This is a genomic window from Magnetospirillum sp. (assembly GCA_027532905.1).
Classification (GTDB): domain Bacteria; phylum Pseudomonadota; class Alphaproteobacteria; order CACIAM-22H2; family CACIAM-22H2; genus Tagaea.
The window spans coordinates 1-230,686 of record JAPZUA010000005.1 but is presented as its reverse complement, the minus strand read 5'-3'; the positions used below and the strand labels follow the sequence as shown (position 1 = coordinate 230,686).

203 protein-coding genes, 3 tRNA genes and 2 other RNA genes (1 of these 208 cut by a window edge) are annotated in these 230,686 nt (G+C 65.6%); 119 read left to right on the top strand and 89 right to left on the bottom strand.

Annotated features, from left to right (window positions below; genetic code table 11):
- Positions 1–114 carry the final stretch of an SMP-30/gluconolactonase/LRE family protein gene (locus O9320_17635; protein MCZ8312670.1) on the top strand. It extends 777 nt beyond the left edge of the window, so the window shows 114 of its 891 coding nt (coding positions 778–891); its start codon lies beyond the left edge, outside the window; the stop codon is at positions 112–114.
- The gene (locus tag O9320_17630; GenBank protein ID MCZ8312669.1) at positions 111–746 is read left to right on the top strand and encodes a LysE family transporter; all 636 of its coding nucleotides are present in this window, start codon (positions 111–113) and stop codon (positions 744–746) included. Before O9320_17635 ends, O9320_17630 begins: the two co-directional genes overlap by 4 nt.
- Positions 747–755: 9 nt before the next feature.
- Here O9320_17630 and phnE read toward each other — a convergent pair whose 3' ends face one another.
- The 3 genes from phnE to phnD are packed head-to-tail and all read right to left on the bottom strand — an operon-like array spanning position 756 to position 3,259.
- Positions 756–1,553: a phosphonate ABC transporter, permease protein PhnE gene (gene phnE / locus O9320_17625; protein ID MCZ8312668.1), complete on the bottom strand. Its 798-nt coding sequence runs from the start codon at positions 1,551–1,553 to the stop codon at positions 756–758.
- On the bottom strand, positions 1,546–2,382 hold the full coding sequence (locus tag O9320_17620; protein MCZ8312667.1) for an ATP-binding cassette domain-containing protein: 837 nt from the start codon (positions 2,380–2,382) through the stop codon (positions 1,546–1,548). The genes phnE and O9320_17620 overlap by 8 nt, the downstream gene beginning before the upstream one ends.
- Before the next feature lie 4 nt (positions 2,383–2,386).
- Positions 2,387–3,259, bottom strand: a complete 873-nt coding sequence (phnD, locus tag O9320_17615) for a phosphate/phosphite/phosphonate ABC transporter substrate-binding protein (GenBank protein MCZ8312666.1) — start codon at positions 3,257–3,259, stop codon at positions 2,387–2,389.
- A gap of 165 nt (positions 3,260–3,424) precedes the next feature.
- Here phnD and O9320_17610 point away from each other — a divergent pair, with 165 nt between their 5' ends.
- Positions 3,425–4,570 (top strand): alpha-D-ribose 1-methylphosphonate 5-triphosphate diphosphatase, encoded by a 1,146-nt coding sequence (locus tag O9320_17610; protein MCZ8312665.1) that lies wholly within the window; start codon positions 3,425–3,427, stop codon positions 4,568–4,570.
- A gap of 12 nt (positions 4,571–4,582) precedes the next feature.
- Here O9320_17610 and thiE read toward each other — a convergent pair whose 3' ends face one another.
- Together thiE and O9320_17600 are read right to left on the bottom strand one after the other, a co-directional pair.
- Entirely contained in the window at positions 4,583–5,230 is a 648-nt protein-coding gene (thiE, locus tag O9320_17605) for a thiamine phosphate synthase (protein MCZ8312664.1), read from the bottom strand.
- 11 nt (positions 5,231–5,241) lie between these two features.
- A complete protein-coding gene (locus tag O9320_17600; protein ID MCZ8312663.1) occupies positions 5,242–6,156 on the bottom strand; it encodes a class I fructose-bisphosphate aldolase in 915 nt (304 codons plus the stop codon).
- Between the two features lie 130 nt (positions 6,157–6,286).
- Between O9320_17600 and O9320_17595 the strand changes: the two genes are divergently transcribed.
- Both O9320_17595 and O9320_17590 read left to right on the top strand, forming a co-directional pair.
- On the top strand, positions 6,287–7,036 hold the full coding sequence (locus O9320_17595; protein ID MCZ8312662.1) for a creatininase family protein: 750 nt from the start codon (positions 6,287–6,289) through the stop codon (positions 7,034–7,036).
- Positions 7,037–7,120: 84 nt separating this feature from the next.
- Complete coding sequence (locus tag O9320_17590; GenBank protein MCZ8312661.1) at positions 7,121–7,810, top strand: DUF2076 domain-containing protein; 690 nt, start codon at positions 7,121–7,123, stop codon at positions 7,808–7,810.
- 43 nt (positions 7,811–7,853) lie between these two features.
- On the opposite strand, the gene O9320_17585 is transcribed toward O9320_17590, so the two are convergent.
- Positions 7,854–9,533, bottom strand: a complete 1,680-nt coding sequence (locus tag O9320_17585) for an ATP-binding protein (protein MCZ8312660.1) — start codon at positions 9,531–9,533, stop codon at positions 7,854–7,856.
- Between the two features lie 511 nt (positions 9,534–10,044).
- On the opposite strand from O9320_17585, the gene O9320_17580 reads away from it, so the two are divergent.
- Positions 10,045–10,218 carry a hypothetical protein gene (locus O9320_17580; protein MCZ8312659.1) on the top strand — a complete coding sequence of 58 codons (174 nt, stop codon included), beginning with the start codon at positions 10,045–10,047 and terminating at the stop codon, positions 10,216–10,218.
- A gap of 52 nt (positions 10,219–10,270) precedes the next feature.
- Here the strand turns inward: O9320_17580 and O9320_17575 are convergent, their stop codons facing one another.
- The 3 genes from O9320_17575 to O9320_17565 are packed head-to-tail and all read right to left on the bottom strand — an operon-like array spanning position 10,271 to position 12,709.
- Positions 10,271–11,314, bottom strand: coding sequence for a lysine-2,3-aminomutase-like protein (locus tag O9320_17575; GenBank protein ID MCZ8312658.1), 1,044 nt, complete (start codon positions 11,312–11,314; stop codon positions 10,271–10,273).
- The gene (gene epmA, locus O9320_17570) at positions 11,314–12,408 is read right to left on the bottom strand and encodes an EF-P lysine aminoacylase EpmA (GenBank protein MCZ8312657.1); all 1,095 of its coding nucleotides are present in this window, start codon (positions 12,406–12,408) and stop codon (positions 11,314–11,316) included. The genes O9320_17575 and epmA overlap by 1 nt, the downstream gene beginning before the upstream one ends.
- Positions 12,401–12,709 (bottom strand): hypothetical protein, encoded by a 309-nt coding sequence (locus tag O9320_17565; protein ID MCZ8312656.1) that lies wholly within the window; start codon positions 12,707–12,709, stop codon positions 12,401–12,403. The genes epmA and O9320_17565 overlap by 8 nt, the downstream gene beginning before the upstream one ends.
- Before the next feature lie 209 nt (positions 12,710–12,918).
- Between O9320_17565 and O9320_17560 the strand changes: the two genes are divergently transcribed.
- Positions 12,919–13,758, top strand: a complete 840-nt coding sequence (locus tag O9320_17560) for a response regulator (GenBank protein ID MCZ8312655.1) — start codon at positions 12,919–12,921, stop codon at positions 13,756–13,758.
- A gap of 7 nt (positions 13,759–13,765) precedes the next feature.
- On the opposite strand, the gene O9320_17555 is transcribed toward O9320_17560, so the two are convergent.
- From O9320_17555 to tkt, 4 genes are read right to left on the bottom strand one after another with little or no spacing between them, the layout of a single operon-like run.
- Positions 13,766–14,317, bottom strand: coding sequence for a cytochrome b (locus O9320_17555; protein ID MCZ8312654.1), 552 nt, complete (start codon positions 14,315–14,317; stop codon positions 13,766–13,768).
- A gap of 42 nt (positions 14,318–14,359) precedes the next feature.
- Entirely contained in the window at positions 14,360–15,367 is a 1,008-nt protein-coding gene (gene gap, locus O9320_17550; protein MCZ8312653.1) for a type I glyceraldehyde-3-phosphate dehydrogenase, read from the bottom strand.
- 14 nt (positions 15,368–15,381) lie between these two features.
- Positions 15,382–16,047 (bottom strand): HAD-IA family hydrolase, encoded by a 666-nt coding sequence (locus O9320_17545; protein MCZ8312652.1) that lies wholly within the window; start codon positions 16,045–16,047, stop codon positions 15,382–15,384.
- Between the two features lies 1 nt (position 16,048).
- A complete protein-coding gene (gene tkt / locus O9320_17540) occupies positions 16,049–18,088 on the bottom strand; it encodes a transketolase (protein ID MCZ8312651.1) in 2,040 nt (679 codons plus the stop codon).
- Positions 18,089–18,290: 202 nt separating this feature from the next.
- Between tkt and O9320_17535 the strand changes: the two genes are divergently transcribed.
- The 6 genes from O9320_17535 (at position 18,291) to O9320_17510 (ending at position 23,206) form a co-directional block, all read left to right on the top strand.
- Complete coding sequence (locus O9320_17535) at positions 18,291–18,536, top strand: hypothetical protein (GenBank protein MCZ8312650.1); 246 nt, start codon at positions 18,291–18,293, stop codon at positions 18,534–18,536.
- 13 nt (positions 18,537–18,549) lie between these two features.
- Positions 18,550–19,416, top strand: coding sequence for a cell division protein ZapA (locus O9320_17530; protein ID MCZ8312649.1), 867 nt, complete (start codon positions 18,550–18,552; stop codon positions 19,414–19,416).
- A gap of 235 nt (positions 19,417–19,651) precedes the next feature.
- Positions 19,652–20,212, top strand: coding sequence for a PAS domain-containing protein (locus tag O9320_17525; protein ID MCZ8312648.1), 561 nt, complete (start codon positions 19,652–19,654; stop codon positions 20,210–20,212).
- 15 nt (positions 20,213–20,227) lie between these two features.
- A complete protein-coding gene (gene fliG / locus O9320_17520; protein ID MCZ8312647.1) occupies positions 20,228–21,247 on the top strand; it encodes a flagellar motor switch protein FliG in 1,020 nt (339 codons plus the stop codon).
- 94 nt (positions 21,248–21,341) lie between these two features.
- Positions 21,342–22,544, top strand: a complete 1,203-nt coding sequence (locus tag O9320_17515; protein ID MCZ8312646.1) for a pentapeptide repeat-containing protein — start codon at positions 21,342–21,344, stop codon at positions 22,542–22,544.
- A 125-nt stretch (positions 22,545–22,669) separates the two neighbouring features.
- Positions 22,670–23,206, top strand: a complete 537-nt coding sequence (locus tag O9320_17510) for a helix-turn-helix domain-containing protein (GenBank protein MCZ8312645.1) — start codon at positions 22,670–22,672, stop codon at positions 23,204–23,206.
- Between the two features lie 174 nt (positions 23,207–23,380).
- Here the strand turns inward: O9320_17510 and O9320_17505 are convergent, their stop codons facing one another.
- On the bottom strand, positions 23,381–23,764 hold the full coding sequence (locus O9320_17505) for a DUF1127 domain-containing protein (protein ID MCZ8312644.1): 384 nt from the start codon (positions 23,762–23,764) through the stop codon (positions 23,381–23,383).
- A 215-nt stretch (positions 23,765–23,979) separates the two neighbouring features.
- On the opposite strand from O9320_17505, the gene O9320_17500 reads away from it, so the two are divergent.
- A complete protein-coding gene (locus tag O9320_17500) occupies positions 23,980–26,052 on the top strand; it encodes an aminopeptidase P family protein (GenBank protein MCZ8312643.1) in 2,073 nt (690 codons plus the stop codon).
- On the opposite strand, the gene O9320_17495 is transcribed toward O9320_17500, so the two are convergent.
- The 26 genes from O9320_17495 to O9320_17370 form a co-directional block, all read right to left on the bottom strand.
- A complete protein-coding gene (locus tag O9320_17495) occupies positions 26,049–26,333 on the bottom strand; it encodes a hypothetical protein (protein MCZ8312642.1) in 285 nt (94 codons plus the stop codon). The two genes, O9320_17500 and O9320_17495, sit on opposite strands and share 4 nt — an antisense overlap.
- A gap of 12 nt (positions 26,334–26,345) precedes the next feature.
- Positions 26,346–28,463: an NAD-dependent DNA ligase LigA gene (gene ligA / locus O9320_17490; GenBank protein ID MCZ8312641.1), complete on the bottom strand. Its 2,118-nt coding sequence runs from the start codon at positions 28,461–28,463 to the stop codon at positions 26,346–26,348.
- Positions 28,463–30,151, bottom strand: a complete 1,689-nt coding sequence (gene recN / locus O9320_17485) for a DNA repair protein RecN (GenBank protein MCZ8312640.1) — start codon at positions 30,149–30,151, stop codon at positions 28,463–28,465. Before recN ends, ligA begins: the two co-directional genes overlap by 1 nt.
- Positions 30,152–30,292: 141 nt before the next feature.
- On the bottom strand, positions 30,293–31,123 hold the full coding sequence (locus tag O9320_17480) for an outer membrane protein assembly factor BamD (GenBank protein ID MCZ8312639.1): 831 nt from the start codon (positions 31,121–31,123) through the stop codon (positions 30,293–30,295).
- An 84-nt stretch (positions 31,124–31,207) separates the two neighbouring features.
- On the bottom strand, positions 31,208–32,155 hold the full coding sequence (gene lpxC, locus O9320_17475; protein ID MCZ8312638.1) for a UDP-3-O-acyl-N-acetylglucosamine deacetylase: 948 nt from the start codon (positions 32,153–32,155) through the stop codon (positions 31,208–31,210).
- A 183-nt stretch (positions 32,156–32,338) separates the two neighbouring features.
- Positions 32,339–34,033, bottom strand: a complete 1,695-nt coding sequence (gene ftsZ / locus O9320_17470) for a cell division protein FtsZ (protein MCZ8312637.1) — start codon at positions 34,031–34,033, stop codon at positions 32,339–32,341.
- 58 nt (positions 34,034–34,091) lie between these two features.
- Positions 34,092–35,345: a cell division protein FtsA gene (ftsA, locus tag O9320_17465; GenBank protein ID MCZ8312636.1), complete on the bottom strand. Its 1,254-nt coding sequence runs from the start codon at positions 35,343–35,345 to the stop codon at positions 34,092–34,094.
- A gap of 13 nt (positions 35,346–35,358) precedes the next feature.
- Positions 35,359–36,249 (bottom strand): FtsQ-type POTRA domain-containing protein, encoded by an 891-nt coding sequence (locus tag O9320_17460; protein ID MCZ8312635.1) that lies wholly within the window; start codon positions 36,247–36,249, stop codon positions 35,359–35,361.
- Positions 36,246–37,193 (bottom strand): D-alanine--D-alanine ligase, encoded by a 948-nt coding sequence (locus O9320_17455; GenBank protein MCZ8312634.1) that lies wholly within the window; start codon positions 37,191–37,193, stop codon positions 36,246–36,248. The genes O9320_17460 and O9320_17455 overlap by 4 nt, the downstream gene beginning before the upstream one ends.
- Positions 37,190–38,131, bottom strand: coding sequence for a UDP-N-acetylmuramate dehydrogenase (gene murB, locus O9320_17450; protein ID MCZ8312633.1), 942 nt, complete (start codon positions 38,129–38,131; stop codon positions 37,190–37,192). The genes O9320_17455 and murB overlap by 4 nt, the downstream gene beginning before the upstream one ends.
- On the bottom strand, positions 38,131–39,543 hold the full coding sequence (gene murC, locus O9320_17445) for a UDP-N-acetylmuramate--L-alanine ligase (protein MCZ8312632.1): 1,413 nt from the start codon (positions 39,541–39,543) through the stop codon (positions 38,131–38,133). The genes murB and murC overlap by 1 nt, the downstream gene beginning before the upstream one ends.
- Positions 39,540–40,625 carry an undecaprenyldiphospho-muramoylpentapeptide beta-N-acetylglucosaminyltransferase gene (gene murG, locus O9320_17440; protein MCZ8312631.1) on the bottom strand — a complete coding sequence of 362 codons (1,086 nt, stop codon included), beginning with the start codon at positions 40,623–40,625 and terminating at the stop codon, positions 39,540–39,542. The genes murC and murG overlap by 4 nt, the downstream gene beginning before the upstream one ends.
- Complete coding sequence (locus O9320_17435; protein ID MCZ8312630.1) at positions 40,622–41,743, bottom strand: putative peptidoglycan glycosyltransferase FtsW; 1,122 nt, start codon at positions 41,741–41,743, stop codon at positions 40,622–40,624. Before O9320_17435 ends, murG begins: the two co-directional genes overlap by 4 nt.
- Complete coding sequence (gene murD / locus O9320_17430) at positions 41,740–43,122, bottom strand: UDP-N-acetylmuramoyl-L-alanine--D-glutamate ligase (protein MCZ8312629.1); 1,383 nt, start codon at positions 43,120–43,122, stop codon at positions 41,740–41,742. The genes O9320_17435 and murD overlap by 4 nt, the downstream gene beginning before the upstream one ends.
- 4 nt (positions 43,123–43,126) lie before the next feature.
- Positions 43,127–44,212 carry a phospho-N-acetylmuramoyl-pentapeptide-transferase gene (mraY, locus tag O9320_17425; protein ID MCZ8312628.1) on the bottom strand — a complete coding sequence of 362 codons (1,086 nt, stop codon included), beginning with the start codon at positions 44,210–44,212 and terminating at the stop codon, positions 43,127–43,129.
- Positions 44,213–44,222: 10 nt separating this feature from the next.
- A complete protein-coding gene (gene murF, locus O9320_17420; protein MCZ8312627.1) occupies positions 44,223–45,623 on the bottom strand; it encodes a UDP-N-acetylmuramoyl-tripeptide--D-alanyl-D-alanine ligase in 1,401 nt (466 codons plus the stop codon).
- Positions 45,620–47,086 (bottom strand): UDP-N-acetylmuramoyl-L-alanyl-D-glutamate--2,6-diaminopimelate ligase, encoded by a 1,467-nt coding sequence (locus tag O9320_17415; GenBank protein MCZ8312626.1) that lies wholly within the window; start codon positions 47,084–47,086, stop codon positions 45,620–45,622. Before O9320_17415 ends, murF begins: the two co-directional genes overlap by 4 nt.
- A gap of 7 nt (positions 47,087–47,093) precedes the next feature.
- A complete protein-coding gene (locus O9320_17410; GenBank protein ID MCZ8312625.1) occupies positions 47,094–48,797 on the bottom strand; it encodes a penicillin-binding protein 2 in 1,704 nt (567 codons plus the stop codon).
- A complete protein-coding gene (locus O9320_17405; GenBank protein ID MCZ8312624.1) occupies positions 48,798–49,148 on the bottom strand; it encodes a hypothetical protein in 351 nt (116 codons plus the stop codon). It lies immediately after the preceding gene.
- Positions 49,145–50,113 carry a 16S rRNA (cytosine(1402)-N(4))-methyltransferase RsmH gene (gene rsmH / locus O9320_17400; protein MCZ8312623.1) on the bottom strand — a complete coding sequence of 323 codons (969 nt, stop codon included), beginning with the start codon at positions 50,111–50,113 and terminating at the stop codon, positions 49,145–49,147. The genes O9320_17405 and rsmH overlap by 4 nt, the downstream gene beginning before the upstream one ends.
- Positions 50,113–50,544 carry a division/cell wall cluster transcriptional repressor MraZ gene (locus O9320_17395; protein ID MCZ8312622.1) on the bottom strand — a complete coding sequence of 144 codons (432 nt, stop codon included), beginning with the start codon at positions 50,542–50,544 and terminating at the stop codon, positions 50,113–50,115. Before O9320_17395 ends, rsmH begins: the two co-directional genes overlap by 1 nt.
- 308 nt (positions 50,545–50,852) lie before the next feature.
- Positions 50,853–51,283, bottom strand: an RNA gene (rnpB, locus tag O9320_17390) — RNase P RNA component class A.
- 56 nt (positions 51,284–51,339) lie between these two features.
- Positions 51,340–51,822 (bottom strand): type II toxin-antitoxin system HicB family antitoxin, encoded by a 483-nt coding sequence (locus tag O9320_17385; protein MCZ8312621.1) that lies wholly within the window; start codon positions 51,820–51,822, stop codon positions 51,340–51,342.
- A 62-nt stretch (positions 51,823–51,884) separates the two neighbouring features.
- On the bottom strand, positions 51,885–52,625 hold the full coding sequence (locus tag O9320_17380; protein MCZ8312620.1) for an N-acetylmuramoyl-L-alanine amidase: 741 nt from the start codon (positions 52,623–52,625) through the stop codon (positions 51,885–51,887).
- Positions 52,622–53,488, bottom strand: a complete 867-nt coding sequence (locus tag O9320_17375; protein ID MCZ8312619.1) for an EamA family transporter — start codon at positions 53,486–53,488, stop codon at positions 52,622–52,624. Before O9320_17375 ends, O9320_17380 begins: the two co-directional genes overlap by 4 nt.
- Positions 53,485–54,216, bottom strand: a complete 732-nt coding sequence (locus O9320_17370) for a molecular chaperone DjiA (GenBank protein MCZ8312618.1) — start codon at positions 54,214–54,216, stop codon at positions 53,485–53,487. The genes O9320_17375 and O9320_17370 overlap by 4 nt, the downstream gene beginning before the upstream one ends.
- Positions 54,217–54,293: 77 nt before the next feature.
- Here O9320_17370 and O9320_17365 point away from each other — a divergent pair, with 77 nt between their 5' ends.
- From O9320_17365 to O9320_17315, 11 genes are all read left to right on the top strand, one after another.
- Complete coding sequence (locus tag O9320_17365; GenBank protein ID MCZ8312617.1) at positions 54,294–55,367, top strand: tartrate dehydrogenase; 1,074 nt, start codon at positions 54,294–54,296, stop codon at positions 55,365–55,367.
- Complete coding sequence (locus O9320_17360; GenBank protein MCZ8312616.1) at positions 55,364–56,038, top strand: HAD hydrolase-like protein; 675 nt, start codon at positions 55,364–55,366, stop codon at positions 56,036–56,038. Before O9320_17365 ends, O9320_17360 begins: the two co-directional genes overlap by 4 nt.
- Positions 56,039–56,120: 82 nt before the next feature.
- Positions 56,121–58,172, top strand: coding sequence for an ABC transporter ATP-binding protein (locus O9320_17355; protein MCZ8312615.1), 2,052 nt, complete (start codon positions 56,121–56,123; stop codon positions 58,170–58,172).
- A 109-nt stretch (positions 58,173–58,281) separates the two neighbouring features.
- Complete coding sequence (locus O9320_17350) at positions 58,282–59,865, top strand: ABC transporter substrate-binding protein (GenBank protein MCZ8312614.1); 1,584 nt, start codon at positions 58,282–58,284, stop codon at positions 59,863–59,865.
- Positions 59,866–59,901: 36 nt separating this feature from the next.
- Positions 59,902–60,861: an ABC transporter permease gene (locus O9320_17345; GenBank protein MCZ8312613.1), complete on the top strand. Its 960-nt coding sequence runs from the start codon at positions 59,902–59,904 to the stop codon at positions 60,859–60,861.
- Between the two features lies 1 nt (position 60,862).
- Entirely contained in the window at positions 60,863–61,759 is an 897-nt protein-coding gene (locus tag O9320_17340) for an ABC transporter permease (protein ID MCZ8312612.1), read from the top strand.
- Positions 61,760–61,963: 204 nt separating this feature from the next.
- Entirely contained in the window at positions 61,964–62,485 is a 522-nt protein-coding gene (locus O9320_17335) for an N-acetyltransferase (protein ID MCZ8312611.1), read from the top strand.
- Positions 62,486–62,503: 18 nt separating this feature from the next.
- Positions 62,504–66,097, top strand: a complete 3,594-nt coding sequence (locus O9320_17330) for a hydantoinase B/oxoprolinase family protein (protein MCZ8312610.1) — start codon at positions 62,504–62,506, stop codon at positions 66,095–66,097.
- Between the two features lie 71 nt (positions 66,098–66,168).
- Positions 66,169–68,193, top strand: coding sequence for a methyl-accepting chemotaxis protein (locus tag O9320_17325; protein ID MCZ8312609.1), 2,025 nt, complete (start codon positions 66,169–66,171; stop codon positions 68,191–68,193).
- 31 nt (positions 68,194–68,224) lie between these two features.
- Positions 68,225–69,223 (top strand): DMT family transporter, encoded by a 999-nt coding sequence (locus O9320_17320; protein MCZ8312608.1) that lies wholly within the window; start codon positions 68,225–68,227, stop codon positions 69,221–69,223.
- Positions 69,224–69,264: 41 nt separating this feature from the next.
- Positions 69,265–70,671 carry an FAD-binding protein gene (locus O9320_17315; GenBank protein MCZ8312607.1) on the top strand — a complete coding sequence of 469 codons (1,407 nt, stop codon included), beginning with the start codon at positions 69,265–69,267 and terminating at the stop codon, positions 70,669–70,671.
- On the opposite strand, the gene O9320_17310 is transcribed toward O9320_17315, so the two are convergent.
- Positions 70,668–71,492, bottom strand: coding sequence for a phytanoyl-CoA dioxygenase family protein (locus O9320_17310; GenBank protein MCZ8312606.1), 825 nt, complete (start codon positions 71,490–71,492; stop codon positions 70,668–70,670). The genes O9320_17315 and O9320_17310 overlap by 4 nt on opposite strands.
- Before the next feature lie 170 nt (positions 71,493–71,662).
- Between O9320_17310 and O9320_17305 the strand changes: the two genes are divergently transcribed.
- The 4 genes from O9320_17305 to O9320_17290 all read left to right on the top strand — a co-directional run bounded on the left by O9320_17305 (position 71,663) and on the right by O9320_17290 (position 76,089).
- The gene (locus O9320_17305) at positions 71,663–72,802 is read left to right on the top strand and encodes a TRAP transporter substrate-binding protein (GenBank protein MCZ8312605.1); all 1,140 of its coding nucleotides are present in this window, start codon (positions 71,663–71,665) and stop codon (positions 72,800–72,802) included.
- 84 nt (positions 72,803–72,886) lie between these two features.
- Positions 72,887–73,549, top strand: coding sequence for a TRAP transporter small permease subunit (locus O9320_17300; protein MCZ8312604.1), 663 nt, complete (start codon positions 72,887–72,889; stop codon positions 73,547–73,549).
- A 6-nt stretch (positions 73,550–73,555) separates the two neighbouring features.
- Positions 73,556–75,298, top strand: coding sequence for a TRAP transporter large permease subunit (locus O9320_17295; protein ID MCZ8312603.1), 1,743 nt, complete (start codon positions 73,556–73,558; stop codon positions 75,296–75,298).
- Positions 75,298–76,089, top strand: coding sequence for a fumarylacetoacetate hydrolase family protein (locus O9320_17290; protein MCZ8312602.1), 792 nt, complete (start codon positions 75,298–75,300; stop codon positions 76,087–76,089). The genes O9320_17295 and O9320_17290 overlap by 1 nt, the downstream gene beginning before the upstream one ends.
- Here the strand turns inward: O9320_17290 and O9320_17285 are convergent.
- Positions 76,086–76,742 (bottom strand): TerC family protein, encoded by a 657-nt coding sequence (locus tag O9320_17285; protein ID MCZ8312601.1) that lies wholly within the window; start codon positions 76,740–76,742, stop codon positions 76,086–76,088. The genes O9320_17290 and O9320_17285 overlap by 4 nt on opposite strands.
- Before the next feature lie 130 nt (positions 76,743–76,872).
- On the opposite strand from O9320_17285, the gene O9320_17280 reads away from it, so the two are divergent.
- The gene (locus tag O9320_17280; protein MCZ8312600.1) at positions 76,873–78,966 is read left to right on the top strand and encodes an AsmA family protein; all 2,094 of its coding nucleotides are present in this window, start codon (positions 76,873–76,875) and stop codon (positions 78,964–78,966) included.
- On the opposite strand, the gene O9320_17275 is transcribed toward O9320_17280, so the two are convergent.
- The 3 genes from O9320_17275 to fumC all read right to left on the bottom strand — a co-directional run bounded on the left by O9320_17275 (position 78,902) and on the right by fumC (position 81,467).
- Positions 78,902–79,651: a tetratricopeptide repeat protein gene (locus tag O9320_17275; GenBank protein MCZ8312599.1), complete on the bottom strand. Its 750-nt coding sequence runs from the start codon at positions 79,649–79,651 to the stop codon at positions 78,902–78,904. The two genes, O9320_17280 and O9320_17275, sit on opposite strands and share 65 nt — an antisense overlap.
- Before the next feature lie 23 nt (positions 79,652–79,674).
- Positions 79,675–79,932, bottom strand: coding sequence for a ribbon-helix-helix domain-containing protein (locus O9320_17270; protein ID MCZ8312598.1), 258 nt, complete (start codon positions 79,930–79,932; stop codon positions 79,675–79,677).
- Positions 79,933–80,057: 125 nt separating this feature from the next.
- Positions 80,058–81,467, bottom strand: a complete 1,410-nt coding sequence (gene fumC, locus O9320_17265; GenBank protein MCZ8312597.1) for a class II fumarate hydratase — start codon at positions 81,465–81,467, stop codon at positions 80,058–80,060.
- A 180-nt stretch (positions 81,468–81,647) separates the two neighbouring features.
- Between fumC and O9320_17260 the strand changes: the two genes are divergently transcribed.
- The 5 genes from O9320_17260 (at position 81,648) to O9320_17240 (ending at position 86,365) form a co-directional block, all read left to right on the top strand.
- A complete protein-coding gene (locus tag O9320_17260) occupies positions 81,648–82,157 on the top strand; it encodes a response regulator (GenBank protein MCZ8312596.1) in 510 nt (169 codons plus the stop codon).
- Between the two features lie 48 nt (positions 82,158–82,205).
- A complete protein-coding gene (locus O9320_17255; GenBank protein MCZ8312595.1) occupies positions 82,206–82,697 on the top strand; it encodes a transcriptional regulator in 492 nt (163 codons plus the stop codon).
- Between the two features lie 579 nt (positions 82,698–83,276).
- A complete protein-coding gene (locus O9320_17250; protein MCZ8312594.1) occupies positions 83,277–84,698 on the top strand; it encodes a saccharopine dehydrogenase NADP-binding domain-containing protein in 1,422 nt (473 codons plus the stop codon).
- 31 nt (positions 84,699–84,729) lie between these two features.
- Entirely contained in the window at positions 84,730–85,863 is a 1,134-nt protein-coding gene (locus tag O9320_17245) for a type III PLP-dependent enzyme (GenBank protein MCZ8312593.1), read from the top strand.
- Positions 85,864–85,870: 7 nt separating this feature from the next.
- Positions 85,871–86,365 carry an N-acetyltransferase gene (locus O9320_17240; GenBank protein MCZ8312592.1) on the top strand — a complete coding sequence of 165 codons (495 nt, stop codon included), beginning with the start codon at positions 85,871–85,873 and terminating at the stop codon, positions 86,363–86,365.
- Here the strand turns inward: O9320_17240 and O9320_17235 are convergent.
- Positions 86,347–87,327 (bottom strand): methyltransferase, encoded by a 981-nt coding sequence (locus O9320_17235; protein MCZ8312591.1) that lies wholly within the window; start codon positions 87,325–87,327, stop codon positions 86,347–86,349. The two genes, O9320_17240 and O9320_17235, sit on opposite strands and share 19 nt — an antisense overlap.
- Before the next feature lie 36 nt (positions 87,328–87,363).
- On the opposite strand from O9320_17235, the gene O9320_17230 reads away from it, so the two are divergent.
- Positions 87,364–87,930 (top strand): hypothetical protein, encoded by a 567-nt coding sequence (locus O9320_17230; protein ID MCZ8312590.1) that lies wholly within the window; start codon positions 87,364–87,366, stop codon positions 87,928–87,930.
- Positions 87,931–87,937: 7 nt separating this feature from the next.
- On the opposite strand, the gene queC is transcribed toward O9320_17230, so the two are convergent.
- The 4 genes from queC to ssrA form a co-directional block, all read right to left on the bottom strand.
- The gene (gene queC, locus O9320_17225) at positions 87,938–88,654 is read right to left on the bottom strand and encodes a 7-cyano-7-deazaguanine synthase QueC (protein MCZ8312589.1); all 717 of its coding nucleotides are present in this window, start codon (positions 88,652–88,654) and stop codon (positions 87,938–87,940) included.
- The gene (locus O9320_17220; protein ID MCZ8312588.1) at positions 88,651–90,267 is read right to left on the bottom strand and encodes a fumarate hydratase; all 1,617 of its coding nucleotides are present in this window, start codon (positions 90,265–90,267) and stop codon (positions 88,651–88,653) included. Before O9320_17220 ends, queC begins: the two co-directional genes overlap by 4 nt.
- Positions 90,268–90,291: 24 nt before the next feature.
- Positions 90,292–90,783, bottom strand: a complete 492-nt coding sequence (locus O9320_17215; GenBank protein ID MCZ8312587.1) for a ClpXP protease specificity-enhancing factor SspB — start codon at positions 90,781–90,783, stop codon at positions 90,292–90,294.
- Between the two features lie 84 nt (positions 90,784–90,867).
- Positions 90,868–91,210: a transfer-messenger RNA gene (gene ssrA / locus O9320_17210) on the bottom strand.
- Positions 91,211–91,276: 66 nt separating this feature from the next.
- On the opposite strand from ssrA, the gene thyX reads away from it, so the two are divergent.
- Complete coding sequence (gene thyX, locus O9320_17205) at positions 91,277–92,212, top strand: FAD-dependent thymidylate synthase (GenBank protein ID MCZ8312586.1); 936 nt, start codon at positions 91,277–91,279, stop codon at positions 92,210–92,212.
- 3 nt (positions 92,213–92,215) lie between these two features.
- Here thyX and O9320_17200 read toward each other — a convergent pair whose 3' ends face one another.
- Positions 92,216–93,037, bottom strand: a complete 822-nt coding sequence (locus O9320_17200) for an SPOR domain-containing protein (GenBank protein ID MCZ8312585.1) — start codon at positions 93,035–93,037, stop codon at positions 92,216–92,218.
- Between the two features lie 89 nt (positions 93,038–93,126).
- Positions 93,127–94,269: an iron-sulfur cluster carrier protein ApbC gene (apbC, locus tag O9320_17195; GenBank protein MCZ8312584.1), complete on the bottom strand. Its 1,143-nt coding sequence runs from the start codon at positions 94,267–94,269 to the stop codon at positions 93,127–93,129.
- A gap of 172 nt (positions 94,270–94,441) precedes the next feature.
- Between apbC and hflK the strand changes: the two genes are divergently transcribed.
- The 3 genes from hflK (at position 94,442) to O9320_17180 (ending at position 98,344) form a co-directional block, all read left to right on the top strand.
- On the top strand, positions 94,442–95,656 hold the full coding sequence (hflK, locus tag O9320_17190; protein ID MCZ8312583.1) for an FtsH protease activity modulator HflK: 1,215 nt from the start codon (positions 94,442–94,444) through the stop codon (positions 95,654–95,656).
- A complete protein-coding gene (gene hflC / locus O9320_17185; GenBank protein MCZ8312582.1) occupies positions 95,653–96,543 on the top strand; it encodes a protease modulator HflC in 891 nt (296 codons plus the stop codon). Before hflK ends, hflC begins: the two co-directional genes overlap by 4 nt.
- A 232-nt stretch (positions 96,544–96,775) precedes the next feature.
- Positions 96,776–98,344, top strand: coding sequence for a DegQ family serine endoprotease (locus tag O9320_17180; protein ID MCZ8312581.1), 1,569 nt, complete (start codon positions 96,776–96,778; stop codon positions 98,342–98,344).
- A gap of 13 nt (positions 98,345–98,357) precedes the next feature.
- Here O9320_17180 and O9320_17175 read toward each other — a convergent pair whose 3' ends face one another.
- The gene (locus O9320_17175) at positions 98,358–98,930 is read right to left on the bottom strand and encodes a UbiX family flavin prenyltransferase (protein ID MCZ8312580.1); all 573 of its coding nucleotides are present in this window, start codon (positions 98,928–98,930) and stop codon (positions 98,358–98,360) included.
- Positions 98,927–99,820, bottom strand: a complete 894-nt coding sequence (gene serB, locus O9320_17170) for a phosphoserine phosphatase SerB (GenBank protein ID MCZ8312579.1) — start codon at positions 99,818–99,820, stop codon at positions 98,927–98,929. The genes O9320_17175 and serB overlap by 4 nt, the downstream gene beginning before the upstream one ends.
- Before the next feature lie 12 nt (positions 99,821–99,832).
- Here serB and miaA point away from each other — a divergent pair, with 12 nt between their 5' ends.
- The 6 genes from miaA to O9320_17140 all read left to right on the top strand — a co-directional run bounded on the left by miaA (position 99,833) and on the right by O9320_17140 (position 105,106).
- Positions 99,833–100,774: a tRNA (adenosine(37)-N6)-dimethylallyltransferase MiaA gene (gene miaA, locus O9320_17165; GenBank protein MCZ8312578.1), complete on the top strand. Its 942-nt coding sequence runs from the start codon at positions 99,833–99,835 to the stop codon at positions 100,772–100,774.
- Between the two features lie 64 nt (positions 100,775–100,838).
- Positions 100,839–102,668 carry an acetolactate synthase 3 large subunit gene (locus O9320_17160; GenBank protein ID MCZ8312577.1) on the top strand — a complete coding sequence of 610 codons (1,830 nt, stop codon included), beginning with the start codon at positions 100,839–100,841 and terminating at the stop codon, positions 102,666–102,668.
- A gap of 55 nt (positions 102,669–102,723) precedes the next feature.
- Positions 102,724–103,239 carry an acetolactate synthase small subunit gene (gene ilvN, locus O9320_17155; GenBank protein MCZ8312576.1) on the top strand — a complete coding sequence of 172 codons (516 nt, stop codon included), beginning with the start codon at positions 102,724–102,726 and terminating at the stop codon, positions 103,237–103,239.
- 58 nt (positions 103,240–103,297) lie between these two features.
- Positions 103,298–104,317: a ketol-acid reductoisomerase gene (gene ilvC, locus O9320_17150; protein ID MCZ8312575.1), complete on the top strand. Its 1,020-nt coding sequence runs from the start codon at positions 103,298–103,300 to the stop codon at positions 104,315–104,317.
- A gap of 199 nt (positions 104,318–104,516) precedes the next feature.
- Entirely contained in the window at positions 104,517–104,726 is a 210-nt protein-coding gene (locus O9320_17145) for a DUF433 domain-containing protein (GenBank protein ID MCZ8312574.1), read from the top strand.
- Complete coding sequence (locus O9320_17140) at positions 104,723–105,106, top strand: hypothetical protein (GenBank protein ID MCZ8312573.1); 384 nt, start codon at positions 104,723–104,725, stop codon at positions 105,104–105,106. Before O9320_17145 ends, O9320_17140 begins: the two co-directional genes overlap by 4 nt.
- A 27-nt stretch (positions 105,107–105,133) precedes the next feature.
- Here the strand turns inward: O9320_17140 and O9320_17135 are convergent, their stop codons facing one another.
- Positions 105,134–105,850, bottom strand: a complete 717-nt coding sequence (locus O9320_17135) for a DUF1194 domain-containing protein (GenBank protein MCZ8312572.1) — start codon at positions 105,848–105,850, stop codon at positions 105,134–105,136.
- A gap of 4 nt (positions 105,851–105,854) precedes the next feature.
- Positions 105,855–106,847: an MBL fold metallo-hydrolase gene (locus tag O9320_17130; protein MCZ8312571.1), complete on the bottom strand. Its 993-nt coding sequence runs from the start codon at positions 106,845–106,847 to the stop codon at positions 105,855–105,857.
- Positions 106,848–107,299: 452 nt separating this feature from the next.
- Between O9320_17130 and O9320_17125 the strand changes: the two genes are divergently transcribed.
- From O9320_17125 to O9320_17100, 6 genes are all read left to right on the top strand, one after another.
- Complete coding sequence (locus O9320_17125) at positions 107,300–108,877, top strand: 2-isopropylmalate synthase (GenBank protein ID MCZ8312570.1); 1,578 nt, start codon at positions 107,300–107,302, stop codon at positions 108,875–108,877.
- Between the two features lie 73 nt (positions 108,878–108,950).
- Complete coding sequence (locus tag O9320_17120; GenBank protein MCZ8312569.1) at positions 108,951–109,991, top strand: rod shape-determining protein; 1,041 nt, start codon at positions 108,951–108,953, stop codon at positions 109,989–109,991.
- A gap of 7 nt (positions 109,992–109,998) precedes the next feature.
- A complete protein-coding gene (gene mreC, locus O9320_17115) occupies positions 109,999–110,877 on the top strand; it encodes a rod shape-determining protein MreC (protein ID MCZ8312568.1) in 879 nt (292 codons plus the stop codon).
- 13 nt (positions 110,878–110,890) lie between these two features.
- The gene (mreD, locus tag O9320_17110) at positions 110,891–111,406 is read left to right on the top strand and encodes a rod shape-determining protein MreD (GenBank protein MCZ8312567.1); all 516 of its coding nucleotides are present in this window, start codon (positions 110,891–110,893) and stop codon (positions 111,404–111,406) included.
- Between the two features lie 11 nt (positions 111,407–111,417).
- Positions 111,418–113,292: a penicillin-binding protein 2 gene (mrdA, locus tag O9320_17105; GenBank protein MCZ8312566.1), complete on the top strand. Its 1,875-nt coding sequence runs from the start codon at positions 111,418–111,420 to the stop codon at positions 113,290–113,292.
- 63 nt (positions 113,293–113,355) lie between these two features.
- Positions 113,356–113,431, top strand: a tRNA-Lys gene (locus O9320_17100).
- A 43-nt stretch (positions 113,432–113,474) separates the two neighbouring features.
- On the opposite strand, the gene O9320_17095 is transcribed toward O9320_17100, so the two are convergent.
- On the bottom strand, positions 113,475–122,231 hold the full coding sequence (locus tag O9320_17095; GenBank protein ID MCZ8312565.1) for a hypothetical protein: 8,757 nt from the start codon (positions 122,229–122,231) through the stop codon (positions 113,475–113,477).
- A 170-nt stretch (positions 122,232–122,401) separates the two neighbouring features.
- Between O9320_17095 and O9320_17090 the strand changes: the two genes are divergently transcribed.
- Genes O9320_17090 through O9320_17080 form a run of 3 tightly spaced genes read left to right on the top strand, consistent with a single transcriptional unit; the run spans position 122,402 to position 127,565 of the window.
- Positions 122,402–124,060: an ABC transporter transmembrane domain-containing protein gene (locus O9320_17090; protein MCZ8312564.1), complete on the top strand. Its 1,659-nt coding sequence runs from the start codon at positions 122,402–122,404 to the stop codon at positions 124,058–124,060.
- A complete protein-coding gene (locus O9320_17085) occupies positions 124,057–126,237 on the top strand; it encodes an ABC transporter transmembrane domain-containing protein (GenBank protein ID MCZ8312563.1) in 2,181 nt (726 codons plus the stop codon). The genes O9320_17090 and O9320_17085 overlap by 4 nt, the downstream gene beginning before the upstream one ends.
- A complete protein-coding gene (locus O9320_17080; protein ID MCZ8312562.1) occupies positions 126,234–127,565 on the top strand; it encodes an HlyD family type I secretion periplasmic adaptor subunit in 1,332 nt (443 codons plus the stop codon). Before O9320_17085 ends, O9320_17080 begins: the two co-directional genes overlap by 4 nt.
- Here O9320_17080 and O9320_17075 read toward each other — a convergent pair.
- Positions 127,552–127,827, bottom strand: a complete 276-nt coding sequence (locus O9320_17075) for a hypothetical protein (GenBank protein MCZ8312561.1) — start codon at positions 127,825–127,827, stop codon at positions 127,552–127,554. The genes O9320_17080 and O9320_17075 overlap by 14 nt on opposite strands.
- 159 nt (positions 127,828–127,986) lie before the next feature.
- On the opposite strand from O9320_17075, the gene O9320_17070 reads away from it, so the two are divergent.
- Positions 127,987–130,440, top strand: coding sequence for a heavy metal translocating P-type ATPase (locus tag O9320_17070; protein ID MCZ8312560.1), 2,454 nt, complete (start codon positions 127,987–127,989; stop codon positions 130,438–130,440).
- On the opposite strand, the gene ppc is transcribed toward O9320_17070, so the two are convergent.
- Entirely contained in the window at positions 130,437–133,196 is a 2,760-nt protein-coding gene (gene ppc, locus O9320_17065; GenBank protein ID MCZ8312559.1) for a phosphoenolpyruvate carboxylase, read from the bottom strand. The genes O9320_17070 and ppc overlap by 4 nt on opposite strands.
- 79 nt (positions 133,197–133,275) lie before the next feature.
- Entirely contained in the window at positions 133,276–134,196 is a 921-nt protein-coding gene (gene ispH, locus O9320_17060) for a 4-hydroxy-3-methylbut-2-enyl diphosphate reductase (protein ID MCZ8312558.1), read from the bottom strand.
- A gap of 179 nt (positions 134,197–134,375) precedes the next feature.
- Between ispH and O9320_17055 the strand changes: the two genes are divergently transcribed.
- On the top strand, positions 134,376–135,113 hold the full coding sequence (locus tag O9320_17055) for a hypothetical protein (protein MCZ8312557.1): 738 nt from the start codon (positions 134,376–134,378) through the stop codon (positions 135,111–135,113).
- On the opposite strand, the gene O9320_17050 is transcribed toward O9320_17055, so the two are convergent.
- A complete protein-coding gene (locus O9320_17050; protein ID MCZ8312556.1) occupies positions 135,088–136,482 on the bottom strand; it encodes a cytochrome P450 in 1,395 nt (464 codons plus the stop codon). The two genes, O9320_17055 and O9320_17050, sit on opposite strands and share 26 nt — an antisense overlap.
- A 134-nt stretch (positions 136,483–136,616) precedes the next feature.
- Between O9320_17050 and bchI the strand changes: the two genes are divergently transcribed.
- Together bchI and O9320_17040 are read left to right on the top strand one after the other, a co-directional pair.
- Positions 136,617–137,639 (top strand): magnesium chelatase ATPase subunit I, encoded by a 1,023-nt coding sequence (gene bchI, locus O9320_17045; GenBank protein MCZ8312555.1) that lies wholly within the window; start codon positions 136,617–136,619, stop codon positions 137,637–137,639.
- Positions 137,636–139,405 (top strand): magnesium chelatase subunit D, encoded by a 1,770-nt coding sequence (locus O9320_17040; GenBank protein ID MCZ8312554.1) that lies wholly within the window; start codon positions 137,636–137,638, stop codon positions 139,403–139,405. The genes bchI and O9320_17040 overlap by 4 nt, the downstream gene beginning before the upstream one ends.
- Here O9320_17040 and O9320_17035 read toward each other — a convergent pair.
- Entirely contained in the window at positions 139,402–140,283 is an 882-nt protein-coding gene (locus tag O9320_17035) for an alpha/beta fold hydrolase (protein ID MCZ8312553.1), read from the bottom strand. The two genes, O9320_17040 and O9320_17035, sit on opposite strands and share 4 nt — an antisense overlap.
- 123 nt (positions 140,284–140,406) lie before the next feature.
- Here O9320_17035 and O9320_17030 point away from each other — a divergent pair, with 123 nt between their 5' ends.
- The 3 genes from O9320_17030 to O9320_17020 are packed head-to-tail and all read left to right on the top strand — an operon-like array spanning position 140,407 to position 143,170.
- Positions 140,407–141,942 carry a phytoene desaturase gene (locus tag O9320_17030; protein MCZ8312552.1) on the top strand — a complete coding sequence of 512 codons (1,536 nt, stop codon included), beginning with the start codon at positions 140,407–140,409 and terminating at the stop codon, positions 141,940–141,942.
- Positions 141,923–142,981 carry a phytoene/squalene synthase family protein gene (locus O9320_17025; GenBank protein MCZ8312551.1) on the top strand — a complete coding sequence of 353 codons (1,059 nt, stop codon included), beginning with the start codon at positions 141,923–141,925 and terminating at the stop codon, positions 142,979–142,981. Before O9320_17030 ends, O9320_17025 begins: the two co-directional genes overlap by 20 nt.
- 15 nt (positions 142,982–142,996) lie before the next feature.
- A complete protein-coding gene (locus tag O9320_17020) occupies positions 142,997–143,170 on the top strand; it encodes a hypothetical protein (protein ID MCZ8312550.1) in 174 nt (57 codons plus the stop codon).
- 219 nt (positions 143,171–143,389) lie between these two features.
- On the opposite strand, the gene O9320_17015 is transcribed toward O9320_17020, so the two are convergent.
- Together O9320_17015 and crtI are read right to left on the bottom strand one after the other, a co-directional pair.
- The gene (locus O9320_17015) at positions 143,390–144,100 is read right to left on the bottom strand and encodes a carotenoid 1,2-hydratase (GenBank protein ID MCZ8312549.1); all 711 of its coding nucleotides are present in this window, start codon (positions 144,098–144,100) and stop codon (positions 143,390–143,392) included.
- A 155-nt stretch (positions 144,101–144,255) separates the two neighbouring features.
- A complete protein-coding gene (crtI, locus tag O9320_17010; GenBank protein ID MCZ8312548.1) occupies positions 144,256–145,791 on the bottom strand; it encodes a phytoene desaturase family protein in 1,536 nt (511 codons plus the stop codon).
- Positions 145,792–145,912: 121 nt separating this feature from the next.
- Between crtI and O9320_17005 the strand changes: the two genes are divergently transcribed.
- The 11 genes from O9320_17005 to pufC all read left to right on the top strand — a co-directional run bounded on the left by O9320_17005 (position 145,913) and on the right by pufC (position 156,551).
- The gene (locus O9320_17005) at positions 145,913–146,782 is read left to right on the top strand and encodes a polyprenyl synthetase family protein (GenBank protein MCZ8312547.1); all 870 of its coding nucleotides are present in this window, start codon (positions 145,913–145,915) and stop codon (positions 146,780–146,782) included.
- A 10-nt stretch (positions 146,783–146,792) separates the two neighbouring features.
- The gene (locus O9320_17000; GenBank protein MCZ8312546.1) at positions 146,793–147,965 is read left to right on the top strand and encodes a methyltransferase; all 1,173 of its coding nucleotides are present in this window, start codon (positions 146,793–146,795) and stop codon (positions 147,963–147,965) included.
- A 98-nt stretch (positions 147,966–148,063) separates the two neighbouring features.
- Complete coding sequence (bchC, locus tag O9320_16995) at positions 148,064–149,029, top strand: chlorophyll synthesis pathway protein BchC (GenBank protein ID MCZ8312545.1); 966 nt, start codon at positions 148,064–148,066, stop codon at positions 149,027–149,029.
- Positions 149,026–150,027 carry a chlorophyllide a reductase iron protein subunit X gene (locus tag O9320_16990; protein ID MCZ8312544.1) on the top strand — a complete coding sequence of 334 codons (1,002 nt, stop codon included), beginning with the start codon at positions 149,026–149,028 and terminating at the stop codon, positions 150,025–150,027. The genes bchC and O9320_16990 overlap by 4 nt, the downstream gene beginning before the upstream one ends.
- A gap of 5 nt (positions 150,028–150,032) precedes the next feature.
- Positions 150,033–151,544 carry a chlorophyllide a reductase subunit Y gene (gene bchY / locus O9320_16985; protein ID MCZ8312543.1) on the top strand — a complete coding sequence of 504 codons (1,512 nt, stop codon included), beginning with the start codon at positions 150,033–150,035 and terminating at the stop codon, positions 151,542–151,544.
- A gap of 3 nt (positions 151,545–151,547) precedes the next feature.
- Complete coding sequence (bchZ, locus tag O9320_16980; protein ID MCZ8312542.1) at positions 151,548–153,011, top strand: chlorophyllide a reductase subunit Z; 1,464 nt, start codon at positions 151,548–151,550, stop codon at positions 153,009–153,011.
- A 163-nt stretch (positions 153,012–153,174) separates the two neighbouring features.
- The gene (pufB, locus tag O9320_16975) at positions 153,175–153,402 is read left to right on the top strand and encodes a light-harvesting antenna LH1, beta subunit (protein ID MCZ8312541.1); all 228 of its coding nucleotides are present in this window, start codon (positions 153,175–153,177) and stop codon (positions 153,400–153,402) included.
- Positions 153,403–153,414: 12 nt separating this feature from the next.
- A complete protein-coding gene (gene pufA / locus O9320_16970; GenBank protein ID MCZ8312540.1) occupies positions 153,415–153,603 on the top strand; it encodes a light-harvesting antenna LH1, alpha subunit in 189 nt (62 codons plus the stop codon).
- Positions 153,604–153,720: 117 nt separating this feature from the next.
- A complete protein-coding gene (gene pufL / locus O9320_16965) occupies positions 153,721–154,545 on the top strand; it encodes a photosynthetic reaction center subunit L (GenBank protein ID MCZ8312539.1) in 825 nt (274 codons plus the stop codon).
- Between the two features lie 15 nt (positions 154,546–154,560).
- Positions 154,561–155,541 (top strand): photosynthetic reaction center subunit M, encoded by a 981-nt coding sequence (pufM, locus tag O9320_16960; protein ID MCZ8312538.1) that lies wholly within the window; start codon positions 154,561–154,563, stop codon positions 155,539–155,541.
- Entirely contained in the window at positions 155,538–156,551 is a 1,014-nt protein-coding gene (gene pufC, locus O9320_16955; protein MCZ8312537.1) for a photosynthetic reaction center cytochrome PufC, read from the top strand. The genes pufM and pufC overlap by 4 nt, the downstream gene beginning before the upstream one ends.
- 143 nt (positions 156,552–156,694) lie before the next feature.
- Here pufC and O9320_16950 read toward each other — a convergent pair whose 3' ends face one another.
- From O9320_16950 to ppsR, 6 genes are all read right to left on the bottom strand, one after another.
- On the bottom strand, positions 156,695–156,973 hold the full coding sequence (locus tag O9320_16950; GenBank protein ID MCZ8312536.1) for a hypothetical protein: 279 nt from the start codon (positions 156,971–156,973) through the stop codon (positions 156,695–156,697).
- Position 156,974: 1 nt separating this feature from the next.
- Positions 156,975–157,466, bottom strand: coding sequence for a tryptophan-rich sensory protein (locus tag O9320_16945; GenBank protein ID MCZ8312535.1), 492 nt, complete (start codon positions 157,464–157,466; stop codon positions 156,975–156,977).
- 2 nt (positions 157,467–157,468) lie between these two features.
- Positions 157,469–158,671, bottom strand: coding sequence for a geranylgeranyl diphosphate reductase (locus O9320_16940; GenBank protein ID MCZ8312534.1), 1,203 nt, complete (start codon positions 158,669–158,671; stop codon positions 157,469–157,471).
- 5 nt (positions 158,672–158,676) lie between these two features.
- On the bottom strand, positions 158,677–160,059 hold the full coding sequence (locus O9320_16935; GenBank protein MCZ8312533.1) for a BCD family MFS transporter: 1,383 nt from the start codon (positions 160,057–160,059) through the stop codon (positions 158,677–158,679).
- A gap of 17 nt (positions 160,060–160,076) precedes the next feature.
- Positions 160,077–160,808: a cobalamin B12-binding domain-containing protein gene (locus O9320_16930; GenBank protein MCZ8312532.1), complete on the bottom strand. Its 732-nt coding sequence runs from the start codon at positions 160,806–160,808 to the stop codon at positions 160,077–160,079.
- Positions 160,809–161,473: 665 nt separating this feature from the next.
- Positions 161,474–162,913 (bottom strand): transcriptional regulator PpsR, encoded by a 1,440-nt coding sequence (gene ppsR / locus O9320_16925; GenBank protein MCZ8312531.1) that lies wholly within the window; start codon positions 162,911–162,913, stop codon positions 161,474–161,476.
- A gap of 687 nt (positions 162,914–163,600) precedes the next feature.
- Here ppsR and bchF point away from each other — a divergent pair.
- The 17 genes from bchF to O9320_16840 all read left to right on the top strand — a co-directional run bounded on the left by bchF (position 163,601) and on the right by O9320_16840 (position 182,306).
- Positions 163,601–164,143, top strand: coding sequence for a 2-vinyl bacteriochlorophyllide hydratase (gene bchF / locus O9320_16920; GenBank protein ID MCZ8312530.1), 543 nt, complete (start codon positions 163,601–163,603; stop codon positions 164,141–164,143).
- On the top strand, positions 164,143–165,429 hold the full coding sequence (locus O9320_16915; protein MCZ8312529.1) for a ferredoxin:protochlorophyllide reductase (ATP-dependent) subunit N: 1,287 nt from the start codon (positions 164,143–164,145) through the stop codon (positions 165,427–165,429). The genes bchF and O9320_16915 overlap by 1 nt, the downstream gene beginning before the upstream one ends.
- Positions 165,430–165,433: 4 nt before the next feature.
- The gene (gene bchB, locus O9320_16910) at positions 165,434–167,041 is read left to right on the top strand and encodes a ferredoxin:protochlorophyllide reductase (ATP-dependent) subunit B (protein ID MCZ8312528.1); all 1,608 of its coding nucleotides are present in this window, start codon (positions 165,434–165,436) and stop codon (positions 167,039–167,041) included.
- Positions 167,016–170,771: a magnesium chelatase subunit H gene (locus tag O9320_16905; protein ID MCZ8312527.1), complete on the top strand. Its 3,756-nt coding sequence runs from the start codon at positions 167,016–167,018 to the stop codon at positions 170,769–170,771. The genes bchB and O9320_16905 overlap by 26 nt, the downstream gene beginning before the upstream one ends.
- Positions 170,768–171,661: a ferredoxin:protochlorophyllide reductase (ATP-dependent) iron-sulfur ATP-binding protein gene (gene bchL, locus O9320_16900; GenBank protein MCZ8312526.1), complete on the top strand. Its 894-nt coding sequence runs from the start codon at positions 170,768–170,770 to the stop codon at positions 171,659–171,661. The genes O9320_16905 and bchL overlap by 4 nt, the downstream gene beginning before the upstream one ends.
- Positions 171,661–172,362, top strand: coding sequence for a magnesium protoporphyrin IX methyltransferase (gene bchM, locus O9320_16895; GenBank protein MCZ8312525.1), 702 nt, complete (start codon positions 171,661–171,663; stop codon positions 172,360–172,362). Before bchL ends, bchM begins: the two co-directional genes overlap by 1 nt.
- Positions 172,359–173,798 carry a BCD family MFS transporter gene (locus tag O9320_16890; protein MCZ8312524.1) on the top strand — a complete coding sequence of 480 codons (1,440 nt, stop codon included), beginning with the start codon at positions 172,359–172,361 and terminating at the stop codon, positions 173,796–173,798. The genes bchM and O9320_16890 overlap by 4 nt, the downstream gene beginning before the upstream one ends.
- A gap of 28 nt (positions 173,799–173,826) precedes the next feature.
- Positions 173,827–174,594 (top strand): photosynthetic reaction center subunit H, encoded by a 768-nt coding sequence (gene puhA / locus O9320_16885; protein ID MCZ8312523.1) that lies wholly within the window; start codon positions 173,827–173,829, stop codon positions 174,592–174,594.
- Complete coding sequence (gene puhB / locus O9320_16880) at positions 174,591–175,298, top strand: photosynthetic complex putative assembly protein PuhB (protein ID MCZ8312522.1); 708 nt, start codon at positions 174,591–174,593, stop codon at positions 175,296–175,298. Before puhA ends, puhB begins: the two co-directional genes overlap by 4 nt.
- Positions 175,298–175,771 (top strand): photosynthetic complex assembly protein PuhC, encoded by a 474-nt coding sequence (puhC, locus tag O9320_16875; GenBank protein ID MCZ8312521.1) that lies wholly within the window; start codon positions 175,298–175,300, stop codon positions 175,769–175,771. Before puhB ends, puhC begins: the two co-directional genes overlap by 1 nt.
- Before the next feature lie 25 nt (positions 175,772–175,796).
- Positions 175,797–176,864, top strand: a complete 1,068-nt coding sequence (acsF, locus tag O9320_16870) for a magnesium-protoporphyrin IX monomethyl ester (oxidative) cyclase (protein MCZ8312520.1) — start codon at positions 175,797–175,799, stop codon at positions 176,862–176,864.
- 8 nt (positions 176,865–176,872) lie between these two features.
- Positions 176,873–177,802 (top strand): putative photosynthetic complex assembly protein PuhE, encoded by a 930-nt coding sequence (gene puhE, locus O9320_16865; GenBank protein MCZ8312519.1) that lies wholly within the window; start codon positions 176,873–176,875, stop codon positions 177,800–177,802.
- Positions 177,799–179,010: a 5-aminolevulinate synthase gene (hemA, locus tag O9320_16860; protein ID MCZ8312518.1), complete on the top strand. Its 1,212-nt coding sequence runs from the start codon at positions 177,799–177,801 to the stop codon at positions 179,008–179,010. Before puhE ends, hemA begins: the two co-directional genes overlap by 4 nt.
- Before the next feature lie 44 nt (positions 179,011–179,054).
- The gene (dxs, locus tag O9320_16855) at positions 179,055–180,980 is read left to right on the top strand and encodes a 1-deoxy-D-xylulose-5-phosphate synthase (GenBank protein ID MCZ8312517.1); all 1,926 of its coding nucleotides are present in this window, start codon (positions 179,055–179,057) and stop codon (positions 180,978–180,980) included.
- A gap of 69 nt (positions 180,981–181,049) precedes the next feature.
- Complete coding sequence (locus tag O9320_16850) at positions 181,050–181,541, top strand: tryptophan-rich sensory protein (GenBank protein ID MCZ8312516.1); 492 nt, start codon at positions 181,050–181,052, stop codon at positions 181,539–181,541.
- Between the two features lie 247 nt (positions 181,542–181,788).
- The gene (locus O9320_16845) at positions 181,789–181,941 is read left to right on the top strand and encodes a hypothetical protein (GenBank protein ID MCZ8312515.1); all 153 of its coding nucleotides are present in this window, start codon (positions 181,789–181,791) and stop codon (positions 181,939–181,941) included.
- An 8-nt stretch (positions 181,942–181,949) separates the two neighbouring features.
- Entirely contained in the window at positions 181,950–182,306 is a 357-nt protein-coding gene (locus O9320_16840) for a hypothetical protein (protein ID MCZ8312514.1), read from the top strand.
- A gap of 4 nt (positions 182,307–182,310) precedes the next feature.
- Here O9320_16840 and O9320_16835 read toward each other — a convergent pair whose 3' ends face one another.
- The gene (locus O9320_16835) at positions 182,311–183,549 is read right to left on the bottom strand and encodes a glycosyltransferase (protein ID MCZ8312513.1); all 1,239 of its coding nucleotides are present in this window, start codon (positions 183,547–183,549) and stop codon (positions 182,311–182,313) included.
- Between the two features lie 68 nt (positions 183,550–183,617).
- Positions 183,618–185,054 (bottom strand): Do family serine endopeptidase, encoded by a 1,437-nt coding sequence (locus O9320_16830; protein ID MCZ8312512.1) that lies wholly within the window; start codon positions 185,052–185,054, stop codon positions 183,618–183,620.
- A 331-nt stretch (positions 185,055–185,385) separates the two neighbouring features.
- Here O9320_16830 and gcvA point away from each other — a divergent pair, with 331 nt between their 5' ends.
- Entirely contained in the window at positions 185,386–186,306 is a 921-nt protein-coding gene (gcvA, locus tag O9320_16825) for a transcriptional regulator GcvA (protein ID MCZ8312511.1), read from the top strand.
- Here the strand turns inward: gcvA and O9320_16820 are convergent.
- Complete coding sequence (locus tag O9320_16820) at positions 186,192–186,776, bottom strand: siroheme synthase (GenBank protein ID MCZ8312510.1); 585 nt, start codon at positions 186,774–186,776, stop codon at positions 186,192–186,194. The genes gcvA and O9320_16820 overlap by 115 nt on opposite strands.
- A 158-nt stretch (positions 186,777–186,934) precedes the next feature.
- On the opposite strand from O9320_16820, the gene O9320_16815 reads away from it, so the two are divergent.
- Positions 186,935–187,441: a hypothetical protein gene (locus O9320_16815; protein ID MCZ8312509.1), complete on the top strand. Its 507-nt coding sequence runs from the start codon at positions 186,935–186,937 to the stop codon at positions 187,439–187,441.
- A 3-nt stretch (positions 187,442–187,444) separates the two neighbouring features.
- Here O9320_16815 and O9320_16810 read toward each other — a convergent pair whose 3' ends face one another.
- The 3 genes from O9320_16810 to O9320_16800 are packed head-to-tail and all read right to left on the bottom strand — an operon-like array spanning position 187,445 to position 189,870.
- Positions 187,445–187,939 carry a DUF934 domain-containing protein gene (locus O9320_16810; protein ID MCZ8312508.1) on the bottom strand — a complete coding sequence of 165 codons (495 nt, stop codon included), beginning with the start codon at positions 187,937–187,939 and terminating at the stop codon, positions 187,445–187,447.
- Positions 187,926–189,584, bottom strand: a complete 1,659-nt coding sequence (locus tag O9320_16805; GenBank protein MCZ8312507.1) for a nitrite/sulfite reductase — start codon at positions 189,582–189,584, stop codon at positions 187,926–187,928. The genes O9320_16810 and O9320_16805 overlap by 14 nt, the downstream gene beginning before the upstream one ends.
- A 4-nt stretch (positions 189,585–189,588) precedes the next feature.
- Entirely contained in the window at positions 189,589–189,870 is a 282-nt protein-coding gene (locus O9320_16800; GenBank protein ID MCZ8312506.1) for a DUF2849 domain-containing protein, read from the bottom strand.
- A gap of 126 nt (positions 189,871–189,996) precedes the next feature.
- Here O9320_16800 and O9320_16795 point away from each other — a divergent pair, with 126 nt between their 5' ends.
- Positions 189,997–190,875: an SMP-30/gluconolactonase/LRE family protein gene (locus O9320_16795; GenBank protein ID MCZ8312505.1), complete on the top strand. Its 879-nt coding sequence runs from the start codon at positions 189,997–189,999 to the stop codon at positions 190,873–190,875.
- On the opposite strand, the gene O9320_16790 is transcribed toward O9320_16795, so the two are convergent.
- Positions 190,872–191,855: a dipeptide epimerase gene (locus tag O9320_16790; protein ID MCZ8312504.1), complete on the bottom strand. Its 984-nt coding sequence runs from the start codon at positions 191,853–191,855 to the stop codon at positions 190,872–190,874. The two genes, O9320_16795 and O9320_16790, sit on opposite strands and share 4 nt — an antisense overlap.
- Positions 191,855–192,859, bottom strand: coding sequence for a DUF1611 domain-containing protein (locus O9320_16785; GenBank protein ID MCZ8312503.1), 1,005 nt, complete (start codon positions 192,857–192,859; stop codon positions 191,855–191,857). The genes O9320_16790 and O9320_16785 overlap by 1 nt, the downstream gene beginning before the upstream one ends.
- Before the next feature lie 94 nt (positions 192,860–192,953).
- Here O9320_16785 and O9320_16780 point away from each other — a divergent pair, with 94 nt between their 5' ends.
- Positions 192,954–194,411: a D-aminoacylase gene (locus O9320_16780; GenBank protein MCZ8312502.1), complete on the top strand. Its 1,458-nt coding sequence runs from the start codon at positions 192,954–192,956 to the stop codon at positions 194,409–194,411.
- A gap of 5 nt (positions 194,412–194,416) precedes the next feature.
- Here the strand turns inward: O9320_16780 and O9320_16775 are convergent, their stop codons facing one another.
- Together O9320_16775 and O9320_16770 are read right to left on the bottom strand one after the other, a co-directional pair.
- Complete coding sequence (locus tag O9320_16775; GenBank protein ID MCZ8312501.1) at positions 194,417–195,043, bottom strand: LysE family transporter; 627 nt, start codon at positions 195,041–195,043, stop codon at positions 194,417–194,419.
- On the bottom strand, positions 195,040–195,507 hold the full coding sequence (locus O9320_16770; GenBank protein MCZ8312500.1) for an Lrp/AsnC family transcriptional regulator: 468 nt from the start codon (positions 195,505–195,507) through the stop codon (positions 195,040–195,042). Before O9320_16770 ends, O9320_16775 begins: the two co-directional genes overlap by 4 nt.
- A 90-nt stretch (positions 195,508–195,597) precedes the next feature.
- On the opposite strand from O9320_16770, the gene O9320_16765 reads away from it, so the two are divergent.
- From O9320_16765 to O9320_16755, 3 genes are read left to right on the top strand one after another with little or no spacing between them, the layout of a single operon-like run.
- Positions 195,598–196,170, top strand: coding sequence for a GbsR/MarR family transcriptional regulator (locus tag O9320_16765; protein ID MCZ8312499.1), 573 nt, complete (start codon positions 195,598–195,600; stop codon positions 196,168–196,170).
- 14 nt (positions 196,171–196,184) lie between these two features.
- The gene (locus tag O9320_16760; protein MCZ8312498.1) at positions 196,185–197,564 is read left to right on the top strand and encodes a cytochrome ubiquinol oxidase subunit I; all 1,380 of its coding nucleotides are present in this window, start codon (positions 196,185–196,187) and stop codon (positions 197,562–197,564) included.
- Between the two features lie 24 nt (positions 197,565–197,588).
- The gene (locus tag O9320_16755) at positions 197,589–198,602 is read left to right on the top strand and encodes a cytochrome d ubiquinol oxidase subunit II (protein MCZ8312497.1); all 1,014 of its coding nucleotides are present in this window, start codon (positions 197,589–197,591) and stop codon (positions 198,600–198,602) included.
- A gap of 62 nt (positions 198,603–198,664) precedes the next feature.
- On the opposite strand, the gene O9320_16750 is transcribed toward O9320_16755, so the two are convergent.
- The 3 genes from O9320_16750 to O9320_16740 form a co-directional block, all read right to left on the bottom strand.
- Positions 198,665–200,704: a HAMP domain-containing methyl-accepting chemotaxis protein gene (locus tag O9320_16750; GenBank protein MCZ8312496.1), complete on the bottom strand. Its 2,040-nt coding sequence runs from the start codon at positions 200,702–200,704 to the stop codon at positions 198,665–198,667.
- A gap of 18 nt (positions 200,705–200,722) precedes the next feature.
- Positions 200,723–201,091 (bottom strand): response regulator, encoded by a 369-nt coding sequence (locus tag O9320_16745; GenBank protein MCZ8312495.1) that lies wholly within the window; start codon positions 201,089–201,091, stop codon positions 200,723–200,725.
- A 111-nt stretch (positions 201,092–201,202) separates the two neighbouring features.
- Complete coding sequence (locus O9320_16740) at positions 201,203–202,324, bottom strand: PAS domain-containing protein (protein ID MCZ8312494.1); 1,122 nt, start codon at positions 202,322–202,324, stop codon at positions 201,203–201,205.
- A 171-nt stretch (positions 202,325–202,495) separates the two neighbouring features.
- Here O9320_16740 and O9320_16735 point away from each other — a divergent pair, with 171 nt between their 5' ends.
- The 4 genes from O9320_16735 (at position 202,496) to ppdK (ending at position 208,896) form a co-directional block, all read left to right on the top strand.
- A complete protein-coding gene (locus O9320_16735) occupies positions 202,496–202,735 on the top strand; it encodes a hypothetical protein (GenBank protein ID MCZ8312493.1) in 240 nt (79 codons plus the stop codon).
- Positions 202,736–202,833: 98 nt separating this feature from the next.
- Entirely contained in the window at positions 202,834–203,700 is an 867-nt protein-coding gene (locus tag O9320_16730) for a glycine--tRNA ligase subunit alpha (GenBank protein ID MCZ8312492.1), read from the top strand.
- Positions 203,693–205,891 (top strand): glycine--tRNA ligase subunit beta, encoded by a 2,199-nt coding sequence (gene glyS / locus O9320_16725; protein MCZ8312491.1) that lies wholly within the window; start codon positions 203,693–203,695, stop codon positions 205,889–205,891. Before O9320_16730 ends, glyS begins: the two co-directional genes overlap by 8 nt.
- 11 nt (positions 205,892–205,902) lie before the next feature.
- The gene (gene ppdK, locus O9320_16720; GenBank protein MCZ8312490.1) at positions 205,903–208,896 is read left to right on the top strand and encodes a pyruvate, phosphate dikinase; all 2,994 of its coding nucleotides are present in this window, start codon (positions 205,903–205,905) and stop codon (positions 208,894–208,896) included.
- A 3-nt stretch (positions 208,897–208,899) separates the two neighbouring features.
- On the opposite strand, the gene O9320_16715 is transcribed toward ppdK, so the two are convergent.
- Complete coding sequence (locus O9320_16715) at positions 208,900–209,778, bottom strand: folate-binding protein (protein ID MCZ8312489.1); 879 nt, start codon at positions 209,776–209,778, stop codon at positions 208,900–208,902.
- A gap of 96 nt (positions 209,779–209,874) precedes the next feature.
- Here O9320_16715 and O9320_16710 point away from each other — a divergent pair, with 96 nt between their 5' ends.
- From O9320_16710 to O9320_16645, 14 genes are all read left to right on the top strand, one after another.
- Positions 209,875–210,909 (top strand): glycosyltransferase, encoded by a 1,035-nt coding sequence (locus O9320_16710; protein MCZ8312488.1) that lies wholly within the window; start codon positions 209,875–209,877, stop codon positions 210,907–210,909.
- Entirely contained in the window at positions 210,906–211,862 is a 957-nt protein-coding gene (locus tag O9320_16705) for a glycosyltransferase family 9 protein (protein MCZ8312487.1), read from the top strand. Before O9320_16710 ends, O9320_16705 begins: the two co-directional genes overlap by 4 nt.
- Positions 211,859–212,623 carry a glycosyltransferase family 2 protein gene (locus O9320_16700; GenBank protein MCZ8312486.1) on the top strand — a complete coding sequence of 255 codons (765 nt, stop codon included), beginning with the start codon at positions 211,859–211,861 and terminating at the stop codon, positions 212,621–212,623. Before O9320_16705 ends, O9320_16700 begins: the two co-directional genes overlap by 4 nt.
- A gap of 8 nt (positions 212,624–212,631) precedes the next feature.
- Positions 212,632–213,669, top strand: coding sequence for a glycosyltransferase family 4 protein (locus tag O9320_16695; GenBank protein MCZ8312485.1), 1,038 nt, complete (start codon positions 212,632–212,634; stop codon positions 213,667–213,669).
- Positions 213,669–214,706, top strand: a complete 1,038-nt coding sequence (locus tag O9320_16690) for a glycosyltransferase (protein ID MCZ8312484.1) — start codon at positions 213,669–213,671, stop codon at positions 214,704–214,706. Before O9320_16695 ends, O9320_16690 begins: the two co-directional genes overlap by 1 nt.
- 1 nt (position 214,707) lies before the next feature.
- The gene (gene asnB / locus O9320_16685; GenBank protein MCZ8312483.1) at positions 214,708–216,480 is read left to right on the top strand and encodes an asparagine synthase (glutamine-hydrolyzing); all 1,773 of its coding nucleotides are present in this window, start codon (positions 214,708–214,710) and stop codon (positions 216,478–216,480) included.
- A gap of 20 nt (positions 216,481–216,500) precedes the next feature.
- Entirely contained in the window at positions 216,501–217,535 is a 1,035-nt protein-coding gene (gene pyrC / locus O9320_16680) for a dihydroorotase (GenBank protein ID MCZ8312482.1), read from the top strand.
- A 37-nt stretch (positions 217,536–217,572) separates the two neighbouring features.
- On the top strand, positions 217,573–218,742 hold the full coding sequence (locus tag O9320_16675) for an acetyl-CoA acetyltransferase (GenBank protein MCZ8312481.1): 1,170 nt from the start codon (positions 217,573–217,575) through the stop codon (positions 218,740–218,742).
- A gap of 44 nt (positions 218,743–218,786) precedes the next feature.
- Positions 218,787–221,135, top strand: a complete 2,349-nt coding sequence (locus O9320_16670) for a methyl-accepting chemotaxis protein (protein ID MCZ8312480.1) — start codon at positions 218,787–218,789, stop codon at positions 221,133–221,135.
- Between the two features lie 44 nt (positions 221,136–221,179).
- Complete coding sequence (locus O9320_16665) at positions 221,180–221,968, top strand: response regulator (GenBank protein ID MCZ8312479.1); 789 nt, start codon at positions 221,180–221,182, stop codon at positions 221,966–221,968.
- A gap of 94 nt (positions 221,969–222,062) precedes the next feature.
- Positions 222,063–223,358, top strand: a complete 1,296-nt coding sequence (locus O9320_16660) for a hypothetical protein (GenBank protein MCZ8312478.1) — start codon at positions 222,063–222,065, stop codon at positions 223,356–223,358.
- A gap of 67 nt (positions 223,359–223,425) precedes the next feature.
- Entirely contained in the window at positions 223,426–224,004 is a 579-nt protein-coding gene (locus O9320_16655) for a hypothetical protein (protein ID MCZ8312477.1), read from the top strand.
- 19 nt (positions 224,005–224,023) lie between these two features.
- On the top strand, positions 224,024–224,593 hold the full coding sequence (locus tag O9320_16650) for a TMEM165/GDT1 family protein (protein ID MCZ8312476.1): 570 nt from the start codon (positions 224,024–224,026) through the stop codon (positions 224,591–224,593).
- Positions 224,594–224,676: 83 nt separating this feature from the next.
- Positions 224,677–225,579 (top strand): DMT family transporter, encoded by a 903-nt coding sequence (locus tag O9320_16645; protein ID MCZ8312475.1) that lies wholly within the window; start codon positions 224,677–224,679, stop codon positions 225,577–225,579.
- On the opposite strand, the gene O9320_16640 is transcribed toward O9320_16645, so the two are convergent.
- Genes O9320_16640 through O9320_16625 form a run of 4 tightly spaced genes read right to left on the bottom strand, consistent with a single transcriptional unit; the run spans position 225,576 to position 228,090 of the window.
- Positions 225,576–226,589 carry a sensor domain-containing diguanylate cyclase gene (locus tag O9320_16640; protein MCZ8312474.1) on the bottom strand — a complete coding sequence of 338 codons (1,014 nt, stop codon included), beginning with the start codon at positions 226,587–226,589 and terminating at the stop codon, positions 225,576–225,578. The genes O9320_16645 and O9320_16640 overlap by 4 nt on opposite strands.
- Positions 226,573–226,827, bottom strand: coding sequence for a hypothetical protein (locus O9320_16635; protein MCZ8312473.1), 255 nt, complete (start codon positions 226,825–226,827; stop codon positions 226,573–226,575). The genes O9320_16640 and O9320_16635 overlap by 17 nt, the downstream gene beginning before the upstream one ends.
- Positions 226,828–226,886: 59 nt before the next feature.
- Positions 226,887–227,282 carry an MAPEG family protein gene (locus O9320_16630; GenBank protein ID MCZ8312472.1) on the bottom strand — a complete coding sequence of 132 codons (396 nt, stop codon included), beginning with the start codon at positions 227,280–227,282 and terminating at the stop codon, positions 226,887–226,889.
- A gap of 4 nt (positions 227,283–227,286) precedes the next feature.
- Positions 227,287–228,090 (bottom strand): phytanoyl-CoA dioxygenase family protein, encoded by an 804-nt coding sequence (locus O9320_16625; protein MCZ8312471.1) that lies wholly within the window; start codon positions 228,088–228,090, stop codon positions 227,287–227,289.
- Positions 228,091–228,170: 80 nt separating this feature from the next.
- Here O9320_16625 and O9320_16620 point away from each other — a divergent pair, with 80 nt between their 5' ends.
- Complete coding sequence (locus O9320_16620) at positions 228,171–228,737, top strand: HD domain-containing protein (protein ID MCZ8312470.1); 567 nt, start codon at positions 228,171–228,173, stop codon at positions 228,735–228,737.
- Positions 228,738–228,740: 3 nt separating this feature from the next.
- On the opposite strand, the gene rlmB is transcribed toward O9320_16620, so the two are convergent.
- Complete coding sequence (gene rlmB, locus O9320_16615; GenBank protein MCZ8312469.1) at positions 228,741–229,931, bottom strand: 23S rRNA (guanosine(2251)-2'-O)-methyltransferase RlmB; 1,191 nt, start codon at positions 229,929–229,931, stop codon at positions 228,741–228,743.
- 292 nt (positions 229,932–230,223) lie between these two features.
- Between rlmB and O9320_16610 the strand changes: the two genes are divergently transcribed.
- From O9320_16610 to O9320_16600, 3 genes are all read left to right on the top strand, one after another.
- Positions 230,224–230,309 (top strand) — tRNA-Tyr (locus O9320_16610).
- Positions 230,310–230,394: 85 nt separating this feature from the next.
- A tRNA-Gly gene (locus O9320_16605) sits at positions 230,395–230,468 on the top strand.
- Between the two features lie 81 nt (positions 230,469–230,549).
- A partial coding sequence (locus O9320_16600) for a GTP-binding protein (GenBank protein MCZ8312468.1) occupies positions 230,550–230,686 on the top strand: 137 nt, incomplete at its 3' end.

Here is a 230,686-nt window from a genome sequence, read left to right as displayed (position 1 = left end):
GTGAGCTGCGGCGGGCGCGCGATCACGAATGCCGTGCTCGCGCCCGACGGCCGCACGCTGTATCTGACCGATTCCGATACGGGCCAAGTCTTGGCGGCGGAGTTGCCGGCGTGAGCGAACTCTTCGTCGCGGCGTTTTTTCTGGGCCTGCTGTTCAACGTCGTTCCGGGTGCCGTGTTCGCCGAAACGTTGCGGCGCGGTTTGCGCGGCGGCTACGGCCCCGCCTTCGCGGTGCAAGTGGGCTCGCTCGTGGGCGACTTCACCTGGGCCGTGCTGGGCTTGGCGGGAGCGGGTGCGTTGTTCACGCTGCCGCATGTGGAAGCACCGCTTGCCCTTGCCGGTGCGGCGTTGCTGCTGTGGCTCGCCGCCCAAAGTGTGCGCGATGGCCTGGCACCGGTGCCCGCCTTCGATCCGAACGAACCCGAAGGTGTCGCGGACAAAACCGGGATCGCCGTGGGGGCGGCCATGTCGCTGTCGAACCCGATGAACATCACCTACTGGGCGGGTTTGGGCGGTACCATCGCCGTGCTCGCGCCGGGCCACGCAGGCTGGCAGCCCTTCGCCGTGTTTCTGGCGGGCTTCATGACGTCGTCGCTGCTCTGGTGTTTCGTGTGTGCCGGCCTTGTCGCCGCCACGCGCCGCATGATCGGGCCGTTTTTGTGGCGCACGCTCAATTTCGGCTGTGCGGCGGGCTTGGCAGCGTTCGCCGTGCTCGTCGTGGCGCGGCTCGCAGGGTTCGAGGTTTAGGGCCGCGCGTCAGATCATGCGGCGGCGCAGCCACGCGCTGAAACGCTCGACCGCGATGACGAGGACGAAAATCGCGATGATGATCGTCGCGGCCTCGGGGTAGCGGAACAGCTCCATCGAGACTTGCAGTTCGATGCCGATGCCGCCCGCCCCGACGAGGCCCAGTACGACCGACGACCGCGTCGCCTTTTCGAGGCTGAACAGCGACGTGTTGACCATCGAGGGCATTGCGGCGGGCAGCACGGCCGCCGCAATGATCGACACGCGGCCCGCCCCGATCGCGCGCAGCGCTTCTTGCGGGTTGCGGTCGGCCTCTTCCATCGCTTCGGCAAAAAAGCGGCCGCAGAAACCGATCTTGTCGATCATGATCGCAAGCGTGCCCGCAAACGGGCCGAGCCCGACCGCAACGACGAAAACCAGCGCCCAGACAAGGTCGGGCACGGTCCGGAACAGGGCGATGAGCGCGCGCGACGCATGGTAGAAAACCGGGTGCGGCGTCAGATGGCGCGTGGCGAGGATCGCGAGCGGCAGGCTCAGCACCACGCCGGCCGCAGTACCCACCAACGCCATCTGGAACGTCTCCAGCAGCGCCCAGCCGACCTTGGCCAGCCGGTCGGGCGAGGGCGGAAACATCTCGCCCACGATGCGCGCGATATTGGGAATGCCTTGAACGAACTCCGTCGCCGAAAATCCGGTGCCGCGCAGTGCGGACACGAACAAAGCACCCGCCGCCACCCACAGCACGAAGGCGAGCAATCCGGGCCGTTCGAAGCGCGGCGGCAGTGCGGCGACGTTGCGGTCAACCATAGAGGCCCCGCAGATCGTCGGCGCGCAGGCTGTGCGTGGCCGCGTCGATTTCCACGCGGCCCGCGCGCAGGGCGACCACGCGGTCGGAAAACTCGAGCGCGTGCGCAAGGTTGTGCGTCGTGTAGACGAACGTCAGTTTTTCGCGCCGGTTGAGATCGGCAAACAGCGCCATCACCTCGGCGCCCGCCGCCGGATCGAGGCTTGCCGCCGGTTCGTCGGCGAAAACGATCTCGGCTTTTTGCATGAGGGCCCGCGCCACCGCCACGCGTTGCGACTGGCCGCCGGACAGCCGGTCTGAGCGCCGCGCGGCGATTTCGGCCAGGCCGACGCGCGCAAGGCACGCGAGCGCTTCGGCGCGTAAGCCGTCGGGGGCGAGCGCTTGCGACCAAAGCTGCGGCGGCCAGAGGCGCGCGGATTCACGGCGGCCCAGCGCGCCGTGGATCGTGTTCGAAAGCGCGCTGAGGCGCGGCACCAGATTGTGGCGCTGGAAGACAAAGCCGACCCGTGCGCGAAGTTCGCGCAACGGTGCCGCCGACGCACCGACAAGTTCGCGGCTGAACAGCTTGACCGACCCCGCATCGGGCTCGGCCAGCCGCAGACAGCAGCACAGCAGCGTCGATTTGCCGGCACCGTTGGCGCCGAGCAGGGCGACCGCCTCGCCTTTGCCGACGGCAAACGAGATGTCGGAAAAGACCGGCTTGTCGGCGCCGAAGCGCTTGGCAAGGCCGGCCACTTCGAGAACGGGCGCAGACGTGCCGGGCACCGGGCGCGCAGGCTTTTGCGGCAGTGCCGCTGCGCGCTCGGCTTCCAGCAGACCCGGCAGCACCATCGGCTCAGTTTCCGACGAATTCGCCGAACTGGGTCTGGCCGATCGTGCGGTACATCTTGCGCACGTAGTTGTAGTCCGCGTCGCGGATCGACGGCACCCACGACATGCCTTTGAACTTCACGTTCTCGCCTTCGCCCGCGAGGATCGCTTTGGTCATTTCGGCCGCGTTGTCGGCGATGCCCTTGCGCAGTCGCTCGACGACCGACGCCTCGATATGCGCGCCCGCCAGGATGAGGTCGAGCGGCAAGTCGCGGCCGCGCGCAATCACAAAGTACGGCGTGGCCGGATCGCGTTCGACGAGGCGCTGGAAGTCGGTGTAGTTCATGCCCATGGCCGCGATGTCGCCGCGCTTGAGCGCTTCGAAGCCGACATTGGCCGACACATGCGTGACCTGGAAGTCTTCGCGCGGATTGAGGCCTTGATCGGCCAGCACCTGCATCGGCCCCAGATGGCGCGAGGTCGAGCCGATCGACCCGAATGCGACCTTCTTGCCCTTGAGTTCGGACACTTCTGTGATGCCGCTGTCGGCGCGCACGACGACGTTGGCGTAGTAGTCGGTGCGTTGCAGCGCGATGACCGGCACGGCGTTGGTGCGGGTGCGGAACACGACGTATTCGGCAGGCCCGGTGAAGACGAGATCGACGCGCTTGGCATTCATCGCCTCGACCGCCGCCGTACGGTTGGTGACGGCGAAAAACGCGAGCTTGAGGCCGGTGCGCGCTTCGAGGGCCTTCTGGAACGGTCCCCATTCGCGCTGCAGATTCTCGAGGCCGACGACGTCGGTCACGGCAAAACGCAGCTCGGCAGGCGCTTGCGCGTGGGCGGGGCTTGCGATGGCTGCGAGCGCTGCAAGGGCCAGGAAATGGCGGCGGATCATGGTCGGTCCTCCCGAAACGGTGTGACGAAGCCTCTCTTCATCGCGCCGCGGTATTGCTTCGACATGACGCATCCGTGAGCGTTATGTGACTCTCGCGCAGGAAAAGCGAAAAACCGTAACGTTTCGCAGTTACGACAGCGCGAAACGTCCCAAGGAGCCAAACGCATGCACCCGACGCGTATCGTCAATGCCCGCATTCCCGGCCCGGACGGAGCTCTGGCCGCCGCCGAAATCGAAATGGTCGACGGCCGGTTCGGGACCGTCGGCGCCACCGCCAAGATTTGGGACGCGCGCGGCTTGCTGCTGCTGCCCGGCATCGTCGACATCCACGGCGACGCATTCGAGCGCCAGGCGATGCCGCGACCGGGCGTCTTTTTCGACGACGACATCGCGCTGCTCGAAACCGACCGGCAATTGGTCGCCAACGGCATTACGACGGCGTTCCATGCGCTGACCTGGTCGTGGGAGCCGGGCTTGCGCAGCACCGAGCGTGCGCAACGTTTTGTCGCGGCACTCGAGCGTATCGGGGCGCAGCTGGCGTGCGACACGAAGCTGCATTTGCGCTGGGAGACGTTCAATCTCGATGCGCTCGACGCGGCCGAAGCGTGGCTTGGCGACGGTCGCGTGGCGCTGCTGGCTTTCAACGACCACACGACCGGCATGCTGAAAGCGTCGCGCGGGCCGGCGCACGCCGCCAAGGTCGTGGAACGCACGGGGTTGAAGGCCGAAGACTACGCCGTACTTCTCGATCGAATTGCGGCCTATGCGCCCGCCGTGGCGGCCGCCAACGCGCGGCTTGCGTCGGCGGCGCGTGCTGCCGGCATTGCGCTCGCCAGCCACGACGACCGCAGCCCCGAAGACCGCGCCGCATTCCGCACATTGGGGTGCCGCATTTCCGAATTTCCGCTGACGCGCGCCACCGCCGAGGCCGCAAAAGCCGCAGGCGACCATGTGATCATGGGGGCGCCGAACGTGGTGCGCGGCGGCAGCCATCTCGCACTCGTGTCGGCCGAGACGTTGGTGCGCGCGGGCCTGTGCGACATCCTAGCGTCGGACTACTACTATCCGGCTTTGCTGCAGGCCGCGTGGCGTTTGGGCGGCGGTGCGGCGGGCTTGGCCGAATTCTGGCCGCTGATTTCGGAAAACCCGGCGCGGGCCGCCGGTCTCGCCGACCGCGGCACGCTTGCACTCGGCAAACGCGCCGATTGCATCGCCATCGACGTGTCGGGCGCACTGCCGCGCGTCGCGGCAACCTTCGTCGCAGGCCGCATGGTCTACGACGCTGCGTATCTAGGCCAGCGCGCCGCCTGAAAGCCGCGCGGCCTAGGCGTCGCTCGGCGTATTCGCCTTGATCGCTTCCGCGAATTCTTTCATCGCGGCGGCGGGACCGTTTTTGTGGTTCCACACGGCGTCGCTGACGGCGAGGAAATCGGCCCCGGCGGCAACCAACGGCCCGCAATTTTCGGGCGTAATGCCGCCGATCGCCACGCACGGCACCGTGATCGTTGCGGCCCAGTCTTCGATAAGATCGACCGTTGCCTGGCCCTTGGGCTTTTCTTTGGTCTTCGAGGCGAAGAAGGCGCCGAACGCCACATAGTCGGCACCGCCGTCGGCGGCTTCGAAGCCCAGATCCATCGAATCGTGGCAGGTGACGCCCAAGATGCGGTCCTTGCCGACGATGGCGCGCGCTTGGGCCAACGTGCCGTCTTCCTGGCCGATATGCACGCCGTCGCAATCGAGCTTGGTCGCAAGATCCGGCCGGTCGTTGATCAGGAACGCGACATTGTGCTTGTGCACGATCGGCATCAAAACCTTGACCGCTTTGGCGATCGCGGCATCCGTCGCTCCCTTCAAGCGCAGCTGGAAGCTGGCGACGTCGCCCGCCTCCAGCGCTTCGTCGAGCAAGGGAGCGAACTTCGCCGGATCGAGTTCGGGCGGGGTGATCAGATAGAGTGCCGTGCGTGCGGGCAAGCTTGCGGTCCTCAGCTCTTGTAGATGTCGATGATCTTGCCGAGCAGCGACAGCGCGTCTTCGCGTTTGCGCTGGAAGGCGTTGCGCCCGATGATCGAGCCCGTCGCCCCGCCGTTGCGCAGGGCCGTCACTTCGGCGAGCAACGCGGCTTCGTCCTTGGCTTCGCCGCCCGAGAACACGACAAGACGGCGGCCGTTGAAGCAGCTCTGCACCACGTGCGCGATGCGCTTGTCGAGCGTCGAGATGTCGACATTGGCCTTTTCGTAGGCGGCCTTGGCTTCCGGCTGCCACAGAACGTTGGTCGGCGGCTTCACCTTGATGATGTGCGCGCCCAACAGAGCCGCGAGGTGTGCGGCATAGGCCGTCACGTCGAGTGCGGTTTCGCCGGCCTTGTCGAGCTTGCCGCCGCGCGGATAGCTCCACATCACGGTCGCAATGCCGACCGACTTGGCTTCTTCCGACAGCTCGCGGATTTCTTCCATCATCGCGAACTGGTCTTCGGCACCGGGATAGATCGTAAAGCCGATGGCCGCACAGCCCAGGCGCAGCGCATCGCCGACCGACGCGGTCACGGCCTGGTCCTTGATCGTGGCAAGGCTGTTGGACGAATTCATTTTGAGGATGGTCGGGATGGCGCCGGCAAACGTGTCCGCCCCCGCCTCGAGCGGGCCCAACGGGGCCGCATAGGCCGAGCAGCCCGCGTCGATCGCGAGCTGGTAATGGTAATGCGGATCGTAGGCGTCGGGGTTGGGTGCGAAGGAGCGGGCGGGGCCATGCTCGAAGCCCTGGTCGACCGGCAGGATCACGAGCTTGCCGGTCCCGGCGAGTTTGCCGGTCGAAAGGATGCGGGCCAAGTTCGCCTTGGTGCCGGGATTGTCGCTTTCGTAGTTGGCGAGGATCTTTTTGACCTTCTGGGTGATCTTCACGGGGCCGCACTCCTGATCGGGGTCGAATAGCCAGTCGAATGGGTACGGGCTTCTAGCCCGCGTCGGCCCGTCTTGTCGAGAGGGCCAAAGCGCCGCATGATCCGCGCCCCAGAATCGGAGGAACCGCCCCATGCTGCTGCATCTGCAAACCTGGCCCGAGGTCGAAACCTATCTGAAGCGTTCGACCGCCATCATCGTGCCGATCGGTTCGACCGAGCAGCACGGGCCCACGGGCCTCATCGGCACCGATGCGATCTGCGGCGAGGCGGTGGGCCGCAAGCTTGGCGAGACCACGAAAACGCTGGTGGCACCCACGATCGCGGTCGGCATGGCGCAGCACCATCTGGCCTTTCCGGGCTCGATGACGTTGCGTCCATCGACCCTGATCGCTGTCGTGAAGGACAATGTCGAGAGTCTCGCGCGCCATGGTTTTTCGCACTTTTATTTCGTGAATGGGCATGGCGGCAACGTGGCTCCCTTCAGTGCCGCCTTCTCGGAGATCTATGCCGAGGCGTCGCTGATGCGCGCGTCCAACCGCCCGAACATTCGCTGCCGCCTGCGCAACTGGTACGATTCGGGCCGCGTCAAAGAAATCAGCCGCGAGCTTTATGCCGGTGCCGAAGGCAGCCATGCGACGCCGTCCGAAGTGTCGTTGACCTGGGCCGTCTATCCGGAGGCCGTGCGCAAGATGAAGCTCGAGCCCGAGATCGCCCCGCGCGGCAGTTTCACCGATGCTGCCGACTATCGGCGCAATTTCCCCGATGGGCGGATCGGCTCGAACCCGAACCTTGCGTCGATCGAAGCGGGCCAGCGTCTGTGGGATGCGGCCGTGGCCGATCTCGCCAAGGATCTTGCCGAATTCGTGGCGGAGCCGGCTTGATAGGTCGCGGGGTCGATTCGTTTTGTCATGCGCGCTGTGGCATACTTGAAGTCGAAATTTTCCCCCGCAAAAAGGTGAATTGCCATGACGCCCGACGAAAAGAAAATGATCGGCGAGCTGTTCGAGCGCATCGCCAAAAACCAGGAACCGGCCGCACAGAAAGACCGCGAGGCCGAAGCCTTCATCCGCGACGCCGTCCAGCGCGACGCCGGGGCCGCCTATACGCTTACCCAGATGGCGCTCGTGCAGGAGCATGCGCTGAAGCTCGCCGACGAACGGATCCGCGAGCTTGAAGCCAAACTCGGGCCTGCGGCCCATGCACCCGCAGCGCCGGCCAAATCGAGCTTCCTCGACGGGCTGCTGCCGAATTCGCCCTGGGCCCGCAAAGGCTCGGTGCCCGCAACAGGTGCGGGCGCCCAGCCGATGGTGCGGCCCGGCATGTTCGGCCAAAACGCCGGTGCGCAGGCGGCGGCTCCCCAGGGCGGCTCTTTTCTGCGCTCGGCTTTTGCGACGGCCGCCGGTGTGGCGGGCGGACTCATGCTGTTCGAAGCGGTGCGCGGGCTGATGGCGAGCGAGCCCGGCGGGGCTTTCCAGCAATCGGCGCAGGCCGCAAGCCCGGCTGCCGAGACTCCGGCGCCGGCCGAAATGGCCCCGAACGAGATGGCGCAGGCGCCCGAGCAGCCTTACGAAGATCCGGGCTACCACGACGTCGCCTCGAACGATGCGGGCTACGACGATGGCGGCAGCTTCGGGGGCGGCGACGATTTCGCCTAAGTGGGTTCGGCTAAGCCGGTTCGCTTAAGCCGCTTCGCCGTCTTCAAGCAGCCAGGGCAAAGCCGCCGGGCAGGATCGCGGTCGCGCACAGCCCGCCTTCGCGGCGATTCTCGAGCGTGAGGCTGCCGCCGTGCGCGGCCATGATCTGGGCCGAGATCGCAAGGCCAAGCCCCATGCCGTTGGGTCGCGAAGTGTTGGGATTGTCGCCGCCGAACGGCTCGAAGATCGTCTCCAGCCGTTCGGGCGCAATGCCTGGCCCCTGATCGAGCACGCGGAAGCCCGCACCGTCGGCATTGATCTGCAGTGTTGCCGCAACGACGCTGCGATGCGGGCCGTTGCGCACCGCGTTCGACAAGAGATTGACGAGCACTTGCAGCAGGCGGTTGCGGTCGCAATCCGCTCGGCACGGTCCGGCCGGCACGTGCAGCTCGATTTCGACCGATTTCGCCGCCGCGTCCGCCGTCGCCATCTCGATCGCGTCGCGCAGGATCTGTTTGAGGTCGCTGCTCTCCTTGGCGAGGGCCGCGCCGTCGAGCTCGAGGCGCGACAGATCGAGCAGCGTGCCGATCATGCGGTGCAGTTGGTCGCCTGCCCGGTGGATGATGGCGAGATTCTCGCGCGCGCGTTCGGGGATGGCGCCGCTGTAGCCGAGCCGCGTCATGTCGGCAAAGCCGATGACGGCGTTGAGCGGCGTGCGGAATTCGTGGCTGAAGCGCGCGAGCAGCAGCGTCTTGGCGTGCGCGGCGTTCTCTGCGAGATTGCGCGCGCGCTGGGCGGCATCGCGCGCCGCGACAATTTCGACCATGGCTTCACCGACGCGTCGAATCTCGCGGTCGGCCAGATACGCGGTCGTCCAGATGAGCCCGATCAGCGCGCCGAACGCGAGAAGCAAGGCCAGCACCGTCGGGCGGATCGCTGGCGGGAACGGGTCGCGCGCCGCCGTCGCAACGACTGTGAGCGGGAAGTCGGCATCGGCGTGCCAAGCGACGATGCGGATGGGCGTGCCGTTAACGTCGCCGGTGCCGTAATTCGCAAGCGGTTGCATCAGCCGCTGCTCCCAAATGTCGCGGATGGCTTGCGCATCGTCACCCTGCGCGCCGTCGTCGGTGGCCACCAGGCGGCCGTCGTTGCGGAACAGAAACCAGCGAACACCGGATGCGGCCGCATCGGCCGCCAATGCGGTTCGAATCGCTTCGATCGGCACGCCGATCGCGGCGGCGCCGGCGAATCCGCCGTCTGCATCGCGGATGGTGCGCGCGAAAGGAATGACGGTCGCCTGAAGGATCCGCGAGCTGAAGGGTGCACCGAAGCTGTAGACGAGGGAAGCGTCGGCGCGCAGCTCTCTAAAAAAGTCGTATTCGGCGAACGACCGGCCAAGCCCAAGGCGCGGTTCGCCGGCGGCGACCACCGTGCCGTCCGCATCTTGAACCATCACGCCGCGAATGGCGGTGCTGCGCACCATGGCCCTGTCGATCGCTCGGTCGGTCGCCGCGTTGGGCAAAAGCTTGCCGCGCACGGCGTCGACATTGTCGGCGACAAGATCGAGATGGGCGCGCGCACTCTCGAGCGTCAGATGCAGATTCCGGTTCGCCTGGAACGTGGCCACAATCGTTTGATGGCGCAGCACGTTGGCCGCCTCGCGGAATTCGGCGGCGACGACATAGGCAGCCCCGAACGCCAGCACCAGCGTGGCACACAGCCGCAGGAACGTGCGCAGCGACATTGGGCGATGCAAAGGCGGGCGGCGAAACGCGGCCGGCGCGCCGTGGCCAATCATGCTGCGGGCACGCGCGCGAGGAAACCGCCGATCGCGCTTTTTTGCGCGATGGCCCGATCCAGGAAAAGGGCACTCGTGCGGGCAATGACTGTCATGGTTCGACCTCATCGCCGGTGGTGTTTCGCGACAGTGCCGGACAATCATGAATTCAGGATTAATATTTTGAACAAAATTCTATTTAAGAAAGTATTTTTCTGGCTTCTTGGTTTTCAGGAGTGCGCGCGCGCCACGTCAGAGGCCGCAAAATTTGCGGAGCTTGAAGTGGCGCCGTAAGTCACCCAGATAACCACTCGGAAGATGTGGAAACTTAAAAACCCAATAACCAAAAAAACAGAAAAAATCGAAACCAGTACCTAAAGCCATGAACTTACATGGTTTTTTCTATTGCCTTAGCGAATTGCAATAATCTAGAATCCTTCATATCTAAACTTAAGGCAGATAATCTCATGTTGAAACAATGAAAAAATCCGAAAAAAAGGTTGGGTTGAACTTCTCCGTCACGCCGGAGGTTCGGCGGCGCTACAAGCTCTTGTGTGCCCAGCATGATATGTCGCTGGTGCAAGCACTGGAGCGCGCCCTCGTGCTACTGGAGGCGGACTTGGCCGCCACGCAGAACGTCAAGCAGCCGTGACGCTGCGGGCCGCTGGGCATAGCGGCCGACCCGGTATTGCATCAAAAGAAGTCTATTCGCCGGGATAGGCGTGCGCGCGCCCCGACGGGTCCGCGACCGTGCCGTCGGGACCCAAATAGTTCGGTCCCACCGGCACTTTGCCCGCCCCGCCGGGGATATCGAGCACATAGACCGGCTGTGCGAGGCCCGACAGGTTTGCACGCAGGTGCCGCATCAGGCTTTGGCCCGTCGCAAGATCGGTGCGCAGATGGGCGGTTCCCGGCGCCTTGTCGGCATGGTGCAGATAATAGGGCTTGATCCGGTGTTTCGTCATCGTGCGGAACAGGGCTTCGAGCGCTTCTGGCGTGTCGTTGACACCCTTCAGCAGCACGGTCTGGCCGATCAGCGGAATGCCGGCATCGGCAAGTTTGGCGCAAGCGGCGATCGCGGCGGGCGAAAACTCGTTGGCGTGGTTGGCGTGCACGGCAAGCCACACGGCTTTGGGCTGTTTGAGGGCGGCCACTAACGCGTCGGTCACGCGTGCGGGGTCGGCGACCGGAATGCGGCTATGGATGCGCAGCCAATCGACATGCGCGATCGCCGCGAGTTCGGAAAGCAATTCGCCCAAGCGCCGCGGGCTCAGTACAAGCGGATCGCCGCCCGTCAGGATCACTTCGCGGATAGCCGGTGTTGCCCGGATATAGTCGAGCGCCGCCTTGGTTTCGGCCGCATCGAGCGCCGCCCCGCCGGGCCCCACCATCTCGCGCCGGAAGCAGAAGCGGCAATAGACGGCGCATGCGTGCGTGGGCTTCAAGAGGGCGCGGTCTTTGTAGCGATGCACGATGCCCTTGACGGGGCTGTGCGTCTCGTCGCCGATCGGGTCGGCGTTTTCGTCCGTTCCCGTTTCGCCTTCGCGCGCGTCTGGCACATATTGGCGCGCCACCGGATCGGCCGGATCGGCGCGGTCGATCGTGTCGCGCACATCCGGGGTGATCGCGATCGCGTAGCGGGCCGCCACTTCGGCCAAAGCGGGATCTGCGGCCGCATCGGCAGCGATCAGGCCATCGCGCGCGAGGTCGGCAAGGCTGCGCAAGGTGCGGGGCTGGTTGCCGTCCATCAGGTGGGTCCCGGTTCGCCGAATCCGGCCCGCGCCACCGGCGCCCAGATCACGTCTTCGATCTGCGTTGCCCCTGTCGCCAGCATCACGAGCCGGTCGAAGCCGAGCGCAATGCCCGCCGACTCCGGCAGCCCATGTTCGAGGGCGGCCATGAAATCCTCGTCGATCGGATAGCGCTCGCGATAGAGCTTGGCTTTGAGCGCCTGGTCGGCCTCGAAGCGGCGGCGCTGTTCGCCCGCGTGCGTGAGTTCGCCGAACGCGTTGGCAAGCTCGAGCCCGCACACGTAAAGCTCGAAGCGGTCGGCCACGCGCGCATCGCCGGGTTTGGCGCGCGCAAGGGCCGCCATCGCGATCGGATAGTCGGTCAAGAAAGTCGGCCGCTCGCGGCCGAGCTTGGGCTCGATATATTCGAAAAACAGGCGGAAGAAAAAATCGTCCCAGCGGTCGCCCTCATGCGGCACTTGGGCGAGCGGGCGTGCGGCCGCCGCCAAACGGTCGAGGGCGCGAAGTGCGTCGTCGGGATCGCTTGGGTCCGGGCTCGCGGCCAGAATATCGAGCCCGCAATGGCGCGCGAACGCTTCGGCGACCGACAGGCGTTCGAACGGCGCGCTCGGATCGGCCCATCCATTGCCCCATACGAAGCGCGCGACCCCGGCGGCGGCGGCCGTGGCGCGCAGCAGGTTCTCGCAATCGGCCATCAGCGCACGCGTGTCGCTCGCGGCCCGGTACCATTCGAGCATCGCGAATTCGGGATGGTGGGTGGCCGAGCGTTCGGAATTGCGGAAGCAGCGCGCCATCTGCCACAGGCGCGGCACGCCCGCCGCCAGCAGCTTTTTCATCGAAAATTCGGGGCTCGTGTGCAGATAGAGCCGCCGGGTGAGCCGCTCGCCCGGATCGCGCAGTACGGTCTGGAACGCCATCAAATGCGGCTCGAGGCCGGGCGACACCTGCAAGGCGGGCGTTTCGACCTCGTCGAATTTTTCGCTCTCGAAATAGCCGCGCGTGGCGCGCAGCATCGCCTGGCGCACGCGCAGATTGTCGCGCTTCCTGGCAAACCGATCCGGCCGCCACCACGCCGCCGCGGTGTCAGCCATAGAATTGCGTTCCGTGGCGCAAGGCCAGTGCCTGCACCGCCTGGCGATGCGGCCCGTCGTAGGAAATGGCGGGCAGGTCCGCACGCAGGGCTTCGAAGGCCATCGCGGTGTCCTGGCCGCAATCGAGCGCAATGCTCTCGAGGGCGTCGGGAAATTCGAGTTCGAGCAAGGCGGCGATTTCCGCGCACCACGCCACACCGGCGGCGGCGGGGGCGATCAGCACCGCGCGCACGCCGCGTTCTTTGGCGCGCGCGAGATATTCGCGCGCATCGGCAAGACCCTGGATGCGGACCGGTTCCATGGGCTTGAACCTACGCGAGACGGGCCGCTGGCGCAATCCGGCTCGGGCGGTTCTGGCCGACGAGGCGCCGTCGACATGCCTGGAAGCGATGGCGTAACATCGTTCGCGTGGGCTGGGCGCCAGCTTCACGAACAGCAAGGCGGCCAAATCGATTGTTTGCGAGCCGATCGGACCTGCGTCTTCCCGATAACTTCCCTGCGGATCTTGTCGTGCTCGTGGCGGAGGACGATGCCTTCGCGCGCGCACTTCTGGGCAAGATGCTGAGCCAGATCGGCGTGTCCAACGTCCTGTTGGCCGCCGACGGCGACGAAGCGCTGGCGCTGTTCCGGTCGGGCATGGCGCAGATCGATCTGGTGCTGTCGGACCTCCATATGCCCAAGCGCAACGGCTTCGAACTGCTCGAGGCAATCCGGGCCCTGGATGCGGACATTCCCTTCCTGCTCGTGACCGGCGATGCGCGCTCGCGGGCGGTTGTCGCGGCGCGCGAGCGCGAGATCTCGGCCTACATCGTGAAGCCGCTGTCGCCGGCACAGCTGCGCGAAAAGATCGTGGCGGCCTTGCTGCGCCAGCCCGGCTACACCAAACGCGTCTGGCGCCGGACCGAGGAGGGGCTTTCGTTCCAGCGCGACGCATCCGAAAAACTGCGCGCCGCCTTCGATATCTGGCGCCTTGGCTGTGCGGGCGACGCCATTCCGACGATGGACATGCTCGCGCGCTGGGGTGTGGCACGCCAAGCGCCGTTCGACCGCACGTCGTTTGTCGTGGACGTGGTCGAGCCGGGGCCGCGTCTTCGCTATTCCTATATCGGCGCCGACATTCTGGCGAAATTCGCGCGCGATCCGACCGGCGCGCATGTCGACGAACAGTCGGCCTTGCACCGGCATTACGCGATGCCGGCCTATGCGCGCGTGCTCGCCACGCGCGGACCGCATTTTCGCTTCGTCAAAGGCATCGAGGGCTTCTTTTTGATCCGCTATTGCCGCCTGCTGCTGCCGTTCGGCGACGACGGGCGCATCGAGGCCATCCTCGGCTGCGTCGATTTGCTCTAGCGTCGGCTCAGGCGGCTTTTCGGCGACCCGGCAGCATGCGGCTGAGCGTGGCGTCGCCGAGCAGATAGTGGTGCATCAAGGCCGCCGCCGCATGGAGGGCCGCCACGAGCAGGATCGCGTTGGCGAGCAGCTCGTGCACCTCGCCCACATTGCGCGCAAAGGCGCGGTCGCGCGCCCAGGGCGAGGGGATTTCGAAAAACCCGAACAGCGAGACCGCTTCGCCGCGCGCAAACGACAGCACGATGCCGGCCACGGGTACCGCGAGCAGCAGCGCACAGAGCAGCATATGGCCCGCTTTTGCCGCACGCGCGAGCCACGGGTCCAGCGCGCTTGGGATCGGATCGGGCGGCGGGCTCGCCCAGCGCCAAGCAAGGCGGGCGGCCAGCAACGTCAGCACGCCGAGCCCCGACCACACATGAGCGAGCTTGAGGCCGCCTTCCATCGGTTTCGGGAACCAATCGAGCGTCTGGCCCAGGAGCCAGCCGCCGAGGATCAGAAGCGCCGACAGCCAGTGCAGGGCCTTGGCGACCGCACCGTAGGAGTCTCGGGTATTGTGCATGGAGGCACGGTATCAGAAAACCGCGCCTCCTGCACGCACACCTCAGCCGAGCTTGGCCATCGCGATGGCGGTATCGGACATGCGGTTCGAAAAGCCCCATTCGTTGTCGTACCAGGCCAGCACGCGCACGAAATTGCCTTCGAGCACCTGCGTCTGGGTGAGGTCGAAGGTCGAGCTTGCCGGGTTGTGGTTGAAGTCGCTCGAGACGAGCTCTTCGGTCGTGGTTTCGAGAATGCCCTTGAGGCGGTTCGCACTCGCGGCGATCACGGCGTTGTTGATCTCGTCGACCGTCACGTTGCGCTTGGTCACGAACTTGAAGTCGATCAGCGACACGTTGGGCGTGGGCACGCGGATCGACGTGCCGTCGAGCTTGCCCTTGAGTTCGGGCAGCACCAGGCCCACGGCCTTGGCGGCGCCGGTCGAAGTCGGGATCATCGAGAGGGCGGCCGCGCGCGCGCGGCGCAGATCCTTGTGCAGCGTGTCGACCGTGCTCTGGTCGCCCGTGTAGGCGTGGATCGTGGTCATGAAGCCTTTTTCGATGCCGAAGGCTTCGTTGAGCACGAAGGCGACGGGGGCGAGGCAGTTCGTGGTGCAGCTCGCGTTCGACACGATCGTGTGGCCGGCCGCGAGCTTGTCGTGGTTCACGCCGTAGACGACCGTGAGATCCACGCCGTCGGCGGGGGCCGAGATCAGCACTTTGCGCGCACCCGCTTCGATGTGCTTGGCGGCCTGTTCGCGCTTGGTGAAGATGCCCGTGCATTCCATCACGATGTCGACGCCGAGTTCCTTCCACGGCAGCTTGGCAGGGTCCCGCTCGGCCGTGACCTTGATGCGCCCCTGGCCCACATCCATCCAATCGTCGCCGGTCGAGATCGCGTGCGGATAGAGGCCGTGCACGGAATCGTGCTTGAGCAGATGGGCGTTGGACTTCACCGGCCCGAGATCGTTGATGCCGACGACCTGCAAATCCTTGCGGCCCGATTCCGCGATCGCGCGCAGCACGAGGCGGCCGATGCGACCGAAACCGTTGATTGCGATTTTGACAGCCATGTCGATTGTCTCCTTCAGTGTAAAGCGGGGGCGGAGCCGAAGCTCGTGGCAAGCAGCGTCGAAAGCTGCGGGTCGGCAAAATCGGCGACGGCGATGCGGGCGCCGACGCCGCGCAAAGTGGCGGCGTCGAGCCCGGTCGTGAGCCCGACCGTTTCGACGCCGGCGGCAACCGCCGCGGCAATTCCGGCGCGCGAATCTTCGAAGGCGAGCGCTTGCGATGCGGCCACGCCGAGCCGTTCGAGCGCCGTCGTATAGGGCAGCGGATCGGGCTTGCCGCGCGCCAACTCGTCGGCGATGACGATCGTGTCGAAGCGTGCATCGAGCCTGAGCGCTTTCAGCATCAGCTCGGTATTGGGGCGCATCGCGTTGGTCACCACGGCGGTGCGCAAGCCGAGCTTTGCCGCCCAGGCGAGCAAAGGTCCGAGCCCCGCGGTGGGCGTCAGTTCGTCGACGCGCGCGCGGAACAGCCGTTCCTTGCGCTGCGACATCTCTTCGGCGTCTTCGTCCGGCAGCAGCCACGCCATCGTCGCGGCGTTGGCGGCCCCCATGATGCGCTGCTTGTAGGTCTCGAGCGTGATCGACTTGCCGAACGGAGCGAGCAATTCGCCGTAGGCGGCGAAATGCAGCGCGTCCGTATCGGTCAGCGTGCCGTCGAGATCGAAAAGCAGCGTATCGCGCATGCTAGATCGACTTCTTGGCGGCCGCCGCGATCGCTTCGGCGGTGATGCCGAAATGTCTGTAGAGATCGGGGGCGGGTGCCGAAGCACCAAAGCCCGTCATGCCCACGAACGCACCCTTGCCGTCGATGTATTTGTCCCAGCCCGCCGAGAGGCCCGCTTCGCACACGATGCGCGGCGTGCGTGCCGGTCCCAGCACGTCCTTGCGGTACTTGGCCGTCTGGCGGTCGAAAGCTTCGAGGCACGGCATCGACACGACGGCGGCTTGGATCCCTTCGGCCGCAAGGAGCTTGCGTGCTTCCATGGCGATGGCCACTTCCGAGCCGGTCGCGATCAAGGTTGCCTGACGTGTGCCGCCTTCGGCTTCGGCCAATACATAGCCGCCCTTGGCCGTCTGGTTTTCGGCCGTGTAGACCGTGCGCAAGGTCGGCAGATTCTGGCGCGTGAGGCACAGCACGCTCGGGCCGTCGTCGCGCGCGATCGCGATCTGCCAGGCTTCCAGCGTTTCGACCGCGTCGGCCGGGCGCAGGGTCCACAGATTGGGGATCACGCGCATGGCGGCGAGATGTTCGACCGGCTGGTGCGTGGGGCCGTCTTCGCCAAGGCCGATCGAATCGTGCGTCATCACATAGATGGCGCGCTGGCCCATCAGCGCCGACAGGCGGATCGACGGGCGGCAATAGTCGGTGAACACGAAGAACGTGCCGCCATAGGGGATGAGCCCGCGATGCAAGGCGATGCCGTTCATCGCGGCAGCCATCGCGTGTTCGCGCACCCCGTAATGGATGTAGCCGCCGGCGAAATTGGCGGCCGTCACGGCCGCTTGAGCCTTGGCTTTGGTGTTGTTGGAGCCCGTCAAATCGGCCGAGCCGCCGACGAGTTCGGGCACGATCCCGGTCAAGAGATCGAGCGCGTTCTGCGAGGCCACGCGCGTGGCGATGTTGGGCTTGTCGGCCGAAAGCTTTTCCTTGAACGCGGCACACGCCTCGAGCCAGCCCTTGGGCAATTTGCCGTCCATCGTGCGGCGGAACTCGGCCTTCTTCTCCGGCTCGAGCTTGGCGACGCGACGTTCCCAGGCGGCGCGCTTGGGCGCACCCGCTTCGCCCGCAGCACGCCATTCGGCCAGAATGTCGGCCGGGATTTCGAACGGCGCATGCGACCAGCCGAGGCGCGCGCGGGCCCCTGCGATTTCGCCCGCACCCAAAGGTGCGCCATGGCTGCCGGCGGTGCCTGCTTTGGTGGGTGCGCCGTAGCCGATCGTGGTTTTGCAAGCAATCATCGTCGGGCGGTCGCTGGTCTTCGCGGCCGCGATGGCCGCATCGATGGCGGCCGGATCGTGGCCGTCGATCGCAACCGCGTTCCAGCCCGAGGCTTTGAAGCGCGCGACCTGATCGTCGGACACGGTCAAATCCGTCGGCCCGTCGATCGAGATCGAATTGTCGTCGAACAGCACGATGAGTTTCGCCAAGCGCAGATGGCCCGCGAGCGAGATCGCTTCGTGGCTGATCCCTTCCATGAGGCAGCCGTCGCCGGCGATCACGTAGGTGTAGTGGTCGACCGCCGCATCGCCGAAGCGGGCGGCAAGCAGCCGTTCGGCGAGCGCCATGCCGACCGCGTTGGCAAGCCCCTGGCCGAGTGGCCCGGTCGTGGTCTCAATACCTTCGGCATGGCCGTATTCGGGGTGGCCTGCGGTGCGCGCACCGAGCTGGCGGAAATTCTTGATTTCGTCGAGCGTCATGTCGGCATAGCCGGTCAGATGCAGGAGCGCATAGAGCAGCATCGAGCCGTGCCCGGCCGACAGCACGAAGCGGTCGCGGTCGGGCCACGACGGCGACGTCGGATCGAATTTAAGATGCTTGGTCCACAACACGGTCGCCACATCCGCCATGCCCATCGGCATGCCCGGATGGCCCGACTTGGCTTTTTCGACCGCATCCATCGCAAGCGCGCGGATCGCATGTGCGAGGCGCTGATGCGCTTGGCTCTGCTTGTCGCTGAGCGGGAGCGGGGCGGCGGTGGGCTTCGTGTCGGGAGCTGCACTCATCGGGGGCGGTTTCTTCCCTTGAAGGCCCCGTCTGGCGGGGCCAGCGAGAGGGGCGGGGCGAGGCGAAAGCGCGCGGAAGATGACGCCCACGCCCCAGCCCGTCAACCCCGCACATAATCGGGCTTTGGCGCGACTCGAAAGATGCGCTTAAGCTCTCGCCGATTCGCCGTTAACCCCAATTGCCGGAAAGATTTTCCAGCCCATGTCGACGCCGCCCATCGAACGCCTGACCGCCGCCGTGCAACGCCTTGAAAGCGCTCTGGAAGCGCGCGTGCAGTCCGAATCGGGCCTGCGCGGCGAGCTTGCGGCCGCCGCCAAGCGGGCGGCCGCCGCCGAAGCGGCCCTCGCCAAGCTGCAGGCCGAGTACGACGCCCTCGCAGGCCTCGCCGACCAAGTCGAAGCGCGCCTCGACAAGGCGATCGACCGCCTCAAGGCCGCAACGGTTTGAAGGAGCTGACGCGATGAGCCAGATCGTCGTACGCGTCAACGGGCGCGACTATCCGATCGTCTGCGACGACGGGCGCGAAGAGCGCATCCAGGGCATCGGCAGCTATGTCGACGAGAAGGTGCGCGAGGTTGTGGCGCAAGTCGGCCAAGCGGGCGATGCGCGACTGATGCTGCTCGCCGCCCTCAATTTGGGCGACGAACTCGCCGCCGCCTACGACACGCTCGAAGATCTGCGCGGCCAGCCGCCGCGCACGATCGTCGATCCGGCCCTTGTTGCTGCGGCCGAAGCCGCGCGCGAAGACGCTGCCATCGCCAAAGCGCAAGCGGCTGCCGCCGAGAATTCGGCGCAAGCCGCCTATGCGCAATCCAAAGCCGCCGACGAGGCGCGCGCGCGCGCCGAAGCCGCCACGCAAAGCTGGATCGCCAAGGCCGAAGACATGGCCAAGCGGCTCGGCGAGGCCGAAGCGCGTGCGGCCACGGCCGAAGCGCAAGCCGCCGCCGCAATCGCCCGCGCGGCCGACCTCGAAGCCGAACTCGCCGACACGGGTGCCCGCGCCGACGATGCCGACAGCCGTGCGATCGACGCCCAAGCGCGCGCAGGCACCGCCGAAGGCGATTTGGTGCAAACGCGCAAGCGCATTGCCGAACTCGAAACGGCGCTGGCTGCAGCGAACACTGCCGCCAAAGCGACCGACACGCGCCTTGCCGCTGCCGAAGCGCAGATCGCCGAGGCGCAAGCGCGCTTCGAAGCGGCGGCCGCACACGCCGTCGCCAAGGAGCAAGCGCTTGCCTCGGCCGAAGCCGAACAAGCCGCATTCGATCCGCTGCTCGCGCGAATCGAAAGTCTCGTGCGCACGGCCGAGGACAGTGCCGCTGCCTGATTCGGTGCGGCCGCCGGCAAGGCCGGCAGCTTGTCGCAAAATGCGTACAAATTCGCCGCAATCGCGCCAGTATTCGTAAAACAAATTCGATTTTGCGAAGCGAATTCGCGCGCCGCCACAGTGGCGCGTGATTCGTATTGAGCGTCGCCGATGTTGATTGGCGGACGGCGTTCGGTCGCCCAAGTTGCGTGAGTTCCCGTCGCGCGACGGGTGCTCTCGCGCAAGGTCTTCCCAAATGCTCAGTCTGTCGCCGAAACCGCGTATCGTTGCCGCTGCTTTGCGGCCTGCCCTCGTGCGTTGGCATGCCGACGAAGCCGTGTGCGGCAAGATTGAAAATTTCGGCGCGCATTGGCGTGCGCTCGCGGCCGCGAAAGGCGGGGTGCCGACGCGCCGCGATTTCGACCCCGCCGCCATTCCGGCCCTGCTACCCAACCTGCTGCTGATCGAAGCGCGCGGCGATACCGGCCGCAATCGCGTGCGGCTTGCGGGTACGTGCGTTGCCGCCGCAATGGGGTCCGACATCACCGGCTACGATCTGCAGAATCTGCCGCGCGAAGACGGCGCGCGGGCCCTCGCCGCCGGGGTCGAGCTGTGCCTGGCCCAGCAGCGCCCCATCCCGGGCGAGTTCACGCTTGCCGCCGAGTCCCAAAGCGCCATCGCCGGCTTCCGCTTTTTGGCAGCGCCCTTGGCCGCGACGCGCGCTTCGCCGGGGGTGGCGCTGGTGCTGGTTCTTTTTGTCGCGTTCAACGGCAGCGAAGTCGCCCCGCAATGGCTCGGCATGCCGACGGTCCTCTGAGGCAAGGGACCCGCCATGCGCGTCAAAGACGACTATCGCAGTCTGACCGGCGCCGAGAAGGCCGCGATCATCCTCTTGTCGCTTGGCGAAGAGTCGGCCGGCAAACTGTTCGCGCTGATGACCGACGACGAGATCAAAGAGATCTCGCAGACCATGTCGACGCTCGGCAGCATCAATGCGGCGATCATCGAGCGCCTGATCATCGAATTCGCCGACCAGATGTCGGCGAGCGGTTCGGTCATGGGCAGTTTCGACTCGACCGAGCGGCTCCTGTCCAAGGTGCTCGACAAGAACCGCGCTGCCGAAATCCTCGACGAGGTGCGCGGGCCCGCCGGGCGCACGATGTGGGACAAGCTCGGCAACGTCAACGAAGTGCTGCTCGCGAACTTCCTCAAGAACGAATATCCGCAGACAGTGGCCGTCATCCTCAACAAGATCCGGCCCGATCATTCGGCGCGCGTGCTGAGCTCGCTGCCCGACAGTTTCGCGATGGAAGTCATCATGCGCATGCTGCGCATGGAAAGCGTGCCCAAAGAAGTTCTCGACGACGTCGAGCGCGTGCTGCGCAACGAGTTCATGTCGAACCTTGCAAAGACGAGCCGCAAAGACACGCACGAGCTGATGGCCGAGATTTTCAACGGCCTCGGGCGCGACACCGAAGCGCGTTTCATGTCCGCACTCGAAGAGCGCAACCGCGACTCATCCGAACGCATCAAGTCGCTGATGTTCAAGTTTGAGGATCTCGCCAAGCTCGATCCGGGCGGCGTGCAGACGCTGCTGCGCGCGGTCGACAAAAACAGGCTCGCGCCCGCCCTCAAAGGGGCGCCGGAAGTACTGCGCGATCTCGTGTTCTCGAACATGTCCGAACGTGCCGGCAAAATGCTGCGCGAGGAGATGGAAGCGCTCGGCCCCTTGCGCAGCAAGGACGTCTACGAAGCGCAGGCCGCCATCATCGCGACGGCAAAGGATCTCGCCGCGCGCGAGGAAATCGTTCTGTCCAACAAGACCGACGACGACAACGACCTGATCTACTGACGCGACTTTCGAAACACAGAAGCGCAAGCGCCCGGGGGCTTCCAGCCCTTTGCCTTGCGCGCTTTCGCATCCAGCAAAGAAGAGCAATACGCCGATGACGCCCAGCACCGAGATTTCGCCGCAGCAGAAGAAGTTCGACGCGGCAGCCGCCGTCCACCGCGCCTATTTGATGATCAAACCCGGCGGCAAGCGCATGGACGCGCGCGGCGAACAGTACGGCGCGGTCGTGGCGCGCGGCCGCAATCTCGCCAATGCGGTGCTGTCGGGTGCCAATTTCGCGGGCGCGCAGATGCAGGATTGCGACCTGTCGATGGCCGATCTGTTCGGTGCGGCCTTCAGCTTTGCCGATCTGAGCGGGGCCAAGATGCGCCGCGCCAAAGCGTGCGGTGCACGCTTCGACGGGGCCGTGCTGCGCGACGCCGATCTGCGCGACGTCGATTTCCGGCCGGGCCAGAATATGCAATGGAGCGTCGGTCTCGGCAAAAGCGGCGAGAGCCAGCAGTCGCAGAGCGAGCCGTCGGCTGCCGACGGCACATCGACGGGCCAGCCCGTCGCGGCGACCGGGGCCGCCGTGTTCACGAACGCCGATCTGCGCGGCGCCAATCTCGAAGGGGCGAAGCTCAAGGACGCGATCCTCGACGGCGTCAATCTTGAGGGCGCGGTTTTGGCCGGCTGCGATTTGCGCGGGGCGAGCTTGCGCGGCGTCAAGCTCGACGGCATCGATCTCAGCACCGCCAATCTCACGGGCGCCAATTTCGCGCCGCCGCGCGAAGCGCCCGCGCCGAAGATCGACGTGCGCTCGGTGCTCGAGGCGCACAAACTCTGGACCGTGTCGGGCGGTGCGAAGGGCATGCGCGCCATGCTCGACGACTGCGATTTGAGCGGCATGGATCTGCGCGGGCTCGATCTCAGTGCGGCGTCGCTGAACCGCGCCAATCTCGCACGCGCGAACCTGTCGCAGGGTCTGCTGCGGCTCGCGAGCTTCGTGCAGGCCAATCTGACCGACGCCAATCTCGCGATGGCCGACATGGCGGGAGCGATGCTGATGGGGGCGATCTTGCGCCGCGCCGATTTGACCCAGGCGCGTCTGGTTCCGGTCGAACTCAAGGATCATGCCGGCAAGCCCAATGGCCGGAAGTTTCCGGCCAATCTCAGCAACGCCAATCTCGCCCACGCGATCTTCAACAAAGCCAATCTGACGGGCGCTATCCTGCGCGGCGCCGACATCACGCGCGCGAGCTTCGTCGACGCCGTGACCGACGGCATCGACCTTGCGGGCGTGCGCAAATTCGAGTGATTCGCCAGGCGAATCCCGTCTCCTGAAAAATTCTGCTGCAGTCGGCGGCGGCGTATGTCTCTAATGTTTGCTTTATGTTCATTAAGTGTTAATGTCCTATTTAGGCTTTAAATAGGAGAAAGGAAATGGTCGACTTTCACCCCAACCATCCGTCGGCCGCCTATGCGGCCAAACCGGCGCGCGAAGGGGCGGTGCCTGGGCCGGGGCGCAGCTACGATTGGGCGTTGGTCGTAGCGATGTTGAGTCGCGGCCACAAAGTCAATGAAGTGGCACGCTTTACGGGCATCTCGCGCTCGCAGATCTGGCGCATCTTGCGTCGGTCGAACGTCGCGCGCGGCATGCTGCACGAGGTGCGCGTGCGCCGCGCGGTCGAGACCGCGACCCGGCTCGAATTGGCGCGCAGTGCGGCGGTCGAACTCATCTTGAACGAGGTCAAAGACGGCAATCTGCGCGCGGCCTTGTGGGTCGCCGACCGGCTGAGCGTTACGAGCTGGGGCTATCCGACCCAGAAACTGACGCCGGCCGACATGGCCGAGGTGGCTGCGGCCGAGGCGGCGATCCCGGATCCCGACCGTTCGTACCATCTCGATGCCGACGGCAATTCCGCCCCGCCGCCCAAGGGCGAGGAAACGCCCCTGGAACTTGGGGACATAGATGAATGATTCCAGATATTTGGTACAAAAAATGTCGCGCCTATGTCGCGCCTATGTCGCGTCCATGTCGCGCAGGCGTCGCATGCATGTCGCGTCTATGTCGCGCATCCGTCGCGCGGGACAAACAAAAACGGCAGCCTTGCGGACAAGGCTGCCGTTCGCCGATTTCGACCGTTTGGGCCGTTACGCGGCGTTGCGGTTGCGGTCCTGGTTGGCCGCTTCCTTCACGGTTTCGATCGCATTCTGGCGATAGTCTTGCGAATCGCGCACATAGTGGCCGCTCGCCACCTGGCTGATTTCGCTGCGGCTCAAGCCGATATCGGCCAGGATGCGGTCGTCGAGCGATTCGAGCTCGGCAAAGGTGGCGCGGCGTTCGTTCCAGTTTTTCAGGCGCGCAACCGCAGCCTTGAAGCTGGCGCCGACGGTCACAAGGGCGTCGGCCGTGAAAGCGGCAAAGGCTTGGCTACGCAAACGGCGCGCATCCAGTGCCATATCCACCTGACCGGCCAGGAAACGGTCCTGGACGTTGGAAGAGGCATTCGGGGCCGAAAGCGAGGGGGCGGACATGATCTCAATCTCCATCTTCGTCGCGAACCGGACCCGCCAATCGGGTCCCCAGATCGTTCGTTGACGAACAATCTCTATTTAGGTCCGATCGGCCCAATTGAAACTGGTCAATATTGCGATGCAGCAATGCGCAATTCGCATGGATTCGCCCAGATTTTGCCTAATTTTGCATGGCTTGTTTCAGATTCGTGGCGGATATGCTCGAATTCGATCCCATGGTTCAACCCCCCAAACGCGTTTCGGTGTGCCGCATGAGCTATCAGGGCGATGAAGTTTTGGCGCGTCTTTTGGCGAAGCACACGGCCGCTCTCGACGTTGCCGGCGTACGGCGGCTTGTGGCGGGCGTGCTGGCGGCCCCGCCGGCGTTTGTTCCCGACGCCTGGCATGTTCTGGTTGCAGCCGATGCGTCCGACGCGCTCAAAGCGCAGCTCGAAGCGTTGAAATCCGAACTCGCCGCGACCCGATCCGACGGGCTCGCCGACGGCGCTTGGGTTCCGGCCCGCGTCGCCGATCTGCGCGCCGAACTGAAACGCCAGTCGCTCGACGGTTTCGTGCTTCCGCGCGGCGACGAACATCAAGGCGAATATGTGAGCCCGCGTGCCGAGCGGCTTTTGTGGCTGACGGGCTTTTCGGGCTCGGCCGGCGCGTGCGTGGTGCTGGCGGCGCAGGCGGCAATTTTCGTCGACGGGCGCTACACGCTGCAGGTTCGCGACCAGGTCGACGGAAAATTGTTCGAATATTGCCATCTCGTCGACAATCCGCCCGCCGTGTGGCTTGCCGCCAATGCCGCCGCAGGCATGCGCATCGGCTACGACCCGTGGCTGCATTCGACCGATTCGGCCGAGCGGTTGCGCCAAGCGTGCGCCAAGGCTGGGGCCGTGTTGGTGGCGCTTGCATCAAATCCGGTCGATGCCGTGTGGGCCAACCGGCCGCTCGCACCCTTGGGCCCCGTGGTGCCGCAGGCCGTTGCCTATGCAGGCAAGTCGGCCGCCGAAAAACGCGCCGAGATCGCGTCGCGTCTGGCCGCCGACAAGCTCGCGGCGGCCGTGATTTCGGCCCCCGACAGTCTGGCGTGGCTGCTCAATTTGCGCGGCGGCGATGTGCCGCATACGCCCGTGGCGTTGGGTTTTGCCATCCTGCCCGCCGATGCGGCCCAGCCGCTCGATCTGTTCATCGAACCGATAAAACTCACGCCCGCTGCCAAAGCGGCGCTGGGCAATGGTGTGCGCATTCGTCGGCCCGACGAGTTGGGCGCGGCGCTCGATGCGTTGGGGGCTGCCAAAGCCCGCGTGTTGACCGACCGGCTCACGGCCTCGGCCTGGATCGACCAGAGGCTCGCCGACAGCGGGGCGGTCCTCACCCGCGATGTCTGCCCGTGCGCGTTGCCCAAAGCCTGCAAGAATCCGCAGGAACTCGCCGGCATTCGTGCTGCCCATGTGCGCGACGGGGCCGCCGTCACGCGGTTTCTTGCGTGGCTTGCGGCCGAAGGCGGCAGCGGCAAATACGACGAGATTGCGTTGGCCGACCGATTGCTCGAATTCCGCAAACAAACCGGCTGCCTTCGCGACACGAGTTTTTCGACGATCTCGGGTGCCGGGCCCAACGGCGCCATCGTGCATTATCGCGCCACGCCGGCGACGGCGAAGGTTCTCAGCGCCGGCATGGTCTATCTCGTCGATTCCGGCGGCCAGTACGAAGACGGCACCACCGACATCACGCGCACGATCGCGATCGGTACTCTCGAAGACGGCTTCAAGCGCGAAGTGGCCGACCGCTTCACGCGCGTGCTCAAGGGCCATATTGCGCTCGCCCGCGCGCGCTTTCCGGCGGGCACGTCGGGCTCGCAGCTCGATGTGTTGGCCCGTCGCGCTTTGTGGGACGCGGGCCTCGATTACGACCATGGCACGGGCCACGGCGTGGGCGCGTTCCTCTCGGTGCACGAAGGTCCGCAGCGCATTTCCAAGATGCCGAACAGCGTGGCGCTCCAGCCCGGCATGGTCGTGTCGAACGAGCCCGGCTACTACAAAACCGGGGCCTACGGCATTCGCATCGAAAATCTCGTCGCGGTCGCAGATCTGCCCAAAGCGCCGGCCGCCGAACGCGCGATGCTGGGTTTCGAAACACTCACCCTTGCCCCCATCGACCGCAATCTCGTCGATCGCGATCTGCTCGATGCGGGCGAACTTGCTTGGTTCGACGCCTACCATGCGCGCGTGGCCGCCGAAATCGGCCCCTTGGTCGAAGACGCGACGAAGGCGTGGCTCAAAGCTGCAACCGCCCCGCTCTAGAAATCGCTATGGAAAACCAGCTTCTCGCCCGGCAAAGTCGCGGCAGTCCTTGCAACCTCAAGGCACATTTCGATAAAGCCTTCGGGATGGTCGAAGGAATAGGCGTTGGCAAAATTGAGAAGATCGCGCAGCTCCTTGCGCGTGAATTCGAGCCCGCCTTCGACTGGGCAGCCCAGCCCAAACGCCTCGACGATGTCGGCGAAGGAATAGTCTTCGCCGAGTTCGTCGCCGGCATAGACATGGACGGTCAGAACGCTGCCGTCGGGGGCGGTGGTGGTCACGCTTGGCATGGCTCAGTCGAGCCCGGCGAGTTTGCGCCAGGCCGCTTCGTCGATCACGGCCACGCCGTGTTTTTCGGCCTCGGCAAGTTTGGAGCCGGCCCCCGGACCCGCCACGACGAGATCGGTCTTTTTCGAAACCGAGCCCGCCACTTTGGCGCCGAGGGCAAGTGCGCCCGCTTTGGCTTCGTCGCGGCTCATCGTCGTAAGCGTGCCGGTGAAGACGATCGTCTTGCCCGCCACCGCTTCGTTGGTCGCGGCCGGTTTTTCGAACGGGGCGGCTTTCGTCTCGCTCGCCAGATCGTCGAGGGCGGTTCGATTGTGCGGCTCGGCAAAAAACGCGGCGATGTCGCTTGCGACCGCGTCGCCGATCTGGTCGATCGCGACGAGTTCCTTCCACGCTTCGCCGACCAGTTCGGGTTTGCGTTTCTCGCCCGTGAACGCCGCCAACTCGGCGGCCGCCTTGTCCATCGCTTCGGTCCAATGGGCGAGCGTGCCGTAGTGGCTTGCCAGCAATCGCGCCGTCGCTTCGCCGACCTGGCGAATGCCGAGGCCGAAGATGAAGCGCTCGAGCGGCAATGTGCGGCGCGCATCGATGGCGGCGAGCAGCCGCTGCACGGATTTTTCGCCCCAGCCTTCGCGCTTTTCGAGCACGGGGGCGTGGCTCTTGAGCCGGAACAGATCGGCCGGCTGTTTGAGCCAGCCGAGGGCGAAAAACTCTTCGATGTTTTTCTCGCCGAGCCCTTCGATGTCGAAGGCCCCGCGCGAAACCATATGGCGCAGGCGTTCGACGATTTGGGCATCGCACGAGAGCCCGCCTGTGCACCGCCGAATGGCTTCGCCGGGCGGGCGGATGGCGGCCGAACCGCAGACCGGGCATTTCTCCGGAAAGACGAAGGCGCACGAATTGGGCGTGCGCACGGCCTCCACGATCTGCGGGATCACGTCGCCCGCCCGCTGCACCGTCACGCGGTCGCCTTCGTGGATGTCTTTGCGTTTGATCTCGTCTTCGTTGTGCAAGGTGGCGCGCGCCACCAGCACGCCGCCGACATTGACGGGCTCGAGGATCGCCACCGGCGTAAGGGCGCCCGTGCGGCCGACCTGGATGTCGATCTTGGTCAAGGTCGTCTCGGCGCGTTCGGCCGGGAATTTGTGGGCGATCGCCCAGCGCGGGCTTCGTGACACGAAGCCCAGACGGCGCTGCAGATCGAACCGATCGACTTTGTAGACGACGCCGTCGATGTCGTAGGGCAAGGACGCGCGATCGCGCCCGATCTCGGCGTAGTAGGCCAGCAGCGCTTCTTCGTCAGCACACGGCCGCGCACGTTCGTTGACGGTGAAGCCCCAGTGGCGCAGCCGCTCGAGCAGATTGGTCTGGCTGTCGATGGCAGGCCCGTCATAGGCGCCCAGCGTATAGGCGAAGAAGCGCAAAGGCCGGGTCTTGGTGACACTCGCGTCGAGCTGGCGCAAGGAGCCTGCCGCGGCATTGCGCGGATTGGCGAAGGTCTTTTCCTCGGCCGCCGCCTGGCGCGCATTCATCGCCAGGAAATCGGCCTTGGTCATGTAGATCTCGCCGCGCACCTCGATGCGCGCCGGCGCGTTGCCCGAAAGCTTAACCGGGATCTCGCCGATCGTGCGGACATTGGCCGACACGTCTTCGCCTTCTTCGCCGTCGCCGCGCGTGGCGGCGCGCACGAATTTTCCGTCCTCGTAGAGCAGCGATATCGACAGCCCGTCGATCTTGGGCTCGGCCGAGAAAGCGATAGCGTCGTCTGTGCCGAAATCGAGAAAGCGGCGCAGACGCTGGCCGAATTCGCGCACGTCTTCGGCCGCAAAGGCGTTGTCGAGCGAGAGCATCGGCACGTCGTGGCGGATCTTGGCAAAGCCTGCGGCAGCCGGTGCGCCCACCTTGTCGGACGGCGAGTTGCCGCGTTTGAGATCGGCAAAGCGGGCTTCGATGGCGGCGTTGCGCCGCTTGAGCAGGTCGTATTCGGAATCCTCGACCAGCGGCGCATCTTTGGCGTGGTAGGCGAGATCGAGCCGGGCCAGCTGCTTGGCAAGTCGGCCCAGTTCGGTCTTGGCTTGCGCGCGCGTGAGGTCCTCGACCAAGATTTTCGAGGTATCGGCCGCCATCAGCCCGTCCCGGCCAGGAGTGCGTCGGCCGCCGCACGTGCGGCGTCGGTGACGCTCGCCCCCGACAGCATGCGCGCAATCTCCTCGCGGCGCTGCGCGGGATCGAGCACGCCGACGCTCGTGGCGGCGGATTTGGCCGTCGCGGTCTTGGCGACCTTCAAATGCGTATCGGCGCGTGCGGCGACTTGCGGGCTGTGCGTGACGACGAGCACTTGGGCTTCGCCCGCAAGCCGCGCCAAGCGCTCGCCGACGGCGGCGGCCACGGCCCCGCCAATACCGGCATCGACCTCGTCGAACACCAAGGCGGGGACAAGCCCGCGCTTGGCGTCGGCCTTGGCGAGCACGACTTTGAGGGCGAGCATGAAGCGCGCCATTTCCCCGCCTGAGGCGATTTTGGCGAGCGGGCCCGGCTCGCTGCCGGGGTTGGTCGCCACTTCGAAGGCGATCGCATCGAGCCCGCTTGGGCCCCATTCGCTTTCAGGGCGTGGGCTAAGGCGCGTGCGGAAGCGCGCCTTCTCAAGCTTCAACGGCGGCAATTCTTTGGCCAACGCCTTGTCGAGTTTGCCTGCCGCCGTGTTGCGCGCTGCCGACAACGCCTTGGCGGCGGCAAGATACGCGGCCTTTGCGGCCGCTTCGGCCTGGGCTTGTTTCTTGAGGCCTGCCTCGCCGTCGTCGAGGGCCCCAAGCTTGCCCGCTATCTCGGCTTGGAGGTCGGCCAGTGCATCCACACTGGTGCGATGCTTGCGCGCAAGGGCGCGCAGCGCAAAGAGCCGTTCTTCGGTCTTGTCGAGATCGGCCCCGCCTTCGGACAGCGCATCGCCCGCCGCTTCGATCTCGGCGGCGGCATCCATGGTTTCGCTGGCTGCCCGGTCGAGGGCAGCGATCGCCTTGTCGAAACGTTCGCCCGCATGGGCGGCGACGCGCTCGAGCGAACGTTGGGCCGCGCGCAAAGCGCTTTCCACGCCGCGCTGGCCTTCAAGCTCGCTGCGCGCTTCGGCCAAGGCTTCGGCGAGCTTCTCGCGCGCCTGCAGGATGGCGCGGGATTCGGCGAGCGTTTTTTCTTCGCCCGGCTGCGGGGCCAGCGTTTCGAACTCGGCCAATGCATGGCGCAGATAGTCTTCTTCGAGCCGCGCTTTCGCGATTGCCGCTTGCGTGTCGGCAAGGGCTTGGCGGGCGGCCGCCCATCCGGCGTAGCGTGCGGCGACGGCTGCGGCATCGCGGCCGAGGCCTGCCCAAGCATCAAGCAGGCCGGCATGTGTGGCCGGGTCGAACAGGCCGTGCGTATCGAACTGGCCGTGGATTTCGACGAGCATGCCGCCCAACTGGCGCAGCAGCCCGACCGAGCAGGCCTGGTCGTTGGCAAAAGCGCGGCTGCGCCCGTCGGCCGACAGCACACGCCGCAGGATCAACGGCGCACCGTCTTCGGGCAAAGCGAGGCCTTGTTCGGCCAACAGCGCCAAGGCCGGATGGCCCGCATCGACCTCGAAGCTCGCAGATACGGAAGCGCTCGCTGCCCCTTTGCGCACGCCGCCGGCATCTGCCCGGCCGCCCAGCGCCAAGCCCAACGCATCGAGCAGGATCGATTTGCCGGCCCCCGTTTCGCCCGTCAGTGCCGAGAGGCCGGCGGCAAAACCGAGATCGAGCCGGTCGATCAGCACGAAATCGCGAATGGACAGATGGGCAAGCATGGCCATCGATGTAGCCGACACCGGCCGCAGAGGGAAGCGGCGCACATCGGCGCTCGGGATCGCTTCGGCAATGGCCGGTTCGATCATGGTTTGTTCGGATATGACTCGTTGGGCGCGCGGCATCGAAAGGCCCCGTTGCGGCTAAAACAGGTTGACCGGATTGAGCGCGTTCAGCGTGCGATTGACCATGCCCGGTCGCTCGTCCCTGGGCATTTCGCCGGTCCCGACCAGCGCAAACGAATCGCGGTACCATTCGCTGCCGGGATAATTGTGGCCGAGCACGGCCGTCGTGCGCCGCGCCTCGTCGACGAGGCCCAACGACATGTAGCTCTCCACAAGCCGATGCAAAGCCTCGGGCACGTGGCTGGTGGTCTGGAACTTCTCGACCACCGTGCGGAAACGGTTGATCGCAGCAAGGGCCTGGTTGCGGCGCTGGTAGAAGCGCCCGACTTCCATTTCCTTGCCCGCGAGATGGTCGTAGGTGAGGTCGATCTTCACGCGCGCGTCGCGCGCATAGGTGCTTTCGGGAAAGCGGCGCACCACTTCCTGCAGCGACTGCAGCGCGTCTTCGGTCATGCGCGCGTCGCGCGCCACGTCGGTGATCTGTTCGTAGTAGCACAACGCCTTCAGATAATAGGCGTAAGCGACGTCGCGGTTGGACGGGTTGAGCTGGATGAAGCGGTCCAGCGCCACGATCGCGTCGTCGTATTTGTTGTTCTGGTAGTGGGCGTAAGCGCCCTGGAGCTGGGCGCGGGTGGCCCACACCGAATAGGGGTGCTGGCGCTCGACCTCGTCGAACTGCCTGGCCGCGCGCACATAGTTGCCAGAGGCCATGGCGTTTACGGCCGCGTTGTACAGTTCCTCGACCGGCTTTTCGACATAGACCTCTTCTTTTTCGCCGCACGCGGCCAGCGCCACGCCGACGAGGGCGACGGCAAGAAAAGAACGAATCGGGCGACGGCGAAGCGGCATGTCCATCCCGCTTATATAGCGCATCCGGGGCAGATTTTTAAGTCCCGCTTTGGCGGGGCAGGATGGGGCGGGGCTTAGCCAGCGTCACTCGGACGCTTGGACCGCCAGGCGCACGCCGCTGGCGCGGCGGTAGGTTTCGGCCGTCACGTCGCGCCATTGCCAGGCCTGCGGATTGCCGAGCAGCGCATGGAGGGCCGCGTTGTTGTGGCGGTGGCCGGTGCGCGTGGCGCGCACATGGCCAAGCAGCGGGCCGCCGGCGAGATAGAGGTCGCCCACCAGGTCGAGCATCTTGTGGCGCACGAACTCGTCTTCGAAGCGAAGCCCGTCTTCGTTGAGAATGCGGCCGTCGGAGATTACGACGGCATTGTCGAGCGAGCCGCCGCGCGCAAGCCCCATGGCGCGCAGCTGGGCCACTTCATGCTCGAAGCCGAAGGTGCGGGCGCGCGCAATTTCCTGACGGAAGGCGGCCGGATCGAGCGTTACGTTCAGGCGCTGGCGGCCGATCGCGTCGCTTTGGAAGTCGATCTCGAATTCGGCCGAGAAACCCTTGCCAGGCAGCAGCTCGAGGCGCGCGTCGCCGTCTTGAATCGTCAAGGGGGCGAGGATTTCGATGGCGCGGCGCGTGGCGGCTTGCTCGATGGTGCCCGCACATTCGAACAGAAACAGGAACGGGGCCGACGAGCCGTCCATAACCGGAATTTCGTCGGCGTCGATTTCCACGATCAAATTGTCGATTTCCGCACCGTAAAGTGCGGCCATCAGATGCTCGACCGTGCCGATGCGGGTACCCGCTTCGTTGATCAGCATCGAGCACAGGCGCGTGTCGCGCACATTGCGGTAGTCGGCCTTCAGGATGCCGGCCGGACCCGCAATGTCGCGGCGGCGGAAAACGATGCCGTGATTGGGTGGGGCGGGCAGCAGCTGCATCGTGACTTTGCGCCCGGAATGCAAGCCCGTCCCGGTGCACGAGATCGGCCCCTTCAAAGTCCGTTGCGCGATCGGGCGCGGCTTGGTCGAACGATTGCCCAGCACTTGCTACTCCTGTCCGGTGCGGAGACCTACCACATGCACAACGCTGCTGTGCGGTCCTTCTTCCCGGCGACTCGAGGGGCCCAAAAACGTTTGAGGCCCCGAAGGTTGGTACAAGACCAACCGCGGGGCCTCAAGTCACCTTTTGTTGCGACTTGTTGCAAGTCGCTTTTGCACGTCAGGCACTTAGTTGGCTTGGCGGCGCAGGAAGGCCGGGATTTCGAGCAGGTCGTCTTCGGTCTTGCTCTGGATCCGGTCAGCAGGGTCAAGCCCGCCAAGGCGCGGCTGGCTTGTGGCCGGGGCCGCCGGAGCCGTCGCGGGAGCCGGGGCCGCAGCTGCGGCCGGTTGCGTCGGTAGGGTCATGGCGCCGATCGGGGCGGCCAGCGTGGGCTGGCTACGCACCGGTTCGGCGGCGGCCGGGGCCGCCTCGCTGCGGGCCTGGCCCGTGCGGGTCATGCGCTCGAACAGCGAGACCTTGCGCGGGGCAGGCTTGGCGGCCGGGGCGGCCGTCTTGGCGGCGTTGACCAACTCGGCCTCGGCAAACGGGTTGGCCGGGCTTGCCGCCGCTTGCGCCACTTCAACCGGCTTGGGCGGGATATACGCCTCGACCGGCTGCGGGGCGACCGGCTGGGCCGCGACCGGGGCCGGTTCGACCGCGAGCGGCAAGGCCGGGGCGGCAAGCGGGGCCGCTTCGAACACCGGGATCGGGGCCGCCTCGAGCTTGAGGGCGGTGGCCGTCTGCTGGATCGGTGCCGATTGGGCGACCGTGGCCGGGACCATATTCGGCATGGCCGGGATGGACGTGGCGGCCGCGACGGCGGCAGGGGCCGTCGTCGTCATCGGTGCCGGGACGGTCGGGCGGGCGGCCGGGCGCGCGAAGCTCACCACAGTCGTCTGCGGCTTGGGCTGGACGGCGGCAGCGGCATCGATGCCCGTCGCCACGACCGACACCCGCATGCGGCCGTTGAGCGTCTCGTCGAAGGTCGAACCGAAGATGATGTTGGCTTCCGGATCGACCTCGTCGCGGATGCGGTTGGCCGCTTCGTCGACCTCGAACAGCGTCATGTCCATGCCGCCGGTGATGTTGATGAGCACGCCCTTCGCACCCTTCATCGACACGTCGTCGAGCAGCGGGTTCGAGATCGCCTTCTGGGCGGCGTCGATCGCACGGCTGTCGCCTTCGGCTTCGCCCGTACCCATCATCGCCTTGCCCATCTCGCCCATGACCGAGCGGATGTCGGCGAAGTCGAGATTGATGAGGCCCGGCATCACCATGAGGTCGGTCACACCGCGCACACCCGAATAGAGCACGTCGTCGGCCATCTTGAAGGCGTCGGCGAAGGTCGTGCGTTCGTTGGCGACCCGGAACAGATTCTGGTTCGGGATGATGATGAGCGTATCGACCGTCTGCTGCAGTTCTTCAATGCCCGCTTCCGCAAGCTTCATGCGGTGCGTGCCTTCGAAGTGGAAGGGCTTGGTGACCACGCCCACGGTGAGAATACCGTGCTCGCGGCAAGCGCGTGCGATGACCGGGGCGGCACCCGTACCCGTACCGCCGCCCATGCCGGCGGCGACGAACACCATGTGCGAGCCCTGGATGTGCTCCAGAAGATCGCCCATCGATTCTTCGGCCGCCACGCGGCCTACGTCGGGGCGCGAGCCCGCACCCAGACCTTGCGTGACGCCCACGCCGAGCTGCAGCTTGCGCTCCGCGATCGACTGGCCGAGTGCTTGCGCGTCGGTGTTGGCGACGACGAACTCGACGCCTTCGAGGCGCGCGCGGATCATGTTGTTGACGGCATTGCCGCCTGCACCGCCCACACCGACGACGGTGATGCGCGGCTTAAGTTCGCCCGGGATTGTTCCAAGAGTGATGGCCATGGTCGTTACCTCCGTTGGGTAAGGGTGCGATTGCTGGGTTGGCGTTTGGCTGTGGGCATCAGAGATTCTCCCGCAGCCACATTCCGAAGCGCCCAAACAGGCCCACTCCCGGTGTTGGAGCGGCGTCAGGACGCAGCGATTCGGTGCCCTTGGCAAGGGCGAAAGCGACGAGGCCCGCGCATGCGGCGAAGGCGGGGCCCCCTGTCTGGTCGGCAAGTCCTTGCAGGCGGACGGGCTTGCCCATGCGCACCTGCTTGTCGAGAACCATGGCGGCAAGTTCGCGTGCACCTTGCAGCTGCGAAGCGCCGCCCGTGAGCACAACGCGCCGTCCCGCCACGCGGTCGAAGCCCGAGGCTTCGAGGCGCTGGCGCACCATCTCGAAGGTTTCTTCGAGGCGCGGGGCGACGATGCCGGTCAGGATCGATTTGGGCACATGGTTGGCTTGCGCTTGGTCTTCTTCGCCGACCAGCGGCACGTCGATGATTTCGCGCTCGTCGGCGGGCGAGGGGATGCAGCTGCCGTGCAGCGTCTTCATGCGCTCGGCATGCGCAAGCGGAGTCGAAAGACCGCGCGCGATGTCGTTGGTCACGTGCGCCCCGCCGACCGCGATCGTGTCGGCGAACACGCAATGCCCGTCGAAGAACACGGCAAGCGACGTGGTGCCCCCACCCATGTCGACGATGCAGCTGCCGAGATCCATCTCGTCTTCGACGAGGCAGGCGAGGCCTGCCGCATAGGCGGGAACGACCGCGTCTTCGACTTCGAGATGGCAGCGGGCGACGACGTTTTCGAGATTGCGCACGGAAGCGGCCGAGGCCGTGACCATGTGCATCTTCACGCCGAGCCGCTCGCCGCACATGCCGCGCGGATCGCGAATGCCGCGGCTGCCGTCGATCGTGAAGCCGACGGGGATTTGGTGGATGAGGCGCCGTTCGGGGGCGAGCTGCGTCTGGCGCGCTTGCTCGAGCACTTTGCGCAGATCGTGGTCGCCGATCTCGTGGCCGGCGATCGCGACTTCGACGGGGACGGTGCGCGATTGCGGCTGGCCGCCGATGAGATTGACGACGACGCTCTTGAGCGTTTCGCCCGCCATTTGCTCGGCTGCCGACACGGCCGACAGGATCGAATGTTCGGCCTCGTCGAGATCGACGATGGCGCCGCTTTTGACGCCGTGGCTGATCTGGTGGCCGATACCCACGACGCGCGCATTGCCGTCGGCATCGGCCTTGGCGACGAAGCACGAAACTTTGGTCGAGCCCAGATCGAGCACGGCAACCAGACCGCTGCGCGACTTGCGTTTGCTTTTGGCCAACGGGGAGGCTCCTTTACGTGGGTCGGTTGGGCCGGCGCTGAGCTTGCGCAGGCTGGGTTTGAGCAGGCGGGGTCGCGTCTTTGCCGACGCGCAAGATCAGGCGGTCGGGCAGGCGCAGATCGACCGCGACGAGATTGCGGTCGATAAGGCCGTTTTCGCGCACGAGCTGGGCGAGGCGCTCGTAGGCGGCCCCGGCATTGGCTTCGGGCAGATTGACGTCCACGCCGTTGTCGAGACGCAGATTCCAGCGCCGCCCGCCCACGCGCACGGCGGCCGACACGCGCTGCAGCATCTGCGGCTCGGTCTCGAGCAGCGCGATCAAGGCGCTTGCATGTGCGGGTGCGTCGTCACCGACCACGACGAGACGGTCGGCAAAGCGCGCGGGATCCGTACCTGCGATCTCCACACCTTCGGAATCGATCACGACGAAGCGGCCCTGGCGCTGCCACAGCGCGAGCGGGATGCGCTCTTCAAGCCGGACGAAGATCGTGTCGGGCAGGCGGCGTTCGACGGAAGCACGCCGCACCCACGGCAATTGCTCGAGCTCGGCTTTGGCGGCGTAAGGGTCGAACGCAAGAATGGGCGCGCCACGCCGCGCATCGAGGACCGCGCGCAGATCGCGCGGATCGGTCTGCACGCGGCCTTCGACCAGAACGTCGCGCACGGCAAGGCCCGCGCGCGCAGTGGCCGCGAGCGTACGTTCGGCGAATTCGTCCTGCAGATCGCCCGCCGCTTGCGGCAGGCCGCGCTGCCACGCCCACGCAAAACCGCCGCCGAGCGATCCTGCAACCAAAAGGACAAGCGATGTTTTGAGCACGCGCTGCGACGGATGCCACGACAGCAGGCGGCGCCAGCCGAAGCGGCGCGCGGGCTTTTTGGGTTTGGATGTGCGGCGCAGAGTCATGGATTGAGCCTCGCGCGCGGCCCGTCGTGCCGCGCATCTTCGACCAGACGCGCGCACAGATCGGCGAACGTTATGCCGCTGGCGGCGGCGATTTCGGGAACCAGCGACAAGGGCGTCATGCCGGGCTGGGTGTTGACTTCGAGCAGGCACAAAGCACCAGGCTCGCCGCTTGTGTCGTCGTAGCGAATGTCGGCCCGGCTCACGCCGCGGCAACCCAAAGCGCGGTGTGCTTCGAGGGCGATCTGCATCGCCTTGGCATAAGCCTGCGCTGCAATGGGCGCCGGGCACAGATGGATGGCTTTGCCGTCCGTGTATTTGGCCGTGTAGTCGTAGAAGCCGTTGTTGGGGCGGATTTCGAGCACGCCCAAGGCCTGCGCCGAGCCGTTGGTGCCAAGCACGGCAACCGTGAGCTCGCGGCCGGGAATGTAGGCTTCGACGAGAACTTCCTCGTCGAACGGCCAGGCTTCGCGCGCGAGGGCGGCAAGGTCGCTTGCATCGAGCACGATCTTGACGCCCACGCTCGAGCCTTCGTTCGTCGGCTTCATCACGAAGGGGACGGGGATTGCACGGCCGGCGAGCACGTCTTCGCGGTGGAATACCCCGCCTTCGGCGACCGGCAGGCCGTGGCCCGCGAAGATCTTGCGCGCCATCGGCTTGTCCATCGCCACCGCCGAGGCGAGCAGGCCCGAATGCGTGTACGGGATGCCCGCGAGATCGAGCACGCCTTGGATCGTGCCGTCTTCGGCATAGCGGCCGTGCAGCGCGTTGAAAACCGCGTCCGGTTTTGTCGCGAGGGCGGCCATCAAGCCGTCGAGCGACGTGAAATCGTGCTCGTCCACGACATAGCCTTTGGCGCGCAGCGCCTTGGCGCATTCCGCCCCCGACACGAGGCTCACCTCGCGCTCGCTCGACAGACCGCCTTTGAGTAGCAGAACGCGGGTCATTGGGATTTCTCCAACCGCACGCCGATGCGCTTGATCTCCCAGCGCAGCTCGACGCCGAATTTGGCGAACACGCGCGCGCGCACCTCTTCGCCGAGATCTTCGATCTCGGCCGCCGTGGCGTTGCCGGTGTTCACAAGGAAGTTGCAGTGTTTTTCCGAGACCATGGCCCCGCCGCGCGCAAGGCCGCGGCAGCCCGCCTGGTCGATCAGTTCCCAGGCCTTGGTGTGCGCGGCACTCGCCTCGGTCGGGTTCGCGAAGGTGGATCCGCCCGTGCGCGTGCGCACCGGCTGGGTTGCTTCGCGCTTGGCTTGGATGTCGGCCATCACGGATGCGATGGCGGCGGGATCGGCGCTGCTGGTCTTGAGTTCGGCGCCGACGAAAATCCAGTCGGCCGGCATGCCGGTGTGCCGATAGCTGAAGCACATGGCGCCATTGGTCGCGTATTGGCGATTGCCGTCGGCGTCGATCGCTTCTGCCGCGAGTGTGACGTCTTTCATTTCGCGGCCGTAAGCACCCGCATTCATGCGCAAGGCGCCGCCGACCGTGCCCGGAATGCCGGACAGAAACTCAAGCCCGCCCATGCCCCAGTGTGCTGCCTGCAAAGCGACGTTGGCGTCGAGGCAGCCGGCCCCGGCGCGCAAAATGTCGCCGTCGCGCGTGAGGCCCGCAAAACCTTTGCCAAGCCGGATCGACACGCCCGGAATGCCGCCGTCGCGCACGAGCAGGTTCGAGCCCACGCCCAGCACCGTCACCGGCACGTCGGCGGGTTTGCCTGCCATGAACGCCGCAAGATCGTCGGCATCTTCCGGTCTGAACAGGATCTCGGCCGGGCCGCCGACGCGGAACCACGTGTATTGAGCAAGGCTCACATTGGCGCGATAGGGCCCGCGCACCTTGGGCAAACGCTCGACCAGGCGAAGCGACCGCGTCTCGACCATCATTTGCGGCCCTCCAGCGCTTCGAGCGCATCGGGCAGCGCGTAGGCCCATTGCGTGATGGTGCCGGCCCCCAAGCACACGACCATGTCGCCCTGGCGTGCCAGTTCCAGCACCGTGGCGGCGAGTGCGTCGGGGCTTTCGAGGGCCACGACCTTGCGATGCCCGTGGCCGCGCAAACCTTCGACGAGCGCTTCTTTGGAAACGCCCTCGATCGGCGCTTCGCCGGCCGCATAGACATCGGCCACGATCACGGCGTCGGCGTCGTTGAAGCAGGTGCAGAATTCGTCGAACAGCGATTTGAGCCGTGTGTAGCGATGCGGCTGCACGACGGCGACCACGCCCGCCGACGTCGCACTGCGTGCCGCGCGCAACACGGCCGCAATTTCGACCGGATGGTGGCCGTAATCGTCGATGACCGTGATGCCGGCCCCCATGCCCGTGCGCGTGAAGCGGCGTTTGACCCCCTTGATCCCGGCAAGACCCTTGCGGATCGTCGCCTCGTCGATGCCCATCTCGACCGCAACCGCGATGGCGGCAAGCGAGTTCTCGACGTTGTGGCGGCCGACGAGCGGCAGATGCATGTTCTTGAGCGTGCGCTCAGGACCCGCACGGCCCGACAGCATCACGTCGAAATGGCCGCCCGAGGCGTCGAGGCGCATATCGACCGCGCGCACATCGGCCTGCGGCGAGAAGCCGTAGGCGAGGATCTTGCGGTCTTGCGTGTTCGCGATCAGCGCTTGCACTTCCGGATGGTCGATGCACATCGCCGCGAAGCCGTAGAACGGAATGTTCGATACGAAGGTCTGGTAGCCTTTGCGCGCCGCATCGAACGTGCCCCAATAGTCGAGATGCTCGGGGTCGATGTTCGTCACGACCGCGATCGTGGCGGGCAGCTTGATGAAGGTGCCGTCGCTCTCGTCGGCTTCGACGACCATCCAGTCGCCCGAGCCCAGCCGCGCATTGGTGCCGTAGGCGTTGAGAATGCCGCCATTGATGATCGTGGGATCGAACTGGGCTGCCTCGAGCATGCCGGCCACGAGGCTTGTGGTCGTGGTCTTGCCGTGCGTGCCGGCGATCGCGATCGCCCATTTGAGGCGCATGAGTTCGGCCAGCATTTCGGCACGCCGCACGACGGGAACGAGGCGCTCGCGCGCGCCGCGCACTTCCGGATTGTCGGGCTTCACGGCCGTCGAGACGACGACGACTTCGGCACCGCCGAGATTTTCGGCGCGATGTCCGATCGCGACAGGAATGCCGAGGCCGACAAGCCGCTTCACGTTCGCGCTGTCGGACTGGTCCGAGCCTTGGACCTTGTAGCCGAGATTGTGCAGGATTTCGGCAATACCGCTCATGCCGATCCCGCCGATGCCGACAAAATGGATAAGGCCGATGTCCAACGGCAGCGCTCTCATCGTGTGCCCTCCGCAAGTCGCTGCACGAGATCGGCCAAGCGCTCGGCGGCATCCGACCGGCCGAAGCCGTGCGCGGCTTTTGCCATCTCGCCGAGGGGCGAAGACGCAGCCAGCAGGTTCGAAAGGCGTGCCGCAAGATCGTCGGCCGAGAATTGCGGCTCGGGGATCAGCCAAGCAGCCCCGGTCGTGGCAAGGGCTTGCGCATTGGCGGTCTGGTGGTCGTCGGTCGCGTGCATGTAGGGGACGAGCAACGCCGGGCGGCCGATGCAGGCAAGCTCGGCCACGGTCGAAGCACCTGCGCGCGCGATCACGAGATGGGCGTCGGCCATACGCTGCGGCAGATCGGCGAAGAAGGGGGCGACTGTCGCTTCAAGGCCGAGCGTGCGGTAGTGCGTCTGCACGGTTTCGGCGTCTTCGGCGCGCGTCTGTTGCACGATCGAAATGCGCTGGCGCTGGTCGGGCGACAGAAGCGCCAAGGCGGCGGGAACCACGCGCCCGAACACGGACGCACCCTGGCTGCCGCCGGTCACGAGCAGGCGCAGTTTTTCGCCCGCTGCGGGCGGTGCATAAGCTTTGTCGCGCAAAGCTTGCACGGCAACACGCACGGGATTGCCGACGAGCACGGCGTTTGCCCCCACACCCTTGGTTTCGGCAAACGACGTTGCGACCGTATCGACGCGGCCCGCGACAAGGCGGTTGACGCGGCCGAGGATGGCATTCTGTTCGTGGATCGCGGTGCGGCCTTTGGGCGCGGCCGCAAACATCGTCGGCAGGCTTGGATAACCGCCGAAGCCGACCACGGCCGCAGGCTTCAGCTTCGCGAGCAGGCGGCGTGCCGCCAAATAGCCCGGCAGCAAGCTTGCAGCCCCGATCAAACGGCGCAGCAGAGTGCCGGTCATTTTCCGGATCGGCAGGCGATGGGTTTCGAGGCTGCCGAGCGTGCCGCCATAGGCCGAGCCGCGATCGTCGGTGACGAGGGCCAAGCGAAAGCCGCGCGCGGCAAGCGCACCCGCCAAAGCTTCGGCCGGGAACACATGGCCGCCCGTACCGCCGGCTGCGAGGATCACAAGCGGCGCGCTCACAGCGTTTCTCCCGCACCGAAGCGCTTGCGGCTCAGTGCCAACACGAAACCCATGCCGAGGGCGATCGCCAGCAGCGACGAGCCGCCGTAGCTCACGAACGGCAAGGTCATGCCCTTGGTCGGGATGAGATGCAGCGTGGAGCCCATATTGACGAGCGCTTGCACGCCGAACTGCACGCTGAGGCCCGCGACCGCGAGCAGCACGAACAGATCGGTCTCCTGGAGTGCGCGCGCAAAGCCGCGCAGCACCACAAACGCGTAGAGCCCGACGACGATGAGGCACAAGATCAGGCCGAACTCTTCGGCCGCGACCGCGAAGATGAAGTCCGAATGTGCATCCGGCAGCAGGCTCTTGGCGCGGCCTTCGCCGGGGCCGCGGCCCATGAGGCCCCCGTTCATGAAGGCTTCCATTGCCATGTTGACCTGGAACGTGTCGCCCGAGGCCGGATCGAGGAAGCGATTCACGCGGCTCTCGAAATGCGGGAACAGCATATAGAGAAGTACGGCACCGCCCCCACCGGCCCCCACGAGGCCCACGACCCAGAGCATGCGCAAGCCCGCGAGGAAAAACTGCGCGAACCACACGCACGTGACCACGAACGCCATGCCGATATCGGGCTGCAGCAGCAGGAGCCCGATCGCCAGCGCGTAGAGTGCGATCGCGATCGTGTCGCCCGGAAAACGTTCGTGCTTGCGCGAGAGCGCGAACAGCCACGCCGCGACGACCGCGAAGGTCGGCTTCAGGAACTCCGAGGGCTGCAGCGAGAAGCCGGGCAGGCTGATCCAGCGCTTGGCACCCTTGATTTCGGTGCCCACCAAGAAGGTCAGGGCCACGAAAGCGAGACTCGCAAGAAAGCCCGCAAGGGCAAGGGCGCGCACTTGGCGCGGCTCCAGCATCGACACGCCGACCAGAATCAATGCCGCCAGCGGCAGCAGCTGCAGCTGCTTGCGCACGAAATGGAACATGTCGAGGCCGACGCGCGAGGCCACCGCAGGCGAGGCCGCCATGATCAGCACCGCACCCGTGCCGATCAGCAGGGCGAGGGCGAGCAACAGCCATTTGTCGACCGTCCACCACCAACGGGCCATCACCGAATTGTCGGCGCGCGCGAAGTTCATGCGGCCACCCCGCGCAAGCCTTCGACCAGCGACCGGAAACGATCGCCGCGATGCTCGAAGCTCTTGAACTGGTCCCACGAGGCGCAAGCGGGCGACAGCAGCACGACCGGATTGGATTTGCCGTCCTGCTTGGCGTCGGCAAACGCGTGCGCCACGGCCGTGTCGAGGTCACCCGCAATTTCGTGCGGCACGTTGCCGAGCGTCTTTGCGAAGTCGTTCGCGGCTGCACCGATCAGGTAGGCCTTGGCGATGCGCTTGAAGTGCGGCCGCAACGCTTCAATGCCGCCTTCTTTGGCTTGGCCGCCCGCGATCCAGTAGATCGTCTCGTAGCAACCGAGCGCACGCGCGGCCGCGTCGGCGTTGGTGGCTTTGCTGTCGTTCACGAATAGCACGCCGTCGACCGATGCGACGCGCTCCTGGCGATGGGCGAGACCCGGGAAGCTCTTGAGCGCTGCCGCAATCGTCGCGGCCGGAATGCCGATCTGCAGGGCGACGGCGGCAGCGGCGGCTGCGTTTTGATGGTTGTGCGCGCCCGGAAGGGAAGCGCACGCCGCAAGATCGCAGATCGCGACGGGGACACCGCTGCGCGCATCAAGCAGTGTGCCGTCTTGCGCATAGACGCCGCCTGCGACCGCACCCATGCCCGAAACCGCTATCACGATCTGGTCGTCGGCCGCGACGAGCTCGGCGTGGATCTTGCGGCAATAGTCGTCGTCGAGGCCGATCACGGCGACGCGCGGGCGCGTCTGGCGCTGGAAGATGTTTTTCTTGGCCGCGATATAGCCGTCCATGCCGCCGTGGCGGTCGAGATGGTCGGGCGACAAATTCAAGAACACGGCAATGTCGAACACGGCCGTCGGCACCAGCTCGAGCTGGTAGCTCGACAGTTCGAGCACGAAGGCGCCGTTTTCGCCCAGCGGATCGAGCGTGAGAACGGCCGTGCCGATATTGCCGCCAACCTGGACGGCGCGCTTGGCCGTCTGCAGCACGTGGCCGATCAGCGCCGTCGTCGTCGATTTGCCGTTGGTGCCTGTGATGCCGATATAGGCGGCTTCCCGCTGCGACCGCACGAGCAGTTCGATGTCGCAGATGAGTTCGAGCTTGGCCGCCTTCGCGCGCACCGCAACCGGGTGCGGGGCCGGATGCGTGTGCGGAATACCGGGCGAGATCACGAGGCTCGTGAGCTCGGCAAGGTCGGCTGTGCCGAGATCGACGAGGGGTACTTCGAGTGCGCGCGCTTCAGCACGGCGGTCTTCGCTGTCGTCCCACGCCCAGACTTCGGCCCCCGATGCCATCAGCGCGCGCGCCGTCGCAAGGCCCGATTTGCCGAGCCCCAGCACGCCCACCGGATAGCCTGCGAAGGGATAGACTTCGATCATGCCCTCACCGCAGCTTCAGCGTCGCGAGACCCGCGAGCGCGAGGATGGAGGCAATGATCCAGAAGCGGATCACGATGGTGGGCTCGGCCCAGCCCTTCTTCTCGAAATGGTGGTGCAGCGGCGCCATGCGGAATACGCGCTTGCCGGTGAGCTTGAACGAAGCGACCTGCACGATGACCGACACGGCCTCGACCACGAACAGCCCGCCGACGATGGCGAGCGTGAGCTCGTTCTTGGTGATGACGGCGATGCTGCCCAGTGCGCCGCCCATCGACAGCGAGCCCGTGTCGCCCATGAACACCATGGCAGGTGGCGCGTTGAACCACAGGAACCCGAGCGAAGCGCCGACGATGGCCGCGCACACGACTGCAAGCTCGCCCGAGCCCGGCACGTGGTGGATCAGGAGATAGTTGGCGAAGATCGCGTTGCCTGCGACGTAGGCGAACGCCGCAAAGCAGCCGGCCGCGATCATCACCGGCACGATCGCCAATCCGTCGAGCCCGTCGGTGAGGTTTACGGCGTTCGACGAGCCCACCATCACGAAGATCGCGAAGGGCATGAAGAACCAGCCGAGATTGACGAGCATGTCCTTGACGAAGGGAATGGCGAGCTGCGTGTCGAGCGGTTCGCGCGTCAGCGACACGATCCAAGCCGTCGCCACGAACGCGATCAGCGACTGCAGCACGAGCTTCCAGCGGCCCGCGAGGCCCTTCGAGTTCTTTTTGGTCAGCTTCAGATAGTCGTCGTAGAAGCCGATGGCGCCGAAGCCGAGTGTGACGAGCAGCACCGCCCACACGTAGCCGTTGCTAAGATCCGCCCACAGCAGCGTCGAAACGCCGAGCGACAGCAGGATCAAGACGCCGCCCATCGTGGGCGTGCCCTTCTTGGTCAGCGCGTGGCGCTCGGGCGTGTCTTCGCGGATCGGCGGCTCGGGCTGCTTGGATTTGAGCCAGCCGATGATGCGCTCGCCGAACAGGAACGAGATCAGCAAGGCGGTCATCACGGCGCCGCCCGAGCGGAACGTGAGATAGCGGAACACGTTGAGCGGCGAAAATTCGTCGGCGAAGGGAACGAGCAGATTGAAGAACATGGCCGTGTCGCTACCTTCCGCCGACGGGCAAGGGTTGGTGTTGCGCCAGCAAGGCCGCGACGATGCGGCCCATGCGGCTGCCGAGCGATCCTTTGACGACGATTGCGTCGCCCGAAGCGATGCCGGCCAGAACCAGGGGTTCGAGTGCTGCAGAATCCTGCGCGTGCACGGCCTGCATCGAGGCGGGCAGTTTTTCGTAGAGCCGCGCCATGTTGGTGCCGCAGCAGAAAACCTTGGCAATGCCCGCTTCGACCAAGGCCGGGGCGAGATCGGCATGCAGGGTGGGCGAGTCCGGCCCCAATTCGAGCATGTCGCCGAGCACGGCCACGCGGCGCGTTGCCGGTGTGGCGGCCAAAACGGCGAAGGCGGCGCGCATCGAGGGCGGCGAGGCGTTGTAGCTGTCGTCGATCAGCAGAAACTGCGTGCCGTCGGCGCGCACGATACGATGCTGCGCTCCGCGCCCTTTGGGGGCTGCGATCGCGGCGAAACTGGCGGCGGCCGCTGCGGCATCCCCACCCAGCGCTTTGATCGCGAGCAAGGCGCCGGCGAGATTCATCGCCCAATGGCGACCGGGTGCGCCGATCGAAAAGTCGAGGCGTTCGCCCATCAGAACGACGCTGGCCTTGCTGCCGTTGGGCGTACCCTGCCAATCGGCCAGGCGCGCATCGGCTTTCTCGTGCGTGCCGAAGGACAGCATGTTGGCCACGCCGCAGGCTTTGGCGCGGGCGGCGAGAAAATCGAAAAACGGATTGTCGCGCGGGAGTACGGCGGTTTCGCCGCCGGCGTCGAAAATCTCGGCTTTGGCGGCGGCAACGCCCGCAATACCGTCGGCGAAGTTTTCGACATGGACGGCTTCGACCGTCGTGATCATCGCCACATGCGGGCGTACCATGCGCACGAGCGGCGCGATCTCGCCCGCATGGTTCATGCCGACTTCGAACACGCCGTAGCGGCTGTCGATGGGCAGGCGCGCGAGCGTGATCGGCACGCCGATATGGTTGTTGAACGAGGCGGCGGCGGCATGCGTTTTGGCCTGCCGGCCGAGGGCGGCGGCGAGCGCTTCTTTCGTACTCGTCTTGCCGACCGAGCCCGTCACGGCCAATGCACGTGCGGCACAGCGCGCGCGGGCGGCAACGCCCAAAGCGCCCAATGCCGCGAGCGTGTCGGGCACCAAGATGCCGGGCCCGTGTTCCATGGCATGCGACACGAGGGCTGCCGCAGCGCCCTTGGCGAACGCATCGGCCAGGTGAGCGTGGCCGTCCTGCGTTTCGCCCTTAAGCGCGACGAACAGATCGCCTTTGGCGAGCGTGCGCGTGTCGATCGAAACGCCGGTCGCGTGCCAGTCCTTGGCACCCAGCGCTTGGCCCTTGGTTGCGGCGATCGCATCGGCGGCGTGCCACAAAGCGCTCATGCTGCCCCCTCGCGCGCGGCAAGGCCCAAGGCCATCTGCGCTTGTTCGAGGTCGTCGAAAGGCAGCGTGATGTCGCCGATGATCTGGCCGCGCTCGTGGCCCTTGCCCGCGATCACGAGCACGTCGCCTGCCGCAAGGTCTTCGATCGCAGCGCGGATGGCCGCATCGCGCGGGGCGATTTCCCGCGCACCGGGGGCGCCCGTCAGCACGGCCTTGCGGATCGCGGCGGGATCTTCCGAGCGCGGATTGTCGTCGGTCACGATCACGCGGTCGGCGCGTTCGACGGCGATCTTGCCCATGAGCGGGCGCTTGCCCACGTCGCGGTCGCCGCCGCAGCCGAACAGCACGTGCAGCCGCCCGGTCACGTGCGGGCGCAACGCGGCCAGCACGGTCGCAAGCGCATCGGGCTTGTGCGCGTAGTCGACATAGACCGCAGCCCCATTGGCCGTGGTGCCGGCCAATTGCAGACGGCCGGGCACGCCTTCGAGGTTCGCGACGGCATCGAGGGCCGCAAACGGAGCGACGCCGCCGCCGATCGCGAGCCCCACGGCCGCAAGCATGTTCATCGCCTGGAACGTGCCGGCGAGCGGCAGGTCGAGCGTGCGCGTGGTGCCGAAGGCCTGCAGCGTCAGACGCTGGCCGTGCGGCAGCGGGGCCGCATCGACGAGCTTCAGATCGTTGCCGTTGCGCCCGAACGACAGAATGCGGTGGTGGCGCGTTTGGCACACGGCTTTCAGCGCTTCGAATTCCGGAATGTCGGCGTTGAGCACGGCCACGGCACCCGGCGGCAGCAGCGTGTCGAACAGGCGCCGCTTGGCTGCTAAATAGGCCGCCATCGTGGCGTGGTAGTCGAGATGGTCGCGGCTGAGATTGGTGAACGCCGCCGCCGCGAGCTTGACGCCGTCGAGGCGGCATTGGTCGAGCCCGTGGCTCGAGGCTTCCATCGCCACATGATCCACGCCCGCTTTGGCAAGCTCGGCCAAATCTGTGTGCAGCGAAACCGGATCGGGCGTGGTGAGGGCACCGCTGCGCGTCGTGTGCGGGGCCACGAGCCCGAGCGTGCCGAGGCTGGCGGCCGGCCTGCCCGTCGTCTGCCACAGCTGGCGCGTGAAGCTGGCGACCGAGGTCTTGCCGCTCGTGCCTGTCACGGCGGCAACGATGCGCGGCTGGGGGCCTGCAAAGCGCGAAGCCGCGCGCGCGAACGACCGGCGCGGGTTGGCGGCCTCCACGTAAGGAATGCCGGCCGGCAGATCGAGGCCCGGGGCGGCGAGCACGGCGGCGGCACCGCTGCGCAACGCTTCGCCCACGAAGCTGCGCCCGTCTTGTTTGGCGCCAGGCAAAGCCGCGAACACGAAGCCGCGCGCCACGCGGCGCGAATCGGCCGTGAGGCCCGCGATCTGCGGGTCGCGGCCGGCTGCGTTGCGCAGCTGCATTTCGCCGTCGAGGATGTCGCTGAGCCGCATCTTGCCCTTACCTCAAGGTGGCCGCTGCAAGCAGCGGCTGCGTGAGGTCGGGGACGGCTTCGCGCATCGGCGCCAAGCCCATAAGCGGCGCCACGCGCGCGATGATGCGCCCGGCCGTGGGGGCTGCAACCACGCCGCCGGTCGCGTAGCCGCCGGTCTCGCGCCGACCTTGCGGCTCGTCGACCATTACTAGCAGCACGTATTTGGGATCGTGCGCCGGGAACGCGGCGACGAACGAAGAGATGCGCGAATTCTTTTTGTAGCCGCCGCGCTGGATCTTTTCGGCAGTGCCCGTCTTGCCGCCGACATAGTAGCCGGCCACTTCGGCACTGCGGCCCGAGCCGCGCTCCACGTTGAGGCGCATGAGCTGGTTGAGCTGGGCCGAGGCGGCCGCACTCATCACGCGCTCGCCCGGCACGCGCACCCCTTCTTCGCGCGCGAGGATCGTGACGGGGCGCAGAATGCCCCCACCCACGCTTGCGGCGGCGGCACCCACGAGCTGCATCGGCGACACGGTGATGCCATGGCCGTAGGAAATCGTCAGCGCGTTGATCTCGCGCCAGGGCTTGGGGATGAGCGGATGCGAGACTTCCGGCAGCTCGATGGGCGAGGGGCGCAGGAAGCCCACGCGGTCCATGAAATCGCGCTGGCGCTCGACGCCGATGCGCTGGGCCATGCGCAACGCGCCGAGGTTCGAGGAAAAGATGAAAACCTCGGGCGTCGTGAGCCAGCGGTTTTTGCCGTGGAAATCCGAAATCGTGAAGCGGCCGATCGTGTAGGGCCGGCTTGCGTCCCAGCTGTCCTGCATGCGCACGGCACCGCTGTCGAAGCCCATCGCGGCCGTGAACATCTTGAAGGTCGAGCCCATCTCGTAGGTGCCGAGCGTGTTGCGGTTGAAGCGCGCGTCGTCGTCGGCAAGGCCCGGAGCGTTCGAATCGAAGTCGGGCAGCGAGACCATGGCGAGCGTTTCGCCGGTCGCGACGTCGAGCAGCACGCCCATGCCGCCGATCGCGTTGAAGTCTTCGATGGCGCGCTTGATCTCTTCGCGCACCACGTGCTGGGCGCGGATGTCGAGCGACAGGCGCACGGGTTCGCGCTCGGTCTTGAGCCGTTCGTCGAACGCCTGTTCGGCACCCGCGAGGCCGCGATTGTCGAGATCTGAGAAACCCACCGCGTGGCTTGCGAGCACGCCGTGCGGATAGACGCGCCGTTCCTCGCGCTGGAAAAACAGCCCCGGCACGCCGAGGCGGTTGACCTCGTATTGCTGGCGCGGCGTGAGGCTGCGCCGGATCCACACGAAGCTGCGCTGGTCGGAAGCCAGGCGCTCGCGCACGGCTCTTTCGTCGAGGCCCGGCAGGACGGCCGCCAGGCGCCGCGCGGTCGCTTCCGGATTGGCGATGAGTTTGGGATTGGCGTAGAGCGACTGCGTGACGAGCGAGGTCGCCAGCAGCACGCCGTTGCGGTCGACGATGTCGGCGCGCGCAAGTTCGAGCGGGCCGGTGTTTGGCACGCGCGCGGCGCGCGGCTCGCGCGCTTCGGTGAGCAGCGTCACATCGACGAGGCGGCCGCCGACCACGGCAAACGCGACCGCAAACAGCAGCCCGCCGATCACGAGACGGTGGCGTGCGGTTTCGAGCGCGTGTGCGGCCGTTCCCTGCAGGCGCAGGCGGGCCGGGATCGCGCGCACGATGTCGGAAAGGCGCGTGGCCATCTAGCGCTGCACCCCCGGGCTTGCGGCGGTGGGTTTCACGGCACCTTGCGTTGCGGTGGGCGCGGCTGATGCTGCGGCGGGTGCGGGCAACGCATCGAGCCGGCCGAACTGGCGCGGGCTCATCGGCACGAGATCGAGATGGCGCTGGGCCAGCGCCTGCAGGCGCTGGGGCTGGTTCGTGTAGGCCCATTCGGCGCGCAGCACGTGGATGTTCTCCTGCTCGCGCACGATCTGGCGGTTCACGCGCCCAAGCTCGGCTTCGAGCGACATGACCTCGTGCTTGAGCTGGTAGAGCCCGTAGCCCATCACGCCCGCGATCGCGATCCACAGCAAGGTCGCCAGCCGGATCATGCGGCACCTGCATTGGTTGCGACCCAGGCGGGCGCGTTGGTGCGCTCGGCGACGCGCAAGGTGGCCGAACGCGCGCGCGGATTGCGCGCGATCTCGGCGTCGCTCGGGCGAATGCCCTTGCGCGACACAAGGCGGAAGCTTGCCGCCGCGCGCGATGTGCGCTGCGGCAGATGGCGCGAGCCGCGATCGCCTTCGCCCGCGCGCTGCTTCAGGAACTGTTTGACCGCGCGGTCTTCGAGCGAATGGAACGAGACGACCGCAAGCCTGCCGCCGGGAGCCAAGATGCGCTCGGCCGCCGCAAGACCCTGCGCGAGTTCGCCGAGCTCGTCGTTGGTCGCGATGCGCAACGCCTGGAAGGTGCGCGTGGCGGGATCGATGCCATCTTTGCTGCGCGGCACGGCCCCGCGCACGATGCGCGCAAGCTCGAACGTGCGCGCAATGGGTGCTGTACGCCTTGCCGCCACGATCGCGCGTGCCACGCGGCGCGAATGGCGCTCTTCGCCAAGGCCGTAGATCGTGTCGGCGAGCGAAGTTTCGTCCCAGCCATTGACGATGTCGGCGGCCGTGGGACCGGTCGTCCCCATGCGCATGTCGAGCGGCCCGTCGAAGCGGAACGAGAAGCCGCGCGCCGGATCGTCGATCTGCGGCGAGGAAACGCCAAGATCGAGTGCGACACCTTCGACGGCTGCATAGCCTTGCGCCTGCGCCAGCCGGTCAAGCTCGCCAAAGCGCCCTTCGACGATGCGCAACCGGCTGCCGAAGCGTTCCTGCAACGGGGCTGCGCGCGCGATCGCCGCCGGATCGCGATCGATCGCCACGACCGTGCAGGAAGCGGCCTCGAGCAAAGCTTTTGTGTAGCCCCCGCCGCCGAACGTGCCGTCGATATAGACCGCGTCGCCGCGCGGGCACAAAGCTTCGACCGCCTCGACGCACAGCACCGGCACGTGGACGAAATTTGCGTCCATCAGCTGCGCCCGCTTGCGCGCGCATGCCATGCGGCCTGGAAGGCGTCGAGCGCTTCGGGATTCCAGATCTCGAAAAACGTATTGCGGCCGGCGAACGCGACGGTCTCGGAAAGGTTGCAATGTGCGATCAGCCGCTCGGGCAGCATCACGCGGCCCTCGGCGTCGAGCGACAGCGGGATGAGGTCGGCCGCGCGCATTGCAGCCTCGTCGAGCGGGTTGGCGCTGAAGGCGGCCAGCGGATCGGCATTGGCACCGATGCGGGCCAGCACGTCGTCGCCGATCACGCGCGCGACCTGGCCTTCCCAGGGCAACACATTGAGCTCTTCTTCGCCCTTGGCGGCGAGCACGGTTCGAAAGTCGGCCGGAATGGAGACGCGTCCCTTCCGGTCGATCTTGAACTTGTAGGTCGATTTGAACGTGGTTTTGGCCATCGTCCGCGGTGTCGATCCCGTGCCGTCCCCAATCCAGCAACGCCTTGAAAAACGGGAGATATTCGTCTTTCCGCGCGGTCCCGCCCCGGCTTTGCAGCGTGCAAAACAGGGTTTGTGGGACAATATGGGATATCATGGGTGTATATGGGCGTCAATGGGCTAAGCCCCTGTTTTTGCTTGAACACGTTTCGTTCTTGGTGTCGTCGGCGCCGGCGATGCACTGAATTTAACGATAATTCGGGCTAAATTTCTGGCGAAAATACGGCTTTAAGGGGGCCGCCGTCGCGACGTTTCAACTTCAAAGGGAAAATGCCAGACGGTCTGTAAGCCGGGTTCTGTGTCGTCGTCTCTTGCGCAATCGCTTGCAACAAGGGGCGACGGCGACGACCATTCCTCTTGGGTGCCTGTTGCCAGGCACCTCGCGCGACCGACCCGGGCGGCGGTCCGGAAACCGACGGCAGAACGCTTGCGCGTGTCTGCGTGCCGCCCCTATTTGGTCTTGCTCCAGGTGGGGTTTGCCATGCCGTCCGCGTTGCCGCGTCCGCGGTGGGCTCTTACCCCACCGTTTCAACCTTGCCGCGGGCCGAAGCCCGGTTGGCGGTCTGTTTTCTGTTGCACTTTCCCTGGGGTCGCCCCCGCCGGGCGTTACCCGGCACCTTTGTTTCCGTGGAGCCCGGACTTTCCTCGATGCTGTCCTGCCGCAAAGGCAAGGCCGCACCGCGGCCGTCCGACCGTCTGGCAGGGGGTAGATGCGCGCAGAAGGCCCGCCCCGTCAACAGGGGCTTGGCAAACGGCTTAGCGTTTTTTGCCTTTGGCTTTCGCTTTGGCCGACGGCTTGACCTTGGGCTCCGCCTTCGGCTCGGTCTTCGCTTCCGAATGGGCGGCACGCATCAGCCGGTCGCGGTCCGAGCGGATCAAATGCGCGATATAGCCTGAGCGCGTCATGCCGAGCAGGGTCGATTGCCGGTCGGACATGGTCAGCACGCTTTCGTCCATGCTGATATTGAGCCGAACGACGCGCCCGACATAGTCGGCCGGGATCAGCAGTTGGGCGAGCGAATCGCCTTTCGGGCGACGCAATTCGGCGTCGAACAGGCTGGGCGGGGGTACGGCCTGGCCTTTGGCCACCAAACTCTCCAAATGGCGCGTCAGCGCCATCGAGGCATTGCGGACGGCTTCATGCGCGTTCTTGCCCGTTGCTCGGAGATCGCCGAAATCTGCGAAGGCGACGACAAAGCCGTTGTCCTTGGCGAAAAGCCGTGCAGGATAAGCAAACATAGAATGCAATCTCTCTGTAATCTTTTAGATAGCATCTATTATCATTCGCAGCGCTTGCGTGTCTAGCAGTTTATTAGCTCTCGTAATGCCCGAGCCCGGGCATGGGTTTCGCCGTCGAGCCGCCCGTCGATTCGCCAGGGCCGATAGCGGCGCTGGAAGGCGCAAAGCACGTCCGCAGTCGCCGCATCGAGCGTGCCGGATTGCGGGCACGCATAGCCGATCGCAGCCATATCGCGCTGCACAAAAACGACGGCGTCGTCCGTCGCACCGGGGCCGAAATCGCGGATTGTGCGCCGCCGTCGCGCCACATGGCCCGGCCAATAGCCAAGGCCGGCCATGGCCAATCGATCCCACGGAAACAACTCGCCGGGATCCTTTTTGCGCGCCGGCGCAATGTCGGAATGGGCAACGAGGTCGCGGGGGCTGATTTTGTGGCGCGCGGCGATGTCGCCGCAGAGGGCGATCGCGGCTTCGATCTGCGCTTCGGCGAAGGCGCGATAGCCGCAGCGATGGCCGGGGTTCTGCAACTCGATGCCGATCGAGCGGGCGTTGATGTCGGTGAGGCCGCGCCAACTGGCTTTGCCGGCATGCCATGCGCGCATAGTCTCGTCGACAAGCCGATAGACCGTGCCGTCTTCGTCGATCAGATAATGGGCACTGACCTGCTTGGCCGGGTCGAGCAGGATGCCGAGCGATTCGTCGAGGCTTTCGGTGTCGGTGTAGTGCAGCACCAGAATTTCCGGCGCAACGCCGACGGGTCTTGCGTCGAAATTGGGCGACGGCCGGTCGTGCACCGGACTCATGCGGCGGCCCCGTTTGGTTTGCGCTTGCCGAGCGTGATGGCGGCAACGCCGGCTACGGTCACGGCGGCCCCTGCAAAACTCTGCCAGCCGAACGGATCGCCCATCATCACCACACCTGCCAGAACGCCGAATATCGGGATCAGCAACGAATAAGGCACCACAATATTTACAGAATAGCGCCGCAGCAGGCGATACCACGCCCAGTAGGTCACGATCGTGATGATGCAGGCCATGAAGGCGACACCGCTCCACGCCCACAAGCTCGCCGCCGCCATCGCCGCAAACTGGCCGGTTTCGAGCACGGCCGAGGCGGTTGCGAGCATCGGCACCGTGAACAACGCCATATAGGCATTCAGCGCAAAACCGTCGACATGGCCGAGCGTTTTCATCTGGAAATTGGCGATCGCCCACACGAAACTGCCCGCCAGAACGAGCAGGATGTCGCCAAGTGCGCCGCCCGCGCGCGGCTCGCCGACCGCAAGCCAGATGCCGAAAAACGCCAGAGCCATGCCGAGCCATTGGCGCGGCCCCGGCATTTCGCGCAGGAAGATCGCGGCGAGCAATGCCACGAACGGCACCTGGCTTTGCGCGATGATCGAGGCGAGCCCTGCATCGACGCCGACGAGGCCGGTAAACATCAGGCTGAAATGCACGAGCCCAAGCGTGAAGGCCAAGCCCGCAATGCGCGGCAGATCCGCCCACGGCGTGCGCACGAATGGCAGCAGCAAGATCGCGACCAACGTAAAGCGCAATGTCATCGTGAGGATCGGCGGCAATTCGGCCAGCGCCCATTTGCCGATCACGAAATTGAGGCCCCAGGTCGCGGTGATCGCAACCGCGATCGCCCTGTCGCGCGGCGTCATGTCCAGCCTTTCCGGCGGCGCACAGCCGCCCACGCCACGTTGATTGCGGCAAGCCGTTCGTTGGCGAGGGCCACGAACTCCTGCGGCATGCCGGCCCCCGTCAGGCGGTCTGGATGGTGGTCGCGCACCAATTGGCGCCACGCCGTTCGCGCTTGGTCTTCCGAAGCGTCGGCTGCGATCCCCAGCACGCGATAGGGGTCGGCAGTCGCTGGATCGCGCTGGGCTTCGACGAGGCTTTCGAAGGAGCTGTCGGAGATGCCGAAGATCTTGGCGACGGCGGCCAGAAACGCGACCTCGTCGGCCCGCAGATTGCCGTCGGCGCGCGCGATGTGGAACAGGCAGTCGAGCAATTCTTCAAGTGCAGGCGCACCGGGCTCGAACATCGCGGCAAGCTGGCTTGCATAGGCCTCGAACCCGGCGGTCGAGCGCGTGGCGAGATCGAAGACGCGCTCGACGTTGGCGCGTTCGGCGGGATCGAAACGGAACAGCTCGGCAAACGCCGCCTTTTCGCGCACACACACGGCCCCGTCGGATTTGGCCATCTTGGCGGCGAGTGCGACGGTCGCGATCGTGAAGGCGATTTCGCGCGCCGCGTTGGCGTCGGGGCTTGTGGCTTTTTTGGCGACCGTCGCCAAGGTGTAGCCGGCAGCAGCCCCAAGCAATGCGCCCAGCGGCCCGCCCAACGCAAAACCCGCCGTCCCTCCGAGAATACCGACCCAAATCGACATGCTGTGCTGTTCCCCCGGCACTGCAGTTCGTATATCAGATGTCGCCAAGCAAAAGCATCCGAGAGGAATCGCACACCGTGAAAACCTATCGCATCGCCGCCATACCCGGCGACGGAATCGGCAAGGAAGTGGTGCCCGCCGCATTGCGGGCACTGGCCGCACTCGCAAAACGCAGCGGGTTTGCGCTTGCCCCCGAAGCCTTCGACTGGGGCAGCGACTATTACAAGCGCCACGGCATCATGATGCCGGCCGACGGGCTGGCCCAGCTCAAACCGTTCGATGCGATCTTTTTCGGGGCCGTTGGCATGCCGGACGTGCCGGACCACGTTACCTTGTGGGGCTTGCGCCTGGCGATCTGCCAGCCTTTCGACCAGTACGCCAATGTGCGCCCGGTGCGCCTGCTGCCCGGCATCGAATCGCCGATCGCGGGCCTCAAGCGCGGCGATCTCGATTGGGTGATCGTGCGCGAGAATTCCGAAGGCGAATATGCGGGCCAAGGCGGGCGCACGCACAAGGGCCTGCCCGAGGAGGTTGCGACCGAAACTTCGATCTTCACGCGCGCCGGGGTGACGCGCATCATGCGCTTTGCGTTCGCGCTCGCACGCTCGCGGCCGCGCCGCAAACTCACGGTCGTGACAAAATCCAACGCCCAACGCCACGGCATGGTGCTGTGGGACGAGATCGCCGCCCAAGTTGCGGCCGAATTCCCCGACGTAGCCTGGGACAAGGAACTCGTCGATGCGATGACCGTGCGCATGGTGCGCAAGCCCGCCTCGATCGACACGGTCGTTGCCACCAACCTGCATGCCGATATCTTGTCCGATCTTGCCGCGGCACTGGGCGGGTCGATCGGCATCGCCCCCACCGCCAATCTGAACCCCGAGCGCCGCTTCCCCTCGATGTTCGAGCCGATCCACGGTTCGGCCTTCGACATCATGGGCAAGGGCATTGCCAATCCCGTCGGCTCCTTCTGGTCGGCCGTGATGATGCTCGAGCATTTGGGCGAACCTGCAGCGGCCGCCCGCCTTATGGCTGCGATCGAACGCGTGACCGCCGATCCTGCCTGCCACACGCCCGATCTCGGCGGCAAAGCCACGACCGAGTCCGTGACGGACGCGCTCGTCGCGGCGATCGAAGGCGGGAATTGGTGACGGGGCAGCTGCACCCGCAACTCATGTCGTTCGACGTGTTCGGCACGCTGCTCGATGTGCGTGCGGGCTCGTATGCGGCGTTCCAATCGATCCTCGACGATTGCGGAGCCGCAAATGTCGACGTCAGACTTTTCTGGGAGGATTGGGAGCACCGCAACATCGCGCAATACTGGCAGCCCTATCGCGGCTATCGCGCGATCTGCCGGGACTCCCTTGCGCAATCCTTCGCGCAGTTCGGCATTGCGGGCGATCCTTCGTTGATCGACCGCTACTTTGCCGCCTTCGGCGGCTTTCCGCTGTTTGCCGACGTGCCGCAGGCACTCGAAAACTTCGCAAAACGCTGCCGGCTCGCGATCGTGTCGAACATCGACGACGATCTTTTGGCTGCAACCAAGTTGCCCAAGCTGTTCGATCTCGTTTGCACGGCCGAGCGCGCGCGCGGCTACAAGCCGGACGGCGCGCTGTTTCGGCATTTGCTGGATAACGCGGGCGTGCCGCGCGAGGCCATCCTGCATTCCGGCCAGTCGCAATTCACCGATCTTGTCGGCGGCAAGCCGCTCGGCCTTGCGATCGCCTGGGTCAATCGGCGGGGCGTCGCCTTGTCGCCGGAGGTGCCGAAGCCCGATTGGATCGTCGCCGATCTCGACGGGGTTGCCGCTTTGTTGGGCTGATGCGCGCGCCGTTCGAAGGCTGGAAAATGTACCGCAAGCGTGTTAGACGCTTTGCCAACGATAAAATGCAGGGACGCCCCGCTTGACGCCTCAATCCGAAACGTTGCCGCCGCCTTTGCTGACCCCGCCGTTGCTGTCGGTCGAAGACCTGCACGTGCATTTCGTCACGTCGCGCGGCGTCGTGCGCGCGGTCGAGGGCGTGTCTTACGAAATCCGTCCGGGCGAAGTTCTGGCCATCGTCGGCGAGTCCGGCTGCGGCAAATCGGTTTCCTCGCTTGCCGTGATGCGCCTGCTCGCCAAGCCCGCGGGCCGCGTGGTGCACGGGCGCATCATGTTCGAAGGCGTCAATCTCCTGGACCTTTCGGACGAAGAGATGCGCGAGCGGCGCGGCCGCGACATTTCGATGATCTTCCAGGAGCCGATGACCTCGCTCAATCCGGTCCTGCCGATCGGGCTGCAGATCAAGGAGCCGCTCTTCATCCATCTCAAGATGACCGAAGAGCAGGCGCAGGCGCGCGCGGTCGAGCTTTTGAAGATGGTCGGCATCACCGATCCCGAGCGCCGCTTGGACCAGTATCCGCACCAGTTTTCCGGCGGCATGCGCCAGCGCGTGATGATCGCGATCGGGCTTGCCTGCAATCCGAAGCTCATCATCGCCGACGAGCCGACGACCGCCCTCGACGTGACGATCCAGGCGCAGATTCTGGAGCTGATGAAGGAGCTGTCGCGCAAGCTCAACATCGCGCTCATCGTGATCACGCACAATCTGGGCGTGGTCGCGCGTTATGCCGACCGCGTGAATGTGATGTACGCAGCCCGCGTGGTCGAGCAGGGCACGGCCGACCAGGTATTCCTGGCCCCGCGCCATCCGTACGCGATGGGCCTTATGCGCTCGGTGCCGCGCTTGGATCAGCCGCGCGGTCTGAAGCTCGAGACGATCGAAGGCCTGCCGCCCAATCTGCTCGACCCGCCCAAAGGCTGCCGCTTTGCGGCACGCTGCGCCTTCAAGGCCGACATTTGCGCGCAGGATCCGCCGCTCGTCGAAGTCGAAACAGGCCATTTCTCGGCTTGCTTGCGCGCGCCGGAACTTGCGGCCGGCACGCTGAAGCCGGCCCCGCAGGCGCGCATCGATGCGGGCGTGCGTATCGCCAAAGATGCCCCGCCGCTGCTCGACGTGCAGGGCCTCAAGAAATTCTTCACGGTCACGCGCAAGGGCGGGCTTTTTTCGAACACCACGAGCCAGGTGCGCGCGGTCAACGACGTGTCGTTCAAGATCGCACCCGGCGAAACGCTGGGCCTCGTGGGCGAGTCCGGCTGCGGCAAGACCACGATCGGCCGCCTCGTGCTGCGGCTCGAAAATCCGACCGAAGGCGCGATCAAGTTCAAGGGCGAGGACATCGCGGCCAAGAGCCTCAACGAACTGCGCGACATCCGCCGCAAGATCCAGGTGATTTTCCAGGACCCCTACAGCTCGCTCAATCCGCGCATGACGATCGGCCAGATCATCGCCGAGCCGCTGATGGTCTACAAAATCGTGCCCAACGCCAAAGCGGCGGCCGAGCGCGTGGCCGAACTCCTGGTGCAGGTCGGGCTCTTCGCATACATGGCCGAGCGCTATCCGCACGAAATGTCGGGCGGCCAGCGTCAGCGTGTGGGCATTGCGCGCGCCCTTGCGATGGAGCCCGAGTTCATCGTCTGCGACGAACCCGTCTCGGCCCTCGACGTGTCGATCCAGGGCCAGATCATCAATCTGCTCGAAACGTTGCAGCACAAGCTCAATCTCACCTATCTCTTCATCGCGCACGATTTGGCCGTCGTGCGGCACATTTCGGATCGCGTCGTGGTCATGTATCTGGGCCGTTTGATGGAGATGGCCGACGGCGACGCGCTCTATGCCGAGCCTTTGCACCCCTATACGAAGGCGCTCTTGGATGCGGCCCCCGTGCCGGACCCGTCGGTCGAGCGCGCGCGCGCGCCGCGCGCACTCAAAGGCGAAACGCCGTCGCCGCTCAATCCGCCTTCGGGCTGCGTGTTCCACACGCGCTGCCCGCTTGCCGACGGCGATTGCAAGAAGATCGTGCCCGAACCGCGCGAGGTCAAACCCGGCCATCTCGTGGCCTGCATCAAGGTCTAGCGCTTGACGGAACGCCTGCAACGCGTCTTCCATTGCGTGCAACAGAACGGACGCGGGGGCTAGGACCCCCCAAGAACCCCGCGCCGCCATTGAAGGAGGAACTGTCCCGATGAGCTATCTTCGTTTGCTTGCGGCAGGCATTGCCGCTGCCGGTCTTGCCCTCGCAAGCCCGGTCGATGCCCAGACTCCCAAGCGCGGCGGCACGCTCACCTTCGCGATTTCGGCTGAAACGCCGCACTACGACTGCCACGCGTCCGACACGTTCGCCACGCTGCATTTCGTCTCGCCCTTCTATTCGACGCTGATGCAGTTCGACTTGTCGAAATATCCGGGCGTAAAGGGCGATCTGGCCGAGAGCTGGACGGTCGCTCCCGACCTCATGACCTATACCTTCAAGCTGCGTAGCAACGCCGCGTTCCACGACGGCACGCCGCTGACCTCGGCCGACGTGAAGGCGACCTACGACCGCCTGCGCAGCCCGCCCACGGGCATCGTGTCCACGCGCCAAGCCACGTTCGGCGACATCGACACGATCGAAACGCCGGACGCGACCACGATCACCTTCAAGATGAAGGCGCCCAATCCCGCGATGATGGAGCATTTCGCAAGCCCGTGGAATTGCGTCTATTCGGCCGCCAAACTCGCGACCGATCCCAACTTCCCGCGCAACAACATCATGGGCTCGGGGCCGTTCCGCTTCGGCGAGCACGTCAAGGGCAGCCATGTCACGGGTCTGCGCAACGAGCGCTATTTCGAGCCCGGCAAGCCCTATCTCGACGGCTTCCGCGGCGTGTTCATGAGCCAGCCTGCCGCGATGCTGAACGCGCTGCAGGGCGGGCAGGTGATGGCCGAGTTCCGCGGCATCAGCCCCGCCGAGCGCGACCGTCTCGTGCAGGGCATGGGCGACCGGGTTCGCATCGAAGAATCCGGTTGGACGCTCAATCTGCTCGTCGTGTTCAACGTCGAGAAGAAGCCCTTCGACGACGTGCGCGTGCGTCAGGCCCTCAACATGGCGATCGACCGCCGTGCGGGTGCCCAAGGTCTTGCGCGCCAAGCGACGTTGCGCGACGTGGGCGGCCTCGTGCGCCCCGGCTCGCCGTTCGCGATCAAGGACGCAGACCTCGCCAAGGTTCCGGGCTACGGCACCAACATCGCCGCCGCCCGCGCCGAAGCGCGCCGTCTTCTGCAGGCGGCAGGGGTTCCGAACCTCAAATTCGTGCTGCACAACCGTGCGACCCCGCAGCCCTACACGCCGGCCGGCATCTATCTGGTCGACCAGTGGCGCCAGATCGGCGTCGAGGTCGAGCATCGCCAGTCGGAGACGTCGCCGTATCTTGCGGCCATGTCGAGCGGCAACTTCGACGTCGCGGTCGACTTCTCGAACCTGTTCATGGACGAGCCGAGCTTGGGCCTTGCCAAGTACGTGTCGTTCGACCGGGCGCCGGAAAACCGCTCGCGCTCGATCGACCGCGAGCTTGACCGGCTCTACGATCTGCAGTCGCGCGAGCGCGACACGAGCAAGCGCTACGACATCATCCGCCAGTTCGAAGCGCGCATGTTCGACCAGGTCTACCAAGCTCCGCTGCTGTGGTGGCACCGCATCATCCCGACCAACAAGGCCGTGATGGGCTGGGAAATGTCGCCGAGCCACAATCTGGGCCAGAACCTGGCCGGGGTGTGGCTGAACCAGTAACGTCGCCGTCCACGTCACAGAAAGCCGCCGTCGCCGATGCTCGGATATCTCGCCAACCGCACCCTCCTGATGATCCCGACCTTGGTCGGGGTCGCGATCCTGATCTTCTTCATGCTCAGGGTCGTGCCGGGGGACATTGTCGAGGTAAAACTGCGCGGCGACGGCGGCAGCGTGACGCAAGAGACGATCGAGAAGGAGCGCGCGCGCCTGGGCCTCGATCAGCCCATGATCGTGCAATTCGGTCAGTGGATGACGGGCCTCGCCACGCTCAATCTCGGCAATTCGATGTGGACCGACCGGCCGGTGGTCGAGGAGATTTCGCTTCGCCTCGAGCTCACTTTGCAGGTCGCGGTGATGGCGACGGTGATCGCGATCTTGATCGCCATCCCGCTCGGCACGCTGTCGGCTTTGTTCAAAGACACGTGGATCGACTACACGATACGTATTGTCACCATCGCAGGTCTGGCCGTGCCGAGCTTCTGGCTCGGCATGATCATCATTCTGGGTCTGCTTTATCTCTTCAACTGGCTGCCGCCGATCACCTACACGCCGTTCTACGTCGATCCGGTTGCCAATATCAGCCAGCTCATTTGGCCCGCTTTGGCCGTGGGCTACCGCTATTCGGCGGTCGTGGCGCGCATGGTGCGCTCGTCGATCGTGGAAGTGATGAAGGAAGACTATATCCGCACCGCGCGCGCCAAGGGCGTGTTCGAGAAGCTCGTCGTCTCGCGCCACGCCATGCGCAACGCGATGCTGCCCGCCATCACTGTGATCGGCCTCGAATTCGCGTTCCTGATCGGCGGCCTCGTGGTGACCGAGCAGGTCTTCAACTTGAACGGCCTCGGCCGCCTGTTCGTGCAGGCGATCAGCCGCAACGATTTCACGCTGATCCAGTCCATCGTCATGCTGATCGCAGTCGTGTTCATCGTGACCAATCTGGTCGTCGACCTGCTCTATGCCTGGCTCGATCCGCGCATCCGCTACGGGAGCAAGTGATATGGCGGCCGTATCCCAACCCACCGTTACCTACAATATCCGCAAGCGCCGCCCGGCCATCGTCGAGTTCTGCATTGCCCAGCCGTTGGGTGCGATCTCGGGTGTCGCCATCCTTGTGATGCTGTTTGCGGGCATGTTCGCCGAGCTCGTCGCCCCGTTCGATCCGCTGACGATCGATTTCGGCGCGATGCTGGCGGCACCCTCGGCTGAACATCCGATGGGGACCGACGCGTTCGGGCGCGACATTTTCAGCCGCGTGATCTACGGCGCGCGCACCGCTCTCACGATCGGCTTCTTCTCGTCGCTGTTCGGCTGCACGCTGGGGGCCGTCGTCGGCGTGTCGTCGGCCTATTTCGGCGGGCGCATCGACATGGCCGTGCAGCGCTTCATCGACGTGATGCTGGCCTTCCCGATCATCGTGCTGGCCCTCGTCGTCGTGGCGATGCTGGGCCGCAATCTCGTGGGCGGCGTGGACGTGAACCTCATCGTCGCCATCGCGATCCCGATCGTGCCGAAGGTCGCGCGCGTCGTGCGCTCGGCAGCACTTTCGATCCGCGAGATGCCTTATATCGACGCCGCACGTGCGGCAGGCTTCAGCCACACGCGCATCATCTTCCGCCACATGGTGCCGAACGTCTCGGCCCCGTTCCTCATCATGTTCACGGCCTTCATCGCCCAGGCGATCCTGCTCGAAGCCTCGCTGTCGTTCCTCGGCCTCGGCGTCACCGAGCCCACGCCCGCCTGGGGCCTCATGCTGTCGGGCAATGCGTCGGACTTCTACCGCGAAGCGCCCTGGATGATCCTGTTTCCGGGCCTCGCCATCTCGGTCGCCGTCTTTGCCTTCAATCTGTTCGGCGACAGCTTGCGCGACTGGCTCGACCCCAAATTCAAGGTTTGACGGCCGGCCGCGTCGTCGTCTAAATAGAAACCATGGAAAACGCCGGTCTTCTTCGGTTGCGACGACGAGCGCAGGGCTTCGGCCCTTGTGCGCGTTGATTCGTCGTCCGACCGGCTTTTCGTTTTACCCATAAATTAAGCCCGTCCTCTCCGGCAATCGCGCGCGTCGCTGATCGACGTCACCGCTTTGCCGCTTGAGGATTCCATGTTCCACCTGACCACCGAACGGCCCGAAGACGGGTCGGCCATCGAAACCCTGCTCGACCGGGCTTTCGGCCCCGACCGGCACGCCAAAATCTCGTACCGCTACCGGTCGGACGTGCCGCCGGTGCGGGAATTGTCGCGCGTCGCGCGCGCCGACGCCGACGGCCGCATCCTCGGCACGATCCGCTATTGGCCCGTCGCAATCGGCGGCCATGACGCGTTGCTGCTCGGCCCCGTCGCGGCCGAGCCCGCCTTGAAAGGCCGCGGCATCGGAGTTGCCCTCATCCGCGACACGCTCGACGCGGCCGCCTGGATGAATGCAGCACGCGTCGTTTTGGTCGGCGACATCGGCTACTACAAGCGCTTCGGCTTTGTGCCCGCCGCCCCGATGGGCTTGCATATGCCCGGCGAAAATCCAGACCGGCTGTTCGCTTGTGCGTTGGCGCGCAACGCGTTTGCCGGCGTGTCGGGTGCCGTCGAACGCCGGAGGTTGCTTCGCGGCAGTTGGCGGCAGGCCGCATGACGCGTTAGCCTCCTCGGCATGACCGGCTGGCAATTCTGGATCGACCGCGGCGGCACTTTCACCGATATCGTCGCCAAGCGGCCCGACGGCAGCTTCGCCACGCACAAGCTGCTGTCGGAAAACCCAGGGCGCTACGACGATGCAGCCTTGCAGGGGATACGCGATCTGCTGGGCTTGCCGGCCGACGCAAGCCTTGCAGGCCGACCCATCGACGCGGTCAAGATGGGCACCACGGTTGCGACCAATGCGCTCCTGGAGCGCAAGGGTGCACGCGTGGCGCTCGCGATCACGGCGGGCTTCGCCGACCAGCTGCGCATCGCCTACCAGAATCGGCCCAAGCTTTTTGTGCGCAAGATCGAGCTGCCCGAGCTGCTCTACGAATGCAGCCTCGAGATCGTCGAGCGCGTCGCCGCCGACGGCACGCTTGTGCAAGCGCTCGACGAGGCGGCGGCCGAAGCCGCATTGCAGAAAGCCTACGACGACGGCATTCGCGCGCTCGCGATCGTGCTGATGCACGGCTATCGCTATCCCGCGCACGAACAGGCGGTGGCCGCGATCGCGCGGCGCATCGGCTTTACCCAAATCTCGGCGAGCCACGCCGTGTCGCCCTTGATGAAGCTCGTCGGGCGCGGCGACACGACGGTGGTGGACGCCTACGTGTCGCCGATCCTGCGCAGCTATGTGGACCGCGTGGCGACTGCCCTTGGCGAAACGCGGCTCTTGTTCATGCAGTCGAACGGCGGGCTTGTCGATGCGCGCCTGTTCCAGGGCAAAGACTCGATCCTGTCGGGCCCGGCGGGCGGCATTGTGGGCGCGGCGGCCACGGGTGCTTCGGCCGGGTTCGACAAGATCATCGGCTTCGACATGGGCGGAACGTCCACCGACGTCGCCCTCTACAACGGCGCCTTCGAGCGCACCTTCGAGACGATCGTGGCGGGCGTGCGCATGCGCGCGCCCATGATGAAGATCAACACGGTCGCGGCCGGCGGCGGCTCGATCCTGCATTTCGACGGGGCGCGCTTTCGCGCCGGCCCCGACAGTGCCGGCGCCAATCCAGGCCCCGCCTGCTATCGCCGCGGCGGGCCGCTCGCAGTCACAGACGCCAACGTCATGGTCGGCAAGATCGTGCCTGCGTTTTTCCCGAAGCTGTTCGGCTCCACCGGCGACGCGCCGCTCGATGCCGACATTGTGCGCGAAAAATTCGCGGCCCTGGCCGCCCGCGTCGCGACCGCGACGGGCAAGCCCACGACGCCCGAAGAAGTCGCCGAAGGCTTCCTCAAGATCGCTGTCGAGAACATGGCGAATGCCATCAAGCAGATCTCGATCCAGCGCGGCTACGACGTGCAAGGCTACGCGCTGAATTGCTTCGGCGGGGCTGGCGGCCAGCACGCCTGCAAAGTGGCCGACGCGCTCGGCATGCGCACCGTGTTCGTGCATCCGTTTGCGGGCGTGCTGTCGGCCTACGGCATGGGCTTGGCCGACCTGCGCGTGTTGCGCGAGCGCGCGGTCGAACGGCGCCTCGAAGAAAGCCTGCTCCCCAGCATCGCCGCCGATCTCGACGCGCTCGCCGCCGAAGGTTTGACCGAGCTGCGCCGCCAGGACGTGCCGGGCGACAAGATCGAGGTCCAGCGCCGTTTGCATCTCAAATACGAGGGTACGGATTCCACGTTGCCGGTTGCCGATGCGCCGCTCGTCACCATGCGGGCCGAATTCGCGGAGGCGCATCGCCAGCGCTACGGCTTTACGCTGCCGGGCAAGGCGATCGTCGTCGAGCAAGTCGCGATCGAGGCGATCGGCCGATCGGAGGCGAGCGACGATGCGACCGTCGCATGCGGCGATCCCGAACCGCCGGCCGCAGACGCGAACGTGCGAATGTTCGCCGATGGAGCTTTTGTCGATGCGCCGATCTATCGCCGCGAAAGGCTCAAGCCCGGCATGCGCGTGGATGGCCCCGCGATCCTTGCCGACGCCAACGCCACCACGATCGTTGAGCCGGGCTGGCAGGCGGAGGTCACGGCGAAGGACCATCTCGTGCTGCGCCGCGTGGCGGCGATCGTCCGCTCGCATGCGGCAGGCACCAAGGTCGATCCGGTGATGCTCGAGGTCTTCAACAATCTGTTCATGTCGATCGCCGAGCAGATGGGCGTGGCGCTGCAGAACACGGCGTTTTCGGTCAACATCAAAGAGCGCTTGGATTTTTCGTGCGCGCTGTTCGACCGGGCCGGCAACCTCATCGCCAACGCGCCGCACATGCCTGTCCATCTGGGCTCGATGGGCGAGAGTGTGGCCGCCGTCACACGCGCGCGCGAAGGCACGATGCGGCCGGGCAATGTCTATGTGCTGAACGCGCCCTACAATGGCGGCACGCATCTGCCGGACGTCACCGTCGTGATGCCGGTGTTCGACGAAGCAGGAGCGGAGATCCTGTTTTTCGTCGCAAGTCGCGGCCACCAGGCCGATATTGGCGGCCTCACGCCGGGCTCAATGCCGCCCGATTCGACGAGCGTCGAAGAAGAGGGCGTGCTGATCGACGATTTCCTGCTCGTCGAAGAAGGCCGTCTGCGCGAGGCCGAGATGGTGGCCTTGCTGCAAAGCGGGCGGTACCCCGCGCGCAATCCCGCCCAGAATATCGGCGATCTCAAAGCGCAGATCGCGGCGTGCGAGAAGGGTGCCCAGGAGCTGCGCAAGATGGTGCGCGATTTCGGGCTCGACACCGTGCGCGCCTATATGGGCCATGTGCAGGACAATGCCGAAGAACAAGTGCGCCGCGTGCTGGACGTGCTTAAAGACGGCGCGTTCGAGTACGCGATGGACGACGGCGCGGTCGTGCGCGTCGTGATTTCGATCGACCGGCAGGCGCGCAGTGCGATTATCGACTTTGCGGGCACTTCCGCGCAGCGCCCGAACAATTTCAACGCGCCCGCCGCCGTCTGCATGGCGGCAGTCCTCTACGTGTTCCGCACGCTCGTCCCCGGCGACATTCCGATGAATGCGGGCGTGTTGAAGCCGCTTGAGGTGCGCATCCCCGAAGGCTCGATGCTGCGGCCGCGCTATCCGGCTGCCGTCGTCGCGGGCAATGTCGAGACCTCGCAGACCGTGACGGACTGTCTCTACGGCGCACTGGGTGCGATGGCCGGTGCGCAAGGGACCATGAACAACTTCACCTTCGGCAATGCCCGCCATCAGTATTACGAGACGATCGCGGGCGGCTCGGGCGCGGGCCCCGATTTCGACGGCACGGATGCGGTGCAGACGCACATGACCAATTCGCGCCTGACCGATCCCGAAGTGCTCGAATGGCGCTTCCCCGTGCGCGTCGAAAGTTTCTCGATCCGCCGAGATTCGGGCGGGGGAGGGCGCAATCGTGGCGGCGACGGCGTGGTGCGCAAGATCCGCTTCCTCGAAGCAATGACCTGCGCGATCCTCGCCAACCGCCGTATCGTCGCCCCGTTCGGCCTTGAAGGCGGCAAGGCTGGAAAACTCGGCCGCAATTGGGTCGTGCGCGTCGACGGCCGAATCGAGGAGAAGGGGGCGACCGCGCAATGGCAGGTCGAGCCCGGCGACGTTTTCGTCATCGAAACGCCGGGCGGCGGCGGGTTCGGCCCCGCGTAACCTTCGTCGCCCCCGATCCGAAACGCATCGGCGTGCGTTTCGCACGCGTTCGTTTCGCCGGGAAATCCGCCATGCTCGACCTTCGCCGCAAAATCGTTCTTCTGCTGCTGATCCCGCTGCTGGGCCTGTGCGGGCTTGCAATTCAGCGCGGCCTCGAGGGTTGGCGCACCCTTGGCGACACCCAGCGCATCGCCGATGTGGTCGAACTGGCCGGACGTCTTGGCCCCACCTTGCACGCGCTGCAACTCGAGAACTCCGCGTCGCAAGCTGCCCTGGCGGCAGGGGCCTCGCGCGCGGACCTGCGCGCACAGCGTGCGACGACCGACGCCGCGAGCGCCCGGCTCTACGAAGTCGCCGACCGCATCACGCAGGAGCGTTTCGGCAAGCGCTTCGCCGATGCGTTTGCGCGCGCAGGCGAAGCTTTCGGCAATCTCGACGGGCGTCGTGCGGAGTTCGATGCGGGCCGCCTCGGCCCTGCCGAGACAGCCGCCTACTTCGATACGACGATCGCACGCATGCTCGATGTAGTGGGCGAGATTGCCGGGCTCGGGGCCGCACCCGAAATCTCGGCGCGCGTCAACGCGTACGTGTTTCTGCTCCGCGCCAAAGATGCGGCGGCGCGCGAAACCGTGTTCGTTGCGCGCAACCTTGCGACTGCCGGTGCGATGGCGGCCCCCGATCTGTCGAACTTGCGCAGCTTCGGGGCGGAACAGACCGTCTATGCGACCTTGTTCGAATCCTTTGCCGACGGCTCGATCAAGGCGGCGGGCTTGTCGGCCCTCTCCGGCAGCGACGGGGCGGCGATCGCGGCCTTGCGCACGCGTCTGTTGGCGGGCGAGCGGATGGCGGGCGACGCGTGGCTCGATGCGGCGGCGGCCCGCGGCCGTGCAGCACAAAATGCCGAAACCGCCTTGCTGGCCGATCTTGCCGCCGCGAACGCCGCCGAACTCGGCGCCCGGCGCCAGGATTTGATCGCGGGCGTCGCTCTCGCCGTCGGCTTGGTCGTGATCGCAGTCGCGGTCGGCGTCGGCTTGCTGCTGTCGATCGTGCGGCCGCTTGCACACCTGACCGAAACCATGAACCGGCTGGCGGCGGGCGAACTTGATGTCGAGTTCACGGAAGCCAAGCGCAGCGACGAGATCGGGCGCATCGGCAAAGCGGTCGAGCTGTTTCGCCAGGGCCTGCTGGCCGACCAGGTACGCCAGGCGCAGGCGCGCGAAGCGCAAGCCGCACAGTCGGCCGCCGAACGTCGCCAAGCGCTCGACACGCTCGCCCAAACGCTCGAAGCGCGCGTGCGCGACGTGATCGAACGCGTCGTCGCGGCCGCACAAGCCGGCCAAGGGACGGCGGCCGAACTCGTCGCGAACTCGGCGCGCATTCGCCAGGGCTCGACGCGCGCGGCATCCTCGGCCGTCGAAGCCTCGCAAGCCGTCGGCGGTTTTGCCGCCGAATGCGAGCGGCTTGCCGCTTCGATCCACGAGGTGCGCGGCCAAGCGCAGCAATCCTCGCAGAGTGTCGCGACCGCCAACGACGCCGTCGCGCGCACCGACCGCGAGATCGCGATCCTTGCTGAGGCGGCCCAGAAGATCGGCGACGTCGCCAAGCTGATCGCCGAGATCGCGGGCCAGACCAATCTGCTGGCCCTCAACGCCACGATCGAAGCCGCCCGCGCCGGCGATGCCGGCAAGGGCTTCGCGGTGGTGGCGGGAGAGGTGAAGTCGCTCGCCCTGCAGACCGCGCGCGCCACCGAAGATATCGGCCGCCAGATCACAGCGATCCGCACGGCGACGGACCGCGTGGTCGAGACGATCGGCGACGTGCGCGGTGCATTCGGCGAAGTGCAGCGCTATGCCGGCGCCATCGTCGATGCGGTCGAGAATCAGAACCAGTCTACGAGCGCCATCGCAAGCAACGTCGCGCAGACGGCCGCAACGACCAGCGGGGTTTCCGACATGATGGCCGAGATCGTTGCGGATGCGGCGGCAGCCGCCGAGCGCACGGGGGCGCTCGAAACCCAGTCGCGCGACTTGGCAGCACAAGCCGACCGGTTGCGCAGCGACGTTGGCGGCATCGTCGCCAACCTGCGGCAAGCGTAAGCGTCGCCGGGGTCCGCCAACCGGGCCGGGAATGTCGCCTGACAATCGGCTTCTGTCGGCGGCGGTGCTGAGCGTCTATAGAGGGGCGATGAGCGACCTCTCTTCTTCCCAGCGCCCGGATAGTGTCGGCCGCCACAACCGGCCGCTGGCCGGCATCGTCTACATGCTGGCCGGCATGTTCGTGCTGTCGGTCATGGATGCGCTGTCGAAATTTTCGGTCGGCCAGTTGCCGGTCTTCCAGCTCGTCGCACTCCGCTCGGCCTATGTGCTGGTCGTCCTCGTGCCGTTCGCGTGGTTCGTGCACGGGGCCGCCGCGTTCCGTACCAAGCGCCCCTGGGCGCATGCCGCGCGCGGCGCCATCTCGATCGGTGCCGTCTACGGTTTTCTCGAATGCCTGCGCACGCTGCCGCTCGCCACGGCCGTGGCGATCTGTTTCGTGGCTCCCTTGCTGATGACGGCGTTTTCGGTGGTGCTGTTGCGCGAGCGCGTGGGCGTGCATCGCTGGGCGGCGCTGGCATTGGGGCTGGTCGGTGTGGGCATCATCGTCGGCCCCGATGCCGCCGACGGCGTCGTTGCGGCGGGTGCCTTGTGGGCGCTCGCTTCGGCCGCCCTCTACGCACTCGGCATGACGATGGTGCGTGTGCTGTCGGCGACCGAGAGCGACATCACGATGATGCTCACGCAAGGGGCCTTCCTGCTGTGCGCGAGTGCCGCCTTTCTGCCGTTCGTGGCAATCCCTGTGCCCGATTTCATGTGGGGCGTTGCAGCAGCCCTTGCGGCCGCGTTGATCGGCGGGCAGTTTTTGAGCTTCCGCGCGATGCGGCTCGCCCCCGTGGGGGCGGTCGCCCCCTTGCAGTATACCGAGCTCGTCTGGGCCTCGATCATCGGGCTCGTCTTTTGGCACGAATGGCCGCCCGCGAATGTCTGGTGGGGGGCTTCGGTCGTCGTCGCAGCCGGGCTCTATACGATATGGCGCGAGCGCGTGCGTGTGGCAGCCGCGCACATTGCGAAAACGGCGCAAGCGGACTAGGCTTGCATCCAAACAGAAGCACCAGCCGAGGGATCGCGAACATGGCCAGCATGGCCCAAATCAAAGCTTCCAACCCGGTCGCGCGCGACGGCGCGATCGCCGAGATCAAAGCGCTGATCGGCGAGCGGCTCTCGACTGCAGGTGCCGTGCGCGAGCAGCACGGCAAGGGCGAGGCCTACCACCATTCGATCCCGCCCGATGCGGTGGCGTTCGCCGAATCGACCGATGAGGTCGCCGCGATCGTGAAGATCTGCGCGCGCCATCGGTTGGCGGTTGTGCCCTTCGGCACAGGCACGTCGCTCGAAGGCCATACGGCAGCACTGCACGGCGGCATTTGCATCGATCTCTCGCGCATGAACCGCATCCTTGCGGTCAATGCCGAGGATCTCGATGTGCGCGTGCAGCCGGGTGTCACGCGCAAGCAGCTCAACGACCATCTGCGCGACACCGGCCTGTTCTTCCCGATCGATCCGGGGGCCGACGCGTCGCTGGGTGGCATGACGGCCACGCGCGCTTCGGGCACCAACGCCGTGCGCTACGGCACGATGCGCGAGAACGTGCTGTCGCTCGAAGTGGTGCTGGCCGACGGGCGCGTGATCCGCACCGCACGGCGCGCGCGCAAATCGTCGGCGGGCTACGATCTCACGCGCCTGTTCGTGGGCTCGGAAGGCACGCTCGGCGTGATAACGGAAGTCACGCTGCGGCTCTACGGCATTCCCGAAGCCTCGAGCGTGGCGATGTGCACCTTCGCGACCGTGAAGGGTGCTGTCGACACCACCATCGCGACGATCCAGGCGGGCGTGCCGGTTGCGCGCATCGAGCTTGCCGACGGCGTGCAGATGGGCGCCATCGCGCGCTATTCGAAGCTCGATCTCGCGGCAGTCCCCACGCTGTGGCTCGAATTCCACGGCACGGAAGCGTCGGTTGCCGAGCAGGCCGGCATGGTGCAGGCGATCGCGGCCGACAATGGCGGCGAGAATTTCCAGTGGACGACCGATCCAGCCGAGCGCAAGCGCATCTGGCAGGCGCGCCACGACGCGGCCTACGCCGCCAAGGCATTGCGCCCGGGCTGCCAGGTGTGGGCGACCGACGTATGCGTGCCGATCTCGCGCTTGGCCGACTGCATCGTCGAAACGCAGAAGGATCTCGAAAGCACGCATCTTCCCGCCCCCATCGTGGGCCATGTCGGCGACGGCAATTTCCATCTGGCCTTCGTGCTCGATCCCACGAAGCCCGAAGAGATCGCCGAGGCCAACCGCATCAACGACCGCCTGGTTGCGCGCGCCCTCGCGATGGAAGGCACGTGCACGGGCGAACACGGGGTGGGCTACGGCAAGATCGACTTTCTCGACGACGAGCACGGGGCCGCCGTCTCGGTCATGCGCACGCTCAAAAAAGCGCTCGATCCCGACAACATCATGAATCCGGGCAAGGTCGTGCGGATCTAGGCTCCGGCCTGCCACAGCATCGGGAACAGGTCGGGGCGCGCACTCAAAGGGTCGCCGGTTTTGAGGCCGGCTTTGCGCAACGCCTGGAACGTGTTGATGCCGGTTTGCCAGCGCGCATCGTCGCCCGCAAAGCGCAAGGCAAGCGTGCGGCGCCGGCGTGTGGGGCTCGCATTGCCGGGTGCCCCATGTACGAGGCGGCCGTGGAAGATCGTCGCGTCGCCGGGGGCAAGCGCGTAGCGGCGAATGTCGAGAGTGGCGCGCAAGTTTTCGATGTCGGGGCCGGGGGCGAGCGGGGAGTTCGTGTAGCGCTGGGCGTCTTCGCCGCCTGCGCGGAACGGGGCCGGGCGATAGTCGTTGCCCCAGCGATGCGAGCCCGCCACGTATTCGACGCCGCCATTCTCGGCATCGATCTCGTCGAGTGCCACATAGACCGTGCAGAACTGGTCGCCCGTTACCGGCCAATAAGGATAGTCCTGGTGCCACGGGGTCGTGCGCGGTGTGGCGGGTTCTTTGGCGAACACTTGGTCGTAGAATAGGCGCACCTCGCCCGATTGCATGGCAGCACCCGCAATGGCGGCCGCCTGCGTTTCGAAAAACGCCGCGCGGAAATCGGCATCCCGCCGCCACATGAACATGTCGCCGAAAAACCGACCGGCCTCGCCGGGCGCGTTGAACTCGATCGCGCGTTTGGCAGGCGTTGCCATCGCGCGATCGATCGCGGCGGCGAGCCGCGCCACCATTGCCGCATCGACCAAGCCGCGCACAACCGCAACGCCGTCGGCGACGTAGGCTTCGAAATCGGTTTCCAGCGCGATCGCCATATTTTACGATAAACCTTCGTGATTTGGTGCACTGCAAAAACTAGGCGGAATTTCACGTTCCTATTGCGTAAAGGAAAGATTCGATAGCAAAGTTGCCTCTCGATCAAGAGAGGGAAACTCGAATCCTTCCACCCCCGGTTCGACAAAACAACCAATAGGGAGCAAGCCCAATGACCAAGACCGCCAAAGCCGCGCCCGATCGGCGCCGGTTCCTGACTGCCTCGCTCGCGGCCGCCGCTGCCGCCAGCGTCGCCGCCCCCAGCGTGGTGAAGGCGCAGGGCCCGATCACAATGCGCTGGCAGAGTACCTGGCCCGCACGCGACATCTTCCACGAATACGCCAACGACTTCGCCAAGAAGGTCAACGACATGACCGGCGGCGATCTGCGCATCGAAGTGCTGCCTGCGGGTGCGGTCGTGCCGGCCTTCGGCCTGCTTGATGCGGTCTCGCGCGGCACGCTCGACGGCGGCCACGGCGTGCTCGTCTATCACTACGGCAAGCAGACCGCACTCGCCCTCTGGGGCTCGGGCCCCGGCTTCGCGATGGACGCCAACATGCTGCTGTCCTGGCACAAATACGGCGGCGGCAAAGAGCTGCTCGCCAAGCTCTACGCCTCGATCGGTGCGAACGTCGTGTCGTTCCCGTACGGGCCGATGCCGACCCAGCCGCTCGGCTGGTTCAAGAAGCCGATCACGAAGATCGAAGACCTGCAGGGCCTCAAATACCGCACAGTCGGCATCTCGATCGACGTGTTCACCGCCCTGGGCGTTGCCGTCAACGCGCTGCCGGGCGGCGAAATCGTCTCGGCGATGGATCGCGGTCTGCTCGACGCAGCCGAGTTCAACAACGCTTCGTCCGACCGCGTTCTCGGCTTCGCCGACGTCTCGAAGATCTGCATGCTGCAGAGCTACCACCAGAACGCCGAGCAGTTCGAGATCATGTTCAACAAGGCGCGCTACGACGCCTTGCCCGAAAAGATGCGGGCGATCATCGACAACGCGGTCGAAGCGGCGTCGTCGGACATGTCGTGGAAGGCGGTCGATCGCTATTCGACCGACTATGCCGAGCTGCAGACCAAGGACCGTGTGCGCTTCTTCCGCACGCCCGATGCGGTCTTGAAGCGCCAGCTCGAGGTCTACGACGAGGTCGTGGCCAAGAAGGCGGCCGAAAATCCGCTGTTCAAGGAAATCCTCGAATCGCAGATCGCCTTCGCGCGCCGTGCGACGAAGTGGGAGCAGGACACGGTCGTCGGCCGCCGCATGGCCTACGACCACTATTTCGGCGCACGCGGCGTGCATCGCCGCGCCTAGCCCGAACGGGGTGAACCGACAAACGCCCGCCGACCTCGACAGGTCGGCGGGCGTCTTGTTCGGATGGATGCAGAAAGACGGGCGATGACGGTCCAACGGTTTCTTTTCGCGATCGACGGCATCAGCACCTGGGTCGGCAAGGCGGCAGCCTGGCTGATCGTGGGGCTCATGCTGCTCGTGTGCGCCGAAGTCTTTAAACGCTACATTCTGAACGCGCCGACGGCGTGGATCTTCGACGCCACCAACATGCTCTACGGCACCACCTTCATGCTGTGTGGCGCCTACACGCTGGCGCAGAACGCGCATGTGCGCGGCGATTTCCTCTACAGCTCGATGCGCCCGCGCACGCAAGCCATGCTCGACATCGTGCTCTATGTCGTGTTTTTCCTGCCCGGCATTGCCGCTCTCGTCTATGCGGGCTCGTCCTTCGCGGCCGACAGCTGGCGCATTGGCGAACATTCGAGCGTGACCGCCGACGGGCCGCCCATCTACCATTTCAAGACCGTGATCCCGGTTGCGGGTGCCCTCGTGATGCTGCAGGGCCTTGCCGAAATCGTGCGCTGCGTCGTGTGCCTCAAGACCGGCGAATGGCCCGCCCGCCTCAAGGACGTGTCGGAGACCGACGTTATCGCCGAACAGCTCGAAGGCAGCGAACATGTCGATGCGGAATCGCGCAGCCAGGTGCTGGCCCATGTCCACGATATCGACGAAGCCGCCCGCCAGCGCGGCCGCGGCGGGGAGTCCTGAAACAGCATGAGCGATCCCGCACTCGGGCTGTTGATGCTCGTCCTCATCGTGGTCGTGATCATGATGGGGTTCCCCACCGCCTTCACCTTGATGGGTCTCGGCATTCTTTTCGGCTTCATCGCCTATTTCAAATCGGGCCAGGCGTGGACCGACAATCTCGTCTTCGACCTGATGGTCCAGCGCACCTACGGTGCGATGACCAACGACGTGCTGATCTCGATCCCGCTCTTCGTGCTGATGGGCTACGTGATGGAGCGCGGTGCCCTCGTCGACCGCATGTTCTATTCGGTGCAGCTCGCGTTTCGCAACGTGCCCGCCGCCCTTGCGGTCGCCACGCTCATCGTGTGCACCTTCTGGGGCATCGCGAGCGGCCTCGTGGGGGCGGTCGTCGTGCTGATGGGTGTCATCGCCTTCAATCCGATGCTGCGCGCAGGCTACGACGTGAAGCTCGCCTCGGGTGTGATCACCGCCGGCGGCACGCTCGGCATTCTCATTCCGCCCTCGGTTATGATCATCGTCTACGCGGCCGTGGCCGGCCAGTCGGTCGTGAAGCTCTATGCGGCCGCGATGTTCCCCGGCTTTTTCCTGGCCTTCCTCTATCTCGTCTACATCGTCGGTTGGGCGCTCCTCAATCCGAGGATCGCCCCGCCTCTGCCGCCCGAGCAGAGAAAAGTGCCGGTCCCGACTTGGCTCGATCGCTTAAGCGACGCCTATTCGCGCAACATGCCGCGCATGCTCGTCGGCGCTTTGTTGGCACCCGCCAAAGCCAAGACGATCGATACCGGCAAGGGCCGCGTCGGTGCGGGCCTGCTGTTGCAGTATCTGGGCTTCGCACTCGTGCCGATCCTGCTCGTCGGCGGCACGCTTGCCCTCGTCTGGTGGTACGTGATGGTCCACCAGCAGGCCGACGCGCTCGTCGACTATTCGGAAGTGCTCGAGCAGCTCGGCGATCCGATCGAAGAAGAAGTCGTCGAGCGTGGGCCGCCCGAAGGCTTCCAGATGTGGTTCTGGATTATCACGGCGTTTATGGCGTTCGTGATGGCGCGCTACTATCTGCGCATGACGGCCGAACGGCTCGAAGTCGTACGGCTGCTGACGACCTCGATCATGCCGCTGGGGCTGCTGACGGCGATCGTGCTGGTCGTGATCCTGTTCGGCATCACGACGGCGACCGAGTCGGCGGCCGTGGGGGCGGCGGGTGCGTTCCTGCTCGCCCTCTATGCCGGCACGCTCGACATGAAGCGCACGAAAGAAGCCGTGTTCCTCACGGCCAAGACCACCGCGATGGTGTGCTGGCTGTTCGTGGGCTCGGCGATCTTCTCGGGCGTGTTCGCCATTCTGGGCGGCCAAGCGCTGCTCGAAAGCTGGGTGCTCGCACTCGACCTTTCGCCGTTCCAGTTCATGCTGCTGTCCCAGGCGATTATCTTCATCCTGGGCTGGCCGCTCGAATGGACGGAAATCATCGTGATTTTCGTGCCGATCTTCTTGCCGATGCTCAAGCATTTCGGCATCGACCCGATCCTGTGGGGCGTTTTGGTGTTCGTCAATCTGCAGGCGGCCTTCCTGTCGCCGCCGGTTGCGATGTCGGCCTTCTATCTGAAGGGCGTTGCTCCTGCGCACGTGACGATCAACCAGATATTCGCGGGCATGATGCCCTATATGCTCATCGTCATCCTGTGCATGGTGCTCATGTATATCTGGCCGGGCCTCACCTTGTGGCTGCCGGAGTTTCTGTACGGGAACAACTGATGGCCAAGAAACTGTCGGCAGCGCAGATCGCGGAAGCAGCGGATCAACTGCTGCAATCCTATTCGATCGGCATGACCTTGCCCGAACTGCCCGAGGCCTGCCGCCCGCGCAACATGGCAGAGGCCTATGCGGTGCAGGCCAAACTCGTGGCCGAACTCGCCATCGATCCGGCGGGTTGGAAGATCGGCTGCACGAGTGCGGCTGCGCGCGCCATCCTGCGCGCCGACGGGCCGTTTGCGGGCCGTGTGCTCGCCCCGCGCTGTTTTGCGGGCGGCGCTGCCATCCCGAGCCAGAGCTATCCGATGCGCGGCATCGAGGGCGAGTTTGCGTTTGCCCTCGCCAAGCCCCTCAAGCCGCGCAAGAAGCCCTATAGCCGCGCCGAAGTGCTGGCCGCCGTCGAAGATCTTTATCCGGTCATCGAAATCATCGACAGCCGCTATAGAGATTGGGGCCGCGTGACCTTGCCCGAGATTGTCGCCGATCTCGGCGCCAACGGGGCCCTCGTGATCGGGGCACCCGCCAAAAACTGGCGGCGGCGCGATTTGGCGGCCGCCGCGGTCACGATGCGCGCGGGCCGGCGCATCGTCGGACGCGGGACGGGGGCCGACGTGCTCGGCCATCCGCTCGAAGCGTTGCGGTGGCTCGTCAACAATCCGCCCACGCCCGAGGGCTTGCAGGCCGGCGAGATCGTCTCGACCGGAACCTGCACGGGTTTCTATCGCGCCAAAGAAGGCGAAAAGCTCACGGCCGATTTCGGGCCGTTCGGCACGGTCGAGGTTCGCTTCGTCTAAGCGGGAACGCCGATCGTTCTGTAGATCTCGTGCCCGCCGTCCCACATCATCTGCAACGCGACATAAAGGATCAGCGCGAAGCCGACATAGGCGATCCATTTGTGCTTCTGCAGCAGGTTCGCGATCGCGACGGCCGCGACGCCCATCAGCACCACCGACACGGCGAGCCCGATAATCAGCACGTAAGGATGGTCGCGCGACGCACCGGCCACGGCCAGCACGTTGTCGAGCGACATCGACACGTCGGCGACGATGATCTGGATCACGGCCTGGCGCAGCGTCTTGCGCGGCGTGCCGGCATCGGGTTCCTGGCCTTCGAGCACGCGCTCGCCTTCTTCGGCGTCGTGGCGGCCCTGCTCGCGGATTTCGCGCCACAGTTTCCACGATACCCACAGCAGCAGCACGCCGCCCGCAAAAAGCAGCCCGACGATGCCCAAAAGCTGCGTGGTGACGCTCGCAAACGCAATGCGCAGCACCGTTGCGGCCGCGATGCCGATCAGCAGTACCTTGTTGCGCTGCTCGGCCGGAAGGCCCGCAGCCGCCATGCCGATCACGACCGCATTGTCGCCTGCGAGCACCAGGTCGATCATGATGACCGTGCCCAAAGCCACGAAGGCATCCGGCGTAAACGAGGCAAGAAAATCTTCCAGCATGGCGTTTTTTGCTTTCGGCTCTTGTAGATTGTCCCGCTCGATAGCACGGCGGCGGCTGCCATTGCCAGCCTCTTTCCCCAGCGCGTTTCTGGGGTAGCGGCTGGGGCCGAAATCGGGAAGGATGCGCGCCATGAATCGCATCCAAAAGGCCGGTTTTGGGCTTGTGGGGCTCGTGGCCCTTGCAGGTGCCGCGGTCGCGTTGCTGCTGCCGGACCCCGCGCGCGAAGCCGACCTGCTTGCCGAACGGCTCGGGGCAGCCGTCGGCCAGCCTGCGCGTGTGGCGGGGCCGGTTGCCTACGATTACGGCTGGCCCGGCACACTGCATGTGGCGCGCATCGAGCTGGGGGCTGTCGGCTGGCTTGGCGACGTGGCGGCGACCGGCACAGCACTTGCGGGTACGGCCGAACTGTTCGGCCGGGCCGGGCAGATTTCGGGCGATGCCGAGCGCCTGCGTTTTGCGGGCGACGGGGTCGCGTTCGAACGGGCGGCGTCGGGCGCTGCGTGGCGCATCGAAGGCACGCTTGCCGGCCGCGCCGTCGCGGTCGTGGGCGAGGGCGCGAAGGTCGCCGTGCAATGGGGCGATCTGGCGGCGACCGGCGAAGTCGCTTGGCAAGCATCGAATGTCGCGGTCGACCTTGCGCTCGCGGGCGTGTCGCCGCTTAAGCTCGCGGGCAGCTACGATCCGCGCGAGAATATTCTCGAGGCGCGCTTCGAAGGGCCCGTCGCGGCGCTGGGCACGGTGGCAGGATCGCTGCGCGCGAGCACCACGCTGCTCGACATCGCCGCGTTCGAGCTCGGCGGCGGTCTGTTGGCGGCGAGCGGGGCTTTGCAGCAAGAAGCCGGGCGCACCGCCCTCGACCTGCGTGTGACCGACACGGATCTGGCCGGTCTTGCGGCCCTTGCGGCAGCATTGCCGATGGGCGATCTCGATCTGCGCATCCGCCTCGCGCGGCTTGGCTGGGCGGGCGGGGAGGCCGAAGGGATCGTGCTGGCGGCCGCCCGCACCGGCGACACGCTTGCCATCGACGAGTTAGCGGTCCGCGCTTTTGCCGGTGCCCAATTGCGCGTGCGCGACGGCCAGCTCGATCTGCAAGCGCCCGATGCGACGCGGTTCTTGCGCGGCCTCGGCCTTGACGTGGCGCGGCATCTGGGCGCTTTGTCGATGCGCGGGCGTCTTGCGGTCGATCCCGCCACCGAGAGTGCAGTGCTGAGCCCGCTCGAATTGTCGCTCGCAGGCCAGCGGGCGACCGGGGCAGTTTCATTCCGTGACGGCCGATTGCGCGCGCAATTGAATGGCGACCGCATCGATCTCGGGCCGTTTTTTGCGCGGGCTGCGACAGCCCCGCCCGAACGCGGCCCGCTTTTGACGCGCAGCCAAACCGCGCGCGCCGCCGCCGCCGCCCAACCGCCGCCGCCTGGTCCCGGCGGCTGGGCGCGCACGCCGCTGCAGTTCGATCTTGTCGGCGGCAGCCGTTTCGATCTCGCCCTGGCCGCGCGCACGCTGGTGTTCGATGCGTTCAGTTTGGCCGATGCCCAACTCGCCGCGACCTTTGCGCCCGACGGCCTGACGGTCACGCGGCTCGTCGGCGGCTTTTGGGGTGGACGGCTCGAGGCTGCGATGCGCCTCACCGGCGGTCCGCGTCCCGATCTCGCCGTCGAGTTTGCGCTTGTCGACGCCGAGCTCGCGCGCCTTGCCGCACTGTTCGGCAATCCGCAAAGCTTGCGCGGGCCGTTGAGCCTGTCGGGCCGTCTTGCAACGGCCGGGCGCGATGCGGCCGAAATGGCGGCGGGGCTCGCCGGTCAGATCCGCATGTCGGCACCCACAGGCTCGATCGAAGGCGTCGAGTTTTCCGGCATTGCCGACCGGCTCGCCAGCGGCGGGCGGGCACCCGATCTGCTCGAGCTTGGCCGCCTGCTCGCGCGCGGCGGGCGCAGCGATTTTCGCAATCTTGCCGGCAGCTGGACCGTCGCCAAGGGTGTGGCGCGCACAACTGATACGCGCCTTGCCTTGCGCGGCGGGACACGCGAACTCGCGGGCGATCTCGTCGGCGATTTCGACATCGCGAATTGGCGATTGGATCTGGCGTTCGGTTTGAGCGCCGCCGCAAACGCGCCGCGCGCCGTGGTGGGCTTGGCCGGGGCCGCCGACCGGCCGCGCGTCAATTTGCTACTGCAGGCCCCTGGGCAGGCACCGGGGCAGGGGCGGCCGTCGCCGGCACGGTAAGTGTCGGCGCGATCGCACCGGCACTTGTGGGCCAGCCGCCGGCCGGCTCGCGACGTTGCGAGGTTGCGGGCGGCGTTGTCGTTTGTGCAGCGGTGCGCGCCGCCGGTGCGGGCTGGTTTGCCGCGCGTGCCGGAGCAGCCGCTGGCGCTGGCGGGGTCGGAGCTGCGGCCGTCGGGCTGGTCTGGCCCGGACTATTCTGGCCGGGGCGGGCCGGCGGATTCGGGCGCGGGGCGGCGTTTTCGGTTGCGGCCGTTGCGGGCGGTTGGCGCAGCGGGCGCCCGCGCCCGGCCAGGATCTGTTCGACGGCTTCAAGCGCTTCGCGCGCCGGTTCGAAATTCTGCTGGGCCGCGCGCGCAAACCAGCTGCGTGCTTCGACGAGATCGGGCGGCACGCCGTCGCCGCGCTCCCACAGCACGCCGAGTTGGAATTGCGCGGGCGCATAGCCAAGGGCCGCCGCGCGCTCGTACCAGCGTTTGGCCTCCAGCACGTCGCGCTGGATGCCGCGCCCCGTCCGGTACATCTGTCCGAGATTGAATTGCGATTCGACGTCGCCCGCACGGGCGAGTCCAAAAAACCGGAACCACGCGGATTCGAAATCGCCAGCCGCGAAGGCAGCGACACCGCGCTCCCATTCCTGGTCCCGGTCGAACGCTGCGGCGGGACTGCCCCAAACCGCCAGCGCCAAACCCAGGCCGAGTAGTTTGCCGATCAGGCGGGGACGGCGTCGCCCATGGTCGAGTTGCCGCCCGTCAAAGCCTGCAGCACATAGACGCGCAAGGCGCTCGACAAATTGCCGGCCTCGTCCTTGACTGCACGCATCTTGTCGATCTCGGTCACGAGATCGTTGATCGATGCGTTGCGCTGGCGCGCGATGTCTTTGAGTGCCGTCCAAAATTCCGGCTCCAGCGAAATACTCGTGCGGTGTCCTGCGATCACCACGGACCGCTTGCGAATCGAACCTGACATATCCCACTCCCCCGATTTTACCCCAATGAGGCCGCAGCCCCCAAGCTTCTCGAAGTCCCCTTCGAAATTCCGATGCCGGTCGTTCCCCCGTAAACCAAACACGACCGACTGAAAACCATAGCACGTTAATTGTCGTTTGGACCAAGCATATCGAGGGGCTGCACCCAACGTTCGAAATCCTCCTTCGAAACGAGCCCCAACGCAATTGCCGCGTCCTTGGGGGTAATTCCCTGCGCATCGGCATAGCGTGCGATCTTGGCAGCGGCGTCGTAGCCGATATGCGGATTGAGCGCCGTGACCAGCATCAAGGCCCGCTCGATATTTTGCGCTAATTGCTGGGCATTTGCGCCAAGTCCGGCAATGCAATGGTCGGCGAAGCTTGCCGCCGCGTCGCCCAGCAAGCGGATCGACTGCAGCACATTGAGGATGATTACGGGCTTGTACACGTTGAGCTGGAGATGCCCGGAGGCACCCGCAAATGTGACAGTCGTGTGATTGCCGAAAACTTGGGCACACACCATCGTCAGGGCTTCGGCCTGGGTCGGATTGGTTTTGCCCGGCATTATCGACGAGCCGGGCTCGTTTTCGGGCAGCCGCAATTCGCCGAGTCCCGCACGTGGGCCCGAGGCCAGCAGGCGCACATCGTTGGCGATTTTGTGAAGGCCAACGGCAATCGTGTTCAGCACGCCCGAACATTCGACGAGCGCATCGTGGGCGGCCATCGCCTCGAACTTGTCGTCGGCCGACGCAAAAGGCAGGCCCGAGAGGCCCGTCAATTCGCGCGCAAACAGGCTTGCGAAGTCGCGATGCGTGTTGAGCCCGGTGCCGACGGCCGTCCCGCCCTGCGCCACGCGATAGAGGCGCGGCAGCATCTGCTCGAGGCGTGCAAGCGCCGATTCGACCTGGCGCGCCCACGCCCCGATCTCCTGGCCCAAGGTCATCGGTACGGCATCCTGCAGATGCGTGCGGCCGAGTTTGACCGTGCCCGCCATTTCGGTTGCTTTGGCGAGCAGCACGTTGTGCAGCCGATCGAGCCCCGGCATCAGCGTGTCGTGGATTTCCGCGACCGCGGCAATGTGCATCGCGGTCGGAAACGAATCGTTCGACGACTGGCCGCGATTGACATGGTCGTTCGGGTGCACGGGCGATTTGGCACCCAAGGCCGCGCCCAAAATCTCGTTGGCGCGGTTGGCGATCACTTCGTTGACGTTCATGTTGGTCTGGGTGCCCGACCCCGTCTGCCAGACCGACAGCGGAAAATGCGCGTCGAGGCTGCCGTCGATGACCGCATCGCACGCCGCAAGGATCGGCTCGAGCAGGGCGGGCGCCAGCGTCCCGAGCTTGGCGTTGGCAAGGGCGGCCGCCTTCTTCTGCACGCCGAAGGCGCGGATGAGGGCCGTCGGCATGCGCTCGTCGCCGATCGTGAAAAAGGTCAGGCTGCGCTGGGTTGCCGCCCCCCAATAGCGGTCGCTCGGAACTTCGACCGGCCCCAGCGTGTCGCGTTCGGTGCGCGTGGTTTTGCCTGTCTTTTCCAAGTCCTACTCCGTTCCGCCGGTGCCTGAGATTGGTTCTCGATTAGGCGCCCGGGCGGGCGGTTTTTCAAGTTTTGCTGCCGTGCGGCGCATCGCTTTGCCGCTGGTTTTGTATGTTGCTTGTATGCTGCGGGCTGCCGCCGTAAATAGAACGTCAGAAACTGTCCGAAGAAACGCGAAGCGATGGCCGAAAAAATCGATTTCAGCAAAGTGCGTTTTTTGATCGTCGATCCGAACGGTCTCGCCCTGCAGATGCTGAACGACATTCTGGCGATGCTGGGTGCGAACTACGTGCGCCGGGCGACCGACTACGACAAGGCGATGGCCGTGATCAAGGAAGGCGGCATCGACATCGTGATCACCGAGCGAGATCTCACGCCGCTTTCGGGCATCGACATGCTCGACTATATCCGCAAAGACCCCGCCTCGCGCGACCGGCTCTTGCCGGTCATCGTGCTGACGGCGCGCTCGGAAGAGCCGTTTGTGATCGAGGCGCGCGACCACGGCGCCAACGAGTTCGTGGCCAAGCCCTATACGGTCGACTCGCTCTACAAGCGCCTCGCCGCGATCATCGCCTTCCCGCGCCCTTACGTGAACGCGCCCACCTATTTCGGGCCCGAGCGCCGCCGCCGCCAGCAGCCCTTCAACGGGCCCGACCGGCGCGGTGTGGACCCGAACGCGACGCCCCGGTAGGATTGCAGCTTCGCATCGCGTCGATGCGCCGTTTTTGGGGAGCGTTGCGTGGCCGGTCCGAAAGTCCAGATCATCCAGCCGTCGGGCGACTTGCGCAAACGCGCGGTCAATTTCAAGACCGGATTCGGCGTCGTGCTGTCGGCAGGCGAAACGCAGAAGCTGCAGAACGTCGTCGAGAAGAGTTCCGAGAAATTCGTGCGCGACATCGGTGCCACCTTGCGCAAGCTGCGCGAGGATCTGGCGGCTCTGCCCGAGGGCGAAGTCCTGACGCGCGACATGCTGGCGCGCGTGGGCAACGACGCGATCGACATCAAGGGTCTCGGCGGCACCTTCCGGTTTCCGCTGCTGACGCAGATCGCCAAATCGCTGCACGACTACGTGCTGCAGATCAAGACGCCGAGTGCCTGGAACGCCGTCATCGTCGGCCACCATATCGACGCGCTCTACGTGGTGCTCGCCCAGCGCATCACCGGCTTCGGCGGGCAGATCGAATCCGAACTGCTCGCGGCCTTGCGTGCAGCGAGTGCCAAATACAAATAAAGCGTGCGGCCGTGTGCAGCGCTTGAGCCGCCGCCGCGAAAAAAATTGCGCGCGGGGCCAATTTCCTATTGCGCGCGCGGGCATTTGTGATATTTACCCCCTCAGACGCCAATCGCACGTGCCCCAGGCCCACGAGGCAAGCGCTAAGAGGTAGGGCGGCGAGCTCGCGAAGAGCTCTCACGCCTCTCGACCACCAAGCGCTCGAGGTCAAGCAACGACGGTGACGCGTCCTTTTCGGTACGAACCGGTCGACAGTGGGCCGGTGAACCTTAGGGGATGTGACATGGTTGCGGCCGAGTTCGGGGCTTTGCGCCTTCCGACCATAAAAGGATAACCGCCGCGGGGGCGGTGCCGCGCTTTATCGGCATCGCCTGCATCGGGACCAGCGTCGTCATGCCCGCTTTCGGGTTCTGACGGCGCCCGATGCAGCGACTTCGCTGCGGAAGCCTTTTTTCCGTTCCGTTCGAACAACCGGATTTCGACGTCGTTGGCCGCTTTGGTCGGCCCCGTTGGACCGGACTTGTCTTTGTCTTTTGCGCAAGGCTCGCACAATCGGCAGGACATCGGGAGCGTCTTTTGATGGAAGCATTGGGTAAAAAGCATGTGGCCTATGGCGGGCGTCTGCTGATCTTGGGCTTCGGCTCGATCGGCCAGGGCGTGCTGCCGCTCATCCTGCGCCACATCGACATGCCGGCCAAAAACATCGCGATCGTGACGGCCGAGCCGCGCGGCCGCGAAGTGGCCGCCGAATACGGTATCGACTTCGCCGAAATCGCCGTCACGCGCGAAAACTACCGCGCCGTGGTGGGCTCCCGCCTGGCCGCCGGCGATTTCCTGTTGAACCTGTCGGTCGACGTGTCGTCGGTCGCTTTGATCGAGCTCGCACAGGAAAAGGGTGCTTTCTATCTCGACACCTGCATCGAGCCCTGGGCCGGCGGCTACACCGATCCGTCGCTCACGCCCTCGCAGCGTTCGAACTACGCGCTGCGCGAATCCGCGCGCGCACTGCGCACGAAATACGCGGGCGGCCCCACGGCCGTGCTCACGCACGGCGCCAATCCGGGCCTCGTCTCGCACCTCGTCAAGGAAGCGCTGCTCAACATCGCCAATGACACGGGCGTGCCGCAGGCGGCCCCCGCCACGCGCGAAGGCTGGGCCGGCCTTGCCGCCAAGCTCGGCGTCAAGGTCGTGCACATCGCCGAGCGCGACACGCAAGTCGCCGACCGCCCCAAGAAGGTCGGCGAGTTCGTGAACACATGGTCGATCGACGGTTTCGTTGGCGAAGGCTGCCAGCCCGCCGAACTCGGCTGGGGCAGCCACGAAAAGGCGCTGCCCGCCGACGGCCGCCGCCACGAATTCGGCTGCGACGCGGCGATCTATCTGCTGCGCCCGGGTGCGAGCACGCGCGTGCGCACCTGGACGCCGCTCGAAGGGCCGTTCCACGGCTTCCTCGTCACGCACAACGAAGCGATCTCGATCGCCGACTACTACACGGTCAAGAAAGACGGTGCCGTCACGTACCGGCCGACCGTTCACTACGCCTACCACCCGTGCGACGACGCCGTGAAGTCGGTGCACGAAGTGGCCGGCAAGAACTGGCACATGCAGCCCGCCAAGCGCCTGATGATGGACGAAATCGTTTCGGGCATGGACGAGCTCGGCGTGCTGCTGATGGGCCACGCCAAGGGCGCCTACTGGTACGGCTCGCGCCTCACCATCGCCGAGGCCCGCAAGCTCGTGCCGCACAACAACGCGACCTCGCTGCAGGTCACGGTGGCGGTCCTCGCGGGCATCGTGTGGGCGCTCGAAAATCCGAAGGCCGGCCTCGTCGAAGCGGACGAGATGGACCATGCGCGCTGCATGGAAGTCTGCCGCCCGTATCTGGGCGAAGTCGTCGGCGCCTACACCGACTGGACGCCCTTGCAGGACCGCGAACTTCTGTTCCCGGAACCGCTCGACCGGTCCGACGCCTGGCAATTCACCAACTTCCGCGTCGCCTGACGCATTCTCTGGAGAACTGGAGTATCTCGGGATGACCAACAGCAAAAAGATCCGCGACTTCCTCGCCGAACGACGCCCGACCCCCTACGTGGTCGTGGACCTCGACATCGTCGCGGACAACTACCGCAAGCTCAAGGACGCGGTCCCGCAGGCCGGCATCTACTACGCCGTCAAAGCGAACCCCGCACCGGAGATCTTGGACACGCTTGCCAAGCTCGGCTCGTCGTTCGACACCGCGTCGGTCAACGAGATCGACATGGCGCTGCGTTCGGGCGTGGCGGCCGACCGCATTTCGTTCGGCAACACGATCAAGAAGCAGGCCGATATCGCGGCCGCCTATGCGCGCGGCGTGCGTCTGTTCGCGTTCGACTCGGAAGCCGAACTCGAGAAGCTTTCGGTTGCCGCACCGGGCGCGAAAGTGTTTTGCCGCATTCTCACCTCGGGCGAAGGGGCGGACTGGCCCTTGTCGCGCAAGTTCGGCTGCGATCCGGCGATGGCGCGCGAACTGCTGATCGCGGCGGCGTCGAAGGGCGTCGTGCCGCACGGCGTGTCGTTCCATGTCGGCTCCCAGATGAAGGACCCGAACGCATGGGATGCGGCCGTGGCGCAGGCCGCTTGGCTGTTCCGCGAATGCGAAGACGCAGGCGTGCAGCTCAACATGCTGAATATGGGCGGCGGCTTCCCCACGAAGTACCGCAAGGACATCCCGACGATGGGCAGCTACGGCGCTGCGATCCACGCGGCCCTCGCGCGCCATTTCGGCAACCGCGTGCCCGAGATCATCGTCGAGCCCGGCCGCCAGATGGTCGGCAATGCCGGTACCATCGACACCGAAGTGGTGCTCGTGTCGCGCAAGTCGAAGACCGACACGAAGCGTTGGGTGTTCCTCGATATCGGCAAGTTCGGCGGTTTGGCCGAAACGATGGACGAGGCGATCCAGTACCCGATCGTGTCCGCCAAGAAGGGCAGCAAGGTCGAGCGCGTGATCCTCGCAGGGCCCACCTGCGATTCGGCCGACGTGCTCTACGAAAAGGCCGACTACCGTCTGCCGATCGATCTCGTGGCGGGCGACCGTCTCGAGATCCGTGCGACGGGTGCGTACACCACGACCTACTCGGCGGTCGCCTTCAACGGCTTCGAGCCGTTGAAGTGCTACTGCATCTGAGGCGGCGATGATCGAGATCGCGGCCGAACTGCCGGAGCACGATCCGGCGGTCGAGGGGATGCTCGACCAGGCGTTCGCGGGTGCGTGGCGCGGCAAGACCTGCCACGCCCTGCGCGCGGGCCGCGCGCCGGTGCGCGGCTTGAGCCTTGTTGCGCGCACGCGGCGCAAACTCGTGGGCACGGTGCGTTTCTGGCACGTGCGCTTCGGTCGGTCGCAGGACGGGCTGATGCTGGGTCCGCTTGCGGTCGATGCGGACGCCCGCACGGGCGGCATCGGTGCGCGCCTGGTGGAGGAGGGGCTGGCTTTTGCCCGCCGCCTCGGCCATCGGCGCGTGTTCCTGGTCGGCGACGCGCCCTATTACGGGCGCTTCGGCTTCACGGCTGACCACACGCGCACGCTCGCCTTGCCGGGGCCGGTCGAAGCCAAGCGCTTTCTTGGGCTCGAACTCGTGCCGGGTGCGTTTGCGAATACGGCGGGCCTCGTTCACGCCCAGGCTGCGTAGACCTTGAAGCCGTTGCCTTCGTGCAGTCGCACGACGCGCTTGAAGCGCGCGTCGAGCTTCTGCTCGTAGGGCAGATGCCGGTTGGCGACGAGATAGAGTCGCCCGCCGGGTTTGAGCGCATCCGCCGCCACGTCGATGAAGCGCAAGCCGAGGCTGCGATCTTCGCCGTGCGCTTCGTGGAAGGGCGGATTGGTCAGCACCGCGTCGTAAAGTGCTGCGCCGACCCCGGCGGTCACGTCGTGCCACCTCGCCTGAGCCCGCGCCCCGAACGCGGACAGGTTCGCAGCTGCACAGCGGACCGCCGGGCGATCGGCTTCGAACGCGTCGAGACGCTCGATCGCGGGCGACTGCGCCAAGGCCGTTGCCGCAAGATACCCGAAGCCCGCCCCGAGATCGGCGACATGGCCCGCAAGGTCGGTCGGCAGCAACGCCGCAAGGGCGGCCGAGCCCGCATCGATGCGGTCCCAGGCGAAAATGCCGGGGGCGGAGACGAAGCGCCCGTCGAGGATCGGGCGCTCCGCGGTTTCCCCCGCCCACGCCGCGAGATCGAGCGGCCCCGTCACGGTCGCATCGAGGCGCCTTGCTTTGCCTTTGCTTGTGGCAATCGGGACGAGGCCGATTGCGGCAAGGTCCTTGGCGTAGCGTGCGGGCCCAATCTCGTTGCGGCCTGCGACGCGCAGACGCCCGCCGGGGCCGAGGGACGCGAGCGCCTGGGCAATGTTGAAAAGATTGCGCGCGCGCTGCCGGCCGAGGCGCACCAGCGCCGTTGCGACGGATGATTCGGGGGTGCCGAGGCGCAGATTGCGTGCCGACAGCCGGTCGGCGGCAGGCTTCCAATCCTGCAGGCACCACAGCCGATTTGCGAGCGGTCCCATCGCGTTGTGCCAATCGGCATTGGCGAACAGCAATTCGCCGGGCGGAAATTCCGCGTCGAACAGAAGATCGAGATCGGGATCGGCCATTGCGTTTGCGCCCTTGCGGCCGCAAACTAGCGCATCATGAGCCTGAGCGCGATCCGCCAATTTGCCATCGACTATGTGTCGCTCGAAGACCGGCTGCTGCTGCGGCTGCGCACCGAGGGGGCGGCCGACATCTATCGTCTGCTGATCACGCGGCGCTATCTGTCGCTGTTCTGGACGGCGTTGACGGGCGAACTCCACAAGTCGCTCGCCGAAACCAAAAACGCCGTCGCGCGCGACTTTCTGCTCGAGATGGCCGAGACGCGCGCCACCGCGTCCGCCAATTTCTCCCAGCCGTTCGAGGATCCGGCCGCTGCCAAAGCGGCTGCGGCGGCGTCCGCCGAGGGTGGGAGCAATCCGATCCCGGATGCGCATCTCCTGTGGGCCTTTCACATTCTGCGCAACCCGGACGGCTCGACGCTTCTGTCGCTGATCACCTGGGACCGCATGCGTCTCGATTTGACGCTCGCCGACGACGGGCTGTTCGGCCTCATGAAGCTGCTGCGCGATGCCGCCCGCACGGCGGAGTGGGAATTGCCGATGGAATGGGGCCTCAACGTGCCGGGTGCGCCCCACCAATCGGGCGAGACGCGCCGGCTCAACTAGCCCCGGCTCAACCGACGCTGGCGCGCCACTTCTCGAAACCGGCCTTGCGCAGTTCGCACGCGGGGCACACGCCGCAGCCGTAGCCCCATGCGTGGCGCGTGTTGCGCTCGCCCGCATAGCAGCTGTGGCTGTCTTCGAGCAGAATATCGACGAACGCGTCCCCGCCGAGTTTCGCGGCCATCGCCCAGGTCGCGGCTTTGTCGATCCACATCAGCGGCGTTTCGAGCACGAGCCGCTTGTCGAGCCCTAGCGACAAGGCGACTTGCAGGGCTTTGAGCGTATCGTCGCGGCAATCGGGGTAGCCCGAATAGTCGGTCTCGCACATGCCGCCGACGAGGCGTTTCAAATCGCGCCGATAGGCGATGGCGGCCGCGTAGGCGAAAAACAGCAAATTGCGCCCCGGCACGAAGCTGTTGGGCAGGCCGTTTTTTTCGTAAGCGAACGCGGCTTCGCTGGTCAGCGACGTTTGCGAGATCGCCGCAAGTCCCGTCATGTCGACGACATGGTCGGGTCCGAGCTTGGCAGCCCAATGGGGAAAGCGTGCGCGCAGATTCTCAAGCAGCGTGAGTCGGCATTCGAGTTCGACGCGATGGCGCTGCCCGTAATCGAACCCGACCGTCTCGACGCGCGCGAAATTCTCGAGCGCCCAGGCCAAGCACACGCCCGAATCCTGCCCGCCTGAAAACAGCACGAGTGCGCCGTCGGGGGAGGGGACGGTTTTCACCCCATCCATTTGGCGAAGAAGTCGTTGCCTTTGTCGTCGACCACGATGAAGGCGGGGAAATCGACGACGTCGATTTTCCAGATCGCTTCCATGCCCATCTCGGGATACGCGATGCACTCGACCTTCTTGATGCAGTTCTCGGCGAGCAAAGCACCTTCGCCGCCGATCGAGCACAGATAGAAGCCGCCGTGCTTCTTGCACGCATCCGTGACCGCACGGCTGCGATTGCCTTTCGCCAGCATCACATGGCTGCCGCCGGCCGCCATGAATTGCTCGACGAAACTGTCCATGCGGCCCGCCGTCGTCGGCCCGAAAGCACCCGACGCGTAGCCCGCCGGCGTCTTCGCGGGGCCGGCATAGTAGATCGGGTGGTTCTTGAAATAGTCGGGCAGCGGTTTTCCGGCTTCGAGCTCGCTGCGCAACTTGGCGTGGGCCAAATCGCGCGCGACGATCAAGGTGCCGGTCAGCATCACGCGCGTCGTCACCGGGAATTTCGACAATGTGTTGCGGATCGACGCCATCGGTTGATTGAGGTCGATCGCGACCGGATCGCCCGCAAGCTTCGACACGTCGATGTCGGGCAGGTACTTCGCGGGATCGGTTTCGAGCTGCTCGAGGAACACGCCCTCGCGCGTGATTTTGCCGAGCGCCTGGCGGTCGGCCGAGCACGACACGCCGAGTGCGACCGGCAGGCTCGCCCCATGGCGCGGCAGGCGGATCACGCGCACGTCGTGGCAGAAATACTTGCCGCCGAACTGCGCGCCGATCCCGTTGGCTTGCGTGAGCTTGTGGATCTTCGCCTCAAGCTCGCGGTCGCGGAAGGCCTGGCCGTATTTGTTGCCGTGTGTGGGCAGATCGTCGAGATAGCGCGTCGTCGCAAGCTTCAGCGTCTTCATCGTCATTTCGGCGGACGTACCGCCGATCACGACCGCGAGGTGGTAGGGCGGGCAGGCGGCGGTACCCAGCGTCTTGATCTTTTCGTCGAGGAATTTGAGCATGCCGGCTTCGGTCAGGCGCGACGGCGTTTCCTGGAACAGGAACTGCTTGTTGGCCGAACCGCCGCCCTTGGCGACGTAGAGGAAATCGTAGTCTTCGCCTTCCGTCGAATAGATGTCAATTTGGGCAGGCAGATTGTCGCCGGTATTGGCTTCTTTGAAGGTCTCGAGCGGGGCCACCATCGAATAGCGCAGATTGGTTTCGCCGTAGCTGCGCCACACGCCGCGCGCGATCGCCTCGGCGTCGTTGTAGCCGGTCCAGACTTGCTGGCCCTTCTTGCCCATCACGATCGCGTTGCCGGTGTCTTGGCACATCGGCAGCACGCGGCCCGCCGAAATGCAGACGTTCTTGAGGAGGTCGTAGACCACGAACTTGTCGTTGGCCGACGCCTCGGGGTCGTCGAGGATCGCGCGCATCTGCGCCAAATGGCCGGGGCGCAGCAGGTGCGCGATGTCGACGAACGCCTCGCGCGCGAGCAGCGTGAGGGCTTGCGCTTCGACCTTCAGGATGTCGCGCCCGTCGAATTTGGCGGACGACACGAAGTCGGCGGTGAGTTTGCGCCACGGCACATGGGCATGCGCCGTCTCGAGCATGTCGCGGAAGACGAATTCGGCCATCTCGGAATCTCTTTGCTGGGAAGGTTACTTTTTGCGGAACGCGTCGAGCGTGACGACGCGCGCCGACGCGTCGGCCGGTGCCTCGGCAGTAGCCGGGGCGTCGGCATCGGCCGGCTGTGCGGGCGGGGCTTCCGCCTTCTTGGCGGGTGCGGCTTTGAGCGTGGCGACACTCGCCGCCACATGCGGGAACTGCAGCCCGAACTGCACCGACGGATCGACGAAGGCGGTGATGGCAGCGAGCGGAATCTTCAGCGTTTCGTGCACGCGGTCGAAGGACAGCGTCACTTGGAACTCGTTTGCGTCCACCTCGAGGCCCCAGAATTGATGCTGCAGCACGATCGTCATCTCTTCGGGATGGCGGCTGCGCAGCCGGGCCGGGATCTCGACGCCCGGATAGTCGGTGCGGAAGGTCACGTAGAAATGGTGCTCGCCCGGCAGGCCTGCGGCCGCGGCAACGCCAAGCGCTTCGCGCACGACGCTGCGCAGCGCGTTCTCCATCATCCGGTCGTACTGCATTTTGTCGTTCGCTGCGTCGGCCACGGCAATCCTCGCAAGTTCGCTCCAGCATAGCGCGAATTTCAGTCAAGCTATGAATGGAAAAGTGGGGGGGCTTCTGTTGCCCGGTGCCCCCCCGAACCGCGCTACAGGTTACGTATCAAGGGGCCGTTAGGCCGCGAGACGCGCTTCCGAAGCGAGAGCCACGTTGTCGTTGGCATCTCTTGAATGGCCCGATAACGGCGGAACCATGCCGAACGAAAGTCATGCCTTTACCCGCGCGTCGATCCTGGTTCGCCCCCCTACGGCCTCGACAAGCGACCGGAGATGGTGGAGGCGCCGGGCACTGCCCCCGGGTCCGCATCGGCTATTACGCAAGCCGTTTATCGTCATAGCCGGTTGCCCGGCACCGCCGAATATAGGGTTTTTGCCTCGCCAGGGGAAGGGGCGGTAGGATTTGGCCCCGCCCGGTCGATTCGGGCCAGCTCCCGCCCTTTTCCCTGAAAGCCGTCCGATGAAGTCTTCGCTCTCGCCCGAACAGCTTGCCGAAATCGCCGCCGCCCGCGCCCAGTCGACGCCGACGCGCCGGCCGACCGTGCCCGCCCTCGAGGAAATCCTCTACGAGGCCCTGCCGGTGCTCGACCACGGCTTCGTGCGCGTGGTCGACTATTTCGGCGACGATGCGGCGATCGTGCAGGCAGCACGCGTGTCCTACGGCACGGGCACCAAAAAGATCTCCGACGACCGCAATCTCATCCGCTATCTCTTGCGCCATCGCCATTCCACGCCCTTCGAGATGTGCGAGATCAAGCTGCATGTGAAGCTGCCGATCTTCGTGGCGCGCCAATGGATCCGCCATCGCACCGCCAATGTGAACGAATATTCGGCGCGCTATTCGATCCTCGACCGCGAATTCTACGTGCCCGAGCCCGGCAAACTCGCCGCCCAGTCGCAGAGCAACCGCCAGGGGCGCGGCGAAGTGCTCGAAGGCAGTGCGGCCGAGCAGACGCTCGCCGCGATCGAAGGCCTGTCGAACGAGGCCTACGAAGTCTACGAGCGTTTGCTCAACGAAGGCGAAAAAGCCAATTCCGAGCAGCCCGGCCTTGCGCGCGAGTTGGCGCGCATGGTGCTGCCGACGAACTACTACACGCAATGGTACTGGAAGGTCGATCTCAGCAACCTTCTGCATTTCCTGAGCCTGCGCGCCGACGACCATGCGCAGTACGAGATCCGCGTCTACGCCGCCGTGATCCTCGACATCGTCAAGCGCTGGTGCCCGATCGCGTTCGAAGCGTTCCAGGATTATCGCATGGGCGGAACGGCCGTCTCGGGGCCGGGTATGGCTGTAATCAAGCGGATGCTGGCGGGCGAGACCGTAACGCAAGCCGACAGCGGCCTCAGCAAACGCGAATGGACCGAGCTGATGGCCACAATCGGGCGGCCAGCTTAACTTTTACTGCGGCAGGCTCGGATTGCCGGGCTGGCGGCGCGGCGGCAGCGGCGGGGCAAGCGGCTGGGCCGGCACGTTGTTGGCGTTCGGTGCCGGTGCAACCAAGGCAGGGGCCGCTGCAACCGGCGGTGCCACCGGCGTGGGGGCCGCCGCCGGGCCGGGGACCGGCAACGCATCGTTGAGGCCCGATTGCGGCGGTGCGGCCGGGCGCGGCTGGCGCTGGCGCGAAGCGGCCGGTGCGCCGCCGCCGGATGCCCCACCGGTCAAGGATGACGGGTTTTCGAGGCTCGCCCCTGCGAGCGGCATCGGCGCGCAATAAAGCTGCTGGGCGCGCGCCCAGTTGCAGAAGCGGTTGACCTCGTCGCGGTCGGGGAAATCGCCGGCCACGAGGCGCACCCACGGTTCGCCGCGCACCAGCACCGGCACGAAATAGGGGCGCAGCTGCTGCAACGCCGGTTGCCGACGCACCAAGGCTTGCCAGCCCGCTTCGGCCGCTTCCATCGATTTGTACGATACGAGATGTCCGCCCATCGCGAGCCCGCTACTCGTAGACCCGCCGCTCGCAGACCCGGCGCTGCGCGGCTGTGCTTGCGCCTGCTGCTGCGGGCGTTGCTGCTGCATTTGCTGCTGCTGCATCATCTGCTGCGGCTGCACCATCTGCTGGGGTGCTGCTTGTTGCGGCGCTTGCGCTTGCAGCGGATTGGGCGGCGGCGGCGGCGGAGCGATGTTGGCTGCGCGCGGGTTGGGGCCTTCGTTTGCGCAAGAAGCAACCGCTAGCGCCAAACAAAGGCCCGCAAGCACGCGCAGAGGGACGAATTTTTCCATGGACTCTCGAACCCTATCGACTCGACCGGTTTCGAGGATTTTACCCAACTGCAGCAGCCGCGTCGAACAAGCGATTCTTCGGCTGGGGATTATTCGACCACGATGCGCGGGCCCGATGCCGCCGGGTTTGCGAACCCTGCTTCGACTTTTGTCCACAGGCGTTTTGCGATGGCCCGATAGGCGGCACTGTGCGGGCTGTCGGGCTGGCTCACCACGATGGGTTGGCCCGCATCCGACGTTTCGCGGATCGCGATATGCAAGGGCACTTCGCCCAAGAACTCCACACCGAGCTTGTCGGCCTCGCGATGCGCGCCGCCATGGCCGAAGATTTCCTCGCGATGGCCGCAATTCGAGCAAATGTGGTAGCTCATGTTTTCGACGATGCCGAGCACGGGCACGTCGACCTTGCGGAACATGTTGAGGCCCTTGCGCGCATCGAGCAACGCAATGTCCTGCGGCGTCGAGACGATCACGGCCCCGGCCAAGGGCACGCGCTGCGCCATCGTGAGCTGCGCGTCGCCCGTGCCCGGCGGCATGTCGACGACGAGAATGTCGAGGGTACCCCACGCCACGTCGCGCAGCATCTGCTCAAGCGCCCCCATCACCATGGGCCCGCGCCAGATCATCGGCGTGTCTTCGGGAACGAGGAACCCCATGGACATACACTTGACGCCGTAGTTGGTCATCGGCGTCAGCGTTTTGCCGTCGGGCGAATTGGGCCTGCCGGCAATGCCCATCATGCGCGGCAGCGAAGGGCCGTAAATGTCGGCATCGAGCATGCCGACTTTGAGCCCCTGCTGCGACAGCGCCAGCGCCAAGTTCGTCGCGGTCGTCGATTTGCCGACCCCGCCTTTGCCCGAGGCCACGGCCACGATCGCGCGCACGCCCGGCACCAATTGTTTGCCGCCTGGCGCGTTGGGCCCACCCGCAGGTCCCGTACCGGCCTGGCGGGCAGGAGCTGCCGCCGCTGTTTGCTTTTGCGCGGTCAGAACGGCACTCACGCTGAGCACGCCCGGCAGCGCTTCGACGGCTTTTTCGGCCGCTTTGCGCAACGGCTCCATCGCGCCGCCGCGCTTGGCATCGACCTCGAGCGAAAACGCGACATGGCCGTCTTTGACGATCAGCCCCTGGACCATGCCCAAAGCCACGATGTCCTGGCGCCGGTCGGGGTCGGGGATCTTCTTGAGGGCGGCCAAAATTTCGGCTTCCGAGGGGGCTTTTGCGGCGGTCACGTGAATTCCTGTCTTGATTCGGGGTAAATCGCGCCCAAATAACGGGGGCACCAAAAAGCAGCGCTTGGCCCAGCCAAGCCTGCCGCTTATATAGGCCTTGCCCAGCCGCCGTCCAAGCGTGACGACGGCGACAGCGGGCAGAGCCGCAACGTCGAAAAAGGACAACAGCACAATGCCGTGGAATCAAGGTGGTGGCGGCGGCCCGTGGGGCAGCGGCCAAAAACCGAACAACCCTTGGGGCGGACGCCCGGGGGGCAACAACGGCGGCGGCGGGGGTCCATTCGGCGGCGGCGGCAAAGGCCCGGATTTCGAGGACATCATCCGCCAAGGCCAGCAGCGCCTGCGCGAAGTTTTGCCGGGCGGCATGGGGGCAGGGCGCGGCCTTGCCATCGGTTTCATCGCGCTTGTGGCGATGTGGTTGCTCACGGGCTTCTACCGCGTCGAGCCCGCCAATGTCGGCGTCGTGCTGCGCTTCGGCGAGATGGAGCGCATCACCTATCCGGGCCTCAATTGGCATGTGCCGTATCCGGTCGAGTCGGTGATCCAGCCCAACGTTCTGCAGGTCAACCAGCTCAATATCGGCTTCCGCGACGGGCAAGAGGCGCGTCGCGACCGCACGATGCTGGATGAAAGCCTGATGCTGACGGGCGACGCGAACATCTTGGACGTGCGCTTCACCGTGCAGTGGCGCATCCAGGATGCCGCCAAGTTCCTGTTCAACATTGCCCAGCCCGAAGCCTCGGTCAAAGCCGTGGCCGAGGCCGGCATGCGCGAAGTGGTGGGCCAGACGACGGCGACCGCCATCTTCACGAACCGCAACGCGGTCGAAACGCGCGTCCGCACGACGATGCAGGGCATCCTCGATTTCTACGATGCGGGCATTGCGATCGAGCAGGTGCAGTTCCGCGCGGTCGAACCGCCGGCCCAGGTCATCGACGCGTTCCGCGACGTGCAGCGCGCCAACCAGGACCGCGAGCGGGCGCGCAACGAAGCCGAAGCCTACCGCAACGACATCGTGCCGCGCGCACGCGGCGAAGCCCAGCGCCTGATCCAGGAATCGGAAGGCTACCGCCAGCAGGTCGTGGCCCGCGCCCAGGGCGACATCGCTGGCTACGAAGCCTTGCTCGCGGCCTACGCATCCGCACCCGAAGTCACGCGCCAGCGTCTCTATCTCGAGATGATGGAGCAGGTGCTGCGCGGCAACCAGAAGGTCATCCTCGACCAGAATGGCGGCCCCGGCCAGAACCAGAGCGTGGTGCCCATCCTGCCGCTCGGCGATTTGCTGCGCCGTCCGGCCCCCGCGGCCCCCGTTTCGACGGCTCCCTCGACGAGCGCCATGCCGAACCAAACGCCCTCGGTCGCTACCCCGCAAGGAGCCGCACGATGAACCAGACCCGTCTCATCGTCGCAGCCGTCGCCCTCGTGGCGGTGCTGTTTGCGGCCATCAACGCCTTCTTCACGGTGGCGCAGGACAAACAGGCGCTCGTGCTGCAGTTCGGCGCACCCGTGCGCGTGGTCAAGGATCCGGGCCTGCAGTTCAAGCTGCCCTTCGTCCAGAACGTGCTCTATTTCGAGAAGCGCTTGCTCGATTTCGACGACACGCCGCGCGAAATCGTGCTGGGCGACCAGAACCGCGTGGTGGTGGACGTGTTCGCGCGCTACCGCATCGTCGATCCGCTTGCCTTCTTCACGACCGCGCGCAACGAGTTCGGCATGCGCCAGCGCTTGGCCAATGCCGTGCAGTCGAACCTGCAGAACACGTTCGGCGGCGTGCCGTTGCAGGCACTGCTCACCGACCGGCGTTCGGACCTCATGCGCCAGATCACGGCGGGCGTGGTCGGCGAGACGCGCAATTTCGGCATCGAAGTGGTGGATGTGCGCATCATGCGTGCCGACCTGCCGCCCGACAACTCGAACGCGATCTACGCGCGCATGCAGACCGAGCGCGAGCGCGAAGCGCGCCAGGCGCGTGCCGAAGGTGCGGAAGGGGCCCAGCGCATCCGCGCCGAAGCCGACCGCGAGCGCACGGTGCTGCTGGCGGAAGCCCAGCGCCAGGCGTCGGTCACGCGCGCCGAAGGCGACAAGGAAGCCGCCGACATCTACGCGCGTACCTACAATGCCAATGCGGAGTTCTACGCCTTCTGGCGCAGCCTCGAGGCGTATCGCCGGGCCATCGGCGACACCAACGCCACGATCGTGCTCTCGCCGGACAGCGAGTTCTTCCGCTATTTCCGCGAACGCGGCGTCAACGCGCCGGCCCCCGCCCGACGCTGAAGACGCCCGCAACGGCAGACAGGAAAACGGGGCCTTCGGGCCCCGTTTTTTTTGAATTCTGGTCACGCGATTTTGGTGCTGGTTCCATCGACGTCTTCGAGCATGCGCTAAAAAGATTTGTCTGCGGGTGCCCTGTTTTCGCCATTTTTCCGCCTATCTATAGGGGATCGACCGACGCCCGGCTGATCGGGCATACTTGGTCGGTTCAAATGTTTTCAGGGAGTTCCGATCCGTGATCGTCCGCGCCCTCGCTTCCGCTGCCCTCGTTCTGACCTTGGCCCTGGCCCAGCCTTTTGCCGTGCAGGCACAGGCCCAAGCGCCCACATCGCAGAGCCCGGGCCGCGCCGTGCCCAACACGCTGGCGCCCAACACGTTCGCCGATTTGGCCGAGCGGTTGCTGCCGGCGGTCGTGAACATCCAGGTCGTCACGGCCCAAGCCGCGCAGGCGGGTCCGCGCGGGCAGGGGCCGCAGGGCCAAGGGCCGCAGCAGCGCCGCCCCGATGGGCAGCCGCAATTTCCGCCGGGCTCGCCGTTCGAGGAATTCTTCCGCGAGTTCGAGAACCGCCAGGGTCGCGGCCCCGATCAGCCGCAGCAGCGCCGCGGCCAGTCGCTGGGCTCGGGCTTCGTCGTCGATGCGGCCGGCTTCATCGTGACGAACAACCATGTGATCGACGGTGCCGAGGAAATCCGCGTCGTCTTCCACGACAACCAGACCCTCACGGCCAAGCTCGTGGGCAAGGATGCGCGCACCGACCTCGCCTTGTTGAAGGTCGAGAGCCGTACGCCGCTGCCCTTCGTGCGTTTCGGCGACAGCGACAGATCGCGTGTCGGCGACTGGGTCGTGGCGATCGGGAACCCCTTTGGGCTTGGCGGTACGGTCACGCAAGGCATCATCTCCGCACGCCAGCGCGATATCAACGCAGGCCCCTACGACGATTTCCTGCAGACCGACGCCTCGATCAATCGCGGCAATTCGGGCGGGCCCTTGTTCAATCTCCAGGGCGACGTGATCGGCGTCAACACGGCGATCTATTCGCCGACCGGCGGCTCGGTCGGCATCGGCTTCTCGATCCCGTCTTCGATCGCGACGAACGTGGTCGCGCAATTGCGCAAAGACGGCCGCGTGCGGCGCGGCTGGCTCGGCGTGAACATCCAGAGTGTCACCGACGAAATCGCCGAGGGCGTGGGCCTCGACAAGGCGCGTGGGGCCCTCGTGGCGCGCGTGCCCGACAACGGCCCCGCCGCCAAGTCGAACATCCGTGCGGGCGACGTCATCGTGAAGTTCGACGGCAAGGACGTGACCGACATGCGCCGCCTGCCGCGCCTCGTGGCCGAAACGCCGGTCGAAAAAAGCGTGAAGGTCGAGGTGTGGCGCAATCGCGGCATCGTGACGCTCGACGTGACGTTGGGCGAGCTCGAAGACGAGCAGGCGGCCCAAGCGGCCCCGGGTGCCCGTCCCACACCGGGCCAGCCCGCACCGGGCGCGCCGCGCAACGAGCTCGACGTGCTCGGCATGACGCTCGCGCCCGTGTCGCCCGAACTGCGCCAGCGCTTCCAATTGCCCGAGCGCCAGCGCGGCGTGGTGGTGACGGCTGTCGTCGACGGCTCGGTCGCGCAGGAGCGCGGCATTCGTCCAGGCGACGTGATCGTCGAAGTGGCGCAGACCGAAGTCGCCCAGCCCGGCCAGGTTCAGGACAAGGTGCGCGAGCAGCGCACCCAAGGCCGCCGCTCGGTGCTGATTATGGTCGAGCGCGGCGGCGAGCAGCGCTTCGTGGGCTTGCCGGTCGAACCGCGCGGCTGACGCGGGCCTTCGTTCAAACGCTGGGCGTTTCGCCCCAGCGTTTGACGAGGCCGGTGTCGATGTCGAACAGGTCGAGGGCGCGGCCCACCGTGTGCGCCACGAGATCGTCGATCGTCTTGGGTTTGGCGTAGAAGGCCGGGACCGGCGGCAGGATCACTGCCCCGATTTCGGCGGCCTGCGTGAGGGCCCGCAGATGGCCCACATGCAAGGGCGCTTCGCGCGCCAGCAGCACCACGCGGCGGCGTTCTTTCAATTGCACGTCGGCCGCGCGCGTGAGCAGGCCTGTCGTGTTGCCGTAGGCGATCTCGGAGACCGAGCGCATCGAGCACGGGGCCACGAGCATGCCGAGCGTCTTGAACGAGCCCGACGAAATCGCCGCCCCCAAATCCTCGGAAGAATGCACGACGTCGGCAAGTGCGGTCACTTCGCGCGCGGTCCATTCGGTCTCGTAGGCGAGCGTCATGGCCGCGGTTTTGGTCATCACGAGATGCGTTTCGATGCCGGCGGCTTTCAGCGCTTGCAACGCGCGCACGCCGTAGATCGCCCCCGATGCGCCCGAAATGCCGACAACAAGCCGTTTGGTCATGCGAACGCCTCTTTGGGGGCTGCGAACTCGTTTGCCGCGTAGCCTTGCAGATACAATAGGGCGGTCAGGTCGCAATGCACGATGTTGAGGCGCGCTTGGGCGGCGACCGCCGGTTTGGCGCGGAACGCCACGCCGAAGCCTGCCGCCCCCAGCATCGCAAGGTCGTTGGCACCGTCGCCGACGCTGAGCGTCGCCTCGAGCGGCGCTTCGATTTCGGCCGCGAGCTTTTCGAGCGTGGCGAGTTTTGCTTCGCGGCCCAGGATGGGCTCGGCGACGGTTCCGAGAAGCTTGCCGTTTTCGACGTTGAGCGTGTTGGCGTAGTCGCGCGCGAAGCCGAGTTGGCGGCGCATGCGCGACGTATAGAACGTAAATCCGCCCGAGACGATCGCGGTCAGCGCCCCATTGGCCGCCATCGTCGCGGCAAGCGTGGCGGCACCCGGCACGATGCGGATACCCTCGGCCGCTTGCGCCAGCAGTGCTTCGTCGTGGCCTTTGAGCAGGCCGACGCGTTCGGTGAGGGCTGAACGGAAATCGAGCTCGCCGTTCATGGCACGGCGCGTGATCGCGGCCACATGCGGGCCGATGCCCAAGCGCTCGGCCAGATCGTCGAGCATTTCGTTTTCGATGAGGGTCGATTCCATGTCGGCCACGAGTAGGCGCTTTTTGCGGCCCAGTGCGGGTACCACATTGGCGTCGATGGCGCGCGCGCCCACCAGCGTTCGAGAAGTCGCCAGAATGCGTGCAGGATCTTCGTCGTTCGGGTAAAGCTCGGCGGCAATGCCGGGGGCGAGGATGCGCGCCGGCCCGAATGCGGCGGCGAATTCGGCAAGCGTGGCCGCATCGAGTGCGGGTTTCGCGGGATCGGCAGTCAGGACAAGGACAAGCTTCATGGCGGCGGGATCATGGTGAAGCCGGTGGGCGAGCGCAAGCCCGATGCGCTCATCGTCGCGGGCCCGACCGCGTCGGGCAAATCGGCTCTTGCGATGGCGATCGCGCGCGAATTCGACGGCGTGGTGATCAACGCGGATTCGATGCAGCTCTACGCCGAGCTCGACGTGCTGACCGCGCGCCCGTCGCGCGCAGACGAAGCCGCTGTGCCGCATCGTCTCTACGGCGTGTGGAAGGCCGCCTCGCACGGCACGGTCGGGCGCTGGCGCCAAGCGGCCTTGGCCGAAATCGCGGCTGCAAACGCCGCAGGGAAACTTGCGGTCGTCTGCGGCGGGACCGGCATGTATCTCAAAATGCTGGTCGAGGGTTTGAGCCACGTGCCGCCGATCCCGCCTGAAATCCGCGACGCCGTTCGCGCCAGATTTTCCGACATCGGTGCGGCCGCATTCCATGCCGAGCTTGCGGCGCGTGATCCCGTTGCGGGTGCCAAGCTCACGATGGCTGACAGCCAGCGCATGCTGCGCGCCTATGAGGTCGTCGAAGCCACCGGCCGCACGCTGTCCGACTTTCAAGCGGCCGACCCGCTTATGGTCGCGACATGGCCCACGCTCGTGTTGCTGCCGCCGCGCGAGGCGCATCGGGCGGCCATTGCGGCGCGCACGCGCAAAATGGCAGAAAACGGCGCTTTGGACGAGGTGCGCGCCCTGCTTGCCCAAAACCTGCCCGACACGCTGCCCGCCATGCGCGCCTTGGGCGTGCGCGAATTCGCTGGGCATCTCGCTGGGCAGTACGATTTTGATAGTGTGATCAATATGTTGAGCCTCGCGACGGCGAAATTTGCCAAGCGCCAGGCGACCTGGTTCCGCGGCCAGATGAAACATGCGCTGCGCTTCGATGCGCAATATTCGGAAAGTCTGATGGGTCAGATTCGCACGTTTGTTAAACAAATCCGTTGACGGGCTGGGACGCGGCGAATATGGTCCCGGTCCCGATTTTGCCCGTGCTTGAAAGGAACCCAAAATGTCGACCGCTCCCGATGCGAAGCTCGCCCAGGACACCGCCCCGTTGTCGGGTGCGGAGATCGTCCTCAAAGCGCTGGCCGAGCAGGGCGTCGACGTAATTTTCGGCTATCCGGGCGGTGCGGTGCTGCCGATCTACGACGCGCTGTTCCAGCAGAATTCCGTGCGCCACATCCTCGTGCGCGCCGAAGCAGGGGCCGTGCACGCGGCCGAAGGTTATGCGCGCTCGACCGGCAAGGTCGGCGTGGTGCTCGTCACGTCCGGCCCTGGGGCCACCAACGCCGTCACGGGCCTTGTCGATGCGCTGATGGATTCGATCCCGCTCGTCTGCTTGACGGGCCAGGTGCCGACGCACCTGATCGGCAACGACGCCTTCCAAGAGGCCGACACGACCGGCATCACGCGGCCCGCGACCAAGCACAATTATCTCGTCAAAGACGTCAAGAACCTGTCGAAGACGATCCACGAAGCCTTCCACGTGGCGCGCAGCGGCCGCCCCGGCCCGGTCGTGATCGATCTTCCCAAAGACGTGCTGATGGCGAAGACCGAATATGCCCCGGCCCCCGCCAAGCCGCATCCGACCTATGCGCCGCGCACCGAGCCCGATGCCAAAGCGATCGCCCAGGCGGTCGATCTGATGCTGGGGTCCAAGCGCCCGATCCTCTACACGGGCGGCGGCATCATCAATTCCGGCCCCGATGCGTCGGCGGCCTTGATCGAGCTCGCCCATCTCACCGGCTTCCCGACCACCAGCACGCTGATGGGGCTGGGTGCGATGCCCGCATCCGATCCGCTGTTCTTGGGCATGCTCGGCATGCACGGCACCTACGAGGCCAATCTCACGATGCATGGCTGCGACGTGATGGTGAATCTGGGTGCGCGCTTCGACGACCGCGTGACCGGGCGCCTCAACGCGTTTTCGCCCAATTCCAAGAAGATCCACGCCGACATCGACCCGTCCTCGATCAACAAAAACGTGCGCGTGGACGTGCCCGTCGTCGGCGATGCCGGCAAGATCGTGCGCGCCATGATCGCCGAGTGGAAGCGCCGCGTCTCCGCCGGTGCCAAGCCCGACAAGAAGGCGCTCGCCGATTGGTGGACGCAGATCGAGCAATGGCGCAAGCGCGATTGCTTGGCCTACATGCATTCGGCCGAAATCGTGAAGCCGCAATACGCGCTCGAGCGCCTGCAGGCCCTCACGGCCCATCGCGACGACGTGTATATCTCGACGGAAGTGGGCCAGCATCAGATGTGGGCGGCCCAGTTCATGAAGTTCCAGAAGCCCAATCGCTGGATGACGTCGGGCGGCCTCGGCACGATGGGCTACGGTCTGCCCGCCGCCATGGGCGTGCAGATCGCGCACCCGGACGCGCTGTGCATCGACGTTGCCGGCGAAGCTTCGATCCTGATGAATATCCAGGAACTCAGCACCATCGTGCAGTACCGGCTGCCGGTAAAGACGTTCATCTTGAACAACCAATATATGGGCATGGTGCGCCAGTGGCAGGAACTGCTGCACGGCTCGCGCTATTCGGAAAGCTACATGGATGCGCTGCCCGACTTCGTGAAGCTCGCCGAAGCCTTCGGCTGCGTGGGCCTGCGCGCCACCAAGGTTTCCGAGGTCGACGACGTGATCAAGGAAATGATCGCGGTCAAGCGCCCGGTCGTGGTCGACATGTGCGTCGACCAGAAAGAAAACTGCTTCCCGATGATCCCGTCGGGGGCTGCGCACAACGAAATGATTCTCGGCCCCAGCGACAAGCAGCCGGGAACCGGCGGGGGCAGCAGCGGCAAAGGCCCGATCTCGGAAGAAGGCATGGTGCTGGTCTAAGGGCCGGTACCGCTTTCGACCCTGCCGCATCCCAAGAAATAGAGAATAGATCGCCGTGCCCCAAACGCCAGCCGCCATCGAGCGCCATACCATCGCCGTCATCGTCGACAACGAACCGGGCGTGCTTGCGCGCGTCATCGGCCTGTTTTCCGGCCGCGGCTACAATATTGAGAGCCTGACCGTCGCCGAAACCGACGCCGCCAAGCACCAGAGCCGTATCACCGTCGTCACGACCGGGACGCCGATGGTGATCGAGCAGATCAAAGCCCAGCTCGACCGCCTGGTGCCCGTGCATCGCGTATCGGACTTGACGCAAGAAGGTGCGCATGTCGCGCGCGAACTGGCGCTGGTGAAGGTCATCTCGAAGGGCAACGAGCGCGTGGAAGCCTTGCGCATTGCCGACATTTTCCGCGCCAAAGCCATCGACAGCACCATCGGCTCGTTCGTGTTCGAAATCACGGGTTCGGGCGAAAAAATCGACGCCTTCGTCAATCTGATGGTGCCGCTGGGCCTCGCCGAGGTCAGCCGCACCGGCATCGTCGCCATTGCGCGCGGCGAAGCGCGGATGTAAATCCGCCCCCAAGCTTCATCGAAACGCCAGTCAAGAACACCCCAGAGGAGAGAGACCCATGCGCGTTTACTACGACCGCGACGCGGACGTGAACCTGATCAAAGGCAAAAAAGTCGCCGTCGTCGGCTATGGCAGCCAGGGCCATGCGCATGCGCTGAACATGCGCGACAGCGGCGTGAAGGACGTGGTCATTGCACTTCGCGCCGGTTCGCCCACGATCGCCAAGGCCGAGGGTGCGGGCTTCAAGGTCATGACGCCCGCCGACGCCGCCAAATGGGCCGACGTGATGATGATCGTCACGCCCGACGAGCTGCAAGCCAAGCTCTGGAACGACGATCTCAAGGCCAACATGAAGAAGGGTGCCGCGATCGCGTTTGCGCACGGCCTCAACATCCATTTCAGCCTGATCGAACCGCGCCCCGACCTCGACGTGTTCATGATCGCACCCAAGGGCCCCGGCCACACGGTGCGCTCGGAATACCAGAAGGGCGGCGGCGTGCCGTGCCTCGTGGCCGTGCACCAGAACGCTTCGGGCAACGCGCTTGAAATCGCGCTCTCGTACTCGTCGGCCATTGGCGGCGGGCGTGCGGGCACCATCGAGACGACCTTCAAGGAAGAGTGCGAAACCGACCTGTTCGGCGAACAGGCCGTGCTTTGCGGCGGCCTGTGCGCTTTGATCGTGGCGGGCTACGAGACGCTCACGGAAGCCGGCTACGCGCCCGAAATGGCGTATTTCGAGTGCTTGCACGAGGTGAAGCTGATCGTCGACCTGATCTACGAAGGCGGCCTTGCCACGATGCGCTATTCGATCTCGAACACGGCCGAATACGGCGACTACACGCGCGGCTCGCGCATTGTCACCGACGAGACCAAGAAAGAGATGAAGCGCATCCTCGACGACATCCAGTCGGGCCGCTTCGCGCGCGATTGGGTGCTCGAGAACGCCGCAGGCCAGGCGAGCTTCAAGGCGATGCGCCGCAAGCACGCTGCCCACGACATCGAAATGGTCGGCGAAAAGCTGCGCGCCATGATGCCGTGGATCGCCAAGAACAAGCTCGTCGACAAGGCCAAGAACTAAGCCTCTCTCGACGATCTACGACGACAGAGCCCCGCCCGGGCAACCGGGCGGGGTTTTTCGTTTGGGGGGCACCTGATGTCGCGCGCACTCGCGGCGCTAGCGGTTGCGCTTTCGATCCGGGCTACGCGGTTGATGCCTGCGCATGCGACGGCTAAGATGAAGCTAATGCAATCGCAAAAATCGGCTCTTGGAGGCGTAAATGGCGGAAATTGTCGTTCGCGATCCAGATGTTCTGAGCGGGCGCCCGGTTTTTCGCGGAACGCGGGTTCCGGTCGAAGTTCTGTTTGAAAATCTCGAGGACGGACTCACGATAGACGAAATCGTCCAGTCCTATCCCAGTCTCAATCGGGACGATCTCGTCGCGTGTCTTGCGGCCGCTTGTGCGACGGTCAAAAGCGAACCTACGTGAGAATTCTTCTCGACGAGAACATACCGATCCAATTGAAGCCCTTGCTTCCGGGGCATGTCGTCAAGTCGGTCAACGACAAAGATATCGGATGGAAGACCGTAAAGAACGGCAAGTTGCTTTCCCAAATGGAAGGCAGCTACGATCTGCTGATCACTGCAGACAAGAACATGTACGCCCAGCAGAATCTCTCCGACAGCACGCTTTCGATACTCGTCTTGCCGACCAACAGGCGAAGCGTCGTGCTCGATCTCGCCGTTCGAATTCTCGAAATAGTCGCTGCATTGTCGCCCCGCGAATATGCGGTTCTGGACAGCGCGGGAATTGCCTCGAAGAGAGAGTTCGGCGAACCCGATGGTGGTTCCAGCGGCCCTACGCCTTGAACTAGGGTCGGAGAGCGTCGCCCGCCCTCACGCCAATTCGCGCGCCATTTTGTTGAAGATCGCGTAGGCGAAATCGTTGCGGTCGCTGGCCGTCATCACGAAGGCGCCGAGGCCGCCGATGACGTTTTCTTCGTAGCTCGCGCGCAGGCGCTCGATCGGCATGGCCGAGCCCGAGCCCGGCGAGGCGATGGCGAGCGCATTGATCGTGATGCCGGCGGCAACCGCGCGGTCGCGGGCGGCAGGGGCCGGCAGGATGGCGCTGCGCATGTCCGGGCCGTCGCCCGCAATGTCGATCGTGGCGCGCGGGCTGCGGAAGGGTGCCACCGCGATGAGGTCGGTTGCGATGGCGATCGCGTCGCCGATCGCGTTCCAGCTTTGGCGCACGCGCGGGGCCGCCACCAGGCGGTCGGCGAAGTCGGCGGCATCGTCCGCACTCGCAATGCGCGCCCAGGGCAGGATGATCGCAGGTTCGCGCGGCGAACCCCATTCGCCGTAGGCAACCGCGATGGCGCGCGTGGGCAAACGCAGGATCGCGTTCACGATCTCCGGCCGTTCGATGGCGGCGGCGGTACCCTCGCGCTGCAGCCGGTATTCGTCTTCGTCGATCGAGCCCGAGCCGTCGTTCAGCAACACGAGCAGCAGATCGACATTGGCGCTTTGGGCGGCAAGCGGCGTTGCGGCGGCCAAACCAAGTGCGCCCAGTCCGAATTCGCGTCTGGTGAGGTGCTTGGGCGTGAGGCGCATGGGCTTAGCCGCTGCGGCGGCTGAAGAGCGTGTAGTAGCGATGCATGCCGTCGATATTGAGATCGCGCATCTGCGCGTAGCCGGCCCAGCTCGCGTATTTCGAAAGATCGATGCTCGGGCGGATTTCTTCGAGGCTGCGGCCGGCGCGCAAGCCGGCAAGCACGCCGTCGCGGATCGTTTCCATGTATTCGCGGAACTGGCGCACATGCGCCTTGGTGCCCATCGGCCCGTGGCCGGGCGCCAGCAGGTCGAAATCCATCGCCTCGACGCGCTTGAGCGAGTCGAACCATTCTTCCACGTAGCCCTCGTGCAGGTCGCGGAAGGCGACCGATTCGACCGGGATGAAATCGACCGCAAACAACGTGCGCGCGGCCGGGAAACGCACCACGAGCGAATTGTCCGAATGGTTGCGCCCGACATATTCGAGCTCGACCACGGTGCCGCCGAGCTCCAGCGTCAGCGCTTCGCTGAAGGCGATGTTGACCGGGGCCGTGCGGCGGCGCTCGTCGCGGATCTTGTCGCGCGCGCGGGCATGCGCCACCACGGTCGCGGTATCGGCGAAGACTTCGCCGCCGTTGATATGGTCGGGATGGTCGTGGCTGTAGACGAGATAGCGCACGGCTTGGTTGAATCTTGTGCGCAACTCGTTTTTGAGCCACGTCGCGGCGTCGGCATTGATCGGGTCGGTCGCGACCACGCCCGCCGGTGTGACCGCAAAAACCGAGAAATGGAAATTGTTGCGGAAGCGATAGACATTGCCTGCGATCTGCACGATCTCGCGCACCGGAGCTTGCGCTTGCGCCAATTGCGGGGCCTGCGCTTGCGCCATCAGCGGCGTTGCGAGGGCCGCCGCACCGGCGAGCCCGCCCGCACGCCGGAACAGATCGCGCCTTGCTATTGCTTCGGGTGCGAAGATCGGATCGTCGTAGCCGCAGCACGAGCATTGCGCTTCAGCGACATCTGCGTTGCTGCACGTGAAACGGGGCAGGCGGGTCATGAAGCCTCCGGGGGGCCGCGGGGGGCAAAAAAGCTCGTCCCATCGGTCCAGAAATCCCGACGGTGGTCAAATATCTTCGCGTGACACTTGTTCTTGTTTTATTCTTATTTTTGATGCAAGCTTGGCAGATCGGCTTTTCATCCGGGCCGGGCGCTGTTTGACAAGTGAAGAGGGTCTTTCGGCTCATCCGCAACAGGCGGGTTTTTGCCGAGACATATGCAACATTTCTTTTCTTTTCAGGATCTTATATCAAGAAATGTCGCGTCGATGTTGCGCCTGCGTTGCGTGGGCGTCGCGTCGATGTCGCGCAAATGTCGCGCGAAATTTTGCGGTGGCTGGCCGGCTTTGCGGTGCTCGCCTGCCCATCGCTGGTCAGATTGGGGCTATCTCTGTTAACCTTCCACCTTGCGTGGATTGGGTTTTATCCACAGGCTTTTCAGGGATTCGCCAAGATGGCCGACAGCGACCGGGTTTGGATCTTCGACACGACCTTGCGCGACGGCGAGCAGTCGCCGGGCTGCTCGATGAATCTCGAAGAAAAACTTCGCGTCGCGCGCATGCTCGAAGAGATGGGCGTGGACGTGATCGAGGCCGGTTTTCCGATCGCGTCGAACGGCGATTTCGAAGCGGTGTCGGCGATCGCGCATGAACTCAAAAAGTCGGTCGTGTGCGGCCTGGCACGCGCGGGCCGCAAAGACATCGACCGGGCGTGGGAAGCGTTGAAGGGGGCGGCGCGTCCGCGTATCCACACCTTCATCAGCACCTCGCCCTTGCACATGAAATACAAGCTGCAGATGGCGCCCGATGCGGTCCATCAAGCGGTCGTCGACAGTGTGACGCATGCGCGCAATCTGTGCGACGACGTCGAGTGGAGTGCCGAGGACGGCAGCCGCACCGAGTTGCCGTTTCTGTTCCGCTGCATCGAGAGTGCGATCAAGGCGGGCGCTTCGACGATCAACATCCCCGACACGGTCGGTTATGCCGAGCCCGCCGAGTTTGCTTCGCTGATCGCGGCGATCGTCGCGAATGTGCCGAATATCGACAAGGCGCGGCTGTCGGTGCATTGCCACAACGATCTGGGCCTCGGCGTCGCCAATTCTTTGGCGGCTTTGGGGGCGGGTGCCCGCCAGGTCGAATGCACGGTCAACGGCATTGGCGAGCGGGCCGGCAATGCCGCCCTCGAAGAGATCGTGATGGCGCTGCGTACGCGCCCCGACCGTCTGCCTTTCTGCACGAACGTCGATACCACGCATATCGTTCGCGCCTCGCGGCTCGTGTCGGCGATCACGGGGTTCGCGGTGCAGCCCAACAAGGCCATCGTCGGTGCGAACGCCTTTGCGCACGAGAGCGGCATCCACCAGGACGGCATGCTCAAGAATGCGCAGACGTATGAGATCATGACGCCCGAAAGCGTGGGGCTCGTGCGTTCGACCTTGGTCATGGGCAAGCATTCGGGCCGTGCGGCGTTCCGCGCCAAGCTCAAAGAACTCGGCTTCGAAGCGCTCGGCGACAATCTGCTCGAAGACGCGTTCAAGCGGTTCAAGGATCTCGCCGACCGCAAGAAGGACGTGTTCGACGAAGACATCGTCGCTTTGGTCGATGACCAGATGGGCAGCACCGACGACGCGATCAAATTCGTGTCGCTGCAGGTCGTGGCCGGCTCCAAGGGTCCGCAGATCGCCGATCTCGAAATCGAGATCGAGGGGATCGTCCACAACGCCCAGTCGCGCGGCAACGGGCCGGTCGATGCGGTCTTCAATGCGATCAAAAAACTCGTACCGCACGAAGCCAAGCTCCAGCTCTACCAGGTGCATGCCGTGACGGCCGGAACCGACGCCCAAGCCGAGGTCACGGTTCGACTCGACGAGGGCGGCAAGACCGTCAACGGGCAGGGGGCGGATGCCGACACATTGTGCGCCTCGGCCCGGGCCTATCTGAACGCCCTCAACAAGCTCTTGATAAAGCGCAAGAAATCGGCCCCCGCCGGGGCTGCCGCAGATATGTCGACAGTCGCGTCTATTTCGGCTTAATTCCGACCGAATCTGCGTCTATCCGGTGGGGTTTCGGGTTGCCCCGCCATCCACGAAAGGTACGGACTTTCTTATGTTTTCGCGTCTTCTCGGAATGCTCTCCGCCGACATGGCGATCGATCTTGGCACGGCCAACACGCTGGTCTACGTCAAGGGTCGCGGCATCGTGCTGAACGAACCGTCGGTCGTCGCCATCGCCGAAATCAAGGGCAAGAAGCAAGTGCTCGCGGTCGGCGACGAAGCCAAGCTCATGCTCGGCCGCACGCCCGGCAACATCACCGCCATTCGCCCGTTGCGCGACGGCGTGATCGCCGACTTCGAAGTTGCCGAAGAGATGATCAAGCACTTCATCCGCAAAGTGCACAATCGCCGCTCGTTCGCCTCGCCGCAGGTCATCGTGTGCGTGCCCTCGGGCTCGACCGCGGTCGAACGTCGCGCCATCCAAGAGTCGGCCGAGAGTGCCGGTGCACGTCGCGTGTTCCTGATCGAAGAGCCCATGGCGGCCGCCATCGGGGCGGGCCTGCCGGTGACTGAGCCCACGGGCTCGATGGTCGTCGATATCGGCGGCGGCACGACGGAAGTCGCGGTGCTGTCGCTGGGCGGGATCGTCTATTCGCGCTCGGTGCGCGTCGGCGGCGACAAGATGGACGAAGCCATTATCGCCTATATCCGTCGCAACCACAACTTGCTGGTCGGCGAATCCTCGGCCGAGCGCATCAAGAAGGAAATCGGCTCGGCGTGCCCGCCCGACGACGGCGAGGGCCGCATGATGGAGATCAAGGGCCGCGATCTCATGAACGGCGTGCCCAAGGAATTGCTGATCTCCGAACGCCAGATCGCCGAGAGCCTTGCCGAACCCGTGAGCGCCATCATCGAGGCGGTCAAGGTGGCGCTCGAGCACACGGCACCCGAACTCGCCGCCGACATCGTCGACAAGGGCATCGTGCTCACCGGCGGCGGCGCTCTGCTCGGCAATCTCGACTATGTGCTGCGGCATGCTTCGGGCCTGCCCGTGTCGGTCGCGGACGACCCGCTGAGCTGCGTCGCCCTTGGTACGGGTCGTTGCCTCGAAGAGATGAAGACCCTTCGCAACGTTCTGATCTCGATGTACTGAGCCGCCCATGAAGCGTTCCGGACCCGTGCTGAAGCTGGCTGCCCCGATGCGGGTGCTCGCCCAGCGCACGGCGTTTCTGGGACTGGTGGGGCTTGCGGCCGGCCTTATGGTGCTCGGCAAAGCCGAGGCCCCGTTCATCGAGCGCGGGCGCATGCTCGTGGCCGACGCGGTCGTCCCCTTGCTCGATGCGGCCGCCCGGCCCGTGCACACGGCCAACGAGTTCGCCGACAATGTCCGCGGTCTGCTTTCGGTGCATGCCGAGAACGTGCGGCTGCGCGAACAGAACAACATGCTGATGCATTGGCAGCAGGTCGCGCGCAATCTCGAAGCCGAGAACCGCGCCTTGCGCGATACGGTGCGCGCTTCGACCGAGGCGAGTTTCACCTACGTTACCGCCCGCGTGGTGGCCGATGCCGGCGGCGCCTTCGTGCGCTCGGTGCTGATTGCGGCCGGTGCGCGCGACGGCATTTCCAAAGGCCACACGGCCTTGTCGCCCGACGGGCTTGTCGGCCGCGTGGGCGAAGTGGGCGAGCGCTCGGCGCGCGTGCTGCTGCTGACCGACCTCAACAGCCATGTGCCGGTGATGATCGAAGGCTCGCGCGATCGCGCCATCGTCGACGGCGACAATTCGGACCTGCCGCGCCTCGTGTTCCTGTCGTCGGGGGCACGGCCGCAGCTCGGCGACCGCATCGTCACCTCGGGCCACGGCGGCGTGTTCCCGCCGGGCTTGCCGGTCGGCGTCGTCGTGCAGAACGGTGAACAGGGTGTTCGCGTGAAGCCCTATGTCGATTTCCACCGGCTCGACTATCTGCGCGTGGTCGACTACGGCACCGGCGGCACCTTGCCGATGGCCGCCCCGCCGCCGCAGACGCGGCGCGGGCGCTAGGGGCGCGGCCCAGATGGTCGCGGCCGCCTTCGCCCAATTCGACCGGCTCGTCAAACGCGCATTGCCCGCCGCTTTGAGCGTGCTCATCGTCGCATTGTCGGTGGTGCCGGTCCCGATCCCCGAATACGCGGTGCTCGCCCCCAATTTCGCGCTGATGTCGGTCTTCTACTGGACCGTCCATCGGCCCGATCTGTTTCCGGCCTGGGGCGTGTTCCTGATCGGCCTGTTCGCCGACGCATTGTCCGGCGGTCTCGTCGGTCTCAACGCCTTCGTACTGCTGCTCGTGCACGCCACGATCATGTCGCAGCACAAGGTGTTTCGCGGCAAGGCGTTCTGGCTCGTGTGGCTCGCTTTCGTGATCGTGGCGTTCGGCGCCCAGCTGCTTGCCGCTATTCTCGGTTTTGCGTTCCGCGGCGGGCTGCCGGGCTGGCCGATCTGGCTGTCGCAATTCGCGCTGACGATAGCGCTCTATCCGGCCCTTGCGGCCTTGCTGGGTCGCATGCAGCGCCTGTTCCTGGGCGCGAGCTGAGGTCCCGTGCGATGCTGACCCGCAACGATCCCAACCGGCAGCGCAGTTTCACCCGGCGCCTTGCCTTGCTGGCGGCGGGCAAGCTTGCTTTGCTCGGCGTGCTGGGTTCGCGCATGTACTATCTGCAGGTCGTCGAAGCCGACAAGTACCGCATGATGGCCGACGACAATCGCATCAATCTGCGGCTGCTGGCGCCGCCCCGCGGCCGCATCCTCGACCGCGACGGCACGGTGCTGGCCGACAACCAGCTCAACTACCGCGTCGTACTTGTGGCCGAGCAGACCGGCTCGATCCCGGCCACGCTCGACACGCTGTCCGAAATCGTGCCGATCTCGGAGGCCGAGCGGCGGCGCGTGATGCGCGAGGTCGCGCGCAAACGAAAATTCCTGCCGACCACGGTCAAAGAGAATCTGAGCTGGGAGGACGTGAGCCGCATCGCGGTCAACGCGCCCGACCTGCCGGGCGTGATGATCGACGTGGGCTCGACGCGGCTCTATCCGCAGGGCGAAAGCATGGCCCATCTGATCGGCTACGTGGCCCCGCCCGCCGAGGCCGATCTCACCGGCGATCCGCTTCTGGAGCTTCCCGATTTCCGCGTCGGCCGCAACGGCATCGAGCGCATCTACGATCTGGCGATGCGCGGTCGGGCCGGCAACACGCAGCTCGAGGTGAACGCGCTCGGCCGGCCGATCCGCGAGCTGTCGCGCAACGAGGGCGAGCCGGGGGCCGACGTCACGCTCACGATCGACGCCGAATTGCAGCTGATGGCGGCCACCCGCCTCGCCAAAGAGGAGAGTGCCGCCGCCGTCATGATGGACGTCACGAACGGCGACGTGCTCGTGCTGGCCTCGCATCCGAGCTACGACCCGCACGAGTTCGCGCGCGGCATTTCGGGTCCGGCCTGGCGCGCGCTGTTGAACAACCACCGCGCGCCGCTGACCAACAAGGCCGTGTCGGGCATGTATTCGCCGGGCTCGACCTACAAGATGATGGTTGCCCTCGCTGCCCTCGAAAGCGGCGTGGCGCCCGAAATGCGCGTCTTCTGCCCGGGCCACATGGACCTCGGCGACAATCGTTTCCATTGCTGGAAGAGGGGCGGGCATGGCGGCGTCGACATGATCGACGCGCTGATGCAGTCCTGCGACGTCTATTTCTACGAGATGGGACGGCGCCTTGGCGCGGATCGTATGGCAGAGATGTCCCGGCGTTTCGGTCTTGGCCAGACGCTTGCGATCGATCTGCCGGGCGAACGTGCCGGCATCATCCCGACGCGCGCCTGGAAGCTCGCGCGCACCGGCAAAGGCTGGGCGCAGGGCGAATCGCTGGTGGCCTCGATCGGCCAGGGCTACGTGCTGACAACGCCCTTGCAGCTCGCGACGATGACGGCGCGCCTCGTCAATGGCGGCTACGCGGTGGTGCCGCATCTCACGCGCGATCTCGTGCAGGATCGGCGCATGATCGACCGCCCGGCCGGAAACTTCGCGTCGATCGGCGTGCAGCAAGCGCATCTGGCGCTTATGCTGCGGGCGATGCGCGGCGTGACCAACGATCCGCGCGGCACCGCCTTCCGCGCGCGCATCCTCGATGCTTCCTACGCCTATGGCGGCAAAACCGGCACCTCGCAGGTGCGCCGCATCACCGAAGAAGAGCGGCGCGTGGGCCTGCGCAAGCCTGATCAAGTGCCGTGGCGCGAGCGCGACCATGCTTTGTTCGTCGGCTACGCGCCAGTCGAGCAGCCGCGCTTTGCGATTTCGGTCATCGTCGAACATGGCGGCGGCGGCTCGGCCGTGGCGGCACCAATCGCGCGCGATCTGCTGCACGAGGCGATGAAACGCGAGAAACTGCGCCAGCCCGCGCCCGGTGCGCGCGTGGCGCAGGGGGCGTGAAGATTCGTTCTCGACAAGGGCCGGACGCTTTGCTATACGGCGCCCTCTTCTTCGCTTCGGCGAGGGCGCTTAGCTCAGTTGGTAGAGCAGGTGACTCTTAATCACCGGGTCGTAGGTTCGAGCCCTACAGCGCCCACCATCTTTTGACATGTCGGCACACTTTCAAGTGCGCCGGCGGGTCCCTACCACTGGAAGCGTTCCACGCCTTCGAAGGTGAGTTCGCTGCCGTCGGACATCACGACCGTGCCCGACACGTCTTGGCCCAGCGCGATCGTGCCGTGCGCCGACGCATCGGTCAGCACGGTGCCGTCGCTCAAAGCAAGCGTCCAACCGCCCGCACCCGGGCCGCCCACATCGCCCTGGATCGAGATCGTGTCGGTCCAGCTGGCGCCGAAGCCGCCTTGCACGATGTCGTTGCCCATGCCGACGCCGAAATAGGCGAGGTCGGAACCGTCGCCGCCTTGGATAAGATCGTTGCCTCCGCCGCCGGCGAGCGTATCGTCGCCGATGCCGCCGATCAGCGTGTCGTTGCCCGCCCGCCCGTCGAGCACGTTGGCATTTGCGTCGCCTGTCAGCGTGTCGGCGTTGGCACTGCCCGCGACGTTTTCGAAGCCGCTGATGCTGTCGCCCGAAGCATCGCTGCCCGATGCGGTGTTGGCCGCAAGGCTCACAGTCACGCCGCCGCCGGCCGTGCCGTAGTCGAGCGTGTCGATGCCCGTACCGCCCGCCAACGTGTCGTTGCCCGCACCGCCGACCAGCGTGTCGTCGCCGAGCCCGCCCGTCAGCGAATCGTTGCCGGCCCCGCCGGCGAGCAGGTTGGCATTGCCGTCGCCCGTAAGCGTGTCATTCGCCGAACCGCCGGTCAGATTCTCGATGCCCGACAGCACGTCGCCGCTGGCATCGCCCGCCGTACCGAGGCCGGTCGCAAGGCTCGCCGTGACAGCCGTCGTCGAGGTCGCGTAGCTTGCCGTATCGATGCCCGTCCCGCCCGCCAGCGTGTCGCTGCCCGCACCGCCGATCAGCGTGTCGTCGCCGAGACCGCCGGTCAGCACGTCGTTGCCGGCAAGACCCTCAAGAATGTTCGCGTTGCCGTCGCCGGTCAGATTGTCGGCGCCACTGCCGCCCGTCAGATTTTCGATTTCGGCGAACACGTCGCCGCTGGCATCGCCGACCGTACCGAGCCCAGTCGCAAGACTCGCGGTGACGGCCGCCGTCGAGGTCGAGTAGCTCGCCGTGTCGGTGCCCGCACCGCCTGTTAGCGTGTCGCTGCCCGAGCCGCCGATCAGCGTGTCGTTGCCGACCCCGCCGAACAGACGGTCGTTGCCGGCCATGCCGCTCAGCGTGTCGTTGCCGTCGCCGCCGTCGAGCAGGTTGGCGTTGCTATCGCCCGTCAGCGTGTCGGCGAGGGCGGAACCCGTCACATTTTCGATCGTGGCGAGCGTGTCGCCTTGTGCCGTACCGCCCACACCCGTACCGGCCGTGAGGCTCACCGTGACGGCCGCCGCCGATGCGCTGTAGTCGGCCGTGTCGATGCCCGTACCGCCGACCAGCGAGTCCGAGCCCATGCCGCCGACCAGACGATCGTCGCCCGCACCGCCGTCGAGGCGATCAGCCAAGCCGCTGCCCGTCAGCGTGTCGGCAAGGCTCGATCCGACGACCGTCTCGATGCCGGAGAGCACATCGCCTTCGGCATCGCCGCCGGTCCCGACGCCCGTCGCGAGATTGACCGAAACGCCGACGGTCGAGGTTGCATAGCTGATCTGGTCGTTGCCCGTGCCGCCGATAATGGTGTCCGCACCCGCGCCGCCCGCGAGCGAATCGTTGCCGGCTCCGCCGTCGATCACGTTTGCATTGGCGTCGCCCGTCAACGTGTCGGCATTGCTGCCGCCGGTCAGATTCTCGATGCCCGTAAACCTGTCGCCGTTGGCATCGCCCCCGGTACCGGTACCGGTCGCAAGACTCGCGGTGACCGACGCGGTCGAAGTTGCATAGCTCGCCGTGTCGGTGCCTGCACCGCCGGTCAGCGTGTCCGCACCCGCCCCGCCGATCAAAGTGTCGTTGCCCGCGCCGCCGTCGAGTATGTTGGCGGCAGTGTCGCCGGTCAGTTGATCGGCGAAGGCCGAGCCCGTGACATTTTCGAACGTGGCCAGCGTGTCGCCTTGCGCGTCGCCGCCAATACCTGTGCCGGTCGCAAGATTCACCGTGACTGCAGCACCCGACGCGCTGTAGTCGGCCGTATCGATGCCGGTGCCGCCGACCAACGTGTCCGCACCCGCACCGCCGGCAATCACGTCGTTGCCGGTATTGCCGTCGAGGCGGTCGGCACCCGTGCTGCCGGTTAGCGTATCGGCAAGTGTCGAGCCGACGATTGTTTCGATGCCGGACAAAACGTCGCCAGTCGCATCGCCGCCGGTCCCGAGGCCGGTCGCAAGATTGACAGACACGCCAGTGGTCGAGGCTGCGTAGCTGAGCTGGTCATTGCCCGCACCGCCGATGATCGTGTCGGCGCCCGCACCGCCGACCAGCGAATCGTTGCCGGCCCCGCCGTCGATGACGTTCGCGTTGGCATCGCCCGTCAGCGTATCGGCAAGCGTCGAGCCCGTGACGTTCTCGATGCCAGACAATACGTCGCTTGCGGCGTCGCCGCCGGATCCAGCACCGGTTGCAAGATTCACGGTCACGGCGGCTGTCGAGGCGCTATAATTGGCCGTATCGATGCCGGTACCGCCGACGAGCGTATCCGCACCCGCACCGCCGACCAAAAGATCGTCGCCACCACCACCGTCGAGGCGATCGGCCAGCGTGCTGCCCGTCAGCGTGTCGGCGAGGCTCGAACCGACGACGGTTTCGATGCCGGACAGCACGTCGCCCGCCGCATCGCCGCCGGAGCCCAGACCCGTCGCAAGATTGACCGCAACGCCTTGCGTCGAGGCTGCATAGCTGACCTGGTCGCTTCCGGCACCGCCGATGATCGTGTCGGCGCCCGTACCGCCGACCAGCGAATCGTTGCCGGCCCCGCCGTCGATCACGTTGGCGTTTGCATCGCCCGTCAAAGTGTCGTTGGCCGTGCCGCCGGTCAGATTTTCGATGCCCGAGAACACGTCGCCGTTGGCATCGCCCACCGTGCCGGTACCGGTCGCGAGATTCGCCGTCACGGCCGCGGTCGAGGTCGAATAGCTCGCGGTGTCGGTGCCTGCACCGCCCACAAGCGTGTCCGCACCGGCGGCGCCGATCAGCGTGTCGTTGCCGTCGCCGCCGCTGAGCATGTTGGCGTTGGCATCGCCCGTCAGAGTGTCCGCGAAGGCGGAACCCGTTACGTTTTCGATCGTGGCGAGCGTGTCGCCTTGCGCCGTACCGCCGACACCCGTACCGGCCGTGAGGCTCACGGTGACGGAAGCTGTCGATGCGCTGTAGTCGGCCGTGTCGATGCCCGTACCGCCGACCAGCGAGTCCGAGCCCAGGCCGCCGACCAGAAGATCGTCGCCCGCCCCGCCGTCGAGGCGATCGGCGAGTGTGCTGCCTGTCAGCGTGTCGGCAAGGCTCGAGCCCACGACCGTCTCGATGCCCGACAGCACATCGCCTTCGGCATCGCCGCCGGTCCCGAGGCCCGTCGCGAGATTGACCGAAACGCCGGTCGTCGATGTCGCGTAGCTGATCTGGTCGCTGCCCGTGCCGCCGATAAGCGTGTCGGCACCCGCACCGCCCGCCAGCGAATCGTTGCCGGCGCCGCCGTCGATCACGTTGGCGTTGGTGTCGCCCGTCAGCGTGTCGGCGGCCGTGCCGCCCGTGAGATTCTCGATGCCCGAGAAGCGATCGCCGTTGGCATCGCCGACCGTCCCCGTACCGGTCGCAAGGCTCGCCGCGACCGACGCGGTCGAAGTCGCGTAACTCGCCGTGTCGGTACCGATCCCGCCGGTCAGCGTGTCGGCGCCGGCACCGCCGATCAAAGTGTCGTTGCCCGCGCCGCCGTCGAGCACGTTGGCGGCGGTATCGCCCGTCAACGTGTCGGCAAAGGCCGAGCCCGTGACGTTCTCGAATGTGGCCAGCGTGTCGCCTTGCGCGTCGCCGCCAATACCTGTGCCGGTCGCGAGGCTCACCGTGACGGCAGCGCCCGATGCGCTGTAGTCGGCCGTGTCGATGCCGGTACCGCCGACCAACGTGTCCGCACCCGCACCGCCCGCAATAATGTCGTTGCCGGTATTGCCGTCGAGGCGATCCGCACCGAGGCTGCCGGTCAGCGTATCGGCAAGCGTCGAGCCGACGATTGTTTCGATGCCGGACAAAACGTCGCCGGCCGCATCGCCGCCGCTGCCAAGGCCCGTCGCAAGATTGACCGATATACCTGCGGTCGAGGCTGCGTAGCTGAGCTGGTCGCTGCCCGCACCGCCGATGATCGTGTCGGCGCCCGCACCGCCGACCAGCGAATCGTTGCCGGCCCCGCCGTCGATCATATTGGCGTTGGCATCGCCCGTCAGCGTATCGGCGAGCGTCGAGCCCGTGACATTCTCGATGCCTGACAATACGTCGCTTGCGGCATCGCCGCCCGACACCGCACCGGTGGCAAGGTTCACGGTTACGGCGGCGCCCGAAGCGCTGTAGCTCGCCGTGTCGCTGCCCGCACCGCCGACCAGCGTATCGCCACCCGCACCGCCGACCAGAATATCGTCGCCGCTGCCGCCCGAAAGCGAGTCGTTGCCCGCACCGCCCGTCAGGATATTCGCATTGGCGTCGCCGGTAAGAATGTCGGCGGCCGTGCCGCCGGTCAGATTTTCGATGCCGGAATAGACGTCGCCCGCAGCGTCGCCGACCGTGCCTGTGCCCGTCGCAAGGTTCGCATTCACCGCCGCCGTCGATGCCGCGTAGCTCGCCGTGTCGGTGCCGCTGCCGCCCGTCAGCGTGTCGGCACCAGCGCCGCCCGCAAGCGTATCGTCGCCGGCACCGCCGCTGAGTGCGTTGGCGTTCGCGTCGCCCGTCAGCGTATCGGCGAAGTTGGAGCCGACGAGATTCTCGATCGTGGCGAGCGCGTCGCCTTGCGCATCGCCGCCGCTCCCCGTTCCCGTCGCAAGATTGACGGTCACGGCGGCACCCGAAGCGCTGTAGTCCGCGGTGTCGAGGCCAGCACCGCCGACCAGCGTGTCCGCACCTGCGCCACCGACGAGCACGTTGGCATTCGCGTCGCCCGTCAGCGCATCCGCACCGCTGCCGCCGGTGACATTTTCGATGCCCGAAAGCGTGGCGCCAGTGCTCGTCGCCCCGGCTGCGAGATTGACGGAAAGGCCCGAGGTCTGATCGGCGAAGCTCGCCGTATCGATCCCGCTGCCGCCGATCAATGTATCGGCCCCGCCGCCGCCCGTCAGAATGTCGTCGCCAGCACCGCCGCTCAGCACGTTGGCGCTCGTGTCGCCGGTCAGCGTATCCGCACCGCTGCCGCCCGTGAGATTTTCGATGCCCGAGAATGTGGCGCCAGTACTCGTGGTGCCGGCCGTGAGATTGGCCGAAACACTCGCTGTTTCGTCGGCGAAGCTTGCCGTATCGATCCCGCTGCCGCCAATCAGCGTGTCGGCACCGCCACCGCCCGAAAGAACGTCGTCGCCCGCATCGCCGCTCAGCACGTTGGCGTTTGTGTCGCCGGTCAGCGTGTCGGCACCGCTGCCGCCGGTGATGTTTTCGATGCCCGAAAGCGTGGCGCCGCTGCTCGTCGTACCCGTTGCGAGGTTTGCGGTGAGCCCTGCCGTCTGATCGGCAAAGCTCGCTGTGTCGGTGCCGCTGCCGCCAACAAGCGTGTCGGCACCGCCGCCGCCCGAAAGAACGTCGTCGCCGCTGCCGCCGTCGAGCAGGTTGGCGTTTGCGTCGCCGGTCAGCGTATCCGCACCGCTGCCGCCGGTCAGGTTCTCGATGCCCGAGAGTGTGACGCCAGCGCTCGTTGCACCGGTCGCGAGATTTGCCGTGAGCGCCGCCGTTTGAGTGGCAAAGCTCGCGGTGTCGGTGCCGCTGCCGCCAACAAGCGTGTCGGCCCCGCCGCCGCCCGAAAGAAGGTCGTCGCCGCTGCCGCCATCAAGCACGTTGGCATTTGCGTCGCCGGTTAACGTATCGGCACCGCTGCCGCCGGTGACGTTCTCGATGCCCGAAAGCGTGGCGCCAGTACTCGTCGCCCCGGTCGCAAGATTCGCGGAAAGGCCTGCCGTCTGATCGGCAAAGCTCGCGGTGTCGGTGCCGGTACCACCGATCAATGTGTCGGCCCCGCCGCCGCCGACAAGTGTGTCGTTGCCGGCACCGCCGGTCAGGATATTGGCGCCCGCATCGCCGGTCAGCGTGTCGGCAGCGCTGCCGCCCGTGAGATTTTCGATGCCGGAGAGCGTGGCGCCGGTGCTTGTCGTGCCCGTCGCAAGGTTTGCGGCAAGGCCCGTCCGGTGGTCGGCGAAGCTCGCGGTGTCGTTGCCGGCTCCGCCGATCAGCGTGTCGGCCCCGCTGGCGACGATCGGTTCGTTGTTCGGATCGACCGAATTGCTCGGTCGCACGGGGTTGGTGCCGCCGCCGCCCGACAGGATGTCGTCGCCCGCACCGCCGTCGATGAGGTTGGCGCCAGCATTGCCCGTGAGCGTATCGGCACCGCCGCCGCCGATCAGGTTTTCGATCCCGATGAGGGTGGCGCCCATGCTGGAATTGCTCGACAAGAGGCTGGCGGTCAGGCCTGCCGTTTGATCGGCGAAGCTCGCTGTGTCGTTGCCGGTCCCGCCGACCAACCTGTCGTTGCCGCCGCCGCCGATGAGCACGTCGTTGCCAGCGCCGCCGGTAAGGGTATTGGCGCCCGCATCGCCGGTGAGCGTATCGGCACCGCTGCCGCCGGTCAGATTTTCGATGCCCGAAAGCGTGGCGCCGGTGCTCGTCGTACCGGTCGCGAGATTCGCGGAAAGACCTGCTGTTTGATCGGCGAAGCTTGCGGTGTCGTTGCCTGTACCGCCGACCAGCGTGTCGGCACCGCCGCCGCCGGACAGAAGATCATTGCCCGCACCGCCGGAAAGCACGTTGGCGCCTATGTCGCCGGTGAGCGTGTCGGCACCGCTGCCGCCGGTGATGTTCTCGATGCCCGAAAGTGTCGCACCGGTGCTCGTGGTGCCGGTCGCGAGATTCGCGGTGAGCGCTGCTGTCTGATCGGCGAAGCTTGCGGTGTCGATCCCGCTGCCGCCAATCAGCGTGTCGGCCCCGCCGCCGCCTGCGAGAACATCGTCGCCCGCACCGCCGCTGAGCATGTTGGCGTTCGCGTCGCCGGTGAGCGTATCGGCACCGCTGCCGCCGGTGACGTTTTCGATGTTCGCGTAGCTGTCGCCGCGATTGCCCGTCCCTGTCGCAAGATCGACGACGACGGAATCGCTTGCGGCGGCGTAGCTGATTGTATCGCTTCCCGCACCGCCGTCGAAGGCCTCGCTGCGCACGCTGTCGACGAAATTGTCGCTGCCGACGGTACCGTCGACGGCCAAGGCGCCGGTCGCAACCGAGGCCGCCGCGGTTTGGCTCGCCGATGTAGTTGCACCGCCCGCTTCGGCTGAGTTTGCGGTGAAGGCGAAGCCGCCGATTGCCGCTGCCGGGATCGTGTCGGCCGCGCGCACTTGGAAGGTCGCATCGAGGCGCCCGTCGGATCCGACGACGGCGCTGAAATCGATGGTGCCGCCCGTTCCGTCCGTGCCGGGCGTCCAGATCCCGCCGGCCGCATCGGTCACGATGAGCTTGTCCGGCACCGTGACGGTCGCGCTGTGGGTCTGCGAACCGTCATTGTCGTTGAACTGTGCGCCGAGCGTGACCCTGCCGGTCTCGCCGTTTACAAAAACCGTGTCGCTGCCGCTTGCACTTTGAACGGCGATCGAAACGGCGGTCGGTTGGTCGGCAACGCTGTCGATATCGACATAGAGCGTGCCGGTGCTTGTCGCCGCGTCGCCGCTGGCCGACTCGGTTGCGCGTGCTTCCACGCTCAGCGTGTAGCGGCCCGAACCGTCGGCGGGCGGCACGAAAGCGAGCCCGGCAAGATCGCTCGCGGAAAGCGTCCACGAGCCGTCGCCATTGTCGATGCCGGCACTCAAGCTGCTGCCGGCGGGCACGCCCGAAATCGTGACGCTTAGCGACTCCGACCCGTCGGCGTCACCAAGTGCTGCCCGCACATCGAGGGCGACTTGGCTATCTTCGGTGCCGTGCGCGTTTGCAAGCTGTAGCGTCGGCGCTGCGGCGGCGAGGTCGAGCGGTGCGGCGGCGACCGTTTCGGTCGGTTCCGTCGGCGTTGTGTTGGTTGCGAGCGGTTCGGCGCGTGCCGGTGCAGCGGCTGGTGCGGGGGCATCGGAAACGGGCCGCGCTGCCGTCGTATCGCTGCCTGCGCGCGCATTGGCGGTAGCGGTTGGGTTCGTTGCTGCCCGTGCGGCCGCGTCGGCGGGCGCATTCGCAAGCGTGGGGGCGGCAATCGTCTCGGGGCCGGCACCTGGGGCCGCAGGCGCGCCTTGCGGCGTGTCGGCATTCGGGATTGCGGCGGTCGCATCAGGCCCGGTCGCGCGCGCAGCACTCTCCGCATCGCGCGTCGGGCCGCGCATCTGGGCGGTTTGCAGCGTCGATTCCAGATTGGTCGCAAGCCGGTCGCCGGTCGCCAGTGAAGTGTTGGCGGCGGCGCTGTCATCGGCCGTTGTCCCCTGAAGCGCCGTCGCTTGCGCGATCTGAATGGTGCTGGCGACGATGGCTGGGCCGTCATTGACGGGCGGCGCGGGTGCGAAGCTGCGCTCGTCGCCCATCAATGTGCCGTAATGGACAGAACCCATTCCGGTTGCGTTGGTCGCGATGATCGAGGCGGGCGGCGGTGCCGGGGTTGCCTGCGGCTGAAGGGGTAAAGCGGGGGTCAGACCGGCGCTTTGCGCCGTCGCCAGGGCTTCATCGGCAATCACCGTCGATTTAGGGTCAGCCATATCCTCACGCATTCTGCAGAGTATTGATATTAATGGATAAATTCTGATAACTAAAATTATCGTCTTTTTTTAAGTTTGAGTCCAGCGAAATTATCAGTCATTATAATGCTCGCCTGAAGAATCAGGCCGCCGCGTCGCAGCGGCTGGCCGGGGGAGACGTCGCGCGCGCAATGGCTCAATTTGATCGCATACCGATGGGCGCCGGGCTCGGCATGGCGCTAAACCCGACGCTTTTGGTCGCTTCGCTTGCCCTCAATCTGTTCGGCGTGGCGTTGCCGATTTTCACGCTGCAGATCTACGACCGCGTGATCCCGAATGCCGCCAGCGACACGCTCGCTTTGCTGGTGCTGCTGCTGGCGACAATTCTGGTTGGCGAAGGGATTTTGCGCGGCGCGCGCAACATGCTGACGAGTTGGGCGGGTGCGCGCTTCGAGCATGCGGTTGGGTGTGCCGCGATCGGCCGCCTGCTCAATGCCGAGTATGTTGCCGTATCGCGCGATTCGGCCGGCACGCAGCTTGAGCGGCTGGGGGCGGTCGATCGCCTTCGCGAGTTCTACGCCAATCAAGGCGCGACGATTTTCGTCGATCTGCCGTTTGCGCTGATTTTCGCAGGGCTTATCTGGGTCATCGGCGGCTCGCTCGTTTGGGTCGTGGCGGCCGTATTCGCGGCGTTTGCGGTGGCGGCCCTCGGCGTGGCCGGATTCCTGCGCAGTGCGATCGCCGCGCGCGCGCAATCGGACGACCGCCGCATCAGCTTCATGATCGAAGTTTTGACCGGCGTCACCACCGTCAAGGCGTTGACGATGGAGCGCCAGATGATGCGCCGCTACGAACGCCTGATGGACCAGGCGGCGGCGGGGGCGCACCGCGTCACCAATCTCTCCAGCCTGTCGCAAACGCTCGGGATGCTGTTCTCGAACCTCGCGGTCGTGGCCGTGCTCGGCTACGGCGCATTGCAGGTGATCGACGGCGATCTCACGGTGGGCCAGCTCGCCTGCTGCTCGTTGCTCGCCGGGCGCACCTTGCAGCCGTTGATGCGCGCGATGGGCATCTGGACCAACTACCAGAGCATCCGCAACGCACGCGCACGGCTGCAAGCCTTGGCCGAACTGCCGCAGGAGCCGGTCGCGGGCGAGGCGCGCGCAGTGCGCGTCGCGGCCGGTGCGATCGAGCTGCGCGGTGTGGATTTCGGCTACGGCCCCGGCCGCACGATCCTCAAAGACGCCGATCTTTCGATCAAGGCGGGCGAATGTGTGGCGATCGTCGGCACCAACGGGACGGGCCGCTCGACCGTGCTGTCGCTTCTGGCCGGGCTCGTGCGCCCGCAAGCGGGCACGATCGCGTATGACGGCGCCGTGCTCAAAGCCGACGATGCGCGCCCCGGACCCGCCGAGATCGGCATTCTGCCGCGCCATGGTGTCGTGTTCCAAGGCCGTCTCATCGACAATCTGACGATGTTCCGCCGCGGCCCGATCGTGGACGCCGCCCTCGACGTATCGGCCCGCCTCGGGCTCGACGCGTTTGTCGCCGCCCAGCCGCAGGGCTACGAGACCGAACTGGGCGATCCCGAAGCGCTGCCGGGCGGCGTGCGCCAGCGTATTGCGATCGTGCGCGCATTGGCCGATGCGCCGCGCATCGTGCTGTTCGATGAAAGCAACAACAGCCTCGACCACGATTCGAACGATCGGCTTTTGCAGATGCTGCGCGAACTCAAAGGCCGCAGCACGCTGGTGCTGGTAAGCTACCAGCCCTCGGTCTTGCGCATCGCCGACCGCGTGCTCGAATTGCGCGACGGCCGCTTCCACGAACGCCCGCGAGGGTCCGCATGAGCGAGCCCGTCGCCCTGCCGCAACGCACGCGGCCCGACATCGCTGTCGTGCGCGCCGATCCGCTGGCCGAGGAACTGCGCCAGGGCAGGCTCGAAGCGTTCCAGGCGCATTCGCCTTTCACCGCGTGCCTGATGCCGCTTCTGAACGCGCTCGGCTGGCGCGGCGATCCGCGCGTGATCGTCGAAGCGCTGCCGCATTTCGCCGCCAATCTCGATCTCGACGGTTTGCGCAACGTGCTGGCCGAACTCTCCTTCGCGACCAAGCCCTACAAAAAGCGGCCCGACGAAATCGATCCGCGATTGCTGCCGTGCCTGCATGTGAGCCCGTCGGGGGCGCCGCGCGTGCTTTTGTCGCGCGAGGGGCCGCATATGCGCGTGTTCGACGCGCATGCGGGCGAAGAGCGCGAGGTGCTGGCGGCCGACGTGCCGCTGGGCTCGATCTATCTGATCGAGACGATCGAGACTTCGCGCGAAGAGAACGCGGCCCAAGCCTCGTTCATGTCGCGCCTGCTGCAGCGTTTCCGTCCCATTCTGGGCCAGCTTGCGCTGCTCACATTGTTCACCGATCTGCTTGCCCTCGCTTTCCCGCTGTTTTCGATGGCGGTGTTCGACAAGGTCGTCGGCACGCAATCGCGCGAATTGCTGCTCTCGCTCGCCGTCGGCATGGCAGTCGTGTTCCTGTTCGATTTCCTCATGCGCCTGCTGCGCGGCCGTCTGCTGGCCTATGTGGGGGCCCGCATCGAGCGTTTGATTTCGGTTGCCGTGCTGCGCCATCTCCTGCGGCTGCCCACGCAGTATCTCGAAGGGGCACCTGTCGGCACGCAGCTCGCACGCCTCAAGGAATTCGAGTCCGTACGCGAGTTTTTCAACGGCCCGCTCGCAGGTGTTGCGCTCGATCTGCCGTTCCTGTTCGTGTTCCTGATCGCGATCGGCCTGCTCGGCGGGCCGCTCGTATGGGTGCCGCTGGTGCTGGGCTTGCTCTTGGTCGTGTCGGGTTATCTCGGGTCGATGCTGCTGCAAGCACCCTCGCTGCGCGCCAGCAAGGCGCGCAGCCAGCGCCATGCGCTGTCGGTCGAAATCGTGTCGAACTTGCGCGCCATCAAGCAGATCGGCGGTGCCGATGCGTGGCTCGAGCGCTACCGCGCCGCGTCGGCCTCGGCTGTCGGCGAGGGGCGCAAGGTGCAGGCCACAAACGCGGTGCTGCAGACGTTTTCGCAAGGCCTCACGATGCTGGCGGGCGCCATCGTGCTCGTGTGGGGAGCCGCCCGCATCATCGACGCGCAAATGTCGGTGGGCGCGCTCGTCGCGACAATGGCGCTCACTTGGCGCGTGCTGTCGCCGCTGCAGGTCGGCATTGCGGCCCTGTCGCGCCTCACGCAGATCCGCCAGAGCCTCGCACAGATCGACCAGCTGCTGCGCCTGCGCCCGGAACTCACCGACCGTGCCACGCCGGCCGTCGTCCAGCGCGTGTTCCGCGGCCAGATCGCCCTCAATCGCGTGTCGCTGCGCTACCGCGCCGAAGCCGAGCCCGCCTTGCTCGGTGTGGATTTCGTGGCGAAACCGGGCGAGATGGTGGGTTTTGCCGGCCACTCGGGTGCGGGCAAATCGACCGCCCTCAAAGTGATGATGGGCCTCTACCAGCCGCAAGCCGGCACGGTCCAGCTCGACGGGCTCGACATCCGCCAGATGACGCCGGCCGAGCTGCGCCTGGCGATTGCGTATGCGCCGCAAAGCCGCCATCTCTTCTACGGCACGATCGCCCAGAACCTGCGTCTCGCAGCCCCTACGGCGAGCACGCCCGATCTGCATGCGGCTTTGGCCGAAGCGGGCGGCCTTGAAGAGGTGCTGGCCCTCAAAGACGGGCTCGACACGCAGCTCGGCGACCAGGGGGCAAGCGGCCTGCCGGCCGGCCTCCTGCAGCGCATCGCCTTGGCGCGCGTGTTCCTGCGGCCGGCTGCGGTTCTGCTGCTCGACGAACCCGGCCAGTGGCTCGACACGAATGGCGACGCAGCCCTCATTGCAGCCCTGCAGCGGCGCAAGGGCAAACAGACGATCATTCTGATTTCCCACCGCCCCAGCCATCTTGCGCTGTGCGACCGCGTCGCCACGTTCGACGGCGGCCGCATCGTGCAGATGCGCGCCAACCCATCCGCCTCGGTTCCCGGAGCCATTCGATGACGCTGCCCTCGACCGCGTTGCGGGCCGATCCTGCCCGCATCCGCTATCTCACCCTCGCGATCCACCTCGAAGAGGGCGGGGCCCCGTGGCTCATGCGCGCGGCTGTGTGGCTGATCGCGGCCCTGGTGGGCGGTGCCGTCGCGTGGGCGGCCTACACGAACGTCGCGCAGATCGCCCAAGGCCCCGGCGAGATCGTGCCGGCCGGCAGCGTGCAGCTTGTGCAGCATCTCGAAGGCGGCATCGTCGCACACATTCTGGTGCGCGAAGGCGACATCGTGGAAGAAGGCCAGCTGCTGGTCGAAATCGACGCGACGGCCGCGACCGCCGAGCGCGATCAGCTCGCCTCGCGCGAGGCAAGCTTGCGCCTGCAGGCCGAGCGCCTGCGCGCCTTCGCCGAGGGCCGCGTGGCCACGCTTGCCGAGGCGACCGAAACAGGCCTTTCGGCCGACCAAGCGGCGATCCTGCGCACGCAGGAGCGCGCGCGCACGAGCCAACGCGTGGTCCTCGAACGTCAGCTCGGCGGCAGGCGTGCGGATCTCGAAGCGCTGCTGAGCCAGCGCCGCACGCTCGAGCGCCAGATCGAAATCACCAACGAAGCGCTCGGCATGCGCCAGCGCCTGACCGACCAGGGCCTCAATTCGCGCATCACGCTGCTCGACGTGCAGCGCGAAATGAACCGCGTGCAGGGCGAGCTTTCGACCGCGACCGTCAATATCGGGCGTGCGCGCGAAGCGGTCGCCGAGGCCGAGCAGCGTCTGATCGAACTCGACAGCCGCCTTTCGGCCGACGCAATGCGCGAAGTAGGCAGCGTCACGGCCGAACTGCGCCAGGTCGAGGAGGCGCGCGTGCGCCTCGACGACCGGGTCGCGCGCACCAAGGTGCTGTCGCCGGTGCGCGGCGTGGTCAAGGAAATGCGCGTGCGCAGCGAGCGCGGCGTGCTGCCGCCCGGCGGCACGCTGCTCGAAGTGGTGCCGATCGGCCGCGAACTCGTCGTCGAAGCGCGCCTGCCGCCCAACGATATCGGCCAGGTGCGCATCAGCCAGCCGGTCGCAGTCAAGATCTCGACTTACGACTTCGCGCGCTTTGGCAGCGTGCCGGGCACGCTCACGAGCCTGTCGGCCTCGACCCTCGTCGATCCGCAAGGACGCACCTACTACAAAGCGGTCATCAGCCTCGACAAAAGCTACGCAGGCGACGATCCGGCGCGCAATCCGCTGCTGCCGGGCATGACCGTGCTGGCTGACATCAAAACCGACGAGCGCAGCGTGCTGCGCTACATGCTCAATCCGGTCTACCGCGCCCTCGACCAGGCTTTTAGCGAGAAGTAGCCGCGCGCAGGCGCATCACGATGTAGAAAGCGATGCCGAAGACCGCGATGCCGAACAGCGGCCAGTACCAATAAAGCGCCAGTTTCGGGATGCCGCCGAAGGCGGCACGCGTGCAGCCCGGCAGGCGCAAGCCGGAAAAACTCTGGCAGTAGCGGTATATCGGGCTTTGCAGCCACGCTGCGAGCGTGCCAAGCACGCCGCCCATCGTGCATACGGCGATGGCGGCAAACGAATGCGCCGGTTTCCAGACGAATGGCACCATCGGTCGGCAACCTTTCTTCGCGTGCGGCCGACCCTAGACCGAAACGAACGGTCGGGCCAAGCCCGTCGCAATTCGGGCGCAAATTGCGCGCACAAACGCGCGTCTTGACCTTGCCGCCCGGGAAGGGTTCATGACTCTGTCGCAAGGAGCCGTATCCCGATGCCCGACGACGCTCGAACGAAAGACACCGCTTACGCGATCCCGGTCGACGGAATGAGCTGTGCGTCGTGCGTGGCGCATGTCGAAAAGGCGTTGGCGCTTGTCCCCGGCGTTGCGTCGGCCAGCGTCAATCTCGCGACCGAACAAGCGCGCGTCGTGCTGTCCGATCCGGCTGCGTTGGCGAAGCTTGGCCCCGCGATCGAAGCGGCCGGCTATTCCGTGCGCAATGCGAGCGCCGAATTCGCCGTGTCCGGCATGACCTGCGCTTCGTGCGTGGCGCATGTCGAAGCGGCGGCCAAACGTGTGCCGGGCGTGCTCGAAGCGACCGTCAATCTCGCGACCGAGCGCGCGCACATCGTCTATCGTGATGGCATCGCCGATCCGGCCGCAATCGTGCGCGCGATCGCGGATGCGGGCTACGATGCAAAGCTGGTTGGGTCCGAGGCGGCAGGGCAAGCGCCGCACGACGAGAATGCGACCCTTGCACGCCGCCTGGTTCTTGCGGCCGTGCTCGGCGCGCCGGTTTTTGTCGTCGAAATGGGCGGCCATATCTTCCCGCCGCTGCATGGTTGGGTCCATGCCGTTTTGTCGCCCGTCTTCGTCGCCTATGCGTCGCTGGTGCTGACCACGCTTGTGATGTTCGGGCCGGGTCTCGGTTTTCAGCGCGTGGGCCTTGCCAATCTGCTGCGCGGCACGCCCGACATGAACACGCTCGTCGCGGTCGGCACGCTCAGCGCCTATCTCTATTCGCTGGCCGCAGTCGTGGCGCCCGATCTCATGCCGGCGGGTGCGGCCCATCTCTATTTCGAAGCGGCCGTGTCGGTCGTCGTCCTCGTTCTGCTCGGCCGTTATCTCGAGGGGTTGAGCCGCGGGCATGCGCGCGATGCGATCGCAAGGCTCGGTCGGCTGCAGGCCAAGACCGCGCGCGTCGAGCGCGACGGCGTCTTCGTCGAGGTGCCGATCGCGTCGGTCGTCGTCGGCGACCGGCTGCAAGTGCGCCCGGGCGAGCGCATTGCCGCCGACGGCACGCTTGCGAGCGGCCATTCCTATGTCGACGAGTCGATGGTCACGGGCGAGCCCGTGCCCGTCTTCAAGGAAGTCGGCGCAGCCGTTATCGGCGGTACCGTCAACCAGAATGGCAGCTTCGTTTTCGCGGCAACGAAGGTCGGGGCCGATACGATGCTGGCGCAGATCCAGCGCCTCGTCGAAAACGCCCAGGCCGGTAAGCTGCCGATCCAGGCGGTCGTCGATCGCGTGACGGCACGCTTCGTGCCGGCCGTGTTCGCGGCGGCGGCGACCACGTTTGTGGCCTGGATGCTGTGGGGCGGCGCCGATGCATTTGGCCTTGCACTCGCCAATGCGGTCGCCGTGCTGATCGTCGCGTGCCCGTGTGCCATGGGCCTCGCCACGCCGATTTCGATCCTTGTCGCCAGCGGGCGTGCGGCCGAGCGCGGCATTCTGTTTCGGCGCGGCGAAGCGCTGCAGCAGCTGGGGACCGTTACCCTCGTCGCGTTCGACAAAACCGGTACGCTCACCAAGGGGCGTCCCGAGCTTACCGACCTCGTTGTCGTCCCAGGCTTCGCGGCCGACGAAGTCTTGGCGCTGGTGGCAGCACTTGAAGAATCGTCCGAGCATCCGATTGCCGCCGCGATCGTACGGGCAGCGCACGACAAGAAGCTCCCTAGCCTGCCCGTTGCGGATTTCGCCGCCGAGCCCGGCTTGGGTGCGCGCGCGCGCGTGGGCGGTCGCGACGTCGTGGTCGGCGCCGACCGCTATCTCGCGTCGCTCGGCATTTCGGTCGCAAGTTTCGCAGACGCGACAGCGGCACTCGCAAAAGTCGGCAAATCGCCGATCTTCGCCGCAATCGATGGGCGCTTGGCTGCCCTTGTCGCGGTCGCCGATCCGATCCGCGAAAGTGCTAAACCCGCAATCGCAGCTTTGTATGCGGCGGGCCTCGCAACCGCGATGGTCTCAGGCGACAATCGCGCAACTGCAACCAGCGTTGCCGCCGAACTCGGCATCTCGCGCGTGGTCGCAGAAGCAATGCCCGCCGACAAACTCGCCGCCCTTGCGGCTTGGCGCGCGGAGGGAGAAACGATCGCGTTTGTCGGCGACGGCATCAACGATGCGCCCGCTTTGGCGCAAGCCGATATCGGCATTGCGGTGGGCAGCGGCACCGACATCGCGATCGACAGTGCGGACGTGGTGCTCGTCGCGGGCGACCTTGCGGCAGTTGCGCAAGCCGTGGCGCTCTCCAAAGCCACCATGCGCAATATCCGCCAGAATCTATTCTGGGCCTTCGGCTACAACGCGGCCCTCGTGCCGGTTGCGGCGGGTGCCCTCTATCCGTGGTTCGGCATCCAGATGTCGCCGATCTTTGCGGCCGCCGCGATGGCCGCCTCGAGCATTTTCGTGGTCGGTAACGCGCTGCGCTTGCGCCGCTTCGGGCGCTAGCCCGTATTGCGCATGCCCGCTGCGATCGCGTTGACCGTCAGCAGCAACGGATGGCGCCACGCGGCCCCATCGGATTTGCGCGCGCGCGCGATCAAGGCCGCCTGCAGCGCGTTCATCGCGTCGAGATAGGGTTTGCGCCGGTCGAGCGACAGAGCGAGCAGTGGATTGCCCGCAAGCGGGGCATTGCCGGTTATCCGGCGCAGCATGCGCGCGGTCGCCTCCAGCTCGCCGGAAATCGCGGCGAAGATGCGCTTGGCCGCGATTTGATCCTGCGCCAGCGGCATGTAGAGGCGCGCGATCTCGCTCGAGGCTTTGCTCTCCGCCATCGCGACATTGTCGACGAGATTGCGGAAAAACGGCCAGTCGCGATGCATGCGCCGCAACAGTGCGAGATTGCCAGGCGCTTCCTGCGCGAAGGCCGCGACTGCTTGCCCCACGCCGTACCACGCCGGTAGGGCAAGCCGCGCTTGCGACCAGCCGAACACCCACGGGATCGCGCGGATCGCACGGATGTCGCGACCGGCCTTGGGCCGATGCGAAGGCCGCGAGCCGATATTGAGAAACGCCAACTCGTCGACCGGCGTGGTTTCGTAGAAATAGTCGAGAAAGCCCGGGCTCGCGACGAGCTCGCGATAGACTGATTCGCCGAGCTCCGCCAGTCGCGCCATGGCGGCCGCCCAAGCTTGCGGGCGCGCACCCTTGCGATAGGGCGGCCCCAGCGATTTTTTGAGTAGGCCCGTGAGGGCGACGGTGAGTTCGTAGGCGGCGGTATCGCGGTTCGAGTATTTGAACGACAGCACCTCGCCCTGTTCGGTGAATTTGATGCGCCCGTTGGCCGCATCGCGGGGGCCTGCGAGGATCGCATCGTGCGTCGGGCCGCCGCCGCGCGCGTGGCTGCCGCCGCGACCGTGGAACAGCACGTACGCGATGCCCGCTTGTTTGAAGATCTCGGCAAGCCGCGTCTGCGCGCGGTGCAGCGCCCAGGACGACGCCAGAATGCCGCCGTCTTTGCAACTGTCGGAATAGCCGAGCATCGCTTCCTGCAAACCCCCCGACGCCGCAAGGATCGCGCGATACACTGGCCGTGCGAGCAAAGCTTCGACGATGCCGGGGGCGGCTTCGAGATCGGCGATGGTCTCGAACAGCGGTGCGACGCGCAGATCCATCGCAAAGCTGCCGTGGCCCCGCGGCTCGAGCAGGCCTGCGAGGCGTGCGAGCAGCAGCACTTCGAACACCGCACTCGCACTGCCCGCCATCGATACGACATAGGTCTCGACCGATTTGGCGCCGAACTCGGCATGCAGGGCCGCAATGGCGCCGAGCGTTTCCAGCGTTTCGCGCGTTTCGGCCGAGAGCGCACTGCCGAGCAGAACCACCGGCCCCGGACGTGCCACGAGCTCTTCGAGCATGTCGAGGCGCGTTGCTTCGTCTTGGGCGAGGTAGTCGGGCAGGCCCGGAATGCCGGCAAGGATTTCCTGCACCGCATCACGATGGCGCTTGGCTTCCTGGCGCACGTCGAGGCGTGCCAGATGGAAGCCGAACACGCCGACGAGGCGCTCGAGATCGAGGAGCTGCCCGTCGGCGAGGCGCGCATCGCCGTCGTGGCGCAGGGCTTGCCGCAGCGCGGCGAGGTCGCTCGCGAACGCGGCGGCATCCGGATAGGCCTCGCCCGGGCAGGGGGCATCGCCGCCTGCCAGCCGCATTTCCGTCCAGTCGAGCCGGGCCTGCAGTCGGAAGCGGATATAGGCAAGCTTGCGCCGATAGGGCTCGCGCTGCAGCCGCTCGGTGAATTCGCCGAACACGGATGCCGCATAGAGCTTGTCGTCGGCCAAGAGCCGGCCTGCGAATGTCGGATCGAGATCGATATAGGCGGCCGATTGCGTGAGCCGATCGGCGAGCGCTTCGGTGCGGCGCAGATATTCGCGCAAGACCTCTCGCGACTGGGCGCGCATGGCAAACAGCGTTGTTTTGGCCGTCACGTTCGGATTGCCGTCGCGGTCGCCGCCGATCCACGAGCCGAACGCGAGCAGATGCGGCGGCGGCGCGCAGCCTTGCGGCAACGCGGCCGCAAAGCTGCGCAGCGTGTCGGCAACCGCGTCGTAGAGCGCCATGCGGAAAAACAGCAGGCCGTTGGCGATCTCGTCGGCCACGCTGAGCCGTTCGGCGCGCACCGTGTCGGTTTTCCACAAGGTCGCAATCTCGTCGCGGATTGCATCGACCTTGTCGGCATAGAGCCGGCTGCGCGGATCGCGGTCGACCAAGTCCGCCACGAGATCGTAGAGGCGGCGATGGCCGCGCTGCACGGTCTGCCGACGCGCCTCTGTCGGGTGTGCCGTCATCACCGGCATCAGGGCGAGATCGGGCAGCAAGGCGCGCACGCGCTTGGCCGAGGCGGCCGTGCCGAGTTGCGCGAAGGTCTCGGGAAACGAACGCGGCCACGCCGCATCGGCCTGCACGCGCTCGTTGGCGCGCCAGGCTTCCTCGACGATATTGACCACTGCGAAGAATAGTGCGAACGCGCGCGCAAGCATCACGGCGCGGTCGGGTTCGATGTCGGCAAGGCCCGCCGCCAGCTTCGCGATGGCCTTCGTGTCCGGCTTGGCGTGGCGGCGCAGAGCGACGAAACCTTGGCGCAGCGCTTCGAGGGCGGCATAGGCCGCGTCGCCTTCTTGGGCGCGTACCGTTTCGCCGACGAGCCCGCCCAGAAGTTTGACGCAGCCGCGCATGGCGCGTTCGCGTTCGGCTCGGTGCGGCATGGGGATCGACCTCGTCCGGCTGTAGGGGCTTAAGAAGCGCCGGGCGTGTCCGTGCAAGAAGCGTGCAGAATTGCGGTAGCTAAGCCAGAACGGTCGGCAGGCGGAACTGCATGGTTTCGCGCACGCCGTCGAGTACGGCCAATTCGACCGGATGGTGTTTGCGAATGCCGTCGATCAGCGCATCGACGATCGATTCGGGCGCTGAGGCACCCGCCGTGATGCCGAGCGTTTCGACCGTGTCGAGCCAGCGCCAATCGACGCCATCGACATCGTCCACAAGATAGCTCGGCACGCCGCAATCGACCGCGATTTCGCGCAAGCGGTTCGAGTTGGAGCTGTTGGCAGCCCCCACGACCAGAACGGCATCGACGCGTGCCGCCAGATCGCGCACGGCCGTCTGGCGGTTCTGCGTGGCGTAGCAGATGTCTTTCGTGTCGGGTCCTTCGATGGCCGGAAAGCGCCGTTGCAAGGCTTCGGCGACCGCGCGCGTTTCGTCGACGCTGAGCGTGGTCTGCGTGACGTAGGCAAGATGCTCAGGGTCCGCGACTTTGAGGCTCGCGACGTCGTCGACGGTCGCGACCAGATGCACGCGCCCGTCGATCTGGCCGAGCGTGCCGACCACTTCGGGATGGCCTTCGTGGCCGATCAGCACCACTTCGTAGCCTTGGGCCGCGTAGCGCCGGCCCTCGATATGGACTTTTTTCACGAGCGGGCAGGTTGCGTCGATCGCGGCAAGGCCGCGCCGCTCGGCATCGCGCTCGACTTCGCTCGGCACGCCGTGCGCGCTGAAAATCGCCACGGCTCCGGTCGGAATTTCGGCAAGCGACTCGACGAAGATCGCACCTTGCGCCTTCAGCGCATCGACGACATGGCGATTATGCACGATTTCGTGGCGCACATAGACGGGTGCGCCATATTTGGCGAGGGCCCGCTCGACGATCGCGATCGCGCGCACGACGCCTGCGCAAAAGCCGCGTGGCTGGGCCAGTATGACGCGCATCGAGACTATCCCCCTTCATCTCGCCGTCTTGTCGCATGCAAGTGTCGCAAACTCGCAGGTTGTATGCAAGAAACCTTGCAGCATCGCGCCAGCACACTGGTACCGCGAGACTGTAAACCGACGAAGCCGTTCGCAAGTATGCGCGCACCTGCTAAACTCCTCTGCAGGGGGAAAAAGCCGTGATCGAAATCGTCTTCATGTGCTTTCTGGTCGTGCATGTCGCGACGGGGGCAACGGGGCTGGTGTCGTTTTGGGTGCCGGTCGTCGGCCGCAAGGGGGCAGCAGCACATCGGCGCTGGGGGCGCGTCTTCTACAATTGCCTGCTTGTCACGGCCACAATGGCGATCGGCATGAGCCTTTGCTCGCTCGCGGCACCGCTCGAGACCCATCCCAAGCTCGACGATGCTGCCCTTGTGCGCGGCCTGTTCGGCTGGATGATGCTCTATCTGGCGATCTTGACGGTGAGCCTGTGCTGGCACGGCATGACCGTGATCCGCAACAAACTCGATCATGCGGCCAACCGCAGTTGGCCCAATGTGGCATTGCAGCTATTGGTGATTGCCACTGCAGCGAACTGCGCGTTTCAGGGCTGGCTGATCGGCCAGCCATTGATGATGGGCATTTCCGCGGTTGGGATCGCGTCGGGCGCAACCAACCTCTATTTTGCAGTCAAGGCCGAGCCGGGGCGCACCGACTATCTCAAAGAGCATGTGAAGGCGCTTGTGGGCGCGGGAATCTCGGTCTATACGGCGTTTCTGGCGTTCGGCGCCGTGCGCCTCATGCCGCACAACGCCTTCAGCCCGACCCTGTGGGCGATCCCGCTGGCGACCGGCATCGCGCTCATCGTCTACCACCAGTTCCAAATCGACCGCAAAGCGCGGCGGGCACGCCTCAACGTCGGCGCACTCGCACGCTGATTTCGCGCGCCGGGCGCGTGGTTAGGCGCGCCACGGGCCGTACTTTTTCGGGTGCGAGCGTTTCGAAATCGTAGCGCCGCACGAGGCGTGCCAAGATGAGGCAGCTTTCGAACGTCGCGAACGCGGCACCCACGCAGATGCGCTGGCCGAGCCCGAACGGCATGTAGGTGCCGGGCACGAGGTTCTTTTCGTTTTCGGGCGCGAACCGGTCGGGATCGAAGCGATCGGCGTTTTTCCAGTAGATCGCATTGCGATGCGTGGCCCACGGGGCCAGCATCACCATCGCCCCACGCTTGATGCGCCGGCCCGCGATCATCGTATCGGCCGCCGCCACGCGCGGCAGGAACGTAATCGGCGGATAGAGCCGCAAGGTCTCGCGGAACACGTTGCGCACATAGACCATCTGCTTGGCGTGGTCGAATTCGACCGGCCCGTCGCCCGAGATGCGCGCGATTTCGGCGCGCATGCGTGCCACGATTTCGGGCCGCATCGACAGGATGAAAAATACCCACGTCAATGCGCTCGCGGTCGTTTCGTGCCCGGCCAGGAAAAAGACGCCGATCTGGTCGATCAGCTCTTCGCGCGTGAAGCTGAGGCCGCTTTGCGGATCTTGTGCGGCGATCACCGCACCGGCGATGTCGTCGATCTGGGGTGCCCCGGCGGCAAGCCGCGGATCGATGAGATCGCCGATATGCCGCCGAATACGCGCGCACGCCTCGAGCACCGACGCCGATTGGTGCACATGCGCGAACGGCTTGCCGAAAATGAGCCGCCCGAGCTCGACATTGGCCACGTGCCGCTCGAACACCAAGAAGTTATCGAATACGTCGCGCGCCGTCTGCGATTCGAGCGATTTGGAAAAAATCGTGCGGCAGACGATGTCGGCCGTCAGATGGCTCATGGCTGCGTCGAGCGAGATCGTTTCGCCTTTGCCTGCAACCTCGTCGAGATGGTTTTCGTAGTCGTCGACTGTTGCGGCCATCACGTCGAAAGCGCGGTTGATGCGCATATGCGAGAAGGCGGGATCGATCATGCGGCGCTGGCGGCGCCAGATCTCGCCGCTCGAGACGAACATCGAATTGCCGACGAGCGGCTCGAGTGCGCCCACCATCAGATCGTTCTTCGGATAGATGCCTTCGGCATCGGCGAAGATTTCGGTCGAGACGGCAGGATCGTTGACGAGCAGGATCGAGCGGCGCGAGAAGCCAAGCGGCGTGATTGGCTTCGAATAGGCTTCGGCCGGTAGCAGGCTCAAAAGATCCTGCTCGCCGCGCAGCACCGTTCGCACGAGGGCCGCGAGTGCGGACAAAGGTGCGGGTGCCGGCGGCCGGTATAGCGCGTTGGCGTCGATCGGTTTTCCCCCAGTCACAAGGCCTCGAGCCTAAGTGCTTGGCCCGGTGTGCGGCAAGAGGCGCCTTTGCCCATTGACCCGGCGAATCGCGCGGCTAATGTGGCTGGGCAGGTCCCTGGGGGCAAAGGGATTCGCATAGCGGGGGAGAGGGCATGTCGGTTGCGTTTCCGTTTTCGGCCATTGTCGGGCAGGACGAACTCAAGCTCGCTTTGACGGTGGCCGCCATCGATCCCGGCATCGGCGGTCTGCTCGTGTTCGGCGACCGCGGCACGGGCAAGTCGACGGCCGTTCGCGCCCTTGCTGCCTTGCTGCCGAAGATGCGCGCGGTCGATGGCTGCCCTTACAGTTGCGATCCCGACGGCGATCTTGCCGCTTGCCCCTATTGCAGCACACACAAAGAGGCGCGCACGCGCACGCGGGCTGCGCCCGTTCCGGTCGTCGATCTGCCCTTGGGGGCGACCGAAGACCGTGTGGTGGGTGCGCTCGATCTCGAGCGTGCGCTCGCGCGCGGCGAAAAAGCCTTCGAGCCCGGCCTGCTCGCGCGCGCCAATCGCGGCTTTCTCTATATCGACGAGGTGAACCTGCTTGAGGACCATCTCGTCGATTTGCTGATCGACGTGGCCGCTTCGGGCGAGAACGTCGTCGAGCGCGAAGGTTTGAGCGTGCGCCATCCCGCGCGCTTTTCGCTGATCGGCAGCGGCAACCCCGAGGAGGGCGAATTGCGCCCGCAGTTGCTCGACCGGTTCGGCCTGTCGATCGAAGTCAAAACGCCGACCGATCTTGAAACGCGCATCGAGGTCGTGAAGCGCCGCGACCTGTTCGAACGCGACCGAGCAGCGTTCGTCGAAAAATGGAAGGCGGCCGACGCCAAGCTTCGCGCGCGCATCGTGGCCGCGCGCAAGCGCCTCGCCGTCATCGAAGTGGGCGACGCCGCGTTGAAGCGCGTGGCCGAACTTTGCATGAAGCTCGGCACCGACGGTCTGCGCGGCGAGATCACGCTCATTCGCGCTGCCCGCGCCCTTGCCGCCCTCGATGGCGATGCAAGCGTCGGCGATTCGCACATTCGGCGCTTGGCACCTTCCGTGCTGCGCCATCGGCTGCGGCGCAATCCGCTCGACGATACTGGCTCGAGCGTGCGCGTCGAACGCGCCATTTCCGAACTTTTCGGCGCGTGAGCGACGGCGGGCCCATGGCCGGCTCGGCGTGGGAGCGCGCGGTTTTGGCCGTGCAACTGCTTGCGATCGATCCGGCAGGGTTGGGCGGTTTGCATTTGCGTGCCCCCGCAGGCTTTGCGCGCGATGCTTTGCTCGCACTGCTGCGCGATCTCTTGCCCGCACAAGCGCCCTGGAAGCGCGTGCCCTTGCAGATCGCCGACGAGCGGCTCTTGGGCGGGCTCGATCTTGCCGCGACCTTGAAGGCGGGCCGCCCGGTGGCCGAGCGCGGCGTGTTGGCCGAGGTCGATGGCGGCGTGGCCGTGTTTGCGATGGCCGAGCGGTTGGCGCCTGAGACGGCTGCGCGCATCGTGGCCGTACTCGACCGCGGCGAAGTGGTGCTGGCGCGCGACGGTTTATCTTCGGTGACACCGACCCGGCTTGCCGCGATCGCCCTCGACGAAGCGGTCGAAGCCGACGAACGGCTGCCTGCCGCTTTTGCCGAACGGCTCGCGTTTTTTGCTGAGCTTGGCGCCGTGCGGCACGGCGAGATCGGTGCTTCTTCGATCGACCGCGACGCGATCGCAGCCGCACGCGCAAGCCTGAGCCAGATCGAAATAGCGCCCGAGATGCAGGCCGCGATCTGCGCTACGGCGTTGGCGCTCGGCATCGGCTCTTCGCGCGCCGACCTGCTCGCCTTGCGGGCCGCGCGCGCTTCGGCCGCCTTGTTCGGCCGGGCGGAAGTGGCGGGCGACGATGTGTCGGTGGCGTGTGCTCTGGTGCTGGCGCATCGCGCGACGCAAGTGCCCGCCCCGCCAGCCGAAGAGGAACAAGAAGAGGCGTCCCCACCCCCGCCGCCCGACCAGGGCGACGATGCCGAGCCGCCGTCGGATTCGGCCACGCCCGACAAACCGCTCGACGACATGGTGCTCGAAGCGGCGGCCGCTGCGATCCCGCCCGATCTGCTGGCACGCCTCAAGGTTGCCAAGGCGCTTGGCGGGGGCTCTGCGTCGGCTGGCAAGTCGGGCGCTTTGCAGAAATCCGGCAAGCGCGGCAGGCCCGCCGGGATTTTTCGTGGGTTGCCGGGCCAGCGCAATGCGCGGCTAAATCTCGTGGCGACCTTGCGTGCGGCCGCTCCCTGGCAGCGCATTCGCGCGGCTTCATCCGGTGCAGCGGCTCCGCGTGTGCGCGTGTTGTCCGAGGATTTCCGCGTGACGCGCTTCAAGCAGCGCCGCGAGACGACGACGATCTTCGCGATCGACGCGTCGGGCTCGGCCGCTTTGCATCGTTTGGCCGAGACCAAGGGGGCGGTCGAATTGCTGCTCGCCGACTGCTATGTGCGGCGCGACCGTGTGTCGGTGATCGCTTTCCGCGCCGGGCGTGCCGAACTCGTCCTGCCGCCCACGCGCTCGCTTGTGCGCGCCAAACGCGCTTTGGCGGGTTTGCCGGGCGGGGGTGGAACGCCGCTTGCGACCGGCATGGATACAGCGCGCGAGCTTGCCGAAGCCATTCGCCGCCAGGGCGGCACGCCCACCTTGGTGCTGCTGACAGACGGTCGCGCCAACGTGACGCGGGCCGGGATCGGCGGCCGCGAAATCGCCGAGGCCGATGCGCTGGATGCGGCACGCCGAATTCGTGCGACGTCTTTGCGTGCCTTGCTCGTCGATACGGGTCCGCGCCCAACGCCGCTTGCGCAGACGCTGAGTGCGGCGATGGGGGCCGTGTATCTCGCCTTGCCGCGCGCCGATGCCGCGACGCTGAATCGGGTCGTGCGCGGCAGCTTTACTTAAGACGCACCCCAGGTTGCAGCATAGCGGCGAATGGAAGCGGCCGCCGCTGCGGGATCTTCCTCGTGTGCGAGATGGCCGAGGCCGCTTTGCGTTTCCACGACCGCCTCTGGCAGCAGCAGGCGCACGCGCTGCGCATCGCGCGGCGGCACCGTGCGGTCGTTGGCACCCACGACCAGGGCCAGAGGTACGGCGAGTTTCGGCAGATCGCGCACGAACGCATCGAGATCCCAGTTCGCCATCATGCCGAGCGTGGCTTCGACATGGCGCGGGCTCGCCATGAGGCGGCGGTAGAATTCGATGCCGCTCGGATCGAGCCGCGAGCCCGTATCGGCCATCAGCCGTTCGATCGCAGCACGATCCTTGGCGCGCCACGCCACGAGATCGGGGATCAGCGGCAGGTTCGCGAGCAGCTTGGCGGCCGGCGAAAAGAAGCGCCCGGCGAACCCGCGCAGCGGCAGCAACGCGCCGTTCAGCGACACGAGGCCCGCCGGCGCTATGCGGCCGTCCAGGCACATGCGCGCTGCGATCGCCGCACCGGCCGAATGGCCCACGCACAGCGAAGGTGCCAGGACCAATTCTTCGAGCAGTTGGCCCGTGGCTTTGGCCATGCCCGGTAGCGAGAGGTGCGGTGCCGATGGAATGTCGGAAAAACCGTGGCCGGGCAGATCGGGGGCCACGACGGTAAAATGTTCCGCGAGCAGCGGCAGCACGCCGCGCCAGGAGTGGGTGGCAGCCCCTGTGCCGTGGATCAGCAGCACCACGGGACCGCTGCCCGCGACCTGCACATGCCAGCGCAATCCGCCCGCATTTACGAAGCGGCTAGCGCTGCGGTTGGGCCAATCGGCTCCCGCCCGGTCCCAGTTTGGTCCCGCCGCCATGCCCGTCCAGATCCCCTGTCGTAAAGATTCTGTCAGCTTAGCTTGATGAACGTCTTCCGAAAAGTGCCAAGCTAGGTTTACAGTAGGACTCGGGGGACGTCACTCGCCTGGGGGGAAGGGCAAATGACCGTGGCATTCATACGCGAGCCGAAGACCGGTTCGAGCGATCTCGATCCGCGACCGCATGCGATCGTGATCGGCAGCGGCTTCGGCGGGCTCGCGGCCGCGATCCGGCTGGGCGCGCGCGGCTACCGGGTGACCGTGCTCGAGAAGCTCGAACAGGCCGGTGGGCGCGCTTCCGTCTTTCGCCAGGACGGCTTTGCCTTCGATGCCGGCCCCACCATCATCACGGCCCCGCACATGCTTGAGGAACTCTGGACCCTGTGCGGGCGCAAGATGGCGGACGATCTGACGCTGCGCGCGATCGATCCTTTCTATCGCATCTGCTTCGAGAACGGCAAAAGCTTCGACTATTCGGGCGACCCCGACCGCATGCGCGCGGAGGTCGCAAAATTCAATCCGGCCGACGTCGCCGGGTTCGAGCGCTTCGTCAAAGCGAGCGAGGACATTTTCAAGGTCGGCTTCGAACAGCTCGTCGACCAGCCCTTCGGCTCGTTCCTCGACATGGTCAAGATAGCCCCTGCATTGCTGCGGCTCGAAAGCTACCGCACGGTCTACAGCCTCGTCTCGAAGCACATCCAGGATCCGCAGCTGCGCGAGCTTCTGAGCTTCCATCCGCTGCTCGTCGGCGGCAATCCGTTCGCGGCCAGTGCGATCTTCTGCCTGATCGCGTTTCTCGAACGCAAATGGGGCGTGCATTTTGCGATGGGCGGCATGGGGGCCGTGGTGCAGGGGCTCGTGGGCCTCATCGAAGGCCAGGGCGGTACTTTGCGCTGCAACGCCACGGTATCGCGCATCGAAGTGTCGAACCGCCGCGCCACGGGCGTCACCTTGGCGAACGGCGAGACGCTGGCGGCGGACATCGTCGTCTCGAACGCGGACTCGGCCTACACCTACCGCAGCATGATCGAGCCCCAGCATCGCCGCCGCTGGACCGACCGCAAGGTCGAAAACATGCGCTATTCGATGGGGCTGTTCGTCTGGTATTTCGGCACCAAGCGCCGCTACGAAGACGTGCAGCACCACACGATCCTGATGGGCCCGCGCTACCGCGATTTGCTGCGGGACATTTTCGAGCGCAAGCACCTGTCGGACGATTTCAGCCTCTATCTGCACCGCCCGACCGCGACCGACCCCACCTTGGCGCCACCGGGCTGCGATGCGTTCTACGTGCTGTCGCCCGTCCCGCACATGGATGCGGGCGTCGACTGGACCCAACAGGCCGAGCCCTATCGCCGCCGCATCGCCGACTATCTCTCGAGCACGCTGCTGCCCGATCTCGAGGCCAATGTCGTGTCCTCGCGCATGCTGACCCCGCTCGATTTCCAGGACCGCTATCTGTCCTTCAAGGGGGCGGCCTTCGGCATGGAGCCGATTTTGACGCAGAGTGCGTGGTTCCGACCCCACAATCGCAGCGAAGACATCGACAATCTCTTCCTCGTCGGTGCGGGTACCCATCCGGGTGCCGGCGTGCCAGGCGTGCTGGCTTCGGCACGCGTTCTCGATGCGGTGGTCCCCCATGCACGCCAGTTCGTCTAAGCGCACCGCGAAGTTCGAGGCCGATCTTGCTGCCTGCCGCAAGGCTTTGCGCGGCGGTTCGCATACGTTTTTTGCGGCCTCGCTGATCTTGCCGCAGGCGGTGCGCGGGCCCGCCTCGGCCCTCTACGCCTTCTGCCGCCTGGCCGACGACGCGATCGATCTCGCCACCGACCACCATGCGGCCCTCGAAGGCTTGCATCGGCGCCTGGCGCGCGCCTATGCGGGCGATCCGGTGAACGATCCCGCCGACCGCGCCTTTGCCGCGACGGTCGAGCATTTTGCGATCCCGGTCGAACTGCCGGCAGCCCTGCTCGACGGTTTTGCGTGGGATGCGCAAGGGCGCCGCTATCCGGACATCGAAGCGCTCTACGACTATTCGGCGCGCGTGGCGGGCACCGTGGGTGCGATGATGGCGATCGTGATGGGTGCGCGCAGCCCCGAAGCGCTCGCGCGCGCGTGCGAACTCGGCGTTGCCATGCAGCTCACCAACATCGCGCGCGACGTTGGCGAGGATGCGCGCATGGGCCGGCTCTATCTGCCGCTCGACTGGATGCAGGAAGCTGGCCTCGATCCCGAAGCTTGGCTCGCCAAGCCCGTCTTCGATGCGCGCCTCGCATCCGTCGTGCGCCGGCTGCTCGAGACGGCCGAAGGGCTCTACGCGCGCGGCGAAGCCGGCATCCCGAAGCTGCCGCTCGGCTGCCGGCCCGCGATCCGTGCGGCCGCCCGGCTCTATGCCGAAATCGGCCATGCGGTGGTGCGCAACGGTTGCGATTCGGTTTCCACGCGTGCGGTGGTGCCGATCGTGCGCAAGCTTGCCGTGCTCACGGGTGCTGCCATGGCCGGGCGCTCCGACATGCAGCCCGAGCCGCAAGCGCCCTTGCGCGCGATCCGCTATCTCGTGCGCGCGGTCGAACCGCATTCGGTGTCGAGCGAGCAGGCCCAAGTGGCGTGGTGGAACCTCGTGGCGCGCACGGTGCGCATCCTCGAGCTGTTCGAGCGTCTGGATGCGCGCGACCAGGCGCGCATCGGGCGCTCCTAGCGCCTCTCCCGCGCGATGGCCGAAGAAGCCAACTATGCGGGCCTTGTCGAGCTTGTGCTGACCGGCGTTTTGGCGCTCGCTTTCGGCGTGCACCAGATGCTCGATCTGCGCCGCGAGCGCGAGAAGCGCGAAGCCGCCAAGCGCCAAGCCGCCGCTGTCGCAGCAGCTGCCGAGCCGCCCAAAGAATAGGTTACATCCGGCGACAACCGGCAACCGTCGCCTGTTTATCGCGTTGATTTTCCACAGATGTAACCGCCGCGACGATTGTCAGTTACGTATTTTTGGTGCTACAAAAACAGTGTTTTTCGTCGATATTCACCTGTCAAACAGCGCACGCCCGCGTTGAATAGGCGATGCGCAATTGAAGCACAAAACGACACAATTTTGAAGGTTGTCGATTCGATCCCGCTATCGGCTGAGCCTCGGCATGCGGAAGGGGAGCAGGGTCTGGACCCAACGCGAGTCGAAGCGGTCGAGCGACAGGCTTTCGTGCATGGCCGTGACGTCGTGGCCGTTCCAGCGTGCGCCCACGACCGAGCGCGCATAGAAGGGCGTGTCTTCGAGCGTGTCGACCACGCGCGCTGAACTTTGGGCGTCGCTGCGCGTCGCACGGGCCACGCGCCAGCCGGTCGTGGCGAGTTTCACGCGCGGCGGCGGTTCGAACGCGGTGGCCGTTCCGTCGGAAGCAAATTTGGCGGCGATCGACAGGCTTGTGCCGTCGCGGCGGTTTACGTCGTAGAGGACAGCCGCCTCGTGCCCCATATCGGCGCGCGACCAGTCCCAATCGACGAACGAGCGTTCGAGCGGCACGTCGCCCGAATTGCCGTCGAGATAGCCCGAGCCTTGCCAGCTTAAGTCCGGATTTTTCATCTCGACCGAGACGCGCGCGCGCGGGCCGAACGGGTGCCAGCGATGGCCGCCGGCTGCATCGAGCAGGAACGGGGCTGCGGGCGCGCATTCGGGTGTGACGCGCACCGTCCCGCGCACGCGATAGGGGATCGGCATGCCGATCTCGGCGATCTCGAAAACGAGGCTCTTGCCGTCCCACGCGATCGCACTGGGGCCGATGCGCAAATGCGTTTCGTCGCGCGTGAGGGCGCCGCGCCCGCGTTCGGTCAATGCCCAGCGTTTGCCGGAAGCGCCGTACAGAGCGACGTTCAGCGCGCAATGGTTTTCGGGATCGCCGCGCCCTTGGCGGCGCGCATAGGCGTAGTAGGGCGAGAAGACGCTGCCGATGAACGCGATCAGCGTGATGCCGTGGCGGCCGTCGTCGCTTATGCCGTCCGCGTACCACCACGCGTAGCCGTCTTGCGGGACGGCGACATCGAATCGAACTGGGCGCGCACGCTCGCCGCCGCCAGCCGCCCCGACAGAGCCGCCATCGGCACGCCCGCCCCCGGATGCACGCTGCCCCCCGCCAGATGCAGGCCCGGGATCTTGCTGTGCGCTGAGGGTCGTTGGAACGACGCCATCCAGCCGTGCGAGGCCTGGCCGTAGAGCGCTCCGCCCGTCGCCGGGAACAGCTGCTCGAAGCCGCGCGGGCTCGTCGCCACGGTCGTTTCCGGTTCGATCGTCAGCGTCAGGCCGCAACGCTTGAGAAGAGCCAGCATGGATGCCCGGCATTTTTCGATCTCCGCTTCGTCGAAAGCATGTGTGTCGCCCTTGGCGGGCGCGTTGATGAGGCACAGAAGGCGTTCTTGGTCGGGTGCTTTTGCGTCGTCGCCGCGATCCTGCGCGCAGATATAGACGGTGGCTTCGGCCGGGATTTCGCCGCGTTTGAAGATCGCATCGAACTCGGCCGGATAGTCGCGCGCGAAAAACACGTTGTGGCGCAGCAACGGAAAGCCTTCGCAACGCGCAACGGTTGCCCAGGTGACGGCCGAGAGCGAACGCTGGCCGGGTGCTGCTCCAAGGGCTGCGCGCCGCACGCCGGGGCCGAAACGGCCCGTGGAGAGCGCGGTAACGTCAGCCGCCGAGACGACCGCGTCGGCGTCGATCTCGGTGCCGTCTTCGAGTGTCACGCCGCACACGCGGCTCTGTGCGGTGCGGATTTTGGCGACATGCGCGTTGTAGCGGATCGTCGCACCCTTCTTTTGCGCAAGCTCGCCCACCGCGCGCGCCACGCGATGCATGCCGCCTTCGACGCTCCACACGCCGTTCTGCTCGACATGCGCGATCAGCATGAGCGTTGCCGGGCAGCGGAACGGCGAAGAGCCGACATAGGTCGAATAGCGGCCGAACAATTGGCGCAAACGCGGATCGCGGAAATGCTCGCCCAAGGCCGCCCACAAGGTTGCGAAGGGCGACACGGCCAAGAGATCGCTCATGCCCGAAAGGCCGGTGCCGCGCACAAGCGTTAAAGGCGAGGGGCGGTCGGCGCGGATGAAGGGCCGCTCGAGGGCGCCGTAGACGCGCTTGGCGCGCGCGCAGAACTCGCGATAGCCGCGTGCTTCGGCGGCACCCGCGAAACTGCCGATCGCGTCGGCGGAGCGTTCGATGTCGGCAAACAGATCCAGCCGCTCAGTCTCGCTCCAGGCATGGCGCGCGAGGATTTCAAGTGGCGTGAGCTTCAGATGGTCTTCGAGGCGGGCACCCGCGGCCGCGAAAATGTCCTCGAAGACCCAGCGCATCGTGAACACGGTCGGGCCGCCGTCGATGCGCGCATCGCCGATCGGGATATGGCGCATCTTGCCGCCCGGCTGGGCAGCACGCTCGAGGATTTCGACCGCGAAGCCGGCCGAGGCCAATTCAAGGCCGGCAACCAGGCCCGCTATGCCGGCCCCGACGATCGCGACGCGCTTCTGGGTCATCGTCCTTTAGACACGTACTTGAGAAAGCCATTGACTCATCTGTCAACAATACATGACAATCCAAACTGACAAAAGAAACTTACATAAAATCCCCAAACCGGGATCGGAAAGGGACCAAGCCATGGAAAGTGCGAGCCGAATCGAACGGGCACTGGCGGCGGCGTTGGCCCGGACCGATGGTCCCGGCGCCCCGCCACGTCTGCGCGCGGCGTTGGACCATGCGGTTTTCCCGGGCGGTGCGCGCATTCGGCCGAAGCTTTGCCTTGCCGTGGCGCAAGCGTGCGGCGACGCAAATCCCGCACTGACCGATGCCGCTGCCGCCGCGATCGAGTTGCTGCATTGCGCCTCGCTGGTGCACGACGACCTGCCCTGTTTCGACGACGCCGAAACGCGCCGCGGCAAGCCCACGGTGCATCGTGCGTATGGCGAGCCGTTGGCCGTTTTGGCCGGCGACGCGCTGATCGTGCTGGCGTTCGAGACAGTGGCGCAAGGGGCGGCGGGTGCTTTGCATCTGCTTGCACCGGTTTTGATGACGGTCGGCCGCGCAGTGGGCGCACCCAACGGCATCGTTGCGGGCCAAGCGTGGGAGAGCGAGCCGCAGGTGGCCCTTGCCGCCTATCAGCAAGCCAAAACCGGCGCTTTGTTTGCGGCTGCGACAGTTGCGGGTGCCACGTCGGCGGGTTTCGAGGGCGAGGCCTGGCGCGTGCTGGGCGAGCGTCTGGGCGAGTCGTTCCAGATCGCCGACGATGTGCTCGATGCCTGCGCCAAGAGCGAGGCGATCGGCAAGCCCGTCGGCAAGGATGCGCTGCTGGGCCGGCCCAATGCCGTGCATCAGCTGGGTTTGCGCGGCGCCATCGACCATTTCGACGAGCTTGTGGCCGAGGCGATCGGCTCGGTGCCGGCATGCCCTGGCTTTGCCGTGCTGCGCGCGCAGATCGAAGCGCAGACCAAGCGCCTGCTGCCCAAAGAACTCGCGGTAAACGCTGCTTGACGGATCTTCGATGATCGAAGCGCATCGCCTCGGTCGCCCGCCTATGGCGCCTTCTGAGAAACCGGCCGCGTCGTTGCTTGATCGGCTCTACGGGCTTTACGAGCGTTTGCTCGGCAGTCCACGCTTCCAGCGTTGGGCATCGTCTTTCGTGCTGACGCGGCCGATGGCGCGCAAGCGCGCACGCGCACTCTTCGATATCTGCGCTGGCTTCATCTATTCGCAAGTGCTGCTCGCGTGCGTGCGATTGAAGCTGTTCGACATGCTGGCCGAAGGGCCGCAGACGGTGGCGCAGCTTTCACCGCGTCTGCAACTGTCGCCCGATGCCGCCAAGCGCTTGCTCGAAGCGGCCGTTTCTCTCGATCTTGTGTCGCGGCGTTCGGGCGAACGCTACGGACTTGGTTCGCATGGGGCCGCGTTGCGCGCCAATCCCGGCATTGCCGCGATGGTCGAGCACCACGCCCTCGTCTATCGCGACTTGGCCGATCCGGTGGCGCTGCTGCGTGGGCAGGGCACGCGCACCGATCTCGGCGGCTATTGGCCTTATTCGCAATCGGACGATCCGCGCAATCTTTCGGCCGAGCAGGTTGCGGCCTATTCCGAGCTCATGTCGGTCTCGCAGCCTTTTGTGGCGGCCGACATTCTTGATGCCTATCCGCTCGATGCTCACCGCTGCCTGCTCGATGTCGGCGGCGGCGAGGGCACGTTCCTCGCGTCGGCCGCTTCGCGCGCACCGCACCTCAAACTCATGCTGTTCGATCTGCCGCAAGTGGCAGCCCGCGCGCGCAACCGATTTGCGCTGGCAGGACTCGCCGCCCGTGCGACCGCCTATGGCGGCGACTTCGCGCGCGACTCGCTTCCGCAAGGGGCCGACATCGCGTCGCTCGTGCGCGTGCTGCACGACCACAACGACGACACGGTGCGCGCGATCCTGCGCGCCGTGCGCGCGGCCTTGCCGCCCGGCGGCACCGTGCTGATCGGCGAACCGATGGCCGACGCGCCGGGGGCACCCACCGTCGGTGCCGCCTATTTCGGTTTCTATCTTTTGGCGATGGGCCAGGGCCGCGCGCGCTCGGCAGCCGAACTTTCGGCCTTCCTGGCGGAGGCCGGATTCGTCGATATCGCCCATCGCCCGACGCGCTTGCCCTTGCAGACAAGCGTGATGGTAGCGCGTGTGCCGACGTAAAATGTAAATCTATGTTGACATCGCAAAGTGTCAGCCTATTATTACTGTCAGAGTTCGAAAAAGGCTGCCGAAACGGCGCCCGAGGGGAAACAGACCGCATGGACACGCTTGCTGTCGTGCTGCAAGAACCGGAAAACATCGATTTGCGCCGCGTCGATCTGACTCCGCCCGGAGACGACGACGTGGTGGTCGATGTTGCCTGGAGCGGCATCAGCACCGGCACGGAAAAACTGCTGTGGAGCGGGCGCATGCCGACCTTCCCGGGCATGGGCTATCCGCTTGTTCCGGGCTACGAATCGGTCGGCCGTATCGCCTCCGTGGGAACCAACGCTGCGCGCGAAACCGACCGCCGCGTCGGCGAGCTGGTGTTTGTTCCTGGCGCGCGCTGTTTCGGCTCCGTGCGCGGGCTTTTCGGCGGGGCTGCCAAACGTCTGATTGTAGGCGGGCGGAAGGTTGAGCCGCTGTCCGAGTCGTTGGGCGAACAAGGCGTTTTGCTGGCCCTTGCCGGTACGGCGTTCCATGCGCTGGCCCCCAACGGTGCCGACGGCGAATTGGCGCTGCCCGATCTTATCGTCGGCCACGGCGTGCTCGGCCGTTTGATCGCGCGCATCGCGGTCGCGACGGGAGCAACGCCGCCGACCGTGTGGGAAGTCAACAAGCTGCGGTGCGGCGGGGCTGCGGGTTATTCGGTTGTCGATCCTGCGGAAGACACGCGGCGCGACTATCGCCGCATTCTCGATGTGAGCGGCGACGCTGGCCTTCTCGATACGCTGATCGGCCGTTTGGCGCCGGGCGGCGAGATCGTGCTCGCAGGCTTCTACAGTGCCCCCATCCAATTTGCGTTTGCGCCCGCCTTCATGCGCGAGGCCCGCCTGCGTATCGCCGCCGAATGGCGCGAAGGCGACATGGCGCAAGTCAAGAAATTGCTGGCCGAAGGGCGCCTCTCGCTCGACGGCCTCATCACCCATCGCAGTGCTGCGGCGAGTGCAAGCTCCGCCTACCGCACGGCGTTCGACGACTCGACCTGTCTCAAAATGATCCTGGATTGGAGTGCGACCGCATGAGCGAGCTTTCCCCGACCGACGCCCTTGGCCAACGCCTGCGCGCCGAAGCGGCCGAACCGCAAGCCTCGATCCCCGTGACGCCCGCCACCAAAGCCACGCAGATCATCGCGATCTACGGCAAAGGCGGCATCGGCAAGAGCTTCACGCTCGCCAACCTCTCCTACATGATGGCGCAGCAAGGCAAGCGCGTGCTGCTGATCGGCTGCGATCCCAAGAGCGACACCACGTCGCTGCTGTTCGGCGGGCGCAGCTGCCCGACCATCATCGAAACCTCGTCGCAGAAGAAGCTGGCGGGCGACCAGGTCAAGATCGGCGACGTGTGCTTCAAGCGCGACGGCGTTTACGCGATGGAGCTCGGCGGGCCGGAAGTCGGTCGCGGCTGCGGCGGGCGCGGCATCATCCACGGTTTCGAACTCCTCGAAAAACTCGGCTTCCACCAGTGGGGCTTCGACTACGTGCTGCTCGACTTCCTGGGCGACGTGGTGTGCGGCGGCTTCGGTCTGCCGATCGCGCGCGACATGTGCCAGAAGGTCATCGTCGTCGGCTCGAACGATCTGCAGTCGCTGTACGTCGCCAACAACGTCTGCTCGGCGGTCGATTATTTCCGCAAGATGGGCGGCAATGTCGGCGTCGCTGGCATGGTCATCAACAAGGACGACGGGACGGGCGAAGCGCACGCCTTCGCCGAGAAGGTCGGCATCCCGGTCCTGTCAGCGATCCCGGCCGACGACGACATTCGCCGCAAGAGTGCGAACTACGAAATCATCGGCAAGCCCGGCGGGCGCTGGGCGCCGATGTTCGAACAGCTCGCATCCCAAGTGGCCGAAGCCCCGCCCGTGCGGCCAACACCGCTCAGCCACGAAAATCTCCTGAACCTGTTCAAGGGCGATGCCGTCGGCCGCGGCGTGGTGCTCGAGCCCGCGACGATGGACGACATGTGCGCAGGACAAGCGGCCCTCGAAAAACCGTCGCTCGAAGTCGTCTACGAAGGGACGTAAGCGCAATGGCCGATACCGCACTGCCTGCTTCGACGTCTTCGGGTTCCGGCTGCCACGGCGGCCGCGAGACGATGCTTGATGCAGCACGCGCCGCCGGCAAGAGCGAAACGCTCGACCGGCTGCTCGCCGACTATCCGCGGGGGCCCCACGACCAGCCGCAATCGATGTGCCCGGCCTTCGGCTCGCTGCGCGTCGGTTTGCGCATGAAGCGCACGGCCACGATCCTGTCGGGCTCGGCCTGCTGCGTTTACGGTCTCACCTTCACGGCGCATTTCTACGGCGCACGCCGCACCGTGGGTTACGTGCCGTTCAATTCCGAGTCGCTTGTGCGCGGCCAGCTCTTCGAAGACATCCGCGAGGCAGTCTTCAAGATCGCCAAGCCCGAAGATTACGACGCGGTCGTGGTCATCAATTTGTGCGTGCCCACCGCCTCGGGCGTGCCGCTCGATCTGCTGCCCAAACAAATCGAGGGCGTGCGCATCATCGGCATCGACGTGCCGGGCTTCGGCGTGCCCACGCACGCGGAAGCCAAAGACGTGCTCGCCGGGGCGATGCTCAAATACGCGCGCCTCGAGGCCGAAGAAGGCCCCGTGCAGCGCCCGCGCAACCACAAAGCCGACCAGCCGACCGTGGCTTTGATCGGCGAGCTTTTCCCGGTCGATCCGATCGGCATCGGGGCGATGCTGCAGCCGATGGGTTTGGCGCTTGCACCGAGTCTGCCATCGCGCGAATGGCGCGATCTTTACGGGGCGCTCGATTGCCGCGTGGCTGCTGCCATTCATCCGTTCTACACGGCGACGATCCGCGAATTCATCGCGGCCGGCCGCCCGGTCGTGGGCTCCGGCCCTATCGGCATCGACGGCACGGCCGCCTGGCTCGACGCGATCGGCAAAGCCGCCAACGTCGCGACCGCCAAAGTCGAAGACGCCAAGAACAAGACGCTCGGCGCCTTGCGCGGCGTGATGGCGGCTTCGCCCATCAAGGCGCGCATCACATTGTCGGGCTACGAAGGCTCGGAGCTGTTGGTCGCCCGCCTGCTCGTCGAAGCAGGGGCCGAAGTGCCCTATGTGGGGACGGCCTGCCCGCGCACCGAATGGAGCGATCCCGACCGCGAATGGCTCGAGACGCGCGGCGTGCATGTGCAGTACCGCGCCTCGCTCGAACAGGACGTCGCCGCAATGATGGAGGTCAAACCCGATCTCGCTGTCGGCACCACGCCGCTCGTGCAGAAGGCCAAGGAACTCGGCATTCCGGCCCTCTATTTCACGAACATGGTTTCGGCCCGGCCGCTGTTCGGGCCGGCGGGGGCTGGTGCGCTTGCCGCGATCGTCGCGGGCCAAACCAAGGGCCGCGAGCGTTTCGCGCGCATGGTCGGCTTTTTTGAAAATGTCGGCACTGGCGAAGGCACGGGCTACGGCTTCAAAGACGTGCCCAAGGATCCGCCGGGCGCCAAAGAGCGTTACCGCAAGGCGCGCCTCACGCGCGCCAAAGTCGATGCGCCGACGGCGGAGGTCTAGCCCATGCTTGTTCTCGACCACGATCGGGCAGGCGGCTATTGGGGTGCGGTCTACGCGTTCTGCGCGGTGCGCGGTCTTCGCGTGGTGATCGACGGGCCGGTGGGCTGCGAAAACCTGCCGGTGACGGCCGTGCTGCACTACACCGACGCGCTGCCGCCGCATGAATTGCCGGTCGTCGTGACGGGCCTTTCGGAAGAATCGCTGTCGATGGACGGCACCGAGGGTGCGCTCAGCCGCGCCAACGGCACGCAAGACCAGGACATGCCGGCCGTCGTCGTCACGGGCTCGATCGCCGAAATGATCGGCGGTGGCGTGACACCCGAAGGCTCGGGCCTGATGCGCTTCATCCCGCGCACGATCGACGAAGACCAGTGGCAAACGGCCGACCGGGCCATGTACTGGATGTGGACCGAGTTCGGCGCCAAGCGCACGAAGATCCGCCCGCGCAAGGCGCGCGCCGAGGGCGTGAAACCGCGCGTGAACATCATCGGCCCGATCTACGGCACGTTCAACATGCCGTCGGACTTGGCCGAAATCCGCCGCCTCGTAGAAGGGGTGGGCTGCGAGATCAACATGGTGTTCCCGCTGGGCTCGCATGTCGAAGACATCGCGAAGCTGCCCGATGCGGACGTGAATATCTGCATGTATCGCGAGTTCGGCCGCAAACTATGCGAAGCGCTCGAGCGGCCCTATCTGCAGGCGCCGATCGGCATCTTTGCGACGACGAATTTCCTGCGGAAGCTGGGCGAGCTCGTGGGCATCGATCCCGAGCCCTTCATCGAGCGCGAAAAGCACACCACGATCAAGCCGATCTGGGATCTGTGGCGAAGTGTGACCCAGGATTTCTTCGGCACGGCCTCGTTCGGCATCGTCGCGACCGAAACCTACACGCGCGGCCTGCGCCGTTTCCTCGAAGAGGAAATGGGCATTCCCTGCACCTTCGCTTTTTCGCGAACGGCAGGCACCAAACCCGACAATGCGGCCGTGCGCGAAGCCCTGAAAACGAAGCCGCCGCTCGTGCTGTTTGGTTCCTACAACGAACGCATGTACGCAGCCGAGCTCGGCGGGCGGGCCATGTACATCCCGGCCTCGTTCCCGGGCGCCATCATCCGGCGCGCAACCGGCACGCCCTTCATGGGCTATGCGGGTGCGACCTACGTGATCCAGGAATACTGCAACGCCTTGTTCGACGCGCTGTTCAACATCCTGCCGCTCGGCACGGAGATGGACAAGGTCGAGGCCACGCCCGCACGGCTGGGCACGATCGACATGATGGCGTGGGACGAAGACGCGCAGCGCGAAATGGACCGCTACGTCGAAAACGAACCGTTCCTCGTACGCATTTCGGCGGCCAAGCGCCTGCGCGACCGCGCCGAGCGCGACGCGCGCTATGCGGGCGAAGATCGGGTGTCGCTGCTGCGCGTGCGCAGCGCCATGGGGGCGGCGACGGCCGGCAGTGCCGCATGATCGAAGCCCCAAGCACCCTTGCTTTTGCACTTACCTTTGCCGTTCGGCCGCAAGGCTTTGCGAACGGCGCATCGACACGTCGTGGCCAGTCTCGCCACGCGTGCCCAGCCGCGCGGGTCTTGCGCGGTAACGGCCGCGAGGCCACCACAGGGAGATACTCTCTATGGCAGGACAGAAAGACAGCGGCAACCTGACCGGGTTGTCGGACGAAGAAGCCCAGGAGTTCCACAACTATTTTGTGCAGGGCTTCGTCGTGTTCACGGTCATCGCCATCATCGCGCACGTTCTTGCGTGGTCGTGGCGTCCCTGGTTCCCGGGCCCGAAGGGCTACGCGATGCTGCAGAACGGCATCGACACGGTAACCAACGTCGTTATGCCCTTCGTGGCATAGGAGGAGGCAGCAATGTGGCGTATTTGGCGCTTGTTCGATCCGCGTCGGGCTCTCGTGGCCCAAGCGGTTTTCCTCTTCACGCTGGCGATCGTGATTCACTTCATCGTCCTCAGCACCGACCGGTTCAACTGGATCGAAGGCCCGCGCAAGTCGGCCGCCGCGACAGTCGAACTCTCGCTGCTGCCGCCGACCGTTTCGTAGCGCAAGCTACGTTCGGCAACGCGGACGGAGCGAAGTCTACGGACTTCGCTTCGTCCGTGGCGGAAGCAGGTGGCCCAATGCGGCCGCAAATAGACGTGACGACCGGAGGATTCGACCATGGCAATGCTCAGTTTTGAAAGAAAGTACAGGGTCCGCGGGGGCACCCTGATTGGGGGCGATCTTTTCGATTTCTGGGCCGGGCCGTTCTATGTCGGGTTCTTCGGCGTCATGGGCGCCTTTTTCACGATCCTCGGCACGGCCATGATTTTCTGGGGCGCCTCGATGGGGCCGACCTGGAATCCCTGGCTTATCAGCATCGCCCCGCCCGACATCAGCTACGGGCTGAGCTTCGCGCCCCTCAAGGACGGCGGGCTGTGGCAGGTCATCACGATTTGCGCCATCGGCTCTTTCAGCTGCTGGGCGATGCGCGAGGTCGAAATCTGCCGCAAACTCGGCATGGGCTACCACGTGCCTTTTGCCTTCAGCGTGGCGATCTTCGCCTATGTAAGCCTGGTCGTGATCCGGCCGGTGCTGATGGGCGCTTGGGGCCACGGTTTCCCCTACGGCATCTTCAGCCATCTCGACTGGGTGTCGAACACCGGCTACCAGTATCTGCATTTCCACTACAACCCGGCGCACATGATCGCCGTGTCGTTCTTCTTCACGACCGTGCTGGCGCTGTCGCTGCACGGAGCGCTCGTGCTCTCGGCCACCAACCCGCCCAAGGGCGAAACGGTCAAGACGCCCGAGCACGAAGACACGTTCTTCCGCGACGCGATCGGCTACTCGGTCGGCACGCTCGGGATCCATCGCGTGGGGCTCTTCTTGGCCCTCAGCGCCGGATTCTGGAGTGCGGTGTGCATCATCTTGAGCGGTCCGTTCTGGACGCGCGGCTGGCCCGAATGGTGGGGCTGGTGGCTCAATCTTCCGATTTGGCGCTAGGCGGGGAGCAGGAACATGCCCGAATATCAAAACCTCTTCACGCGCGTGCAGATCCGCGGCCCTGCCCATTACGGCGTGCCGATCAAGGACCGGAACTATTGGCGGCGCGAGGGCGAGCCCTTCTACGTTTATCTGCTCGGGATCATCGGCAACGCCCAGATCGGGCCGATCTACTTGGGCTTCATGGGTTCGGCGTCGCTGCTCTGCGGGCTCATCGCGTTCGAGATCATCGGCTTCAATATGCTGGCCTCGGTCAATTGGGATCCGGTGCAGTTCGTGCGCCAGCTCTTCTGGCTGGCGCTCGAACCGCCCAATCCCAAATACGGCCTCAGCATTCCGCCGCTCAACGACGGCGGCTGGTGGTTGATGGCGGGGTTCTTCCTCACCATGTCGCTGCTGCTCTGGTGGGGGCGCATGTATAGGCGCGCGCGCGCCCTCGGCATGGGCACGCATGTGGCATGGGCCTTTGCCGCGGCGATCTGGCTCTTTCTGGTGCTCGGCTTCATCCGACCGGTGCTGATGGGCAATTGGGGCGAGGCCGTTCCGTTCGGCATCTTCCCGCATCTCGACTGGACGGCCGCGTTCTCGCTGCGCTACGGCAACCTCTTCTACAACCCGTTCCACGCGCTCTCGATCGTGTTCCTCTACGGCTCGACCCTGCTGTTCGCGATGCACGGGGCCACGATCTTGGCCGTAAGCCGCTTCGGCGGCGACCGCGAGATCGAGCAGATCGTCGATCGCGGGACGGCGTCCGAGCGTGCGGCGTTGTTCTGGCGCTGGACGATGGGCTTCAACGCGACGATGGAATCGATCCATCGCTGGGCCTGGTGGTTCGCCGTTCTCTGCCCGCTCACGGGCGGCATCGGCATCCTGCTGTCCGGCACGGTCGTGGACAATTGGTACCTGTGGGCGATCAAGCACCATTTTGCGCCCGGCTACCCGGCCGTGTTCGGCACGATCGTGGATCCCGCAACTCTTCCAGGAGCAACGCGATGAAAATCGAACTCCCGCTTGCGGGCGCCCTGTTCGCGGTTGCGGCCGCAGCGGTCGTGTACACCTCGTTCACCCTGCCGCCCGTGCTCTCGACGCAGAACGGCTACCGCGGAACCGCCATGGTCCAGGTCGAGCTGCCCGCACGCCGCGCGGCGCTGCAGGCCGCCAACGTGTTGCCCGAGGCGCAGCCTGCTGCCGATCTTGCCAACGAGAAATCGTCGGCGGCCTACGAAAACGTGCAGGTGCTGGGCGACGTCGACTCGGCCGAGTTCCTGCGCATCATGACGGCGATCACCGAGTGGGTCGCTCCCGAGCAGGGCTGCACCTACTGCCATGCCGAGGGCGAAAGCCTGGCCAGCGACACGCTCTACACGAAGGTCGTGGCACGGCGCATGCTGCAGATGACGCTTAAGATCAATGCCGCCTGGAAGCCGCACGTCGCGGAAACCGGTGTCACTTGCTACACGTGCCATCGCGGCCAGCCCGTACCTTCGGAAGTTTGGTACAAGGAAGCGCCGGCGCCGGAGCCTGCCTATGCCGGCAACCGCAACCGGCAGAACCTGCCCTTGCCGGTCGTCGGCGACAGCTCGCTGCCGCACGACATCTTCGAGCCTTATCTCAGCAAAGCAACGGAGATCCGCGTTGCAGGCCCCAAGGCGCTGCGCACCGGCCCCAACCCGTCGATCCAATCGACGGAGGGTACTTACGGGCTCATGATGCATCTCTCGCAAGGGCTCGGCGTCAACTGCACCTTCTGCCACAACACGCAGAACTTCGCCGATTGGAAGACCAGCACGCCGCAACGCGTGACCGCCTGGCACGGCATCCGAATGGTGCGCGAGCTCAACAACGAGTATCTCGACACGCTGGTGAGCGCTTTCCCGGCCAACCGCAAGGGACCAACGGGCGACGTCGCCAAGGTCAATTGCGCCACGTGCCACCAAGGGGTCAACAAGCCGCTCTACGGCGTGAGCATGGTTGCCGACTATCTCGCCCTGAAGACGGGCAAGTAGGCGGCAACCCTACGCGACGCAACGAGTTTGGCGTCACGGCGCGGCGGCTACCGGACATCCGTCGCCCGAAACTAGGCCGGTGCAGCTTCAAAAACCTGCACCGGCCTTCTTCTTTTCCGGGGCCTTCTTTTTCGGGGTGTCGGTCAGCGCTTCCAGCGCCGCGCAAGGTCGGCGAGGTGGGCGGCCAGGGCGAGCACGAGGAAGGCCGCCACGTGCGTCCAGCCCGCCTCTTGGAGGGCCGCACGCAAGGCCAGCATCAAGGCCGAACCGGCCGCGAGATTGAAGACGAGGCCGAGCGGCTCGGGGCCGCTGCCGGTGCGAAAGCGATAGAAGAGAAGGGCCGCTGCCTCGAGGGCGACGAGCAGCAAAACGAGATCGACAAGCCGCCCGCTTTGCACGAGTTCGCCCAACGCTTCGGCCATTTTAGGCGGGCCCGAACGGCGCGTTGAGGCGCACGATCTCGATATTGAGGATACTCGCGAACGTGACCCAGGCAAGATAGGGCCACAGGGCGAGCGCCGCGCGCCTGGAAAGCGGGCGCAGCACATGGATCAGCGCCAGGATCGAGATCCACAGCCAAGCGACTTCGAACAGCGCGTAGTCGGGCCGCTGCAGCGTGAAGAAGAGCCAGCTCCACGCGACATTCAGCGTCATATTGAACAGGAAGAACCACACGATCGCGATGCGCACGCGCGTCTGGTTCGTGGCCTGCCAGGCAAGCCCGAAGGAATAGGCGCACAGCGCGAAGATGATCGTCCAGGCCGGTCCGAACAGCCAGTCGGGCGGCTGCCAGGCGGGTTTCTGCAGTTCGAAATACCAGTCCGACAGATCGGTGAGCGCGCCGCCGACCGAGGCGATCGCAAGCGCGGACGCCCCGCCGGCGGCAAACGGCTTCCAGCGCCGCCGAACCTGCATGCTCACGGACGCGCGAAGCCAAACAGGTGGGCGAGATCCTTGAAGAAGATGCGGATATGCGCCATCGGATCGCGCCGCACGAGCTCTTTGTTCATGTAGGAGTCGAACGTGAGCTTCTGCACGTCCTTGTCGCGGCAGATGCTGACGAAGCTTTCGCGCCGCTTTTCGCTCGAATACCAGAAGCGCTGCATGATGCCGAGAATGAAGAAGACCGTGCCGTGGTCCTTCATGAAGCGCTTGCGCGCAAGTTTGAGGGCGCCAACCTCGCCCGTCGCCAATGCTTTTTCGACCGCTTCGGCTGCAAGCCGCCCGCCGAGCATCGCGTAGTAGATGCCTTCGCCCGACGCCGGTGCGACCACGCCGGCCGCATCGCCCGCCAGCACCACGTCGCGCCCGTTGTCCCAGCGCTTTAAGGGTTTCAGCGGAATGGGCGCGCCCTCGCGGCGCAGCGTCTCGAACCCATCGAGACCGGTTGCCGCACGCAGGCGGCCGACCGCACTGCGCAGCGAGAAGCCCTTCTGCATGCTGCCGGTACCAATGCTGGCGGTCTGGCCGTGCGGGAAAACCCACGCGTAGAAATCGGGCGAGGTGTCGCCGCGATAGACGACGTCGCAGCGCTTGGCGTCGAAATCGACTGCGGCGTTGGGCGGCACTTTCACGATCTCGTGGTAGGCGAACACGTAGCGCATGCGGTCGGCCCCAGGCACATGTGCCTCGCGCGCGACAGCGGAATTGGCACCGTCGGCACCGATCACCATGCGCGCACGCACGCGCACGGGGGCTCCGCTCGCCTCGGGCGCTTTGGGGCGGTACACGACGATCGCGGTCCCGTCGCTGTCGCGCTCGATCGTCTCGAACGTGCCGTTGCGGCGTTTCGCACCGGCCGTGGTGGCGCGCATGCGCAGCCATTCGTCGAAATGCTCGCGGTCGACCATACCGACGAAGCCGCCTTCGATCGGGATATCGACGTGTTTGTTGGACGGGGCCACCATGCGCGCGCAGTTGATGCGCGCGACGAGCATCGAATCGGGAATGTCGAAATCCTTGATCGCGCGCGGCGGGATCGCACCCCCGCACGGCTTGATGCGGCCCGCCCGGTCGAGCAGCAGCACGTTAAAGCCGCGGCGCGCGAGGTCGGTTGCGGCTGTGGCCCCGGCAGGCCCCCCGCCGACAACGGCGACGTCGAAGGTTTCGAGCGTTTCCATGCGCATCATCCTCTTTCTAGGCTGGCTTGGTCCAGGCCCTGGGCAAAGCGGGGCAGGGCGGCGGGCCGTTTGGCGGCAGGGCGGTCGAGCGTTGCGGCCAAAACGGCCGACAGCAAAAACAGCAGAGATTCGGCAACGAACACGCTGCCGTAGGCGAGTGCGTCGTCGCCGAATGCGGCGCGCGCAATGTCGCTTGCGGTTGCGCCCGCAAGCCCGCCGAGGCCGAAGGCGATCGCCTGTGCAGCCCCCCACAATCCCATGCGGATGCCTTCGCGCCCGCTTTGGCCGCGCCCGGCAAGCTCCATCATGCTGGCGATCGCAGCGACGGCGAATGCGCCGTTGGCGACACCCAACGCGAACACGACCGCGCGCAGCGGGAAGGCCGCACCGACAAGCCCGCCAAGCGCCAAGGCGATCAAAGCGACGCAGGACGCAAGGCAACCGCCGACAGTCCAACTGCGAAGCGAGCCGAAGCGCCGTTTGCCGCTGGCAAGCACGGCCACGAGCAGCATGCCCGCGAACACGCCGCCATGCTGAACGCCCGCAAGGCCCGTCGATTGGCCCGGCGTGAAGCCGAACACCACGCCCGCAAACGGTTCGAGAATGAGATCCTGCGCACTGTAGGCGAGCATCGAAACGAAGACGAAGATCGTGAAGCGGCGCGCGGCATTTTCGCGCCAGATTTCGCCAAGTGCCTCGGCAAAGCGCTGCGGTGCGGCTTGCGATTGCGTGCTTGCAGCTTGCCTCCGTGCAGGGCCTTCAACGCCCCAAACAGCGAATGTGGCAAGCACGAAGGCCAGCAGCGACACCGCACTCGACACGGCGACGAGGCGGGCGGCCGAAAACGGATCGAGGAAGGCGGATGTGCCGAGCGCCGTCAGCGCAAATCCGGCGATCATCATCATCCACACGGTGGTGGCGGCCGCAGCCCGCCGTTCGGGCGCCACGCGCTTGGCGAGCAAGGCGAGCAGCGAGGTGCCGGCGGCCCCCACGCCGAGCCCAATCATCGCGAAGGCAAGCATGCCGAGAGCAAGCCCCCATGCGAATGTATCGGCCATCAGGACCGTCGAAACGGCGGCGAGCACGCCGCCCGTTGCCAGCATCGCCATGCCGCCAACGATCCACGGCGTGCGCCGCGCACCCGTGTCCGAGCCGTGGCCCAGACGCGGGCGCAGGAACTGGACGCCATAATGCAACGCCACCAGCAGGCCCGGCAGAAAAGCGGGCAGCGCGAACTCGACGACCATGATGCGGTTCAAGGTGGAGGTGGTCAGCACCACGACGGCGCCAAGTGCGGTCTGCACGAGACCGAGGCGCACGATGGCACCCCAGCCCAACGGGGCACCGGCGGGCCCTTCAGCTTTCGGCGTCTCGGCCGCGTGCACCATAGGCAGCGATCCGTCGGCTAGACGCGCAAGGTCCGGTCCGACAGCATCGTCAGCATGTTGCGCGCCTGGCGCACCGCCTGGAGACCGTCGAACGCCACCGTGTCTGCGCCGACCAGCGCCACGCAGTCGGGTCGATCGGAAAAGACGCGGCCGCCGACCATGATGCCGACCGAACGGTTGCGCGTTTCGCGGCGGATGCGATGAATGCAGCCGGCCAAAGGCTCGAGCAGCGCATCGCAGCTCGCCGACAGGCCGACGACCGAGAAGCTTTCCTGGCGCACGAGGCGGCCGAGCGCGTTTGCTTCCGTGTCGACGAGGCAGGTCACGTCCCAGCCCGCGCGACGGAAAAATTCTTCGACCATCAAGATGCCGAACAGATGCGTTTCGCCGGGTGCCGCCGCCAGCAGAATCCGGTGATGCGCTTCGGGAGCCGAAGGCGGGCGGTAGCGCGGCCCGTACTGACGCAGCAGATTCTGCAGCACCGTGAGGCCCAGCATCACGTCCGTGAAGCTGGCGCGGTCGTCGTCCCACATGTCGCCCAAGCAGCGCGCGGCGGGTGCGAGAAGATCGAGGCAGATGTCGCCGAGCGTCACGCGACCGGCGAGCAGGCGTTCGATATGGGCCGCAGGTTCCGACGCGTCTTTCGACAAGAGCGTTTCGGCGAAAGCGGCGACGGCCGCGGCATCGAGCCCGGGTGCTTTGGCGGCATTGCGCCGGCCGCCGCCTTGGGCCAGCACAAGGCGCGGCACGATTTCGCACTCGATCGTGTCTGCAACCGAAAGTCTGTTGCTGTCGCTTTGTGAGATTTCGCAGCTTTTGTCGCGCGCGCGGCGCTGCTGTGCTGCAGTGGGAGCGGACCTTGCCGCTGCCAGACCTTCCTGGAGAGTGTAGCTCTCCAGCCCCTGTTGTCCGGCCGTCGCTCGTGACAGATTCTGTCCCAAAGCGCCCTCCCCCGTAACGCTGCGGTCGATGGAATTCGTCCCCCGACGGTATCGCCGCAACTGTCATAGCCTCTAATGCGCGAAGTTCTTTGTCAAGGCAGCTTTACAGAAATGCGCCGAAAATACGGCGAAACTTACCGCGTGGACGGCTGCGATGTTGCAGTGCAATGTGGCTTCGGAGTGCGTTGAAGTACGCTGCCATCGATCTGCTGTTGCCGTTGAAACGGCTGTACAAATGATCCTCTGTCAAGAAAAGCCGACAGAAATTGGCGCCCTCCCATACCGCCTTTTGCGTGTGTAGTGCTGCAACGCGAAGCGGCTGATTTGGCCGCGCAAAAAACGGTGCATATCTTGGGGCAGCCGCGAAGCGCGAGGCCGATCGGGTGCGACTCGCACCATCGGCGGTGCCGCACAAAACAAGCCCCCATAACGATTTACAGCCTAAAACGGTACGGCGCTGTCGCCTGCCGTTGCTACTGCGGATGTTCGGCTTCGACCGTGTCTTCGCTGGCCGCGTCGGTGAGGCCGTAGCGGCGCAGCTTCACATAGAGGCTCTGGCGGCTGAGGCCGAGCATTTCGGCGGCCGAGGCGCGGTTGTCGCGCGTGAGTTCGAGGGCCGCTTCGATGCACAGCCGCTCGATCATGTCGGTCGTCTCGCGCACGAGTTCCTTGAGCGACACGCGTCCCACGAGTTCGGTCAGCTGCTCGACCGAGTGCGGCAATTCGCGCGCGCGCTTGGTCTCGCTACGCACGCGGCCGGCGACGTTGCGGATCGCGAAGCAATAGACGGGTTTGCCGTTCGTGACAGTGGCGGCGGCCGAAATCTCGACGTCCGTGCGGCCGCCGAGTTCGCCGCGCAAGGTGGTCGCGAACAGCCGCACGCTGGCACGCTGGCGCAGATTGGCCATCAGCACGTTGAAGTCGATGCCGTCGCGCCCGACCCACGAGTCGAGCGTGCCGGCGAGCGCTTGGTCGAGCGAGGCAATCTGCGCAAGTTCCAGAAACGCGGCGTTGGCGCTCAGCACGTGGCCGGCCCCGTCGCACGACACAAACGCGTCGGGCGACTGCTCGACGAGCCTTGCGAGTGCCGCGTCTTCGTTCGTGTTCGGCCGTCCGGCAGCGTCGGTGGCCGCGGCGACGGCCGCGATCCGCACCAGCAGCAGCGTGGTGCCTTCCTGGCGGAACACGGCGATGCCGACTTTGAGCGGCTGGCGGTCGAGATGCAGTTGGATCTCGTCGCTGCGGCCCGAAGCGCGCACGCCCGCGATCGTGTCGGCGAGCAGCTTGGCGTTCGACGTGTCGAAGATTTCGGTGAAGTTGCGCCCGACGAGGCGCTTCACGGACCCGGCAAAAAGCTGCTCGGCGGCAGGATTGGCTTCGACGATGCGCTGGCTTGTGCCGTCGACGATGGCGACTCCGTCGGCGGCCTGTTGGAACAGGAGCCGGTAGCGCGTTTCGGCGCTGCGCAGGCGCGAATAGTCGCGCTCCATCGCTTGCTGCGCGTCCATCAGGCGCTGCTGCAGCGTCGAGACGCTGCGCAGATCGCGCCCGTAGGCGAGGATGCGTCCGCTTTTGCCGATGCGCGCCGTGCGGTAGAGCACGGGCAGATCGGCGCCCACAGCCGGATGGTTGACCTGCCGCCAGCGCGCACCCGCCTCGTTGTCGACGTCGCGCAGCAGGGTGGCGATTTTCGTGCGGCTTTCGATCGTCACCAGATCGGCCCAGCGTTTGCCGATCCACTTCTCGCGCGCACCCAGATCCGCGGCAAGTTCCGCACCTTGGAAGGCGACGTCGCAAACCGTGCCGTCTGCCTCAAGCACAAGCGTGATGTCCGCCCCAGCCGCGACCAAAGCGGAAGCCTGCTCGGCCGAAATGCCGCCGAGAGAGTCTTTGGGGTTGAGGAAGCCGTTCACGCTGACGTCGATCCTTGGGCGGCGGCGCGCTGCCGTCCGAATGCGGTTGGGGGCGGTCGTAAGACGTCGGCAGGGGCATGCGCAGGCATATAAGGAGTCGCGTGCAAGGGCCGACGACGCGGAATCGCGTGTACAGCGCAAACATGTCCGTTGTGCGGCACGACTTCGGTACGCGGCGCGGTTTCGCCGTTAGTGGCGTTGTTTGGCAGCCGATGGTCGTGGCGCAGAGTCATCAAAGGTAAGCATCGGTTGGAGGAACGGCAGCGCTGTGCCTGTGCACTTGTATCGAGATACCGCGATTTTGCGTGGATTTGCCTTAGTCGCTGTTTTAACAGGGAAAAACAAGACTTAAAATCGGTTTTGATAGGGCGACCGCCGATCTTAACCCGTGGGCAGGGTGTCAAATCTTTTGATTGATGTCAATCAATTTAGACGTAAACTTACATTGACAGACAGCAGATCGAGTCCTAGTCTTTCTCTCGAACGACGGCCCACCAAAGAGGCAAAAGCCATGGGACTGGATCGCGCCCGGACCAGAATTTCACCCGAAAAGTCGCTTTTGGCGACATTCGCCCGGATCGGCCTCGGCCGGTCGAGCCTCAGCCCGTCATGCCTTAGAGGGATTGCGCCATGATCAGTTCGGTTTTGGATCGCCTGATGGCCGCATTCGACGGCAGCCCGTGGGCCATGTCGTCGGGGCGCGATTGCCTGCATGCGCGCGGCGACTCGCACCGTTCGCAGCCGCTTTACACGCCCGAACAGCGCCAGCGGCGCGACAACACCTATTGGACGCTGGTCCAGGGCATTCTCGCCCCGATCCAGTTCCTCGTTTTCATCGCAAGTGCCGTGCTCGTCGTGCGCTTCCTGGCGACCGGCGAAGGTTTCGAGATCGCGACGGCTTCTGTCATCGTCAAAACTCTGCTGCTCTACGCGATCATGGTCACGGGTGCGATCTGGGAGAAGGTCGTGTTCGGCCGCTATCTGTTTGCGCCGGCCTTCTACTGGGAAGACGTGTTCAGCATGCTCGTACTGGCATTGCACACGGCCTATCTCACGGCCCTCGTCGGCGGCTATGGCGATGCCGAATTCCAGATGACGTTGGCGCTCGCCGCCTACGCGACCTACGTGGTGAACGCCACGCAGTTCGTGCTGAAGCTGCGCGCCGCGCGGCGCGACGAGCAGCGCTGGAAGGGGCGCGCCCCTGTCGGCGGCGCGATCGGTTCGTTCTGATGGCCACACTGGATCTGCAGAAGCCCGAAGCCAGCTGTGCAAGCCCGCCCGAGATTCTGCGCGAGCGCGGCCAGCGCGAAGTTTTCTGCGGCCTGACCGGCATCATCTGGCTGCATCGCAAAATCCAGGATGCGTTTTTCCTCGTCGTCGGCTCGCGCACTTGCGCGCATCTGATCCAGTCGGCGGCGGGCGTGATGATCTTCGCCGAGCCGCGTTTTGCCACCGCCATCATCGACGAGCGCGATCTCGCAGGCCTTGCCGACGCCAATGCCGAGCTCGACCGAGTCGTCAATCGCCTGCTCGAGCGCCGCCCGGACATCAAGCTCTTGTTCCTCGTGGGCTCGTGCCCGTCGGAAGTGATCAAGCTCGATCTGTCGCGCGCGGCCCAGCGCCTGTCGCGCAGCTTCGAGCCGCGCGTGCGCGTGCTGAACTATTCGGGCAGCGGCATCGAGACCACCTTCACGCAAGGCGAAGATGCGTGCCTGGCAGCCCTGGTCCCGAGTCTGCCGGCGGCCCCGGCATCGGCCCCGCGCGAATTGCTGGTTGTGGGTGCGCTTGCCGACGTCGTCGAAGACCAGTTCAAGCGCATTTTCGAGCGCTTGGGTATTGGCCCCGTGCGCTTCATGCCGCCGCGCAGTGCGCTCGATCTGCCGCAGGTCGGCCCTGGCACGCATTATCTGCTCGCCCAGCCCTTCTTGGGCGACACGGCGCGGGCACTCGACGATCGCGGCGCCAAATGGCTGCCGGCAGCGTTTCCGCTCGGCGCCGAAGGGACCACGGCGTGGCTGCGCGCGGCCGCGGATGCGTGGGGTATCGATCCCGAACATTTCGGTGCCGTCACGGCAGCACACCGCGCGCGTGCGGAAACAGCCCTTGCGCGCTATCGCGCCAAGCTCGAAGGCAAGAGCGTTTTCTTCTTCCCCGACTCGCAGCTCGAAGTGCCGCTTGCGCGCTTCCTCACGCGCGAGATGGGCATGCGCGCAGTCGAAGTGGGCACGCCCTATCTGCATCGCCAGCATCTGGCGGCCGATCTCGCTTTGCTGCCAGCCGATACGGCCTACAGCGAAGGCCAGCATGTCGACAACCAGCTCGACCGCTGCCGGGCGGCCCGGCCCGACATCACGGTGTGCGGCCTGGGTCTTGCCAATCCGCTCGAGGCCGAAGGCCTCACCACAAAATGGTCGATCGAACTCCTGTTCACGCCGATCCAAGGCTACGAGCAGGCCGGCGATCTGGCCGAACTCTTTGCGCGCCCGCTCGAGCGGCGCGCCCGGCTGGCGGCCTAACGCCATGCAGCTGACCGTCTGGACCTACGAAGGCCCGCCGCATGTCGGCGCGATGCGCATCGCGACAGCACTCGAAGACGTGCATTACGTGCTGCATGCGCCCCAGGGCGACACCTACGCCGATCTCCTGTTCACGATGATCGAGCGGCGCGCCAAGCGCCCGCCGGTGACCTACACGACCTTCCAGGCGCGCGATCTGGGCGGCGACACGGCCGATCTTTTCAAAGCGGCCGCACGCGACGCGTTTGCGCGCTTCCAGCCCAAGGCGATGCTCGTGGGTGCATCGTGCACGGCCGAACTCATCCAAGACGATCCGGGTGGACTTGCCAAAGCGCTTGCTTTGCCGATCCCGGTCGTCGCCCTCGAACTGCCGTCCTACCAGAAAAAAGAAAACTGGGGGGCCAGCGAAACCTTCTATCGCCTCGTGCGCGCTCTTGCGGGCCCGCATGCGCCGGCCCCCGGCACAAAACGCGCAGCACGCGAACCTGGTGTGCGCGCGCGCTGCAATCTTCTGGGCCCGACGGCACTGGGCTTCCGCCATCGCGACGACGTGGCCGAAATCGTCAAGCTGCTCGACAGCATCGGCATCGACGTCGATATCGTCGCCCCGCTCGGTGCCACAGCTGCCGACATTGCGCGCCTGGGCGAGGCCGATATCTGCGTGCCGCTCTATCCCGAGATCGCAGGCCAGGCCGCTGCATGGCTTGCCAAAACCTTCGACCAGACGCTTGTGCGCACCGTGCCGATTGGTGTGGGGGCCACGCGCGAATTCGTGGCCGAGATCGCGGCAGCTGCCGGCCTCGATGCCAGCGCAATTTTGGCCGACATGCCGACGCGCGCCCCCTGGTATTCGAAATCGGTTGACTCGAACTATCTCACCGGCAAACGCGTGTTTGTATTCGGCGACGCCACGCACGCGATCGCGGCCGCGCGCATTGCCGCGCGCGAACTCGGCTTCACGGTCGTAGGGCTCGGCACCTACAGCCGCGAGTTTGCGCGCGAAGTGCGCGAAGCGGCCAAGCTCTACGGCATCGAAGCTTTGATCACCGACGACTATCTCGAAGTCGAAGCGAAGGTCGCCGAGCTGCAGCCCGAGCTGGTACTCGGCACGCAGATGGAGCGCCACATCGCCAAGCGCCAGGGCGTGCCCTGTGCCGTCATCTCGGCCCCGGTGCATGTGCAGGATTTTCCCGCGCGCTATTCGCCGCAGATGGGTTTCGAGGGGGCGAACGTGCTGTTCGACACCTGGGTCCATCCGCTGATGATGGGTCTCGAAGAACATCTGCTGACGATGTTCCGCGGCGATTTCGAATTCCACGACGGTGCGGGCTCGTCGCATCTGGGTGCGGGCAAGTCGCATGCCCCCGCCAACGCCGCCGCCGAAAAGCCGACGCCTGCACAAGACGCGCCGATCGTCGTTGCTGCTGCACCCGCTGCTGCAGGACCGATCGTTCCGGTTTGGGCAGCGGATGCGGAAAAGGAACTCAAAAAGATACCGTTCTTCGTGCGCGGCAAAGCCCGCCGCAACACCGAGCGCTTCTCGGTCGAACGGGGTGTGGCCGTCATCACCGTGGAGACGCTGTACGATGCCAAAGCGCATTTCGGCCGCTGACCCCACGCCCATTCGCGTGGCCATCGTCACGATGGACAGCCATCTGACGGGCTCGGCGATGCGTGCCGAAGCGGTGCTGCGTCGCGAACTGCCGGGTTTGACGCTCGCGGTCCATGCGGCCGACGAGTGGGGGACGGACGAAGAAGCGTTGAAACGCTGCAAGGAAGACATCGCGCGCGCCGACATCGTCGTGGCGACCATGCTGTTCCTGGAAGACCATGTGCGCGCCGTGATGCCGGATCTGCTGGCACGCCGCGAAAACTGCGACGCGATCGTGTGCTGCCTGGCGGCGGGCGAAATTGTCAAGCTCACGCGCATCGGCAAGTTCAACATGAGCAAGGAGGCGCTCGGCGCCATCTCGTGGCTGAAGCGCCTGCGCGGCAAGTCCAAGCCCGGCCAGTCGTCGGGCGAAGGCCAGATGAAGATGCTGCGCCAGCTGCCCAAGCTGCTGCGGTTCGTGCCTGGCACGGCGCAAGACGTGCGCGCCTATTTCCTCACGCTGCAATACTGGCTCGCCGGTTCGGAAGCCAATCTCGCCAATATGGTGCGCCTGCTGATCGGTCGTTACGCGGACGGGGCGCGCCGCAATCTGCGCAACGCCGTATCGGCACAGCCGCCCATCGACTATCCGGATGTCGGCGTCTACCACCCGCGCATGAAGGGCCGCCTCGGAGAACGCGTCGATCTGCTGCCGTCGCCGACAGGTAAGATTCGCGGCACGGTCGGTTTGCTCGTGCTGCGCTCGTATTTGCTGTCGGACAATGCGGGCCATTACGACGGCACGATCGCTGCCCTCGAAGCGCGCGGCCTGCGCGTGGTGCCGGTCTTCGCGAGCGGCCTCGACCAGCGCCCGGCCATCGAAAAATATTTCCGCAAAGACGGCCGCACGATGGTCGATGCGGTCATCTCGCTGACCGGTTTCTCGCTGGTCGGCGGCCCCGCCTACAACGACGCCAAGGCGGCCGAAGAAATTCTCGCGACCCTCGACGTGCCGTATCTCGCCGCCCATCCGGTCGAATTCCAAACCCTCGAACAATGGGGTGCTTCGGAACGCGGCCTGATGCCGGTCGAAAGCACGATCATGGTCGCAATCCCGGAACTCGACGGCGCTTCGGGCCCGATCGTGTTCGGTGGCCGCTCGGACGGGGCGGGCGCGCCGTGTGCGGGCTGCGACCGCCATTGCGTGTTCGAGAACGCCGCCGAAGGCCGCAACATGCATGTGTGCGCCGAGCGTGCTTCGATGCTGGCCGACCGCGTCGACAAAATGGTGCAGCTGCGCGCGACCCAGCGTGCGGCGCGCAAGATCGCGGTCGTGCTGTTCAACTTCCCGCCGAACGGTGGCAATGCGGGCACGGCTGCGTATCTGTCGGTGTTCGACTCGCTGCAGCGCACGCTCGCGGCGATGAAGGCCGAAGGCTACACGGTCGAAGTCCCGGCCGACGGCGACACGCTGCGCAAAGCGGTCGTCGAAGGCAACGCCGCGCAGTACGGCTCGGACGCCAACGTGCATTGCCGCATTTCCGCTGCCGAACATGTGACCCGCGAGACGTGGCTCTCTCAGATCGAGGCGCAGTGGGGTCCTGCCCCCGGCCGCCAGCAGAGCGACGGTTCGTCGATCTTCGTACTCGGCGCGCAGTTCGGCAACGTGTTCGTCGGCATCCAGCCCGCCTTCGGCTACGAGGGCGATCCGATGCGGCTCCTGTTCGAGAAGGGCTTTGCGCCCACGCATGCTTTCTCGGCCTTCTATCGCTGGCTGCGCGAGGATTTTGCGGCCGATGCGGTGCTGCATTTCGGCACGCATGGGGCGCTCGAATTCATGCCGGGCAAGCAGTCGGGCATGTCGGGCGCATGCTGGCCGGACCGCATGATCGGCGCATTGCCGAACATCTATCTCTACGCCGCGAACAATCCGTCGGAAGGGGCGATCGCCAAGCGCCGCTCGGCCGCCACACTCGTGAGCTATCTCACGCCGCCGGTGGCGCATGCCGGCCTCTACAAGGGCTTGGGCGAACTCAAGGTGTCGATCGAACGTTGGCGCGGGCTCGAGCCCGACGCGTCGTTCGAGCGCGGCGAGCTTGCGGCCCTTGTGCAAGCGCAGGCCGCTCTTGTCGATCTGGCAGCCGCCGAGCCCGCTTGGGCAGATCCCGCCTGCGAAATCGAAGCGCTGGGAACGAAGGTTCTCGAGCTTGAATACACGTTGATCCCGCACGGGCTGCACGTGGTGGGCGCCATTCCGTCGCACGAAGAGCGGCTCGATACGCTGCTTGCGGTCGCCGACGCCAGCCACGAGATGCGCCCGTCGCGCGAAGCGGTCGAAGCCTTGATGCGCGGCGAATCTGTCGAAGCGGCGTGGTCGCATACCGGCCTCGGCCCCGACGAAAAAGCCTTCGAGATGATGCGCACGCTCGCGCGCACCGACGCGATGCTGCGCGAAGACGCCGAGATCCCGGCCTTGCTGCGCGCCCTCGACGGGCGCTTCACGCGGCCGGCCCCGGGCGGGGATCTGCTGCGCACGCCCGCGATCCTGCCCACGGGGCGCAACATCCACGGCTTCGATCCGTTCCGCATTCCGAGCGCCTACGCGGTGCAAGACGGCGCACGCCAAGCCGCCCGCTTGATCGAGCGGCATATGGCTGGCGGTGCGGCCCTGCCCGAGACGGTCGCCATCGTGCTGTGGGGTACGGACAATCTCAAATCCGAAGGCGGGCCGATCGCGCAAGCGCTCGCCCTTTTGGGTACGCGCCCGCGCTTCGACAGCTACGGCCGCCTTGCCGGGGCCGAGCTGATCCCGCTTGCCGAACTCGGCCGCCCGCGCATCGACGTGGTCATCACGCTGTCCGGCATCTTCCGCGATTTGCTTCCGCTGCAGATCAAGCTGCTCGCCGAGGCGTGCTTCCTGGCGGCGTCGGCCGACGAAGCGACCACGGACAATTTCGTGCGCAAGCACGCACTCGCCTACCAGCAGACACATGGCTGCGATCTCGAGACGGCTTCCTTGCGCGTGTTCGGCAATGCCGACGGCGCTTACGGTTCGAACGTCAACCATCTCGTCGAAAACGGCGCTTGGGAAAACGAAGACGAGCTCGCCGAGACCTATTCCAAGCGCAAGAGCTTCGCCTACGGCCGCAGCGGCAAGCCCGCGGCCCAAGCGGCGTTGCTGCAGAGCGTGCTGGCGGACGTCGATCTCGCCTACCAGAATCTCGACTCGGTCGAGCTTGGCGTCACCACGGTCGACCATTATTTCGATACGCTGGGCGGCATTTCGCGCGCGGTGCGCCGCGCCAAGGGCGGCACGGCGGCGCCGGTCTATATCGGCGACCAGACGCGCGGCGAGGGCACGGTGCGCAGCCTCTCCGAACAGGTCGCCCTCGAGACGCGCACGCGGACCCTCAATCCGAAATGGTACGAGGGCATGCTCAAGCACGGCTACGAGGGCGTGCGCCAGATCGAAGAGCACGTGACCAACACGATGGGCTGGTCGGCGACCACGGGCGAGGTCCAGCCCTGGGTCTACAAGCAGCTCACCGAAACTTTCGTGCTGGATCCCGAGATGCGCGAGCGTCTGGCCCAGCTCAATCCCACCGCGTCGGCGAAAGTCGCCACGCGTCTCATCGAAGCCCACGAACGCAGCTATTGGACGCCCGATCCCGCCACTCTCGAAGCTTTGCGCCGTGCCGGCGCCGAGCTCGAAGACCGGCTCGAGGGCGTCAAAGAAGGAGTTGCCGCATGAACATCGCGACCCCCAAACGCCCGACCCGTGCGGACGGCGAGGGCAGCCTGCAGGTCCAGCTCGACCCGCAGATGAAAATCGAAGGGGCAAAAGTCTTCGCCGTCTACGGCAAAGGCGGGATCGGCAAGAGCACGACCTCGTCGAACCTGTCGGTCGCGTTCTCGAAGCTCGGCAAGCGCGTGCTGCAGATCGGCTGCGATCCCAAGCACGACTCCACTTTCACGCTGACCAAGCGCCTGATCCCGACCGTGATCGACGTGCTCGAGCAGGCCGATTTCCACACCGAAGAGCTGCGCGTCGACGACTTCGTGTTCGAAGGCTACAACGGCGTGATGTGCGTCGAAGCGGGCGGCCCGCCGGCGGGTACCGGCTGCGGCGGCTACGTGGTCGGCCAGACGGTCAAGCTCCTCAAAGAGCACCATCTGCTCGACGACACGGACGTGGTCGTGTTCGACGTGCTCGGCGACGTGGTGTGCGGCGGCTTCGCCTCGCCCCTCCAGCATGCCGACCGCGGCCTCATCGTCGCCGCCAACGATTTCGACTCGATCTTCGCGATGAACCGCATCGTGGCCGCCATCTCGGCCAAGGCGAAGAACTACCCGGTGCGCTTGGGTGGGGTCATCGCCAACCGCAGCGCGGGCACCGACCAGATCGAAAAATTCAACAAGGCCGTCGGACTCAAGACGCTCGCGCACTTCCCGGATCTCGACGTGATCCGCCGCAGCCGCCTCAAGAAGGCGACTTTGTTCGAGATGGAAGACTCGCCGGAATTGCTGGCGGTGCGCGCCGAATATCTGCGCCTTGCCGAAACGCTATGGTCGGGCACCGACGAGCTCGCACCCGACTCGCTCAAAGACCGCGAAATCTTCGATTTGTTGGGGTACGACTGATGGCCAGCGCCTCCTACACACATCGCCGCAGCCAGATCGAAAACTATTTCGACCGCACGGCGGCAGATGCCTGGGCGAAACTCACTTCGACCGCCCCGGTCGGGCGCATCCGCGCCACGGTGCGCGCGGGCCGCGATCGCATGCGCAACATCCTGCTCGCCAACCTGCCCGCCGACATGCGCGGGTTGCGTCTGCTCGATGCGGGCTGCGGGACGGGCGCTTTTGCGGTCGAAGCAGCACGTCGCGGTGCCCATGTGGTCGCGATCGATCTGTCGCCGACGTTGGTTGCCCTTGCCGACGAACGCGCACCGCGCGATTTCGCGCACGGCAAGATCGAGTTCCGTGTGGGCGACATGTCGGATGCAAGCCTCGGCGAATTCGACCATGTCGTGGCGATGGACTCGTTGATCCACTACGACGAACGCGACGTCTCGCGCGTGCTCGGCGACATTGCGGGCCGCACGCGCCATTCGATTCAGTTCACGTTCGCGCCGCGCACGCCGCTCCTGATGGCGTTCTGGGCGGCGGGCCGCCTGTTCCCACGCAGCGACCGCGCACCTGCGATCGAGCCCATCGCGGTCGCTTCGCTGCGCCGCATGCTGCCGCAACACGAAGCGCTCGCGTCCTGGCGCGAAGCCTCGAGCGAGCGCGTGGCCAGCGGCTTCTACACCTCGCAAGCGATGGAGCTGCGTCGCGCATGAGCTGGCTTTCGGCCAAGACGCGCAAATACATGGTCGGCATGGGGCCGCGCATCGTGCGCTTCCTGCCCTTCGCCGATGCGGCGACGGCCGATTTGCCGCTTGGTCGCCTCTTGCGTCTGTCGCTGTTCCAGCTGACCGGCGGCATGGCGTTTGTGCTGCTGAACGGCACGCTCAACCGCGTGATGATCGTCGAGATGAGTGTGCCCGCGAGCCTCGTGGCCGTGATGGTCGCATTGCCGCTGCTGTTCGCCCCTTTGCGCGCACTCGTGGGTTTCCGCTCGGATACGCATCGCTCGGCCATCGGTTGGCGGCGCGTGCCCTATATTTGGATGGGCTCGCTCGTGCAGTTCGGCGGGCTTGCGATAATGCCGTTCGCCCTGCTCGTGCTGTCGGGCGACGGCGAAGGGCCGATCTGGGTCGGCCAGCTCGGTGCGGCCCTGGCGTTCCTGCTCGTGGGTGCTGGCATGCTCACGGCTCAGACGGCGGGCTTGGCGCTTGCGACCGACTTGGCCAGCGAATCCTCGCGCCCGCGCGTCGTGGCGCTGATGTACGTCACACTTCTTGTGGGTTCGGTCGTCAGCGGCTTCGTCTTCGGCGAATTGCTTGCCGATTTCAGCGCCAAGCGCCTCGTGCAGGTCGTGCAAGGGGCGGCCGTCGTCACGATCGTGCTGAACGTGGTGGCATTGTGGAAGCAGGAGGTTCGCAATCCGCGCCTTACCTCCAAAAACGTGCGGCAGCCGAGCTTTGCCGAAGAATGGCGGGCCCTCGCAAAGGCCGGGCGTACGCTGCGCCTGTTGGTTGCGGTTGGGCTGGGCACCGCGGCCTTTGCGATGCAGGATATTCTGCTCGAGCCCTATGGCGGCCAGGTGCTGAAGATGAGCGTGGGTTCGACCACGGAACTCACCGCCACGCTGGCACTCGGCGCATTGCTGGCTTTCGCCTTGGCCGCAAACTTGCTCGAGCGCGGCTTTGACCCGTATCGCCTGGCGGCCTACGGCGCATTGCTCGGCATCGTCGCTTTTGCGCTCGTGATTTTCTCTGCGCCGCTCGACGCTGTCGACATGTTCCGTGCGGGCGTCTTCGCGATCGGGATGGGCGGCGGGCTGTTCTCGGTCGGCACGCTAACGGCCGTCATGTCGATCAAATCGGAAGGCCGCACGGGATTGGCACTCGGCGCCTGGGGGGCCGTGCAGGCCACCGCAGCGGGAACGGCGGTCGCCTTGGGCGGGCTCATCGGCGACGGTGTTGGTGCACTTGCCAGTGCCGGCGCTCTGGGTGCGGGCCTCGCCGATCCAGCGGTCGGCTACAGCGTCGTGTACCACATTGAAATTGCCTTGCTGTTCGCAACACTCGTCGCGATCGGACCCTTGGTCCGCGTCGGACATGTGCGGCCGGCAGGCGGAACGAAATTCGGCCTGGCCGAGATGCCGGGCTAAGCGAAAACGAGAAGGCGGGAGAGCAGCCATGGAAATGGGAATCGTCGCACAAAACTTCGACATCGCGCAGATCACGCTCTACGTGTTCTGGGCGTTCTTCGCGGGGCTCATCTACTACTTGCACCGCGAGAACAAGCGCGAGGGCTATCCGCTCGAAACCGACCGGGCGCAGGGCGGCGTCGTGCAGGGCTTCCCGGCCGTGCCCGCACCCAAGACCTATCTGCTGCGCGACGGTACGACCGTGCAGGCCCCCAAGGCGGAAGCGCCGCGCTCCTTCGCGCTCGTGCAGGTGCAGAACTATCCGGGTGCCCCCTTCGAGCCGACCGGCGACCCGATGCAGGACGGCGTGGGCCCGGCCGGTTACGCGCTGCGCGCCGAACATCCCGAAACCTCGTCCGACAATCTGCCGACCATCGTGCCGATGCGCCTCGCCCCTGACCATTGGGTGGCCGAAGGCGATCCCGATCCGCGCGGCATGCCGGTTGTCGGCATCGACGATGCGGTCGGCGGCACGGTTACCGACATCTGGATCGACCGCAGCGAAGTGATGATCCGCTATCTCGAAGTGTCGGTCGCGAGCTCGGGTGCGCGCGTGCTGCTGCCGATGACGATGGCGCGGGTGAGTGCGTCGCGCAAACGCGTGACGGTCGACTCGATCCGCAGCGACCAGTTCGCGGGCGTGCCGAAGACGGCGAGCCTCGACCAGGTCACCTCGCGCGAGGAAGACCGCATCACCGCCTACTATGCCGGCGGCCATCTCTATTCGCTGCCCTCGCGCTCGGAGCCTGTGATATGAGCGCGCACGCCGAAGGCCACGACGATTTCGATTTCGAACCCGTCCGCGGCCTACCCAAAATGCTGCCGCAAGGCGAAACGATGTTGTGGCAGGGTGGCCCGGATGCGGCAACCGTCGCCAAGCGCGTGCTGCATGTGCGCAAGATCGGCATCTATTTCGCCGCGATCTTCGCATGGTCGGTCGCAGCCGGTATTGCCGACAGCACGCCGACCGTCGAACTTGCGGTCTCGCTGGCCGTGCTCACGCTGCTGGCGGCAGCCGCCGTCGGGCTCGTGGCGCTGTTCGCTTGGGGCATTGCGCGCACGACAGTCTACACGCTGACCCAGCGCCGCTTGGTGATGCGCATCGGCATTGCGCTGCCGATCACCTTCAACATTCCCTACAAGCTCGTCGAAAGCGCTTCGGTCAAACAGAACGGCGACGGGACCGGCGACATTTCGCTGGTGCTCGCACCGGGCGAGCGCATGGCCTATGCGGTCGTGTGGCCGCATGCGCGCCCGTGGCATTTCTCGCGCGTGCAGCCGACCTTGCGCGCGATCGCCGACGTCGAGAACGTGGCGCAGATCCTGGCGCGCGCGGTCGTTGCCCAGCCGCTCCCTGCCGCGCGCGCTTCCGTGCGCACGCCGGTTGATGCAAATCAAGGTGCGGAACGCTTTGGGTCGGGCAATCTCGGCGCTGGAAACTTCAGCGGGAGTGCAGCCTGATGGCCGGCGACAACGGCACCCAACATTCGTTCCCGCGCGGGCCGCTGCTGGGTTTGGCAGCTGTCCTGGGCCTTGCGATCTGTTTTGCGACGTTCTCGACCATGACGGGGGTCGGTCGGGTCGAAGCGCAATCGGCCGCCTCGTCCAACGCCACAAGCCGCGATCTCTTTTTCTACGATCGCGACGACGGCGGCGTGACGGTGGCGGACGCCAATGGCGGGGTCGTGATCGCGCAGTTCGAGCCGGCCACAAACGGTTTCCTGCGTTCGACCGTGCGCGGTCTCGTGCGCGAGCGCAAACGCCGCGAGCTGGGTCCCGAAACGCCGTTCCGCATCTCGATGGAGCCGGACGGCCGTCTGCTTCTGACCGACCCCGCCACGAACCGCACGGTCGATCTGCGCGCGTTCGGGCCGACCAATCTCGACGTCTTCGCGCGTCTGCTGCCGGACCGGGCGGTGGCCGCACTTCGCTGAAACTCATTCACGGGAGGGGGTTCCCATGACTGCCGCAATCGCCGCCGATATCGCACCGAACCATTCGACAGAACGCGCCAAGGTCAGCACGATGCTGACCCCGAATTTCTACCGCACCGACTATGCCGCGATCGACGCGTTCGATGTCGAGCCAATCCGCGCCGAGTGGAACGCGCTGATGAAGGAATTCAGCGACGACAAAAACGGCGACCATTTCGACCGCGACGAAGGTTTCGGGCGCGAAGTGACCGAACTGCCGCCGGCCCTCAAGGAAGAATTCATCGAATTCCTGATCAGCTCGTGCACGTCGGAGTTTTCGGGCTGCGTGCTCTATGCCGAACTCAAGCGCCGTGCGAAGAACCCCGACATGGCCGATCTGTTCGGCTACATGGCGCGCGACGAATCGCGGCACGCGAATTTCATCAACCAGTCGCTCAAGGATTTCGGCCTCGGCGTCGATCTCGGGTTCCTGAAGCAGGCGAAGAAATACAAGTATTTTGCGCCCAAGTTCATCATGTACGCGACGTATCTGTCCGAGAAGATCGGCTATGCGCGCTACATCACTATCCACCGCGAGCTCGAGCGCCATCCCGAGCGCCGCTTCCATCCGATCTTCAAATGGTTCGAGCAGTGGTGCAACGACGAGTACCGCCACGGCGAGGCCTTTGCGCTGATGATGAGTGCGAAGCCCGAACTGCTCGAGGGCCGCAACAAGCTGTGGATCCGATTCTTCCTGCTCGCGGTCTACGCCACGATGTTCGTGCGCGACCATACGCGCCCCGAGCTTCACAAGGCGTTCGGGCTCGACCCGACGGAATACGATTTCCAGGTCTTCCGCATCACGTCGGAATGCACGAAGCAGATATTCCCCTTCACGCTCGACATCGACCATCCGGCGTTCCGCGCCGGGCTCGAGCGGCTGTGCCGCCTTCAGAAGACGGTCGACGCGGCCAAGGCCGAGGGGGGCGTTATGGGAGCCATCAAGCGCGCGGGTTGCGCCGTCGCTGCGGTTGCGACGTTTGCCGGGCTCTACATGCTGCCCGTCGTGCGCCACGCCAAGCTGCCGCAGGTTCGCATGCAGGCCGTGTGGTAAGCGCAGCGATGTTCGAATATTTCGCACCCGTGCTGTTCGTGCTGCTGGCTTGGTGGTTCAGCACGGGTGCGATCTTCTATCTCGACGGTCTGCCGCGCCGCACTTTCCGCTACAGCATGGCGGGGATGACCGTCGTTTTGATCGCGGCCTTGTGGGGCCTGTCGGCAACGGCCGGCGACGTCTCCGGCAGCGGCGCCTACATCGCCTTTGCGTGTGCTTTGGCCGTTTGGGGGTGGCAGGAAATGGGTTTCCTGATGGGTTTCGTCACCGGCCCGCGCCGTGTGCGATGCCCGGCGGGTGTCGGCACCGCAAAGCGCTTTTCGCTCGCGGTCGAAACGATCCTGTTCCACGAGTTGGCGCTCGCGGTCTCGGGCCTTGCGGTTGTGGCCATGACATGGGGCGGGGACAACCAGATCGGAACCTGGACGTTCGTCGCACTCTGGACGATGCGCCTCAGCACCAAGCTCAATCTGTTTTTGGGCGTGCCGAATCTCAGCGAAGAGGTTCTGCCCGCGCATCTTGCCTATCTCGCCAGCTATTTTGCCAAGCGGCCGATGAACCTGTTTTTCCCGGTCTCGGTTACTTTGGCGACGACGGCAACCGGTTTCGCCTGGGGGGCGGTATCGGCATTGCCGGGGGAGGCGCCCGAACTTGCGGGTGCCGTTCTGATCGCGACGATCCTGACGCTGGGCGTGCTGGAACATTGGTTCCTCGTCGTTCCGCTGCCGGTCAATGCGATCTGGAAATGGGGGCTGCGTTCGCGCGCTGCGAACGACGGCAATGAAGCCGACGCACGCCCGGTCTTCGGGCGCGTGTTGGGCAGGGGCGATCTTCGTTCGCAATTGGCTCCGGCCAAGGCGGCAAGACGCATGGTGCGACCGATCGGAGAATTGCTCGCACCCGGGGTGGATGTGTCCATAAAACGGAGGCCGTCATGAACTACGAAAAATTCTTCGCTCAGAAACTCGATGGTCTTCGCAAGGAGGGTCGCTACCGCGTCTTCACCGATCTTGAGCGCCATCGCGGCGATTTCCCGCGCGCCACGCATTTCGGCGAAAGCGAACCGGCACCCATCACCGTGTGGTGTTCGAACGACTATCTCGGAATGGGCCAGAACCCGCTCGTGGTGGGTGCGATGCACGAGGCGCTCGACCGTTGCGGTGCGGGTGCCGGCGGCACGCGCAACATCTCCGGCAACAACCACTACCATGTGCTGCTCGAGCGCGAGCTTGCCGATCTGCACGGCAAGGAAGCGGCGTTGCTCTTCACCTCCGGCTACGTGTCGAACTGGGCGTCGCTTAGCACGCTGGCGGCAGGCATTCCGAACTGCATCGTGCTGTCGGACTCGGAAAACCACGCTTCGATGATCGAGGGCATTCGCCACAGCGGGGCCGAGAAGCGCATCTTCAAGCACAACGACCCGCAGGATCTGGCGCGCAAGCTCGGCGACCTCGATCCCGCGCGCCCGAAACTGGTCGCGTTCGAATCCGTCTATTCAATGGACGGCGACATAGCGCCCATCGCGGAACTCTGCGACGTCGCCGACGCGCACAACGCGATGACCTATCTCGACGAGGTGCACGCGGTCGGCCTCTACGGTCCGCATGGCGGTGGCATTGCCGATCGCGAGGGCCTCAGCCATCGCCTGACCGTGATCGAAGGCACGCTCGGCAAGGCTTTCGGCGTGCTTGGCGGCTACATCGCGGCCTCGGCCAATCTTGTCGATTTCATCCGCAGCTACGCCTCGGGCTTCATCTTCACGACGTCGCTGCCGCCGGCCGTAGCGGCGGGGGCACTCGCCAGCATCAAGCATTTGAAGGCGAGCTCGGTTGAGCGCGAGCGTCAGCAGGCGGTCGTGCGCAAGGTGCGCCAGCGCCTTACGGCGGCGGGCATTCCGGTGTTGGCCAACAAAAGCCACATCGTGCCGGTGATGGTGGGCGACCCTGTGCAGTGCAAGCGCATCAGCGACGAGCTGCTCACCGAATACGGCATCTATGTGCAGCCGATCAACTACCCGACCGTGCCGCGCGGCACCGAGCGCCTGCGCGTGACACCGTCGCCGCTGCACACCGACGCCGACATCGACCATCTGGTCGCCTCGCTCTCGGCGATCTGGGGCAGGCTCGAGCTCAAACGGGCCGCCTGAAGCACAGCGTCGAACGACAACAAAAAAGCTTGGGGGAGGGCGCTATGGGGAAGACGCAAACGACCACGCCGCTGCTGGACAAGATCCAAGTACCCGCCGATCTGCGGGCCCTTTCGACGGCCGAGTTGGGGGACTTGGCCGCCGAACTGCGCGCCGAAACGGTTTCGGCCGTTTCGACGACGGGCGGACATCTTGGCGCCAGCCTGGGCGTGGTCGAACTCACCGTGGCGCTTCATCACGTCTTCGACACGCCCGAGGACAAGCTGATCTGGGACGTGGGCCACCAGGCCTACCCGCACAAGATACTGACCGGCCGACGCGATCGCATCCGCACCTTGCGCCAGGGCGGCGGGCTGTCGGGTTTCACCAAGCGCAGTGAAAGCGAATACGACCCGTTCGGGGCCGCACATTCGTCGACCTCGATTTCGGCGGGCCTCGGCATGGCTGTGGCGCGCGATCTCGAGGGCCGCGACAACAATGTCGTCTGCGTGATCGGCGACGGGGCGATGTCAGCGGGCATGGCCTACGAAGCCATGAACAATGCGGGTGCGATGAAATCGCGCCTGATCGTGATCCTCAACGACAACGATATGTCGATCGCCCCGCCGGTGGGCGCCATGAGCGCTTATCTCTCGCGGCTCATGTCGTCGCCGGGCTTCGTGCATTTGCGCGAACTCGGCAAGCAGTTCGCTTCCCAATTGCCGCGCTCGATGCATGTGGCGGCACGCCGCGTGGACACCTATGCGCGCGGCATGGCGACCGGCGGCACCCTGTTCGAGGAAATGGGCTTCTACTATCTCGGCCCCATCGACGGGCACAATCTCGAGCATCTGCTACCCGTGCTCCGCAATGCGCGCGATTCCGAGCGCAATGGGCCGGTGCTGATCCATGTCGTCACGCAGAAGGGCAAGGGCTACGCGCCCGCCGAAGCGGCAGCCGACAAATATCACGGTGTCGGCAAGTTCGACGTGCTGACCGGCACGCTCGCTCCCGTCAAAACCAATGCGCCGAGCTACACCAAAGTGTTCGGCGATGCGCTGGTGGCCGAGGCCGAGCGCGACGAAAAGATCGTCGCCGTCACGGCCGCCATGCCCACGGGCACGGGTCTCGACGCGTTCCAGCGACGCTTTCCCTCGCGCTGCTTCGACGTCGGCATTGCCGAGCAGCACGCGGTCACGTTTGCGGCTGGGCTTGCGTGCGAAGGCTACAAGCCGGTCGTGGCGATCTATTCGACCTTCCTGCAGCGCGCCTACGACCAGATCGTGCACGACGTTGCCTTGCAGCGTCTGCCGGTGCGCTTTGCCATCGACCGGGCCGGTCTTGTGGGCGCGGATGGGCCGACACATGCGGGCTCGTTCGACATCGGTTACTTGGCATCGCTGCCCGACTTCGTCGTGATGGCGGCGGCCGACGAGGCCGAACTCGTTCATATGGTCGCGACGGCGGCTGCGATCGACGACCGGCCGTCGGCCGTGCGCTATCCGCGCGGCGAGGGCGTTGGCGTGGATATGCCCGAGCGCGGCGTGCCGCTCGAGATTGGGCGCGGCCGTGTGCTGCGTGAAGGCAGCACTATCGCGATCCTCTCTTTCGGTACACGCCTAGCCGAATGCTTGAAGGCCGCCGACGAACTGGCCGCGCGCGGCCTTTCCGCGACGGTCGCCGATGCGCGCTTTGCCAAGCCCCTGGACCGCGATCTATTGGGGCGCCTTGCGCGGTCGCACGAGATGCTCGTGACGGTCGAGGAAGGGGCGGTCGGCGGTTTCGGCAGCCAGGTGCTGCATGCGATGGCCGAAGACGGTCTGCTCGACCGCGGCCTCAAAATCCGCAGCCTCGCCTTGCCCGACCGATTCATCGACCATGATTCGCCGCAGAAGATGTATGATGCGGCCGGGCTCAATGCCGCCCAGATCGTCGCGACGATCCTTTCGGCGTTGGACCGCGATGCGCGCGGATTGCTGCATCGGGCATAGGCGGGGGAAAGGGCGGCCCTGAGGCTGCACACCTGCCGCGATACACGGAAGCGGTAGGGGAGCGGCACGGTGGAAGCGGCGACGGCATCGGACTATCTGGCCTTGGCGGTTTTCGCTGGCTTGTGCTTTGCCGCCGCCTTGTCGGGCGCCTTTTTCCGCCCCGGCCCCTGGTACGAGACCCTCGCCAAGCCGCGCTGGCGCCCGCCCAATTGGCTGTTCGGGCCGGCTTGGCTCGTGCTGTTCTGCCTGATCGCGACGGCCGCTTGGCGCGTGTGGCGTATCGCGGGCTTCGAGGAAGGCAGCCTCGCGATGGCGATTTTCGGCGTACAGCTCGTGTTCAACGCGGCGTGGTCGGCGCTGTTTTTCGGCGCAAGGCGAATGGATTGGGCCTTCTGGAATCTTGCGGCCCTGTGGCTGTCGATCCTGGCGATGATCGTGGCTTATGCGCCTATTGACGCGACGGCCGCCTGGATGATGGTGCCCTATCTTGCCTGGGTCACCTTCGCCGGCGCGCTCAATCGCGCCATGTGGCAGCTCAACCCGGCCTTCGCCCGCGAATAGATGGACCTGCGGTGCAATAGGGCGTAAGGTCCGCCTACTGACGGATTGCGGCATAATCGCCGCGCCGTCGGCTGAGAGAGACGTGTACTCCCGCCCTTGTCGCCACGCGAGGAGACGCGTCCCATGAAAAGCTGGTTCATTCCGCCTATCGTCGTGCCGGCCCTGCTGGTGCTGCTGGTTCTCGTCTACGCAGCCCTGCGCGCACCGATCTGAATGCGACCCGAATCCCGCCACCCGGAGAAGTTCCATGGCTAAAGGCCAAAAACGCAGCTCGCGCGAGCTGCGCAAACCCAAGGCCGCCAAGCCGGCGACGTCGAACGCGGCGCCGCCGCGCGACGCGCAGGCATTCCGCAATCGCAGCCCCGCCGGGGCCGCGATCGCCGACAAGAAAAAGGGCTGACTCGTCCCATGCATCAGAACGTCCGATCGGGCCGCCGCAAGGCGATGCAGTATCTTGGCCGCATCGCGGGCACAGGCCAGCTGCAGCTCGACGCAACGCCGATGGGTCCGGCCAGCTACGATTTCGAGGGCTTCTTCAAGCCTGCGGGCGGGGTCGCATGTGCGGGCGAAATCGAAGCCCCGACCGCCGTGCTGCAAGGTCTGCTTGGCCAGCGCAATGTGCGGCTTGTGACCAAGTCCGGCCTCACGCTCGAACTGCGCCTGTCGGCCAAGAAGCTCGGGCCCACGGCGCGCGTCGCCCACGTGGACGTGTCTGGCGATCTGCCGACCGATGCGGCCGCCTGGCGCAGCGTCGGCGACGAATAGGCGCTCAGCGCAGCGATTCCGCCCACGCGATCTGCTGCGGCAGGCACACGCGCGCAAGGTCGTAGGTGCGGCACGCATGCGCGCGCGCGGCCGCACCAAGCGTTTGCTGCAGATCGGGCCGCGCCAATAGGTCGGCGACCGTTGTCGCCAATTTCTCCACATCGAAAAAATCGACCAGCAGGCCCGTTTGGCCGTGCACGATCGCCTCGCGCAGCGGGGCCGTGTCGCTGGCGACGATGGCGCAGCCCATGCTCATGGCTTCGAGCAGGCTCCAACTCAGCACGAACGGATATGTGAGATACACGTGCGTGCGCGAGAGGGCGAGTACGCGCATGAAATCGCCGTAAGGTACCCGCCCCAGGAAATGCACGCGTGCCCAGTCGGCGTCGGAGATGCGCGGGCGCACCTCTTCGACGAGGGCGTCTTTCCAGCTGCGCCCGTCGACGCGCGCTGCCCCATAGCTGACGCCGTCGCCGCCCACGATCAACACGCGCGCATTCGGACGCAAGGCGAGCAGGGCAGGCAGCGACCGCAAAAAAATGTGCGCCCCGCGATAGGGTTCGAGATCGCGCACCACGAACGTCGCGATCTCGTCGTTTCGCGTGAGCACGAGCGGGCCGCTTTTGGTCGCAAGGTCGAGCCGCGCGTCGGGGTTGGGCACGAGTTTGTCGGTGTCGATTCCGTCATGCGCTACCGTGATGCGATCGGCGAACGAAGGCGGAAAGGTCGAGGCCTGCCAACGCGTGGGCGAAAGGCCCGCATCGGCGATGGAAAAATGCATGTCGTTGTTGAGATTTTTCATGCGCAGGCGGCACGAAACGCTCGCATCGTGCGTCGAGAATTCGGGATCGAAATCGGTGTCGATGCCGTGCACGCGGTAGTAGAACTCGCAATAGATCCCGAGCTTGGCCTTGGGCCACACTTCCTTGAGGAACAGGCTTTCGCCCCAGCCCGGATGCGCCACGATCGCGTCGGGCTCGAAGCCGCGCGCTTTGAGCGCGCGCGCATTGTGGAAGGCGGCTTCGGCGCGGATCGCCTTGGTCTCGAGGTCGGCGACCCATGGATGCACGCCGTGCGTCGAGCCGCGGGCGGGGCGGTAGGAGTTCACGCGCAAGCCGTCGAACTCGGTCATCGGCTCGGGCCGCATGGCCGTGGCTTCCACGTCGTGGCCGCGCCGTTTGAGGGCGGGGGCCAGATGGCGGAACTGGCCCGGAAAATTCTGATGCACGAACAGGAATCGCATGGCGGGCCAAACTTAGCCCGCCGCTGCGATCCAAGCTACGTTCTCGACGAGCACCCCTAGCCGCGCCCCTAGCCGCGCAGTGCCGGCACCGGCAAAGCCAGATAAAGCGGCTGACCGTCGCGGCTCAAGAACAGCGCGATGCCCGGGCGTTGGGTCTGGCGCGCTGTGCGCAAGGCGGCGGCAAGGTCGTTGGGTCCGCGAATGCGCTGGCGGTCGGCTTCGAGCAGCACGTCGCCCGGCCGCAGGCCTGCTTGTTCGGCAAGGCCGTCTTGCGCGATTTCCGCGACGATCGTTTCGCCTTGGCCCCCGCGTGCCAGACGCAAGCCCAACCCCGCAACGGGTGTTTGCGGTTCTGGCGCTGCGACCGCTACGGGTGCCGCGTCCGCCGGGGCGGCGCCCAACGCGACGGTCGTTGCGATGCGCCGCCCGTCGCGCCAAATGTCGAACGTGGCTTTGGTGCCCGAGGCAAGATCGCCCACGCGCCGCGACAGGTCGCGCGGATCGCCGATGGCGGAACTGTCGAGGGCGAGGATAACGTCGCCGCGCCGCAAGCCCGCTTGGTCGGCGGGGCTGTTTTTCTGCACGGAGCCGATCAATGCGCCTTGGGCACTCGGCAGCTTGAGGGCGGCGGCCAGCGTTTCGTCGATGCTTTGCGTCTGCACGCCGAGCCAGGCGCGATCGACGCTGCCGTGCACACGCAACTGGTCGACGACCTTACGCACGAGGTTCGACGGGATCGCAAAGCCGAGACCAACCGAACCGCCGTTTGGCGAAAAGATCGCCGTGTTCATACCGATCACCTTGCCGTCGCGCCCGAAGCTGGGGCCGCCGGAATTGCCTTGGTTGATCGCCGCGTCGATCTGCAGGAAATCGTCGTAGGGGCCTGCGCCGATGTCGCGCGCGCGCGCCGACACGATGCCGGCCGTCACCGTGCCGCCAAGGCCGAACGGATTGCCGACCGCCAGCACCCATTGGCCGATGCGCACCGCGTCCGAATCGCCGAGGGAAACGGCCGCAAGCGGCTTGGGCGATTCGACCTTCAAGAGTGCGATGTCGGTGCGCGCGTCGGCACCGATGCGTTTGGCGGGCAGGCGCGTGCCGTCGGCGAACACGATCTGAATGTCGTCGGCGCGGCCCGCGACATGGTAGTTCGTGACGATGTAGCCGCTCGGATCGATCACGAAGCCGGAGCCGAGCCCGCGCACGCGATGCGCTTGGCGCGAGCCCTGGCCGAAAAGCGGGGCGAGCGGTGTGCCGCGGAATTGCGGCGGCACGCCTGCTTCCTCGTCGATCTCCGTTGCCGTCACCGCGACTTGCACGACGGCGGGCGAAACGGCGGCGGCGAGCTCGCTGAAATCGGGCAGGGCTTGCAAGGCCGCTGCGGCTGCCGCCGGCGCGTTCGGCGTCTGCGCGCGCGCGAGCATCGGCGACAGTGCGAGCAAGGCGACGAGCGAGACGCTGGCAAGGATCGAAGCGCGGACGGCACGAAGTTTGGGCTGCGTCATGGAGCGTTCTCCAGGTTGGCGGATAGGGCCAACATGGTTCCAGAACGCGCGCAGATGATGGCGGGAACAAGGCCGCTTCGAGGCATGTCGTTACGGGAAGTAACGACGCAGCGGTTTTTCAGCCCGCGAAGCCGAGCCAGCGCAGCAGCGCGATCGTGGCCCCGATCAGGGCCGAACTCTTGAGGGCGATCAAAGCGGTGCCGGACATGGCGGCGAGAGTGATTGCGGCAGCCCCCGGCCCGCAATTGAGTAAAATTGCCGGTCGGCTTTCGAAAAACTAGACATGCGCTCGTCGCATCGACCCGCTAAAGTTCCATGCATGAGACGTCGTTTGCCCCCCCTGAACGCTTTGCGTGCCTTCGAAGTGACGGCGCGCCATATGAGCGTGACCAAAGCCGCCGACGAGCTTGCCGTGACGCCCGCGGCCGTAAGCCACCAGATCAAAGCGCTCGAAGACCATCTGGGCTTGAGCCTGTTCGAGCGCACCAAGGGCACGTTGCTGCTGAGCGACGCGGGCCAAGCGATCCTGCCCGGCATTCGCGACGGCTTCGACAATTTCGATTCCGCCCTCGAGGCTGTCGACAATCTCGGCGACACTGGCGTGCTCACGGTCAGTGTGGCGCCGTCTTTTGCCGCCAAATGGCTGCTGCCGCGCCTCGACCGTTTCCAGACCGCGTTCCCCGACATCGACGTGCGCGTCGCCGCCTCGATGACGTTGACCGATTTCCAGCGCGACGGCGTGGACCTCGCCATCCGCTATGGCGGCGGGCGCTACGGCAATCTGCATGTCGAGCGACTGCTTGCCGAGGCGGTGTCGCCGGTGTGCAGCCCCAAGCTTGTCGAGGGTGTGGCGGCAAGCGACATCGAAGCGCTTTTGAAGACCGCAACCTTGCTGCACGACGACAGCCCCGACGAAGACCCGTCCTGCCCGACTTGGCCCATGTGGCTCAAAGCCGCCGGCCTCACCGAAATCGACGGCACAAGGGGCCCGCGTTTCAACCAGTCGAGCCTCGTCGTGGAAGCCGCCGTACGCGGGCGCGGGATCGCACTCGGCAAAGCGCGCCTCGCGGCCGAAGACTTGGCGGCTGGAAGTCTCGTCAAACCGTTCGGCGACGGTGTGACGGTCGATTTCGCCTATTACATCGTCTGCCCGACGGCCAAACTCGTCTTGCGCAAGGTTTCGTCTTTCTGCGATTGGCTGCGCGCCGAAGCGTCGGCCGACGGCGCCAAGTCCGGCAGCCAGCCCGCCTGATCGACGGTGCACTTGAGCTTGGCGCGGATCTGCGGGTGATTGAGACCTTCGGCGCGCCACGTGCGGCGTTTGGCCTCGAGAATGGCGAGCCGCAACGCCCACGCAGGCTCGAAAATCCGTGCCAGATATTCGACCAACACGGCCGATAGGCCAGCCGCCCGCCCAGCTGTGGAGACCGTCACGGTGAGATCGGCGCGCCGCAAAATCGCGGGCGTGTGGAAATCGCAAAACTCGAGCACGTCCTCGACATTGACGAGCGCCCCTTGCGCGCGCGCTTCAGCCGCTGCCTTGCGGTCTGCTTCGACGAAATACACGAGATCGAAGCCCGCATAGGTTTCGGGTGCAGTCGCGAAGACCGCAACCTTGTCCGCTCCGCCTTCGCGCAGGAGGGCCAAGCGCCGCTCGGCGCGCGGGCCTTCGCCGACCAGGGCGATATGCAGTTTTGCGGCATCCAGCACGATCGGCAGCATAGCGGCGGTTCCTTGTCAGCGTTGCGGAAGGCACTGTCGCAGTCGGGTGCCGGAGGCGGAATTGAGGAAAATTGATGCGGCGGTCAAATTCCTTTGCGTCGCAAAGCGGCGGAGCAACACCTACTTTAAGCGGACACTGAGGCAAAGGAACCGCCGTTATGCCGTTCGACAGCGCCGTCCAGATACCCGTGACCGCCAAACTCTTCGATGCCGACGAGATCGGCTGGATCGCTGCCGAGGCGGCCGTCGTCGCGGCGCGGTCGGGCAAGGCCGTTCTGGTCGATGCGCATCGTGCGGTCCCGGCCTTGGGGTTGCTTGCCGCCCATCCGCGTTTGCGCCGCTTGGCCGCTGCCGGCAGCGGTCTTGTGACCGCGACCTATCTGGCGCGTTGGGACGGATCTGTCGCGTTGCCGATCCTGGCTGACACGCAGAACTTTCTCGTCTTCCTCGGCTGGCGCGGCGGGCTTGGCCTTGTCGGCGCCGAAGCGATCGCGAGCGAGCCGGGCCTGGTTCTGTCGGCTGCGGCCAATGCGCTCGAAACGGCCCGCCCGACCGGTGCGGCCCCCGGTGCCGTGCTCGTGCTCTCCTATGCGCTAGGCGGTGGGGCATTGGCCGACGTGGCCGACGATGCGCTATGGCCGCAAGCCTGGAGTGCGGCCGGCTAAACCCTATTCGGCAGCTTCCAGTATCTGCGCTGCGGGGGCGTTCCCGCGCGTCGGCACCACCACAATGCGATTGGCGCGCAGTGCGGCCCTTGTGCCCGCATGCGAGATTTCCAGCGCATCGAATCCGCCGCGCAGCATGAACACGATCTGGTCCTGCAGCACGTCGCCCGCCGCGCGCAACTCGCCGCGATAGCCCAGGCGATGGCGCAAACGATGCGCCAGCGAATAGGGCCTGCCGTCGGCATAACGCGCAAAACGCAGCACGATCGTCGCAAAACGATCGAGCGTGCTGTCAAGCCCGTCCAGCGTGTCGGCGGTTTCGAGCACGAGGCCCAAGCGGCCCGCCCGCGCATCGAGGGCGGCACGTTCGGCGAGATAGCGCTTCTTCGAAACGATCGCGAACGCGTTGGCGGGCAGAGGTTCGCCGTCGGCGACGTACACGGCATCGTCGGCGACAAAACGGCCGCCGCGATAGAGTTCGGTTTCAAACGTCGGCATAAAGCGCCTCCTGGAAGGGGCCGAGCCCCACGCGGCGATAGGCGTCGAGAAAGCGCTCGCCCGGATCGCGCCGCAATTTGAGATAGGTTTCGACCAAAGTTTCGACGGCGTCGGTGATTTTGTCGGCAGCAAAGCCGGGACCGACGAGTTCGCCGATGGCGCAGTCCGCCCCTTCGGCCCCGCCGAGCGTGATCTGGTAGAACTCTTCGCCCTGCCGATCGACGCCCAAGATGCCGATATGGCCGACGTGATGATGGCCGCAGGCATTGATGCAGCCCGAAATCTTGAGCTTGAGTTCGCCGATCGCGTTCTGCCGGTCGAGATCGGCGAAACGCTGCGAGATTTCCTGTGCCACCGGGATCGAGCGCGCATTGGCAAGTGCGCAAAAATCGAGGCCGGGGCAGGCGATGATGTCGGTCACAAGCCCGTCGTTCGGCGTGGCGAGTCCGGCGGCGGCAAGGGCCGCATGCACCTGCGGCAGATCGTCGAGGCGCACATGCGGCAGCACGATGTTCTGCGCATGGCTTACGCGCAGCTCGTCGAAGCTCCAGCGCTCGGCGATGTCGGCAAGCGCATCCATCTGGTCCGAGGTTGCATCGCCCGGAATGCCGCCGATGGGTTTGAGCGATACGGTGACCACACCGTAGCCGGGTGCTTTATGGGCCGAGACGTTGCGCGAAACGAAGCGGCGCAGGGCTTCGTCCGTCGCTTGGGCGGCCTCAAGGGCGGTCGAGCGTGCGGGCAGGGCAGCGAATCTGGGCGGTGCGAAATAGGCGGCGATACGCGCGATTTCGGCCTCGCCCAAAGCCGCTGTTGCGACGGGCTGTGCGGCGAACTCGGCTTCGACGGATGCGGCGATTTCCTCGAGGCCTTTTTCGTGCACCAGGATTTTGATGCGCGCTTTGTACTTGTTGTCGCGGCGGCCCTCGAGATTGTAGACGCGCAAGATTGCCTCGCAATAGGCGAGCAGATCGCGTTCGGGCAGAAAATCGCGCAGCTTCTTGGCGATCATCGGCGTACGACCCTGGCCGCCGCCGACATAGACGGCAAAACCAATTTCGCCGCGCTCATTGCGCTTCACTTCAAGGCCGATATCGTGGACTTGGATCGCAGCGCGATCGACGGCCGCACCCGTGACCGCAAGCTTGAATTTGCGCGGCAGGAATGTGAACTCGGGATGCAGGCTCGACCATTGGCGCAGCAGTTCCGCATAGGGGCGCGGATCGACCGTTTCGTCGGCGGCGGCACCGGCAAAATGGTCTGCCGTGACGTTGCGAATGCAGTTGCCCGACGTCTGGATCGCATGCATCTCGACTTCGGCGAGTTCGGACAGGATGTCCGGGATGTCGGCCAGCCGCACCCAGTTGAACTGCAGATTCTGGCGCGTGGTGAAATGGCCGCTGCTGCGGTCGTAGACGCGCCCGATATGCGCAAGCTTGCGCAGCTGCCGGCTCGACAGCACGCCGTACGGAATCGCGATGCGCAGCATGTAGGCGTGGAGCTGCAGATAGACGCCGTTCATTAGCCGCAGCGGCTTGAACTGGTCTTCGGTGAGCTCGCCCGACAGGCGACGGGCGACCTGGTCGCGAAACTCGGCGACGCGGGCCGCCACGAACGAGCGGTCGAATTGGTCGTAACGGTACATGGAATTAGACCGTCGGGCCGTCGGCGCGGATGCGCTCGCGCAAGGACAGCGGCCGACGCGTGGCCGGATCGATCGCGATCAGCACGGGTTCAACGACGCGGTTGGCGGCATGGTCGGCCTGCGCACGCGCGAGCAGGGCTGCTCCCGCCTCGCCGCCGGGGACAAGTTCGGCCTCTGCGACCGCGCGGGTCCAGCTGCCGTCGGCGCGGCGGAACACCGCTTCGCCGCCTTTGAGATCGTTGGCGGTTGCCGCCACCCAGTCGAACTTGATTTTGCGCGCTGCCATGGTTGTTCTGTGCCTATTCGAAATGTGAATATGATTTTCGCGCGCGGGGTGGAAGCGAGCCAGATAGATAAATTCACTTCGGTCTTTAGTATTGTTAAGACTATGAAGGTATAGGGGGAAACAAGAATGCAGATCGAAACGCCGGACGTCGAAATCCTGATTGATACGCCGCTCAAAGTCGGCGAAGGCCCGTGCTGGGACGATGCGAGCGGTACCTTGCTGTTCCTCGATATCCTGGCCCCGTGCCTCTATCGCTACGATCCGGCGGGCCGCAAGCTGCAGCGCTACGACATGCCGAGTGCGATCGGCAGTTTCGGCCTGTGCGCCGATGGGCGTGCGGTGGTGGCCCTGCGCTCGGGCGTGCATCTGTTCGATTTCGCGACGCAAAAGCTCGAATTCCTCGTGCATCCCGAGCCCGATCAGCCGGGCAATCGCCTCAATGACGGCAAGGTCGGCCCGGACGGTGCGTTCTGGGTCGGCAGCATGGACGACCGGCCCGAGAAGCAGCCCGTGGCCGCTCTCTACCGCGTCGATGCAAAGGGCGTGTCCACGCGCATGCGCGACGGGCTGATCGTTTCGAACGGACTTGCCTGGAGCCCGGACGGCAAGCGCATGTTCCATTCCGACAGCCGCCAGCGTTTCGTGCAGACCTACGATTTCGACGCGCGCACCGGCGCGATGTCGGGCCAGAAGACGATCCGCATGCTTGAAGAGGCCGACGGCAGGCCCGATGGGGCGGCGTGCGACGCCGAAGGTTTCTATTGGAGTGCGGGCGTGTCGGCCGGGCGCTTGAACCGCATTGCCCCCGACGGGCGCATCGACCGCATTCTGCAATTGCCCGTCGAAGCGCCGACGATGCCGTGTTTCGGCGGGCCCGACGGCAAGACGCTCTACGTGACCTCGCTTACGAGCAATCGCAGCGGACCCACGCAGAACGGGACGCTCCTGCGCCTGCGCGTGGATGTGGCGGGTGCGAAGATCGCGCGTTTCGGCGCGCCGCTTTAGCCCCAAAGCGCCGCGTCGGGCGGTTCGACCGAGCTGCCGTGATAGACGAGACCGGGTGCGCGGTCTTTTGCGAGCAGCAGCGGGCCGTCGATATCGACCCATTCGGCTCCTTGCGCCACGAGATGGGCGGGCGCCATCGACAAAGACGTGCCGACCATGCAGCCGACCATGATCTTGAAGCCGGCGGTGCGCGCGGCCGCGCGCAGTTTCAAGGCTTCGGTGAGGCCGCCCGTCTTGTCGAGCTTGAGATTGACCGCTTCGTACTTGCCCTTGAGATGGGCGAGCGAGGCCACGTCGTGGCACGCTTCGTCGGCGCAGACGGGGACAGGGTGGGCGACCTTGGCAAGATCGCCGTCGCGCTCGGCATGCAGCGGCTGTTCGATCAGATCGACGCCGAGTGCCGCAAGGGCCGGGGCGAATTTCGTATAGGCCGCGATGTCCCATGCTTCGTTGGCATCGACGACCAGGCGCGAGGCGGGGGCCGCTTTGCGCACGGCCGCTACACGCTCGAGATCGCCTTCGCCGGTGAGTTTGATTTTCAAAAGTGGGCGTGCGGCAGCAGAAGCTGCGGCTTCGCCCATCTTCTCCGGCGTGTCGACCGATAGCGTGAACGCGGTGACAACGGCACCCGGATCGGGCAGGCCTGCAAGCTGCCACACGCGCTTGCCCGCTTGTTTGGCTTCGAGATCCCAAAGCGCGCAGTCGAGCGCGTTGCGTGCAGCCCCTGCCGGCATCGCCTGGCCCAAGGCGTCACGGTCGGCCCCGCTTTCGACGAGATTGCGCATGGCTTCGATCGCCGCCATTGAACTTTCGATCGTTTCGCCGTAGCGCGCATAGGGCACGCATTCGCCGCGCCCGGCATGGCCTGCCGCTGCGATACGCACGGAAAGCACCACGGCTTCGGTGCGGCTGCCGCGCGAGATGCGGAACGTGCCGCGGATCGGCCAGACTTCGCGCGCGACCTCGAGCGTGCGGCGCATCAGATCCGCGCCAGCTTCTTGGCGAGTTTTGCCACACCCGTTCGGCTCGGATCTTCGACCGGCAGGCCGAGCCGGTCGGCGAGCGATTTGAGTGCGCGCTCGGCGGCCTTTGCCGTCATTTTCGACGTATTCAGGCTCACGCCGATGCATTTGGCCTTCGGGTTCGTGAGGCGCGCATGTGCAACGTTGACCGCAATGCAGTCCTCGATGCGCGGCAGCTTGTAGTGCGGCAGGCCGCGCATGTGCGGGCGGCCCGGCTCGTGGCACATCACGAGCGCGTCGGCCTGCGCCCCGTGGATCAGTGCGAGCGTCACGCCCGCATAGCTCGGATGGAACAGCGAGCCCTGGCCTTCGATCACATCCCAATGATCGGCAGGCCCTGCGGGCGACAGGGTTTCCACGGCCCCCGCCACGAAGTCCGACACGATCGCGTCGATCGACCAGCCGGAACCGGCAATCAAGATGCCGGTCTGGCCGGTGGCGCGGAACGTGGCTTTGAGCCCCAGCGCCTTCAGCGCTTTTTCAAGGGCCAGCGATGTGTACATTTTGCCGATCGAACAGTCCGTACCGACGGTGAGCACGCGCTTGCCGCTGCGCTTCAGGCCTGTCGCGATCGGGAATTCGCGGTCGGGATGGCGCACGTCGAAAAGCTGGCGGCCGTGTTTCTTGGCGGCTGCCGCGATCTCGGGCACGTCCGACAGGCGATTATGGAGGCCGCTTGCAAGATCAATCCCGGCGGCAAGTGCTTCGAGCAGCACCTTGCTCCAGGCGGGCGAGATGATGCCGCCGCGATTGACCACGCCCACGATCATGGTCTTGGCGCCTTTGCGTGCGGCCTCGCGCACATCCATGTCGGGCACGCCTGCATCGGCCTTGCAGCCGGGCAGGCGCACTTGGCCCAAACATTTCTCCAGCCGCCATTGCGCCACGCCGATCGAGGTTTTGGCCGCGAGCGCATCGGCCGCTTCGCCGAGAAAGAGCAGGTAAGGCGCCTTGATTTCCACCGGATCGATCTCCTGGTTTTGGGGGCAGACGTCGGCGATTAAACGACATTCGCTGCCGCTTTCCAACGGCCTTCGCCTCCGATAGTTTGGTGCGATGAACTACGACACGATCCTCCACGGCGGCAACCTCATCGACGGCACGGGCGCGGCCGCACGCCGCACCGACATTGCCATCGCGGGCGGCCGCATTGCGGCCATCGGCGATCTGGGTGCAGCACACGCCGGATCGCGCATCGACTGCACGGGCCGCATCGTTGCCCCCGGCTTCGTCGATGCGCACACGCACGACGATGCGGCGTTGCTCGACTATCCCGACATGCCGATGAAGACGAGCCAGGGTGTGACGAGCGTCGTGGCCGGCAATTGCGGCGTGTCGCTCGCACCGGTCGATCTCAAAGGCCCGCCGCCGCCGCCGCTCAATCTGCTGGGCGGGCAGAGCGCCTATCGCTTCAAGCGCTTTGCCGACTGGCGGCGCGCTTTCGATACGGCCCCTTCGGCCGTTAATGCGATCGGGCTTGTGGGCCATTCGGCGCTGCGCGTGCAGACAATGGCGTCCCTCGACCGAACGGCGGATGCGGCCGAGATTGCGGCGATGGCGAATCTGCTCGAGGGTGCAATGGCAGACGGCGCGCTCGGCCTGTCGACGGGCTTGGCGTATGCGCCGGCGCGCATGGCCTCCACCCGCGAGATTATCGAGATCGTGCGCGTGGCGGCAGCAGCAGGGGGCATCTACGCCACGCATCTGCGCGACGAAGGCGCGTTCCTCGAAGACTCGGTCGAGGAGGCTTTGACGATCGGCCGTGCCGCGGATTTGCCGGTCGTACTCTCGCACCACAAAGCGGCAGGCCGTCCTTATCACGGCAAAACCAAAAACACGCTGCCGCGCCTCGACGAAGCGCGCCGCGAACAGCGCCTCGCACTCGACATGTATCCCTACATCGCGTCCTCGACCGTGCTGACCTTGGCGCGCGTCGGCGATGCCGCGCGCACGTTGATCGCCTGGTCGAAACCGATGCCGCAGGCCCAGGGGCGGGACCTCGCCGAGCTTGCGGCCGAGCACGGGCTCGGCATCGAGGCCATGTGCGACAAGCTGCAGCCGGCAGGGGCGATCTATTTCGCGATGGACGAAGACGATGTGCGCCGCGTGCTCGCCTGGCCTGAGTCGATGATCGGTTCGGACGGGCTGCCGCACGATACGCATCCGCATCCGCGCCTGTGGGGCACGTTCCCGCGCGTGCTCGGCCACTATGCGCGCGATCTCAAGCTGTTCCCGCTCGAAGAGGCGGTGCGCAAGATGACGAGCCTGCCCGCCAAACGCTTTGGCCTCAAAGATCGCGGCGTGCTGCGGGCGGGGGCCTTCGCCGACATCGCCGTATTCGATGCGGCGGCGATCCTCGACCAGGCGAGTTTCGCCGAACCCAAACGCACCGCGAGCGGCATCGAGCGCGTGTTCGTTAACGGCTCATGCGTGTGGCGGGATGGCGCGCCGACAGGGGCACGTCCGGGCCGTGCTTTGGCGCTCGATCGCGCAGCACTCGATTACGCTGCCTAAACGCTTCAACCGAATGCGTCGGCGAGCATCCAGAGCGCGAACCCGACCAGCAGCAGCGACGCCGATCGGTTGATGAAGCGGAACGCGTTTGGACCGATCCGGTCGCGCAAGGAAGCGATGGTGCCCGACAGCACGATCCACCAGCCGAACGAGCCCAGCACCACGCCCGCGACCAGCGACATTCCAGCGGCGCTCGAATCGCCCGCATCGGCCAGCCCGAGTGCGAGGAACAGGCCGAGGAACGTGACGATCGTGGCGGGGTTCGCGACGGTGAGGAGGAACGTCGCCGCAAATGTGCCCGCAAGCGTGCGCGCATCGACCGAGGCGGCGCGCGCAGCAGGCTCGGCGTTCCAGCCCTTCCAACCGAGCCATAGCAGAAAGGCGGCACCGCCGAGACGGAACCACAGATTGTCGGCCAGAAGATCGCCGAGCAAGGCGGCAAAGCCGAAAGCGGCGATGGCGGCGTAGAGCCCGTCGGCCAAGGCCGTGCCGAGCCCGCCCGCAATGCCGGCCAGCACGCCGTGCGACAGCGTGCGCCTGATGCACAGAATGCCGATGGGCCCGATGGGTGCCGCGATCGACACGCCCAAGATCAGGCCCTTCGTCAAAAAATCGACATCGATGCCGGTCATGGTCCGCACGCCACGACATGCGTATCCTTGGCCGAGGAGAGGGCAATCACCGTTTCCGTGCGCGCCACGCCTGGAACGCGTTTGATGCGCTCGACGATCACGCGCTCGAGTGCGGAATTCGTGGCGACACGGATCTTGAGCAGATACGACCACGCGCCCGTCACGTGATGGCATTCGAGCACGTCGGGCAGGGCTGCCATCGTAGCGACGAAGCCCGCATCGTGTTTGGTGCCCTCGAGGGCGACCGAAACAAATGCCAAGGTCGGCCGCCCGAGTTTTTCCGGATCCGTCGTGATCGACCAGCCGGTGATGATGCCGCCCGCCTCGAGCTTTTTGAGCCGCTCGTTGACGGCCGACACCGACAGGCCGACCGCTGCCGCGGTCCCGGCATAGGAATCGCGCGCGTTTTGCTGAAGATGCGCTATGATTTTTCTGTCGATATCGTCCATGGCCGCAAAATACATGCGTCATCTTCGAGATTCTACAGATTTGTTTTGGTTTGACAGAGGTGGTATTTTCGTGTTTTCAATAATTTCTGAAAATTTGGAAGCGCCATGAATCTGCCCCCTATCGTCCAGTCCTTCGTGCTGCATTTCGGCGAAATGGGTTCGCGCTGGGGAATTGCGCGCACCGTGGGTCAGATCTACGCCGTTCTGTTCGTGTCGGCCGAGCCGCTCTGCGCCGACGATCTCGTCGACCGGCTCGGCATTTCGCGCTCGAACGTGTCGATCGGCCTCAAGGAGTTGCAATCCTGGAATCTCGTGCGGCTGCGCCATGTGCCGAGCGACCGCCGCGAGTTTTTCTCCACGCCCGAAGACGTGTGGGCGATCCTGCGCACGCTCGTCCAGGAGCGCAAAAAGCGCGAGGTCGATCCGACCCTGTCCGTGCTGCGCGATCTGCTGCTGCAGAGCCCTCAGAGCGATGCCGAAGCGCACGCCCAAGCGCGCATGCGCGACATGCTGGCCCCCATGGAACTGCTGACCAAATGGTACGACGACGTCGAGCGGCTTGAGACCGAGCGCTTGATCCAACTCTTGAGCCTCGGTGCGACGATCGTCAAAGCGCTCGACGTCAAAGACCGGCTGTTTGCATTGCCGGGCCGCAAGGCTGCGGCCAAATCCCCCTGATTGGAGACGACCCGATGTTTCCGACGCCTTTCGAAGGTGCCGATCCCGTGCTGCTGGCGCGCATCCAGTTCGCGGCCAACATTTCGTTCCATATTCTGTTCCCGACGATCACGATCGCCCTCGGCTGGTTCCTGCTGTTTTTCAAGCTGCGCTACAACGCCACGCGCCAGGAACGCTGGATGGATGCCTACCGCCTCTACGTGAAGGTGTTTGCCCTCACCTTCGCGCTCGGCGTGGTGTCGGGCATCACGATGAGCTTCCAGTTCGGCACCAACTGGCCCGGCTTCATGAATGCGGTCGGCAACATCGCAGGTCCGCTGCTGGCCTACGAGGTGCTGACCGCCTTCTTCCTTGAGGCGAGCTTCCTCGGCATCATGCTGTTCGGCTTCCGGCGCGTGAAGGACTGGGTGCACACGCTCGCCACGTTCCTCGTCGCGTTCGGCACCACAATCTCGGCTTTCTGGATTCTCGTGCTGAATTCCTGGATGCACACGCCGGCCGGCTTCGAAATGCGCGACGGCGTTGCGCACGCGACCGACTGGTTCGCGATCGTGTTCAACCCGTCGATGCCGTACCGGCTTGTGCATATGCTGCTGGCCTCGGGCCTTACATGTGCGTTTCTGGTGGCGGGCTTGTCGGCTTATCGTTGGCTGCGTGGCGACCGCGGGGCGGACGTCGATGCGGCGATGCGCACCGGTGTTGCGGTCGCTGCCGTCTTGATCCCGCTGCAGATCCTGGCGGGCGACATGCATGGGCTCAACACGCTGAAGCACCAGCCCGCCAAGGTCGCGGCCATGGAAGGCAACTGGACGACCGGCCCCAACGTGCCGCTTGTGCTGTTCGCCATTCCGAACGAAGCCGAAAAGCGAAACGATTTTGCGATCGAGATCCCGAACGGCGCGAGCCTCATTCTCAAACATTCGCCGTCGGGCGTGGTTCCGGGGCTCGACGCGTTCGAGGGCAAACATCCGCCGGTCGCACCCGTGTTCTACGCGTTCCGCGTGATGGTAGGGACGGGACTATTGATGCTTGCGGTCGCTTGGTTCGCGGCGTGGCTGATATGGCGGCGCGGCGGTATTGGGGTTTGGACCGCGCGCGGCCTTGCCGCCATGACGTTGTCGGGTTGGGTTGCGACACTGGCCGGCTGGTACGTGACCGAGATCGGCCGCCAACCCTGGCTCGTCACCGGCGTGCTCGCGACTTCCGACGCGGCGTCGGACGTGCCGGTCGCACTGATCGGCAGTTCGCTTGCGATCTATCTGCTGCTCTACGCCGCGTTGATCGCGGCCTATGTGAGCGTGCTGTTCTATCTTGCGGGCAAGCCTGCAACCGCGATGCCCGAAGACGCGCCCAAGGGCAAACTCATCGCCGCCAGTGCCGCGGCGCGCATCTGAATCCGGAAAAGAGGAGAAACCGCAATGGCGCTTTTCGGCTTCGAACCGGATGTGTGGTTGCCCGTCGCTTTTGCCATCTTGATGGGGGCGTCGATCCTCGCCTACGTGATCCTCGACGGCTACGATCTGGGCGTGGGCATCTTGATGGGCAACGCCACGCGCGAAGAGCGCGACGTGATGGTGGGCTCGATCGGCCCGTTCTGGGATGCCAACGAAACCTGGCTCGTCCTTGGCATCGGCTTGCTGCTCGTGGCGTTTCCGGCGGCACACGGCGTGATCCTCACGGCCCTCTATCTGCCCGTGGCGTTGATGCTCGTCGGCCTCACCTTGCGCGGCGTGGCGTTCGAGTTTCGCGTCAAGGCGCAGTCGGGCTTGCGCGAAATCTGGGACCGCATTTTCGTGGCGGGCTCGCTGCTCGCCGCTGCCACGCAAGGCTACATGCTGGGCTTCTACATCGTCGGCTTCGAGCCGAGCTTTGCCGCGCACGCTTTTGCCGTGCTGACCGGCATTTGCCTGGCTGCCGGCTACGCCTTCATCGGCGCCACTTGGCTCGTGCTCAAAACCGAGGGCGCCTTGCATGATCGCGCGGTCGGCATGGCGCGCACCTGCCTGTGGCTTGCGGCCCTCGGCATGGTGGCGGTGTCGCTGGCCACACCCATCGCCTCGCCGCGAATCTTCGCCAAATGGTTCTCGTTCCCCGAGATCATTCTGCTGGCACCGATCCCGCTCGTCACGGCCGGGCTGTTCCTGGCGCTTTGGATCTTCCTGCGTCGCATGCCGCGCGTCGACCGCAGCCTCGACATCGTGCCGTTCGTGGGGGCTGTCGGGCTGTTTGCGCTCGGCTTTTTCGGTTTTGCCTATTCCTTCTACCCGTATCTCGTCGTCGACCGCATCACCGTGTGGCAGGCGGCGGCGGCTCCCGAAAGCCTAATGCTGATTTTCGTCGGCGCATGCGTGGTGCTGCCGGTCATCGTCGCCTATTCGGCCTTCGCCTATTGGGTGTTCCGCGGCAAGGCGACGGCGTTGCGCTACGATTGAAGCGCGATCCGCACCGCCGCAGATGCCGACGTCTGCGGCGGCAAACGCGGCGCACCTCGCGGTCAGGCGATCTTCTTTACGAGCCCGCGCATTTTTTCGAGATGTTCCGTGTCGAGCGGGAACTGGATCGTCGTCCTGTCGTTTTCGTTCTTGGCCACTCGGCCGCGCAAACGTTCGTTGATCCCGTCGATCGAAATCTCGAGCCCTTCGCCGAGGGCGCAGTTGATCGGCGGCGCCACGATCACGAAGGCTGCCGTAACTTCGGACGCGCGTCCCGACCACGTACCGACTTCCAGCTTTGCAGTGGCATTGGCGGAAATCTTGCGCGGTTCGTACGTGTCGTCGTCGACACCCGTATTCTGCATCGCGGTAAGAAAGGTTTTCACCTCGCGACTCAGCGTTTCGGCTTCGCCGGCCATGTGGTCGGCGCTTGCGTTGACGGTCTGTGCGTTGCCGCTGATCTCCCCCGACTGCGTCTGAATCTTCTGGACGTTCTCCGCGACCCGCAATGCGCTGCCGGAGACGAATGAGACGTTGCGGGAGATCTCCTCGGTCGTCGCATTCTGTTCTTCGATCGCGGCGGCAATTACGGTGATGTATTCGTCGATGCTGCCGACGATCTTGCCGATATTCGCGATCGACGCGGCGGACTGGACGGACGCGTCTTGGATCGACTGTACTTTCTTGGACACGGCGTCCGTGGCACTCGCGGTCTGTTTGGCGAGATTCTTGACCTCGCTCGCGACGACGGCAAAGCCTTTTCCGGCTTCCCCGGCCCGCGCCGCCTCGATCGTCGCGTTGAGCGCCAGCATGTTCGTCTGTTCGGCGATGCCGGTGATCATCTGAACGACCTGCCCGATCTCCGCCGACGTCTGCTGCAGCGCCTTCACGTCGCGTTCGGAGTTCTGGGCGAATTCGACCGCCTGCCGCGTGACCTCCGACGATTTGCTGACTTGGCGCGAGATCTCCCGGATCGAGGCCACCATCTGTTCGGCAGCGGCGCTCAAAGCTTGCGCGTTGACCGACGATTCCTCGGCTTCCGTGGCGACCATCGTCGCCATGCTTTGGGCGTCGCCGCTGCTGCTGCGCATGTTCTGCGACTGTCCGGCCATCTTCTTCGACGCGTCGAGAATCTGGGCGAAAACCGCGCCGATCGTGGAGCCGAATATTCCGACGAGCTGGTTGAGTTCGTTCGCGCGCTGCGCTTGTTTGTTTTTGAGAGCGGTCTGTTCCGCCTCGAGCGCTTCAGCACGCAGCATGTTGGTTTGGAACACCAGCATCGCTTTCGCCATGGAGTCGACTTCGTCTTTGAATTTGGTCGCGGGGATCGGCGTATCGAGCTTGCCGTCCGCGAGACCGGACATCGCGTTGGTCAGGTTCTTCAGCGGAACGGTGATGCTGCGGCCGAGCCAAAATGCGATCATCGTTCCCAGCAAGAACCCGGCGAGACTTGCCGCAACGACGATGTTTTTTGCGATCGTTTCGTCCTCGAGTGCTTGATGCATGGAGTGCGAGACAAAAGCCGCGGACTTTTCGGCGAGATCTTCGAGCGATCTGACCAGTTCTTGCTGGTCCTTCGCGACGCCGACGATCCGGGCATTCAGCCTCGCGGCGGCGTCGGGGGAGCGCAACAGCTCGGCAAACAATTCGCCGACAGTCGAATCGTAGCTTTTGTGCTTTGCCTCGATCGCCTTGAGCGCGCGCTGGAATTCTTTGAGTTGCGTTGCGGCTGCGGCGGGTGGACCGCTCGCCAGCGCCTTGTCGATCAGGCCGAGCGCTTGCAGCAGTTCGGCTTCCGCCTTTTTGGCGTATTTCGCGAACGCCTGGACAGTCGATTCGAAGTTTTCGCCCTCGACCGCGACGGCGACCGAACGGAAACGCAGCGCCTTTTCGAAGAGCATCGCCTGCTCGAGCTGGCTGATCGTCGTTTGCTCGACAAGAAGAGCGAGCGGCAGCTCGAAGCGGTCGACTTCCTCCAGCTCATGCCCGATCTCGGTCATCTTGTAGACGCTTACGCCGCCGACGATGCCGAGCACGAAAAGCAGAAACGCCGCGAGTGCGGACACGCGTTGCCCGATCGCAAACCCGTAAAAAAACGCCATTTTGTGCAGCTCCAGATACTAGGGAATCAGGTTCCGAACGGCCGCCAGCAGATCCGCCTTCGAAAACGGTTTTTCGAGCACGGCGTCGGCCTTTTCCTTCGCCAGCGTCAGCGCCATGGCGGCGGAAACGCCGTTGCCGCCGCCCGAAATCGCCAGGATCGGCACCTTGTTGCCGGCCGCCCGCAACGCCATGATCACTTCTGCGCCGTCGATTTCCGGCATGAGTATGTCCGTTATGATCAGATCGAATTTCGCTGCCTTTGCGGCGCGCAGTCCTTCGGCACCGTCGGAAGCCATCTCGACTTGGTAATCCTGCATCGAGAGAATCATTTCGAGAGATTCGCGAACCCCCTTCATGTCTTCGATCAGCAAAATTTTCTTTTTCATTCTTCTTCCTTGGGAAAATTAAAAACGCAGAGTTAGACATAAACTTAGTACATTGTTGGCACATAAACCACTTCGCGAAGAAGTAAATCTTCTATTTCCCGCTATTATCTTTCAAGCTATTGGAATATATATATAAAAAGTGCTTCCGACTTTCGACTCGCTGACGAAAGCGAGCGTGCCTTCCCATTCCCGCGCCATTCGATACGAGACCGAAAGTCCAAGTCCGGTTCCCTCGCCAGGGGGTTTGGTCGAGAAAAACGGGCTGAAAATCTCGCCGATGTTCTTCTCTTCGATGCCGCAACCGGTGTCTTGAATTCCGATCACGAGGTATGTGCCTACTTTCAGACTGAGTTCCAGCGCCCTTGCCGGACCGATGTCTTCGCGATTCCAAAGAAGCGTCAGCTTGCCCGCGCCTTCCATGGCAAAAATGGCATTGTTCACGAGATTGATGAGCACCTGATAGACGTGGTTTCGGCGGATGCGCACGAACATTTGGTCTTCGGATGAGGTCGCTGCGACGCTCAATTCGAACCCAGTGTTCGCCTGCAGAAGATTTCGCACGAAACGGATGACGTCCTGCCGCAGGATGGCGGCGTCTACGGTTTCGATCTCTGAACTTGCCCGGCGCGAGAACCGCAGCACGTCCTGCGCGACTTTGTCGGCGATATCGACGTTTTCGGTGAGAATCTCCAGGCAGCGTTTGAGCTTGTCTTCGCTCAGCGATTTCCAGTCCTTCAGCAAGTCGCTCATGAGCTTGACCGGCTGCAGCGTATTTTTGATTTCGTGGCTTACGTTGCCCGCCATGCGGCCAAGCGCCTCCATCTTCTGGCGCTCCTGCTCGAACCGTTGGCTCTGGTAGAAATGCGTCACGTCCGACTGCACGCCCAAATACGCGATCAGGATGCCGTCGGAATCGTAGACGGGCGCCATCCGCAGATGGTTGGGGAAGCTTGTGCCGTCTTTTCGGTAGTTGAGGATCTCGATCTCGATCGTCGCGAAAGCGGCGACAGACTCCCGAATGGCGCGTACCGTATTGGGATCGGTACCGGGCCCTTGCAGGAAACGGCAGTTCCGTCCGATGACTTCTTCGCGCGAATACCCAGTGACATTGAGAAAAGCCTGGTTCACGTAGACCAGTTCCATGTCGCCGTCGACGCGCGAAATCGTGTGCGCGATATTGCTGTGCTCGATCGACTTGACCAGAACATCGTTGGTCAGCTGGAAATCTTTCATCGCAATACGATGTTCCTTCTTCGAAAGGGGCTGGTCGATCCGCGCGAACCTACGCGATATGGGGCGCGGGCGGCCAAATTTCAGCGCGTGCCGAAGGCCGTGCAGCAGTGCGGTTCGGCCATCGAATCGGAACCTTGGCGGAACGCCCGCGCCGTCTGCTAGAACCGCCCCATGGAAATCGTCGAATTCGTGCTCGAATATCCATGGTCGCTGGTCGTGGGCGGCGTTGTGGCCGTCTATTTGTATGTCCAGGTAAGGCTCGCCGACGACGAGCCGCGCTCGGCTCCTGAAAAGCCCAAAAGCCTCGAAGGCTACGACGTCGAATGGTGCGTGGCCTGTTCGCTATGGGTGCCCGCCAAAACCCCCTATTGCAGCATTCGCGGCTGCCCGCGCCCGCACCGCTCGCTGTAGCGGATTTACGCCCCGATTCCGTCATTGCCGCAGGGGGGATGGCTGGCTATGTTGCGCCGCAACCGGTAGGAGTCGGCCCCACTTATGAAGCCCCACGGATGAAGCCCCTTAGTTTCCAGGACCTGATTTTGACCTTGCACGCCTATTGGTCGGCGCAGGGCTGCCTCATTTTGCAGCCCTACGACATGGAAATGGGGGCGGGCACCTTCCATCCGGCCACGACGTTGCGGGCACTGGGTCCCAAGCCTTGGAAAGCCGCCTATGTGCAGCCCTCGCGCCGCCCTTCCGACGGGCGCTACGGCGAAAACCCGAACCGGCTCCAGCACTACTACCAGTACCAAGTCATCCTGAAACCGTCGCCCGCGGACGCGCAGGAGCTCTATCTCGGCAGCCTCGCCAAGATCGGGCTCGACGCCAAGCGCCACGACATACGCTTTGTCGAGGACGATTGGGAAAGCCCGACGCTGGGGGCCTGGGGCCTCGGCTGGGAAGTGTGGTGCGACGGCATGGAAGTCACGCAGTACACCTATTTCCAGCAGGTCGGCGGCATCGAGTGCAATCCCGTTGCGGTCGAGTTCACCTACGGGCTCGAGCGCTTGGCGATGTATATCCAAGGTGTGGAGAACGTCTACGACCTCGCTTTCAACAACGAGGGCGTCAAATACGGTGAAGTGTTCCTGCGCGCCGAGCGCGAATATTCGGCGCACAATTTCGAGCACGCGAACACCGACCAGCTCTTCAAGCATTTCCAGGACGCCGAAGCCGAGTGTAAGGCGCTGCTGGAAGCGAAGCTCGCACTGCCAGCCTACGACCAATGCATCAAAGCTTCGCATCGCTTCAATCTGCTCGATGCGCGCGGCGTGATTTCGGTGACCGAGCGCCAAGCCTATATCGGCCGCGTGCGCAACTTGGCCAAGGCCTGCTGCGAAGCGTGGCTCGCGGGCGAAGGTGCGGCCAATGGCTGAGCTGCTGCTCGAGATTCTGTCCGAGGAAATCCCGGCGCGCATGCAAGGTCGTGCGGCCGAGGAATTGAAACGCCTCGTCTGCGAAGGCCTCGGCAAAGCCGGGCTCGAATTTTCGAAGTCCGAAGCGTTTGTCACACCGCGCCGCTTGGCGCTGGTCGTGGATGGCCTGCCGCTGCGCACGCCCGATCTCAAGGAAGAGAAAAAAGGTCCGCGCGTCGGCTCGCCCGACCAGGCTATTGCGGGCTTTTTGAAGGGTGCAGGCCTTGCTTCGCTCGACGCGTGCGAAAAGCGCATGGTCGGAAAGGCCGAGTTCTGGTTTGCGGTCGTCGACAAGAAGGGTGCGGCGACTTCCGAGATTCTGCCGGGCGTGATCGTCGAGGCGATCAAAGCGCTGCCTTGGCCCAAATCGATGCGCGCAGGCACCCAGCGCTTTGCCTGGGTGCGCCCGATGCAGGGCATCGTCGCCCTGCTCGACGGTACTTCGCTCAGCGGCGAATTCGATCTCGGCGGCGACAAGATCGCGTTCGGCAACACGACCGTCGGCCATCGCTTTCTGGCGCCCGCCGCGTTCGCCGTGTCGGGCTTTGCCGACTATCGCGCGAAGTTGGAAAAGGCCTTTGTGATCCTCGATGCAGCCGCACGCCGCGCCAAGATTTCGGCCGATGCGTCCGCCGCAGCCGCAAAGCTGGGCGTGAAACTGCGCGACGATCCGGGCTTGCTCGACGAGGTCGCGGGCCTTGTCGAATGGCCGGTCGTGCTGGCAGGGGCCATCGACGAAAAATTCATGGATGTGCCGGCCGAAGTGCTGGTCACATCGATGCGCGCGCACCAGAAATATTTCGCGACGTTGAATGCGGACGGTTCGCTTGGCCGCCATTTTATTGTCGTGGCCAACATGGTCGCAGAAGACAATGGCGAACTGATTGTCGCGGGCAACGAGCGCGTTTTGCGCGCGCGCCTGTCGGACGCCAAATTCTTCTGGGACCAGGACCGAAAGACCAAGCTCGAAGCGCGTGTGCCTGCGCTGGCATCGCGCGTGTTCCATGCCAAGCTCGGCAAGGTGCTGCAGAAGGTCGAGCGGCTCGAAAAACTCTCGGCCTTCATCGCGGGCAAGATCGGGGCCGACGTTGCCGCCGCAACGCGAGCCGCCCATCTTGCCAAGGCCGATCTGTCGTCCGGCATGGTCGGCGAGTTCCCCGAGTTGCAAGGCATCATGGGCCGCTACTATGCGCGCCACGACGGCGAGAGCGAGCTTGTGGCCAACGCCATCCGCGCGCATTACCAGCCGCTCGGCCCCGGCGACGCATGCCCGTCCGAGCCCGTCTCGGTCGCCGTCGCCTTGGCCGAAAAAATCGACACGCTGGCCGGTTTCTGGAGCATCGACGAAAAGCCGACGGGCTCCAAAGACCCGTTTGCGCTGCGCCGTTCGGCGTTGGGTGTGATTAGGCTAATTCTAGAGAACAAGATTCGCCTTGACCTTGGCAGCGTATTCAAGTGGGCAAGTATCTCTGTCATGGAGCAACGAATGCTCGCGGAATCGGTCAAAAATCTTGACCGAGTTGCGGATGCAATGAAAGCCGCGGGCATGGCTGAGTCGCCCTACTCGACTCGGAGCATGGGATTGGACATGCAAACGCGCGGGTCCTTGTCCGCGAACCGCGAGTCTTTTGAACTTTTGGATTTTTTCGCCGACCGTCTGAAAGTGTCGCTCAAGGAAAAGGGCGTGCGGCACGATCTGATCGATGCGGTGTTTGCCCTCGGCGACGAGGACGATCTTGTGCGGCTGCTCGCCCGCGTCGAAGCGCTCGGCGCGTTCTTGGCAAGCGACGATGGCGCCAATCTTCTGATCGCGGCACGGCGCGCATCGAACATTGCGGGCATCGAGGCCAAGAAGGACGGTGCATCGTACGACGCACCCGTCGATGCGGGCCTGCTCGCGCAGGCGGAAGAAACAGAGCTTTTCGCGCGTTTGTCGGAGGTGGAAGCTTCCGTGCGCAAAGCCGTCGGGGTGGAAGATTTTGCGGCCGCGATGCGCGCTTTGGCGTCGCTGCGCGGCCCCCTCGACGCGTTCTTCGACAAGGTCACCGTCAATGCCGACGACGCGGCCTTGCGCGCGAACCGTCTCAAACTGCTGTCGCAGATCCGCCGCACCACGATGCTGGTGGCGGATTTTGCGCGTATCGAAGGCTAGAGGAAAAAACCATGGCGAAGTGGGTCTATTCGTTCGGCGGCGGCAAGTCGGAAGGCAAGTCCGAGATGCGCAACCTGCTCGGCGGCAAGGGGGCGAACCTCGCCGAGATGAGCAATCTGGGCCTGCCCGTACCGCCCGGCTTCACGATCACCACAGAAGTGTGCACGCATTTCTACGCCAACAAGCGCAGCTACCCGGCCGAGCTGAAGGCGCAGACGGCGGCGGCCTTGGGCGCGGTCGAGAAGATCGTCGGCCGCAAATTCGGCGACGCCAAAAAGCCGCTGCTCGTGTCGGTGCGCTCGGGCGCACGCGCCTCGATGCCGGGCATGATGGATACGGTGCTCAATCTCGGCCTCAACGACGCCACCGTCGAAGGGTTGGCACGCGAAAGCGGCGATGCGCGCTTCGCGTTCGACAGCTATCGCCGCTTCATCCAGATGTATGGCGGCGTTGTGCTCGACATTGCCCACCACCATTTCGAAGAACTGCTCGAACACGCTAAATCCGACCGCGGCTACGCGCTCGACACCGAGATGACGGCCGAAGACTGGAAAGAACTCGTCGTCGAATACAAGGCGATGGTCGAAAAGGAACTCGGCCGACCCTTCCCGCAGGATCCGCAAGAGCAATTGTGGGGTGCGATCGGGGCCGTGTTCGTGAGCTGGATGAACGACCGTGCGATCACCTATCGCCGCCTCTACCAGATCCCCGAAGAATGGGGCACGGCCGTCAATGTGCAGGCGATGGTGTTCGGCAATATGGGCGGCGACTGCGCCACCGGTGTCGCCTTCACACGCGATCCGTCGACCGGCGAAAACGCCTTCTACGGCGAGTTCCTGATCAACGCGCAGGGCGAAGACGTGGTCGCGGGCATCCGCACGCCGCAGCAGCTCACCAAAGCGGGCCGCGAGAAGCAGGGGGCCAAGCTTCCGTCGATGGAAGAAGCGATGCCCGAGACCTACGCCCAGCTCGTCGCGATCCGCACGCGGCTCGAGCGGCATTATCGCGACATCCAGGACATCGAATTCACGGTCGAAAAAGGCGTGCTCTACATGCTGCAGACGCGCAGCGGTAAGCGCACGGCGGCAGCGGCCTTGCGCATCGCGGTCGAGATGGCCGAAGAAGGCCTCATCGACCGCAAGACGGCCGTTTCGCGCATTGACCCCTCGAGCCTCGACCAGCTCCTGCATCCCACGCTCGACCCCAAGGCCCCGCGCACATTGTTGTCGCGTGCCCTTCCGGCATCGCCGGGGGCTGCGTCCGGCATCGTGTGCTTCTCGGCCGACGAGGCCGAAGCGCTCGCGGCCGGCGGCAAGTCGGTCATCCTCGTGCGCATCGAAACGAGCCCCGAAGACATCCACGGCATGCATGCCGCACGCGGCATCCTCACCACGCGCGGCGGCATGACGAGCCATGCCGCAGTCGTGGCGCGCGGCATGGGCCGTGCGTGCGTGGCGGGGGCCGGCGAAATCCGCGTCGACTACGCAGCCAAGACCATGAGCATTCGCGGCCGAACGATCGCGGCAGGCGAAGCCATTACGATCGACGGCGGGACGGGTGAAGTCTTCGCGGGCGAAGTGCCGACCGTGCAGCCCGAATTGTCGGGCCATTTCGCGCGCATCATGGAATGGGCCGACAGCTACCGCCGCATGAAGGTGCGCACGAACGCCGAAACGCCGCTCGATGCGCGCACCGCGCGCCGCTTCGGGGCCGAAGGGATCGGCCTCTGCCGCACCGAGCACATGTTCTTCGAGCCGTCGCGCATCTTGGCGGTGCGCGAGATGATCGTGGCGGACGACGCGCCCGCGCGTGCGGCGGCATTGGCCAAGATCATGCCGTTCCAGCGCGCCGACTTCGTCGAGTTGTTCGAGATCATGGCGGGCCTGCCCGTGACGATCCGTCTGCTCGATCCGCCGCTGCACGAATTCCTGCCGCATTCGGAAGCCGATTTTGCCGAGCTTGCGCGCACGACGGGCAAGAGCGTTGCCGAAGTGAAGGCGCGCGCCGAGAAGCTCACCGAAACGAACCCGATGCTCGGCCATCGCGGCTGCCGCCTCGCGGTCACGTATCCCGAAATCTACCAGATGCAGGTGCGCGCGATTTTCGAAGCGGCCATTCTGGTCGCCAAAGCCAAGGGCGAGACGGTGATACCCGAAATCATGATCCCGCTCGTGGCCGTGCGCCGCGAGCTCGACGTGATGCGCGATCACATAGCCAAGGTGGCCGAAGAAGTGCGCGCTGCCACTGGCCAAGCGGTCGAATATTCGCTCGGCACCATGATCGAGCTGCCGCGTGCGGCCCTGCGCGCGGCCGAAATCGCGGAGACGGCCGAGTTCTTCTCGTTCGGCACCAACGACCTCACGCAGACGACGTTCGGCCTGTCGCGCGACGATGCGGCGAATTTCCTCGGCGCTTACGAGCAGCAGAAGATCCTCGTGCGCGACCCGTTCGTGACCCTCGACCAAGAGGGCGTGGGCGAGCTCGTGAAGATGGCTTGCGCGCGCGGCCGCACCACACGGCCCGACATCAAGCTCGGCATCTGCGGCGAGCATGGCGGCGATCCGGCCTCGATCCAGTTCTGCGAAACGGCCGGGCTCGACTACGTGTCGTGCTCGCCCTACCGCGTGCCGATCGCGCGTTTGGCGGCGGCTCAGGCTGCCTTGCAGGAATCGGCCAGTGCCGCGTCGCTCGTCAAGAAACCGGCCGCCAAGAAATCGGCGCCGGCGCTCGACCGTCATGCGCGCGTGCGCTTGGATGCCGGTCGCCGCAGTGCCGCACGCCCCGCACCGGGACGCGCCGCACCGCTCGCGCGCCTCGCGGTCTCCAAGAAGCCGCCTGTGAAGAAGCCTGCCGCCAAGAAGCCCGTCGTGAAGAAGTCGACTGTGAAAAAGGCGCCGGTCAAAAAGGCGGCCGCGAAAAAGGCACCGGTCAAGAAAGCGCCGATCAAGAAGAAGCCAGCGCCGAAGGCAAAGCCCAAAACGAAGGCCAAGTCGAAGCGCAAATAGCGCCTAGAAATTCGCCCAGGCGGGCTTGTGGGCGACAAGTTTGGCCTCGCCCGCGACGAGCGGGCTTGGTTTGTCGAGCGCTTCGAGGCGCAGCAAGGCGAGGCCTTGGCTGCCGGCACTCGAGCGCATTTCGCCGACATCCGTGCCGTCCAAGCGGATCGGCGTGCCGATCGCAGGGGCAGGGCCTTCGATCGTCACAGGCAGCAGGCGCTTTTTGACGAGGCCGCGATATTTCATGCGCGCGGTCACTTCCTGGCCGACATAGCAGCCTTTTTTGAAGTCCACGCCGCCGAGTTCTTCGAAACCGTTTTCAAGCAGCAACGCGTCTTCGACAGCAAGATCGCGGCTGCCGTCCGGCACGCCATGCGACAGGCGCAGCGCTTCGTACGCGTCGAGCGTGCCGGGGGCAAACGCTGCGGCGATTTCCGTGAGGCGCGCGGCGGGCACGAGGGCACGCACGCCCAAGGCGGCCAAGCGCGGATCGACATAGACGATGCCGTCGCCCTGTTCCTTGGCGGCACCTGCTGTGTCGGGCAGGCCGAAAGCTTCGGCGGCACCCTCGCCCCAGAAGGTGGCGGCGACGAAGCTGTCGTCGGCAACGAGTTCGATCTTGGCGCGCAGCTTGTAGATTTTGAGGCGGCGCAGCAGATCGTCGCGCCGTGCCGCTTCGCAGTCGAGCAGCACCGTCTCGCCGAGGGCTCCCATGAAAAACTCGTGCAGGAAGCGCCCCTGTGCCGTCAAAAAGCCCGCATGCAGCGCGCGATCAGACGCGATCTTGGCGGCATCGCTTGAGACAAGGCCCTGCAGAAAGCCGATACGGTCGGGCCCGGCGATGCGCAAGACGGCACGGGCGGGAAGGGGGGCGAAAAAGCGGGCGGACATGGCGGCAGCTCCGATGCGGGGGCGGGCTCGATCCCTAGGAGTTAGGTGGCCGCCCCTGCGCTTGGCAAGGGTGCTGTTGGAGCCTATAACGCGCCTATGCTCAAACATATCTGCTTCCTCGACGATTCGGCCGAATATGACGGCTTCAGCCCGACCAGCCGCCCGCTCGACGGGCCGCAAAAGGCGGTCGCGTATTTGGCGGCTTCGCTAGCCCAACGCGGCCATCAGGTGACGGTCATCACGCGTGCCGAGACCGTGCTCGCCTGCGACGGCGTTTCCTATCCCGGCTGGCATGGCGACCGGCCCGAACAATGCGATCTGCTGGTTGCAGTCGGCGACCCGACCTTGTTCGATCTCGTGAAAAACGCCGGCACGCGCGTGCTGTGGGTGGCAGGGGCGGCAAGTGCCCTCGACACGCCGGGCTGGCAGGGCGTCTGGCAGCGTCTCGCCCCGCAGCTCGTGTTCCGTACCGATGCGCAGCGCGATTTTGCGACGCTGCATGGTCTGCCCGCCCACGTGATCGGCGACGCGCCTGCGCCGTCGTATGTGGAAGACATGGTCGCCGCACCGGCCGCACCACCCTATGCGGTCACGGTGTGCCATCCGCTGGGTGGTCTCGAAACGCTTATCGATCTTTGGATCGCACACGTGCATCCGGCGGCGATGGATGCCGAATTGCATGTCTATTCGAGCCTGCTCGACCGCGCGGCCTTGAGCGGCTTGGTCCCCGCCGACATTGCCGCGATCCACGACAAGGTGCAGGCGGCGGCAGCGCAGGGCGTGCGCGTGAAGCGCCCGCAGCCCGATCCGCAGATGGCCGACATCTATCGCCGTGCGCGTGCCTTCCTCCATCCGGCGCGCAGCGACGAAGCGCTGGCACTGCAACTCGTCGAAGCGCAGGCGACCGGTTTGCCGGCCGTGACGTTCGCGGCAAGTGCGGTCGCGCGCATCTTCGTGCTCGACGGCTCGACAGGCTTCGTTGCCGAAGATTCCGCCGCCTATGCGGCCGCGACCTTGCGCTTGCTGGCGGGCGAAGAGCCCTACGGCGCCATGGCTGCAGCCGCACGCCAATTGCGGCGCGGCCGCAGTTGGGCCATCGCCGCTTCCGAGTGGGAAGAGCGCTTCGCATGAAGGTGCTTTTCGTCGCCTCGAACCGGATCGGCGACGCGATGCTGGCATCGGGTGTGTTGGCGGAGTTGGCCCGCCGCTATCCGCAAGCGCGCTTCACGATCGCCTGCGGCCCGGCGGCAGCGCCCTTGTTTGAGGCGATGCCGCAGCGGGTACGCACCATTGTGCTGCGCAAGGGCAAGTTCAAACTCCATTGGTTCGCGTTGTGGCTGCGCACGCTTGCGAATTTCTGGGACATCGCGGTCGACATGCGGGGCTCGGGCCTCGTGTGGTTTCTGGCAGCGCGCAAGCGCGCGCGTTCGACGGGGCGCAACGACTCCATCCATCGCGTGGAAGATGCCGCCCGCGTGCTCGATTTCGATCCGCCGCCGGCACCGGTACTGTGGCTGTCGGACGAAGCCAAACAAGCCGCCGCCAAGCGGCTCGGCGACGGCCCGATCTTGGCACTTGGGGCCACTGCCAACTGGTCCGGCAAAATCTGGCCGGCCGAACGATTTTTGGCATTGGCCGAAGCTTTGACCGCACCGGGTGCGGTGCTTGCGGGCGCGCGCATCGCCGTATTCGGCGGGCCGGGCGAACAGGCGGCTGCGGCGCCCTTGCTCGCTGGCTTGGGTTCCCGCGCGATCGATTTTGTCGGCACCACCGATCTTGCGACTGCGGCGGCGGCCATCGCGCGTGCCGATCTTTTTGTCGGCAACGATTCAGGCCTCATGCATATCGCGGCGGCTTCCGGCGTGCCCACGCTCGGGCTGTTCGGGCCGTCGGACGAACGAAATTTCCGGCCCTGGGGCGCGAACACGGCCTATGTGCGCACGGCCGAAAGCAAAGATGCGCTTTTCGCGCGCATCGACTACCAGCCGAACGGTTCGCATTCGCTGCTGACCTCGATCGCGGTCGAAACGGTTGAAGCGGCGGCGTTGGACCTGTTGCGCCGCGCCAAGCGGGAAGCGGCATGAAGCTCTCGGCCCTCGTCGTCGCGCGCAACGAAGAGGGCCGCCTGCCGGCGTGCCTCGCAGGCGTCGCTTTCGCCGACGAAATCGTCGTGGTGCTCGACCGCACGACCGACGGCAGTGCCGCCATCGCGGCGGCGGCGGGTGCACGCATCGTCGAAGGCGAATGGCCGCGCGAGGGCGACAGGCGCAACGAAGGTATCGCCGCGTGCACGCATGCATGGGTGCTCGAGGTCGATGCCGACGAATTGGTTGGGCCCGACCTTGCCGCCGAGATTCGCCGCACGGTCGAAACGAGCACGGCCAGCCGCCATTCGATCCCGGTCGACAACTATATCGGCACGCGCCTTGTGCGCTATGGCTGGGGCGCTTCTTTCGGCAAGTCCGGCTATTGGGGCCTGTTCCGCAAGGGCACGAAAACATGGGGCCGCGAGCGCGTGCATCCGAAGCTCGTGCTGACGGGCGAGGCGGGTGCGCCCTTGACGCACGCGATCCGCCACGAGGTCGACCGCAATCTCTCCGAGACGATACGGCGCCTTGATCGCTACAGCGAGGCGCGCGCGGCCGATCTGCGCGAGGCGGGCGATCCGGACGATACCAAGCGCTATGTGCGGCGCTTCTTCTCGCGCTTCTGGAAATGCTACGTCGCGCGCAAGGGCTATCGCGAGGGCGGCTACGGGCTCGTGATCGCGGCCTTGGCCGGGCTGTTTCCGCTGGTCTCGCATCTCAAAGCCAAACACGAATCGCCGCCGGATCTTCGAGGCTAGGGGCGGCGATGGCGCGCATCGTCCTTGCCGACGACGGGGTCGTGTTCGACGGCAAATCGCTTGACGGTAAAGCGGCCGGCGGCAGCGAGACGGCCTTCGTGCGGCTTGCCGAAGCCTTCGCGGCACAGGGTCACGACGTGACTGCAACCGCGCGCGGCGCGGGCAGCCTTCGCCATCGCGGCGTCGATTGGGTGCCGCTCGGCACGAAGCTGCCGGGCAAGGCGGATCTGTTCGTCGCTAATCGCAGTCCGCATCTGTTGGCCTTGGGGGCCGATGCGCGCCGTCGGTTTTTTTGGCTGCACAACGATGCGCGCTATCTCGCAAAGCCGCGCTATGTCCTTCGCATGCTGCGCCATCGGTCCGAGCTTGTGTTTGTGAGCAACGCGCATCTGCGCTCCGCCCCTTGGTGGCTGCCCGCGCGCGCGCGGCACGTGATCCCGCTCGGGCTCGATGCGTCGTTTCGCCAAGAGACCGAGCGCGCACCGCCGCCGCCGCTCGCACTTTACGCCGCCAACCCGCTGCGCGGCCTCAGCATGCTCGCCCCCTTGTGGCAGAGCGAGATCGCACCGCAAGTGCCGGCTGCGCGCCTGCAGGTGCATACCGGGCTCGGCCTCTATGGTACGCCGCCCAAGCCGCGCACGGCTGCGGCCATGCAGGAAGCGATCGATGCTGCGCGTGCGGCCGCGGGTGAGCAGCTGACATTGGGCGATTTGATCGACCACGCGCAATTGGTTGCAACGTTGCGCCGCGCGCGGGTGTATCTCTATCCGGGCGATCCGACGGAGACCTTCTGCCTGTCGGTCGCCGAGGCGCAGGCGATGGGCGTGCCGTGCGTCGTGTTGCGCAACGGCGCCTTGCCCGAGCGCGTGGTCGACGGCGTTACCGGCTTCGTCGTCGACGGGCCGGCTTCGTTTGCCGATGCGGCACGGCGTCTTTTGATCGACGACGCGTTGTGGACTGCCCAGCACCGCGCATGCCTTGCGTCGCAAGGAAAACGCAGCTGGGGCGACATGGCGCAGGATTTTGCGCGGAAAGCGGGTTTGTGATGCGAGTTCTCGGCGTGATGGCGGGGGCACCGCAAGGCGGGGCCGAAGCGTTTTTCGAACGCCTGATGCTGGCGTTGCCGCAAACGGACATGGAATGCGCCGCAACGATTCGCAGCAATACGGCGCGCGCCGAGCGCTTGCGCGCGGGCGGTCTTGCCGTCACGCAAGCGCCGTTCGGCGGCTGGTTCGATTTCGGCACGACATGGGACATCGCAAACGCGATCGACCGCTTCAAGCCCGACATCGCACTCGCCTTCATGAGCCGGGCGGCGGCCAAGCTGCCGGGGCGTTACGTGCTTGAGCACAAACCTGTCTATGTCGGGCGCTTGGGCGGCTACTACGATCTCAAATACTACAAACGTTGCCGCCATCTGATCGGCAACACCAAAGACATCTGCGACTGGATCGTCCGCCAAGGCTGGCCCGCCGCGCGCGTGGCCTATCTGCCGAATTTCGTCGATGCCGCGCACGCCCCAGCCGTCGACCGGGCGGCCCTCGATACGCCCGCTGACGCCAAACTTGTGCTGGCGTTGGGTCGTCTGCACGAAAACAAAGCGTTCGACGTGCTGCTGGCGGCACTCGCCAAGATGCCGAAAGCCTATCTGTGGATCGCCGGCACAGGCCCGCTCGAAGCCGATTTGCGCGCACAAGCGCAAGCGTTGGGCATTGCGTCGCGCGTGCGGTTCCTGGGCTGGCGCGAGGATACGGCCGCCCTGCTCGCGGCGTGCGACGTGCTTGCTTGCCCGTCGCGCGTCGAACCGCTCGGCAACGTCGTACTCGAAGCCTGGGCGCAGAATCGCCCCGTAGTTGCCGCTACCGCTTCAGGCCCTGCCGCTTTGATCGAAAACGGCCGCAACGGCTTGCTGGTGCCCGTCGACGACGCGGATGCGCTGGCCGCAAGCCTTGTGCGCGCCTGCAACGACGCTGCCTTGGCAAAGGGGCTTGTGCAGGAAGGCGCATTTTCGTACCAAAAAGCCCATACAAAAGAGGCGGTCGTGCGGCTCTACGGCGAATTCTTCGATGCGGTGAGGCGATAGCATGTGCGGCATTGCCGGCATGATGCTGGTTCCGGGTGCGACATTTCCGGCCCGGATGCTTGAACGCTTTGCCGCCGCCATCGCCCATCGCGGGCCCGATGGGACGGGTACTTACGAGGCGGGCGACGTCGCGTTCGTCCATAATCGTCTGGCGATCGTCGATCTCGTCACCGGCGACCAGCCGCTGCGCGAGGCGGGTGGTGCGGTGCTCGTCGCCAACGGCGAGATCTACAACCACGTCGAACTGCGCGCGCGCCTTGCGAACTATCCGTTCAAGACGCAGTCCGACTGCGAACCGCCGCTCGCACTCTACCGCCAGAACGGGCCCGACTACGCGAGCGCGCTGCGCGGCATGTTCGCGATCGCACTGCACGATCCGCGCGCGGGCAAACTCGTGCTCACGCGCGATCCGTTCGGCATCAAGCCGCTTTACTATGCGCAGACCAAAGACGGCGTTGCGTTCGCGTCCGAAGCGCAAGCCCTGCGCGCGGCGGGTTTCGGCACCGGCACCCTCAATGCCGACAAGCGCGCGGAACTTCTGGAACTGCAATTCCAGACCGGCGAGGCCACGCTGTTCGACGGCATCGTGCGCGTGTTGCCCGGCGAAACCTTGGTGCTGTCGGGCGGGCGTATCGTCGCGCGCAGCCGGGTTCAGGCCTTGCCCTTGGGCGGGCCTGCGAATATCGGTGCGGACGAAGCGGTCGATGCGTTCGACCGCGTTTTCCAAGACAGCGTGCGCGTGCACCAGCGCGCCGACGTGCCCTACGGCATGTTCCTGTCGGGCGGCATTGATTCGGCTTCGGTCCTCGCGATGATGGCGCGGCTCAACGAGCGGCCCGTCCAGGCTTTCACCGCCTTTTTCCCCGACACGAACGCCGCCGACGAGCGCGGGGCAGCGGCGCGCGCTGCGGCCGCGTGCAGCGCCGATCTCGTCGAAGTGCCGGTCACAGCCGCCGATTTCTGGGCGCATCTGCCGGCAATCGCAGCCGCCATGGACGATCCGGCGGCCGACTACGCGATCGTGCCGACCTGGCTCCTCGCGCGCGCAGCGCGCAAGCAAGGCCTCAAAGTCGTACTGTCGGGCGAGGGCGGGGACGAACTGTTCGCTGGCTACGGGCGCTATCGCAGCGTCGTGAAACCCTGGTGGCTCGGCGGGCGCGCGATGCGCCGACGCGGCACGTTCGACGGGCTCGGGTTGCTGCGCATCGACACCAAAGGCTGGCGCGACGGCATGCAGGCAAGCGAGACGCGCGCGCGGATCGAGGCGCGCACGCCGTTGCAGGTGGCGCAAGCCATCGACATCGACGCGTGGCTGCCCAACGATCTCCTGGCCAAGCTCGACCGCTGCTTGATGGCGCATGCCGTGGAAGGCCGCACGCCGTTCCTCGATCCCGAAATGGCGGCGTTTGCCTTCGCACTTCCCGACACGCTGAAGCTGCATCGGCGCTGGGGCAAATGGCTCGTGCGCCGCTGGCTCGACCGCGTGCTGCCGGCAGCGCGCGCGTTTGCACCCAAGCAGGGGTTCACAGTCCCCGTGCAAAGCTGGATCGCTTCCGAGGGCGCAAGGCTGGGGCCGCTCGTGGCCGCGTCGGCTGGCATTGCCGAGATCGCCGACCGTGCTGCCGTCGTGCGTCTGTTCGAAAAAGCGGCCGACAAACGGCGTGGCTTTGCCGCCTGGAGCCTGCTGTTCTACGCGCTGTGGCATCGCCGCCATGTGCTGGACCGCAACGACGACGTTGATACTTTTGCAGCGCTCGAACAAGCGCGTGCGTGAATGACCAAGGAGAATCGCCGATGACCGACCGGATCGTGCTGCGCCGTCCCGACGATTGGCATGCGCATTTGCGCGACGGCGAGATGCTGGCGACGGTGGCCCCGTTCACGGCCCGCCAATTCGCGCGCGCGATCGTGATGCCCAATCTCGTGCCCCCGGTCACGACTGTCGAAGCGGCAAACGCCTATGCCGCGCGCATCCGCAAAGCGGCGGGGCCCGGCTTCGAGCCGTTGATGACCTGCTACCTCACGGACGCGAGCGATCCCGACACGATCGAGCGCGGCTACAAAGAAGGGGCGTGGGTCGCGGCCAAGCTCTATCCCGCCCATGCCACGACCAACTCCGCGCACGGCGTTACGGACATCGCGAAAATAGCTCCCGTGCTCGAGCGCATGCAGCGCATCGGCATGAAGTTCCTCGTGCACGGCGAAGTGACGGACAAACACGTCGATATCTTCGACCGCGAGGCCGCCTTCATCGACCGTACGCTGGCCGGGCTCGTGCGCGATTTTCCCGCCCTCAAGATCGTGTTCGAACACATCACGACCAAAGAGGCCGCCGATTTCGTGGCCGCCGCCCCTGCGAACGTCGCGGCGACGATCACGCCGCATCATCTGATGATCGACCGCAACGCGATCTTCGAAGGCGGCATCCGGCCGCATCTCTACTGCCTGCCCATCGCCAAGCGCAGCCACCATCGCACGGCGCTGCGCAAAGCCGCCGTCTCGGGCAGCCCCAAGTTTTTCCTCGGGACCGACACGGCCCCGCATGCCGTGCATGCCAAGGAAGCCGCTTGCGGATGTGCCGGCATCTTCAATGCACCCGTCGCCCTCGAGGCCTATGCGCGCGTGTTCGACGAGGAAAAAGCGCTCGGCAAGCTCGAAGGGTTCGCAAGCCTCTTCGGCCCCGCCTTCTACGGCCTGCCGCTCAACGAAGCGCGCATCGCCCTTGTGCGGGGCCAGGCGACCGCACCCGACCGCGTGCCGGGACCGGCGGGCGACATCGTCGCCTATCTCGGCGGCCAGGCGCTCGGCTGGCGGATAGAAGCCGCCTAGACTAGACTTCGCGCGTAAAACGGAAGGGGAGAGCGCCATGGAAGGCTGCATCGTCGGTTGGTCGCACGGCAAGTTCGGCAAGCGCGAAGGGCTCGATCTGGAAGCGCTGCTCGCTGAAGTCTCGGTCGGCGCCTTGGCCGATGCGGGCCTCGGTCCCGACGACGTCGACGAAATCTATGTCGGCCATTTCGGCGGCGGTTTCGTGAAACAGGATTTCCCGGCCTCGCTTGTGATGCAGGCCTCCGAGCGCTTGCGCTTCAAGCCGTCGACGCGCGTCGAAAACGCCTGCGCCACGGGCTCGGCCGCCGTGCATATGGGGTTGACCTCGATCGCGGCCAAACGCGCGCGCGTCGTGCTCGTCGTCGGCGTGGAGAAAATGACCGAAACGCCGGGCGATGTGGTCGGCGGCATTCTGATGAAGGCGAGCTACGTCAAGGAAGAAGACCGCCCGGGCATGAGCTTTGCGGGTGTGTTCGGCCAGATCGCCCAGCTCTACGCGCAGCGCTACGGCGATCCGTCGGACGCGATGGCGCGCATTGCGGCCAAGAACCACAAAAACGGCTGCGCCAATCCGTTCGCGCAATTGCGCAAAGATCTCGGCTACGAATTCTGCCGTACCGTGTCGGACAAGAACCCGTTGGTCGCAGGGCCGTTGCGCCGCACCGATTGCAGCCTCGTGTCGGACGGTGCCGCCGCTCTGGTGCTGGCCGATCTCGAAACCGCGTTGGCGCTCAAGAAGGCCGTCGCGTTCCGCGCCGTGCAGCAGGTCAACGACTATCTGCCGATGAGCCGGCGCGACATTGTGGCGTTCGAGGGCTGCGCGCGTGCCTGGAGCCAGGCTTACGCGCAAGCGCGCGTGCGTGTGGACGATCTGAAACTCGTCGAGACACACGATTGCTTCACCATCGCCGAATTGCTGCAGTATGAGGCGATGGGTTTGGCCAAGCCCGGCAAGGGCATGGAGATGGCGCTGTCGGGGGCGACCGAAAAAGACGGGCGCCTGCCGGTCAACGCCTCGGGCGGGCTCAAATCCAAGGGCCATCCGATCGGTGCGACGGGCGTGTCGATGCACATCATGGCGGCGATGCAGGCGACCGGGACCGCAGGCGACATGCAGGTCAAGAATCCAGGTCTTGCCGGCGTGTTCAATATGGGCGGGGCTGCTGTTGCCAATTATGTATCCATTTTGGAACCATTGCGCGTATAGTACATTTTCTTATTGCTGTTTTTGTTGGTTTCAGGGGAAACACCGTGACTTTGCGCGTGAAGCTGTACGTGCTGACGCTCGTGCTGTCGGCCATGGCGTTGGCATTTGTCGTCGTTCGCGCCAAGGAGGCCCTGGATCTGCGTGCCGCCGTGGCCCAGGCCCAGGCGATCAATGCGATCGCCGACCGTTATCTTGCCGCCGCTGCCGATTGGGCGGTCGAACGCGGCACGGCGAATACGGTCATCGCAAACCCGGCGGCGGCGACACCGGCCCAGCGCCAGACGATCGCCCAGCGCCGCCAAGCCGGCGACGCGGCGTTTTCCGAGGCCGGGCGCCTCGTGGCGGCGGCATCTTTCCTGCCGGCCAATGCGCGCCAGGTCCACGAGCGCGCAGCCGAGCGCTTGCGCAATCTCGCCGCGTTGCGCGCGCGCGTCGACGCGGCAGGCGCCGTCGAACCCGAATTGGTGCGCGACTGGTTTCCGGCGATCAGTGCGCTCGTGCTTGCGAGCATGGATGTGCGCATGGAAATCGAGCGCCAGCTCGATCCCCAAGCGCCGCAAGCACTGCGCACGCTGTTCGAGGTCAAAGGTTTGCTTGCGACGATGAGCGAATTCGCGGGCCGCGAGCGCGGCGGGGTTGCCGGCATCATCGTCGGTGGCCGGCCGCTCAGCGTGGCCCAGGCGCTCGGGCAGGGCGAAAACCGCGGCCAGATCGCGCTCGCCCAATCGCGGCTCGACACGCTGGTGCGCAGCGTGGACGCCGACGTCGCGCGCGCCATCGGCGAGGCGCGTGCGGCCTATTTCGACAATTTTGGCCAGCTGCGCGCGCGCGTGATGGCGGCGGCCAATGCCGGCGAGCCCTATCCGATTGCAGCCGGCGAATGGTTTGCCCAAGCGACGGCCGCCATCGAAAGAATCATCGCCGCCCAGGCCGCCGCGACCAAAGCGGCCGAAGCCAAAGCTGCAGCCGAATCGGCGGCGGCCAGTGCGGCGTTCACGTTCAATCTCGCGGTTGCGGTCGTCGTGCTCGCGATCGCAGCGTTCGCGCTATGGATGGTGGCGGTCCAGATCGCAGGCCCCTTGCTCGGCATGGCGGGTGCGATGCGCAAGCTCGCGGACGGCGACCTTGCGACAAGCGTGCCCGGCGTCGGGCGGCGCGACGAGATCGGCAGCATGGCCAGTGCGATGGAAGTGTTCAAAGTCAACGCGACCGAGAACGAGCGCCTGAAGGCAGCGCAGAAGGAAAGCGAAGCCCAGGCCGAAGCGCAGAAACGCAAGGCCCTGCGCGACATGGCCGACACGGTCGAACGCGAGACCACGTCGGCGATCGCCAAAGTGGCGGCCGCAACCGCGTCCGTCGATGACGTTGCCGACGGCATGGCCAAACGTGCCGTCACGGTCGGCGAGAACGCGCAGTCGGTCGCAGCCGCATCCGAAGAAGCGCTCAGCAACGCCCAGACCGTCGCCTCTGCCGCCGAAGAGCTCACCAGTTCGATCCAGGAGATCTCGGCCCAGATCGGCCGGGCGAGTGTCGCCACGCGCGAAGCCGTCGAAACCAGCGCCGATGCGCGCGCCAAAATCGGCGCACTTTCGGCCGCCGTGGGCCGTATCTCGGACGTGACCAAACTGATCGGCCAGATCGCGAGCCAGACCAATCTGCTGGCACTGAACGCCACGATCGAGGCCGCGCGCGCGGGCGATGCGGGCAAGGGCTTCGCGGTCGTGGCTTCAGAGGTCAAGAATCTCGCGAGCCAGACTGCGCGTTCGACCGAAGACATCGACCGCCAAGTGGCCGAAATCCGCGCGGCAACCGACGAGGCTGTGGCCGCCGTGGTCGCGATCGCCGAGCGCATCTCCGACATCGACACGGTCGCCAACTCGGTCGCGGCCGCTGTCGAAGAGCAGGGGTCGGCGACGCAGGAGATCGCGCGCAACGTCTCCCAGACCACTTTGGCCGCCCAGGAAGTGTCCACCCGCATCGCTACCGTGTCGAGCGATGCCGACGAAGTCGGGCGCCGCTCGGTCGAGATGCGCGAGTCGATCGCGGGCATGACATCCAACATCGAACAGCTGCGCGCAGCCTTGGTGCGCGTTGTGCGCACCTCGACCGAGGATGCCGACCGGCGCATGTTCAAACGTTTTCCTGTCCGTCTCGCGGGCAAAATCGACGGTGGTGCAAAAGTTTCCGTCGTCGATGTGTCGCAAAGCGGGGCGTTTCTTGCCGAAGCACCCGATTTTGTCGCCGGCGCGCGCGGCCGCCTGACGATCGACGGATTTTCGCAAGCCCTCGATTTCGAGGTGCGCAGCGCCAAGGACGGCGAAGCCCACGTCGCCTTCACGCGCAATCCCGATGCTGCATGGCTGGCATTCGTAGCGCGATACGCGAAAGATTGATTTCGTTGGTGATTTGTTGACGGTTTGGCCGTAGCTTCGCGGCCATGAAAGGTCCCGTTCTAATCGTCGATTCACGCGCGGAGGAAAGGCTGCGCACGGCCCAAGGCCTGTCGCAGGCGGGCTTCCAGGCCGTGCCGGTGCCGACGCCGCAGGACGCACTCGACAAGAGCACCGCACTCGAGATGCGTTTGGCCGTGATCGAGCTCGACGCCTTTCCGCCCGAGGTGGCGGCAGATGCCGGCGAGTTCAAAGCGCGCTGGCCCAATATCGGCATCGTCGCCTTGGCAAGCGCCAAGCGCGGCAAGACCGACACCGAAATGCTGGCGGGCGCGCGCGCGATCGGCGCGCACGCTTTCTTCGTGCATCCGGTCGCACCCGCTGATCTTGCGCGACGCTTGGACGAGCTTGCGCGCCAGGGCTACGGCGCGCCCGAGCGCCGGCGGACCGCCCTCGTCGTCGACGACAGCGAAACGATCGGCGAAATCTTGCGCGCCTTCCTCAAGAAAAACGGCTTCAACACGGTCGTCAAACCGACGTGGGAAGCGGCCTTGAGCGGCTGGGACACGCTCGGCGTCGATCTCGTTTTCACCGACATTTTCATGCCCGGCATGGGCGGGGTCGAAGGCATTCGCCATGTGCGCGCCAATTGGGCGCCGGTGCCGATCGTGGCGTTCTCCGAAGGGCTCGGCGGTCGCATGGACCCCGACCAGGCGCTGCTGGCGGCGCAGAAGATCGGCGCGGACGCGATCCTATCGAAACCGTTGAGCGAGCCGCGCGTCATGGCGGCGGTGCGCAGCGTCTTTGCGCCCCGCAAAACGCGCGCCTCGGCTTAAAGAAGAATCGGTACGTAACCATCCTCGCAAGCGGTGCGAAGCGGTTTGGACAAGGCTCAGGGCAAGCCATCGTCCAATCCGAGGGGGTCCCACCGTGCCGAAAACGCAAGCCGCCGCTGCTTTTGCGCGCGCCGAACGTGCCTTTATGGCCCATCTGCCGGATGCCGGCGCTGCTCTTGCGGCGTGTCTTGCGGCCGACCCTGCGCATGCGGTCGCGCATGCGGTGCAGGGGCTTGGTGCTTTGTCGTTGGGTCGGGTGGCTTTGCGACCTGTCGCGGTTGCTGCCTACGGTCGCGCGATCGCGTATGCAGGTACCGATGGGCGCGCGACTGCTTTTGCCGCCGCGCTGGGGCTTTGGCTCGACGGCAACATGCTGGCGGCCGCTGCACGCCTCGAAGCGCATCTCGACGCCGAACCGAGCGATGCGCTCGCCTTCAAGCTCGCGCACGGTATCCGCTTCATGGGCGGGGACGCTCCCGGCATGCTGCGCGCGAGCGCCCAAGCCGCACGGCGCTTTCCGGTGGAAGCACCGCTCGGCAGTTTCGTGCTCGGCTGCCATGCCTTTTCGCTCGAAGAGGCCGGCGACTACAGTGCGGCCGAAGCGGTCGGCCTTGCCGCTGTCGAAGCCGACGCCGCCGACGCATGGGGCCTGCACGCGGTGGCACATGTCTACGAAATGACGGGCCAGCCGTTGCGCGGCGCCGACTGGTTGGAAAAGACCCAGCCCGATTGGCAGCTCTGCAACAATTTCGGCCTGCATGTCGCGTGGCATCTTGCCTTGTTCCGCCTCGAGCTGGGTGAAGGCGAGGCCGCACTTGCGCTCTATGATTCGGCGATTCGGCGCACACCTAGCGACGAATATCGCGATGTCGCCAACGCCGTGTCGCTGCTTGTGCGGCTCGAGCAGCTCGGCCATTGCGTCGGCGACCGCTGGGCAGCACTCGGCACGCATGCGCAGAATTACGCGGCCGACGATGCGCTCGTCTTCGCCATGCTGCACCGCCTGGTCGCAACTCAGCAGAGCGGTGCGGAGGCGGCGCGCACGGCGATCGCACAGGCGCTCGATGCGCTTGCGCAGCAACCGCACGATCAGGGGCGTACGGCAGCGCGCGTCGGCGCCAAATTCGCGCGCCTGATCGATGGCCAATCGGTCGACGACGCCGATCTCGACGCATTGCTCGCGGCCATGCCTGCAATCGGCGGCAGCCACGCCCAGCGCGACGTGTTCGTGCGGTTGCTGGCCGAGCGCGCCTTCCTGCGCGGCGATTGGATCCAGGCCCGGCGCATTCTGGCGTTCCGCCATCGCAACCGCGCACCCGACCGTTTCAGCCGCGAATTGCTGCAGCGCCGCCGCGCCGCCGCGCGACCGGGCACGGATCTACGCACCTGAATCGTCCGCCGGCCCGCCCGCCCAGGCTCGGCTGGCATCGCCAGCCGAATCCTGCAATCGTGCGGAAATGTCTCTCGATCCGCTCGACCTTTCGCTCGACCGTCCTTTTGCAGCGCGGTTGACGCACCCGGAATTGGCACGACTTTTTGTGTATTGGGCGAAGCTGGCGCGCGGCAGCGTGCCAACGTACAGCACGTTCGATCCGTTGGCGGTCGCCTTCAGCCTGCCGCATCTGCAGCTCTATCGGCGCGTCGATGGCGGCGACGGCAACTGCGACTACCGGCTCGATCTGGTCGGCGAGAGTGCGGCACAGCTCATCGGCGCCAACAATCGCGGCAAATTGCTGTCCGAGGTGCTGGTGCCGCATCGTCTGCCAGAGCGTCTCGCCTTGTTCGGACGGCCGCTTGCCGAGGGGCTGCCAATCGCGTATCGCAGTTTCCTCGCGAACCCGGGCCGCGAGCATCGGCTGCAGAAGCGGCTGCTGCTGCCTTTCGCCGAAGGCGATGCGGGGCCCGACCTCCTCATCGCGATGGTCGTGGGGTTCCAGATCGAACCCCACCAGGTGCCAATCCCGGGCCGCAGCGAGGGCATTCTCGAGACGATCGCTGCAAGCCGTGGCGACGTTGACGCGGCGGCAGCCGGATAACGACAGATAGGACAAGGACATGGACGCGTTTTTGGTTTCGACAGGCGTTGTCGCTTTGGGGGAAATCGGTGACAAGACACAGCTTTTGGCTGTGTTGCTCGCAGCGCGTTTCCGCCAGCCTGTCCCCGTCATTCTGGGCATTCTTGCAGCCACGCTGCTGAACCATGCGCTGGCGGGCTTTGTCGGCACGCTTGCTGCCGACTTTCTGGCCGGGCCCTGGCTGCATTGGATCGTCGGCGGTACGTTTCTGGCCGTGGCGGCGTGGGCGCTCGTGCCCGACACGATCGACGACAGCGACGCCAATCGCACGCTCGGCGCAGCGGGCGCTTTTCTTGCCACTTCCGTCGCGTTTTTCTTCGCCGAGTTCGGCGACAAGACGCAAGTTGCAACCGTGACGCTAGCCGCACGCTTCGGCGATTTGATACCGGTCGTGGCGGGTACGACGCTCGGCATGCTGATCGCCGACGTGCCGGCCGTCTATCTGGGCGAACGGTTTGCGGGCCGCCTGCCCGTTGCGACGATCCGCTATGCCGCCGCCGCTTTGTTCGCCGTGCTGGGAATTGCCACGTTGGCCGGTTTCGGATTCTGAAAAGGGCGCAAGAACCGGGCTGATGTCGGCCCGTCTTCGGCGCCTAGGTCGCAGCCATGAACGTCGCAAAAATCCAATCGCGCATGGATGCCCGCACCTGGGCGCTGCTGCTGGCCCTTTCGGTCTTGTGGGGCGGCTCGTTCTTCTTTATCGGCGTGGCCGTAGGCGAAGTGCCGCCGCTTTCGATCGTGTTCGCGCGCGTCGCATTGGCGGCGACTGCCTTGCATCTGCTGCTGGCGCTGCAGGGGCGCACACTCCAATTCGACCGCGCAGGACGGCGCGCTATACTCGGTATGGCGCTGCTCAACAACGTCGTGCCGTTCGTGCTGATCGTGTGGGGCCAGGTGCAGATCGCAAGCGGCCTTGCCGCCATTCTCAACGCCACGACGCCGTTGTTCGGCGCCGTCGTCGCGCATCTCGCCACGCGCGACGAGAAGCTCGACACCGCCAAGATTTTCGGAATCGCGGCCGGGTTCGCGGGCGTTGTGGCGATGATGGGGGCCGCCCTCGGCGACGCGGCGGCGGCCCCTTTGTGGGCGCAGGTCGCATGTCTGGCGGCGGCTTTGTCCTATGCTGTGGCGGGCATCTACGGGCGGCGCTTCAAGGCGCTGGGCCTCGCCCCGCTCGAGATCGCAACCGGCCAAGTGACGGCGTCGGCCGTCTTGCTGTTGCTGCCGATGCTGCTGATCGACCGGCCCTGGGAACTTGCGATGCCGTCGGTACAGGCACTGCTCGCTTTGGCGGGCTTGGCACTGCTGTCGACGGCACTTGCTTATATTCTGTTCTTCCGCATTCTCGCCGTTGCGGGGGCGACGAACTTGCTGCTCGTCACGTTCCTGATCCCGGTCACAGCGATCGTGCTGGGGGCAGCGTTTTTGGACGAGACGCTGGCGCTGCGTCATTTCGTCGGCATGGCGCTGATCGGCATTGGCCTTGCCGCGATCGACGGGCGCGTGTTCGCGAGGCGCCGCCGCCGCCAGGCTTAGTCGGCGTCGGCCCTGGCGGTCTCGGCCCCGACGGTCTCGGCGACTGCCACGCGGTTGCGGCCGGCGTATTTGGCCGCGTAGAGCGCGCGGTCGGCGCGCGCAAGCATCGCCTCGATCTTTTCGGCGCCGCCGCCGAATTCGGCAACGCCGATGCTGACCGTCACGCGGATCTTGGGCGGGGCGTCGATTTCGAGCGCCTCGACCGCTGCGCGCAGCCGATCGGCGAACAGGCGCGCATTGTCGGCCGACGTTTCGGGCATCAGCAGCGCGAATTCCTCGCCGCCGATCCGTCCGAGTATGTCAGAGCCGCGCATTGCCGCCATCGCCGTTTCGGCGATGCGCTTGATCGCGACGTCGCCGGCGGCATGGCCCCACGTGTCGTTGACCTTCTTGAAGAAATCGATGTCGAGAACCGCGAGCGACAGCGCGCGTCCGTAGCGGCGCGCGCGCTCGACCTCGTTGGCGGCTTGCTCCATGAACGCGCGCCGCGACAAAGCGCCCGACAGATGGTCGCTCGACGCGATCTGGCGCAGTTCGAGCTCGTCGACGACGAGCTTGGCGAAACTGTCGAGGACGGCGATCTGCGTTTCGGGGAATTCGCGCGGTTTGGTGTCGATCGCGCACAGGCTGCCGATATTGTAGCCCTCGGGCGTCCGCAACGGGATCCCGGCATAGGCGCGGATGAAAGGCGGACCGACGACCAGCGGGTTTTGCGCAAAGCGCGGGTCTTCGGTCGCGTCGCGCACGATCAGCGGTTCGGACGTTTTGATGGCATGCGCGCAGAACGAAGCGTCGCGCGTGGTTTCGCACGTATCGAGGCCGCGTTGGGCTTTGAACCATTGGCGATGCCGATCGACCAGCGACACCGCGCATATCGGTACATTGAGGACCTGCTGCACGAGGGCGACGATTTTGTCGAACGGTACTTCGGCGACCGTGTCGAGTACGTCGTAGCGGTTCAGCGCGCGCAGACGCCCTTCTTCGTCGGAAAGCTTAAGTTCGGAGAACATCGGTATCCTCCTTCAAGCGCGCCATTACTGCCGCCAGCTGCTGGCGGTAGGACTCGAATATCGTCGAAAAGTTCGACTGGGCCGTCGCCGCGTCGCAGCCTTCGTTGAGCAGCGCGGTCGCGAGGGTTGCGAGATTGCGCTCGCGCTGGACGATGCTGGCCGCAAATGCCGCCGACATCCTGCCCGGCGCCAACGGTGCGGCCGTGCGGGCCGCAAGTTCTGCGGCGATCTTCAACATGTTCGCCCCATCTTGTGTGAATGGCAAAATGTTCAAGCCGCATAAAACGCAGAAAACGGTTAACGCGACATTACCGTCCGCAAGATCTGCACCAAAACCGCCGCCAGCATTGCGATGGCGGCGAGAAACGCGATGCCGAAGCCGGGGCCGCGCTTTTTGGGATCGGCAAAATAGCCGGTCGCGTAGAACACGCGCGCGAGCGCCCACACCGCCCCGCCGATCCCCGCCCAGAGATCGCCCACCCACAACGCGCATAGCCACAAAGCCGGCAGTAGCACGACGAGCTGCTCGAGCGTGTTCATCTGCACGCGTACGCGCTTTTCGAATTCGACGTCGCCGGTCATGGCGGGGGCGGGGATCTTGTAGGTGGCGCGCGCCTTGCCGACGACAAGCGTCGTCCAGACATAGACGCCGAGGGCGAACAAGGTCGCGAGGCTTGCGAGCGGAAATTCCATTGCCTTATTCCGCCGCGCGCGCGGCGGCCGCGAACGACGCAAGGCAGTCGTCGCCGAGCGGCTCGAGCGGCGCAAAGTCGCGCGCCGCGATCCAGTCCGGCCGCTTGAAGCGGCGGATCGCGTTGTCGCAGCGATTGAGCGAGAGATAGACGATCCAGCGCGACCACGGCGTGAGGTTCGAGCCCGACGCGTGCACGAGGCACGAATGGAAGATGAGGATGCTGCCCGCAGGACCCTTCGGCGCCACGATGCCGCCGCGCTCGACGAGCTTGGTCACGGTGTCGTTGTCGATCGTCCAGAGCGGATAGCTCGTGGTCGTCGTGTCCCAGCTCGACTCGATGGCGCCGCGCTTGTGGCTGCCGGGGATGAACATCAGCGGCCCATTGAACTCGTTGGCCTCGGCCAAGAACAGCGCGATGTTGAAGGCGTTGGGCTCGGGCATGTCGTCGTCGGCCTTCCAGGTCGCGTAGTCCTGGTGCCATTGCCACACGGCCCCGTCGAACGCGGCTTTGGCGTTGACCTTGAACTGGTGCATGTAGAGCCGGTCCGAGCCCAGCAGCTGGGCGCCCGGTCCCAACAGGCGCGGATGGCGCGAGAGCGCTTCGTAGGCCGGGTTCCAAGTCTGCAGATGGAAGGCCGAGCGCGGGGCGCTGCTGCCTTTTTCGCGCACGACTTCGTCGCGCTGTTGGGCGAAGGCGCCGGGCAGTTCGGCCGTCAGCGTTGCGATTTCGGTCGGCGAGAAGACGTTCGGAATGAAGATGTAGCCGTCGCGGTCGAACGCTTCGATCTGGCTGTCGCTGAGTTTCATCGGCTGCCTCCCCAAACTGTAACATTGTTTGCGGTATCATTGCGCGAATCGACCGCAAGCGAAAGGGACTTGGGGGAAACGTGGACCAAATCGTCGACAGGATTCTCGCCGTTTTCGACCAGCCCGAAGGCCATGCGCATTACGGCGAAGGGGTCAGCGAGCGCGAACACGCACTTCAAGCGGCCCTGCTTGCCGAGCAGGCCGGTGCGCCGTCGTCGTTGGTTGCCGCGTGCCTGCTGCACGATATCGGCCATCTCCTGCACGGGCTTGGCGAAGACATCGCGTCCCGCGGCGTCGATGCCAAGCACGAAGCCGTGGGGGCGGCCTATCTCGCGCGTCATTTCACCGACGATGTGGTTGGGCCGGTCGCATTGCATGTCGACGCCAAGCGCTATCGCGTGGCCGCCGATCCGCCTTATGCCGCGACCTTGTCGCCCGCTTCGGTGCGCTCGCTCGCCCTGCAAGGCGGGCCGATGGATGCCGACGAAATGAAGCGCTATATCGCCAAGAAACACGCGATCGCAGCCTTGCGCCTGCGCGAGTGGGACGACCAGGCAAAGGTCGTCGGGCGTGCCACGCCGGCACCGGCGCATTTTCGCGCCGCATTGGCCGCGTGCCTGCGCGCGTCGGCCGAAGCCGGCGTCTGACGTTCAGACGAGCGTTCGGCGGCGCAATTCGTAGAGGGCGATCGCGGCGGCGTTCGACACGTTGAGGCTTTCTACGCCCTTTTCGATCGGGATGCGCACCATAAGGTCGCAGCGTTCGCGCGTAAGCCGGCGCAGGCCTTCGCCTTCCGCACCCACCACAAGGGCGATCTTGCCGGTGAGGTCGGCGGCATTGATGTCGGTCTGCGCTTCGCCTGCGAGGCCCACACACCAGAAGCCTGCGGCTTTGAGCCGGTCGAGTGCGCGCGCAAGATTGACCACGCGCACGAAGGGCACGCGCTCGAGCGCACCCGAGGCGGCTTTGGCCATCACGGCCGTCGCCATTGGCGAATGGCGCTCGGGCAGGACGACCGCCGCCACGCCGAAGCCAGCACAACTGCGCAGAATGGCGCCGACATTGTGCGGGTCGGTGACTTGGTCGAGCACCACGACGCGCGCATTGTCGTTGTGCTCGGTCGCGCGCGCGATGTCGTCGAGATCGGGATCTTCGAGGCCTTCGACCAAAGCGGCGAGGCCTTGATGCACGGCCGCACGCGGCAGCAGGCGGTCGATCTGCTCGCGGCTCAGGATTTCGGCATCGGGCAGGCCGCGCGGATGGTCCTCGGCAAGGCTTGCCAAGCGCGGCCCGATCGAAGCGTCGATTTCGGCGGCGAGTGCAATGCGCAGCACTTTGCGGTTCGGATTGGCAAGGGCCGCCAGCACGGGATGAATGCCGTACAGCCAAACCTTGTTGCCGCCGGCCTGCGGCTGGTTCGGGTCGATAGGGCCGGGGATGAAGGCACGCGGCTCGCGCGCTTCGCGCGGCGGGCGTGGAGTCTTTTCGACGCGCGGGCCTTTTTCGAAGCGGGGGCCGGGCTTAACGGAGTCACCTTTGTAGGCGGGTTTGCCTTCAGGCCGGAATTTTGTCGACCCTGGTTTGCCAGAAGCACCGCCGCGTTCGCCGCGTTCCAGGCGCGGGTTGCGCGCAGGCCCGTCGCCCTTGTCGGCGAAGCGCTTATCGTCGCGCGGACCTTTGAAAGACGGTTTGCCGCCCTTGAAGGTCGCGGGTTTGGCGTTGGAACCGCGCGGACGGTCGGGATGTTGCGACCCAGGTCGTTCGGACCCGCGTCCGCTGGACTTGTCGAAACGCGGTGTCCGGTTGCCGTATTTGCCGGTCGGAGGCTTGCCTTTGCTCATTCCTGGGCTTAATATGCCTTATTACGGTAGGGTTCAAGTCGCCTCTCGTCGATCAGGCCGGAGTTTTCCGGAAAGGTCGAGGGGGACGGCTTGTTTTGTCGTGAGGTTTAGGGATTGACTTCGGCCCCCATTTCTCTTTAAACCCCGGGTCCGTGCTGCGGACCCTTCGGAGGCTAAGAACCCCGGGGTCATCGGCATTCCGCCAAAGGCTCGATACTTTCGCCGCGTGCGGCCGTCCTTAAAGGGACTGGTCCTGCGTCGTTCGGTTCGGCCAAAAGCGGACCAGTCGGTAGGAGGGGTGGCCGAGCGGTCAATGGCAGCAGACTGTAAATCTGCCCTCTCCGGAGTTCGAAGGTTCGAATCCTTCCCCCTCCACCACTGGCCCAAGCCCTGGGTCGCGACGATTAAGGGCAACGAAGCGGCGGCGACAGGACGGTAGGACGAACCTTTGGAGTGCTGATCGGCGGGTGTAGCTCAATGGTAGAGCTCCAGCCTTCCAAGCTGGCTATGAGGGTTCGATTCCCTCCACCCGCTCCAGGCGCCGAGCGCACGAAGACGACGACGAGACGACCCGAGATTTAGGCAGCAACCGCAGGAAACGGACGATCGGAAGCCCCCATGTCGAAAGCTAAATTCGAGCGGAACAAGCCGCACTGCAACATCGGAACGATCGGCCATGTCGACCATGGCAAGACGTCGCTGACGGCTGCGATCACGAAGGTGCTGGCCGAAACGGGCGGCGCCACGTTCATGGC

Bases quoted from the DNA above. Each gene is read 5' to 3' on its own strand.
- phnE (MCZ8312668.1), bottom strand. From the start codon at position 1,553: ATGGTTGACCGCAACGTCGCCGCACTGCCGCCGCGCTTCGAACGGCCC.
- O9320_17620 (MCZ8312667.1), bottom strand. From the start codon at position 2,382: ATGGTGCTGCCGGGTCTGCTGGAAGCCGAGCGCGCAGCGGCACTGCCG.
- phnD (MCZ8312666.1), bottom strand. From the start codon at position 3,259: ATGATCCGCCGCCATTTCCTGGCCCTTGCAGCGCTCGCAGCCATCGCA.
- O9320_17610 (MCZ8312665.1), top strand. From the start codon at position 3,425: ATGCACCCGACGCGTATCGTCAATGCCCGCATTCCCGGCCCGGACGGA.
- O9320_17595 (MCZ8312662.1), top strand. From the start codon at position 6,287: ATGCTGCTGCATCTGCAAACCTGGCCCGAGGTCGAAACCTATCTGAAG.
- O9320_17590 (MCZ8312661.1), top strand. From the start codon at position 7,121: ATGACGCCCGACGAAAAGAAAATGATCGGCGAGCTGTTCGAGCGCATC.
- O9320_17585 (MCZ8312660.1), bottom strand. From the start codon at position 9,533: ATGTCGCTGCGCACGTTCCTGCGGCTGTGTGCCACGCTGGTGCTGGCG.
- O9320_17580 (MCZ8312659.1), top strand. From the start codon at position 10,045: ATGAAAAAATCCGAAAAAAAGGTTGGGTTGAACTTCTCCGTCACGCCG.
- O9320_17575 (MCZ8312658.1), bottom strand. From the start codon at position 11,314: ATGGACGGCAACCAGCCCCGCACCTTGCGCAGCCTTGCCGACCTCGCG.
- epmA (MCZ8312657.1), bottom strand. From the start codon at position 12,408: ATGGCTGACACCGCGGCGGCGTGGTGGCGGCCGGATCGGTTTGCCAGG.
- O9320_17565 (MCZ8312656.1), bottom strand. From the start codon at position 12,709: ATGGAACCGGTCCGCATCCAGGGTCTTGCCGATGCGCGCGAATATCTC.
- O9320_17555 (MCZ8312654.1), bottom strand. From the start codon at position 14,317: ATGCACAATACCCGAGACTCCTACGGTGCGGTCGCCAAGGCCCTGCAC.
- gap (MCZ8312653.1), bottom strand. From the start codon at position 15,367: ATGGCTGTCAAAATCGCAATCAACGGTTTCGGTCGCATCGGCCGCCTC.
- O9320_17545 (MCZ8312652.1), bottom strand. From the start codon at position 16,047: ATGCGCGATACGCTGCTTTTCGATCTCGACGGCACGCTGACCGATACG.
- tkt (MCZ8312651.1), bottom strand. From the start codon at position 18,088: ATGAGTGCAGCTCCCGACACGAAGCCCACCGCCGCCCCGCTCCCGCTC.
- O9320_17535 (MCZ8312650.1), top strand. From the start codon at position 18,291: ATGTCGACGCCGCCCATCGAACGCCTGACCGCCGCCGTGCAACGCCTT.
- O9320_17530 (MCZ8312649.1), top strand. From the start codon at position 18,550: ATGAGCCAGATCGTCGTACGCGTCAACGGGCGCGACTATCCGATCGTC.
- O9320_17525 (MCZ8312648.1), top strand. From the start codon at position 19,652: ATGCTCAGTCTGTCGCCGAAACCGCGTATCGTTGCCGCTGCTTTGCGG.
- fliG (MCZ8312647.1), top strand. From the start codon at position 20,228: ATGCGCGTCAAAGACGACTATCGCAGTCTGACCGGCGCCGAGAAGGCC.
- O9320_17515 (MCZ8312646.1), top strand. From the start codon at position 21,342: ATGACGCCCAGCACCGAGATTTCGCCGCAGCAGAAGAAGTTCGACGCG.
- O9320_17510 (MCZ8312645.1), top strand. From the start codon at position 22,670: ATGGTCGACTTTCACCCCAACCATCCGTCGGCCGCCTATGCGGCCAAA.
- O9320_17505 (MCZ8312644.1), bottom strand. From the start codon at position 23,764: ATGTCCGCCCCCTCGCTTTCGGCCCCGAATGCCTCTTCCAACGTCCAG.
- O9320_17500 (MCZ8312643.1), top strand. From the start codon at position 23,980: ATGGTTCAACCCCCCAAACGCGTTTCGGTGTGCCGCATGAGCTATCAG.
- ligA (MCZ8312641.1), bottom strand. From the start codon at position 28,463: ATGGCGGCCGATACCTCGAAAATCTTGGTCGAGGACCTCACGCGCGCG.
- recN (MCZ8312640.1), bottom strand. From the start codon at position 30,151: ATGCTTGCCCATCTGTCCATTCGCGATTTCGTGCTGATCGACCGGCTC.
- O9320_17480 (MCZ8312639.1), bottom strand. From the start codon at position 31,123: ATGCCGCTTCGCCGTCGCCCGATTCGTTCTTTTCTTGCCGTCGCCCTC.
- ftsZ (MCZ8312637.1), bottom strand. From the start codon at position 34,033: ATGGCCATCACTCTTGGAACAATCCCGGGCGAACTTAAGCCGCGCATC.
- O9320_17460 (MCZ8312635.1), bottom strand. From the start codon at position 36,249: ATGACTCTGCGCCGCACATCCAAACCCAAAAAGCCCGCGCGCCGCTTC.
- O9320_17455 (MCZ8312634.1), bottom strand. From the start codon at position 37,193: ATGACCCGCGTTCTGCTACTCAAAGGCGGTCTGTCGAGCGAGCGCGAG.
- murB (MCZ8312633.1), bottom strand. From the start codon at position 38,131: ATGGTCGAGACGCGGTCGCTTCGCCTGGTCGAGCGTTTGCCCAAGGTG.
- murC (MCZ8312632.1), bottom strand. From the start codon at position 39,543: ATGAGAGCGCTGCCGTTGGACATCGGCCTTATCCATTTTGTCGGCATC.
- O9320_17435 (MCZ8312630.1), bottom strand. From the start codon at position 41,743: ATGAACTTCGCGCGCGCCGACAATTCGGTGATGGCCCGTTGGTGGTGG.
- murD (MCZ8312629.1), bottom strand. From the start codon at position 43,122: ATGATCGAAGTCTATCCCTTCGCAGGCTATCCGGTGGGCGTGCTGGGG.
- mraY (MCZ8312628.1), bottom strand. From the start codon at position 44,212: ATGTTCTTCAATCTGCTCGTTCCCTTCGCCGACGAATTTTCGCCGCTC.
- murF (MCZ8312627.1), bottom strand. From the start codon at position 45,623: ATGAGCGCTTTGTGGCACGCCGCCGATGCGATCGCCGCAACCAAGGGC.
- O9320_17415 (MCZ8312626.1), bottom strand. From the start codon at position 47,086: ATGCGGCTCAGCGACATCCTCGACGGCGAAATGCAGCTGCGCAACGCA.
- O9320_17410 (MCZ8312625.1), bottom strand. From the start codon at position 48,797: ATGGCCACGCGCCTTTCCGACATCGTGCGCGCGATCCCGGCCCGCCTG.
- O9320_17405 (MCZ8312624.1), bottom strand. From the start codon at position 49,148: ATGATCCGGCTGGCGACCTTGCTGTGGATCGCGATCGCGGGCGTGATG.
- rsmH (MCZ8312623.1), bottom strand. From the start codon at position 50,113: ATGGACGCAAATTTCGTCCACGTGCCGGTGCTGTGCGTCGAGGCGGTC.
- O9320_17395 (MCZ8312622.1), bottom strand. From the start codon at position 50,544: ATGGCCAAAACCACGTTCAAATCGACCTACAAGTTCAAGATCGACCGG.
- O9320_17385 (MCZ8312621.1), bottom strand. From the start codon at position 51,822: ATGTTTGCTTATCCTGCACGGCTTTTCGCCAAGGACAACGGCTTTGTC.
- O9320_17380 (MCZ8312620.1), bottom strand. From the start codon at position 52,625: ATGAGTCCGGTGCACGACCGGCCGTCGCCCAATTTCGACGCAAGACCC.
- O9320_17375 (MCZ8312619.1), bottom strand. From the start codon at position 53,488: ATGACGCCGCGCGACAGGGCGATCGCGGTTGCGATCACCGCGACCTGG.
- O9320_17370 (MCZ8312618.1), bottom strand. From the start codon at position 54,216: ATGTCGATTTGGGTCGGTATTCTCGGAGGGACGGCGGGTTTTGCGTTG.
- O9320_17350 (MCZ8312614.1), top strand. From the start codon at position 58,282: ATGAGCTATCTTCGTTTGCTTGCGGCAGGCATTGCCGCTGCCGGTCTT.
- O9320_17345 (MCZ8312613.1), top strand. From the start codon at position 59,902: ATGCTCGGATATCTCGCCAACCGCACCCTCCTGATGATCCCGACCTTG.
- O9320_17340 (MCZ8312612.1), top strand. From the start codon at position 60,863: ATGGCGGCCGTATCCCAACCCACCGTTACCTACAATATCCGCAAGCGC.
- O9320_17335 (MCZ8312611.1), top strand. From the start codon at position 61,964: ATGTTCCACCTGACCACCGAACGGCCCGAAGACGGGTCGGCCATCGAA.
- O9320_17330 (MCZ8312610.1), top strand. From the start codon at position 62,504: ATGACCGGCTGGCAATTCTGGATCGACCGCGGCGGCACTTTCACCGAT.
- O9320_17325 (MCZ8312609.1), top strand. From the start codon at position 66,169: ATGCTCGACCTTCGCCGCAAAATCGTTCTTCTGCTGCTGATCCCGCTG.
- O9320_17320 (MCZ8312608.1), top strand. From the start codon at position 68,225: ATGTCGCCTGACAATCGGCTTCTGTCGGCGGCGGTGCTGAGCGTCTAT.
- O9320_17315 (MCZ8312607.1), top strand. From the start codon at position 69,265: ATGGCCAGCATGGCCCAAATCAAAGCTTCCAACCCGGTCGCGCGCGAC.
- O9320_17310 (MCZ8312606.1), bottom strand. From the start codon at position 71,492: ATGGCGATCGCGCTGGAAACCGATTTCGAAGCCTACGTCGCCGACGGC.
- O9320_17305 (MCZ8312605.1), top strand. From the start codon at position 71,663: ATGACCAAGACCGCCAAAGCCGCGCCCGATCGGCGCCGGTTCCTGACT.
- O9320_17300 (MCZ8312604.1), top strand. From the start codon at position 72,887: ATGACGGTCCAACGGTTTCTTTTCGCGATCGACGGCATCAGCACCTGG.
- O9320_17295 (MCZ8312603.1), top strand. From the start codon at position 73,556: ATGAGCGATCCCGCACTCGGGCTGTTGATGCTCGTCCTCATCGTGGTC.
- O9320_17290 (MCZ8312602.1), top strand. From the start codon at position 75,298: ATGGCCAAGAAACTGTCGGCAGCGCAGATCGCGGAAGCAGCGGATCAA.
- O9320_17285 (MCZ8312601.1), bottom strand. From the start codon at position 76,742: ATGCTGGAAGATTTTCTTGCCTCGTTTACGCCGGATGCCTTCGTGGCT.
- O9320_17280 (MCZ8312600.1), top strand. From the start codon at position 76,873: ATGAATCGCATCCAAAAGGCCGGTTTTGGGCTTGTGGGGCTCGTGGCC.
- O9320_17270 (MCZ8312598.1), bottom strand. From the start codon at position 79,932: ATGTCAGGTTCGATTCGCAAGCGGTCCGTGGTGATCGCAGGACACCGC.
- O9320_17260 (MCZ8312596.1), top strand. From the start codon at position 81,648: ATGGCCGAAAAAATCGATTTCAGCAAAGTGCGTTTTTTGATCGTCGAT.
- O9320_17250 (MCZ8312594.1), top strand. From the start codon at position 83,277: ATGGAAGCATTGGGTAAAAAGCATGTGGCCTATGGCGGGCGTCTGCTG.
- O9320_17245 (MCZ8312593.1), top strand. From the start codon at position 84,730: ATGACCAACAGCAAAAAGATCCGCGACTTCCTCGCCGAACGACGCCCG.
- O9320_17240 (MCZ8312592.1), top strand. From the start codon at position 85,871: ATGATCGAGATCGCGGCCGAACTGCCGGAGCACGATCCGGCGGTCGAG.
- O9320_17235 (MCZ8312591.1), bottom strand. From the start codon at position 87,327: ATGGCCGATCCCGATCTCGATCTTCTGTTCGACGCGGAATTTCCGCCC.
- O9320_17230 (MCZ8312590.1), top strand. From the start codon at position 87,364: ATGAGCCTGAGCGCGATCCGCCAATTTGCCATCGACTATGTGTCGCTC.
- O9320_17220 (MCZ8312588.1), bottom strand. From the start codon at position 90,267: ATGGCCGAATTCGTCTTCCGCGACATGCTCGAGACGGCGCATGCCCAT.
- O9320_17215 (MCZ8312587.1), bottom strand. From the start codon at position 90,783: ATGCAGTACGACCGGATGATGGAGAACGCGCTGCGCAGCGTCGTGCGC.
- thyX (MCZ8312586.1), top strand. From the start codon at position 91,277: ATGAAGTCTTCGCTCTCGCCCGAACAGCTTGCCGAAATCGCCGCCGCC.
- O9320_17200 (MCZ8312585.1), bottom strand. From the start codon at position 93,037: ATGGAAAAATTCGTCCCTCTGCGCGTGCTTGCGGGCCTTTGTTTGGCG.
- hflK (MCZ8312583.1), top strand. From the start codon at position 94,442: ATGCCGTGGAATCAAGGTGGTGGCGGCGGCCCGTGGGGCAGCGGCCAA.
- hflC (MCZ8312582.1), top strand. From the start codon at position 95,653: ATGAACCAGACCCGTCTCATCGTCGCAGCCGTCGCCCTCGTGGCGGTG.
- O9320_17175 (MCZ8312580.1), bottom strand. From the start codon at position 98,930: ATGACCAAACGGCTTGTTGTCGGCATTTCGGGCGCATCGGGGGCGATC.
- serB (MCZ8312579.1), bottom strand. From the start codon at position 99,820: ATGAAGCTTGTCCTTGTCCTGACTGCCGATCCCGCGAAACCCGCACTC.
- miaA (MCZ8312578.1), top strand. From the start codon at position 99,833: ATGGTGAAGCCGGTGGGCGAGCGCAAGCCCGATGCGCTCATCGTCGCG.
- O9320_17160 (MCZ8312577.1), top strand. From the start codon at position 100,839: ATGTCGACCGCTCCCGATGCGAAGCTCGCCCAGGACACCGCCCCGTTG.
- ilvC (MCZ8312575.1), top strand. From the start codon at position 103,298: ATGCGCGTTTACTACGACCGCGACGCGGACGTGAACCTGATCAAAGGC.
- O9320_17145 (MCZ8312574.1), top strand. From the start codon at position 104,517: ATGGCGGAAATTGTCGTTCGCGATCCAGATGTTCTGAGCGGGCGCCCG.
- O9320_17135 (MCZ8312572.1), bottom strand. From the start codon at position 105,850: ATGCGCCTCACGCCCAAGCACCTCACCAGACGCGAATTCGGACTGGGC.
- O9320_17130 (MCZ8312571.1), bottom strand. From the start codon at position 106,847: ATGACCCGCCTGCCCCGTTTCACGTGCAGCAACGCAGATGTCGCTGAA.
- O9320_17125 (MCZ8312570.1), top strand. From the start codon at position 107,300: ATGGCCGACAGCGACCGGGTTTGGATCTTCGACACGACCTTGCGCGAC.
- O9320_17120 (MCZ8312569.1), top strand. From the start codon at position 108,951: ATGTTTTCGCGTCTTCTCGGAATGCTCTCCGCCGACATGGCGATCGAT.
- mreC (MCZ8312568.1), top strand. From the start codon at position 109,999: ATGAAGCGTTCCGGACCCGTGCTGAAGCTGGCTGCCCCGATGCGGGTG.
- mreD (MCZ8312567.1), top strand. From the start codon at position 110,891: ATGGTCGCGGCCGCCTTCGCCCAATTCGACCGGCTCGTCAAACGCGCA.
- mrdA (MCZ8312566.1), top strand. From the start codon at position 111,418: ATGCTGACCCGCAACGATCCCAACCGGCAGCGCAGTTTCACCCGGCGC.
- O9320_17095 (MCZ8312565.1), bottom strand. From the start codon at position 122,231: ATGGCTGACCCTAAATCGACGGTGATTGCCGATGAAGCCCTGGCGACG.
- O9320_17090 (MCZ8312564.1), top strand. From the start codon at position 122,402: ATGGCTCAATTTGATCGCATACCGATGGGCGCCGGGCTCGGCATGGCG.
- O9320_17085 (MCZ8312563.1), top strand. From the start codon at position 124,057: ATGAGCGAGCCCGTCGCCCTGCCGCAACGCACGCGGCCCGACATCGCT.
- O9320_17080 (MCZ8312562.1), top strand. From the start codon at position 126,234: ATGACGCTGCCCTCGACCGCGTTGCGGGCCGATCCTGCCCGCATCCGC.
- O9320_17075 (MCZ8312561.1), bottom strand. From the start codon at position 127,827: ATGGTGCCATTCGTCTGGAAACCGGCGCATTCGTTTGCCGCCATCGCC.
- O9320_17070 (MCZ8312560.1), top strand. From the start codon at position 127,987: ATGCCCGACGACGCTCGAACGAAAGACACCGCTTACGCGATCCCGGTC.
- ppc (MCZ8312559.1), bottom strand. From the start codon at position 133,196: ATGCCGCACCGAGCCGAACGCGAACGCGCCATGCGCGGCTGCGTCAAA.
- ispH (MCZ8312558.1), bottom strand. From the start codon at position 134,196: ATGCGCGTCATACTGGCCCAGCCACGCGGCTTTTGCGCAGGCGTCGTG.
- bchI (MCZ8312555.1), top strand. From the start codon at position 136,617: ATGTCGGTTGCGTTTCCGTTTTCGGCCATTGTCGGGCAGGACGAACTC.
- O9320_17035 (MCZ8312553.1), bottom strand. From the start codon at position 140,283: ATGGCGGCGGGACCAAACTGGGACCGGGCGGGAGCCGATTGGCCCAAC.
- O9320_17030 (MCZ8312552.1), top strand. From the start codon at position 140,407: ATGACCGTGGCATTCATACGCGAGCCGAAGACCGGTTCGAGCGATCTC.
- O9320_17025 (MCZ8312551.1), top strand. From the start codon at position 141,923: ATGCACGCCAGTTCGTCTAAGCGCACCGCGAAGTTCGAGGCCGATCTT.
- O9320_17020 (MCZ8312550.1), top strand. From the start codon at position 142,997: ATGGCCGAAGAAGCCAACTATGCGGGCCTTGTCGAGCTTGTGCTGACC.
- crtI (MCZ8312548.1), bottom strand. From the start codon at position 145,791: ATGACCCAGAAGCGCGTCGCGATCGTCGGGGCCGGCATAGCGGGCCTG.
- O9320_17005 (MCZ8312547.1), top strand. From the start codon at position 145,913: ATGGAAAGTGCGAGCCGAATCGAACGGGCACTGGCGGCGGCGTTGGCC.
- O9320_17000 (MCZ8312546.1), top strand. From the start codon at position 146,793: ATGATCGAAGCGCATCGCCTCGGTCGCCCGCCTATGGCGCCTTCTGAG.
- bchC (MCZ8312545.1), top strand. From the start codon at position 148,064: ATGGACACGCTTGCTGTCGTGCTGCAAGAACCGGAAAACATCGATTTG.
- O9320_16990 (MCZ8312544.1), top strand. From the start codon at position 149,026: ATGAGCGAGCTTTCCCCGACCGACGCCCTTGGCCAACGCCTGCGCGCC.
- bchY (MCZ8312543.1), top strand. From the start codon at position 150,033: ATGGCCGATACCGCACTGCCTGCTTCGACGTCTTCGGGTTCCGGCTGC.
- bchZ (MCZ8312542.1), top strand. From the start codon at position 151,548: ATGCTTGTTCTCGACCACGATCGGGCAGGCGGCTATTGGGGTGCGGTC.
- pufB (MCZ8312541.1), top strand. From the start codon at position 153,175: ATGGCAGGACAGAAAGACAGCGGCAACCTGACCGGGTTGTCGGACGAA.
- pufA (MCZ8312540.1), top strand. From the start codon at position 153,415: ATGTGGCGTATTTGGCGCTTGTTCGATCCGCGTCGGGCTCTCGTGGCC.
- pufL (MCZ8312539.1), top strand. From the start codon at position 153,721: ATGGCAATGCTCAGTTTTGAAAGAAAGTACAGGGTCCGCGGGGGCACC.
- pufM (MCZ8312538.1), top strand. From the start codon at position 154,561: ATGCCCGAATATCAAAACCTCTTCACGCGCGTGCAGATCCGCGGCCCT.
- pufC (MCZ8312537.1), top strand. From the start codon at position 155,538: ATGAAAATCGAACTCCCGCTTGCGGGCGCCCTGTTCGCGGTTGCGGCC.
- O9320_16950 (MCZ8312536.1), bottom strand. From the start codon at position 156,973: ATGGCCGAAGCGTTGGGCGAACTCGTGCAAAGCGGGCGGCTTGTCGAT.
- O9320_16945 (MCZ8312535.1), bottom strand. From the start codon at position 157,466: ATGCAGGTTCGGCGGCGCTGGAAGCCGTTTGCCGCCGGCGGGGCGTCC.
- O9320_16940 (MCZ8312534.1), bottom strand. From the start codon at position 158,671: ATGGAAACGCTCGAAACCTTCGACGTCGCCGTTGTCGGCGGGGGGCCT.
- O9320_16935 (MCZ8312533.1), bottom strand. From the start codon at position 160,059: ATGGTGCACGCGGCCGAGACGCCGAAAGCTGAAGGGCCCGCCGGTGCC.
- bchF (MCZ8312530.1), top strand. From the start codon at position 163,601: ATGTCGTCGGGGCGCGATTGCCTGCATGCGCGCGGCGACTCGCACCGT.
- O9320_16915 (MCZ8312529.1), top strand. From the start codon at position 164,143: ATGGCCACACTGGATCTGCAGAAGCCCGAAGCCAGCTGTGCAAGCCCG.
- bchB (MCZ8312528.1), top strand. From the start codon at position 165,434: ATGCAGCTGACCGTCTGGACCTACGAAGGCCCGCCGCATGTCGGCGCG.
- O9320_16905 (MCZ8312527.1), top strand. From the start codon at position 167,016: ATGCCAAAGCGCATTTCGGCCGCTGACCCCACGCCCATTCGCGTGGCC.
- bchL (MCZ8312526.1), top strand. From the start codon at position 170,768: ATGAACATCGCGACCCCCAAACGCCCGACCCGTGCGGACGGCGAGGGC.
- bchM (MCZ8312525.1), top strand. From the start codon at position 171,661: ATGGCCAGCGCCTCCTACACACATCGCCGCAGCCAGATCGAAAACTAT.
- O9320_16890 (MCZ8312524.1), top strand. From the start codon at position 172,359: ATGAGCTGGCTTTCGGCCAAGACGCGCAAATACATGGTCGGCATGGGG.
- puhA (MCZ8312523.1), top strand. From the start codon at position 173,827: ATGGAAATGGGAATCGTCGCACAAAACTTCGACATCGCGCAGATCACG.
- puhB (MCZ8312522.1), top strand. From the start codon at position 174,591: ATGAGCGCGCACGCCGAAGGCCACGACGATTTCGATTTCGAACCCGTC.
- puhC (MCZ8312521.1), top strand. From the start codon at position 175,298: ATGGCCGGCGACAACGGCACCCAACATTCGTTCCCGCGCGGGCCGCTG.
- acsF (MCZ8312520.1), top strand. From the start codon at position 175,797: ATGACTGCCGCAATCGCCGCCGATATCGCACCGAACCATTCGACAGAA.
- puhE (MCZ8312519.1), top strand. From the start codon at position 176,873: ATGTTCGAATATTTCGCACCCGTGCTGTTCGTGCTGCTGGCTTGGTGG.
- hemA (MCZ8312518.1), top strand. From the start codon at position 177,799: ATGAACTACGAAAAATTCTTCGCTCAGAAACTCGATGGTCTTCGCAAG.
- dxs (MCZ8312517.1), top strand. From the start codon at position 179,055: ATGGGGAAGACGCAAACGACCACGCCGCTGCTGGACAAGATCCAAGTA.
- O9320_16845 (MCZ8312515.1), top strand. From the start codon at position 181,789: ATGGCTAAAGGCCAAAAACGCAGCTCGCGCGAGCTGCGCAAACCCAAG.
- O9320_16840 (MCZ8312514.1), top strand. From the start codon at position 181,950: ATGCATCAGAACGTCCGATCGGGCCGCCGCAAGGCGATGCAGTATCTT.
- O9320_16835 (MCZ8312513.1), bottom strand. From the start codon at position 183,549: ATGCGATTCCTGTTCGTGCATCAGAATTTTCCGGGCCAGTTCCGCCAT.
- O9320_16830 (MCZ8312512.1), bottom strand. From the start codon at position 185,054: ATGACGCAGCCCAAACTTCGTGCCGTCCGCGCTTCGATCCTTGCCAGC.
- O9320_16820 (MCZ8312510.1), bottom strand. From the start codon at position 186,776: ATGCTGCCGATCGTGCTGGATGCCGCAAAACTGCATATCGCCCTGGTC.
- O9320_16815 (MCZ8312509.1), top strand. From the start codon at position 186,935: ATGCCGTTCGACAGCGCCGTCCAGATACCCGTGACCGCCAAACTCTTC.
- O9320_16810 (MCZ8312508.1), bottom strand. From the start codon at position 187,939: ATGCCGACGTTTGAAACCGAACTCTATCGCGGCGGCCGTTTTGTCGCC.
- O9320_16805 (MCZ8312507.1), bottom strand. From the start codon at position 189,584: ATGTACCGTTACGACCAATTCGACCGCTCGTTCGTGGCGGCCCGCGTC.
- O9320_16800 (MCZ8312506.1), bottom strand. From the start codon at position 189,870: ATGGCAGCGCGCAAAATCAAGTTCGACTGGGTGGCGGCAACCGCCAAC.
- O9320_16795 (MCZ8312505.1), top strand. From the start codon at position 189,997: ATGCAGATCGAAACGCCGGACGTCGAAATCCTGATTGATACGCCGCTC.
- O9320_16790 (MCZ8312504.1), bottom strand. From the start codon at position 191,855: ATGCGCCGCACGCTCGAGGTCGCGCGCGAAGTCTGGCCGATCCGCGGC.
- O9320_16780 (MCZ8312502.1), top strand. From the start codon at position 192,954: ATGAACTACGACACGATCCTCCACGGCGGCAACCTCATCGACGGCACG.
- O9320_16775 (MCZ8312501.1), bottom strand. From the start codon at position 195,043: ATGACCGGCATCGATGTCGATTTTTTGACGAAGGGCCTGATCTTGGGC.
- O9320_16770 (MCZ8312500.1), bottom strand. From the start codon at position 195,507: ATGTATTTTGCGGCCATGGACGATATCGACAGAAAAATCATAGCGCAT.
- O9320_16765 (MCZ8312499.1), top strand. From the start codon at position 195,598: ATGAATCTGCCCCCTATCGTCCAGTCCTTCGTGCTGCATTTCGGCGAA.
- O9320_16760 (MCZ8312498.1), top strand. From the start codon at position 196,185: ATGTTTCCGACGCCTTTCGAAGGTGCCGATCCCGTGCTGCTGGCGCGC.
- O9320_16755 (MCZ8312497.1), top strand. From the start codon at position 197,589: ATGGCGCTTTTCGGCTTCGAACCGGATGTGTGGTTGCCCGTCGCTTTT.
- O9320_16750 (MCZ8312496.1), bottom strand. From the start codon at position 200,704: ATGGCGTTTTTTTACGGGTTTGCGATCGGGCAACGCGTGTCCGCACTC.
- O9320_16745 (MCZ8312495.1), bottom strand. From the start codon at position 201,091: ATGAAAAAGAAAATTTTGCTGATCGAAGACATGAAGGGGGTTCGCGAA.
- O9320_16740 (MCZ8312494.1), bottom strand. From the start codon at position 202,324: ATGAAAGATTTCCAGCTGACCAACGATGTTCTGGTCAAGTCGATCGAG.
- O9320_16735 (MCZ8312493.1), top strand. From the start codon at position 202,496: ATGGAAATCGTCGAATTCGTGCTCGAATATCCATGGTCGCTGGTCGTG.
- O9320_16730 (MCZ8312492.1), top strand. From the start codon at position 202,834: ATGAAGCCCCTTAGTTTCCAGGACCTGATTTTGACCTTGCACGCCTAT.
- glyS (MCZ8312491.1), top strand. From the start codon at position 203,693: ATGGCTGAGCTGCTGCTCGAGATTCTGTCCGAGGAAATCCCGGCGCGC.
- ppdK (MCZ8312490.1), top strand. From the start codon at position 205,903: ATGGCGAAGTGGGTCTATTCGTTCGGCGGCGGCAAGTCGGAAGGCAAG.
- O9320_16715 (MCZ8312489.1), bottom strand. From the start codon at position 209,778: ATGTCCGCCCGCTTTTTCGCCCCCCTTCCCGCCCGTGCCGTCTTGCGC.
- O9320_16710 (MCZ8312488.1), top strand. From the start codon at position 209,875: ATGCTCAAACATATCTGCTTCCTCGACGATTCGGCCGAATATGACGGC.
- O9320_16705 (MCZ8312487.1), top strand. From the start codon at position 210,906: ATGAAGGTGCTTTTCGTCGCCTCGAACCGGATCGGCGACGCGATGCTG.
- O9320_16700 (MCZ8312486.1), top strand. From the start codon at position 211,859: ATGAAGCTCTCGGCCCTCGTCGTCGCGCGCAACGAAGAGGGCCGCCTG.
- O9320_16695 (MCZ8312485.1), top strand. From the start codon at position 212,632: ATGGCGCGCATCGTCCTTGCCGACGACGGGGTCGTGTTCGACGGCAAA.
- O9320_16690 (MCZ8312484.1), top strand. From the start codon at position 213,669: ATGCGAGTTCTCGGCGTGATGGCGGGGGCACCGCAAGGCGGGGCCGAA.
- asnB (MCZ8312483.1), top strand. From the start codon at position 214,708: ATGTGCGGCATTGCCGGCATGATGCTGGTTCCGGGTGCGACATTTCCG.
- pyrC (MCZ8312482.1), top strand. From the start codon at position 216,501: ATGACCGACCGGATCGTGCTGCGCCGTCCCGACGATTGGCATGCGCAT.
- O9320_16675 (MCZ8312481.1), top strand. From the start codon at position 217,573: ATGGAAGGCTGCATCGTCGGTTGGTCGCACGGCAAGTTCGGCAAGCGC.
- O9320_16665 (MCZ8312479.1), top strand. From the start codon at position 221,180: ATGAAAGGTCCCGTTCTAATCGTCGATTCACGCGCGGAGGAAAGGCTG.
- O9320_16655 (MCZ8312477.1), top strand. From the start codon at position 223,426: ATGTCTCTCGATCCGCTCGACCTTTCGCTCGACCGTCCTTTTGCAGCG.
- O9320_16650 (MCZ8312476.1), top strand. From the start codon at position 224,024: ATGGACGCGTTTTTGGTTTCGACAGGCGTTGTCGCTTTGGGGGAAATC.
- O9320_16645 (MCZ8312475.1), top strand. From the start codon at position 224,677: ATGGATGCCCGCACCTGGGCGCTGCTGCTGGCCCTTTCGGTCTTGTGG.
- O9320_16640 (MCZ8312474.1), bottom strand. From the start codon at position 226,589: ATGTTCTCCGAACTTAAGCTTTCCGACGAAGAAGGGCGTCTGCGCGCG.
- O9320_16635 (MCZ8312473.1), bottom strand. From the start codon at position 226,827: ATGTTGAAGATCGCCGCAGAACTTGCGGCCCGCACGGCCGCACCGTTG.
- O9320_16630 (MCZ8312472.1), bottom strand. From the start codon at position 227,282: ATGGAATTTCCGCTCGCAAGCCTCGCGACCTTGTTCGCCCTCGGCGTC.
- O9320_16625 (MCZ8312471.1), bottom strand. From the start codon at position 228,090: ATGAAACTCAGCGACAGCCAGATCGAAGCGTTCGACCGCGACGGCTAC.
- rlmB (MCZ8312469.1), bottom strand. From the start codon at position 229,931: ATGAGCAAAGGCAAGCCTCCGACCGGCAAATACGGCAACCGGACACCG.